The sequence below is a fragment of the Nonomuraea sp. B208 genome, assembly GCF_057536035.1.
The window spans coordinates 57,672-250,807 of record NZ_BAAJOU010000003.1 but is presented as its reverse complement, the minus strand read 5'-3'; the positions used below and the strand labels follow the sequence as shown (position 1 = coordinate 250,807).

174 protein-coding genes and 2 pseudogenes (1 of these 176 only partly in view) are annotated in these 193,136 nt (G+C 72.8%); 96 read left to right on the top strand and 80 right to left on the bottom strand.

The features are described from left to right. From AC27IY_RS02460 to AC27IY_RS02430, 7 genes are all read left to right on the top strand, one after another. On the top strand, positions 1-621 hold a 621-nt coding region (locus AC27IY_RS02460; protein ID WP_487176984.1), incomplete at its 5' end, for an alpha/beta hydrolase. 55 nt (positions 622-676) lie between these two features. Beyond that, complete coding sequence (locus AC27IY_RS02455; protein WP_344204454.1) at positions 677-1,174, top strand: hypothetical protein; 498 nt, start codon at positions 677-679, stop codon at positions 1,172-1,174. A 306-nt stretch (positions 1,175-1,480) separates the two neighbouring features. Next, entirely contained in the window at positions 1,481-2,563 is a 1,083-nt protein-coding gene (locus AC27IY_RS02450) for an NAD(P)H-dependent amine dehydrogenase family protein (protein ID WP_487176983.1), read from the top strand. Continuing rightward, positions 2,560-3,075, top strand: coding sequence for a carboxymuconolactone decarboxylase family protein (locus tag AC27IY_RS02445; protein ID WP_423444974.1), 516 nt, complete (start codon positions 2,560-2,562; stop codon positions 3,073-3,075). Before AC27IY_RS02450 ends, AC27IY_RS02445 begins: the two co-directional genes overlap by 4 nt. 10 nt (positions 3,076-3,085) lie before the next feature. Next, complete coding sequence (locus AC27IY_RS02440) at positions 3,086-4,714, top strand: GMC oxidoreductase (RefSeq protein WP_487176982.1); 1,629 nt, start codon at positions 3,086-3,088, stop codon at positions 4,712-4,714. A 171-nt stretch (positions 4,715-4,885) separates the two neighbouring features. Further along, positions 4,886-5,689: an IclR family transcriptional regulator domain-containing protein gene (locus AC27IY_RS02435; RefSeq protein ID WP_344204463.1), complete on the top strand. Its 804-nt coding sequence runs from the start codon at positions 4,886-4,888 to the stop codon at positions 5,687-5,689. After that, positions 5,686-6,522: a nucleotidyltransferase domain-containing protein gene (locus tag AC27IY_RS02430; RefSeq protein ID WP_487176981.1), complete on the top strand. Its 837-nt coding sequence runs from the start codon at positions 5,686-5,688 to the stop codon at positions 6,520-6,522. The genes AC27IY_RS02435 and AC27IY_RS02430 overlap by 4 nt, the downstream gene beginning before the upstream one ends. Here AC27IY_RS02430 and AC27IY_RS02425 read toward each other — a convergent pair. From AC27IY_RS02425 to AC27IY_RS02405, 5 genes are read right to left on the bottom strand one after another with little or no spacing between them, the layout of a single operon-like run. Then, complete coding sequence (locus tag AC27IY_RS02425) at positions 6,512-7,474, bottom strand: zinc-binding dehydrogenase (protein WP_487176980.1); 963 nt, start codon at positions 7,472-7,474, stop codon at positions 6,512-6,514. The genes AC27IY_RS02430 and AC27IY_RS02425 overlap by 11 nt on opposite strands. A gap of 15 nt (positions 7,475-7,489) precedes the next feature. Beyond that, positions 7,490-7,852, bottom strand: a complete 363-nt coding sequence (locus AC27IY_RS02420) for a hypothetical protein (RefSeq protein WP_344204474.1) — start codon at positions 7,850-7,852, stop codon at positions 7,490-7,492. After that, positions 7,849-8,715, bottom strand: coding sequence for a DODA-type extradiol aromatic ring-opening family dioxygenase (locus tag AC27IY_RS02415; protein ID WP_344204477.1), 867 nt, complete (start codon positions 8,713-8,715; stop codon positions 7,849-7,851). The genes AC27IY_RS02420 and AC27IY_RS02415 overlap by 4 nt, the downstream gene beginning before the upstream one ends. After that, the gene (locus AC27IY_RS02410) at positions 8,708-9,553 is read right to left on the bottom strand and encodes a citryl-CoA lyase (RefSeq protein WP_423444980.1); all 846 of its coding nucleotides are present in this window, start codon (positions 9,551-9,553) and stop codon (positions 8,708-8,710) included. Before AC27IY_RS02410 ends, AC27IY_RS02415 begins: the two co-directional genes overlap by 8 nt. A 38-nt stretch (positions 9,554-9,591) precedes the next feature. Further along, positions 9,592-10,770, bottom strand: a complete 1,179-nt coding sequence (locus tag AC27IY_RS02405) for a CaiB/BaiF CoA transferase family protein (RefSeq protein ID WP_371249247.1) — start codon at positions 10,768-10,770, stop codon at positions 9,592-9,594. A 160-nt stretch (positions 10,771-10,930) separates the two neighbouring features. On the opposite strand from AC27IY_RS02405, the gene AC27IY_RS02400 reads away from it, so the two are divergent. Then, positions 10,931-12,376, top strand: a complete 1,446-nt coding sequence (locus AC27IY_RS02400) for an amidohydrolase family protein (protein ID WP_371249248.1) — start codon at positions 10,931-10,933, stop codon at positions 12,374-12,376. Positions 12,377-12,385: 9 nt separating this feature from the next. On the opposite strand, the gene AC27IY_RS02395 is transcribed toward AC27IY_RS02400, so the two are convergent. Genes AC27IY_RS02395 through AC27IY_RS02385 form a run of 3 tightly spaced genes read right to left on the bottom strand, consistent with a single transcriptional unit; the run spans position 12,386 to position 15,733 of the window. Next, positions 12,386-13,954 carry a sensor histidine kinase gene (locus AC27IY_RS02395; RefSeq protein WP_487176979.1) on the bottom strand — a complete coding sequence of 523 codons (1,569 nt, stop codon included), beginning with the start codon at positions 13,952-13,954 and terminating at the stop codon, positions 12,386-12,388. After that, positions 13,951-14,667 carry a response regulator transcription factor gene (locus AC27IY_RS02390; RefSeq protein WP_423444984.1) on the bottom strand — a complete coding sequence of 239 codons (717 nt, stop codon included), beginning with the start codon at positions 14,665-14,667 and terminating at the stop codon, positions 13,951-13,953. The genes AC27IY_RS02395 and AC27IY_RS02390 overlap by 4 nt, the downstream gene beginning before the upstream one ends. 13 nt (positions 14,668-14,680) lie before the next feature. After that, the gene (locus AC27IY_RS02385; protein ID WP_423472992.1) at positions 14,681-15,733 is read right to left on the bottom strand and encodes a LacI family DNA-binding transcriptional regulator; all 1,053 of its coding nucleotides are present in this window, start codon (positions 15,731-15,733) and stop codon (positions 14,681-14,683) included. Positions 15,734-15,925: 192 nt separating this feature from the next. Here AC27IY_RS02385 and AC27IY_RS02380 point away from each other — a divergent pair, with 192 nt between their 5' ends. The 6 genes from AC27IY_RS02380 to AC27IY_RS02355 all read left to right on the top strand — a co-directional run bounded on the left by AC27IY_RS02380 (position 15,926) and on the right by AC27IY_RS02355 (position 24,122). Continuing rightward, entirely contained in the window at positions 15,926-17,239 is a 1,314-nt protein-coding gene (locus AC27IY_RS02380) for an ABC transporter substrate-binding protein (RefSeq protein ID WP_487176978.1), read from the top strand. After that, entirely contained in the window at positions 17,233-18,111 is an 879-nt protein-coding gene (locus AC27IY_RS02375; protein ID WP_344204496.1) for a carbohydrate ABC transporter permease, read from the top strand. Before AC27IY_RS02380 ends, AC27IY_RS02375 begins: the two co-directional genes overlap by 7 nt. After that, positions 18,108-18,938, top strand: a complete 831-nt coding sequence (locus tag AC27IY_RS02370) for a carbohydrate ABC transporter permease (RefSeq protein ID WP_487176977.1) — start codon at positions 18,108-18,110, stop codon at positions 18,936-18,938. Before AC27IY_RS02375 ends, AC27IY_RS02370 begins: the two co-directional genes overlap by 4 nt. Position 18,939: 1 nt before the next feature. Then, positions 18,940-21,591: a glycoside hydrolase family 78 protein gene (locus AC27IY_RS02365; protein WP_487176976.1), complete on the top strand. Its 2,652-nt coding sequence runs from the start codon at positions 18,940-18,942 to the stop codon at positions 21,589-21,591. A 66-nt stretch (positions 21,592-21,657) separates the two neighbouring features. Continuing rightward, positions 21,658-22,647 carry an endonuclease/exonuclease/phosphatase family protein gene (locus AC27IY_RS02360; protein ID WP_487176975.1) on the top strand — a complete coding sequence of 330 codons (990 nt, stop codon included), beginning with the start codon at positions 21,658-21,660 and terminating at the stop codon, positions 22,645-22,647. A gap of 95 nt (positions 22,648-22,742) precedes the next feature. Beyond that, a complete protein-coding gene (locus AC27IY_RS02355) occupies positions 22,743-24,122 on the top strand; it encodes a xylan 1,4-beta-xylosidase (protein WP_487176974.1) in 1,380 nt (459 codons plus the stop codon). On the opposite strand, the gene AC27IY_RS02350 is transcribed toward AC27IY_RS02355, so the two are convergent. From AC27IY_RS02350 to AC27IY_RS02340, 3 genes are read right to left on the bottom strand one after another with little or no spacing between them, the layout of a single operon-like run. Beyond that, complete coding sequence (locus tag AC27IY_RS02350) at positions 24,103-25,218, bottom strand: LacI family DNA-binding transcriptional regulator (protein ID WP_487176973.1); 1,116 nt, start codon at positions 25,216-25,218, stop codon at positions 24,103-24,105. The two genes, AC27IY_RS02355 and AC27IY_RS02350, sit on opposite strands and share 20 nt — an antisense overlap. Positions 25,219-25,248: 30 nt before the next feature. After that, on the bottom strand, positions 25,249-26,127 hold the full coding sequence (locus tag AC27IY_RS02345; protein WP_423444991.1) for a PfkB family carbohydrate kinase: 879 nt from the start codon (positions 26,125-26,127) through the stop codon (positions 25,249-25,251). 7 nt (positions 26,128-26,134) lie between these two features. Then, positions 26,135-27,136 (bottom strand): SIS domain-containing protein, encoded by a 1,002-nt coding sequence (locus AC27IY_RS02340; protein ID WP_423444992.1) that lies wholly within the window; start codon positions 27,134-27,136, stop codon positions 26,135-26,137. Between the two features lie 229 nt (positions 27,137-27,365). Here AC27IY_RS02340 and AC27IY_RS02335 point away from each other — a divergent pair, with 229 nt between their 5' ends. From AC27IY_RS02335 to AC27IY_RS02320, 4 genes are read left to right on the top strand one after another with little or no spacing between them, the layout of a single operon-like run. Beyond that, on the top strand, positions 27,366-28,682 hold the full coding sequence (locus AC27IY_RS02335; RefSeq protein ID WP_344204516.1) for an ABC transporter substrate-binding protein: 1,317 nt from the start codon (positions 27,366-27,368) through the stop codon (positions 28,680-28,682). A 9-nt stretch (positions 28,683-28,691) separates the two neighbouring features. After that, the gene (locus tag AC27IY_RS02330) at positions 28,692-29,582 is read left to right on the top strand and encodes a carbohydrate ABC transporter permease (protein WP_449943764.1); all 891 of its coding nucleotides are present in this window, start codon (positions 28,692-28,694) and stop codon (positions 29,580-29,582) included. Then, positions 29,579-30,412: a carbohydrate ABC transporter permease gene (locus AC27IY_RS02325; RefSeq protein ID WP_344204520.1), complete on the top strand. Its 834-nt coding sequence runs from the start codon at positions 29,579-29,581 to the stop codon at positions 30,410-30,412. The genes AC27IY_RS02330 and AC27IY_RS02325 overlap by 4 nt, the downstream gene beginning before the upstream one ends. A gap of 27 nt (positions 30,413-30,439) precedes the next feature. Then, positions 30,440-31,285 (top strand): sugar phosphate isomerase/epimerase family protein, encoded by an 846-nt coding sequence (locus AC27IY_RS02320; protein WP_364458835.1) that lies wholly within the window; start codon positions 30,440-30,442, stop codon positions 31,283-31,285. Between the two features lie 6 nt (positions 31,286-31,291). Here AC27IY_RS02320 and AC27IY_RS02315 read toward each other — a convergent pair whose 3' ends face one another. From AC27IY_RS02315 to AC27IY_RS02305, 3 genes are read right to left on the bottom strand one after another with little or no spacing between them, the layout of a single operon-like run. Then, entirely contained in the window at positions 31,292-32,710 is a 1,419-nt protein-coding gene (locus AC27IY_RS02315; protein ID WP_487176972.1) for a PP2C family protein-serine/threonine phosphatase, read from the bottom strand. A 47-nt stretch (positions 32,711-32,757) separates the two neighbouring features. Beyond that, the gene (locus AC27IY_RS02310; RefSeq protein WP_364458841.1) at positions 32,758-33,789 is read right to left on the bottom strand and encodes a LacI family DNA-binding transcriptional regulator; all 1,032 of its coding nucleotides are present in this window, start codon (positions 33,787-33,789) and stop codon (positions 32,758-32,760) included. Continuing rightward, positions 33,773-36,223 (bottom strand): glycoside hydrolase family 3 N-terminal domain-containing protein, encoded by a 2,451-nt coding sequence (locus AC27IY_RS02305; protein ID WP_423473010.1) that lies wholly within the window; start codon positions 36,221-36,223, stop codon positions 33,773-33,775. The genes AC27IY_RS02310 and AC27IY_RS02305 overlap by 17 nt, the downstream gene beginning before the upstream one ends. 301 nt (positions 36,224-36,524) lie before the next feature. Here AC27IY_RS02305 and AC27IY_RS02300 point away from each other — a divergent pair, with 301 nt between their 5' ends. From AC27IY_RS02300 to AC27IY_RS02285, 4 genes are read left to right on the top strand one after another with little or no spacing between them, the layout of a single operon-like run. After that, a complete protein-coding gene (locus tag AC27IY_RS02300) occupies positions 36,525-37,877 on the top strand; it encodes an extracellular solute-binding protein (RefSeq protein ID WP_344204528.1) in 1,353 nt (450 codons plus the stop codon). Continuing rightward, complete coding sequence (locus AC27IY_RS02295; RefSeq protein ID WP_329582151.1) at positions 37,874-38,803, top strand: carbohydrate ABC transporter permease; 930 nt, start codon at positions 37,874-37,876, stop codon at positions 38,801-38,803. Before AC27IY_RS02300 ends, AC27IY_RS02295 begins: the two co-directional genes overlap by 4 nt. Before the next feature lies 1 nt (position 38,804). After that, positions 38,805-39,695 (top strand): carbohydrate ABC transporter permease, encoded by an 891-nt coding sequence (locus AC27IY_RS02290; RefSeq protein ID WP_364458849.1) that lies wholly within the window; start codon positions 38,805-38,807, stop codon positions 39,693-39,695. Between the two features lie 9 nt (positions 39,696-39,704). Then, positions 39,705-40,919, top strand: a complete 1,215-nt coding sequence (locus tag AC27IY_RS02285) for an erythromycin esterase family protein (RefSeq protein WP_487176971.1) — start codon at positions 39,705-39,707, stop codon at positions 40,917-40,919. Between the two features lies 1 nt (position 40,920). On the opposite strand, the gene AC27IY_RS02280 is transcribed toward AC27IY_RS02285, so the two are convergent. Then, a complete protein-coding gene (locus tag AC27IY_RS02280; RefSeq protein WP_423473016.1) occupies positions 40,921-42,819 on the bottom strand; it encodes an ABC transporter ATP-binding protein in 1,899 nt (632 codons plus the stop codon). Positions 42,820-42,978: 159 nt separating this feature from the next. Here AC27IY_RS02280 and AC27IY_RS02275 point away from each other — a divergent pair, with 159 nt between their 5' ends. Next, on the top strand, positions 42,979-43,485 hold the full coding sequence (locus AC27IY_RS02275) for a snapalysin family zinc-dependent metalloprotease (protein ID WP_487176970.1): 507 nt from the start codon (positions 42,979-42,981) through the stop codon (positions 43,483-43,485). 19 nt (positions 43,486-43,504) lie between these two features. Here AC27IY_RS02275 and AC27IY_RS02270 read toward each other — a convergent pair whose 3' ends face one another. The 5 genes from AC27IY_RS02270 to AC27IY_RS02250 all read right to left on the bottom strand — a co-directional run bounded on the left by AC27IY_RS02270 (position 43,505) and on the right by AC27IY_RS02250 (position 51,780). Then, the gene (locus tag AC27IY_RS02270) at positions 43,505-45,967 is read right to left on the bottom strand and encodes a glycoside hydrolase family 3 N-terminal domain-containing protein (RefSeq protein WP_487176969.1); all 2,463 of its coding nucleotides are present in this window, start codon (positions 45,965-45,967) and stop codon (positions 43,505-43,507) included. Between the two features lie 210 nt (positions 45,968-46,177). Further along, the gene (locus AC27IY_RS02265) at positions 46,178-47,887 is read right to left on the bottom strand and encodes an ABC transporter family substrate-binding protein (protein WP_487176968.1); all 1,710 of its coding nucleotides are present in this window, start codon (positions 47,885-47,887) and stop codon (positions 46,178-46,180) included. Beyond that, positions 47,884-49,962: a dipeptide ABC transporter ATP-binding protein gene (locus AC27IY_RS02260; RefSeq protein ID WP_423473024.1), complete on the bottom strand. Its 2,079-nt coding sequence runs from the start codon at positions 49,960-49,962 to the stop codon at positions 47,884-47,886. The genes AC27IY_RS02265 and AC27IY_RS02260 overlap by 4 nt, the downstream gene beginning before the upstream one ends. Beyond that, positions 49,959-50,801: an ABC transporter permease gene (locus AC27IY_RS02255; RefSeq protein ID WP_344204539.1), complete on the bottom strand. Its 843-nt coding sequence runs from the start codon at positions 50,799-50,801 to the stop codon at positions 49,959-49,961. The genes AC27IY_RS02260 and AC27IY_RS02255 overlap by 4 nt, the downstream gene beginning before the upstream one ends. A gap of 1 nt (position 50,802) precedes the next feature. Next, on the bottom strand, positions 50,803-51,780 hold the full coding sequence (locus tag AC27IY_RS02250; protein ID WP_344204540.1) for an ABC transporter permease: 978 nt from the start codon (positions 51,778-51,780) through the stop codon (positions 50,803-50,805). A gap of 489 nt (positions 51,781-52,269) precedes the next feature. Here AC27IY_RS02250 and AC27IY_RS02245 point away from each other — a divergent pair, with 489 nt between their 5' ends. Both AC27IY_RS02245 and AC27IY_RS02240 read left to right on the top strand, forming a co-directional pair. Further along, complete coding sequence (locus tag AC27IY_RS02245) at positions 52,270-52,692, top strand: pyridoxamine 5'-phosphate oxidase family protein (RefSeq protein WP_487176967.1); 423 nt, start codon at positions 52,270-52,272, stop codon at positions 52,690-52,692. A 151-nt stretch (positions 52,693-52,843) separates the two neighbouring features. Beyond that, entirely contained in the window at positions 52,844-53,590 is a 747-nt protein-coding gene (locus AC27IY_RS02240; RefSeq protein ID WP_487176966.1) for a sigma 54 modulation/S30EA ribosomal C-terminal domain-containing protein, read from the top strand. A gap of 59 nt (positions 53,591-53,649) precedes the next feature. Here the strand turns inward: AC27IY_RS02240 and AC27IY_RS02235 are convergent, their stop codons facing one another. The 3 genes from AC27IY_RS02235 to AC27IY_RS02225 form a co-directional block, all read right to left on the bottom strand. After that, the gene (locus tag AC27IY_RS02235; RefSeq protein WP_487176965.1) at positions 53,650-54,189 is read right to left on the bottom strand and encodes a hypothetical protein; all 540 of its coding nucleotides are present in this window, start codon (positions 54,187-54,189) and stop codon (positions 53,650-53,652) included. A 129-nt stretch (positions 54,190-54,318) separates the two neighbouring features. Continuing rightward, complete coding sequence (locus tag AC27IY_RS02230) at positions 54,319-55,074, bottom strand: SDR family NAD(P)-dependent oxidoreductase (protein WP_487176964.1); 756 nt, start codon at positions 55,072-55,074, stop codon at positions 54,319-54,321. 128 nt (positions 55,075-55,202) lie between these two features. Next, positions 55,203-56,054, bottom strand: a complete 852-nt coding sequence (locus tag AC27IY_RS02225) for an amidohydrolase family protein (RefSeq protein ID WP_487176963.1) — start codon at positions 56,052-56,054, stop codon at positions 55,203-55,205. A gap of 199 nt (positions 56,055-56,253) precedes the next feature. On the opposite strand from AC27IY_RS02225, the gene AC27IY_RS02220 reads away from it, so the two are divergent. Then, positions 56,254-57,552, top strand: a complete 1,299-nt coding sequence (locus AC27IY_RS02220) for a hypothetical protein (RefSeq protein WP_487176962.1) — start codon at positions 56,254-56,256, stop codon at positions 57,550-57,552. A gap of 10 nt (positions 57,553-57,562) precedes the next feature. Here the strand turns inward: AC27IY_RS02220 and AC27IY_RS02215 are convergent, their stop codons facing one another. From AC27IY_RS02215 to AC27IY_RS02180, 8 genes are all read right to left on the bottom strand, one after another. Next, positions 57,563-58,867: an aminotransferase class V-fold PLP-dependent enzyme gene (locus tag AC27IY_RS02215; protein ID WP_487176961.1), complete on the bottom strand. Its 1,305-nt coding sequence runs from the start codon at positions 58,865-58,867 to the stop codon at positions 57,563-57,565. Further along, positions 58,864-59,847: an L-histidine N(alpha)-methyltransferase gene (egtD, locus tag AC27IY_RS02210; protein WP_371249275.1), complete on the bottom strand. Its 984-nt coding sequence runs from the start codon at positions 59,845-59,847 to the stop codon at positions 58,864-58,866. Before egtD ends, AC27IY_RS02215 begins: the two co-directional genes overlap by 4 nt. A 26-nt stretch (positions 59,848-59,873) precedes the next feature. Continuing rightward, complete coding sequence (locus tag AC27IY_RS02205) at positions 59,874-60,713, bottom strand: class II glutamine amidotransferase domain-containing protein (RefSeq protein WP_487176960.1); 840 nt, start codon at positions 60,711-60,713, stop codon at positions 59,874-59,876. Next, entirely contained in the window at positions 60,713-62,014 is a 1,302-nt protein-coding gene (gene egtB, locus AC27IY_RS02200) for an ergothioneine biosynthesis protein EgtB (RefSeq protein WP_487176959.1), read from the bottom strand. The genes AC27IY_RS02205 and egtB overlap by 1 nt, the downstream gene beginning before the upstream one ends. Next, positions 62,011-63,216, bottom strand: a complete 1,206-nt coding sequence (egtA, locus tag AC27IY_RS02195; protein WP_487176988.1) for an ergothioneine biosynthesis glutamate--cysteine ligase EgtA — start codon at positions 63,214-63,216, stop codon at positions 62,011-62,013. The genes egtB and egtA overlap by 4 nt, the downstream gene beginning before the upstream one ends. A 213-nt stretch (positions 63,217-63,429) precedes the next feature. Further along, complete coding sequence (locus AC27IY_RS02190; protein WP_487176958.1) at positions 63,430-63,702, bottom strand: anti-sigma factor family protein; 273 nt, start codon at positions 63,700-63,702, stop codon at positions 63,430-63,432. A 12-nt stretch (positions 63,703-63,714) separates the two neighbouring features. Continuing rightward, complete coding sequence (locus AC27IY_RS02185; RefSeq protein WP_344204554.1) at positions 63,715-64,365, bottom strand: RNA polymerase sigma factor; 651 nt, start codon at positions 64,363-64,365, stop codon at positions 63,715-63,717. 74 nt (positions 64,366-64,439) lie between these two features. Further along, on the bottom strand, positions 64,440-65,405 hold the full coding sequence (locus AC27IY_RS02180) for an ABC transporter substrate-binding protein (protein ID WP_487176957.1): 966 nt from the start codon (positions 65,403-65,405) through the stop codon (positions 64,440-64,442). Between the two features lie 163 nt (positions 65,406-65,568). On the opposite strand from AC27IY_RS02180, the gene AC27IY_RS02175 reads away from it, so the two are divergent. The 3 genes from AC27IY_RS02175 (at position 65,569) to AC27IY_RS02165 (ending at position 66,925) form a co-directional block, all read left to right on the top strand. Continuing rightward, positions 65,569-66,102, top strand: coding sequence for a hypothetical protein (locus AC27IY_RS02175; RefSeq protein ID WP_487176956.1), 534 nt, complete (start codon positions 65,569-65,571; stop codon positions 66,100-66,102). 203 nt (positions 66,103-66,305) lie between these two features. Continuing rightward, positions 66,306-66,542, top strand: coding sequence for a FitA-like ribbon-helix-helix domain-containing protein (locus tag AC27IY_RS02170; protein WP_344204557.1), 237 nt, complete (start codon positions 66,306-66,308; stop codon positions 66,540-66,542). Next, positions 66,539-66,925, top strand: coding sequence for a type II toxin-antitoxin system VapC family toxin (locus AC27IY_RS02165; protein WP_487176955.1), 387 nt, complete (start codon positions 66,539-66,541; stop codon positions 66,923-66,925). Before AC27IY_RS02170 ends, AC27IY_RS02165 begins: the two co-directional genes overlap by 4 nt. 154 nt (positions 66,926-67,079) lie before the next feature. Here the strand turns inward: AC27IY_RS02165 and AC27IY_RS02160 are convergent, their stop codons facing one another. Then, positions 67,080-68,084, bottom strand: a complete 1,005-nt coding sequence (locus tag AC27IY_RS02160; RefSeq protein WP_487176954.1) for a MurR/RpiR family transcriptional regulator — start codon at positions 68,082-68,084, stop codon at positions 67,080-67,082. 136 nt (positions 68,085-68,220) lie between these two features. Between AC27IY_RS02160 and AC27IY_RS02155 the strand changes: the two genes are divergently transcribed. From AC27IY_RS02155 to AC27IY_RS02145, 3 genes are read left to right on the top strand one after another with little or no spacing between them, the layout of a single operon-like run. Next, complete coding sequence (locus tag AC27IY_RS02155) at positions 68,221-68,646, top strand: GAF domain-containing protein (protein ID WP_423445015.1); 426 nt, start codon at positions 68,221-68,223, stop codon at positions 68,644-68,646. Further along, the gene (locus tag AC27IY_RS02150; RefSeq protein ID WP_487176953.1) at positions 68,643-69,854 is read left to right on the top strand and encodes a metal-dependent hydrolase family protein; all 1,212 of its coding nucleotides are present in this window, start codon (positions 68,643-68,645) and stop codon (positions 69,852-69,854) included. The genes AC27IY_RS02155 and AC27IY_RS02150 overlap by 4 nt, the downstream gene beginning before the upstream one ends. Before the next feature lie 23 nt (positions 69,855-69,877). Then, a complete protein-coding gene (locus AC27IY_RS02145; RefSeq protein WP_487176952.1) occupies positions 69,878-70,669 on the top strand; it encodes an alpha/beta hydrolase in 792 nt (263 codons plus the stop codon). Here AC27IY_RS02145 and AC27IY_RS02140 read toward each other — a convergent pair. The 5 genes from AC27IY_RS02140 to AC27IY_RS02120 form a co-directional block, all read right to left on the bottom strand. After that, positions 70,666-71,304 (bottom strand): hypothetical protein, encoded by a 639-nt coding sequence (locus AC27IY_RS02140; protein WP_487176951.1) that lies wholly within the window; start codon positions 71,302-71,304, stop codon positions 70,666-70,668. The two genes, AC27IY_RS02145 and AC27IY_RS02140, sit on opposite strands and share 4 nt — an antisense overlap. A gap of 78 nt (positions 71,305-71,382) precedes the next feature. Then, complete coding sequence (locus AC27IY_RS02135) at positions 71,383-72,531, bottom strand: CaiB/BaiF CoA transferase family protein (protein WP_487176950.1); 1,149 nt, start codon at positions 72,529-72,531, stop codon at positions 71,383-71,385. 52 nt (positions 72,532-72,583) lie between these two features. After that, complete coding sequence (locus AC27IY_RS02130) at positions 72,584-73,651, bottom strand: C45 family autoproteolytic acyltransferase/hydrolase (RefSeq protein WP_487176949.1); 1,068 nt, start codon at positions 73,649-73,651, stop codon at positions 72,584-72,586. 250 nt (positions 73,652-73,901) lie between these two features. Then, on the bottom strand, positions 73,902-74,363 hold the full coding sequence (locus AC27IY_RS02125; RefSeq protein WP_487176948.1) for a hypothetical protein: 462 nt from the start codon (positions 74,361-74,363) through the stop codon (positions 73,902-73,904). Between the two features lie 118 nt (positions 74,364-74,481). Then, complete coding sequence (locus AC27IY_RS02120) at positions 74,482-75,105, bottom strand: hypothetical protein (RefSeq protein ID WP_487176947.1); 624 nt, start codon at positions 75,103-75,105, stop codon at positions 74,482-74,484. Between the two features lie 256 nt (positions 75,106-75,361). Here AC27IY_RS02120 and AC27IY_RS02115 point away from each other — a divergent pair, with 256 nt between their 5' ends. Next, on the top strand, positions 75,362-75,544 hold the full coding sequence (locus AC27IY_RS02115; protein WP_487176946.1) for a hypothetical protein: 183 nt from the start codon (positions 75,362-75,364) through the stop codon (positions 75,542-75,544). A gap of 241 nt (positions 75,545-75,785) precedes the next feature. Next, positions 75,786-76,088 (top strand): hypothetical protein, encoded by a 303-nt coding sequence (locus AC27IY_RS02110; protein WP_487176945.1) that lies wholly within the window; start codon positions 75,786-75,788, stop codon positions 76,086-76,088. 65 nt (positions 76,089-76,153) lie between these two features. Here AC27IY_RS02110 and AC27IY_RS02105 read toward each other — a convergent pair whose 3' ends face one another. Beyond that, positions 76,154-76,819: a lytic polysaccharide monooxygenase auxiliary activity family 9 protein gene (locus AC27IY_RS02105; RefSeq protein ID WP_423445022.1), complete on the bottom strand. Its 666-nt coding sequence runs from the start codon at positions 76,817-76,819 to the stop codon at positions 76,154-76,156. Between the two features lie 253 nt (positions 76,820-77,072). Between AC27IY_RS02105 and AC27IY_RS02100 the strand changes: the two genes are divergently transcribed. Then, entirely contained in the window at positions 77,073-77,651 is a 579-nt protein-coding gene (locus AC27IY_RS02100) for a Uma2 family endonuclease (RefSeq protein WP_487176944.1), read from the top strand. A 55-nt stretch (positions 77,652-77,706) separates the two neighbouring features. Here AC27IY_RS02100 and AC27IY_RS02095 read toward each other — a convergent pair whose 3' ends face one another. From AC27IY_RS02095 to AC27IY_RS02085, 3 genes are read right to left on the bottom strand one after another with little or no spacing between them, the layout of a single operon-like run. Then, positions 77,707-78,423, bottom strand: coding sequence for a response regulator (locus AC27IY_RS02095; protein ID WP_423445024.1), 717 nt, complete (start codon positions 78,421-78,423; stop codon positions 77,707-77,709). Continuing rightward, the gene (locus tag AC27IY_RS02090; RefSeq protein ID WP_487176943.1) at positions 78,378-79,511 is read right to left on the bottom strand and encodes a hypothetical protein; all 1,134 of its coding nucleotides are present in this window, start codon (positions 79,509-79,511) and stop codon (positions 78,378-78,380) included. Before AC27IY_RS02090 ends, AC27IY_RS02095 begins: the two co-directional genes overlap by 46 nt. Next, positions 79,508-80,662, bottom strand: a complete 1,155-nt coding sequence (locus AC27IY_RS02085; protein ID WP_487176942.1) for a sensor histidine kinase — start codon at positions 80,660-80,662, stop codon at positions 79,508-79,510. Before AC27IY_RS02085 ends, AC27IY_RS02090 begins: the two co-directional genes overlap by 4 nt. A gap of 362 nt (positions 80,663-81,024) precedes the next feature. On the opposite strand from AC27IY_RS02085, the gene AC27IY_RS02080 reads away from it, so the two are divergent. The 4 genes from AC27IY_RS02080 to AC27IY_RS02065 all read left to right on the top strand — a co-directional run bounded on the left by AC27IY_RS02080 (position 81,025) and on the right by AC27IY_RS02065 (position 85,201). Further along, the gene (locus AC27IY_RS02080) at positions 81,025-81,789 is read left to right on the top strand and encodes a PP2C family protein-serine/threonine phosphatase (protein WP_487176941.1); all 765 of its coding nucleotides are present in this window, start codon (positions 81,025-81,027) and stop codon (positions 81,787-81,789) included. A gap of 57 nt (positions 81,790-81,846) precedes the next feature. Beyond that, entirely contained in the window at positions 81,847-82,638 is a 792-nt protein-coding gene (locus AC27IY_RS02075) for an SAM-dependent methyltransferase (RefSeq protein WP_423445027.1), read from the top strand. Between the two features lie 120 nt (positions 82,639-82,758). Beyond that, positions 82,759-83,778 carry an Acg family FMN-binding oxidoreductase gene (locus AC27IY_RS02070; protein ID WP_487176940.1) on the top strand — a complete coding sequence of 340 codons (1,020 nt, stop codon included), beginning with the start codon at positions 82,759-82,761 and terminating at the stop codon, positions 83,776-83,778. Continuing rightward, a complete protein-coding gene (locus AC27IY_RS02065) occupies positions 83,771-85,201 on the top strand; it encodes a nitronate monooxygenase (RefSeq protein WP_487176939.1) in 1,431 nt (476 codons plus the stop codon). Before AC27IY_RS02070 ends, AC27IY_RS02065 begins: the two co-directional genes overlap by 8 nt. 19 nt (positions 85,202-85,220) lie before the next feature. Here AC27IY_RS02065 and AC27IY_RS02060 read toward each other — a convergent pair whose 3' ends face one another. Continuing rightward, positions 85,221-85,679, bottom strand: coding sequence for a hemerythrin domain-containing protein (locus AC27IY_RS02060; RefSeq protein ID WP_364451701.1), 459 nt, complete (start codon positions 85,677-85,679; stop codon positions 85,221-85,223). Positions 85,680-85,919: 240 nt separating this feature from the next. On the opposite strand from AC27IY_RS02060, the gene AC27IY_RS02055 reads away from it, so the two are divergent. From AC27IY_RS02055 to AC27IY_RS02045, 3 genes are all read left to right on the top strand, one after another. Next, positions 85,920-86,627 carry a CBS domain-containing protein gene (locus tag AC27IY_RS02055; RefSeq protein WP_487176938.1) on the top strand — a complete coding sequence of 236 codons (708 nt, stop codon included), beginning with the start codon at positions 85,920-85,922 and terminating at the stop codon, positions 86,625-86,627. A gap of 18 nt (positions 86,628-86,645) precedes the next feature. Further along, positions 86,646-87,662 carry an endonuclease/exonuclease/phosphatase family protein gene (locus AC27IY_RS02050; RefSeq protein ID WP_487176937.1) on the top strand — a complete coding sequence of 339 codons (1,017 nt, stop codon included), beginning with the start codon at positions 86,646-86,648 and terminating at the stop codon, positions 87,660-87,662. Between the two features lie 81 nt (positions 87,663-87,743). Beyond that, positions 87,744-89,165 (top strand): vanadium-dependent haloperoxidase, encoded by a 1,422-nt coding sequence (locus AC27IY_RS02045; protein WP_487176936.1) that lies wholly within the window; start codon positions 87,744-87,746, stop codon positions 89,163-89,165. Positions 89,166-89,236: 71 nt separating this feature from the next. On the opposite strand, the gene AC27IY_RS02040 is transcribed toward AC27IY_RS02045, so the two are convergent. After that, on the bottom strand, positions 89,237-89,425 hold the full coding sequence (locus AC27IY_RS02040) for a hypothetical protein (RefSeq protein WP_344204598.1): 189 nt from the start codon (positions 89,423-89,425) through the stop codon (positions 89,237-89,239). A 272-nt stretch (positions 89,426-89,697) separates the two neighbouring features. Between AC27IY_RS02040 and AC27IY_RS02035 the strand changes: the two genes are divergently transcribed. Both AC27IY_RS02035 and AC27IY_RS02030 read left to right on the top strand, forming a co-directional pair. Next, complete coding sequence (locus tag AC27IY_RS02035; RefSeq protein ID WP_487176935.1) at positions 89,698-90,981, top strand: serine hydrolase domain-containing protein; 1,284 nt, start codon at positions 89,698-89,700, stop codon at positions 90,979-90,981. 130 nt (positions 90,982-91,111) lie between these two features. Next, entirely contained in the window at positions 91,112-91,513 is a 402-nt protein-coding gene (locus AC27IY_RS02030; RefSeq protein ID WP_423473068.1) for a hypothetical protein, read from the top strand. Between the two features lie 48 nt (positions 91,514-91,561). On the opposite strand, the gene AC27IY_RS02025 is transcribed toward AC27IY_RS02030, so the two are convergent. From AC27IY_RS02025 to AC27IY_RS02000, 6 genes are all read right to left on the bottom strand, one after another. Then, on the bottom strand, positions 91,562-94,459 hold the full coding sequence (locus AC27IY_RS02025; RefSeq protein ID WP_487176934.1) for a M36 family metallopeptidase: 2,898 nt from the start codon (positions 94,457-94,459) through the stop codon (positions 91,562-91,564). A gap of 111 nt (positions 94,460-94,570) precedes the next feature. Further along, positions 94,571-95,080 (bottom strand): NADPH-dependent FMN reductase, encoded by a 510-nt coding sequence (locus AC27IY_RS02020; RefSeq protein WP_329582285.1) that lies wholly within the window; start codon positions 95,078-95,080, stop codon positions 94,571-94,573. 40 nt (positions 95,081-95,120) lie between these two features. Further along, positions 95,121-96,446, bottom strand: a complete 1,326-nt coding sequence (locus tag AC27IY_RS02015) for an LLM class flavin-dependent oxidoreductase (RefSeq protein WP_423473074.1) — start codon at positions 96,444-96,446, stop codon at positions 95,121-95,123. Then, positions 96,443-97,330, bottom strand: coding sequence for an ABC transporter permease (locus AC27IY_RS02010; protein WP_487176933.1), 888 nt, complete (start codon positions 97,328-97,330; stop codon positions 96,443-96,445). The genes AC27IY_RS02015 and AC27IY_RS02010 overlap by 4 nt, the downstream gene beginning before the upstream one ends. Further along, the gene (locus tag AC27IY_RS02005) at positions 97,323-98,129 is read right to left on the bottom strand and encodes an ABC transporter ATP-binding protein (RefSeq protein WP_487176932.1); all 807 of its coding nucleotides are present in this window, start codon (positions 98,127-98,129) and stop codon (positions 97,323-97,325) included. Before AC27IY_RS02005 ends, AC27IY_RS02010 begins: the two co-directional genes overlap by 8 nt. Beyond that, positions 98,126-99,139, bottom strand: coding sequence for an ABC transporter substrate-binding protein (locus AC27IY_RS02000; RefSeq protein WP_487176931.1), 1,014 nt, complete (start codon positions 99,137-99,139; stop codon positions 98,126-98,128). Before AC27IY_RS02000 ends, AC27IY_RS02005 begins: the two co-directional genes overlap by 4 nt. Positions 99,140-99,367: 228 nt before the next feature. Between AC27IY_RS02000 and AC27IY_RS01995 the strand changes: the two genes are divergently transcribed. From AC27IY_RS01995 to AC27IY_RS01965, 7 genes are all read left to right on the top strand, one after another. Continuing rightward, positions 99,368-99,694, top strand: coding sequence for a putative quinol monooxygenase (locus tag AC27IY_RS01995; RefSeq protein ID WP_423445039.1), 327 nt, complete (start codon positions 99,368-99,370; stop codon positions 99,692-99,694). Between the two features lie 185 nt (positions 99,695-99,879). Next, positions 99,880-101,232, top strand: a complete 1,353-nt coding sequence (locus tag AC27IY_RS01990) for an ROK family protein (protein ID WP_487176930.1) — start codon at positions 99,880-99,882, stop codon at positions 101,230-101,232. Then, complete coding sequence (locus tag AC27IY_RS01985; protein WP_364451645.1) at positions 101,229-102,035, top strand: ABC transporter permease; 807 nt, start codon at positions 101,229-101,231, stop codon at positions 102,033-102,035. Before AC27IY_RS01990 ends, AC27IY_RS01985 begins: the two co-directional genes overlap by 4 nt. Next, positions 102,032-102,802 carry an ABC transporter ATP-binding protein gene (locus tag AC27IY_RS01980; protein WP_449943567.1) on the top strand — a complete coding sequence of 257 codons (771 nt, stop codon included), beginning with the start codon at positions 102,032-102,034 and terminating at the stop codon, positions 102,800-102,802. Before AC27IY_RS01985 ends, AC27IY_RS01980 begins: the two co-directional genes overlap by 4 nt. Before the next feature lie 27 nt (positions 102,803-102,829). Next, complete coding sequence (locus tag AC27IY_RS01975) at positions 102,830-103,798, top strand: aliphatic sulfonate ABC transporter substrate-binding protein (RefSeq protein ID WP_344204614.1); 969 nt, start codon at positions 102,830-102,832, stop codon at positions 103,796-103,798. Then, entirely contained in the window at positions 103,795-105,264 is a 1,470-nt protein-coding gene (locus tag AC27IY_RS01970) for a sulfatase family protein (protein ID WP_423473085.1), read from the top strand. Before AC27IY_RS01975 ends, AC27IY_RS01970 begins: the two co-directional genes overlap by 4 nt. Positions 105,265-105,357: 93 nt before the next feature. Continuing rightward, entirely contained in the window at positions 105,358-106,398 is a 1,041-nt protein-coding gene (locus AC27IY_RS01965; RefSeq protein WP_487176989.1) for a hypothetical protein, read from the top strand. Between the two features lie 33 nt (positions 106,399-106,431). Here the strand turns inward: AC27IY_RS01965 and AC27IY_RS01960 are convergent. Next, positions 106,432-107,632, bottom strand: a pseudogene (locus tag AC27IY_RS01960) (RNA-guided endonuclease InsQ/TnpB family protein); the annotation flags it as partial. A 152-nt stretch (positions 107,633-107,784) separates the two neighbouring features. Here AC27IY_RS01960 and AC27IY_RS01955 point away from each other — a divergent pair. Next, complete coding sequence (locus tag AC27IY_RS01955) at positions 107,785-108,123, top strand: WXG100 family type VII secretion target (RefSeq protein WP_487176929.1); 339 nt, start codon at positions 107,785-107,787, stop codon at positions 108,121-108,123. A gap of 140 nt (positions 108,124-108,263) precedes the next feature. Further along, positions 108,264-110,246, top strand: a complete 1,983-nt coding sequence (locus tag AC27IY_RS01950) for a glycosyl hydrolase family 28-related protein (RefSeq protein ID WP_487176928.1) — start codon at positions 108,264-108,266, stop codon at positions 110,244-110,246. Between the two features lie 9 nt (positions 110,247-110,255). Here AC27IY_RS01950 and AC27IY_RS01945 read toward each other — a convergent pair whose 3' ends face one another. From AC27IY_RS01945 to AC27IY_RS01935, 3 genes are all read right to left on the bottom strand, one after another. Further along, entirely contained in the window at positions 110,256-111,125 is an 870-nt protein-coding gene (locus AC27IY_RS01945; protein ID WP_487176927.1) for a fumarylacetoacetate hydrolase family protein, read from the bottom strand. Between the two features lie 66 nt (positions 111,126-111,191). Further along, positions 111,192-112,673, bottom strand: a complete 1,482-nt coding sequence (locus AC27IY_RS01940; RefSeq protein WP_487176926.1) for a multicopper oxidase family protein — start codon at positions 112,671-112,673, stop codon at positions 111,192-111,194. Beyond that, positions 112,670-113,065 carry a hypothetical protein gene (locus AC27IY_RS01935; RefSeq protein WP_487176925.1) on the bottom strand — a complete coding sequence of 132 codons (396 nt, stop codon included), beginning with the start codon at positions 113,063-113,065 and terminating at the stop codon, positions 112,670-112,672. The genes AC27IY_RS01940 and AC27IY_RS01935 overlap by 4 nt, the downstream gene beginning before the upstream one ends. Between AC27IY_RS01935 and AC27IY_RS01930 the strand changes: the two genes are divergently transcribed. Together AC27IY_RS01930 and AC27IY_RS01925 are read left to right on the top strand one after the other, a co-directional pair. After that, positions 113,064-114,356, top strand: coding sequence for a sensor histidine kinase (locus AC27IY_RS01930; protein WP_487176924.1), 1,293 nt, complete (start codon positions 113,064-113,066; stop codon positions 114,354-114,356). The two genes, AC27IY_RS01935 and AC27IY_RS01930, sit on opposite strands and share 2 nt — an antisense overlap. Then, positions 114,353-115,021: pseudogene (locus AC27IY_RS01925) on the top strand (response regulator). Before AC27IY_RS01930 ends, AC27IY_RS01925 begins: the two are co-directional and overlap by 4 nt. Before the next feature lie 166 nt (positions 115,022-115,187). On the opposite strand, the gene AC27IY_RS01920 reads toward AC27IY_RS01925, so the two are convergent. Together AC27IY_RS01920 and AC27IY_RS01915 are read right to left on the bottom strand one after the other, a co-directional pair. Further along, positions 115,188-116,381 (bottom strand): L,D-transpeptidase, encoded by a 1,194-nt coding sequence (locus AC27IY_RS01920; RefSeq protein ID WP_487176923.1) that lies wholly within the window; start codon positions 116,379-116,381, stop codon positions 115,188-115,190. A gap of 141 nt (positions 116,382-116,522) precedes the next feature. Beyond that, positions 116,523-117,176, bottom strand: coding sequence for a hypothetical protein (locus AC27IY_RS01915; protein WP_423445051.1), 654 nt, complete (start codon positions 117,174-117,176; stop codon positions 116,523-116,525). Positions 117,177-117,376: 200 nt separating this feature from the next. Here AC27IY_RS01915 and AC27IY_RS01910 point away from each other — a divergent pair, with 200 nt between their 5' ends. The 3 genes from AC27IY_RS01910 to AC27IY_RS01900 all read left to right on the top strand — a co-directional run bounded on the left by AC27IY_RS01910 (position 117,377) and on the right by AC27IY_RS01900 (position 120,715). Continuing rightward, positions 117,377-118,354, top strand: a complete 978-nt coding sequence (locus AC27IY_RS01910; RefSeq protein ID WP_487176922.1) for a polysaccharide deacetylase family protein — start codon at positions 117,377-117,379, stop codon at positions 118,352-118,354. A 65-nt stretch (positions 118,355-118,419) separates the two neighbouring features. After that, a complete protein-coding gene (locus AC27IY_RS01905) occupies positions 118,420-119,037 on the top strand; it encodes an MFS transporter (RefSeq protein WP_487176921.1) in 618 nt (205 codons plus the stop codon). A gap of 244 nt (positions 119,038-119,281) precedes the next feature. Next, on the top strand, positions 119,282-120,715 hold the full coding sequence (locus AC27IY_RS01900; RefSeq protein WP_423445053.1) for a PepSY-associated TM helix domain-containing protein: 1,434 nt from the start codon (positions 119,282-119,284) through the stop codon (positions 120,713-120,715). Positions 120,716-120,734: 19 nt separating this feature from the next. Here AC27IY_RS01900 and AC27IY_RS01895 read toward each other — a convergent pair whose 3' ends face one another. From AC27IY_RS01895 to AC27IY_RS01880, 4 genes are read right to left on the bottom strand one after another with little or no spacing between them, the layout of a single operon-like run. Beyond that, the gene (locus AC27IY_RS01895; protein ID WP_423445054.1) at positions 120,735-121,691 is read right to left on the bottom strand and encodes a catechol 2,3-dioxygenase; all 957 of its coding nucleotides are present in this window, start codon (positions 121,689-121,691) and stop codon (positions 120,735-120,737) included. Continuing rightward, entirely contained in the window at positions 121,688-122,782 is a 1,095-nt protein-coding gene (locus AC27IY_RS01890) for a 4-oxalomesaconate tautomerase (protein WP_487176920.1), read from the bottom strand. Before AC27IY_RS01890 ends, AC27IY_RS01895 begins: the two co-directional genes overlap by 4 nt. Further along, a complete protein-coding gene (locus tag AC27IY_RS01885; protein WP_487176919.1) occupies positions 122,775-123,482 on the bottom strand; it encodes a 4-carboxy-4-hydroxy-2-oxoadipate aldolase/oxaloacetate decarboxylase in 708 nt (235 codons plus the stop codon). The genes AC27IY_RS01890 and AC27IY_RS01885 overlap by 8 nt, the downstream gene beginning before the upstream one ends. A gap of 11 nt (positions 123,483-123,493) precedes the next feature. Next, positions 123,494-124,213 carry a PIG-L deacetylase family protein gene (locus tag AC27IY_RS01880; RefSeq protein ID WP_344204637.1) on the bottom strand — a complete coding sequence of 240 codons (720 nt, stop codon included), beginning with the start codon at positions 124,211-124,213 and terminating at the stop codon, positions 123,494-123,496. Between the two features lie 128 nt (positions 124,214-124,341). On the opposite strand from AC27IY_RS01880, the gene AC27IY_RS01875 reads away from it, so the two are divergent. Then, positions 124,342-125,343: an NAD(P)-dependent oxidoreductase gene (locus AC27IY_RS01875; protein ID WP_487176918.1), complete on the top strand. Its 1,002-nt coding sequence runs from the start codon at positions 124,342-124,344 to the stop codon at positions 125,341-125,343. Here AC27IY_RS01875 and AC27IY_RS01870 read toward each other — a convergent pair. Beyond that, positions 125,315-125,938: a GntR family transcriptional regulator gene (locus AC27IY_RS01870; RefSeq protein WP_423473109.1), complete on the bottom strand. Its 624-nt coding sequence runs from the start codon at positions 125,936-125,938 to the stop codon at positions 125,315-125,317. The genes AC27IY_RS01875 and AC27IY_RS01870 overlap by 29 nt on opposite strands. 207 nt (positions 125,939-126,145) lie before the next feature. On the opposite strand from AC27IY_RS01870, the gene AC27IY_RS01865 reads away from it, so the two are divergent. From AC27IY_RS01865 to AC27IY_RS01845, 5 genes are read left to right on the top strand one after another with little or no spacing between them, the layout of a single operon-like run. Then, positions 126,146-126,634, top strand: a complete 489-nt coding sequence (locus AC27IY_RS01865; RefSeq protein ID WP_487176917.1) for a hypothetical protein — start codon at positions 126,146-126,148, stop codon at positions 126,632-126,634. A gap of 31 nt (positions 126,635-126,665) precedes the next feature. Then, on the top strand, positions 126,666-128,150 hold the full coding sequence (locus AC27IY_RS01860) for a hypothetical protein (protein ID WP_487176916.1): 1,485 nt from the start codon (positions 126,666-126,668) through the stop codon (positions 128,148-128,150). Further along, on the top strand, positions 128,147-129,466 hold the full coding sequence (locus tag AC27IY_RS01855) for a VWA domain-containing protein (protein WP_371249320.1): 1,320 nt from the start codon (positions 128,147-128,149) through the stop codon (positions 129,464-129,466). Before AC27IY_RS01860 ends, AC27IY_RS01855 begins: the two co-directional genes overlap by 4 nt. Positions 129,467-129,477: 11 nt before the next feature. Then, positions 129,478-130,593 carry an ATP-binding protein gene (locus tag AC27IY_RS01850; protein WP_344204645.1) on the top strand — a complete coding sequence of 372 codons (1,116 nt, stop codon included), beginning with the start codon at positions 129,478-129,480 and terminating at the stop codon, positions 130,591-130,593. A gap of 56 nt (positions 130,594-130,649) precedes the next feature. Continuing rightward, positions 130,650-133,448: a DUF5682 family protein gene (locus tag AC27IY_RS01845; protein WP_487176915.1), complete on the top strand. Its 2,799-nt coding sequence runs from the start codon at positions 130,650-130,652 to the stop codon at positions 133,446-133,448. 48 nt (positions 133,449-133,496) lie between these two features. On the opposite strand, the gene AC27IY_RS01840 is transcribed toward AC27IY_RS01845, so the two are convergent. Beyond that, a complete protein-coding gene (locus AC27IY_RS01840) occupies positions 133,497-133,904 on the bottom strand; it encodes a RidA family protein (RefSeq protein ID WP_487176914.1) in 408 nt (135 codons plus the stop codon). Between the two features lie 160 nt (positions 133,905-134,064). On the opposite strand from AC27IY_RS01840, the gene AC27IY_RS01835 reads away from it, so the two are divergent. Then, positions 134,065-136,002, top strand: coding sequence for a glycosyl hydrolase family 18 protein (locus AC27IY_RS01835; protein ID WP_487176913.1), 1,938 nt, complete (start codon positions 134,065-134,067; stop codon positions 136,000-136,002). A gap of 50 nt (positions 136,003-136,052) precedes the next feature. Here AC27IY_RS01835 and AC27IY_RS01830 read toward each other — a convergent pair whose 3' ends face one another. Then, positions 136,053-136,898, bottom strand: coding sequence for an aldo/keto reductase (locus AC27IY_RS01830; RefSeq protein WP_487176912.1), 846 nt, complete (start codon positions 136,896-136,898; stop codon positions 136,053-136,055). Positions 136,899-136,995: 97 nt separating this feature from the next. Here AC27IY_RS01830 and AC27IY_RS01825 point away from each other — a divergent pair, with 97 nt between their 5' ends. The 4 genes from AC27IY_RS01825 (at position 136,996) to AC27IY_RS01810 (ending at position 142,442) form a co-directional block, all read left to right on the top strand. After that, positions 136,996-138,534 carry a M28 family metallopeptidase gene (locus tag AC27IY_RS01825; protein ID WP_487176911.1) on the top strand — a complete coding sequence of 513 codons (1,539 nt, stop codon included), beginning with the start codon at positions 136,996-136,998 and terminating at the stop codon, positions 138,532-138,534. Between the two features lie 266 nt (positions 138,535-138,800). Then, positions 138,801-140,282 carry a multicopper oxidase family protein gene (locus AC27IY_RS01820; protein ID WP_487176910.1) on the top strand — a complete coding sequence of 494 codons (1,482 nt, stop codon included), beginning with the start codon at positions 138,801-138,803 and terminating at the stop codon, positions 140,280-140,282. A 133-nt stretch (positions 140,283-140,415) separates the two neighbouring features. Then, positions 140,416-141,795: an APC family permease gene (locus AC27IY_RS01815; protein WP_487176909.1), complete on the top strand. Its 1,380-nt coding sequence runs from the start codon at positions 140,416-140,418 to the stop codon at positions 141,793-141,795. 11 nt (positions 141,796-141,806) lie between these two features. After that, entirely contained in the window at positions 141,807-142,442 is a 636-nt protein-coding gene (locus tag AC27IY_RS01810; protein ID WP_487176908.1) for a GOLPH3/VPS74 family protein, read from the top strand. Positions 142,443-142,455: 13 nt separating this feature from the next. On the opposite strand, the gene AC27IY_RS01805 is transcribed toward AC27IY_RS01810, so the two are convergent. Further along, entirely contained in the window at positions 142,456-142,674 is a 219-nt protein-coding gene (locus tag AC27IY_RS01805) for a hypothetical protein (protein WP_364451548.1), read from the bottom strand. A 139-nt stretch (positions 142,675-142,813) separates the two neighbouring features. Between AC27IY_RS01805 and AC27IY_RS01800 the strand changes: the two genes are divergently transcribed. The 5 genes from AC27IY_RS01800 (at position 142,814) to AC27IY_RS01780 (ending at position 148,633) form a co-directional block, all read left to right on the top strand. Next, on the top strand, positions 142,814-143,461 hold the full coding sequence (locus tag AC27IY_RS01800) for a DUF2975 domain-containing protein (protein ID WP_487176907.1): 648 nt from the start codon (positions 142,814-142,816) through the stop codon (positions 143,459-143,461). After that, a complete protein-coding gene (locus AC27IY_RS01795) occupies positions 143,462-143,704 on the top strand; it encodes a helix-turn-helix domain-containing protein (RefSeq protein ID WP_487176906.1) in 243 nt (80 codons plus the stop codon). It begins immediately after the preceding gene. Positions 143,705-143,802: 98 nt separating this feature from the next. Further along, positions 143,803-145,059 (top strand): lamin tail domain-containing protein, encoded by a 1,257-nt coding sequence (locus AC27IY_RS01790; protein WP_487176905.1) that lies wholly within the window; start codon positions 143,803-143,805, stop codon positions 145,057-145,059. Positions 145,060-146,778: 1,719 nt separating this feature from the next. Further along, positions 146,779-147,198, top strand: a complete 420-nt coding sequence (locus AC27IY_RS01785; RefSeq protein WP_487176904.1) for a hypothetical protein — start codon at positions 146,779-146,781, stop codon at positions 147,196-147,198. A 112-nt stretch (positions 147,199-147,310) separates the two neighbouring features. Further along, on the top strand, positions 147,311-148,633 hold the full coding sequence (locus AC27IY_RS01780) for a glycoside hydrolase family 30 protein (protein ID WP_449943483.1): 1,323 nt from the start codon (positions 147,311-147,313) through the stop codon (positions 148,631-148,633). A gap of 50 nt (positions 148,634-148,683) precedes the next feature. Here AC27IY_RS01780 and AC27IY_RS01775 read toward each other — a convergent pair whose 3' ends face one another. The 4 genes from AC27IY_RS01775 to AC27IY_RS01760 form a co-directional block, all read right to left on the bottom strand. Continuing rightward, complete coding sequence (locus tag AC27IY_RS01775; RefSeq protein ID WP_344204662.1) at positions 148,684-149,499, bottom strand: carbohydrate ABC transporter permease; 816 nt, start codon at positions 149,497-149,499, stop codon at positions 148,684-148,686. Continuing rightward, positions 149,492-150,394: a carbohydrate ABC transporter permease gene (locus tag AC27IY_RS01770; RefSeq protein WP_344204664.1), complete on the bottom strand. Its 903-nt coding sequence runs from the start codon at positions 150,392-150,394 to the stop codon at positions 149,492-149,494. Before AC27IY_RS01770 ends, AC27IY_RS01775 begins: the two co-directional genes overlap by 8 nt. Position 150,395: 1 nt before the next feature. Beyond that, positions 150,396-151,649, bottom strand: a complete 1,254-nt coding sequence (locus tag AC27IY_RS01765) for an ABC transporter substrate-binding protein (protein WP_423473134.1) — start codon at positions 151,647-151,649, stop codon at positions 150,396-150,398. 70 nt (positions 151,650-151,719) lie between these two features. Further along, positions 151,720-152,850 (bottom strand): ROK family protein, encoded by a 1,131-nt coding sequence (locus AC27IY_RS01760; RefSeq protein ID WP_487176903.1) that lies wholly within the window; start codon positions 152,848-152,850, stop codon positions 151,720-151,722. A 72-nt stretch (positions 152,851-152,922) separates the two neighbouring features. Here AC27IY_RS01760 and AC27IY_RS01755 point away from each other — a divergent pair, with 72 nt between their 5' ends. Continuing rightward, the gene (locus AC27IY_RS01755; protein ID WP_487176902.1) at positions 152,923-154,170 is read left to right on the top strand and encodes a Gfo/Idh/MocA family protein; all 1,248 of its coding nucleotides are present in this window, start codon (positions 152,923-152,925) and stop codon (positions 154,168-154,170) included. A 6-nt stretch (positions 154,171-154,176) separates the two neighbouring features. On the opposite strand, the gene AC27IY_RS01750 is transcribed toward AC27IY_RS01755, so the two are convergent. Together AC27IY_RS01750 and AC27IY_RS01745 are read right to left on the bottom strand one after the other, a co-directional pair. Next, positions 154,177-155,655, bottom strand: coding sequence for an acyl-CoA synthetase (locus AC27IY_RS01750; protein ID WP_487176901.1), 1,479 nt, complete (start codon positions 155,653-155,655; stop codon positions 154,177-154,179). 20 nt (positions 155,656-155,675) lie between these two features. Next, the gene (locus AC27IY_RS01745; protein ID WP_487176900.1) at positions 155,676-156,533 is read right to left on the bottom strand and encodes a PaaX family transcriptional regulator; all 858 of its coding nucleotides are present in this window, start codon (positions 156,531-156,533) and stop codon (positions 155,676-155,678) included. An 89-nt stretch (positions 156,534-156,622) separates the two neighbouring features. Between AC27IY_RS01745 and AC27IY_RS01740 the strand changes: the two genes are divergently transcribed. The 9 genes from AC27IY_RS01740 to AC27IY_RS01700 all read left to right on the top strand — a co-directional run bounded on the left by AC27IY_RS01740 (position 156,623) and on the right by AC27IY_RS01700 (position 164,146). After that, entirely contained in the window at positions 156,623-157,816 is a 1,194-nt protein-coding gene (locus AC27IY_RS01740) for an ABC transporter substrate-binding protein (RefSeq protein WP_364451521.1), read from the top strand. Between the two features lie 3 nt (positions 157,817-157,819). After that, complete coding sequence (locus AC27IY_RS01735) at positions 157,820-158,575, top strand: ABC transporter ATP-binding protein (RefSeq protein ID WP_423473142.1); 756 nt, start codon at positions 157,820-157,822, stop codon at positions 158,573-158,575. Next, the gene (locus tag AC27IY_RS01730) at positions 158,572-159,234 is read left to right on the top strand and encodes an ABC transporter ATP-binding protein (RefSeq protein ID WP_364451516.1); all 663 of its coding nucleotides are present in this window, start codon (positions 158,572-158,574) and stop codon (positions 159,232-159,234) included. Before AC27IY_RS01735 ends, AC27IY_RS01730 begins: the two co-directional genes overlap by 4 nt. Beyond that, the gene (locus tag AC27IY_RS01725; protein ID WP_487176899.1) at positions 159,231-160,091 is read left to right on the top strand and encodes a branched-chain amino acid ABC transporter permease; all 861 of its coding nucleotides are present in this window, start codon (positions 159,231-159,233) and stop codon (positions 160,089-160,091) included. The genes AC27IY_RS01730 and AC27IY_RS01725 overlap by 4 nt, the downstream gene beginning before the upstream one ends. Then, positions 160,088-161,062 carry a branched-chain amino acid ABC transporter permease gene (locus AC27IY_RS01720; protein WP_344204678.1) on the top strand — a complete coding sequence of 325 codons (975 nt, stop codon included), beginning with the start codon at positions 160,088-160,090 and terminating at the stop codon, positions 161,060-161,062. The genes AC27IY_RS01725 and AC27IY_RS01720 overlap by 4 nt, the downstream gene beginning before the upstream one ends. Positions 161,063-161,128: 66 nt before the next feature. Continuing rightward, positions 161,129-161,383, top strand: a complete 255-nt coding sequence (locus AC27IY_RS01715) for a hypothetical protein (RefSeq protein WP_423445079.1) — start codon at positions 161,129-161,131, stop codon at positions 161,381-161,383. Further along, the gene (locus AC27IY_RS01710) at positions 161,380-161,802 is read left to right on the top strand and encodes a hypothetical protein (RefSeq protein WP_449943459.1); all 423 of its coding nucleotides are present in this window, start codon (positions 161,380-161,382) and stop codon (positions 161,800-161,802) included. The genes AC27IY_RS01715 and AC27IY_RS01710 overlap by 4 nt, the downstream gene beginning before the upstream one ends. A 96-nt stretch (positions 161,803-161,898) precedes the next feature. Beyond that, complete coding sequence (locus AC27IY_RS01705) at positions 161,899-163,272, top strand: hypothetical protein (protein WP_487176898.1); 1,374 nt, start codon at positions 161,899-161,901, stop codon at positions 163,270-163,272. Positions 163,273-163,300: 28 nt separating this feature from the next. Beyond that, positions 163,301-164,146 (top strand): FkbM family methyltransferase, encoded by an 846-nt coding sequence (locus AC27IY_RS01700; protein WP_487176897.1) that lies wholly within the window; start codon positions 163,301-163,303, stop codon positions 164,144-164,146. Here the strand turns inward: AC27IY_RS01700 and AC27IY_RS01695 are convergent. Beyond that, positions 164,123-164,392 carry a hypothetical protein gene (locus AC27IY_RS01695; protein WP_423445083.1) on the bottom strand — a complete coding sequence of 90 codons (270 nt, stop codon included), beginning with the start codon at positions 164,390-164,392 and terminating at the stop codon, positions 164,123-164,125. The genes AC27IY_RS01700 and AC27IY_RS01695 overlap by 24 nt on opposite strands. After that, entirely contained in the window at positions 164,389-164,646 is a 258-nt protein-coding gene (locus tag AC27IY_RS01690; RefSeq protein WP_487176896.1) for a hypothetical protein, read from the bottom strand. Before AC27IY_RS01690 ends, AC27IY_RS01695 begins: the two co-directional genes overlap by 4 nt. A 234-nt stretch (positions 164,647-164,880) precedes the next feature. Here AC27IY_RS01690 and AC27IY_RS01685 point away from each other — a divergent pair, with 234 nt between their 5' ends. Next, positions 164,881-165,492 (top strand): VOC family protein, encoded by a 612-nt coding sequence (locus AC27IY_RS01685; protein WP_487176895.1) that lies wholly within the window; start codon positions 164,881-164,883, stop codon positions 165,490-165,492. Between the two features lie 197 nt (positions 165,493-165,689). After that, a complete protein-coding gene (locus AC27IY_RS01680; protein ID WP_423473160.1) occupies positions 165,690-166,163 on the top strand; it encodes a lamin tail domain-containing protein in 474 nt (157 codons plus the stop codon). A 4-nt stretch (positions 166,164-166,167) separates the two neighbouring features. On the opposite strand, the gene AC27IY_RS01675 is transcribed toward AC27IY_RS01680, so the two are convergent. Then, positions 166,168-167,397 (bottom strand): MFS transporter, encoded by a 1,230-nt coding sequence (locus AC27IY_RS01675; RefSeq protein ID WP_487176894.1) that lies wholly within the window; start codon positions 167,395-167,397, stop codon positions 166,168-166,170. A gap of 86 nt (positions 167,398-167,483) precedes the next feature. On the opposite strand from AC27IY_RS01675, the gene AC27IY_RS01670 reads away from it, so the two are divergent. From AC27IY_RS01670 to AC27IY_RS01660, 3 genes are all read left to right on the top strand, one after another. Next, a complete protein-coding gene (locus AC27IY_RS01670; RefSeq protein ID WP_423445088.1) occupies positions 167,484-167,936 on the top strand; it encodes a winged helix-turn-helix transcriptional regulator in 453 nt (150 codons plus the stop codon). A 186-nt stretch (positions 167,937-168,122) separates the two neighbouring features. Further along, entirely contained in the window at positions 168,123-170,927 is a 2,805-nt protein-coding gene (locus tag AC27IY_RS01665; protein WP_487176893.1) for a LuxR C-terminal-related transcriptional regulator, read from the top strand. A gap of 97 nt (positions 170,928-171,024) precedes the next feature. Then, positions 171,025-171,915 (top strand): alpha/beta hydrolase family protein, encoded by an 891-nt coding sequence (locus AC27IY_RS01660; protein WP_371251045.1) that lies wholly within the window; start codon positions 171,025-171,027, stop codon positions 171,913-171,915. A 53-nt stretch (positions 171,916-171,968) separates the two neighbouring features. On the opposite strand, the gene AC27IY_RS01655 is transcribed toward AC27IY_RS01660, so the two are convergent. Continuing rightward, positions 171,969-172,691 carry a class I SAM-dependent methyltransferase gene (locus tag AC27IY_RS01655; RefSeq protein WP_487176892.1) on the bottom strand — a complete coding sequence of 241 codons (723 nt, stop codon included), beginning with the start codon at positions 172,689-172,691 and terminating at the stop codon, positions 171,969-171,971. Between the two features lie 183 nt (positions 172,692-172,874). Between AC27IY_RS01655 and AC27IY_RS01650 the strand changes: the two genes are divergently transcribed. Next, positions 172,875-174,335: a COG1361 family protein gene (locus tag AC27IY_RS01650; RefSeq protein WP_487176891.1), complete on the top strand. Its 1,461-nt coding sequence runs from the start codon at positions 172,875-172,877 to the stop codon at positions 174,333-174,335. Between the two features lie 5 nt (positions 174,336-174,340). Here AC27IY_RS01650 and AC27IY_RS01645 read toward each other — a convergent pair whose 3' ends face one another. Beyond that, positions 174,341-174,805 carry an Lrp/AsnC family transcriptional regulator gene (locus AC27IY_RS01645; protein WP_344204693.1) on the bottom strand — a complete coding sequence of 155 codons (465 nt, stop codon included), beginning with the start codon at positions 174,803-174,805 and terminating at the stop codon, positions 174,341-174,343. A gap of 175 nt (positions 174,806-174,980) precedes the next feature. Here AC27IY_RS01645 and AC27IY_RS01640 point away from each other — a divergent pair, with 175 nt between their 5' ends. Further along, positions 174,981-178,406 (top strand): indolepyruvate ferredoxin oxidoreductase family protein, encoded by a 3,426-nt coding sequence (locus tag AC27IY_RS01640; RefSeq protein WP_487176890.1) that lies wholly within the window; start codon positions 174,981-174,983, stop codon positions 178,404-178,406. Beyond that, positions 178,403-179,542: an acyl-CoA dehydrogenase family protein gene (locus tag AC27IY_RS01635; protein ID WP_364451479.1), complete on the top strand. Its 1,140-nt coding sequence runs from the start codon at positions 178,403-178,405 to the stop codon at positions 179,540-179,542. Before AC27IY_RS01640 ends, AC27IY_RS01635 begins: the two co-directional genes overlap by 4 nt. A gap of 56 nt (positions 179,543-179,598) precedes the next feature. Here the strand turns inward: AC27IY_RS01635 and AC27IY_RS01630 are convergent, their stop codons facing one another. Next, entirely contained in the window at positions 179,599-179,835 is a 237-nt protein-coding gene (locus tag AC27IY_RS01630) for a hypothetical protein (RefSeq protein ID WP_487176889.1), read from the bottom strand. Between the two features lie 88 nt (positions 179,836-179,923). Between AC27IY_RS01630 and AC27IY_RS01625 the strand changes: the two genes are divergently transcribed. Further along, positions 179,924-180,790 carry a hypothetical protein gene (locus AC27IY_RS01625; protein ID WP_487176888.1) on the top strand — a complete coding sequence of 289 codons (867 nt, stop codon included), beginning with the start codon at positions 179,924-179,926 and terminating at the stop codon, positions 180,788-180,790. A gap of 3 nt (positions 180,791-180,793) precedes the next feature. Here the strand turns inward: AC27IY_RS01625 and AC27IY_RS01620 are convergent, their stop codons facing one another. Next, on the bottom strand, positions 180,794-181,456 hold the full coding sequence (locus AC27IY_RS01620) for an adenylate kinase family protein (RefSeq protein WP_423445112.1): 663 nt from the start codon (positions 181,454-181,456) through the stop codon (positions 180,794-180,796). A 124-nt stretch (positions 181,457-181,580) separates the two neighbouring features. On the opposite strand from AC27IY_RS01620, the gene AC27IY_RS01615 reads away from it, so the two are divergent. Then, the gene (locus AC27IY_RS01615) at positions 181,581-182,828 is read left to right on the top strand and encodes a C39 family peptidase (RefSeq protein WP_487176887.1); all 1,248 of its coding nucleotides are present in this window, start codon (positions 181,581-181,583) and stop codon (positions 182,826-182,828) included. A 152-nt stretch (positions 182,829-182,980) separates the two neighbouring features. Continuing rightward, complete coding sequence (locus AC27IY_RS01610; RefSeq protein WP_487176886.1) at positions 182,981-187,477, top strand: caspase, EACC1-associated type; 4,497 nt, start codon at positions 182,981-182,983, stop codon at positions 187,475-187,477. Between the two features lie 3 nt (positions 187,478-187,480). On the opposite strand, the gene AC27IY_RS01605 is transcribed toward AC27IY_RS01610, so the two are convergent. Genes AC27IY_RS01605 through AC27IY_RS01595 form a run of 3 tightly spaced genes read right to left on the bottom strand, consistent with a single transcriptional unit; the run spans position 187,481 to position 190,400 of the window. Further along, the gene (locus tag AC27IY_RS01605) at positions 187,481-189,283 is read right to left on the bottom strand and encodes an endo-1,4-beta-xylanase (RefSeq protein ID WP_487176987.1); all 1,803 of its coding nucleotides are present in this window, start codon (positions 189,281-189,283) and stop codon (positions 187,481-187,483) included. After that, positions 189,280-190,209 (bottom strand): carbohydrate binding domain-containing protein, encoded by a 930-nt coding sequence (locus tag AC27IY_RS01600; RefSeq protein ID WP_487176986.1) that lies wholly within the window; start codon positions 190,207-190,209, stop codon positions 189,280-189,282. Before AC27IY_RS01600 ends, AC27IY_RS01605 begins: the two co-directional genes overlap by 4 nt. Next, positions 190,128-190,400 (bottom strand): hypothetical protein, encoded by a 273-nt coding sequence (locus AC27IY_RS01595; protein ID WP_487176885.1) that lies wholly within the window; start codon positions 190,398-190,400, stop codon positions 190,128-190,130. The genes AC27IY_RS01600 and AC27IY_RS01595 overlap by 82 nt, the downstream gene beginning before the upstream one ends. Before the next feature lie 194 nt (positions 190,401-190,594). Between AC27IY_RS01595 and AC27IY_RS01590 the strand changes: the two genes are divergently transcribed. Continuing rightward, on the top strand, positions 190,595-192,844 hold the full coding sequence (locus tag AC27IY_RS01590) for a pectinesterase family protein (RefSeq protein ID WP_487176884.1): 2,250 nt from the start codon (positions 190,595-190,597) through the stop codon (positions 192,842-192,844). Between the two features lie 47 nt (positions 192,845-192,891). On the opposite strand, the gene AC27IY_RS01585 is transcribed toward AC27IY_RS01590, so the two are convergent. Beyond that, positions 192,892-193,136, bottom strand: the 3' portion of a protein-coding gene (locus AC27IY_RS01585) for an MGH1-like glycoside hydrolase domain-containing protein (RefSeq protein WP_487176883.1). It continues 2,989 nt past the right edge of the window; the window shows 245 of its 3,234 coding nt (coding positions 2,990-3,234); the start codon falls outside the window, past its right edge — the gene reads right to left on this strand; it ends in the stop codon at positions 192,892-192,894.

Genomic DNA, 193,136 nt, shown 5'->3' with positions numbered 1-193,136 from the left:
GCGTCCCTGGTGTTCCACTACCGGGGCTCGTGGGGCGCGGCCGGATCGTGGTCCTGGGCGCACGTGCTGGAGGACGCGGCGGCGGCGGTCGCCGCGATGCGCGACCCCGCGACCGTCGCGGCCTGGCGCCTGGACCCCGACCGGCTGGCCGTGGTCGGGCACAGCGCGGGCGGGTTCGCCGCGCTCATGACCGCGGCCGCGCTGCCGTCGGTGGCCGCCGCCGGGTCGATCGCGGGCTTCGACTTCGGCGCGGCCGCCGCCGCCTGCCGCGCCGACCCCGCGCTCGCCGACGCCTACGTCGAGGCGTGGCGGGACGAGCTGCTCCCGCTCGCCGGCACCAGCGCCGAGGACCTGGTGGCCGAGATGCTGGCGGCCGGCGACGCCTACCGCCTGGCCGGCCTCGCCGACCGGCTGGCCGGGCGCCCGGTCCTGCTCGTCGGCGCGGGCCTGGACACCGTCGCGCCGCCCGAGGTCCACCACCGGCCGCTGGTGGAGGCGTACGCGGCCCAGCCCGGCAGCCTGCTCGACCACCACGTCCTCGACACCGACCACGCCCTCGCCGACCAGCGGGTGGCGCTGACCCGCACGCTGATCGGCTTCCTCGACCGGCGGCTCGGATGACGCCCGCTTCGGGCTGATTCAACGCTGGGTGCGCGGGTAGTTGCGGAAAGTGAACATGCGAACCATCGCCGTTGCCGTGGCCCTGGCGGCCCTGACCGCCGGATGCACGAAGACGACCATCGACACCGCGCAGCACGCGCCGCAGAACGACGGTGCCAACGGCGACGCGAGCCAGACCCTCCACCTGCGCAACGTGTTCGTGCTCAGCGCCACCGACCCGGCCATGCCCTTCCAGCAGAACTACCTGTACGGGGTGGTCATCAACAACGGGCACCAGCCGGCCCAGCTCGAACGGATCACCCCGGAAGGGGGCGGCTCGGTGCAGCTGCCCGGGCCACTCACGGTGCGGCCGCTCGAGCCCGTCGGCACCGGCGAGCGGCCCATCGCCACGGTGACCGGGGTGAGCGGCGGCACGGTGGCGATGACGTTCACCTTCACCGGGGCCTCGCCTCTGCGGCTTCAGGTGCCGGTCATGGAGCGGGCCGGGTCGTACACCCACCTGACGCCGCCGCCCGGCGGCCCCACCGCTCCGGCGGCCTCACCCACCTCCTGATTCCCATCGGACCGCCCGTCCATTGACTTCCCGGACGGAAGGTCGCAGACTCGGGCAACCAGCCACGGCCCGATCAGCACCGCAGAGATCGGGACGGCGGGCACGAACGTCATCGGGGAGACGGCGGCCGGTCGCAGGGGCAGGTCACGCGGGGCGAGGTCCGCGCCGGCTGCGGGGCGCGCACACCCGCCCCGCCACACCCTGCCCCTGCGCCATCGCCCGCGGAACCGCCCCCTTCTCACCATCACCCACGTCCTGGTGTGAACGCATCTATACAGTTAACCAAGCGCTTGCTACGCTCCGCCCATGGTGCCCACCGTCATCTGGGGGACCGGCAACATCGGCCGCGCCGCCATCCGCGCCGTCGAGGCGCATCCCGGCCTTGAGCTGGCCGCCGTCCTCGTCCACGACCCCGACAAGGCCGGCCGCGACGCCGGCCCCCTGAGCGGCCTCGGCCACGACCTCGGCGTGGCGGCGACCACCGACGTGGACGCCGTCCTCGCCGCCGCACCCCGCGCGGTCGTCTACGCCGCCTCCGGCGACATCCGCCCCGACGACGCGCTCGCCGACGTCCTGCGCGCGGTCCGCGCCGGCGCCGTCGTCGTCACCCCGTCCCTCTACGCCCTGTACGACCAGCGCAACGCCCCTCCCGAGCTGCGCGCCCGGGTGCTGGCCGCGATCGAGGAGGGCGGCGGCTCGCTGTTCGTGTCGGGGGTGGACCCCGGCTGGGGCAACGACGTCCTGCCGCTGCTGATCAGCGGCCTCGGCGCCACCGTGGACGTCGTGCGCTGCCAGGAGATCTTCGACTACACCGTCTACGACCAGCCCGACTCCGTCCGCTACCTGGTCGGCATGGGCCAGCCGATGGACTACGAGCCGCCGATGATCGCCCCCACCGTGCCGGCCATGGTGTGGGGCGGCCAGGTACGCCTGATGGCCCGCGCCCTCGGCGTCGAGCTGGACGAGATCCGCGAGCGCGTCGAGCGCCGCCCCCTCGACGCGAGCGTCACGACGCCGGCCATGGGCGTGTTCGAGACGGGCACGCAGGGCGCGCTCCGCTTCGAGGTGCAGGGCGTGGTGGAGGGCGAGGCGCGGATCGTCGTCGAGCACGTCACCCGCATCCATCCCTCCTGCGCCCCCGACTGGCCCGCTCCCCCGGCGGGCGGCGACGGCGCGCACCGGGTGATCATCGAGGGCAGCCCGCGCATCGAGGTGACGGTCGAGGCCACCGACGAGGGCGGCAACCGCGCCGCGGGCGGCAACGCGACCGCCGCCGGCCGCCTGGTGAACGCCATCGACTGGCTGGCGGCGGCCGAGCCCGGCCTGTACGACGCCCTCGACGTGCCGCTCCGCCCCGCGACGGGCCGACTCGGAAGGAAGCACCCGTGATCGTCGACATTCCCGAGGGCAAGGACCCGATCGCGTACGTGTGGGGCGAGATGGTCCCCGGCATCGGCCCCGCCGCCGCGGGCTTCTCCCTGGCCGTGTACGCGCACACCACGCTGGGCCTGCGCGAGTTCGAGGCGGCCAGGCTGCGGATCGCCCAGCTCAACGGGTGCGCGTTCTGCCTGGACTGGCGGACCGAGCGGGACGGCGAGAAGGTCGAGGACGGCTTCCTGGACGCGCTGGCCGAGTGGCGCACCACGGACGCCTTCGACGAGCGCACCCGCCTGGCCGCCGAGTACGCCGAGCGCTACGCCCTCGACCACCACGGCCTGGACGAGGAGTTCTGGGCCCGGATGACGACCCGTTACAGCCAGGCCGAAATCGTCGAGCTGAGCATGTGCATCGGCTCCTGGTGGGCCTTCGGCCGGCTCAACCGGGTGCTCGGCCTGGACACCGCGTGCGTGCTTCCCGGCGCCGGACGGTCCCCCGCCGGCGAGCGTCGTCGAGAGAAGTGAGGAACCCCCCATGAACGACGCCTCCTCCTTACGCCCCTCCTCCGACCTTCGGCTGACCCGACGCGGGTTCATCGCCGGCACCGGCGCCGCGGTCGTCCTGGGCGGGGCCGCCCCCGCGCGGGCGGCCGCCCCTGCCGCGCCCATCGCGGACGGGGCGCACGTCCCGGTCCTGGTCATCGGCACCGGCTACGGCGGCGCGGTCGCCGCGCTCCGGCTGGCCCAGGCCGGCGTGGACGTCCACATGGTCGAGATGGGGATGGCCTGGGACACGCCGGGCACCGACGGCAAGATCTTCTGCAACACGCGCGAGCCCGACTACCGGTCGTACTGGCTGCGCACCCGTACGAAGGCGCCGCTCAACTACTTCCTCGGCTTCCCCATCGACCGCGACATCCCCCGCTACACCGGCGTACTCGACGCCGAGGAGTTCGCCGGGATCACCGTCTACCAGGGCCGCGGCGTCGGCGGCGGCTCGCTGGTGAACGGCGGCATGGCGGTCACCCCCAAGCGGGAGAACTTCGCCTCCGTGCTCCCCACGGTGAACGCGGCCGAGATGTACGACGTCTACTACCCGCGCGCCAACGCCGGGCTCGGCGTCGGCACCATCGACCCGGCCTGGTTCGAGTCGACCGCCTACTACCAGTACGCCAGGGTCGGCAGGAAGCACGCCCAGCGGTCGGGGTTCCCGTTCGTCTTCGTCCCGGACGTCTACGACTGGAACTACATGAAGCAGGAGGAGGCCGGCACCGTGCCCAAGTCGGCGCTGGCCGCCGAGATCCTGTACGGCAACAACGCGGGCAAGAAGTCGCTGCAGAAGACGTACCTGGCGCAGGCGAAGGCGACCGGCCGGGTGGCGATCTCGCCGCTGCACCGCGTCACGTCGGTCGCCCCCGCAGGCTCCGGCCGGTACGCGGTCACGATCGAGCAGCTCGGCACCTCCGGCGCGGTCACCGCCACCAAGACGGTCACCGCCGACCGGGTCTTCTTCGCCGCGGGCAGCGTCGGCACCAGCAAGCTGCTGGTCAAGCTGAAGGCCACCGGCGTGCTGCCGAACCTGAACGGCGAGGTCGGCAAGGGCTGGGGCGACAACGGCAACGTCATGTGCGGCCGGGCGAACCACCTGTGGGACCCGACCGGCGACCGGCAGTCGGCGATCCCGTGCGCGGGCATCGACAACTGGACGGCCGGGGGCGCGTTCGCCGAGGTCGCGCCGCTGCCGACGGGGATCGAGACGTTCGCCTCCTTCTACCTGTCGATCACCCGTAACCCGAACCGCGCCGAGTTCACCTGGAACGCCGCGGCCGGCCGGGTGGACCTGAGCTGGCAGACGGCGTGGAAGCAGCCGTCCATCGACATGGCCAAGACGATCTTCGACAAGATCAACTCCAAGGAAGGAACGATCTACCGGACCGACCTGTTCGGCGTCTACAAGGTCTGGGGCGATCACCTGACGTACCATCCGCTGGGCGGAGCGGTGCTCGGCCGGGCCACCGACAACTACGGCCGCCTGTCCGGCCATCCCGGCCTCTACGTCATCGACGGGGCGCTGATCCCCGGCAACACGACCGTCAACCCGTTCGTCACCATCACGGCGCTGGCCGAGCGCAACATCGAACGCATCATCGCCACGGATCTCTGACCACGGACAGACGTCCGTAGGCCGACCGTCCAGGCACGCCCCCTGCTCGCCTTACCCGGTGACCGCGGCTGGGACGGGCGGTTTCCCGCCCGTCTCAGCCGCCGCTGTGCGGACAACCCGCTCCGACGGTCTAGAGTCGGAGCGGCGGGATCCGAGCAGGGAGGCGTTCACATGGCACGTGCCGACACCGGCCCCGACTTCATCGAGGCGCTGGCCCGCGGCCTCGACGTGATCAGGGCGTTCCAGCCGGGCCGGCCGGTCATGTCCCTGACCGAGGTGGCCACCGCGACCGGCCTCGCCCGGCCCACCGCCCGCCGCATCCTGCTCACCCTCCAGGAGCTCGGCTACGCGCGGAGCGAGGCGGGCGGCTACGCGCTCACGCCGCGCGTGCTGGAGCTCGGCGTCTCCTACGTGCGCTCGATGGGCCTGTGGGAGGTGGCCAGGCCGCACATGGAGCGGCTGGTGGCGCAGACCCGCGAGTCCTGCTCGATCGCCCAGCTCGACGGCTCCGACATCGTGTACGTCGCCCGCGTCGCCGTCCCCAAGATCGTCACCCTCTCCGTGCAGATCGGCACCCGCTTCCCGGCCCTGCAGACGTCCCTGGGCAAGGTCCTGCTGGCCGCGCTGCCGCCCGACCAGGTGGACCGGGTGCTGGCCGAGCCGAGCCGGTCCGGCGTCGAGCCGCGCTGGCGGCCCGACGCGGCCGAGCGGGACGCCGCGCTGCGCGAGGTCCGCGCCAAGGGCTGGGCGATCACGGACGAGGAGCTGGCGCTCGGCATCCGCAGCGTGGCCGCGCCGCTGCGCGACGGGCTCGGCAACGTCATCGCGGCGCTCAACGTCAACGCCCACGCCGCCGAGACCTCGGTGGAACGCCTGTCCGACGAGCACCTGCCGCTGCTGCTGCGGACGGCGAGCGCGATCAGCGCCGACTGGGCGACGTACGAGACGGTCCCGCACGTCACGGTCACCTCGTGACGCCGCCCGCGCAGCTGTCGCGGGCGGTCGAGCACTACCTGTCCGTCGCCGACCGCCTGGCCCCGGGCCTGGTCACCGGCTGCTACGTCGTCGGCTCGGCCGCCCTCGGCGACTGGCGGCCGGACGTCAGCGACATCGACGTGGTCGCCGTCGTGGGCCGGACGGCCGGCGAGCGGGAGCTGCGGCGGCTGTCGCTGCTGCACAAGCTGGGCAACCTGCGGGCCGCAGGACGGGCGCTCGCCCGCCGGCAGCCGCACCTGCCCGGCACGGTCAACGCCGTCTTCGTCGCCGCCGCCGACCTGCGCGAGCCGGTCACCAGGATCCGGCCGGTGGCCTCGCACAGCGGCCCGTCGTTCCGGCGCGGGCAGGGCTTCGACGTCAACCCGGTGATGTGGACCGTGCTCCGCGAACGCGGCATCCCGGTGCGCGGGCCCGCCCCGGCCACGCTGGGTCTCGACCCGGAGCCCTCGCTGCTCCGCTCCTGGACCCTCGACCAGCTCCGCGGCCACTGGGCCCGTTACGCCTCGCGGGCGCTCTCCGCCCGGCCGCCGCGCAGGCGGCTGCAGTCGCCGTACGGGCTGGCGCTGGCGTACGCGCTGTCACCGCCCCGGCTGCACCGTACGGTGGCGACCGGCGAGGTGATCTCGAAGGAGGAGGCGGGGGCGTACGCGCTGGACACCTTCGACCCTCGCTGGCACCCCCTCCTCCAACTCGCCCTCGCCCACCGCCGCGGCACCCCCGGCCCCGCCCTCGACCCCTCCCGGGTCCCCCGCCTGACCGGCGAGTTCATCCACGAGGTGATCGCCGCCGCACGTACGGAGTTCAGGGGGTGAGGACCAGGCGGCCGGAGGTGGTGCCGGTGGACTGGCGGTGCCAGGCGGCGGGGGCGTCGGTCAGGGGGATGCGTTCGTGGGCGACGTGGAGGCGGCCCTCCAGTGCCAGTGACGCCACGTGGCCCATCGCCGCCGCCCGCTGCTCGCCCGTCAGCTCGTTGTTGGTGTAGCCGAGCACCCGCAGGGAACGGCCGCGCAGAGTTGAGGAGTCGAGCGGGGACGTCTCCCCCGCCGAGCCGCCCAGGTTGACCAGCCGTCCGCCGGGCCGCAGCGTGCGGGCGGCGGCCGCGGCCGGGACGCCGTACAGCGGGTCGAGGACCAGGTCCACGGGGCCGTCGCAGGCGGCGGTGAGGCGGGCGGCCAGTGCGGCCACGTCGTCGCCTGGCTCCAGCGGGACGACGGCGTCCGCGCCCGCCTTGGCGGCGCGTTCGCGGGCGGCGGCCGAGCGGGCGGCGGCGACGACCCGGCGGGCGCCGTGGGCGCGGGCCAGTTGCACGGCCGCCTGCCCGACCGCGCCCCCGGCCCCCAGGACGAGCACCTGCTCCCCTTCCGCCAGCTCGCCGCGCCAGGTCAGCGCCTGGTACGCGGCCACGGCCGACAGTCCGAGCGCGGCCACCGCGACCGGGTCGGCCCCGGCGGGCAGCTCGACCAGGTCCGCGGCCGGCACCCGGGCCAGCTCGGCCATGCTGCCGTCGCCCGGCGCCATACCGGCGCGCGTCGGGAACCACACGAGCCGCCCGTCATCGGTGAGCGTGCCGACGCCCTGGACGCCGGGCACGTACGGCGTCGCCGGCGTCCCGAAGTACGACGTCCCGCTCGCGCACAGCAGGTCGAGCGGGGTGATGGGCGCGGCGAGCACCCGCACCAGCGGCTCGTCAGGACCCGGTTCGGGATCGGGGCACTCGGCGACGACGGGCGGCTCGCCGCACGTCACGATCCGCGCGGCTCGCATCGCGCATCCTCTCCTTTATGTGGATATGTCTGGGTACGGGAGGCTGTACCCGGACAACCGCTGCGCATACTCCAGCTGGAACCCCAGCGGTTCCGCGTAGTCCCGCTCGAACATCGCGATGAACAGCGTCAGCGTCAGGAACGGATGCGCCCCCAGCTCGAACAGCTTCGGGTAGTCGTGCGTGGCCAGCGCCTCCCGTTCGGCGTCGTCGAAGCTCAGCCAGGTCGAGCGCTCGTCGAGGTGCGAGCCGAGGATGCGGCCCGCCTCCTCGGCCTCCCACCACTCGACGGTGGCCCGCGGCTGCTCGCGGTAGCGTTCGACCAGCTCGGGATCACGATCGACGGTGAACAGGAACTTGTCGAGCAGATACTTGCTCATGCGCGGCCGCCTCCGTCCGGATACCAGGTGAAGTACGCCTCCATGGTGTGGAACAGGTCGTAGGTGTCGGTGTAGTCGGCCTTGCGGCCCTCACCCGCGACCCCCATCATCAGCATGAAGTCCATGAACCCGTGGGTGGCGTTGCCGGGGCTCCACAGGCTGTCGAGGGTGACCTCCGACAGGCAGCCCTCCAGGTCGCCCGTGGAGATCCACTCGACGGCCCTGCGGTCGAACTCGGGGTCGGGGCCGTGCGGCCCGAACTGGCGCGGCCCGCCGAGCTCCAGCGACAGGTGGCCGGTGCCGATGACGGCGACCCTGCGGTCGTCCGGCCACGACTCGATCAGCTCGCGGATGGCCTGCCCGAGCTGCACGAAGCGTTTGGGCTGCGGCAGCGGCGGGGCGAAGATGTTGGTGTAGACGGGCACGATCGGCAGGTCGTTCTGCGGGCGCAGGGTGATGATCGGGCACGTGATCGAGTGGTCGATCCGCAGCTCGTTGGAGAAGGCCAGGTCGAAGCCGAGGTCGAGGCCGCCGCGCAGGAGGTGGGCCGACAGGTCCTCCTCGCCTTGGCAGGTCATCCGGGGCAGGCCGAACTCGCGTTCCTCGTTGTACCAGTTGGCGTCGTAGAAGGGGGCCTTGCCGACCAGGAACTGCGGCATGTTGTCCAGCCACAGCTGGTGGAAGTGGTCGGAGCCCACCATGACGAGCACGTCCGGGTTCGCCCTGGTCAGGGTCTCGCGGAAGGCCATGACCTTGCGCACCCACTCGTCGGCGAACGGCGGCCGGTCGGCGCCGGTCGCCGTGGACGCCCGGTAGTAGAAGGGATGGTGGGTGGACGCGATGACCGCGACGAGCTCAGCCATGCAGACCTCCGTCGGCGTACGGCTCGGGGGGGATGGACCGGTTGTTGAGGTCCACGGACAGGAAGATGTCGTTGGCCACGGGGTGGCGCAGCTCCTCGGCGAGCTGCCCGATGAGCCCGGCGGTCCGCGCCAGCAGGGCGAAGGCGCGCAGCAGCTCCAGCGGCAGGCCGAGGTCGGCGAGCGCGGCCCCGCACACCCCGGCGCCGTTCAGCGGCAGCGTCCGGCCGAGCACCTGGGGGTGGACCCGGCCGACGGCGGCGAACAGCGACAGGTGCGGGCCCACCAGGCCCTCCTCGGCGGCGATGGCGAACAGCCGGGGCGTGCGCGGGTCGCCGTCCTTGTGCACGTGGTGGCCGAGGCCGGGGATGAGCGCGCGGCGCTCCCTGCGGGCGCGTACGGTCTCCAGGGCGAGCGCGTCCCACCCGGCGTCGTCCGTCGGCAGCGGCCCTTCGCGGGCGCGCAGCACGTCGGCGAGGAACCGGCCGCAGTCCTCGGTGACGCCGAGGAAGCGCGAGCCGCCGCCGAGCAGCCCGGCCGCCAGTGCCCCCTGCACGGAGTCCGGCGCCGACAGGTACGTCAGCCGCGTCACGATCGCGGTCGGCGTGAACCCGTGGTCGGCCAGCGCGGCGAGCACCGCCTCGAACACGCGGGCCTCACCCGCCGTGGGCCGGCGCTGGGCGGCCAGCCAGAACGCCAGCTCGCCGAAGCCCACGTGGCCCATGACGTCCTCGGCGAGGTCCTGCCCGAGCAGGGTGATCGTCGTCCGTGACGACGCCCCGAGCGCCGTCGGATAGTCGCGCTCACCCTTCTGAGGGTCGTCGGACGGTCGCTCGCTCACGCGCCCTTCCCTCTGAGCGTCGTCGGACGGTCGCTCGCTCACGCGCCCTCCCCTCCGAGTGGCCGGTCCGGGCCGGCCAGCCAGGCGCGCAGCTCCGCGCCGTGCTCGTCGAGCTCGGGCGGCGGCAGCGGGTAGCGGGCCGGGGTGGCGGAGAAGCGGATGGGGTGGCGGGTGGTCGGCACCGCCCGCTCGCCCTCGCCCACCTCGACGACGGGGTCCAGCCCGAACCGCTCGGCCATGGCGAAGCCGCCGTCGATGGTCTGGATCGGCCCGCTCGGCACCCCGGCCTCGACCAGCAGCTCGAACCACTCGACCGCGCCCTTGGCGGCCAGCGCCGCCACCAGGATCGGCCGCAGCTCCTCGCGGCGGGCGGTGCGGTCGGCGTTGCGGGCGAAGCGCGGGTCGTCGGCGGTCTCCGGGATGCCGAGCACCTCGCACAGCTTGCGGAACTGGCCGTCGTTGGCGGCCGCGACGATGAGGTCGTCGTCGGCGGTCGGCAGCGGCTCGTACGGGAACACGCTCGGATGCGCGTTGCCCATCCGGTACGGCACGACGCCGCCCGCCACGTACGCGGAGCTGTGGTTGACCAGCCCCGTGAGCGCCGAGGACAGCAGGTTGACCTCGACGTGCTGCCCCTCCCCCGTGGCCTCGCGGTGCCGGAGCGCGGCGAGGATGCCGATCACCGCGTGGTTGCCCGCCATGACGTCGAAGACGGAGATCCCGGCCCGGTAGGGCGGCCCGTCGGGCTCGCCGGTCAGGCTCATCAGGCCGGACATGGCCTGCACCATGAGGTCGTAGCCGGGCACCCGGGCGCCGGGGCCTGAGCCGAAGCCGCTGATGGAGGCGTAGACGACGCGGGGGTTGGCGGCGCTCACGGCGGCGTGGTCGAGGCCGTACTTCGCCAGGCCGCCCGGCCGGAAGTTCTCGATGAGGACGTCGGCACGCCGGGCCAGCTCGCGGGCCGCCGCGGCGTCGTCCGGGTCGCGCAGGTCGAGCGCGATGGAGCGCTTGCCGCGGTTGACGCCCAGATAGTAGGTCGAGGTCTCGCCCCGCACCGGCGGCGTCCAGCTCCGGGTGTCGTCGCCCTGGGGTCCCTCGACCTTGACGACGTCGGCGCCCAGGTCGGCCAGCAGCATCGTGGCGTAGGGCCCGGCCAGGACGCGGGAGAAGTCGGCGACCAGCACGCCCTTGAGCGGTCCGCCCCCGTCGTCCACCATCAGTCTCCCTCCGTTGTGCGGACACTTGTCCGTAAGCGGGATTCTGGCACATCCGAGCCGACGCGGCATAGGCCTTGACAGCCGAACGGCCGCTCGTAGAGTTACGGCGAACAGCATGACCGTGTAGCGGACAACCGTTCGGAAGAGCTAGGAGCCCAGGATGAGCGAGCGGAACGAAGCCGGGGCCGGACGGCCCGTACTGCTGCGCGGCGGCACCGTGCTGCCCATGGAGGGCGTCCGCACGGTGCTGGAGGACACCGACGTCCTGGTGACCGGCGACCGGATCGCCGAGGTCGGCCCCGGCCTGAGCGCGCCGGACGACGCCCTGGTCATCGACGCCACCGGCGGCATCGTGCTGCCCGGCATGATCGACACCCACCGGCACATGTGGCAGACCGCGCTGCGCGGCTACGGCGCCGACTGGACGCTCACCCAGTACTTCGTCTGGTTCTACCTGGAGCACGGCAAGCTGTTCCGGCCGCAGGACGTGCACGCGGGCAACGTGCTGGCCGCGATCGAGGCGCTGGACGCCGGCGTCACCACCGTCGTCGACTGGTCGCACGGGCTGCGCACGGTGGAGCACGCCGACGCCGCCGTGGACGCGCTGCGGTCCGTGCCGGGCCGCTACGTGCTCGCCTACGGCAACATCCAGCAGCCGCCCGCCGAGTGGACCGCCGCGCCCGAGTTCCGCGACTTCGTCCGCCGCCGGATCACCGGCGACGACCTGCTGGGCTTCCAGCTCGCCTTCGACGTGCTGGGCGACCCGGCCTTCCCGGAGAAGGCCGCCTTCGAGGTGGCCCGCGAGCTCGGCGTCCCGGTCAGCACCCACGCCGGCGTGTGGGGCGCGACCAGCGACGACGGCATCAAGCTCATGCACGAGCACGGCTTCATGACCCCCGAGACGATCTACGTGCACGCCGCCTCGCTGTCGGCCGACTCCTACCACCGGATCGCGGCCACCGGCGGCTCGGTGTCGGTCTCGACGGAGAGCGAGCAGAGCGCGGGCCAGGGCTACCCGCCCACGTGGGCGCTGCGCGCGCACGGCATCCCGGTCTCGCTGTCCATGGACACCAGCGTGTGGTGGAGCGGCGACCTGTTCTCCGCCATGCGCGCCACGCTCGGCGCCGACCGCTCGCGCGAGCACCTGGAGGCGCACGCCAAGGGCGAGACCGTCACGCACGCGGGCCTGCGCGCCGACCAGGTCGTGGAGTGGGCCACCAGGGGCGGCGCCCGCGCGCTCGGCCGCGACGACCTCGGCGTGGTGGCCCCCGGCAAGAAGGCCGACCTCGTGCTCGTCAAGAACGACCGCTCGCCGGTGTCGTTCCCGGTGCTCAACCCGTTCGGGCACGTGGCGTTCCAGGCGCAGCGCGGCGACGTGCACACCGTCCTGGTGAACGGCCGGGTGGTCAAGCACGAGCACGAGCTGGTCGGCGTGGACCTCGCCGCCGCCCGCCGCCAGGTCGAGGACACCGTCGCCTACCTGCGGGCCGAGATGGGCGAGGAGGCGTGGCGGCAGGGCATGAACCCGGACATCCCGGAGACGAAGATCCTCGACAACCCGTACACGTACACGGACTACCGCAGCGACGCCACCCACCGGCTCTGACCGGAGCCCTCAATCGTCGGGGTGGTGCAGCGGCAGCAGCACGCGGAACGTCGTCCCCCCGCCCGGCGCGCCGCCGGCCTCGATCCGGCCGTGGTGGGCGCTCACCAGCGCGGCGGCGATGGCGAGGCCGAGGCCGGTGCCGCCGTGGTGCCGCGCGCGGCTGGGGTCGGCGCGGTAGAACCGGTCGAAGACGTACGGCAGGTGCTCGGGGTCGATGCCCGGCCCCTCGTCGCGCACCTCCACCAGCGCGGCCTCGACGTCCGGCGCGGGGCCGTCGCCCGAGCGCGCCACCCCCGGCGGCGGCGGCCCGGCCGCGCTCCACTGCTCGACCCGCGCCACCCCCGGCGGCGGCCCGGCCGCGCTCCACCTCTCGACCCCCGCCACGCCCGGCGGCGGCCCGGTCGCGGCCCGCCGCTCGACCCGCACCAGGACCGGCGTGCCGGCGGCGGTGTGGGTCATGGCGTTGCCGACCAGGTTCGCGATGACCTGGTGCAGCCGGTGCTCGTCGCCGAGCACGAACACCGGCTCGTCGGAGACGGCGAGCCGGATCGGCCGGTCGCGTTCGCGCGCCTGTGCCGCGTGCACCACGTCCCCGGCCAGCACGCGCAGGTCCACGGCGGCCGGCTCCAGTGCGGGCTCGCGGTCCAGGCGGGCCAGCAGCAGCATGTCCTCGACCAGCACGCCCATCCGCTCGGCCTCGCCCTCGATGCGGCGCAGCAGCCGCTCGACGGCCGGATCGCGCGGAGCCTGGCCGTGCTGGTAGAGCTCGGCGAAGCCGCGGATCGAGGTGAGCGGCGTGCGCAGCTCGTGGGAGGCGTCGGCGACGAAGCGGCGCAGCCGCCCTTCCGAAGTCTCGCGCTCGCGCAGGGCGCTGGCCAGGCGTTCGAGCATGGTGTTGAGCGCGCGGCCGAGCCGGCCGGTCTCGGTGCGCGGGTCGGTGTCGCCGACCCGGCGGTCGATCTCCCCGGCGGCGATGGCCTCGGCGGTCCGCTCCATCCTGGTCAGCGGGCGCAGCCCGAGCCGTACGACGGCCAGCGCGACCGCGCCGAGCAGGGCCAGCACCAGCACGCCCGCGACCAGCTCGATGACGAGGAACTGCCGCACCGTGGCCCGGTTCGGCTCCAGCGACATGGCCACCGTCACCCGGCCGCCGTCCGGCAGGGCCCTGACCAGCACCCGCCAGTCGCCGGTCCCGTCCCGGCCCGCGACGGTGACCGCGCCCGCCGGCGGCCGTTCGACCAGCCCGGCGGGGACGTCCGGCCGGTCGGCGACGCCGCCGGGCAGCTCGCGGAGCAGCAGCCCCGAGGGGGCGTAGAAGGCGATCCTGAACTGGGTGGGCAGCTCCACGTCGCCGGGGCGGGCGGACGGCGGCACGGGCGGCGGCATCGGCGGCGGGCGGAAGGCGAAGGACCGTACGGTCTCGGCGAGCTGCGCGTCCACCCGCGACAGCAGCGACCGGTCGAGCAGCAGCACCCCGGCCACCGCGAACACCGCCAGCCCGGCCGCGCACAACCCCAGCAGCGCGGCCAGCAGCCGGTGCCGCAGCGGCCAGGCGCCCCGCGCGCCCGCCGCTCTCACGAGGTCCCCTCCCCCGGCCCCTGGAGGCGGTAGCCGACGCCGCGCAGCGTGTGGATGAGCGGCGGGCCGTCCCGGTCGATCTTGCGGCGCAGGTAGCTGATGTAGGACTCGACGATGCGGCTGTCGCCGTCGAAGGAGTACTCCCACACCCGGTCGAGGATCTGCGCCTTGCTCACCACCCGCTCGGCGTTGATCATCAGGTAGCGGAGCAGGCTGAACTCGGTGGGCGAAAGATGGATCTGCCGCCCGGCCCGCCGCACGAGGTGGGCCTCCTCGTCGAGCTCCAGGTCGGCGTAGCGGAGCACGCCGTCGCCTGCCTGCTCCTCCGGCGGGCGGGCGCGGCGCAGGATGGCCCGGATGCGCAGCACCACCTCCTCCAGGCTGAACGGCTTGGTGACGTAGTCGTCGCCGCCCGCGGTCAGCCCGGCGATGCGGTCGGGGACGGCGTCCTTCGCGGTCAGGAACAGCACGAGCGGCCCGTCCGCCGCCGCGCGCAGCCGCCTGGCGACGGCGAAGCCGTCCAGGTCGGGCAGCATCACGTCGAGCACGAGCAGGTCGGGCCGCTCGCGCGCCACCGCCTCCAGCGCCTGCCGGCCGCAGGCGGCGGTCCTGACCGCGAAGCCGTTCAGCTCCAGCGCCTCGGACAGCAGGTCACGGATGTTCGGCTCGTCGTCGACGACCAGCACCTTCGCGGCGGGGGCGGCTCGGCTCATGCCCCAGTTGTACTCAGCTCACCTGAGACGATTCTGAGGGCGGCGCCGTCGTACGGCGGACGATCAGGGTCGGCGTGACGGAGAAGCGCACCGACGACGTACGGCCCCCGATGCGTTCGAGCAGCAGCCGCCCCGCGGTGCGGCCCATCATGACGCCGTCCTGGTCGACGGTGGTGAGCGCGATGTGCGCGAGCCCGGACGAGCGGGTGTTGTCGTAGCCGGCGAGCGAGACGTCGGCGGGGACGGCCAGGCCCGCCTCGTGCAGCGCGGCTAGGGCGCCGAAGGCCGCGAGGTCGGCGCCGGCGAAGACGGCGGTGGGCCGCGGGTCGCGGGCCAGTAGCTCCCGCACGCCCCGGTAGCCGCCGTCCTCGGTGTAGGAGGTGGTGGCGACGGCGATCTCGGCGGCCAGGCCGTGCTCGGTCATGACCCGCCGGTAGGTGCGCTCCCTGATGACGTGCAGCGTCGTGGCCGGCCGGCCGCGGCCCTCGTCCCGCTGGGCGATGTGCGCGACCCGGCGGTGGCCGAGCCGGATCAGGTGCTCGACGACGAGCTCGGCGCCCGCCTCGTCGTCGTCGTTGACCGAGTCGTAGACGGTCGAGCGCTCGTGCGGGCCGAGCACGACGGTGGGCGTGCCCGCGGCCACCTCCTCCAGGCGTGACTTGGAGCTGAGCGGCGCGACCATGAGCATGCCGTCCACCTGCCGGTCGACCAGGGCGTCCACGGCGCGGCGCTCGGAGGCGTCGTCCCGGCCGCCCTGGATGATGATCGCCTGGTAGTCGGTGCCGCCGAGCTGCTCCGTGAGCCCGTCGAGGATCTCGGCGAAGAACGGGTTGCTGATGTGCGGCAGCAGCACGCCGATGGTGAACGTGCGCCCGCGCATCGCCCGCGCCGCGTTGTGCGGCCGGTAGCCGAGCTCGTCGATGGCGGCCTGGACGCGAAGGCGGGTGGCGGGGCTGACGCCGTAGGCGTTGCGCAGCACCTTCGACACCGAGGTGGTGGAGACCTGGGCGTGGTCGGCGACGTCGGCGATCGTCACCCGGCGTCCGCGGCCACCGGTTTCTGCCATGCGAGCTCCTCCGCTCCGGTCATGGGGAACGTTACCCATTTCCTGGTCCTGATGTGCAGATCCACCGGCCTCTCGCAGGATCACGATTGGGGATCGTTCCCCAAAATCGCCCTTGACGGTGTCGGCGCATGACGCCTACGTTAACTCGCATCGGGGCTTGTTAAAACGATTCAACGGACCCGGAGGGGCATTGTGAAGACCTCTCACCGCACCCTGGGAGCGGCGCTGGCCGTTCTCACGATCGCGGCCCTGACCTCCTGCGGCTCGGGCTCGGGCTCGGACGCCGGATCGTCCGGCGGCGGCACGGTGACACTGAAGTTCCTCGTCGACAACAACCAGGCGACCGTGAGCACCGCCAAGGCGCTCACCGACGCCTTCATGCAGGCCAACCCCACGATCAAGATCGAGACGGAGACCCGCCCCGGAGGCAGCGAAGGCGACAACATCGTCAAGACCCGGCTCTCCACGGGCGACATGTCGGATGTGTTCTGGTACAACTCCGGCTCGCTCCTCCAGGCGCTCAACCCCGGCCAGACCCTGGTCGACCTGACCGGCGACCCGGCGCTCGCCAACGTGCAGAAGGACTTCCTGCCCGTCGTGAGCCAGGACGGCAAGGCGTACGGCGTGCCCGCCGGCACCGCCATGGGCGGCGGCATCCTCTACAACCGCAAGGTCTACGAGAAGCTCGGCCTGGAGGTGCCCAAGACCTGGGCCGACTTCATGGCCAACAACGACAAGATCAAGGCGGCCGGGATCGCGCCGGTGATCTCCACGTTCAAGGACACCTGGACCTCGCAGCTCTTCGTGCTCGGCGACTACTACAACGTGCAGGCCGCCGCGCCGGGCTTCGCCCAGGACTACACGGCCAACAAGGCCAAGTTCGCCACCACGCCGGCCGCCCGCGCGGGCTTCGACCACCTGGCCGAGGTGCACGCCAAGGGCCTCCTCCAGGAGGGCTTCGGCTCGGCCACCGCCGACCAGGGCATGAAGCTGCTGGTGGAGGGCAAGGGCGCGCACTACCCGATGCTGAGCGCGCAGGTCCCGCCGCTGGTGGCCACGACCCCGGCCGCCGCCACCGACATCGGCTTCTTCGGCATCCCCGGCGCCGACGCCGCCAAGAACGGCGCCACGCTCTGGGAGCCGGCCGGCCTCTACATCCCGAAGACCACCGAGAAGCTGGACGCGGCCAAGAAGTTCCTGGCCTACGTGGCCTCGCCGGCCGCCGCCGAGGCCATGAACAAGGCCGTCCAGCCGGCCGGGCCGTACCGGGTCGAGGGCGCCAAGCTGCCCGACGACGCCATCCAGGTGGCCAAGGACCTCCAGACGTACGTGGACGAGGGCCGCACCGCGCCCGCCCTGGAGTTCGTCTCGCCGGTGAAGGGCCCGTCACTGGAGCAGATCACCGTCGCCGTCGGCTCCGGGCTGACCCCGCCGGAGGAGGGCGCCGCCCAGTACGACAAGGACGTCGAGAAGCAGGCCAAGCAGTTGGGGCTCGCGGGGTGGTGACGGGACAGGCCGCCAGGCGCAGGTCGGCGTACCCGTACGCGCTGTACCTGCCGGCCGCCGTCGTGTTCCTGGTGATCTTCCTGGTGCCGACGGTGATGGCGTTCTACTTCGCGCTGACCCGCTGGACCCTGTTCGACAGCGAGTTCGTCGGCCTGGACAACTTCCGCGACTTCCTGGCCGAGCAGAACCTGCGCGTCGGCTTCCAGAACACCCTCGTCTACGCGGTGCTCACCAGCGGGCTGAAGGTGGTGCTCGGGCTGCTGCTCGGCGTGCTGCTCACCTCGAAGCTGCGGCTGCGCGGCTTCCTGCGCTCGGTGGTGTTCTTCCCGACGCTGGTGTCCACGGTCGCGGTCGGCATCACCTTCAGCATGCTGCTCAAGCCGCAGACCGGCCTGGTGAACCAGGCGCTGGCGCTGGTGGGGATCGACGGGCGCGACTGGCTCGGCGACGCGGGCACCGCGCTGCTGTCGGTGGCGCTGGTGGACGTGTGGAAGGGCGTGGGCCTGGCGACCGTCATCTACATCGCCGGCATCATGTCCATTCCGACCGAGTTCTACCAGGCCGTCGCCGTGGACGGCGGCAGCGCCTGGCACCGCTTCCGGCACATCACGTTGCCGCTGAGCTGGCCGGCGACCTACTCGGTGATCATCCTGTCGTTCATCGGCGGGCTGCGCTCGTTCGACCTGATCTGGACGATGACCCGCGGCGGCCCCGGCTTCACCAGCGACACCATCGCCTCGATCATCTACAAGCAGTACCAGGCCGGTTTCTTCGGCCTGTCCACGGCAGGGAACGTGCTGCTGTTCCTCATCGTCACGGCCATCGCCGTGCCACTCAACTACTACCTCGGCAAGAGGCAGGTGGCGATGTGAGAAAGGGCATCCGCTCCCTCGGCGTGGAGGCGGTCGTGCTGGTCGCGGCCACCGTGATCTTCCTGGTCCCCTTCGCGCTCATGCTGCTGACCGCGGTCAAGGACCAGACGCAGGCCGTCGACCTCGACTTCGCCTGGCCGACGAGCTGGCCGGTCGTCGAGAACTTCATGGCGGTCGTCGAGGCCCGCGACTACGTGCTGCTGCGCGCCTACGTCAACAGCACCATCATCACCGTCGCCTCGGTCACGCTGCTGGTGATCTTCGCGGCGATGGCCGCGTTCGTGCTGCAACGCAGGCCGGGCAAGGTCGCGAAGGCGGCCGACTTCCTGGTGCTGTCCGGGCTGATCATCCCGCCCGCGGTGGTGCCGACCATCTGGCTGCTGCAGGCGCTCGGGCTGTTCAAGACGCTGCCCGGGATGATCCTGGCCGAGGTGGCCTTCCACCTGTCGTTCGCCATGCTGCTGTTCCGGGCGTTCGTCGCGGCGATCCCGCGCGAGCTGGACGAGGCCGCCCAGATCGACGGCTGCAGCGGCTTCCGGCTGTTCTTCCGGGTGATCTTCCCGCTGCTGCGGCCGGTGACGATCACCGTGATCCTGGTCAGCTCGGTCAACATCTTCAACGACTTCGTCAACCCGCTCTACCTGCTGCCCGGCGACGACAACGCCACCGTGCAGGTCACCCTCTACAACTTCCAGAGCCAGTACAACACGCAGTGGAACCTGCTGTTCATGGACATCGTGCTGATCACGATCCCGCCGCTGCTGCTGTTCGTCTTCTTCAACCGCAAGATCGTCGCCGGCATGACGGCCGGCGCCATCAAGGGATGACATGACCTCTCTGCACGTTTCCGCACCATCCTTCGAACACCACCGTGACCCGCTCGGCGTCGGCGAGCCCGAGCCCCGCCTGTCCTGGACCGTCACCACGGACCTCCGGGACTGGGTCCAGGGAGCGTACGAGATCGAGCTCGGCGACGGCTTCACCACCGGCCGCGTCGAGTCCGCGGAGTCGGTGCTGGTGCCCTGGCCGGGGCCGGCGCTCGGCTCGCGGGAGCGGCGTGGCGCGCGGGTGCGCGTGCACGGCGCGGACGGCTCGGCCAGCGAGTGGAGCGACTGGTCGTACGTGGAGACCGGGCTGCTGGAGCCGGCCGACTGGCGGGCCTCGGCCGCCGCGCCGCCCCTGGAGCTCCTGGGCCCGCCCGACGGCCCCGCGCTGCTGCTGCGCCGCGAGTTCACCCTGCGGGGCCCGGTCGAGCGGGCCCGCCTGTACGTCACCGCGCACGGCCTGTACGAGGCCGAGCTGAACGGCCAGGTGATCGGCGACGACGTGCTCGCCCCCGGCTGGAGCAGCTACGGCCACCGCCTGCGCTACCGCACCCACGACGTCACCGCCCTGCTCCAGGAGGGCCCCAACGCCATCGGCGCCACCCTGGCCGACGGCTGGCACCGGGGCCGCGTCGGCTTCCGCGAGGGCAGGACCGGCCTCTACGGCGACCGCACCGCCCTCATCGCCCAACTGGAGATCACCTACGCGGACGGCGGCACCGAGACCGTGGTCACCGACGGCTCCTGGCGCTGCGCGCCCGGCCCGGTCACCGCCGCGAGCCTGTACGACGGCGAGCACCACGACGCCCGCCTGGAGCCGGCCGGGTGGTCGCGGCCCGGCTTCGACGACGCGGCCTGGCTGCCCGCCGACGCGCTCCCCCACGACGCCGCGCTGCTGGTGGCCCCCACGGGCCCGCCCGTGCGCCGCACCGAGACGCTGGCCCCGGCCGAGGTCCTGACCGGCCCGTCCGGCGAGACCATCCTCGACTTCGGGCAGAACATCGCCGGCCGGCTGCGCATCCGCGTCCAGGGCCCGGCCGGGCACACCGTCACCCTGCGCCACGCCGAGGTGCTGGAGGACGGCGCGCTCGCGCTGCGCCCGCTGCGCAACGCCGCCGCCCTCGACCGCTACACGCTGCGCGGCGACGCCGACGGCGAGGAGTGGGAGCCGCGTTTCACCACCCACGGCTTCCGCTACGTGCAGCTCGACGGCTGGCCCGGCGACCTGGACCCGGGTGACGTGGTGGCCGTCGTCTGCCACACCGACCTGCGGCCCATCGGCGACTTCGACAGCTCGGACCCGCTGCTCGACCGGCTGCACGCCAACGTGCGCTGGAGCATGCGCGGCAACTACGTCGACCTGCCCACCGACTGCCCGCAGCGGGACGAGCGGCTCGGCTGGACCGGTGACCTCCAGGTCTTCGCCCCGGCCGCCGCCTTCCTCTACGACTGCGCGGGGGCGTTGTCCTCCTGGCTCGCCGACCTCGCCGCCGAGCAGGCCGAGTACGGCACCGTGCCGCCGTACGTGCCGTGGGTGCCGCTGATGTTCCCGCCCGAGCCCACCGCCGCCTGGGGCGACGCGGCCGTGCTCGTGCCGTGGACGCTGTACGAGCGCACCGGCGACCTCGGCGTGCTGCGCACCCAGTACACGAGCATGACGGCCTGGGTGGACCAGGTGACCGGGCTGGCCGGCGAGGACCACCTGTGGGACGAGGGCTTCCAGTTCGGCGACTGGCTCGACCCGGCCGCGCCGCCGGACGACCCCGGACGGGCGCGCACGGACCACGCGCTGGTGGCGACCGCGTACCACGCCTGGTCGGCGCGGGTGGTCGCGGACACGGCCGCGCTGCTCGGCCACGACGGCGACGCCGCCCGCTACGGGAAGCTGGCCGAGGAGGTGCGGGCGGCCTTCCGCCGCGAGTTCGTCACCCCGTCGGGCCGGCTCGCCTGCGACACCCAGACCGCCTACGCCCTCGCCCTCTGCCTGGACCTGCTCGACGGGGCCGGGCAGCGGGAGCGGGCCGGGCGGCGGCTGGCCGAGCTGGTCGCCGCCGACGGGCACCGGATCGGCACCGGGTTCGTCGGGACGCCGCTGATCTGCGACGCGCTGGCCTCGGCGGGCGAGTACGCCGGCCTGTACGGGCTGCTCCTCCAGCGGGAGTGCCCGTCGTGGCTGTACCCGGTGACGATGGGGGCGACCACGATCTGGGAGCGGTGGGACAGCCTGCTGCCCGACGGCTCGGTCAACCCGGGCGAGATGACCTCCTTCAACCACTACGCGCTGGGGGCGGTCGCCGACTTCCTGCACCGCACCGTGGCCGGTCTCGCCCCTGGCGCGCCCGGCTACCGGGAGCTGCTGGTGCGGCCTCAGCCGGGCGGCGGGCTGTCGCGGGCGCGGGCCACGCTCGACACGCCGTACGGGCGGGCCGAGGCCGGCTGGTCCCGCGCGGACGGGCGCCTGGAACTGCGCGTGGTCGTCCCCCCGAACACGACCGCCACCGTCCACCTCCCCGAGGGCGGCGTGGAGGACGGCGGGGAGAGCGGCGTGGAGGGCGGGCCGATCGTCGTCGGCTCCGGCGAGCACGTCTTCTCCTGCGCCTTCCGCGACCCGGCCGACGACCCGGCCCCGCCCGCGCCTCCCGCACGCCTGCCGTAAAAACCCCGTCACTCTCCGCCCCGCCCATCATGGAAATCTCATGAAGGCCGCCTAGAGTGCGTGGCTGTGTTAACGCAAGAGGTGGCGGGCGGGGCGGCCGCACCGTCACGGCCCCGCCGGCGCTGGGCGCGGCGGCTGGCCGTGGCGGCGTCCGTGGTGTTCGCGGCGGGGACGGCCGTGCGGCTCGGCGGCCTGGAGACCGGGGCGCTGCTGGTGCCGCTGGTCTCGTTCACGCCGTACTTCGCGCTCGCCGCGCTGCTGACGCTGGGGCTCGCGGTGGCCCTGCGGAGCAGGGCGGCGATCGCCGTCATGCTGGCCGTGTGCGTCTGCCTGGCCTGGTGCGTCGTGCCGCGCGCCGTCGCGTCCGCCGCGCCGGCGGAGGGGCGGCCGCTCCGGCTGCTGACGGCCAACCTCAACGGCGGCCGCGCCGACGCGGAGACGATCGTCCGCCTGGTCCGCGACCATGACGTGGACGTCCTGAGCCTCCAGGAGCTCACCTTCGCCGAGCAGGAGCGGCTGCGGGCGGCCGGGCTGGAGAGCCTGCTGCCCTACCAGGTGGCCAGGCCGGCGACCTGGGGGCCGGTGGGCAGCGGCCTTTACGCCCGCTACCCGCTGCGCGAGCGCACCGGGCTGTTCCAGCCGGTCGGGCACCACATGCCGGTGGCCGAGGTGGCGCTGCCCGGCGGCCAGGCGGTCGAGGTGGTCGTCGTGCACCCGGTCGCGCCGGTGCCCTCGACCGTGCCCGAGTGGCACGCCGGGGTGGCCACACTGCCGCCCGCGCCCGCCACCGGGCCGCCGCGCATCCTGGCCGGCGACTTCAACGCGACGCTGGACCACGCCGTGTTCCGGAGCCTGCTGGACACCGGCTACACCGACGCCGCGGCGGCGACCGGCCAGGGGCTCGTGCCGACCTGGCCGATGCGCCGGTTCCCACCGCTCGTGGCCATCGACCACGTGCTCACCGACGGCCGCGCGGGGGCGGTCGCCGTACGGATCCACGATCTTCCCGGCTCCGACCACCGTGCGCTCTTCGCGGACCTGCGGGTGCGCGGATGAGCCGCCCGCCGGCGCCCGAGCAGATCCGGGATCCCCGCACGGGCTCTGCCGTGCGATGCTCACAACGACACATCATCAGAAACGGGTGGATCCAGGTGGCTTCGGACAGCGGGAAGACGATGTGGAGGCGGCCGGCAGGAGCGATCGCCGCGGTGGCGCTGGCGATGATCGTCGCCGCATGCGGCCCCGGCGACGGCGGCCAGGACTCGGGCGCCGGGCAGGCCACCTCGGGGACCACCGCCGAGACGGGCGCGCCCGCGCAGCCGTCCGCCGCGGCGAAGCCGCCCGCCGTGGACCCGGGCTGGCCGCGCTGGGGCTTCACCCACACCGGCACCAGCGCCAACAACATCAACCCGGGCTTCGAGCAGACCGTCGCCGGCTCGCTCTCGCAGACCCCCATGCTGCAGAACCAGCACATCATGGGCTTCGGCGCGCTCAACCCGCAGCCCCGCCGCCAGGAGTTCTTCTGGGAGGACCTGGACAGCCGCACGGGCTTCATGAAGGCGTCCGGCGGCACCCCGGTCATCACCCTCTGCTGCGCCCCCGACTGGATGAAGGGCGGCCCCGAGGGCCCGACCTCCGGGGAGGGCTGGGCCGAGCACCTGGAGGACGCCCCCTACCCGCAGCACTACGACGACTTCGCCCGGCTGGCCGCCACGGTCGCCGAGCGCTACCGCGACGTCGAGTACTTCATGGTCTGGAACGAGTTCAAGGGCTTCTGGAAGGACCACCGCAGGCCCGCCGACTACAAGGGCTACACGCAGCTGTACAACAAGGTGTACGACGCGGTGAAGGCGGTCCGCCCCGACGCCAAGGTCGGCGGCCCGTACCTCGGCTTCGACAGCAACAGGAGCGGCCGATCGGAGCTGCGCGGCGACTGGGGCGTGGTCAACCAGAACGTGCTCGACGCGTTCAACTACTGGAACGAGCACAAGAAGGGCGCCGACTTCATCGTGGTGGACGGCGCCTCCCCGACCGACGCCCACGAGCTGCTGCCCGACGAGTTCGGCGCACTGAGCAAGTTCAGCGCGATCACCACCTGGCTGCGCGAGAAGACCGGCGACATGCCGATCTGGTGGTCGGAGTGGTACTTCCAGCCCGAGAACGGCACCAAATGGCCGGAGGGCAAGCGCCTGGCCGTGCAGGCCGCCTCGATGATGGAGTTCGCGCGCAGCGGCGCCGCCACCGCGCTCTACTGGAACCCGCAGACCAAGGACACGGCCTGCAACGGCTGCCTGTGGGACCCGCGCACCGGCGCGCCGTCCGCCACGCAGCGGCTCATCGAGAACTTCGTGAAGTGGTTCCCCGCCGGGGCGAAGCTGGACGACGTCTCCTCCTCCGACCCGAAGGTCAGGGTGCTGGCCCAGCCGGAGCAACTGGTGCTGGTCAACACCACGGACGGGGCCGCCACGGCGGAGGTGGACGGCAAGGAGTACGAGCTGAAGCCGTACGAGGTCAGGTGGAGCTCCCGCTGACCCTCGGCGCTTCCGGCGGCGGCGCGACCGAGGCGCGGCGGATCAGGCGCGAGCGCAGCGTGTGCATCTCGCGGGCCGGCTCGGCCCCGCCGAGGATGTCGAGCAGCACCTCGGCGGCCTTGGCGCCGAGCTGGTGGACGGGCTGCGCGATCATGGTGAGCGGCGGCTCCATGACCGCGGCCCACGCGTTGTCGTCGAAGCCGACGAGCGAGACGTCGTCGGGGTAGGAGAGCCCGGCGGCGCGCAGGGCGCGCAGCGAGCCGGTCATGCCGTCGGTCTCGGTGCAGAAGACGGCGGTGATCCGGTCGGGCAGCGCGAGCATGCGGCCGACCTCGCGCACCACCCGCTCCTCCGTCTTCGGCCCGGCCATGACCAGCTCGGGGTCGAAGGGGATGTGCGCGTCGTCGAGCGCGTCGAGGTAGCCGCGCAGCCGCTCGCCGTCGGTCCACAGGTTGCGGGAGGCCGCCGCCAGCAGCTCGCGCCGGGTCGCGGGCGGCGCGGCCACCGGCGGCCCCCACACGAACCCGATGCGCCGGTGCCCCGCCGCGATCAGCATCTCGACGGCCTCGCGGGCGGCGTCGCGGTTGTCGATGACGACGGCGTCGAGGTCGAGCGCCGTCACCGCGCGGTCGACCAGGACGACCGGGATGCCGCGGTCGAGCGCGGCCTTGAGGTGGGCGACCTGGCCGCGCTGGAGCGCGGCCGAGGCCACGATGAAGCCGTCCACGCGCTTGTCGATGAGCACGTTGGCGGCCGCCACCTCCTCCTGGAGGTTCTCGTACGTGCTGAGCACGATCACGTCGAACCCGCGGGCCCGCGAGGTGTCGGAGACACCCCGCAGCAGCCCGGCGAAGAACGGGTTGCCGATGTCGGCGACGATCACCCCGAGCGTGTGGCTCACGCCGGTGGACATGCTGCGGGCCAGGGCGTTGGCGCGGTAGCCGAGCTTCTCGGCCGCGGCCAGCACCCGGGCCCGCAGCTCGGGGCTGACGTAGCCGTAGCCGCCGAGCGTGCGGGCCGCCGTGGCGCGGCCCACCCCGGCCTCGGCCGCCACCTCGGAGATCGTCGGCCCCGCCTGGCCCCGCTCAGTCGCCATGGTTGTCGTCCCTCGTTCCTGATCAGCCCGTCACATGCTAGCCACGGGGCTCGGCCGGCCGTGGCCGAAGGCGCCTTCGACGAAGCACTGGTCGTAGGCGGCCAGCGCGCCGTCCTCCAGCGCCCGCTCGATCAGGCCGGGCGTGGGCCGCGCGTCCCTGGTCCAGCCGCCGCGCAGCAGCGACACCGCGAACCCGGCGAGGAAGGCGTCGCCGCATCCCATCGTGTCCACGAGGGCGCCGTCGTCCACCAGCCGGGCCGGGCCGGAGACGGTCACCCGCCCGTCGGCGGCCGTCGCGCCGTCCACCCCGCGGGTGCCGAGCGCGAGCCCGGCCCCCCTGCGCACCACCTCGGCCAGCAGCTCCTCCGTCGCCGCCGGGCTGAGGTGGGAGCAGGACAGCAGCACGAGGTCGGCGTGGGGGCAGACCCGGTCGAGGTAGGCGGGGTCGCGGTATTCCTCCTCGCTGGACAGGTCGAAGCTGACCAGCGGGCCGCCGAGCGCGGCCAGCTTGGGCAGCTCGGGCTCGCTGCGGCTGTAGACGCTCGAATGCACGAGGTCGAAGCCGGCGACGTAGCCGAGCAGGGCGTCGTCGAGCGCGAGAGGCTCGCGCACGGTGACGCCGCCGCCGTTCCAGCCGAGGAAGATCCGCTCCCCGTCGTCCACCCGCAGGTGGGACACGCCGCTCTCGCCCCGCCGGACGACGCAGCGGCCGGCGTCCACCCCCTCGGCGGCGATGGCGCCGCCGAGGAAGGTCCCGAGGTCGTCGTCGCCGAAGACGCCCAGGTAGGCGGAGTCGGCGCCGAGACGCCGGGCGTACACGGCGACGTTGACGCTGTTGCCGCCCGGGTAGTCGACCCCCCGGTCGACGAATCGGTCGACGATGTTGTCGCCGAAGCCCAGCACTCTCATGGTCGCCTCAGTAGTCCATGACGCGGTAGTAGCGGCGCAGGTCGAGGGAGTGGTCGCGGACGCGCTCCAGGTGCTTGCTGACCCGGCTCATGACGGTGTCGAGCACGAGCGGCGCGAGCAGGCCGCGGAACTCGGGGCTGATGCCGGTCAGCGGGTAGTCGCGGGTGTCGAAGACCGTGACGTCCTTGGAGACGCGGCGGGCGAACGCCTCGGCGCGGTCGGTGAGCGGCCTGGTCTCGTCCTCGCCCTGGAAGATGATCACGCTGGTGTCCTCTTCCAGCAGCTCCAGCGAGCCGTGGAAGAACTCGGCGCTGTGCACGCGGGTGGTGCGCAGCCACTGCATCTCCTCGAGGATGCACATCGAGTAGAGGTACGTGAAGCCCCACAGGTTCCCGCCGCCGATGAGGAAGTGGTAGTCGGCGTCCTTGTGGTCCTCGGCGAAGGCGGAGGCCACGGGCTCGGCCTGCCGGGCGACCTCGACGAGGATCTCGGGGATGCCGGCCAGCTCCGTGGCGAAGCGCTCGTAGCCGTCGAACTCGCCCCGGCGGGCCAGCAGGCGGGTCATGAAGAGCAGCAGCTGGAAGTCGAACGGCCAGGTCTTCGGCTGCGAGACCAGGGCGATGTCCGCCTTCGTCGCCACCGGCGAGTCGGGGTGGCCGGTGAAGGAGATCGTGTACGCCCCCTTGGACCGGCAGTAGTCGATGGCCCGGACGCTGTCGTCGGTGGTGCCGGAGACCGAGGTGAACACGGCGACCGTGCGCTCGCCGAGCCGCGCGTCGCCGGAGACGATCAGCTCGGCGGCGATGACGGCCCGCACGTCGAGCGTGGAGGAGCGGCGGGCCAGGTGCTCGTAGGGCCACATCTGCGCGTACGTGCCGCCCGCGCCGACGAGGAGCAGGGTGTCGAAGCCCTGGTCCACGAGCCGGTCCACCAGCTCCTCGATCTGGGGCCGGAGGGCCACGGCGCTCGCCGTCTGGGCGAGGAATTCCGGCTCGTTGAATCCGAGCATGAGGGTGTCCTTTCGCGACTCTGATACCGGTATCAGGCGGGGCCACGTTGGCACAGCGTTCCGCGCCGCGTCAACCCGTGAGTCGAGTTAGGCCGGTTTTACCTGGGGCTTTGCTGGGAGGAAAAGGTCACGGCGGAGCAACGAAGAAAAGATCTTCGCCACTGGGTCTGGTACCGGTATCAGAGCGCCTGTAAGGTCGGCCAACACCAAGGCGGGAGAAAGGAAGCCCATGCGCCCTCGCGCACTCTCGACGTTCGCGGCACTCCTCGGGACCACACTCGCGCTGGCCGCCTGCTCCGGCGGGCAGCCGGAGGCGGCACCCGCGGCCGACGCCGCCGCCACGCCGGAGTTCTCCGGCACCCTGAGCGTTCTCACGAAGTTCGCCGGCGACCCGACCGGCCCCTATTTCGAGAACCTCGCGGCCGAGTACAACAAGCGGCACCCGCAGGTGAAGATCGAGCTCATCCAGGAGACCGACCAGAGCGTCAAGGACAAGCTCAAGACGCTCACCGCCTCCGACGCGCTGCCGGACATCTACTTCACCTGGACCGGCAACTGGGCCGACAACTACATCCGCGGCGGCCGCGCGGCCGACCTCACCGGCGTGATCGGCCCGAGCACCGAGTGGGGCAAGACCTTCAGCCCCGGCTCGCTGGACGCCTTCGCCCGCGACGGCAAGTACTACGGCATCCCGCTGTACGGCAACGGCAAGTTCATGGGCTACAGCAAGGCCGCCTTCGCCAAGGCCGGCGTCGAGGTGCCCAAGACGTTCGAGGAGCTCATCGCCGCCTGCGGGCCGCTGCGCAAGGCCGGCTACGAGCCCGTCGCCTTCGGCAACAAGGACGGCTGGCCCGCGCTCCACTACCTCCAGCAGCTCTTCGCCTACAACGTGCCCCAGGCCACGCTGGAGGCCGACTTCGCGCCCGAGACCGCCAAGCTCGCCGACCCCGGCTACGTCACCGCGCTCAACCAGTTCAAGACGCTGGTCGAGGAGTGCACCGACACCAAGAGCGGCACCAACGGCGTGCTCTACACCTCGGCGCAGGAGGCGTTCGCGGGCGGCAAGGCCGCCATGTACTACCAGGAGATCCTGGAGTTCGACAACGCCACCTCGGGCAAGGTCAAGCCGGACGACTTCGGCATCTTCCAGCTCCCCGTCCCGGCGAACGCGGCCGGCGACCCCGGCGTGCTCGAAGGCTCGCCGGAGGGCTACCTCATCAACGCCAAGTCGCCCCGGGTGGCGCTCGCGGTCGACTTCATGAAGTTCGTGACCGAACTGGAGAACGCCAAGACGCTGTCGGCGCCGCCGTACGGGCAGCCGAGCACGGTCGTCGGCGCGGTCACGCCCGAGACCTCCAGCAAGGCCGTCTACGAGGGCATCCAGCTCGTCAACAAGGCGCCCAAGCTGGCCATCTGGCTCGACACCGTCACCGTGCCCGAGGTCGCCGACGCCTGGCTGGCCGGCGGCGAGGCCATGGTCAGCGGCGGCATGACGGCCGACAAGGTGCTCGAAAGCGTGCGCCAGGCCTCCGAGTCCGCCAAGTAGGAGCCTCAGTTGCGCGCCAACCTGTTGCAAAGGACGCTCGGGCTCGCGTGGGTCGTCCCCGCCCTCGTGCTGGTCGGAGTGTTCGTCTACCTGCCGCTCGTGCAGAACCTCCAGTTCAGCACCCTCAAGTGGGACATCTACAGCGGAAGCCAGGAGTACGTCGGCCTGGACAACTACGTCCGGCTCGTCGACGACCCGGTCTTCTGGTCCTCGCTCGGCAACAACGTCCTGTACGCGGTGATCTCCATCGTGTTCCAGGTGTTCGGCGCGCTGCTGCTGGCGGCGCTCGTCGAGAGCGTGCGCAGCCAGCGCTGGCAGCGGGCGCTGCGGGCGGTCTACTTCGTGCCGTCCGCGATCTCGATGACCGTCGCGGGCCTGCTGTTCTACTTCATCTACGAGCCGAACCTGGGCCCGCTCAACCACGCGCTCAAGGCCGTCGGCCTGCCCGAGCTGGCCCAGGCGTGGCTGGGCCAGGAGAGCACCGCGATGGCGGCGATCATCGCGATGAGCCAGTGGCAGGGCTTCGGCTACTCGACGCTGCTGTTCGCGGTCGCGATCCAGCGCATCCCGTCGCAGATCTACGGCGCCGCCGCCATCGACGGCGTCGGCCCCATCGGCCGCTTCGTGCACGTCACGCTGCCGCTGGTGCGTGAGATGACCGGGATCATGACCATCCTCACCGTCTCGGGCGCGTTCCAGGTGTTCAACGAGGTGATGGTGATGACGGCCGGCGGGCCCAACAACTCCACGCAGGTGCTGGGCACGTGGCTGTACCGCAGCGGCTTCGTCCGCAACAACTTCGGCTACGCCGCCGCGATCGCGACCGTGCTGTTCGTGATCACGCTCGGCATCGCGATCGCCCAGCTCAGGGCCTCGCGCAGGGGAAGGGTGGAGTGGTGACGCGGCTGAGCTTCCTCGGCGCGGTCGCCCGCGTGTTCGTGTGGGCGTTCCTGCTGGCCCTCGCGGTGGTGGTGCTCTACCCGCTGCTGTGGATGACGCTCAACGGGTTCAAGACGAACGCCGAGCTGTTCGGCGACCCGTTCGCGCTGCCGCTGGACTGGAGCTTCGACAACTACGCCAAGGCGTGGAACCGGGGCGTCAGCGGCTACCTCAGCACCAGCGTGCTGGTCACGGTCACCTCGACCGTCGTGACCGTGCTCGTCAGCGCGTGGGCGGCGTACGGGCTGACCCGGGTCGACCTGCCGTTCGGGAAGGGGCTGACCGGGATCATCCTGGGCGGGCTCATGCTCGCGCCGACCGTGGCGCTGGTGCCGCTGGTCAAGATGTTCCAGGCGATGGGGCTGTACAACACCTTCTGGGCGTTGCTCATCCTCTACACCGCCTTCCGGGTGCCGTTCACGACGTTCCTCATCAGGGCGTACATGATCGACCTGCCGCGCGAGGTGGACGAGGCCGCGTCGATGGACGGCGCGGGCCGCTGGACCTGCTTCTGGCGGATCACGCTGCCCATGTGCAAGCCGATCCTCGTCTCGACGGTGCTGCTGCACATCCTGTTCACCTGGAACGAGTACCTGTTCGCGATGGTCTTCACCAGCGGGACCGGCGTGCAGACGCTGCCGGTCGGGCTGACCAGCCTGATGAGCAAGCACGGCACCGAGTACCCGGTGGTGTTCGCCGGGATGGTGATCGCGGCGCTGCCGGTCGTGCTGCTGTTCCTGTTCGGGCAGCGCTACATCGTCAAGGGTCTCGCCGACGGCGTCGGCAAGTAAGGCCGGCAAGTAAGGGAGTCTGTCCTCATGGCACTGTCGCTCGCCCGGTTCACCGGCTCGAACTTCTCCTACCAGCACCTGCCCTTCGAGCGCTTCCTCGACGACGCCGCCGCGCTCGGCCGCGAGAGCCTGGAGCTGTGGGGCATCGCGCCGCAGCTCCACGTGCCGCGGATGAGCGACGCCGAGGCGCGGGCGGTGCGCCGCGCGGCCGAATCCCGTGGGATGGCCGTCCGCTGCCTCACGCCCGAGCAGGTGATGTACCCGGTCAACGTGGCCTCGCCGGAGGCGTGGCTGCGGCAGGAGAGCATCGCGATGTTCCGCCGCGCCGCCGAGCTGGCCGCCGAGCTCGGCGCGGAGCTGCTGCTGCTCACGCCGGGGCGTGGCTTCGAGGACGAGCCGGTGGCGGACGCCTGGCGGCGCTCGGCCGACGCGATCGGCGAGATCGCCGCCCACGCCGCGACACTCGGCGTCACCTGCGTGCTGGAGGCGCTGCAACGGGTGGAGTCGAACCTGGTGAACGACGCCGCCGGGCTGGCCAGGATGATCGGCGAGGTCGGCGCGCCCAATTTGGGTGCGGTGCTCGACACCGTCGCCATGGCCGCCGCCGGCGACACCGTGGACGGCTACTTCGACGCGCTCGGCGACCGGGTCAGGCACGTGCACCTCATCGACGGGCGGCCCACCGGCCACCTGGCGTGGGGCGAAGGGGAGCTGCCGCTGGCGGACTACCTGGAGGCGCTGGACCGGCGCGGGTACGCGGGGCATCTGACGTTCGAGCTGTTCGGGCCGGGCACGTACGCCTTCGACCCCCGCCCGGCCGTGGAGCGGTGCCTCGCGGCCGTCCGCGCGCACCTGCCTGACGAGGCCGCGTAACGGCGGTCAGGACGAGGACGGGGGACGCCACTCGACCAGCAGGACCGTCGCGTCGTCCTGGAGCCAGCCGCGCTGGTGGTCGAGGATCGCGTTGATCAGGCGGCGCATGGTCTCGGGCGCGGACACGCCGTCGGCCTCGCGCTTGATGACGAAGTCGATGAACCGTTCCAGCCCGAACAGCTCCCCCTGCGGGTCCTGGGCCTCGATGACGCCGTCGGTGTAGAGGAGCAGCCGGTCGCCCGGTTCGAGGTGGTAGCGGCCGGGCTCGGTGGGCAGGCCCAGGTCGAGCCCCATCGGGGCGCCGAACGCGGCGTCGAGGGTGGCGACGAGCTGGCCCCTGCGCAGCACCACCGGCGGGGGATGCCCCCGGTTGGCCCACACCAGCCGGCCCGTCCGCGTGTCCAGGTCGGCGAGGATTCCGGTCGCGAAGCGGGTGGTGCCGAACTGCCGGGCGATGGCGTCGTCCACGGCCTCCCCCGCGGCCACCACGTCGGCGCCCTCGCGGCGGTGCTTGCGCCAGCAGCCGACCGCGATGGTGGCGGTCAGCCCGGCCGAGGTGTCGTGGCCCATCGCGTCGAAGATCGACAGCCGGAGCACGTCGCCGTTGAGCGCGAAGTCGAAGGCGTCGCCGCCCACCTCGTACGCGGGCTCCAGCGCCGCGGTGACCACCACCCGGTCGTTGGCGAAGGTCGCGCCGGGCATCAGGTTCCACAGCACCTCGGCGGACAGGGCCATCGGCCGGGTGCGGACGAGCTGGGCGTAGCCGTCGCTGAACGCGCGCTTGCTCTGCACGAGCAGGGTGACCAGGCCGGCCAGCCGGGTGAGGCGCGTCAGGACGTCCCCGTCGGCGTGCGGCACGATCACGCCGATCACGCCGAGGCGTTCGGTGCCGCTGTGCAGCGGCGCCCACAGCCGGCGCGGCCCCTCCCCGGTGAAGGGCTCGGCGGGCTCGCCCGCGGCGACGGCGGTGCGGGCCTGCACCGGCTCCAGCGTGCGGAAGGCCAGGCCGGGGATGGTCGTGTCGATGGGGATGCGGTCGAGCGGGGCGCCGGTCTCGTCGCGCTGGCCCGGCAGCGGGAGCAGGAACTGCTGCTGGAGGTCGGCGACGTACAGCATGGGGTGGGCGAGCCCGGCGCGGCCGGCGTGCTCGGTGACGAGCTCGGGCAGGTCCTCCAGCGAGGCCGGCGGGCCGACGCGCAGCAACGCGCCGAGCATCCCCTCACAGACCTCGTCGCCGGCCCCGTCGCCCAATCCGTCGCCCAAGCCGTCGCCGTCGCCGTCGCCGAACCCGTCGCCCAAGCCATCGCCGTCGCCGTCACCGAACCCGTCGCCGTCACCGGACCTGTCGCCGTCACCGAACCCGTCGCCGGCACCGTCGCCGAACCTGTCGCCGTCCTCGACGCCCGGGTCCTCATCGCCCCGCATGACGCCCCACCCCCCGATCACCGGGTCCTACCCGGGCGGGGCGTCTCTCAGCCCTGACGTGCGCAGGTCACCTCGGCCGTCGAGCCGCGCACGATCAGCTCGGTGGCGAGCTCGACGTGATGGGAGTCGATGGGCTCGCCCGCCGCCAGGCGCAGCGCGGTGCGCAGCGCGACGCTGCCCATCTCGCGCAGCGGCTGGCGGACGGTGGTGAGCGGCGGCGAGACCATCCGGGCGATCTGGGTGTCGTCGAAGCCCACGATGCTGAGGTCCTCGGGGATGCGCAGGCCCCGTGCGCGGGCCGCCTCCATGACGCCGAGCGCGGTCTCGTCGCAGCCGACGAAGATCGCGGTGGGGGGCTCGGGCAGGTCGAGCACGGTGGCCCCGTACTTCAGCCCGTCCTGGTAGCGGAAGTGGCCGAAGTGCGTGTAGCAGGGCGGCACGACGACGCCCTCGGCCTCCAGCGCCGCCCGGTAGCCGTGCAGCCGCGCCTGGTTGCAGGCCGCGGTGGCCGGGCCGCCGATGTAGGCGATGCGCCGGTGCCCGAGCCCGAGCAGGTGCTGGGTGGCGGCCAGCCCGCCGGCGAAGTTGGTCGAGCCGACGCTGGTCACGCGGGTGCGCGGCAGGTTGAGCGGGTCGATGACGACCAGCGGCACCCGCGCCCGCGCCAGCGCGGTGAGCTGCCCGCTGGTCAGCTCGCTGGTGACCGCGATGAGCGCCCGCCGCCCGGCGGCGGCCAGCTCGCGCGCCCAGGAGCCGGGGCGGGCCGCATCCCGCCTGACGCTGACCACGACCCCGACGCCCAGCTCGGTCCCGGCGGTGACCAGGCCCTGGATGAGCTCGGTGGAGTACGCGTTGATGTCGTCGTCGAACTGCACCTCGACCGTGTCCGTCCCGGCGCTCTCGCCCCGGCGCGGCGACGGCGACACGTAGTCGTGCTGGCGCAGCAGCGACTCGACCAGCGAGCGGGTCGCCGGGGCGACGTCGCTGCGCCCGTTGAGCACCTTGGACACGGTCGCCACCGACACCCCGGCCGAGGCCGCGACCGTGGCGAGGGTGGCGCGCCTAGGAGTGGCCGGCATCGATTCCCTCCTGAACGTCCACGGAGAAGGGCGTGTCGAGGCGGCGGTCGTGGCCGACGGCCCGTACGGGGCCGGTCAGCCGGACCACGCCGCGGCACGGCAGGTCGGCGGCGGACGTGCCGACGAGCACCTCGATGTCCCCTGGCTCCACGATGCGCCTCAGATCGCGTCCGGTGAAGGCGGTGCGGTCGGCGTGCACGCGGAAGGTGACGCGGGCCGCCGCGCCGGGCTCCAGCCGGACCCTGGCGAACCCGGCGAGCTGGCGTACCGGCCGGGTGACCTGGGCGAGGACGTCGTGCAGGTAGAGCTGGACGAGCTCGTCGCCGGCCCGCCCGCCGGTGTTGCGCACCCGCACGCCCACCGTGAACTCGCCGTCCGTCGGCACCTCGGCGTCGCTGATCCGCAGGTCGTCGAGGGCGAAGGCGGTGTAGGAGGCGCCGTGGCCGAAGGGGAACAGCGGGGTCGGGTCGAGGTTGCTGATGCCGTGGCTGTCGGCGCCGAGCGGCGGCTGCAGGTAGGTGCCCGGCTGGCCGCCGTGGCCGCGCGGGATCTGCACCGGCAGCCGGCCCGACGGCTGGACCCGTCCGGACAGCACGCCGGCGATGGCCGCGCCGCCCTCCTCGCCGGGCATGAACGCCTGCACGAGCCCGGCGGCGGCGGCGTGCACCTCGCCCAGCGCGTACGGCCGCCCGGACACGACCACCACGACGACCGGCGTCCCCGTGGCGGCCAGCTCGGTGACCAGGTCCTCCTGCACGCCGGGCAGCCGCAGGTCGTCGGCGTCGCAGCCCTCCCCCGACGTGCCGTGCCCGAACAGCCCGGCGAGGTCGCCGACGGCCACCACGCACAGGTCGGCCTCGCGGGCGGCGGCGGCCGCGGCGGCGAAGCCGGAGCGGTCGCCGCCCTGCACGTCGCAGCCCCGCTCGTGGACGATCTCGGCGCCGGGCAGCTCGGCGCGCAGCGCGTCGAGCAGGCTCGGGGCCTCGACGCCGAGCCCGAGGCCGGGGTGGCGGGGCAGCACGTGGTTGGGGAAGGCGTAGCAGCCCATGAACGTGCGCGGCTCGTCGGCGCAGGGCCCGACGACGGCCACCCGGCGCGGCGCGGCCCGGCCCTCGTCCAGCAGGGGCAGCGCGCTGCCCGCGTCGAGCAGCACGATCGAGCGCTCGGCCAGCTCGCGGGCCAGCTCCCGGTTGCCCGGCCCGTCCAGGTCCACGGTGCCGGCCCCGGCCACGGACAGCTCCGGCGTCCAGCCGGCGTCGAGCAGCCCGAGCTGCGCCTTCTGGGTGAGCAGCCGGCGCGCGGCGCGGTCGATCAGCTCCTCGGGCAGCTCGCCGCCGCGCACCCGCTCGGCCAGCCGCTGGCTGAAGCCGAGGGTGTCGGGCAGCTCGACGTCGATGCCGGCGGCCAGGGCGAGCGCGCCGGCCTCCTCGGCGTCCGCGGCCACCTGATGCATGGTGGCGAGGAACGGGACCGCCCAGTAGTCGGAGACGACGGTGCCGGTGAAGCCCCACTCGTCGCGCAGCACCTCGGTGAGCAGCCAGGGGTCGGCCCCGGCGGGCACGCCGTCCACGTCGGAGTAGGAGTTCATGACCGAGCGGGCCCCGCCGAGCGCGATCGCGGTCTCGAACGGCGGCAGGATCATGTCCATCAGCTCGCGCCGGCCCATCGGCACCGGGCCGTGGTTGCGGGCCGCGCGGGAGGCCGAGTAGCCGGCGAAGTGCTTGAGCGTGGCGATGACGCCGGCGCTCTCCAGGCCGCGCACGTAGGCGGCGCCGAGCATGGAGACGAGGTAGGGGTCCTCGCCCATCGTCTCCTCGACCCGCCCCCACCGGTAGTCGCGCACCACGTCGAGGACCGGTGACAGGCCCTGGTGGACGCCGACCGCGGCCATGTCGCGGCCGATCGCCGCGGCCATCCGCTCGACGAGCTCCGGGTCGAACGTCGCGCCCCACGCGATGGCGGCCGGGTAGACGGTCGCGCCGTACGCGGTGAACCCGGTCAGGCATTCCTCGTGCACGATGGCCGGGATGCCGAGCCGCGAGGCCGCGATCACCTGGCGCTGCAACCTGATCACCTCGGCGGCGCCCTCCTGGGGCGTGACGGGCGCGCTGCCGTGCACCCGGGTCAGGTGGCCGAGGCCGTGCCGGATCGCCTCGGCGAACGGGACGGTGCCGGAGGCGGCGAACACGTCCTGCATGGGGGCCACGTTGAGTGCGGCGTCATCGCCGGTGTCGTCAACGCCGTCAACCTGGTCGACACCGGCCGCCTGCTCGGCCTGCATGTCGTTGCCGATCCACCGGCTGCCGAGCTGGCCGATCTTCTCCTCAAGGGTCAGCTCCGCGAGGAGCGCCTCCACCCGGTCCGCCACGGGGAGGGCGGGGTCCTGCCACGGGCGGCTCGCGCCCACCTCGGGAGTTCGCTCCACGGCCGTCATCGGTGCTCCTTAAAGCCGAATATCAGCGTTAGTTTTTCGAAATGTTTCGACGCCGTCAGCGACCTCTGAGCGAGACCTCCTCGTCACCAGATGAGCAGCTAAGCGCCGCGCCAGCGTACTTTACTCGACCCCTGTTCGAATAGGGAGGCATCGCACAGCGGCGGTCTTGACAGGCACATTGCCGAAACCTAGATTGGCGTGCCACGCGGCATGTCGCAAATGTTTCGACAAGCTCACCTCGCATCCCTGGTTCAAGGGGACGCGCGCCCAACCCCCCCGGCGTTCGAGTACGGAGATCAGCGTGGAGACCAGGACAACTTCCCGCCGCACGTTCCTCAGCCTCTCCATGGGCGTTCCCCTGGGAGCCGCCCTGGCCGCCTGCGGCAGTTCCGGGCCCACCAAGCCCGGCACCGCCGCCAGCACCGGCGGTGGAGGGGGCGGCAAGAGCGCGACCTACTGGTACCTGTCCACGCAGCCGCAGGAGGGCGTGCGTACCAGGACCATGGAGCGCTTCAACAAGGCGAACCCCAACGGCACCATCGAGGGCACGACCTTCCAGAACGACGCTTTCAAGACGAAGATCAAGACCGCCATCGGCGCCGGCCAGGCCCCCACGCTGATCTGGGGCTGGGGCGGCGGCACGCTGCGCAGCTACGTGCAGGCCGGCCAGGTCGACGATCTCACGCCGTTCTTCGAGCAGAACCAGCAGCTGAAGGACCGGCTCTTCCCCTCCTCGTTCGGCGCGGCCACGATCGACGGCAAGATCTACGCGATGCCGTGCGAGACCATGCAGCCGATCGTCCTCTACTACGACAAGCGGGCCTTCGAGAAGATCGGCGCGCAGCCGCCCCAGACGTGGGGCGACATCATGGACCTGGTGCCGAAGTTCAACGCCAAGGGCATCGCGCCGTTCTCGCTGGGCGGCCAGTCGCGCTGGACGAACATGATGTGGCTGGAGTTCCTCTTCGACCGCATCGCCGGCCCCGAGGTCTTCCAGGCCGTCTTCGACGGCGAGAAGGACGCCTGGTCGCACCCCGCCGCCCTCGACGCCCTGACCAAGATGCAGGAGCTGATCAAGGCCAACGGCTTCATCAAGGGCTTCTCCTCGATCACCGCCGACTCCAACGCCGACCAGGCCCTCCTCTACACCGGCAAGGCCGCGATGATGCTGCACGGCGGCTGGACGTACGGCAGCATGAAGACCGACGGCGGCGACTTCGTCTCCGGCGGCAACCTCGGCTACATGAACTTCCCGCCGGTCGACGGCGGCAAGGGCGACCCCGGCAACACCGTCGGCAACCCCGGCCAGTACATGTCGATCTCCTCCAAGGCCACGCCGGAGCAGAAGGAGATCGCCAAGAAGTTCTTCGCCACCGAGCTGATGAGCGACGCCTCGGCCAAGGAGTGGGTGGGCACCGGCGCGGTGCCGATCGTCAAGGGCGCCGACTCGATGTTCACCTCCTCGCCGGACGCGGAGTTCCTCAAGTTCGTCTACGGCATCGCGGTCAACGCCAAGTCCTTCGCGCAGTCCTGGGACCAGGCGCTCAGCCCGACAGCGGCCGAGGTGCTGCTGGACAACATCGCCAAGCTGTTCCAGCTGTCGATCTCGCCGCAGCAGTTCACCTCGAACATGAACGCGGTCATCGGCAAGTGAGCGTCATCCCCCTCCCGTCCGGGCGGAACGTTCCCCCGGCCGCCTCGTCCGGCGGCCGGGGGGCCTCGGCGCTCCCCTGGCTCGCGGTCCCGGCCCTGGTGTTCTTCGTCGGCTTCGGCGTGATCCCGCTCATCGGGGTGCTCCTGCTCAGCTTCACCTCGTGGGACGGGCTCGGCGACATCAACGTCACGGGCTTCGACAGCTGGCGGGCGGTGCTGGCCGACCCCGGGCTGCCGCACGCGCTCTGGGTGACGTTCCTGGTGATGGCCCTGTCGTGGCTGGTGCAGACGCCCGCGAGCATCCTCATCGGCGTGTTCCTCGCCGGGCAGCAGCGCTACCGCGCGGTGCTCGCGGTGTTGTACTTCATCCCGCTGCTGCTCAGCTCGGCGGCCATCGCGATCACCTACAAGGCGCTGCTCGACCCCAACTTCGGGCTCGGCGCCGGGCTGCAGATCGACCTGCTGGTGCAGGACTGGCTCGGCGAGCCCGCCCTGGCGATGGGCGTGATCATCTTCGTGGTGTCGTGGCAGTTCATCCCGTTCCACTCGCTGATCTACCAGGGCGGCGTGCGCCAGATCCCCCGGTCGATGTACGAGGCGGCCGAGCTGGACGGCGCCGGCCGGGTGCGCAAGTTCTTCAGCATCACGCTGCCGCAGCTCAAGTACACGATCATCACGTCCTCGACGCTCATGGTCGTCGGCTCGCTGACGTTCTTCGACCTGATCTTCGTGCTGACCGCGGGCGGTCCCGGCGACGCCACCCGGGTCCTCGCCATCGACATGTACAAGCGCGGTTTCCAGGCCAACCTCATGGGCCCGGCCAGCGCGATCGCCTGCATCCTGGTTCTGGTGGGCCTGGTCCTGGCGCTCCTGCTGCGCCGGCTCGGCGGCCGGGACGCGAGCGCCAGCCAGCTGGAAGGGGCCTGACATGGCGACGACGCTGACCAAGGAGCCGTCGCGGACCGCGGCCCAGCACGCCCGCCCGCCCCGGCGCCGCCTCGGGGATCGGCCCAACTGGCTGGGCGGCGCGATCAGCTGGATCTGGCTGCTCGTCGTGATCGTGCCGATCTACTGGATCGTCATCACGAGCTTCAAGTCGCAGAGCAACTACTACGCCGAGAACCCGTTCGCGCCGCCGGCCGAGCCCACCCTCGCCAACTACGAGCTCGTCATCGAGTCGGGCTTCATCCGCTACTTCGTCAACAGCCTGGTGGTGGCGATCGGGGCGGTGGCGCCGGCGGTCGCGGTGTCGTTCATGGCGGCGTACGCGATCGTGCGCGGCGGCGGCAGCCGTTTCCTGCGCTCCACGAACTCGCTGTTCCTCATGGGGCTGGCCATCCCGCTCCAGGCCACGGTCATCCCGATCTACCTGATCATCATCAGGCTGCACCTGTACGACACGCTGCTGGCGCTGATCCTGCCGTCGATCGCGTTCGCGATCCCGCTGTCGGTGCTGGTCCTGTCGAACTTCATCAGGGACGTGCCCAAGGAGCTGTTCGAGTCGATGCGGCTGGACGGCGCCAGCGAGTGGGGCACGCTGTGGCACCTGGCGCTCCCGCTGACCCGCCCTGCCGTGGTGACGGTGACCATCTACAACGCGCTCGCCATCTGGAACGGCTTCCTGCTGCCGCTGATCCTGACGCAGAGCCCGGAGCAGCGCACGCTGCCGCTGGCCTTGGCGAGCTTCCAGGGCCAGTACAGCATCAACGTGCCAGCGGTGCTCGCCGCGGTCGTGCTGACCACGCTGCCCATCCTCGTCCTGTACGTGCTGGGCCGCCGCCAGCTCCTCGCGGGCCTGACCGCGGGGTTCAGCAAGTAACTTGGGCGCGTGACCCACGACGAGATCACCCGATGGCTCGCCGGGCGGGCGGTCCCGCTCGACGAGCCGGCCCCGTTCCGGGCCGCGCTGGAGGGGGTGCGGCTGGTCGGGCTGGGCGAGGCCACGCACGGCAGCGCCGAGTTCTTCTCCCTGCGCCGGCGGCTGACCGAGCTGCTGGTGCGGGAGCTCGGCTTCACCACCCTCGCGATCGAGGCCAGCGCGGCGGCGGCCCGGGCCGTGGACGACCACGTGCGCACGGGCCGCGGTGACGCCGGGCAGGTGGTCGCCGGGCTGGGCTTCTGGACGCTGGACACCGCCGAGATGCTGGCCGTGGTCGAGTGGCTGCGTGAGCACAACCGCACCGCCGAGCGGCCCGTACGGTTCGTCGGCGTCGATCCGCAGCACCCGGACGCGGCGCTGCGGCTCCTGCGCGAGCACCTGGGAGAGGCGGCGGACGAGCTGCTCGGCCCCCTGGAGGTGCTGGCCCGGTCACGGTGGGGGCGGGACGAGCCACTGGGCCCCGAGGTCGAGACCGCGGCACGGCGGCTGGCTGATCACGTGATCGCGGAGGGCCTCGACGAGGTCCGCGAGGCAGCCCGCGTCGTCCGTCAGGCCGCCGAGCTGTCGTGCCGTCCCTTCACGCACACCGACCCCGAGCTGACCCTGGGCGCGGCCCGCGACCGCCACATGGCCGGGAACGCGAGCCTGCTGCTCGCCGAGCCCGGCGCGAAGGTCGTGCTGTGGGCGCACAACGGCCACATCGGCAAGGGCCGCATCGGCGGGGCCGCCACCATGGGACGCCACCTCGCCGACGCGCACGGCGCGGCCTACTACGCCCTGGGCGCCCTCTTCGGCTCCGGCGAGTTCCGCGCCGTCCCCAAGTCCCGGCTGCGCCGCCGGCCCCGCTTCCTCCGGTTCGGCGCTCCTCCGCCGGAGGACCGGCTGCCGACGCGGACGTTCCGGGTGCCGCCCGCGACGACGCCGCTCGCCGTGGAGACGCGGCTGGCCGCCGCCTGCGCCGCCGACCACGTCGTGGACCTGCGCGGCGGGGAGCGGCCGGCGGCCGTGGCGGAGTGGCTGGCGGGCACCGCGCACTTCCGGTCGTTCGGCGCGGTCGCCGGCCGGCTCACCGCCTCGCTGGCGTTCAAGCCCGTGGTCCTTGGCGGGGAGTTCGACGGCCTGGCCTTCGTCCACACCGCCACCGCCTCCACCCCGCTGCCGTAGCTCACCGGTAGGCGGCGGCCTGGAGGCCGTAGAGGTCGGCGTAGAGGCCGCCCCTGGCCATGAGCGCGTCGTGGTCGCCCTGCTCGACGACCTTGCCGTGCTCCAGCACGTAGATGCGGTCGGCGAGGCGGACGCTGGCCAGTCGGTGGGTGATGAGCAGCACCGTGCGGCCGTCGGCGTGAGTGCGGATGCGCTCGAACAGCGCGTGCTCGGCGCGGGCGTCGAGCGCGGCGGTGGGCTCGTCGCAGATGAGCAGGTCGGCGTCGCGGTGGAAGCCGCGGGCCACGGCGATGCGCTGCCACTGACCGCCGGACAGCTCGTGGCCGTCCTTGAACCGGCGGTCCAGCAGGGTGCGGTAGCCGTGCGGCAGCCCGGCGATCACCTCGTCGGCCCCGGCCACCGTCGCCGCCGAGTGCAGGGCCCGCTCGCCCTTGTCGGTGCCCATCGTGATGTTGTAGCGGGCGGTGAGCGGCCAGCGGGTGTGGTCCTGGGCGATGACGGCGGTGCGGGCGCGCAGGGCCTCCGGGTCGACCTCGCGCAGGTCGGTGTCGTCCCAGCGGACGGTCCCCGTGTCGGGCTCGTACAGGCCGGCGAGGATCTTGGACAGGGTGGTCTTTCCCGAGCCGTTCTCGCCGACGAACGCGACGATCTCGCCCCGCTTGATCTCGACCGACACCCCGCGCAGCGCCGGCTCCTCCGCGCCGGGGTAGGTGAAGGTCAGGTCGTCGGCGGCGATGCGGTCGAAGCCCTCGGGGGCCGGTCGCGGGCGGGGCGGGACCAGGCGCCCTTCGGCGTCGGCGCAGAAGCGCAGGAAGTCGGTGAAGTAGAGGCCCTGCTCGTACAGCGTGTTGGTGGTGAACAGCAGGCCGGACAGCGAGCTCTGGGCCGACCTGATGGCGAGGACGGCGGTGCCCGCCACGGCCAGCGGGATCGCCCCGACCGCGAGCAGCACGCCGAGCGCGACGTAGACCAGGGCGCTGCCGAGGCCGCCGAGCGCCTGCCCGGTCAGCCGGGTGAGGGTCTGCCGCCTGACCAGCTTGAGCATCTCCTCCTGCTCGGCCCGCGCCACCCGGTCGTAGACGCGCAGCAGGAAGGGGCGCATGGTGAAGGCGCGGACCTCGGCCGCGCAGTCGCGGTCGGCCAGCAGGCGGCTGATGATGTACTTGCGCCGGCGGGCCGGGACGAGCCCGTTGACCGTGGTGTAGCGCTGACGGGCGGCGCGGATCGCGGCCCAGGCGTCGGGCAGCACGGCCAGCGGGAGCAGCGGCAGCAGCACCGGGTGCAGCACGCCGAGCACGCCCGCCGCCGCCGCGATGCCGACGAGCGAGGTGACGACGTCGACGGCGGAGGAGACGACGACGCCGACGGTGTTCACGCCGTAGCCCTCGGCGCGTTCGAGCGCGTCGTGGAACTCGGGGTCGTCGTAGGCGATCAGCTCGACCTTGCTGGTCAGCCCGTACAGCCGCGTCTCGGCGGCCCGTTCGAGCTGCGGGCCGAGCCGCGCCTCGGCCCACCCGGCGCCCGCCTGGAGCAGCGCGCGGGCCACGGCCGCCGCCCCGACCAGGGCCAGGCTGGGCAGGGCGGCCAGCACCCGGTCCGGGGTCGGGCCCTCGCTGAGCAGCGCGGTGAGCGCGCCCGTGGTGGCCAGCAGCCCGAACGCGGTGACGATCCCGCCGAGCAGGCTGAGCGAGACGGTGGACACGGTGTCGCGGGGGCTGGCGGACCAGGCCAGGCGCAGCGCCTCGGCGATGAGCGAGGGCAGCCGCCTCGCCATGGTCAGGAAGCCGACCGCGGCCATGGTGTCGTGGTGGGCGTAGTAGGTGGAGGGCGTGATCTCGCCGAGTTCGAGATCCGGTTCGGGCGCAGGCCGGTGGCTGGGTTCGGGGGGATCTTCGGGCATGGGGTGAGTGTGCCCGTCCGGACCGACAGACTCGCCTCCGGTGAAGGTCATAACACTGTGATAGGGGCAATCTGACAGGTGCCGAGGCGCGGGAGCGCGCATACCGTGACAGCCACCCCCACCCCTCGGAGGACCCCCATGCCCCGACGCTTACGTCACGTGCTCTCCCTCGTCCTCGGTCTCGCCCTGCTCGCGGTCGCCACCCCGGCCCGCGCGACCGCCCTGGTCACGGTGCTCCGGTACGACTCCAGCCGGGCGGCCGAGTTCGTCTCGGCCGTGGACCAGGCCGCCGCGATCTGGAACTCCAGCGTGTCGAACGTGCGCCTGGTCAAGGGCACGCCCGCGCACTTCACCGTGATCGCCGACAACGGCTGGCCCCGCGCCCTGCCGACCAGCCTCGGCCGCGGCACGGTCTGGATGGGCCGCGAGGCCACCTCCCAGGGCTATAACCCGGTCCGCATCGCCGCCCACGAGATCGGCCACATCCTCGGCCTGCCCGACCGGCGCACCGGCCTGTGCACCGATCTGATGTCGGGCTCCAGCGCGCCCACGAGCTGCACCAACGCGAACCCGAGCGCCGCCGAACGGGCGGCGGTGGACCGGGCCTTCGCCGGCACCGCCGCGCCGCTCGTCGAGTTCGACCGGCTGCACGAGTTCGGCCGGTAGCACGCCGGCCGCTGAGCCCTCACCCGCAGCGGTAGCCGTCCGGCAGGCGCGTGTCGCCGGCCGGGCGGCTGCCCTGGAAGCCGAAGGACGTGCTCGCGCCCGGCCCCAGCGACCCGTTGTGCGCGGCGTTCCTGGCGGTGACGCTCTGCCCGCTCGCCGTCAGGGTGGCGTTCCACGAGCCGGTCAGCTGGTGGCCGGCGGGCAGCGTGAACGTCACGGCCCAGCCGGTGAGCGCGCTCGTGCCGGTGTTGGTGACGGTGACCTGGACGACGTACCCGTTGCCCCACTGGCTCTGCGTGCTCGCCGTGACCGAGCAGCCGCCCGTCCCTCCGTCGGGGCGGGTGGTCACGGCGACCGTGGCCGAGCGGGGCGAACGGTTGCCCGCCGCGTCCTTGGCGTAGACGGCGAACGTGTACGCGGTGTTCGCGGCGAGCCCGCTCACCGTCGCGGCGGGCGTGGCGGAGGAGGCCACGGCCGTCTCGCCCGAGCCCGTCACCCGGACCACGTCGTAGCCGGTCACGCCCACGTCGTCGGTGGCGGCGGCCCAGGTCAGCCGGACCGACGACGAGGTGACGTCGCCGGCCGACGGCGTGCCGGGGGCGGTGGGCGGCGTGGTGTCGCCGGGCGAGCCGTCGTAGGTCAGGCCGAACCCGTACGGGAACAGCGGCGTCTTGCCGTCGCCGTCGTTGATCGGCTGCTGGGAGGCGCTGCTCATCCAGGTCACGGGCAGCTTCCCGGTGGGCTTGACCGCGCCGAACAGCACGTCGGCCACCCCCTGGCCCTCGGTGCCCGGCAGCCAGGCGGCGACCAGCGCGTTCCAGCCGGGGAGCTGGGCGGCGACGTCCAGCGGCCGGCCGCTGACCAGCACGACCACGACCGGGACGCCGGAGGCGCGCAGGGTGGCGAGCGTGGCGAGGTCGGTGCTGTCGAGGCCCAGGGAGCCGGGCCGGTCGCCCTCGCCCTCCGCATACGGCGTCTCGCCCACGACCGCGACCGCCACCCGGTAGGAGCCGTCGATGCCGCCGCCGTCGCGGCTGTAGGTGACGGTCGTGCCGGAGCCGGCGGCGTTCCTGATGCCCTGGAGGATGGTGGTGCCGGGGGTGATCGCGCCGGCCGAGCCCTGCCAGGAGATCGTCCAGCCGCCGCTCTGCAGCCCGATGTCGTCGGCGCTCCTGCCGGCCACGAAGATCTTGCCGCCGGGCGCGAGCGGCAGCACGTTCCCGCTGTTCTTCAGCACGACCTGCGACTTCGCGACCGCCTCGCGGGCGATGGCGCGGTGCGCGGAGGAGCCGACGGTCGCGGTGTAGGAGCGGTCGGTGAGCGGCTTCTCGAACAGGCCGAGCTCGAACTTCTTGGTGAGGATGCGGCGGACCGCGTCGTCGATCCGCGCGGTGCTCACCCGGCCGGCCTGGACCTCGGCCCGCAGCAGGTCGATGAACTGCCGCCACGAGGTCGGCGCCATCACCATGTCGATGCCGGCGTTGACGGCGGCGCGCACGTCGGAGGCGGAGGCGCCGGGCGCGCCGTCGATCTGGTCGATGCCGTTCCAGTCGGAGACGACGAAGCCGGTGAAGCCCAGCTCGCCCTTGAGCACGGTCGAGACGAGGTACTGGTGGCCGTGCAGCTTGGCGCCGTTCCAGCTGCTGAAGGAGATCATCACCGAGCCGACGCCCTTCTCGACGGCGGCCCGGAACGGCGGCAGGTGGATGGCCCGCAGCTCGGCCTCGGAGAGCTGGGTGTCGCCCTGGTCGACGCCGCCGGTGGTGCCGCCGTCGCCGACGTAGTGCTTGGCGGTGGCGAGGACGGAGGCGGGGCCGTTCAGCGCCGAGCCCTGGAGGCCGGTGATGAACGTGGTCATCTCGGACGGCAGGGCGGGGGTCTCGCCGAACGACTCGTACGTGCGGCCCCACCGGTCGTTGCGCGCCACGCAGAGGCAGGGCGCGAAGTTCCAGTCCACGCCGGTGCCGGAGACCTCCTCGGCCACCGCCCGGCCGATGCGCTGCACCAGCGCGGGGTCGCGGGCGGCGCCGAGGCCGATGTTGTGCGGGAAGATCGTGGCGCCCACGACGTTGTTGTGGCCGTGCACGGCGTCCACGCCGTACAGGATGGGGACGCCGAGCGGGGTGGCGAGGGCGGCGTTCTGGAATCTGTCGTACATGTCGGCCCAGGACGTGGCCGTGTTCGGCGAGGGCGCGGACCCGCCGCCGGACAGCACCGAGCCGAGCCGGTAGGAGGTGACGTCGGCGGCGCTCACAGAGCCGCGCTCGGCCTGCGTCATCTGCCCGATCTTGTCATCCAGCGACATCCGGGACATCAGGTCGCTCACCCGGGTCGGCACCGGCAGCGTCGGATCCTGGTACGGCAGCGCCGCCACCGCGTACGCCCGCGGCCCGCCGGCCGGCGTGCCCGGCACGTTCAGCGTCGCGAGCGCGAGCAGCGTCACCGCCACCCCCGCCGCCCACTTCCCGATCCTGCTTCTCATGACCCTCCACCCCTGGCTGCCGGCACGGTTTGGGAGCGCTCCCAAGCGCACTGTAGGTCACCGGCACCAGCGCGCCCATCCACGCCGCCCGCCCCTCCCCCGGCACCAGCGCGAACGCCCTGGAGTAGGTGAAACTTTCACCTACGGCACCAAGGGAAAACCCCCGCCCGGCGCAAGGCCGGACGGGGGTTTCGCAGGGGTTGACCGAGATCAGCCGGTGAAGCCGACCATCGAGTAGTCGTAGGACTTGTAGCCCTTCGCGCCCCAGTTGGCGAGGGTCTTCTTCGCCGCCTGGATGTCGGGACGCTGGTACAGCGGAATCGTGTGCACCATGTCCCAGATGAGCTTGTCCGCGGCGTTGGCCTTGACGATGGCCTGCTCCGGGTCGAGCTCGCTCACGGCCGCCTCGATGGCCTCGTCCAGGGCCGGGTCGCTACCCTTGGGGAAGTTGCTCTCGGAGCCGGTCTTGTAGATCTGGGACAGGCCGCCGATGGGCAGCGGCGTGCCGATCCAGGAGAACGGCACCAGGTCGAAGTCGCCCTTGATGACGTAGTCCACGAAGAACTTGTCGACCGGGACCGGGCGGATGTTGACCTTGACCCCGGCCTCCTTGAGCATGGCCTGGGTCAGCTCACCCTCGGTCTGCGCGACCGGGGTGCCCGTCGGGATGACGAAGCTGAGTTCGAGCTCCTTGCCGTCCTTCTTGCGGTACTCGCCCTCCTGCTTCCAGCCGGCCTGGTCGAGGAGCTGCTTGGCCTTCTCCAGGTTGTACTTGCCGAGGTCGCCGGAGTTGTCGACGTAGCCCTTGTGGTTGTTCATGAAGACGTGGTTGCCGAGCGTCTGCAGCGGCCAGTCCATGTCCTTGAGGTCGGACTGCGTGATCACGTCACGGTTGATGCCGTACGCGATGGCCTGGCGGACGGTCTTGTCCTTCAGGTTCGCGCTGACGTTGTTGACCGTGATGTGCCGCCAGTTCGGGCTGAGCGCCTTGCGGATGTCCACGTTCGGGACCTCCTTGGCGCGCTTCAGCTCGGCCGGGGCGCCGGACGGGATCTCGACGCCGTCGAGCTCGCCGTTCGCGAAGGCGTTGACCTGCGCCTCCGGCGACTCGATGCCACGGAAGATGATCTTGTCGAGCTTGGCCTTCTTGCCCCACCAGTTGTCGTCACGCACCAGCGTGAGCGTCTTGGTGCCCTCGTCGATCTTCTCGACCTTGAACGGGCCCGCGGTGACGGGGATCTTGCCCTTGTAGTCGTTCTCGTACTTGTCCGCGTCCAGGATGTGCTTGGCCGGGTACAGGTGCGGCGAGCGCGAGTACAGGCCCATCCACTCGGGGTACGGCTTGGTGAAGGTCACGACGGCGACCTTGTCCGTGTCGCCCTTGGTGACCGACTCGATCCGGTCCCAGCCGTCGGTGGAGGCCGGCTTGTACTTCTTGTCCTTGCCGCTGTTGACCTTCCAGGCGGCCTCGAAGTCCTCCCAGGTGATCGGCGTGCCGTCCGACCACTTCGCCTTGTCGTTGATCGTGTACGTGACGACGTGCTTGTCGGCGCTCAGCTCGTTCTTGACGTCGGAGAGGTAGTCCGGGTTGGCCGACCACTGCGCCTGCTCGTCGAACACGATCGGCTGCGGCATGATCACGTCGAGCATGTCCGCCGTGTCGGCCTGGTTGCCGTCCACGTGGTTGCCGTTCCACTGCTGCGGCCACTGGCCGACGGCCAGGGTCAGCGTGCCGCCGTCCTTGACCTGCTCGTACGGCACCGCGTTGATGCTGATGGCCGGAGTCTGCGACATCTGCTCCTGAGCCTGCTGCGTCTGCTCGGCGCTCGGCTTCTTGGCTTCGCCGCCACCACCGCCACAAGCCGCGACGGCCAGGGCCAGAACCGCGATCCCCGCGGTCGCCCGGTAACGAACCTTCACTTTTCCTCCTGATCGTCCGAGGCCGTGATGACCTCGATCTCCTCCGCGTAGTGGCAGGCGGCGCCGTGGTCCACGGCGCCGGCCAGCCGAGCAACCGAGGGCTCTTCGTCCACACACCGCTGCCGCTCCGCCTCGTTGAGCTGGGTGGCGAACTTGGGACAGCGGGTGCGGAACCGGCAACCCGTGGGCGGGTTCGCCGGGCTGGGCAGGTCGCCTTCGAGCAGGATCCGCTTCCGGGTGCGTTCCATCTCGGGGTCCGGAAGCGGGATCGCCGACAGCAGCGCCTGCGTGTAGGGATGCGCGGGGCGGTCGTAGACCTCCTCGACCGTGCCGATCTCGGCGATCTTGCCGAGGTACATCACGGCCACCCGGTCGGCCAGGTGCCTGACCACGGCCAGGTCGTGGGCGACGAAGAGGTACGACAACCCCAGGGTGTTCTTCAGCTCCTCCAGCAGGTTGATCACACCCGCCTGGATGGAGACGTCGAGTGCCGAGACCGGCTCGTCCAGGACGAGCAGCTTCGGCTCCAGCGCGAGCGCGCGGGCGATGCCGATGCGCTGGCGCTGACCTCCTGAGAACTGGCTCGGGTAGCGCTCGGCGTGCTCGGGCGACAGCCCGACCAGCTCCAGCAGCTCCGCGACCCGGGCCCGCACGTCCTTGCGGCCGTGGGCGCGCAGCGGCTCGGCGATGATGTCCTGAACCGGCATGCGCGGGTCGAGCGCGGCCATCGGGTCCTGGAAGACGATCTGCACGTCGCGGCGGAGCGCCCGGCGCATGGCCTTGTCGATCTTGGCGCTGTCCTTGCCGAGCACGACCACCCGGCCGCCCTCCGGCGGCGCGAGCTGCATGATCTGCTGCAGCGTGGTGGTCTTGCCGCAGCCCGACTCGCCGACCAGGGCCAGCGTCTCGCCCTCGGCGATGTCGAGGGTGATGCCGTCCACGGCGTAGACCGTTCCGACCCGGCGCTTGAACACCGCGCCCTTCATGAGCGGGTAGTGCCGGATCATGTCGTCCAGCTCCAGGACCGTCGCGCGCTCGGCGCGCGGCACCCGGACCACCTCGCTCGGCGGGATCACCGGCACGGGGAACACGTCGGCGCCGGTCAGGCCCTTGTGCTCGATCTCGTGGGAGCGGATGCAGGCCACGCTGCGCCCGCCGCCGGGCCCGAACGGGATGAGCGGCGGCTCCTCGTCGTCGCACATGTCCACCCGCATGGGGCAGCGCGGCGCGAACGGGCAGCCGGGCGGCAGCGACGACGGCGAGGGCGGGTTGCCCTCGATCGGCACCAGCGGCCCCTCCTCGCCGTCGATCCGCGGGATCGAGGCGAGCAGGCCCATCGTGTACGGCATGCGCGGCCGGTAGTAGAGATCGTCCACCGGCCCCTGCTCGACCGGCCGGCCCGCGTACATGACGAGCACCCGGTCGGCCATGCCGGCGATGACGCCGAGGTCGTGGGTGATCATCACGATGCCGGCGCCGGTCTCCTGCTGCGCGGTCTTCAGCACCTCCAGCACCTGGGCCTGGATGGTGACGTCGAGCGCGGTGGTCGGCTCGTCGCAGATGAGCAGGTCGGGGTCGTTGGCGATGGCCATGGCGATCATCGCGCGCTGCCGCATGCCGCCCGAGAACTCGTGCGGGAACGACTTGGCCCGCACGTCCGGGTGCGGGATGCCGACCAGGTCGAGCAGCTCGACGGCCCGCTTGGCGGCCTTGTCCTTCGGCATCCGCTGGTGGATGCGCACGGCCTCGGCGATCTGGTCGCCGATCGTGTAGACGGGCGTGAACGCCGACAGCGGGTCCTGGAAGATCATGCTGATGGACTTGCCGCGGATCTTGACCAGCTCGTCGTCGTCCATGCCGAGCAGCTCGCGGCCGTGCAGCTTGGCCGAGCCGCTGACGACGGCGTTCGGCGGGAGCAGGCCCATGACCGCGAGCGAGGTCACGGACTTGCCGGAGCCGGACTCGCCGACGATGCCGAGCACCTCGCCGCGCTCGACCTCGTACGACACCCCGCGCACGGCCTGGACGCCGCCGGGGAAGGTGACGGTGAGGTCCTTGACCTCCAAGATGCTCACGAGTTGCTCCCGGGGTCGAGGGCGTCGCGCAGGCCGTCGCCGATGAGGTTCACGCTGAGCACGAGGAGCACCAGCGCGCCCGCCGGGAAGGCGAACAGCCAGGGGTAGCCGGTGGCGTTGCCGGAGCCGGCGGCGATCAGCGTGCCGAGCGAGACGTCCGGTGGCTGGATGCCGAAGCCGAAGAAGGACAGCGCCGCCTCACCGATGATCGCCGAGGAGACGTTGAGCGTCGCGTCGATGATCAGCAGGGAGGACAGGTTGGGCACGATGTGCCGGAAGATGATCTTCCAGCGCGGGATGCCCATGTAGACGGCGGCCAGGACGTACTCGCGCTCGCGCAGCGAGATCGTCATGCTCCGGACCACCCGGGAGGTGATCATCCAGGAGAACGCCGCGAGCAGCACGACGAACCAGAGCCACGAGGAGCCCGACTTGAGGCGCGGCGAGATGATGGCGATGATCAGGAAGCTGGGCAGGACGAGGAGCAGGTCCACGCCCCACATGAGGATCCGATCCGCCCATCCACCGAAATATCCGGCGAACGCGCCGACGATCGCGGCCAGCCCGGTCGAGATCAGCGCCACCAGGAGGCCGATCACGATCGACTTCTGCATGCCGCGCAGCGTGATCGCGTACATGTCCTGGCCGATCGAGGTGGTGCCCCACCAGTGGTCGCCGTCGGGCGGCGACAGGAAGGCCAGGAAGTCCTTCTCCGTCCAGGCGTACGCGCCGAAGTACGGGCCGATGTAGGCGACCAGCACCAGCAGCAGCAGGGCGATGGAGCCGTAGCGGGCCTGCCGGTTGGCCACCAGCCGCCGCAGGACGACCTTGGTACGCATCTCAGCTCACCCGCACCCTCGGGTCGAGCGCCGCCACCAGCAGGTCCGACAGGAAGGCGGCGAACAGGACACAGATCGCGGTGAAGAAGGTCACCGCGGCGACGGAGTTGACGTCCTGGGCGTTGATCGAGTCGACCAGCCAGGCGCCCATGCCGTGCCAGGCGAAGATCTTCTCGGTGAAGGTCGCTCCCGTGAACATCGTCCCGAACGCGAACGCGAAGTACGTCGCGGACGGGATCAGCGCGGTCCGCAGCGCGTGCTTGGTGAGCGCCGTCCTACGGCGCAGGCCCTTGGCCCGCGCGGTGCGGACGAAGTCCTGGCCGAGCACGTCGAGCATCATGTTGCGCTGGATGCGGCTGTAGAAGGCGATCGAGCCGAGGCTCAGCGAGATCGTCGGCAGGATCAGGTGGTTCAGCCGGTTGAGGAACTGGTCCCAGCCCGACAGCTGCGGGTTGTACTCACCGGTGTACTCGATGAGCGTGAACCCGAGCCCGCGGTTCAGGTTGTACGTCGCGATCGCGAGCAGCGTCGCCAGCACGAAGACGGGGATCGCCAGCACCACGAACGAGGAGACGCCTATTAACCGGTCGGTGGCCTTGTACTGCTTGACCGCCGAGATGGCTCCCAGCCCGATGCCGATCGCGAAGCCGAGCAGCGTGCCGATCAGCAGCAGCCGGAGGCTGACGAAGATCCGCCGGCCCATCTCGTCGTTGACCGAGCCGCCGTTCCAGGTCTTGCCGAAGTCCCCCTGCACGACGCCCGTGGCCCAGGTCGCGTAGCGCTGGAGCACGGGAACCTTGTCGTTGAGGTTGTACATGTCGAGCGTGGCGTCGATCGTCGCTTCGGGGATCGGAGGCTGGCGGCCCTGGTACGCGGCCCGAGGGCTCATCGTGCTGGCGGCGAGCATGTACGCGAGACTGGCCGCCACGGCGACCAGGATCACGTTTATCGCCAACCTGCGTAGCAGGTACTTGCCCATTACTCTCCGTTCGCGCTGACGGGGGGCGCACCTCGGGGTGGAGAGGCGCCTCCGCAACGTAAAGCCGTCCGCGATCGGGAAATGACACTGACCGTGCAGACGGCGATCAAGGCGCAGAATATGGCCAAAAATATAACAGTCAGAAACTAGGTCACATAACGGTCAGATCACCAACAATAGATCGTGACAGTCCTTGGACACTCGCTCCACACCCCCTGTGACCTGCGGAAACGTCGGCCTTTTAGGCGCGCCAAAGGGCGTCCGGCATGAGTTGTGTCACAGAATCCGGACATGAATTGGCGGGCCGCCTAAGTGATCCACGTGAGGGCCCACGGCCGGCGATTGTGATCCCGCCCGTGCCGCCCTTCACGGGGCCCGGCTCCTCCCGTGGGCGGCGGGCCGTCCAGATAGGGTCTTTGGTCCCTACCTGGCATCCCAGGCGGGGCGGCACGATGGAGGGGTGATGTGTAACGCGATGGGCGGTTCCGGATGACGGCGGCACGCGATCTCAAGGAACTGTCCGAGGCCGAGGCCCTGCGACGGCTGGCGTCCGTGCCGTTCGGCCGGGTCGTCTTCACCCTGCACGCGCTCCCCGCGGTCCGCCCGGTGAACCACGTCGTGGCCGACGGCCGGGTGGTCATCCGCACCAACCCCGGCACGGTGCTGAGCAAGGAGGTCGCGCCCGCCGCGGCCGTGGTCGCGTTCGAGGCCGACGACCTGGACCCGTACGAGCGGGTGGGCTGGAGCGTGATCGTCACCGGCATCGCCCGTCCGGTGACCGACCCCCAGGAGGCGGAGCGGTTCAAGGAGCTGCTCCAGCCGTGGGTGCAGGGCGGCATGGACCAGGTGATCAGCATCCAGCCGGAGATCGTCAACGGCTTCGAGCTGGTCCCGCTCGACGACGCCTCCTGAGACGACGCCTCCTGAAGGCGCCCGCCCCGCCGTCGCGGCGGGGCCAAGGTCCCGCCCCCGGCGGGACGAAAGTCCCTGGCCGCGTGATCATCCCCGGTCAGAGGGTGGTAGCACCAACCGAACGCGATCAACGCGAAGAAGGTGCTCGCCCATGAGGCACAGGCCCATCGCCCTCGACCCCGCCGACGTGCAGATCAAGATCCGCGGCGGGGTCCGGCCCGGTGACGTCAGGCGCGCCAGGCAGACCGTCGCCGAGCTGTCCCGGCTCGCGCACGAGCCGGTGCTCGGCGCGAAGGTCACGCTCGCCGCCGCGCCCGGCCCCGAGGAGCGCCGCACGGCGGAGGCCGTGCTGGACGTCCAGGGACGGCTCATCAGGGCCAGGGCCGGCGCGGCCTCCACCCGCGCCGCCATCCACCTGCTCGGCGACCGGCTGCGTACGCGGCTGCTGGAGAGCACCCGCGACTGGGAGAACCGCCGGGGACGCCACCACCACGACAAGCCCCGGGCCGGCCGGAGCGCCGGGGAGCCGCGGATCGTCCGGGTCCTGTCGGCGGTGCGCGCCGTCCCGGACGAGGCGGTCGTGGAGATGGACCAGCTCGACCACGACTTCCTGCTCTTCGTCGACCCGGTGACCGGCGGGGACTGCCTCGTCCACCGGACCGGCGGCGGCTACCGGCTGGTGCGCCTCGATCCGCGGCCCGAGCTGCCGCCGCCGACCTGCGCGGCCGTCTCGGTCGCCACGGAGGCCGCGCCCCGCCTGAGCGTCGCGGCCGCCGTCGAGCGGCTGGAGCTGGGCGGCTTCCCGTACGTGTTCTTCGCGGACGCCGGCAGCGGCGCCGGCCAGGTGGTCCACCGCCGGGCGGACGGCGCGTACGGCCTGGTCACCACCCTGCACTGACCCCGGACAGCAGTGATGCCCGGCCCCTTCGAGGGGCCGGGCACCGGTGGGGCGGGGCGTCACTTGAGCCATTCGTGCTCGCGGACGATCCGCAGGTTGCCGAGACCGAGGGTCGCTCCGGCGTCGGCGAGGGCCAGGCCGGCCAGGACGATCGCGTAGACGATGTGCTCGTCCATGAACGGGTTGGTGGTGAGGGGCAGTTCGGCGGCCCACATCAGGGCCATCATCAGGGCGCCGGCGACGGCGGCGATCCGCGTGCCGACCCCGAGGACGAGCGCGGCGCCGACGCCGAGGAGGCCGAGCATGAACAGCCAGTCCACCCAGACCTGTCCGGCCAGCGCGGTGAACAGGCCGCCGAGGGCGTTCTCGCCGGTGCCCTTGAGGAAGCCGGTGGTGGGGCTGCCGCCGTTGATCCAGGCCTTGGCCGCCGGGGTGGCGAAGCCCCAGCCGAAGGTCTTGTCCAGGAAGGCCCAGAGGAAGACCCAGCCGAGGGCGACGCGGGCGGCGGCCCAGACGTACTGGACGGGGTTCTTGGCGGGGGTGTCGGTGGTGGCGACGATTTCGGGGTGGACGGTGCGGGGGTGGAAGATGGTCGCCATCGTGGGCTCCTCTGGGGGATCCGGCTTGCGGTCCGGTGTCGCTCTGACACCTCTATGACACCGTTTCCGCCGCCGGGATCGCAGAGCACTAGGGCCCGAAGCCCGCGGGACCTTGGGCAGGGACCTTGGTCACGCCGGCATCCACGTGCCGCCCGCGACGTCGATGGTGAGCCCGGTGAGCCAGGACGAGGCGTCGGAGGCCAGGAAGGCCGTCACGTGGGCCACGTCGAGCGGCGTGCCGAGCCGCCCGAGGGGGTGCCCGGCCAGCAGGCGCCGTACATGCTCCTCCGGCAGGCGTCCGGCCAGCCGCTCGGTCATGATCGTGGACGGCGACACGCAGTTGACCCGGACCCCGGCCGGGCCGAGCTCGTGGGCGAGCTGCCGGGTGAGCGCGATCACGCCGGCCTTCGCGGCCGTGTACGCGACCGAGGCCCCCGTCGGCAGGCGGGCGGCCAGCGACGCCATGGTGACGATCGAGCCGGCCCGGCGCTCGCGCATGCCCGGCAGGACGCTCTTGAGCACGAGGAACGTCGAGGTCAGGTTGGCGTCCAGGGTGGCGTGCCAGTCGTCCTCGCTCAGCCGGTCGAGCGGCACGGGCCGCCCGGTGCCGCCTCCGGCGAAGGCCGCCAGCACGTCCACCGGCCCGAGCCGCCGCTCGACCTCGGCACGCATGGCCTCGACGGCGGCGAAGTCGGTGCCGTCGGCGGGCACCCCGATGGCGGCGTCACCGAGGTCCTCGACGACGGCGGCGATGGCGGCGGGGTCGCGGCCGTTGACGGCGACGCGCACGCCCTGCTCGGCCAGGAGCCTGGCGGTGCCTCCGCCGATGCCGCCGGACCCGCCGGTGACCAGGGCCACCTTGCCCCTTAAATCCGGATAAATCACGATGCCTCCCCTTCCGACGGCGACGGCCAGGACTCCACCGTGTCCCGGAAGCGTGCGGCGGTCATCGGACGTGGGGAGACGACCGGCCTACTCCCGCCGTCGTACCCAGGGGCGTACCAGGGGGCGTCTCAACGCGAGCCGGCCGCCGCCTCAGGCAGCTTGTACGCCCGCCGTGCCGTACCGCCGAACACCTCGGCCCGCTCGCCCTCCGTCAGCCCCGCGCACAGCTCCTCGGCGGCCTCGGCCACCTGCGCGTACTCGGCGGCCAGCAGGCACACCGGCCAGTCGGAGCCGAACATCACCCGCTCCGGCCCGAACGCCTCCAGCACCACCTCCGCGTACGGCCGCAGGTCACCCACCCGCCAGCCCGCCCAGTCGGCCTCGGTCACCATCCCGGACAGCTTGCAGTACACGTTGGGCAGCGCGGCCAGCTCCCGTACCCGGCTCCGCCACGGCTCCAGCTCGCCCGAGGCGATCGGCGGCTTCGACAGATGGTCCAGCACGAACGTCAGCCCCGGGAGCGCCCGTACGGTGTCGATGGCGGCCGGAAGCTGGTGCGGCAGCGTGAGCAGGTCGTAGGCGAGCCCGGCGGCCTCGACGGCGGCGAGGCCCCGCCGCACGTCCGGCCGGTTGAGCCAGGCGGGGTCCGGCTCCGACTGCACCCCGTGCCGCACCCCCACCAGCCCCGGCGGCAGCGCGGCGAGCGTCCCGGCCACGTCGTCCGCGGTCAGGTCCACCCATCCGACCACCCCCGCCACCAGCTCCGACGCGGCGGCCAAGCCGAGGAACTCACGCGTCTCGTCCAGGTCGGCCAGCACCTGCACGAGCACCGTCCGGCTCACTCCCGCGGCGGCGGCGGGCCCGGCCAGGTCGTCGAGGGTGAACGTCCGCCGCACGGGGGCCATGGGCTCCGGGTCGAGCCAGCCGTGCGGACGGGCGGCCAGGTCCCATACGTGGTGATGTGCGTCGATGCGGTCCATGAGCGGCAACGTAACAGACATCCCATGTCTCGGCCAGAGTGGACGAGGCTTCCGCGAATCGGGACCTCTGCCCCCGGCATACATCCCATGTCCGCGTCAAAACAGAGGGCGTGATCACAAGGATCACGCCCTCTGGGGGCCGAGGCCCGGAAAAGTCCTGCGGCGACCGGAACGCTGAGGAAGACAGAGAGCGCGATCTGTGGAAGGTGGGCGTGGGCTGCGGCGGGAGTATCCGGAGCTGGCCGGGGAGCTGGGGCGGTTTCTGCGCCGGCACCCGTACGAGGACCTGGAGGCGCTGGTCGCGTACCTGCGGGCGGCTGACGCCGAAGGGCTGCGCGAGTCGGTCGACGGGTTGCGGCGTGAGTCGGGCGCCGATCCGCGGCGGGTGCGTGAGGTGATCGAGCACGGTGAGCGGGCTCTGCGGAACGGGCAGGCGGGCGCCGTGCGCGATGGGCTCCGCAGCGCGATCGAGCGGGTCGCCGAGGCGCTCGGAGGCTCCTCCGGCATCGTCGGCGACGATCTGGCCGAGCTCATGAGGCTGTACGCGCGTGCCTGCGCGGACGCACCCCCGCCGCCGCAGGCGCTGGCCGCCTGGCTGGTGGGGATGTGGCTCGACGGCCCCGGCCTGCTCCGGGTGGCGGTGCGGGACTTCGCGCCCTCGCTCGGGCCCGATGGCCTGGACGCGTGTGCGCGGCTGGTGGAGGAGCGGTGTTCCGGCTACGGACAGGGCTCACCGGCGGCGGAGCGGGGCGTACGGGAGTTGCGCGAGCAGCTTGCCGAGCTGGCGGGCGACCTCGACGCCTATATGGCCGTTCTGGCGGAGGACCTGCGGAGCACGGCCCGGTTCCTGGCCGTCGCCACAGTGCTTCGTGACCACGGGCGGGCCGCCGACGCCGAGGAGTGGGCGCGGCGCGGGCTGGCGGCCGAGCCGGTCGATCCCGTCGCCGCGGCGAAGCTGCGCAATCTGCTGGTCGGGCTGCTGCTGGAGCGGGGGGACGCCGGCGAGGCCGTCGCGGTGCGTAAGGCCGCGTTCGAGCACGTTCCCGACCCGGATCGGTACGGGAAGCTGCGGGAGACCGCCGAGCGGGCCGGGGTGTGGGAGGCGTCGCGGCCCGGAGCGCTCGGTTATCTCCGGGCGAAGGGGCAGGTGTCGTACGTGGTCACCGTGCTGACGGCGGAGGGGGCGCACGAGGAGGCGTGGCAGGCGGCGCTGGCCGCCGCTCCCGGCGAGGTGCCCGGCGAGCAGTGGCTGACGCTCATCGCGCGGAGGGAGCGCGAACGGCCCGCCGATGTCGTCGGCCCCTACCAGCGGCTCATCGACGACTATCTCGCCGACACGGAGCACATTCGCTACAACCAGGCGGCGGAGCTGCTGATCCGGCTCCGGGTGGTGCAGCAAGGGCTGGGTGACGAGGCCGGGTTCGCCGCCTATCTCGGTGGGCTGCGCGAGCGCCACAAGCGGCGGTCCGCCTTGATCGGGCGGCTCGCCGACCTCTGAGACAGGGCGATCAGCGTTCGGACAGGACGCGGGCGAGGGCGGTCAAGGTCTCCGGGGGCGTGCCTGGGGGTGGGGAGACGCGTAGGACGGGTTCGGTGAGGTCTAGTGGGGCTCTCGCCGTCGGGACCACGGATACGAGGAGGTTCGCGCGGGCGGCGCGGGCTCTGGCGGCCGCCGCCGAGTCCCCGGGCGGCGGGCGGAGGGTGATGAGGGCGGAGGGCTCGTCGAGTGGTTCGCGTACGCGCCAGCCGCCCGCGCCGTCGAGCGTCCGGCGGGTGGTCCGGCCCAGGTGGGCCAGGTGGGCGTGGACGGCGGCGGGGCCGAGTGCCAGGTGCTCGCGTACGGCTTCCCCGAGACCGACGCGTGCCGCCATCGCCGCCTCCGCGCCCTCGTAGCGGACGGCCCCCGGCAGCGGGACGCCGTCGGCGTGGCCGTGGAGGGCGGGGAAAGGGGCGTCCATGGCGGGTGTGAGGCCGGGGACGATCAGGAAGCCGACGCCGCGCGGGCCCGCGAGCCACTTGCGGGACGTGCCGACGTACGCGGTGGCGCCGGCGCCGGTGATGTCCACGTGGCCGAACGACTGGCAGGCGTCCAGCACCAGCGGGACCCCGGCGGCCCGGCACAGCGCGCCGATCGCGGCGGCGGGCTGTACGACGCCATGGTGGGAGGCGATGTGGGGCACGGTGACCAGGCTCAGGCCCGCGGACAGGCGCTCGCGCAGGCCGTCCAGGTCCGCCCGGCCGTCGGCGTCGGCGGGCAGCTCGACGAGGGTCCATGCGCGGTCGGCGGCGAGGCGGCGCAGGAGCATGAGGGTGCTGCCGTACTCGGTGCGGAGGTGGCCGACGCGGCTGCCCGGCGGCAGCCGCCAGCCGCCGAGCAGCGCGGCCATGGCAGCGGTCCCGCTCTCGGCGAAGGCGACGTCACCGGGGACCGCACCCGGCACCGCGCCCGGTACCGCGCCCGCCACCGCGCCCGCCACCGCACCCGGCACCGCATCCGGCACCGCATTCGGCGCCACGCCAGCCACCGCACCCGGCACTACCCCCGGTACCGCGCCCGGCACTGCGCCCGCCACCGTGCCGAGGGCCGCGCCGGTCAAGGCCGCCAGGGCCGTGCGGGTGTCCGTGAGGTCTGGTTCCGCTGGGTAGCCGCCGCGTTCCCGTTCCAGGTGGAGGTGGCCGATGACGGCGTCGAGCGTACGGTCGCCGGGCACGTTGCAGCCGGCCGCGTCGAGGTGCCCGGGCGGCAGGACGGCGCGGGCCGCCCGCCACGCCGCGCCCGGGCAGGCCGTACCGGTGGTGGGCGGCGAGGTCATGCCTGGGCGAGGAGCAGGGCGAAGTCGCCGGCCGGGTCGGTGTGGAAGCGGCGCACCGTGAAACCGGCGGCGGCCAGCTCGGCCCGCAGCCCGGCCGGCCGGAACTTGGCGCTGATCTCGGTACGCAGCTCCTCGCCCTCCGCGAAGTCCACGGTCAGGTCGAGCGCGGCGATGGGGACGCGCATCGCGCGGGTGGCGCGCAGGCGCATCTCGATCCACTGGTGGCGTTCGTCGTACAGGGCGACGTGGGCGAAGGCGTCGGGGTCGAAGGCGGCGTCCAGCTCGCGGTTGAGCACCCGCAGGACGTTGCGGTTGAAGGCGGCGGTCACCCCGGCCGCGTCGTCGTAGGCCGCGACCAGCCGGTCCCGGTCCTTCACCAGGTCCGCGCCCAGCAGGAACGTGTCGCCCGGCCGCAGGTTGCCGCGCAGCTCCTTGAGGAAGGCGCGGCGGGCGTCCGGGCCGAGGTTGCCGATGGTGCCGCCGAGGAAGGCGACCATCCGGCGGCCGGTACGCGGCAGCAGCGAGAGGTGACGTTCGAAGTCGGCGCACACCGCCCGTACGACGAGCCCGGGACAGCGGGCGGCCAGCCGCCTGGCGGCGGCGAGGAGGGTGACGGCGTCCACGTCCACCGGTGTGTACGTACGCAACGTGCCCGCCTCGCGGAGCGCGTCGAGGAGCAGCACGGTCTTCTCGCTGGTCCCCGAGCCGAGCTCGACCAGGGTGTCCGCGCCGCTCGCCGCCGCCAGCCCGGCCGCCTCGGCGCGGAGTATGGCCAGCTCGCGGCGGGTCGGGTAGTACTCGGGCAGCCGGGTGATCCGGGTGAACAGCTCGCTGCCCGCCTCGTCGTAGAACCATTTCGGCGGCAACCACTTGGGCGTGGCGGCCAGGCCGGCGCGGACGTCCTGTTCGAGTGCCAGGCGCAGGTAGTCGCGGTCGAGGTGGTTGATCAGCTGGACGGTGGACTGGTGGCTGACGGGCACGAGGTCTCCCCAGGCGTGAGCGGAAGTCAGAGCGGCTGGACGCGCAGTCCGTCGGCGGTGGCGAGCAGCAGGCTCCGGTCGGGCACGGCCTGCCAGCCGGGGCCGTCGCAGAGCGGCTCGCTGGCCACCAGGACGCCGTCCGGGTGCGGCCGGTGGAAGAGCGTGTCGCCCCAGGCGGTCGCGGCGAGGGTGACGCCGTCGCAGGCGAGCAGGTTGAGGCGGGCCACGGGGTCCTTGGCGGCGGCGCTGGTCACGACCTCGGCCAGCGCCTCCCCCAGCGCGGCCCCGGCCGGGACGTCGGACGCGGCGACCGCAGCGGGCGCGGTGGCGGGGGCGGTGCCGGGGGCGGTGCCGGGCGCGATGCCGGGCGCGGTGACGGGCGCGGTGCCGGGGGCGGGGGTGGGGCTGCAGTCGGCGCGGAGGCGGCGGAAGACGGCCGCCGCCAGCCAGGCGCTGTCGCAGGCGCTCTCCGCCCCCTCGGCGAGATCGCGGAGCGCGTCCCGGTCGACCCGCCCGTTGTGGCTGAGCAGCCAGCGCCCCTCCGTGAACGGCGCGGTGGCGCTCTCCTCGACCGGCATGCCGACGGTGGCACACCGTACGGCCGCCAGCAGGCACCCGGACCGGGCGACCCGGGCGAGCCCCGGCAGGTTGGCGTCGGCCCACATGGGGATCGAGCGGCGGTAGCGGATCGGCTCGGGCGTGGTGAGGCCGGGGTCGTACCAGCCCATGCCGAAGCCGTCGGCGTTGACCGTCCCGTGGCGCTGCCGCCGCGGCGCGTACGACTGCCTGAGCAGCCCGTGCTCGGGCTCGTGGATCAGCTCGGCAAGCGTGCGGGGAGCGCCGAGCCAGGCGGCGTGCCGGCACATCAGCGCTCCTCCGGCGCCGCGGTACGCGCGCAGCGGAAGCCGGTGAAGATCTGCCGCCGGATCGGATAGTCCCAGTTCCTGAACGTGGTGCGGACGGCGGCCGGGTCGGCGGCCCACGACCCGCCGCGCAGCACCCGGTACTCGCGGCCGAAGAACACCTCGCTGTACTCCCGGTAGGGGAAGGCGCGGAAGCCGGGATAGCCGTCGAACCAGGTGGCGGTCCACTCCCACACGTCGCCGACCATCTGCTCGGCCCCGTACGGGCTGGCGCCGCCCGGATAGGCGCCGAGCGGCGCGGGCCGGGCCGCCCGGTGGCCGAGGTTGGCCAGCTCGGGCGTCGGGTCCTGCTCGCCCCACGGGTACGGGCGGGCGCGCCCGGCGGCGGCGTCCCAGCCGCAGGCCTTCTCCCATTCGGCCTCGGTGGGCAGCCGTTTGCCCGCCCAGCGGGCGTAGGCGTCGGCCTCGTACCAGCAGACGTGCTGCACGGGCTCGTCCATCGGCACCGGCTCGGTCCGCCCGAAGCGGGTACGCCACCACGTGCCGCCCTCCCTGGTCCAGAACAGCGGCCCGAACACGCCGTTCTCCTGCCGCCACCGCCAGCCCTCGGGCGTCCACCAGCGGGCGTCGTGGTAACCGCCGTCCTCGATGAACGCGGCGTAGGCGGCGTTGCCGACGGGCAGCCGGTCGATCCAGTACGCGGGCAGGTCCACCCGGTGGGCGGGCCGCTCGTTGTCGTACGCCCAGGGCAGGCTGTCGGTGCCCATGAGGAACTCCCCCGCCGGCACGTACACCTCCTCGGGCCCCGCGGAGAGGCCGGGCGGCAGGTCGCCGTCGCGGACCACGCCCGGCCGGCCGGCGAGCTGGAGCGTGGCCAGCATGGTCTCGTCGTGCTGGTGCTCGTGCTGGATGACCAGCCCGAACACGAACCCGTCGCGGCGCAGCGGGCTCGGGTCGGCGAGGTCCACCGCGTCGAGGACGTCGAGCACCCGGCCGCGTACGCCGCCGATGTAGTCGCGGGCCTCCGCCGGACGCAGGAACGGCAGGGACGGGCGGTCCCTGCGCGGGGTCTTGAACGCGTCGTAGATGTCGTCGATCTCGGGACGCAAGGGGGTGATCCCGGCGGCCGCCCGCAGCACCCACAGCTCCTCATAGTTGCCGACGTGCGCGAGGTCCCACACCAGGGGGGACATGAGGGGCGAGTGCTGGCGGACGAGCAGGTCGTCCTCGGCGGCGGTGTAGGCGAGCGACCGGTCGCGCACCGCGGTGAGCTGGGCGGCGATGCGTTCCTTGAGGTCGGTCATGCGTCCTTCCCTTCGGTCAGCCAGGCCGGCGGGTGGCCCGGTCCTCGTGTCACCGTCTCGATCAGGTCGGCGGCGGGCGAGCGGCCCCGGCTCACGTGCCGGTCGGCGAACGCCGCCACCTCGCCGGTCAGTACGGGGCCCGCGCCGAGGCGGGGCAGCGCCTCCAGCGCGGCGCGGAAGCACGCCTCGGCGGCGCGGGCCAGCCGGGGCACGGCGAGGCCGTGGCGGGCGGCCTCGCTCCAGAGGTCGCGGCACGGCTCGGCGGCCTGGAGCGCGGCGTCGGCGGCCCGGTCGTCCATGATCAGCGCGTACGTGACCGCCACGCACACCGGCCAGACGTCCGGCCGCTGGGCGTCGAGGTAGCGCAGCTCCAGCCAGCCGCGCGGCCGGACCGGCGGGAACACGGTGGTGGCGTGGTAGGCCAGGTCGGCGAGGGTGGGCGGCCGGCCTGGCGCACCGGGACGGCCGGCGAGCCAGTCGCGGAAGGTGACGCCGCCGCGGGCCGGGCGGCAGCGGTCCGGGCCGTCCCGTACCAGCATGAGGCGGGCGTCGAGCAGGTAGCCCGCCCAGGCCTCGGCGGGGTCGGCGGTGGCGGGGACGGGGGCCGTACGGGTGGGGTCGAGGCGTTCCCAGACGGCCTGCCGGCCGGACATCCAGCCGCAGGGGCGGCCTCCGGCGAGCGGGGAGTTGGCGAAGGCGGCGACGAGCACGGGGCCGAGCAGGTGCGCCCGCTCCCACCGCACGCCGGGCCGCTCCCCCAGGTCCAGGTTGACCTGGACGGAGGCGGTCGAGCACATCATCAGCGGGCCGTACGGGCCGCCGAGGAACTCGGCCATCGCGTCGTAGCGCGGCAGGCGGAGCTGGCGGCGGGGCGGGCGCACCGGGTCGAGGCCCACTCCGGCCGGGGCGAGGCCGGCGCCGGCGAGCGCCCGGCGGGCGAGGCCGAGGTCGCCGGCCATCGCGGTGACGGCCTCCGCCAGCGGGGCCGCGGGCCCGGAGAGTTCGAGCTGGCCGCCGGGCTCGAACGTCACCTGGCTCCCGCCGGGCAGCGGGGGCAGGGCCCGCGCGATCTCGTCGATGGGGACGTGCCGCTCGGGCGCGGCCCGGTCGTGGACGAGGAACTCCAGCTCGACCCCCACGCGCCCGCCCCCGCCGCCGTCCCGGGCGGGCTCACGGAAGCAGGCGCGGGCGAACTCGGCCACTGCTTCGAAAGACGCCGGGTCCCCGGGCAGGTCCGCCGGCAGGGGCGCGGGCACGGGTGCGGGCAGGGGCGGGATCACGGGCGGACGTGAGCGTGCGGCGGGCCTGGCGGTCATCGGGCTCCCCTCGCATGGCGCATGGAGCTACAGATCCGCGAGCCGCGCGAACGTTACAGACGACCTTCCGGAAATCTCAGGACGACGGTTCCGGGAGTCTCAGGACGACGGGCGCCGGGCCTTGAAAGCCGCCATTAACCGGTCGCGGACGGGCCGCGAGAGCTGCTCCCGCGGCTGGTCGGCGACGGCGCGGACGGTGGCGCGGTGCTGGTCGAGGTAGCGGCCGCAGTCGGCGCAGCAGGCGAGATGGCCCTCGACGGCGGCGCGGTCCTGCTCGTCGAGCACGTCGTCGAGGTAGGCGGTGACGACTTCCACCAGTTCGCCGCACGTGAACCGCTTCACGACGCTGCCCGCCTTACCCTCTGTGCCCATGAACCGTTTCACCTATTCTGCCGCCATCACCGACCGGAAGTAGCCCTCCAGCCGGTCCCGGACCACTGACCGGGCACGGTGCAGCAGCACCCGCTGGTTGGCCGGTGAGATGTCCAGGATGTCGCAAACCTCCTCGGACGTGCACCCCTCCACGTCGCGCAGAGTGATCACGATGCGCTGCCGGGGCGGCAGCTCGGCCAGCGCCTCGGCGATGAGGCCGCGTACCTCGGCGGCGAGCGCCTGGTTCTCCGGCGTCGGCCACGCCGCCGGAGGCACCTTCCAGCTCCCCGGCAGGCCGGTGTCCAAGGCATGGAAGCGCGACGGGTCCACGCCCGGCCCGCCGTCGGATTCGAGCGCGCTCCACGGCAGCGTACGGCTCTCCCGCAGGCCGCGCTTCTTGGCGGCGTTGACCAGGATCCGGTAGACCCATGTACGCACCGACGAGCGGCCCTCGAAGTCGTCGATCGCGCCGATCACCGCCAGCCAGGTGTCCTGCACGACCTCCTCGGCCGAGTCGTCGGTCGAGACGTAGGATCTGGCGACCCGCAGCATGCCCCGCGACCAGGTGTCGAGCAACGCGGCGAACATCGCCTCGTCGCCCGCCCGCAGGGCCGTGACGATGACGTGGTCCGGGGGCAGCGCGCCGCCCGCGAAAGACGCCACGATCGTTTCCTCCCCGGTCCGACGCTCTTCGTCATCATCACATCCGGCGGCCGAAGATCGCACCGAGGGGTCGCTCAGCCGGTGGTGGCCAGCAGGGACGTGACGTCGAGAGGGCCCTTGAGGTAGCCGTGCTTCTCCAGGACGTCGGCCACCTGCTGCAACCGTCCTGGGTCGGCGGCCGTGGGGAAGGTCCCGACCGACACCCGCGTGACGGCCTGCGGCGAGAGCTTGGTGTACGTCGGCAGCACCGCCTCGACCTCCTTGCGGTCGGCGGCCACCCGCTGCGCCCTGGCCAGCGCCCGCTGGAAGGCGGTGAGGGTGCGCGGGTTCTCCGCCCGCCACTTCTCTGTGACCATCCACCCGCTGGTCGGCCAGCCCCGGAGGCGGCCGGGCACGGGGTCCACCAGCCGGCGCAGGCCCTCTGGGCCGCTGAGGAACGGCTCCCCCGCCCAGGCCGCGTCCACGTCCCCGGACTTCAGCCGCCCGCTCATCTCGGGGAAGGGCACCTCGGCGAACCGGACGTCATGCGCGTCCAGCCCCGCGTCCTTCAGCATGCGCTGGACGGTCAGCGTGGCGAGCCCGTTGAGGTTGTTGACCGCGACGGTCCTGCCCTTGAGCTTCCGTACGGACGTGATCGGGGAGTCCGCGGGGACCACGAGCCCGTAGCTGTCCTCGGCCGCCTCCGCCATGACCCCGGCGAGCTGGAGCGACTTGCCCGCGGCGTCGGCCATGAACGTGGTGACGTAGTCGGTCTGCGCGACGTCGAGGCCGCCCGTTTCCAGCGTCGGCACCGCCATGCCGCTGCCGGTGGCCCCCACGGCGCGTACGGTCAGCCCCTCCTCCGCGAAATAGCCCTTGCGCAGGGCGATGAAGAACGGCGCGGCGTCGGCCAGCGGCACGAAGCCCACCCGGATCTCCGCCTTCTCCGGCGCCGGCCTCGGCTCGGGGGACGGCGGCGGGGCGTCGGCGCCCCCGCAGGCGACGGCCGACAGGCCGGACAACACCAGGACGGCCAGGACGCGAGCGAACCGCTTCGGCACGTGCCTCTCCTCACTGTGCGGCGACGGACAGGAGAGCGTATCGGAAGATGATCATGTACGCCCTGTCGGCGAGCGGCGCCGGCCGGGCTGGCCGGGCCCGGCGCGCCGGGTTACGTTGGGCGGGAGGCGTCCTGGCTGCCATCTGCGAAGGAAGTGGTTCCCCATGCTCTACCTGTTCGGCTTCGAGCAGATCGGCGTGGCCGTGAGTGACATCTACTTCGTCGATCCCAACCCGGAGCGGGGCCAGGAGGGCGCCGAGCGCGGCGTACGCCTGGAGCTGCGCCGGCTCGAACAGAGCGACCTCAAGGGCTCAATCTACTCGGCCCGGCCGATCACCGTCGAGCGCCCGCTGTGGCGCGTGGACCTGCTGGAGTCGGTGTCCGGCACGCCGGGCAGCTTCGACCGCACCCACCACCACCCGGGCATGAACGGCTGGGAGCCGGGCCGGCGCGTGTTCGACCACGCGCTGTCGGGTGAGCCGCTGCAGTGGCTCGCCGAGCGGCTGTCCGACCTGGAGGGCGTGCTGAAGGAGGTCGGCGCCGACCCGGGCGAGGCGACCCCGGCCGACGTGACCGGCCTGCGCGAACGCGCCCCGGAGATCGTCGAGGTCGTCGGCCGCCTCCTGGACCGCGTCCGCGCCACCGCCACCCCCGACGAGGCCACCACCGCCACCAGCCTCCGCGCCAGCTGGCTCTGACCGTCCGCACGCGGGCGAAGCGGTCAGCGACCACTGGAGTGCTGCAGGCGGACAGGCTCCGCCAATACGGACTTGGCGCCGTCGAAGTCCAGGCGTGTCGGGGCGAACGGCAGGCCACATGCCGCACGTCACATGCCGCGCCCACGATTCAGTCTCCGCTGGTCTGCATGCCATCTATGCGAGAACAGCACTATGCTTGCAGTATGGATGCCACGTTGCAGGTCAGAGGACTGGACGCGGAAGTGGTCGCCGAGCTGAAAGCGCGGGCGGCGCGTCAGCGCATGTCACTGTCGGCTTACGTGGCCGGCATCCTCACCGAGGTCGCCGCCACTCCCGCTCCGGACACGATCAGAGAGCGGCTGGAGGCCCTCCGCTCACTTGGTGGCGGAGCGAGTCATGACGAGGTCGTCACCGAGATAAGGAAGATCCGCGAGTCGTGATCGTCATCGACAGCTCGGCGCTCGTCGAGGCCTTGGCCGGAGACGCCCCCACAGACGGGCTGCTCGCCCGCGTCGCCGAGAACCGGCTCCACATCCCCCACCTACTCGACTACGAGTTCCGCAACGCCGTGCGCGGCCTGCTCCTCGGCGGCAAGATCAGCGCGGCCCGCGCCGAGGGAGCCCGGATCGTCAAGTCGGGCCTGCCGTTCACCCGCCACGCCGACGACGAGACCGCTGATCGCGCCTGGGACCTACGAGCCAATTTCAACGGGTACGACGCCACATATGTCGCCTTGGCCGAAGCGCTGAACTGCGCCCTGGTCACCACGGACGAGAAGATCCACAAAGTGGCCTGCAACTACATCGACGTCGACCTCTGCTGATCGCTCGATCCGTCCTGGGGCGCCGCGCCACCGCTCGACGCTCGGCTTCGTCACTTCCTGGCCCGGCCCTCGGGCCGGTTTGGCCTGGCCTCATCCACGCAGGTCATCGTCGGTCAGGCCGCAGCATCTGCTGATGGCGGCCCGCCGGTCCTGGTCAGACGGGCGGGGGCGGGGACGGGTGGCGGTGGAGGAGGCCGAAGCGGGTCCACATGGACTCGGCGGCCTCGATCGCCGCCCCCGTACGTGCCGGGTCCACCGCCGCGAGCTGGGTGACCAGCGCCTGCGCCACGGCGATGCCGGCGGTCAGCGACGGGAAGAACGCCTCCCCCTCGGCCGGCACCAGCACCACCTCCTCGGCCGCGGCCGCCAGTGCGGGGCTGGCCGCGTCCGTCACGGCGAAGACGCGCGCCCCGCGCGCCCGCGCCTCGTTGGCGGCGAGGACCGTGTTCTCGTACAGGCGCCAGAAGCTGACGGCGATGAGCACGTCGCCCTCGCCGACGTCGGCCATGGCGTTGGCCAGCTCGGAGCCGGCGGTGACGGTCCGCACGGGGTAGCCGGCGAGCCGGGCGTTGTGCGCGAGGGCCAGGCCGACGGCGGCGTAGCTGCCGTCGGCGACGATCGTGGTGCGGCGGGCGGCGGCGACGGCCTCGGCGATCGTGGTCAGCACGCGCTCGTCGAGCCGCCGGTTGAGCACGGCGAGGCCGTCGAGGTCGCGGCGGAGCGAGCGCGCGCCCGGTGAGCCGGTGCCGCGGCGGTCGGCGGCGACCCGACCGGCCCGGCCCTCGGCCCGGCCCTCGGCCCGGTGCTCGGCCCGGTCCTCGGCGCGGTGCTCGGCCCGGTGCTCGGCCCGGTGCTCGGCCCGGTCCTCGGCGCGGTGCTCGGCGGCGACCTGGCCGGCGCTGAGCGAGGACAGGTAGCGGGCGCGCAGCTCCTGCTGCAGGGCGGGCCAGCCGGCGAAGCCGAGCGCCTGCGCGGTGCGGGTGACGGTGGCGACGTTGACGCCGGCGAGCTGGGCGAGCTCCCCCGCCGACCCGTACGAGGCCCGCCGCGGCTGCGACAGCAGCAGCTCCAGCACCGCGGCCGACTTGCCGCGCAGCCCGCGCTCGGGGGTGCGGCTCCGCAGCCAGCCTTCGAGATCGTCGGTGGCGCGCTCGCTCACGAGTTCCCTCTTCCCCGGCCTCCAGATCCGCCGATCATGCTACGCCCTCCGCACGCGAGCAATCTGCAAAGACCATTGCAATTGCACTGTTCTGCACTATAAATTGCTGCGCGATCGCCAAGGAGGGGACGACGAGATGACGTTCGAGGAGCTGCAGGAGCGCGTGCGCGACGAGGTCGGCGTGCGGCTGTTCACGGTGCTGGCCTGGATACCGGAGCGGCGGGCGCTGCGCCGGGTGCACACCAGCCACCCCGAGCAGTACCCGGTGGGCGGGGAGAAGAGCGTGGAGATCGCGCAGGGCTGGCTGGCCACGTGCATCGAGGGGCGCAGGCCGTACCTCGGGCCGGACCGGGCCGCAGTGCGCGGCATCTTCGCCGACCACGCGCTCATCGAGAGCCTGGGCTGCGGCGCGGTCATCAACGTGCCGGTGGTCGAGGACGGCGAGGTCGTCGGCGTGCTCAACCTGCTCGACGCCGAGGGCGCCTACGACGACGCCTCCGTCGCCGCGGCCGAGCAGCTGGCCCCGCTGGCCGTCCCCGCCCTCCGGGACGCCGTCCGTTGAGCCTGCTGCTGAGGAACGTACGCGTCCTCGACGTCGAGACCGGCGAGTACGCCGAGGGCGACCTGCGCTGCGCCGACGGCCGCGTCGCCGAGACGGGCACCGGCCTGCGCGCCCCCGACGGGACGCGGGTGATCGACGGCGCGGGCGCGTACGTGGTGCCGGGCCTCATCGACGCCCACGTGCACGTCACGGCGCTGACCGCGGACCTCGGCGCGCTGCCCGCGATGTCGCCGTCGTACGTGACCGCGCACGCCGCCCGCATCATGGGCGAGACGCTGGCCCGGGGCTTCACCACCGTACGCGACAACTCCGGCGCCGACTTCGGACTGGCCGACGCGCAGGCGGAGGGGCTGATTCGGGGCCCGCGGCTGCTGTTCTGCGGCAAGGCGCTGAGCCAGACCGGCGGCCACGCCGACTTCCGCGGCCGGGGCGAGCGCCTGACGGACGACCACCCGTGCTGCGCGGGCGTCGGCCGGATCGCCGACGGCGTGGCCGCGGTCCGCGCGGCCGCCCGCGACGAGCTGCGCAAGGGCGCGAGCCACGTCAAGGTCATGGCCTCCGGCGGCGTGGCCTCGCCGACCGACCGCATCGACTCGACGCAGTACTCGATGGAGGAGCTGCGCGCGATCGTCGAGGAGGCCGAGGCCGCCAACCGGTACGTGGCCGCCCACGCCTACACCGCCCGCGCCGTGAACCGGGCGCTGGAGGCGGGGGTGCGCTCGATCGAGCACGGCAACCTCATCGACGACCGCAGCGTGGAGCTGTTCCTGGAGCGCGAGGCGTTCCTGGTGCCGACGCTGGTGACGTACTGGGCGCTGAAGGAGGAGGGCCGCGCGTTCGGGCTGTCGGCGGCGAGCTGGCACAAGGTGGACGCGGTGCTGGAGGCCGGGCTGACCGCGCTGGAGCGGGCCGCGCGCGGCGGCGTCAAGCTGGCCTACGGCACGGACCTGCTCGGCGGCATGCAGCGGCACCAGAACCACGAGTTCCGGCTGCGCCGGGAGGTGCAGAGCCCGCTCGACGTGCTGCGCGCGGCGACCACGGGCGCGGCCGAGCTGGTGGGGATGGCGGGCGAGATCGGCACCCTGGCCGTGGGCGCGCACGCCGACCTGCTGGTGCTCGACGCCGACCCGCTGGAGGACGTCGCCGTGCTGGCCGAGCCCGGCCGCCACCTGCGCCACGTGGTGCAGGCGGGCGACGTGGTCGCCTGATCGGCGGCGCGTACGGTGTGAGGATGACGTCGCTGACGCGCGCCGCGCTCGTCGTCCTCGCGGTCGTGCTCCTGCTGCTGGGCCTGCTGTGGCTGGCCCAGCGGCGGCTGATCTACCTGCCCGACCCCGGGCCGGTGCCGCAGGCGGGCGCGGTGCTCCCCGGCGCCCGCGACGTCTCCTTCACCACGCGCGACGGCCTGCGGCTGTCCGCCTGGTACGTGCCGGGCTCCCGCGCGGGCGCGCCCGCCGTGCTGGTCACGGGCGGCAACGCGGGCAACCGGCTGCACCGCGCCCCTCTGGCCCGCGCCCTGGCCGCGCACGGCCTGCCGGTGCTGCTCATGGACTACCGCGGCTACGGCGGCAACCCCGGCAGCCCCTCGGAGGAGGGCCTGCACCTGGACGCCCTGGCCGCCCGCGCGTTCCTCGGCGACACCAGGGTGGTCTACTTCGGCGAAAGCCTGGGCGCGGCCGTGGCCACCCGGCTGGCGGCGGCGCACCCGCCCGAGGGGCTGGTGCTGCGCTCGCCGTTCACCGACCTGGCGGCGGCCGGCCAGGCCAACTACCCGTTCCTGCCGGTGCGGCTGCTGCTGCGCGACCGCTTCCCGGTGACCGGCCCGCTCGCGTCCGTCCGCGTCCCCACGGTGGTCGTGTACGGCACCGCCGACACGATCGTGCCCGCCCGCCTGAGCAGGCAGGTCGCCGCGGCGGCCGGCGGCCCGGTGACGACGGTCGAGCTGCCGGGGGCGGGCCACAACGACCCGGAGATGCTGGCCGGCGACGAGATCGTGCGCGCGGTGCTGGACCTGGCCCGCTAGTCGCGGGTGAGGGTGCCCGTGGCGGGCGGCGCGGGCTGGTTCACGAACCCCTGGGGGAACTGGGCGGCGATCAGCTCGTAGCGCAGGTCGCCGTCGTCGTCCAGGGTCAGCTTCACGTCGGCGAGGCTGGAGCAGCCGCCCCCGTCGTACGTCGTCCGCAGCCGCAGCACGATCGGCCCGCCGCCGGTCTCCAGCCCGAGGACGCCGCGGCAGGTGTCACCCTGGGCGCTGAACTGGCCGACCATCGCGCCCACGGAACCGGCGCTGATGGTGAGGGTCGTGCTGTAGGAGCCCTGGAGGGGCGGTCGCCAGTCGACCTGGCCGCTCCAGGAGCCCCGGTAGTCCTCCGGCACGGCGAGCGCGGGGTCGGGACCGGGCGCCGTGGTCTCCGGCGGATCGTCCGCGGACGGCGTGTCGTCCCCGGCCGGCGTCTCGTCCCCGATCGGCGTGACGTCCCTGGTCGGCGTGGCCGTGGTGGGCGACGGGGTCGGCTCGGGGTCGTCGAACCGGCTGATCGCCACCGGGATGAGGGCCGCGAGGATCGCCGCGCAGGCACCGATGATCGCGACGACGATCTGGACGCGATGGTCCTTCTTGGGCGGTGGGGACACCGAGGGCGCTGGGGGCACTGTCACGTTCCAAACCATCCGTCTCGGAGACCGCGCCGAATATCGGGCCGATTATGGAGAACATCCGCCGACGCGCGCCCGGCGTTACTCGCGGCCCGGATCGCCCTCCAGGAGCGCGCGCACCCACGCCTCGTCCGCGCCGAGGGCGGGCGGACGGCGGCGGTAGGAGGGCGGGGTCGCGGCGAGGCGGATGGGGTTCGCGACCTGGCCGACGCCGTCGAGGTCCACGGCGGGCTCCAGGCCGAGGTCCGCGGCGAGCCCGAACGCGGCCGACAGGTCGTTGATCGGCCCGCACGGCACCCCGGCGGCCGTGAGCAGCTCGAACCAGGCGTCCGCAGGACGGCCGCGCAGCGCGGCGTTGAGCTCGTCCACCAGCTCGGCGCGGGCGGTGACGCGGCCGGCGTTGGTCGCGTAGCGGGGGTCGGCGGCCAGGTCGGGGCGGTCGAGCACGCGGCAGAGCGCCTGGAACTGGCGGTCGTTCCCCGCGGCGATCACGAGCGGCCGGTCGGCGGTCTCGAACACCTCGTACGGCACCACGCTCGGATGCCGGTTCCCCATCGCGCGCGGCACCACGCCGGCGGCGGCGTACGCGGAGGCGTGGTTGGTGAGCGCCGACAGCAGCGACGACAGCAGCGAGACCTCGACGCGCTGCCCCTCTCCCGTACGCTCGCGGTGGCGCAGGGCGGCCATGACGCCGAGCGCGGCGTGCAGGCCGGTGATCACGTCCACCAGCGCCACGCCCGTCTTCGTGCCGGGGCCGTCCGGGTCGCCGGTGACGCTCATCAGGCCGCCGACGGCCTGCGCGATGAGGTCGTACCCGGGCAGCCCGGCCCCGGCGCCGGAGCCGAAGCCGGTGATGGAGCAGTAGACGAGCCCGGGGTTGAGCTCGCGCAGCGCGTCGTAGCCGAGGCCGAGCCGGTCCATGGTGCCGGGGCGGAAGTTCTCCACCAGGACGTCCGCGCGGGCCGCGAGCGCCCGCGCCACCTCGGCGTCCGCCCGCAGGTCGAGCGCGATGGAGCGCTTGTTGCGGTTGACCCCCAGGAAGTACGTGGCCTCGCCGTCCGGCCCGTAGGGCGGCCCCCACTCGCGGGTGTCGTCCCCGGCGCCCGGCCGCTCCACCTTGACGACCTCGGCCCCGAGGTCGGCCAGCAGCATCGTGGCGTACGGGCCGGCCAGCACCCGGCTGAAGTCGGCCACCAGCAGCCCGTCGAGGGCGCCCTCCGGAACGTCCATGGTCAACGCACCCTAACCGGAGCGCACCGCCCGGTTCGTACCGGGGCGCCCGCTAGAAGAGCTGCCAGGTCTCCTCCGCCACCTGGCACGGCCCGCCCCGGTGCACCCGCAGCCGCGCGGCCGGCAGGTCGAGCGCGATCGTGGCGAGCGTCTCCCACCGCTGGTGGATCGGCTGGGTCAGGTCGGGGTGCGCGCAGACGGGAGCGTGGCCGGGGGCGTGGCTGAGCATGGCGCGGGCGCGGGCGGTCGGGTCCGCCGCGCTCAGCCCGGCGACGTGCGCGCTGAGGTGCCGCAGCCGCTCGTACGTGGTGGGCCGGTCACTGGAGTGCCGCTCCTCCTCCGCGAGGGCCGCGTCGAGGAAGTGGTTGCAGTGCTGCAGGACGCCGTCCGGGCCGCTCGGCACGACGGCCACCCCGGCCGGGGACATCTCGATCGAGGCCGCGGCCCGCGCGGTGACGACGGTGATGACGGTCGAGGCCGAGACCGTGGCCGAACGGGCGAGGGCCGCGGCCTCCTCGACGGTGGCGGCCTCGTCCAGGATGCGGCGGGCGATCAGGTGCACCGGCACGCCGATGCCGGCGTGGTCGGAGCGGTGACGCAGGAGGTTGAAGTGGATGCCGAGCCCGGCCGTGTTCACCCCGATCTTGGCCAGCGCGCCGGCCTCGGTGAACGTACGCACCACGTGCCCGGCGAACGGCTCCAGCTCCCACAGCATGGGCGCGTCGCGCAGATGGTCGTGCCAGTCCCAGGTCTGGACGGTCCGCGGCGCGCTCCCGTCACGGGGCAGCACGACGGACGTCGAGCACTCCCCCTCGCCGCCCCCGTCCACGGCCGCCAGGATCTCCGTACGGGCGTTGACCACGGCCACCTGCCACGGCTCCAGCCCGGCGCCGGACGCGATCCCGGCGATCTCCTCAGCCAGCCGCGGCGCCCAGGCCGCACTGCTGTCCAGCGCCCGCTCCCCCCACGCCCGCACCCGCGACGCACCCGCCCCGGCGGCGGCGAACAACTCGGCGTAGCCGGCGAAGTTGGCGGTGACGGCCGCGCGCCGGACCGCCCCGAGCTCCTTGCCGCGGGCGCGGGGGTCTTGCTCGGTGGAGACGAACGTGGGAAAGGTCATGAACGGTCCATCAGGTCGGGCGAGCCGGGGGGCGGTTCGGCAGTGAACGCCAATGCCAGTACCCCGCGCGGCGACCCGGCAACCTCTCGCGACACCCTGACCCCAGCGGGCACAGCTTATGCCTGCCGGCGCCCGTGCATTGATCCGAGCGTCGAGGCGACATTCGATCACTTCGTGGTCTTGAACGAGCCATGGAACCCGACGCTGGCGCGGGTCGCTCGTCTGACCGCTCCTGCCGGCGGCCGCTACCTCACTGCACGATCTTGGCGAGCGCCTCCTCGTACGCCTTCGCGTCGGTGGGCGTGATGTGCTTCGACACCCGCACCACGACGTTCCCGGCGATGTAGGTGTATTCGGCGAGCATCGGCGCTGTGGCGACGGCCTTGATGTACTCAGCGCGCTTCTCGGCGGTGGCCGCGTCGTCGAACACCTCGACTCCGCCGCCCAGACCGACGTCTCCCTTGTCGCCGACGACTTGGGAGGCGTCGATACGGGAGTCGGTGAAGGCGGCCTTGGAGGCGTATCCGTTCGGCCGTCCGAGCAGGTGGTTGGGGTCGGTGCTCTCGTCGTAGGCGACGCTCAGCTTGACCGGAAGTCCCTGTTCGGCGAGAGCGGTCACGACAGCGGCGGCGTCCTTGTCCGTGGTGCTGCCGGCGCACGCTGCCAGGAGGGCGGCGAGCGAGAGGACGACGGCGGTTCGCAGGAGGCGCATGGGTTCTCCGTGTCAGTTGTGGTTCGAGACCACTGAGTGCATCGGTGAAAGTAGCCGTGCCGCTACGCACCGCGTACGACGTCGCGCCTCCGACTCGAATCCTCTCTCCGACCTTGGATCAGCGGGCGATCGACCAGGTGCCGTCCGCTTCGATGGTGGCGTAGCGGGTGCCTGCCGGGAGCATCACGCGGCCCCGGTAGTTTCCGATCTTGTTAGCGAGCAGCTTCGTGGATCGGCCGCGCGCGTCAACCGACCACACGATGAAGTTGGACTCGCCCTGGTGCCGGAGGGTGATCGGGCGGGCTGCCCTGGTGGGCGTGGCGAGTCGCAGCACGTCCATCCCGGTGCCCTTGACATTGATCGACCAGGAGCGGGCCTTGGTGATCGGGAGGACCTGCAGCGTCCACGCGCCGTCGGCGGTCACTTCCAACGAGCGGATCTTGCGCGTGCCGATGGTGTTGAAGGCGCGGGTGCCCTTGTAGTCTCCGACGGCGTTGGCGACAAGAGCGGCCTGCTTGCCGCTGCTGTCGAGCGCCCACACGATGAAGTTGGACTCGCCCTGGTAGGTGGCCTTCACGATGCTGGGCACCGACGTGGCCGGGATGCGGACGACGTCGTCACCCTCGCCCCGGTAGGTGGCCGCCGTCGCGGTGAGGGTGGACGCGGCCTGGGCGGGTGGGGTGGCCAAGAACGCGGCGGAGAGAACCGTCAAAGCGGCCAGGGCGCGTAAGCGAAGACGCATGAGGGGCTCCTGGGGAGTAGGGGCATGGGAGGGGTAGGACGCGCCACGCGGAGGGGTGGTGCACGACTGTCGGGAAGTGTCACGGGACTGTCAGGCATGCTGCAAGGCGTCAGAGGACGCACCTGCCCCGGTCGGGTAGCAGGGCTACTTTTGGGGCGACCCAAGGAGCGGCCTCCGAGCTGTCCGGCCTTCGACGGGTGATCGGGTGTGCGGCCGCGGGGACGAAGTGCTGCGCCTGTCGCCGAGAAGCGAGGGCTTGACCACCGTGAAGGCTGACCACTCGGGGAGCAGCAACTTCATCGTGCACGCTTACGGCGGCACGGACCAGGACACGCTCGTCAACGAGATCGGCTCCTACCGGGGCGAGGTGCTGCTTCCGGATGGCACGGTCCTGGTCGGTGTTCACGCTGACGGCCGGTGGACGTTCACCAGGCAGTGACCCGTCAATGACGGGGCCAGGGGTTGCCGAACCCGGCTCGATACAGGCTCCCTCCCACTCGAGTGACAGACGGGGCGCGTTGGCTCGGCTACCGTCCGGGTATGGGCAAGAGCGAGGATGACGAACCTCCGATCTGCCGGACCTGCCTCGGCGCGGGCGGCGAGTGGATGGAGCTCAACGGCAACAAGGACCAGGAACGCAGATGGGTACAGTGCACGACGTGCAGCGGGACCGGCCGTAGGTGACGGATCCCATCGTCTGCCCCGAGTGCGGCGGCCAACGCGGCCAGTCGCTCGGCCCGCTGTTCCTCGCGTGCCGGTTCTGCGGTGGCCGCGGCCAGGTGGGCGGATCGAATGAGCCGGCCGAACGTGGCACCATGCCGCCCCCGGCGCCGCCGCCGGCCTGGAAGCACAAGGTGTGGACGGACCCGTACGTCGCGGCTGCGCTGGGCTGCCGGGCCTGCCTGGGCGCGCGGACGGTGGCGCACGTGGACGAGGAGGCCGGGACGCTGGTCACGGCCCCGTGCGGGTGCGTCCAAGAGTGAGAAGCACGGACGCCGGGCGCGGCGGAGCGCGCCCGGCGGGCAGTCGTGCCGAGGGGCGGGGAGGCTCAGCTGAACGTGACGTCGCTGCAGAAGTAGTACGTCTGGTCCATGTGTGAGGCCTTCCAGATCGTGTAGACGACGTGGCGGCCGGTGCGCGAGCCCTTGCTGATCCCGTTGATCATGTACGTGTCACTGGGGGCGTACCTGCCGGTCTCCTTGATCAGCTCCAGGTGGTTCCAGCCGAGCGGCGTGTTCAGCGCGTTGTAGCCCTGGCGGGTGATGTAGACCCGGATGTAGTCCGCGCCGTGCCTGGCCTGGTCGGTGAGGCGGATGTTGAAGGTGCTGCTCATGGCCGCCGCCGTCCAGGCGCCAGGGGTGTCCATGGAACGGTAGCGGCCGTCCTGGGTCCGGCCTGCGCTGCAGAGCTGACCGTTGGGGATGGCGGCCTGGTGGTTGCCTGCGACGTTGTCGCGGTAGAGGCCGTTCCAGTTCCACATGGCGTTGGTGTTGTCCTGCCACGCCTGCCAGCACATCGGGTCGAGCTGGGCCATGGCCGGGTTCTGGAAGTCGCTGCCCCAGCGCAGCCAGCAGCCGTAGTTGCGCGAGGCCGGGTCCACGACCGAGCCGTGCGCGGAGGCGGTCTCGGCCATCGGGACGACGACGATCATCGCCAGGGACATCAGCAGGGCCAGGGCGCGCAGCGCCCAGCGGTTCGGTGCGACTCGGGGCATAGTGCGGTCTCCGTTTTCCGGTCGGGGGGTTCCGGTGGCGAGGAGCGCTCCTGGCCGGACGTTATCTGACCGTGCCGACCGCTACCAAGTGAGCACGCTTGTCAGGTGCGGGGCGACCGGGGATGAGCAGCGGAAAGGGCTTTCCAACTAGGTGAAACTTTCAACGTGACGAATCAATGACTGAGAGTGAGGATTTTCGGGGAAGTAGCATGTGAGCTGAGGCGAGATTCCCGATACTGGGTGGGTGACCGCGATGGCGACGATCGAGCCGAGCACGAAGCGCGCAGTAGTCCTTCCCACTGCGCCCCCGTACACGGTCGACGACCTCCTCAAATTCCCCGCCGACGGCAACCGCTACGAGCTTCTCAATGGGAGCCTTCTGGTGAGTCCAGCCCCCACCCCCCTGCACCAGCGCATCATCAGCAGGGTCATGCGTGCCTTGATGCAGGCGGAGCCGCCGCATTTGGAGACGTTGACGACGGTGAACCTGCGCCTCACCGACAAGGACTACTACATTCCCGACATTGTCGTCGTGCCACGTGAAGTGACGGACGCGGTCGGGCTCATGTTCGGCCCTGACGACCTCCTGCTCGCCGTCGAAGTTGGCAGCCCGAGCACGAAGATGCGTGACGAAGGGCTCAAAACCTCGGCCTATGCGCAGGCTCGCATCCCGGTCTACTGGCGGGTCGAGCCGGACGAGGGGCCCGCGCTCTACGTGTACGAGCTCGACGGCGACGCCTACGGACCGCCCGCCATATACAAGGCCGGATCCGTCGCCGAGCTGAGCCGGCCCTTCCCCCTGGCTGTTGACCCCGCCGCGTTCGCCGCGTGACCTGGACCTCGGCCCTGCCGGCCCCCTCCTGCCGGAAGGACCGAGGCCAGGCGTTTCAGTGGGGTTCGGGAGACGTGCGGGCGGCCAGCGACGTGTAGATGGTCACCTCGTCGGGCTGGATGAGGCCGTCCTGGATGGCGCAGACGAGCAGCTTCTCCTTGGTGGGGGCGGGCCGGCCGGCGGCGGCGTACTTCACGCGGGCCCGGTCGATGTACTGACGCACGGTCCGTTCCTTGATGCCCATCCGGGCCGCCACCGACGCCTTCGACATCGACTGGAACCAGAACAGCAGCGCCTCACGCTCCTTGTCGGAGAGCTGCGGCCGGTGGGGGCGCTCGTCGGTGGCGATGGCCTGGGCCATCGGGGGCGTGACGGTGGGCCGGTCGGCGGCGACCTTCATGATGGTCTCCAGGCACGACTCTCGGGTGGCGCGGCCCTTGCCGATGAAGGCCGAGGCCCCCGCGTCGAGCACGGCGCGCACCGTCTCGGGCTCCTCGTGCTCGGAGAAGACGATGACCCGCTGCCCGCCCTGGCACAGCTCGGAGACCCGGTCGATGACCATCGTGCCGTTGAGGTTGAGGTCGAGCAGCAGCACGTCGGCCGTCACTCCCGCGACGGCCTCGATGGTGGGCCCCTGGGCGACCAGCGCCACCGGGCCGGGCGACGGCCCGAACCAGGAGCGCACCCCGTCCACCACCACCTGGTGGTCCTCCACCAGGGCCACCGTCACCGGCTCGGCACAGGGCTCCGTTGCCAGATGCTGTTGACCCATACCTCCCCTCCCTGCCGCTGATAGGTGACGACCACGCCGCTCGGCTCGCGCACGGGGGTGTGGCTGATCGGCAGGTCGTCGTTGTCGGCCACGACCGCCACGCTCACCATCGTGGACATGGCCGACACCGTTACGCGGGCCCGCGTCCGCGCGCCGTCGAGCGCCTGGACCGGGGCCCGCAGCAGGTCCTCGCGTACGCCGTCCGGCAGGAGGGGCAGGAATTCGCCGAACGGCGGCACCGTCACCATCACCCTGCGCCGCTCGGCCGCCTCGATGCGCTCGCGCAGCGCCGAGACCAGCTCGTCCGGCACGTCCTCGCGCTCGGTGATGAGCCGGCGCAGCCGCATCGCGCCGGCCGTGCAGTCGTCGCGCACCCGGGGGTCGCCGGGGTCGGCGCCGTCGGCGAGCTGCTGCAGCAGCTCCTCGGCGACGTCGCGGATGGCGGCGTACCTGCGCAGCCGGTCGGTGTGGATGCGCTGGGCGGACTCGCGCAGGGCGTCGTCGGCGGCGAGCCGGCGGGCCAGCACGACCGCGTCCTCGGCGCGGGCGCGCAGCAGGTGGCAGCCCCACGCGTAGCCGAGCTGCATGGTGATGCCGCCGACGATGACGACGAGGTACTTGGAGACGGCGACGCGGTCGAGGGTGCCGGTGACGGCCATGGCGGCCAGCATGATGGCGGCGTTGCCGGCGAGGAAGGCGATCAGCTCGCGGCGCCAGCCCGGCCGGCCCCACACCAGCATGACGCCGATCCAGCCGACCGAGCCCCACGCCCAGTCGTTGATGCCGAGCAGTTCGTGGGGCGGCAGCGCGGCGATCACCGCGACGTCCAGGGAGAGGGCGGCGACGGCCAGCTCGCGGATCCTGGACGGGCCGTGCGAGTCGCGGGCCAGCGAGCGCAGGGCGACGGCGAAGACGGCGGCGTAGGCGAGCCAGGCGGCGAGGTTCAGCCAGGGCAGGCGGAAGGACTGCCAGCCGGTGAGCGTGACGGTCAGGTTGTAGCCGAGGTGCCAGACGGCCGTGATGACGGCCGCGCCGAGCGCGGTGTAGCGGGCGTAGCGCTGGGCCACCTGCTCGATCTCCTCGGTCATGGCCGCCACCACAGGCTGACGCGGGTGCCCTGGGCGCTGGAGGAGATGCGGGCGCCGCCGTTGGGCAGCGAGCGCATCATGCCGAGGATGGAGCCGCGCACGCCGAACCGGTCGGGCGGCAGCCGGTCCTGGTCGAAGCCGCGCCCGCTGTCGGCGACCTCCACGACGATCTCGCCGCCGCGCCGGGTGGAGACGACCTCGGCCTCGTGGACGCCGGCGTGCAGGGCGACGTTGGCCAGGGCCTCGGTGACGGCGCGGGCGAAACGCTCGGCGACCTCGCCGGGCACGGTCTCGGCGACGAGGCTGGTGCGTACGTCCAGGCCGTCGACGCGTCCGGCGACCTCGTCGAGGAGGGCGTCGAGCGCGATCGGCGCGGAGTCGCCGCCGGGGGTGTCGCGCAGCTTCTCCAACGCCGCGAGGTCGGTACGGACCTGCGCCGCCAGCGTGGGCGTGGGCCGGTCGTAGGTGCCGAGCCCGACCATGCCCAGCGTGTGCAACGCGGTCTCGTGGATGCTGCCGACCTGCTTGAGCTGGTCCTCGCGGCGCAGCCGTTCGACCATGAGCGTGATCTCGGCGCGTACGCTGCGCTCCAGGAAGGCGTCGATGTCGGCGAACGAGCGGCGCAGCAGCGTCATCAGTATCACGATGGCGAGCAGTTGCACGAGGTGGACGCCGGTGGGCGCGACGACGTCCTGGGTGGCGGAGGCGAGGCGCACGCCGGCCGCGAACGCCCCGGCGACGGCGAGGCCGACCGGCACGGCGAGCGCGGGCCGCCAGGAGACGGCGGCGAGGATGATCGTCATCGTGACCAGCCCGGACACCCAGCTCGCTCCGCTGTCCAGGGTCTCCTCGGCGACCACGAAACGCTGGGCGAGGCAGAGCGCGAGCGTGACGGCCACATCAGCGGCCACCAGCCGGCGCGGCACCAGCTCCGTACGCCACCACACCCGCGTGAAGCCGGCCGTCAGGGCGAGGTGGACCGCCAGCAGCGGCACCAGCCAGGAGAGTGAGACCGGCGGGACGGCGCCGAAGGAGGCCGCGAGCACCGCCACCGCGCCCACCGCGCTGCGCGCGCCCGCGGCCGTTCTGGCGGTGGCCTTCTCCAACTGCCGGGTCGCGGAGTCGTACCTCGTGGAGCGGGGGTGAGACATGGGCCGTCCGCACACGATGGGAGCACAAGACGGGTCTCACGATAACGCAGTTCAAGGTGGGCAAAAAGGATACGTAACGGGTTCTTCCGGAGAACCGGTAAGGCAGATCCCCGGCCGTCGCGGTGTTCGGGGTCATGGGTCGCATAACTGTTCGTCCTCGGGCCGGCGCGATGCGGGGTGCACCGCCCCTCCACACCCTGCTCCGGGCCGCTTTTCCCGGCATGACGGTCGATCAGCCGTCATGCCGACATGTGCTGTTATAGGCCGTCATATCGCTACGACGGCTGATCGGCCGTCAGTCGTCCGGTGTGGCAGGAGCGTCTACTTGCGGGTGCCGCGAAGGCGCGGCGGGAGAGGACCTCATGACGTTCTTCGTGATCTCGATACTGATCGGATGCCTGTCGGTGATGAACGTGCAGGGCAGGCGCGGGAAGTGGCCGCCGGGCATGCCGGTGACCAGGCCACGGCTGGTGGCGGTGGGGGGCACGTTCGAGGGTTCGCGCGGGCGGCCGTCGGACGCGTACGTCATCCAGGAGCGGCTGGTCGCGACGGCCGACGGCGGGACCGGGCCGGAGGCGGGCCACGTGGCCGCCACCCTGGCGCTGGCGGCCGTGATCGCGGGACGTCCGCAGCACGGGGGCCCGCGCGAGCAGGACCTGGACGACTACGTCCAGGCCGCGCATCGCGCCGTGCGCGACGCCGCGTTACGCAACCCGGCCATGAGCGACCTGGCCAGCAGCCTGGACCTGATCGTGCTGGACGGCGGGGAGAGCCCGCGCCTGCGCTTCGCCCACGTCGGCAACGGCGCGATCTGGCACTGCCCGCGCGGCGGGACGCCCGCGCCGCTCACCACGTCGCACTCCTTCGACGACGGGCCGCCGCTGCGCGCGCTCGGCCGGCCCGCCGGGATCGACGCCGAGGTCGGCGCCGTCGCGGTGCGGCCGGGCGACCGGGTGGTGATGATGTCGGACGGCGTCGTGCAGGCGCTCGGCGTCAAACGGGTGACCGAGCTGCTGACCGGCAGCGCCTCGCCCGTCGCGTGCCTGGACCGGCTCTACGACGAGCTCGCCGCGGTCGAGCCGAAGGAGGACGCGACGGTGGTCATCGCCGACTTCGTGACGGTATGAGGGCGTCCGCCGGGAGTAGCCGCGCCGGACGAGCCGTTTGATCTAGGATTTTCCGGCATGAGCGCACCACCTGGCATCAACCCCAACATCCCGCACTCGGCCCGCGTCTACGACTACTGGCTGGGCGGCAAGGACAACTTCGAGGCCGACCGCCGGGTCGCGGAGGCCACGATGGCGGCGGTGCCGGGCGTACGCGAGAGCGCCAGGAACAACCGGGCCTTCCTCGGCCGCGCGGTGCGCCACCTGACGCGGCTGGGCGTGCGGCAGTTCCTCGACCTGGGGACGGGCATCCCGAGCCAGGGCAACACCCACGAGGTCGCCCAGGCGGAGGCGCCGGAGTCGCGGGTGGTCTACGTCGACAACGACCCGATCGTGATGACCCACGCCAGGGCACTGCTGACCAGCACCGAGGAGGGGCGGACCGCCTACCTGGAGGCGGACGTGCGCGATCCCGCCGCCATCCTGGAGCATCCCGAGGTGCGCGAGATCATCGACTTCTCGCAGCCGGTCGCGCTCATGATGGTCGCCATCCTCATGCACATCTCCGACGCCGACGACCCGGCCGGGCTGGTCAAGGCGTACGCCGACGCCCTCCCCACGGGCGGCTACCTCGTGCTCAGCCACCTCACGCTCGATCTCGTGCCGCCGCGGACGGCCGAGGACTACCTGGCCGCCACCGCGCACCAGGCCATGCACCGCACCCCGCGCACCGGCGAGCAGATCGCCCGCTACTTCGACGGGTTCGACCTGGTGGAGCCGGGCCTCGTCGCGGTCTCCGAGTGGCACGACACCCCGCTCTTCCCCGACGAGCCCGCCTGGATGTACGGCGGCGTCGGCCGTAAGCGGTGATCCTCCCCCGATTGGGCTGAAGGGACCCGATACGAGGGACTTTGGTCCCTGCCGCCGGCCCGGCCGGGCGCGGGATGGTGATCCCATGTCCGCTGTTACCGCTGTGCCGGGGGTGCCCCGGTGACCGATTCCGGCGCGGGCGGCCGCCGCGCGCGGGCCGCCACTCTGGAGCCGCCGTTCGCGTCCGCCGCCGACGTGTGCGCGGTCGTGGGCGCCGCCGCCGCCGCGCCGTCCGTGCACAACACCCAGCCGTGGCGCTTCCACCGCGCCGACGACACCACCATGGAGCTGTACGCCGACCTCGACCGGCTGCTGACCGTCACCGACCCGATGGGGCGCGGGCTCGGCCTGAGCTGCGGGGCCGCGCTGTACAACCTCCGGCTCGCGGTGCGGGTGACCGGGCACGACGCCCGTGTCAGGATCCTGCCCGACCCGGCCCACCGGCCCGACCTGCTGGCCACCGTGCACGCCGTGCCCGGCGAGCCGCCCACGGCGGACGAGCAGCTGCTGCACGACATGATCCCGCACCGGCGCACCAACCGTTTCCCCTTCGACGACCGGCCGGTGCCGCGGGAGGTCGTCGTCGCCCTGGTGCACGCCGCGCACGCCGAGTCCGCGACGCTGGTGCCGGTCTCGGGGCGCACCGCGCGGCGGGTGCTGGAGCTGATCGCCATGGCGGACGACACGCTGGCGGACGATCCGGCGTACCGGGACGAGCTGGCCCGCTGGACCGGGCCGGACACGCGGGCCGACGGGGTGCCCGAGCACGCCGCGGGCCCCCGGCCCCGCGACGGCCGGCTGCCGATGCGCGACTTCGGCCGGCACGCCGGGACCGCGGAGTTCGAGCCGGAGCCGCAGCTCGCGGCCCTGTTCACGCGCGGCGACGGGCCGCGCGACTGGCTGCGCGCCGGGCAGGCGCTCCAGCGGGTGCTGCTCACGGCGACCGCGCGCGGGGTGGCGGCGTCACTGTTCAGCCAGCCGCTCGACCTGCGCCCGCCGCAGCACCGCGGCGACCGGACCGGCGGCCCGTTCGGGCACGTGCAGATGCTGATCAGGCTGGGCTACGGCCCGCCGGTCCCGCGCGTGCCCCGGCGTCCCGTGGCGGAGGTCCTGGACGGCCGGGAGGCACGCGGTGCCTGACCAGCGGCTGTTTCCCGGGCTGCCTGCGCTGATCCAGGGCGGCATGGGGGTCGGCGTGTCCGGATGGCGGCTGGCCCGCGCCGTGGCCGCGACCGGGCAGCTCGGCGTGGTGTCCGGCACCGCGCTGGACGTCACCCTCGCCCGCCGGCTGCAACGCGGCGACCCCGGCGGCCACCTGCGCCGCGCCCTCGCCTGCTTCCCGGTGCCCGAGGTCGCCGAGCGCGTGCTCGCCCGCTACTTCGTGCCGGGCGGCACGGGCGAAGGGGTGCCGTACCGGCCGGTGCCTCGGCTCGGCCTGCGCGGCAACAGGGCGCGGGACGAGCTCGCCGTGGTGGCCAACTTCGCCGAGGTGTTCCTGGCCAAGGAGGGCCACGACGGGCCCGTGGGCGTGAACTACCTGGAGAAGATCCAGCTCGCCACCCCTGCCGCCGCCTACGGCGCGCTGCTGGCCGGGGTGGACTACGTGCTGGTGGGCGCGGGCATCCCGGCCGAGATCCCGCGCCTGCTCGACGACCTGGCCGAGCACCGCCCGGCACGGATCTCCGTCGCCGTGGCCGGCGAGGGCGGCGGGCACACCGTCGGGCTCGACCCGGTCGCGCTGCTCGGCCGGCGGCTGACGCCGCTCGCCCGGCCCCGGCTGCTGGCGATCGTGTCGTCGCACGTGCTGGCCGCGTACCTGGCCCGCTCCCCCGCGACCCGGCCGGACGGGTTCGTCATCGAGACGCCGGTGGCCGGCGGCCACAGCGCGCCGCCGCGCGGCCGGATGACGCTCGACGAGGCCGGCGAGCCCGTGTACGGCCCGCGCGACGCGCCCGACCTGGCCAAGGTGGCCGCGCTGGGCCTGCCGTTCTGGCTGGCCGGCGGCTACGGCACGCCCGGCGGCCTGGAGCGGGCCTGGGCGGCGGGCGCGGCCGGCGTCCAGGTCGGCTCGGCGTTCGCGCTGTGCCGGGAGTCGGGCCTCGACCCGCGGCTGCGGCGCAGGCTGCGCGAGCGGGCCGCGGCCGGCACGCTCCAGGTGCGCAACGACCCGCTGGCCTCGCCCACCGGCTTCCCGTTCAAGGTGGCCGAGGTGCCGGGCACGCTGTCGGACCCCGAGGTGTACGACTCCCGTCCCCGGCTGTGCGACCTCGGCTATCTGCGCACGCCGTACGAGCGGGCGGACGGCTCGCTCGGCTACCGCTGCCCCGCCGAGCCGGTGGACGTCTACGTCCGCAAGGGCCGGCCCGCCGAGGAGGCGGAGGGGCGGCGCTGCCTGTGCAACGGGCTGCTGGCCGCCATCGGGCTCGGCCAGCACCGCGCGGACGGCTACGCCGAGCCCGCGCTGCTCACCCTCGGCCAGGACGCGGGGTTCCTCGACGGCCTGCCCGAGGAGCACTCGGCCGCCGACGTGGTGGCCCACATCCTGCTCCAGGCCCACGAGTAGGCGCGCCCGGCGGGGCCGCTCACGTCCCGGATCCGGCCGCGTGCTCCGTGGCGATCGGCGTGATGCGGTCCCACGTGGACAGCGGCAGCATGATCACGGAGGCGGGGAACAGCCCGTGCTCCTCGTGGTCGATGTGCTGCACCAGCAGGTCCAGCGCGGCCGACACGGCGGCCCAGTCGGGCGCGGCCCGGTCCACGGCGGCGAGCACGCCGTGGATGGCCCCGTGCTCGGCGCACAGGCGCTCCACCTCGGCGGCCAGCGTGCCCTCGGCGCGCAGCTCGGCGAACAGGCCGTCCTCCTCGGTGGCGGTGTGCGGGAGCAGCCGGGCGAGCAGTTCGTCCAGGAGGGCGACGGCCTCGGCCTGCCGTCCGGCGCGGACGGCCCTCCGCAGCTCGCCGGCGCATTCCTGGATGTCCCAGTGCTCCTGGGACAGACGGCCGATGAGCGGGAACTCCCGGCAGCCGCAGTAGTTGCACATGTCCTGTCCTTCCTGCGACGACGACGTCACCTCTCCGTGCTTCGAGCCTGCCGGACCGGCGACCGGCCCGGACAGGGCCGAAGGTCCCCTGCCCGAGGCCGTACGTCCTAAGTCCCGACCGCCTGCAAGCCCGCTCAGCAGGGCGAACGCCCTGGACCAAAGCTCCGCGCCGGGGGACTTCCGGCCCTGGGGACGGGGCGGCCCGGTGCGGTCCCATGGCGGGGGAGGAAGGAGCGGATCATGATGCGGATCAGCGTGCGGGACGTGATGACCACCCGGGTGGCCGCGGCCGAGGCGGGGACGCCGTTAAAGGACCTCGCCGCGCTGCTGGTGAGCCGCGGGGTGAGCGCCCTGCCGGTGCTGGACGGGCAGCGGCGGGTGATCGGCGTCGTCTCCGAGGCGGACCTGCTGCGCAAGGAGGAGTTCCGGGAGCAGTACCGGGGAGAGGGCTACCGGCCGCGGCTGCGGGCCCGGCTGCGCCGGCTGCTGGCCGGGCGCGGCGAGGACGGGCGGCGCAAGGCGGCGGGCGCGACGGCGGCCGAGCTGATGTCGTCGCCGCCGGTCACGGTCGCGCCGGAGACCTCCACGGTGACGGCCGCGCAGCTCATGGACGCGCGCGGGGTCAGGCGGCTGGTGGTGGTGGACGAGGAGGGGCGGCTGCTGGGCGTGGTGGGCCGGCGGGACCTGCTGAAGGCGTACACGCGGGACGACGCCGAGCTCAAGCGCTGGGTCGAGGACGCCATCCCCGAGCGGTGGACCGACCGGCGCGGCATCACGGTCGAGGTGCGGGACGGCATCGTGACGCTGTCCGGCCGCACCGCGACCCGCACCGAGGCGACGGCCGCCGTGCACCTCGCCAAGGGGCTCGGCGGGGTCGTGGACGTCCGTCCGGCCCTCGCCTGGCGGCGGGAGGGACGCGGGAGCCCGTCCGCCCGTTCATCCGTTTAAGGTTCAAGCTGTGATCGCATGCGGGAACGGGACGGCGGAGTGAGCACGACGGTCGGAGCCGGGCGGAAGACGCGGACGGAGCGGGCGGAACGGCCGAAGCGGCGGCGGCGCAGACGGTGGATGTCCTGGACTTTCGTCACGCTGCTCGCCTTCTGGGCCCTGATCAGGGCCGGCGGACTGGAGATGGGGTCGTTCCTGACCCAGTTGATGACCGTGACGCCCTACGGCGCGGCGCTCGCGGCGCTGACCGCGCTGCTGCTGGCCCGCCGCAACCGCCCCGCGGCGCTGGTCGCGGCCACGGCCTGCGTGGTGCTGGCCGCCTGCGTCGCGCCGCGGCTGACCGCCGAGGAGCAGCCGGCCGCGTCAGGGCCGGTGCTGCGGGTGCTGACGGTCAACCTGTTCGGCAGGGCCGACGCCGCGGCCGTGGTCGACCTGGTGCGCCGCGAGGCCGTGGACGTCTTCACGGCGCTGGAGCTGAGCCCGGAGCAGGCCGAGCGGCTGGACGCGGCCGGGCTGTCGCAGCTGCTGCCGTACCGGGTGCTGCAGGAGGCGCCGGGCCCGATCGGCAGCGGCATCTACGCGCGGCGGCCGCTGAAGGAGCTGCCCGACCTGTTCAGGCCGATCGGCCACAACATGCCGGCCGCCGCGCTGACCCTGCCGGGCGGGGCCGCGGTCGAGGTCGTCGCCGTGCATCCCGACCCGCCGCTCGGGCGCAAGGAGCCGGGGTGGAACGCCGCGCTGGACGCGCTTCCGCCGCCCGCCACGACGGGCGCCATGCGGGTGCTGGCGGGCGACTTCAACGCGAGCATCGACCATCGGGCCTTCCGCGAGCTGCTGGAGCGCGGCTACGTCGACGCCGCCGCGCAGGTGGGCAAGGGCCTGGTGCCGACCTGGCCGAACCACCGGCCGGTGCCGCCGATCATCGCCATCGACCACGTGCTCGCCGACGAGCGGATGGCGGTGCGCCGGGTCGAGGTCGTGGACGTGCCCGGCACCGACCACCGCGGCGTGCTCGCCGAGCTCCGGCTGCCGTGATGTCACCTTCCGGCTAGTTCGAAAATCCGTTCGAGGATGGCATCGTCCCTCGGGGGCTCAACCGACCGAGGGGACACATCCATGCACTTACGAACCATCCGCCCTGCCGCCGCGCTGCTGGTCACGCTGCTCACGCTCACCCTCACCGCCGTCCCGGCGCGGGCGGGCGGGCCGACCCTGGTGGTGCGGTGGAACCAGGCGCTGCTGTCGGCCGTGCGCGGCGGCACGCTCGGGCCGCCCATGGTGTCGCGGGCGCTGGCCATCGCTCACACCTGCGCGTACGACGCGTGGGCGGCCTACGACGCGGTGGCCGTCGGCACCCGGCTCGGCGGCACGCTGCGCCGGCCGCCCGCCGAGCGCACCGAGGCGAACAAGGCCGAGGCCATCAGCTACGCCGTCCACCTGGCGGCCACCGACCTCTATCCGGGGCACCGCGCGACGTTCGACGCCCTGATGGCCGAGCTCGGTCAGGACCCGGCCGCCCCGGACAGCCAGGCGGCGCAGACCGGCCTGGCCGCCTGCCAGGCCGTGCTCGACCACCGCCACGCCGACGGCTCCAACCAGCTCGGCGGGTACGCCGACACCACCGGCTACGTGCCGGTCAACGCCCCCGTGGTCGTCGCCGAGCCGCTCACCACGCTCGCGCAGCCGGGCCGGTGGGCGCCGCTCACCTACCGCAACGCGGCGGGCGCGCTGGTCACGCCGCCGTTCCTGGTCCCGCACTGGGGGCGGGTGGCCTCCTTCAGCGGGTCGGCGCGGGCGCTGGCCGACGCCGTTCCCGCGCCGGCGCCGTACGGGTCGGCCGGCTGGCGGGCGCAGGCGGCCGAGATCGTGGCGACGACGGCCGCCCTCGACGACCGGAGCAAGTCGATCGCCGACTACTGGTCCGACGGGCCCGCCAGCGAGACGCCGCCCGGTCACTGGTGCCTGTTCGCGCAGCAGGTCTCGGCGCGCGACCGGCACGGGCTCGACCAGGACGTGAAGCTGTTCTTCGCGCTGGCCAACGCCGGCATGGACGCCGGGATCGCCGCCTGGGAGGTCAAGCGCGACCACGACAGCGGGCGGCCGATCACCGCGATCCGCGACCAGTACCGCGGGCAGCGGATCCCGACGTGGGGCGGGCGGACCGTGGACGGGGCGCTGTGGGTGCCCTACCAGCCGGCGACGTTCCCGACGCCGCCGTTCGGCGAGTACGTCTCGGGCCACAGCACGTTCAGCGCGGCGGCGGCCGAGGTGCTGCGGCGCTTCACCGGCAGCGACGTCTTCGGCGGTCAGGCCGTCGTCGCGGCCGGGTCGTCGAAGGTGGAGCCCGGGGTGACGCCGGCGCAGGACGTGACGCTGCGGTGGCGCACCTACAGTGAGGCCGCCGAGCAGGCGGGGCTCTCGCGCCGCTACGGCGGCATCCACTTCAGGGCGGGCGACCAGGAGGGCCGGGCGCTCGGCCGCGCGGTCGGCGACGCGGCGTGGAAGCGCGCGGCCGCGTACTGGACGGGCCGCGGCTGACCGGCCACATGGACGGCGCCCGCCCCCCGCGGTGGGGGCGGGCGCCTGGGGAAGACCGGGAGAGTGGCTGGTCAGGCCACGTTCTCCGCGGCCAGGCGCTCCAGCGTCCCGAGATCGAACGCGCCCGACTTGACCGCCGTGGTGAACGCCTCCCAGTCCCGCCGGGGCACCTCGAACACCAGCTCGGGGTGGTCGGCGTGGACGAGCTCCACGTGGTCGTTGATCCGCTTGGCCGCGACGCGGCCGGCGTCCTGAGTCATGCCGCATTCCTTCCTTCGTGAGCACTGCGGAGGAATCCGCCCCGGCCGACCGTTCGCAGGCCGGCCGGGGCGGTGGCAGCAGCGTCGCATCCCCGTCCGGGATTCGGCCACCGCCGCCTCGCGCACTCAGGGTGACAAATTCACCACTCGGAGTTCGTTGTCTTCTTCTCCGGAGCAAGAAAGATGTCATCGCCGGGGCATGATCCCTGTCATCCCCAACCGGTGACATCGCCGACTTATCCGCACAACCCTCCCCCGCGCATGCTGAGGCCATGACTTCTCGCCGATTCCCCACGAGCGCCCCGCGCGCGGCCCTGGCCGCCGCGATGGGCGCGCTGCTCGCGGCAGGCACCCTGGCCGGACCGGCGCACGCGGCCGGCGGGCCGGACCGGCAGGCGCTCAAGCGGACGCTGGACGCGGTCCACGCCGCCGGCATGTACGGCATCTACTCGGAGGTCCGCGACGGCGGCCGGACATGGGAGGGCGCGTCCGGCGTGGCCGACGTCGCCACCGGCCGCCCCGTCCGGCCCGACATGGTGCACCGGATCGGCAGCATCACCAAGACGTTCGTGTCGGTCGCGATCCTGCAGCAGGTCGCGCGGGGCACGATCGAGCTGGACGCGCCGGTGGGCCGCTACCTGCCCGACCTCGTCCCCGGCGAGCGCGGCCGGCGGATCACGGTGCGGATGCTGCTGAACCACACCAGCCACATCGCCGACTACATCCTCCCGGCGTTCCCCTCGCTGCAGGAGGGCTCGGTCAAGAGCCTGGACGACAACCGCTTCCGCCGCGTCGCGCCCAGGGAACTGGTCAGGATGGGCCTGGCCGCCACGCCGACCGGGGAGCCGGGGGCGCTTCCCGGGTCGTACTCGAACACCAACTACGTGCTCGCCGGCCTGCTGCTGGAGAAGGTGACCGGCGGCGACGCCGCCGACCACATCACCCGGCACGTGATCAGGAAGGCGGGCCTGCGGCACACGTCGTTCCCGCGCTCGCCGCACATCCCGGGGCCGCACTCCGGCGCGTACGAGTCGTGGTACGGCTTCTTCGACCCGCCCCGCGACTTCAGCGTCTACGACATGTCGTGGGCGAGCACGGCCGGGGCGATCACCTCCACCATGGACGACCTCAACACGTTCTACCGGGCGCTGCTGCGCGGCGAACTGCTGCCTCCCGCGCAGCTCGCCGAGATGCGCACGACGGTGCCGGTGCTGGCGGCCGGCTACACCATGAACTACGGCCTCGGCATCTACGCGGCCGACCTGCCCTGCGGCCGGTTCTGGGGGCACGACGGCGGCGTGTTCGGCATGGCCACGCAGTCGCTGGCCAGCGAGGACGGCGAACGGCTGATCTCGTTCGGCGTCAACCGCACGAAGTACCAGCAGATCGACGAAGGCGGCATCGTGCTGCACGAGATCGACATCGCCCAGGCCAGGCACCTGCTGGTGGCGCTCTGCGGGTCGGACTTCGCCGGGGACGCCCCCACCGCGAGGACGGCCTCCGAGACGTCGTTCCTGCCGTTCCGCGCCGACCGGGGGATGCCGGTCCGGCCGTGACGCCGGGTGGCGGGTGTGTCGTGGGTCACCTCCGTCGTGTGGATTCCTGCACAGAAGATCTCCCGCTATCTCCGTAATGTCCGTGCTGCCGGACAGCACCCGGCAGCACCGACACGGGGAGGAACCCACAATGCGCAAGACCCTCGCCATGGCGACCATCGCCGGCTCGATGGCCCTGACCGGCCTCGCCGTCGCCCCCGCCGCCCAGGCGACCACCTCGACGACCGCGAGCGCCCACGCCACCACCTGGGGCAAGTTCTTCTCGAGCGACCACAAGGCCTACACCTTCGGCAAGACCTGGAAGCAGCACGGCAAGGTCTACACGAAGTGGTACGGGGTGGACAAGCGCGGCGGCAAGAAGGGCTGGGTCTGGTTCGAGTACTACAAGAACGGCTCCTGGCACCGCTTCAACCACTCCTTCGACGGCAAGGTGGCCGGCGCCTGGAACGGCCGGGGGATCAAGAAGATCTACACGTTCACCTGCTGGGCCGGCAAGTTCGACAACTGCGGCAAGAAGTACCGCATCTACTGACGGATCGATCAGAGGCCCGGCGTTCGCCGGGCCTCTGGCCGTTCGGCGTCAGTGCGTGAACGCCTGGAACTCGGCGGCCCGCACCTGCTCCCGCTGCGGGCCGGCCGTGGCGCAGTCCGTCGCGGAGGTCGGGTCGGCGTCCTGCTCCCCCGCGTACAGCGGGTTGCCGGTGCACTGGGTGCTGACCACGCGCAGCATCAGGTGCGTGGCCTTGGCCGGGCGCACGTCGAACGACTTGATCAGCAGGTCCGAGCCGCGCGGGCGCGGCAGCGCGGTGTCGAACGCGTCCTTGCTGGCGTGGATCCTGGTGAAGCCGGCCGGGTCGGCGCAGTTCGCGCTGCAGGCCAGCACCTCGAAGGCGCGCAGGGCGGAGAAGCGGTTCTGCCCGCCCGGGTCGGCCGGGTCGGTCACCGCGGGCCGGAGCATGGCGCTCACCTGGACCCGGCGGACCGTGACGGGCGCGTCGCCCGCGAGGTCCACGATCATCGACTTGCCGGCCGGCGCGCCGGAGAGCGAGGCCCAGTTCGTGGCCTCGGTTTCGTCGATGAGCTTGGCCTGGTTGACGCCGTCGCCGCTCGCCGTCGCGCCGCTCGCCGCCGCGGCGAGGTTGCGGGTCAGCGGCAGGGCCAGCGGCAGCGTCACGCCCGGCAGCACCGCGAACGTCAGCCGCCGGTGCCCGAACCCGGCGCCTGCCACCACGAAGTCGTAGACGCCCGGCGTCATCTCCACGGTGTCGCCGAGCGGCGTGGCCGGGTCGGTGTCGGCGACCGGGACCGCGCGGGCCTCGTAGTCGCCGACGTAGAGGCGCAGCGCCGCGTCCTTCGCCTCGCCGAGCGGCTTCAGCCGCAGCGAGCCGTTCTTACCCGCCGGGTTGACGAAGCTCGGCGTCGCCTCGCCGTCGTTCGGGCCGGTGCTCGCCGCGTCACGGCCCAGGCCGTGCTCGGCGAACGCGCGCCACATGATGTCCTGGTTCGCGCCGCCGAAGCGGATCGCGTCGGCGGCGAGCAGGGCGTCGCGGTGGTCGACGTACGTGACCGCGCCCGAGGCCATGAGCAGCAGCGCGTCGAAGGAGAGCTGCGCCCAGCGGCGGTTGCCGGGGCAGCGCTCGACCGGCGTGCGGCCGTCGGCGCAGGAGCGCTGGAGCCTGTCCGTGCCGGAGCCGTAGCGCTTGACGAAGGCCGCGCGCACGTCGAACTGGGTGGCCGTCCAGATCTCGCCGTCGGCGTGGACCTGCTGGCCCACCAGGTCGTAGTTGAGGTCGCTGTAGTTGAGCGGCGACTTCGACATGTCGTAGTTGCGGATGCCGCGCTGCTTGTCGCCGGTGACGTAGCCGCCGATCACGTACGGGGTCGCGCCCGCCGGGCGGAAGCCGTACTCGTAGAGGTACTCCATGGAGAACAGGTCGGAGGTGCTCTCGTTCATGGCGCCCGCCTGGGCCCCGCTCCAGCCGGCGTTCGGGCCGCCGATCATGCGGCCGGAGATGGCGTGCGAGTACTCGTGGGCGATGACCGACATGTCGTAGTCGCCGTCCACGCAGGGCCCGTAGAAGGAGCCGGCGATCGGCTGCCACAGGTACATGTTCGTGATCGGCGCGGTGCCGTCCGGCCCGGTGATCTGGTTGGCGTTGTCGCGTACGGACGCCACCCGCGCCCCCGCCTGGGCGTTGCCCTGCTCGGGGTCGCCGCCGAGGCCGCCGCGCCCGCCGTTGTCGGCCTGCATGTTCCAGGCCGACTCGGTGAAGCCGAGCCGGTAGGACCAGTCGTGCATGCGGTTGTGCAGGGCGTTGAGGTTGGCGATGGCCGCCTCCAGGTCGGCCTCGCCGGGCTGGTCGAGCGCGGCCGGGTCGCACTTGGCGGTGTACCAGGCGTTGCGCCACGGGTGGACGTAGTTCCTGCTCGGGGTGAGCACGTTGGAGCGGGTGCCGACGGTGAACGCGTCGCCGCTGGCGCGGTTCTCGTAGGTGCGGGCCGCGTTGCCGAGGCTCGTGTTGGTCGGCTCGCCAGTGGCGTGGTCCACGTCCCATGCCCTGCCGGTCGCCGCGTCGCCGCCGGTGGCGAGGTCGCAGCCGGGGCCGGCGGTGTGGCACCAGGTCTGGCGGGTGTCGGCGGAGGAGTAGTCGCCGCGCGGGGTGGCCGGGAACACCCCCCACTTCGGGTTCTCGGGGTCGAAGTGGTCGACCAGGTTCTCGCGGGTGAGGACCGCGCCGCTGACCGCGTCCACGTGCGTCGTGTACGCCGCGGGCTCGCCGTCCGCGCCGCCGATCAGCACGACCTGGTAGGCCCGGTGCACGCCGTCCGGCGCGGGCACCGCCACCGCCGTGACCTTCTGGGTGACGGCCGTGGCGAGGTCGATCCCGCCGTCCCTGGCCGCGATCTCCAGCGCCTGCCGCTCGCCGATCGCGGCGGCCGGGGGCTCCTGCGTGGCACGTGACAGCGAGGAGGTGACGGACCGGACGGCGCCGTTCACCACGCCGACGGCGACCAGGCCGTCCACCCCCGCCGGCAGGCCGCCGAAGCGCTGCCGCAGCAGGACGGCGGCGCCGTCGCCGATGGGGTTGACCGCGACCTTCTCCAGCGCGTCCACGGCCGAGGCGGACAGGCCGAAGACGCTCTCGTTCGCCTTCAGGTAGGCGCGGGCGGCCTGCTCGGGATCGGCGCCGAGACCCTCGGCGAGGGGTTCGGCGCTGACGACGGCGGCCGGGGTGCCGAGCTTGTTCCAGCGGATCTCGGCGGCGGGGCCGGCCCTGCGGGCGGTCGCGCCGGGCGGCGGCTCGACCCGGCCCTGACGGTTGTCCACGTCGGGCTTGGCGTGCTGCTCGGCCTGGAAGTCGTGGACGGGGGCCTGCCCGCCGGGTTCGCCCCGGGCCGGTCCCACGGGAGACAGTGCGGCCGCGACGAGCGCGGCGGCGAGGAGGGTGCTGCTGCGTAACCAGGACTTTGACGACACGTTGGTCCTCTCTGGCCGGCGGAGGGCGCGCGGATCACGCGCGCCCTCCGCCAGAGGTAACACCGTGTTGACTGCCTGACAAGATCCCGGTCCGGAGGGAAGGGGGCGGGCCTACGTCGCCGCGGGCAGGCGGACCTGCGGCGCGACGCGATCGGCCCAGGCGGACACCACGGCCTCCAGGTCCGGGAGCTGTGACTCCAGGAAGGCCAGGCCGGGCGTCGGCACGGTGGCGCCCAGCTCGACCAGCAGCGGGCGCAGGTGCACCTCGACCGCCAGCGCGTGCTTCGGGTCGCCCATGACCAGCAGCGGCAGCGCGGTCTTCCCGGCCAGCGCGGCCGGGGGCAGCCGGTCGAGGAACGCCTTCAGCAGCCCCGTGTAGGTGCCCTTGTAGGTGGGGCTCGCGACGACGAGCACGTCCGCCTCCGCCACCAGCCCCAGCGCCGCCTCCACCCCCGGGGAGGCGGCGGGGGCCAGCAGGTGGGGGCCGAGCGCCGACAGGTCGGCCAGCTCGTGCGGCAGGGACGCGCCGAGCCGGGCGGCGACCGCCTCGGCCGCCGCGACGGCCACGGCCTCGGTGCGCGAACCCGCCCTCGGGTTGCCGACGACGGTGAGAACGGTCATGGGTTCGCCTCCTGGCGTGCGGTGCTTGTCACAGTGGTGGTCATCCGGCGGCCACCAGGTCCTTGGCGTAGCGCGAGGCCGGGCGGGGCAGGCCGTAGTTCTCGCGGAGGGTCCGGCCCTCGTACGCGTGCCGGAACAGCCCCCGCGCCCGCAGCTCGGGCACCACGTGGTCGACGAAGTCGGACAGGCCGTGCGGCAGGATCGGCGGCATCACGTTGAAGCCGTCGGCCGCGCCGCCCTCGAACCACTCCTGGATCTGGTCGGCGATCTGCTCGGGCGTCCCGGCGACGACCCGGTGGCCGCGGCCCCCGGCCAGGCGGGCGAGGAGCCGCCGGACCGTGAGGCGCTCGCGCCTGGCCAGCTCGACGACGAGCTTGCGCCGGCTCTGCGCGCCCTCCGTCTCGACCGGCACGTCGGGCAGCTCCCGGTCCAGGTCGTCCTCGGTGAGCTCGATGCCGGTCATCTGGCCGAGCTGCGCCAGCCCGTACGCGGGGACGATCAGGTCCTCCAGCTCCTTCTCCAGCCGCAGCGCCTCCCGCTCGGTCGAGCCGATGATCGGCGAGATGCCCGGCAGCACCAGCACCTCCTCAGGACGCCGGCCACGGGCGGCGACCCGGCGCTTCAGGTCGGCGTAGAACTCCCGCCCCTCCTCAAGGGTCTGCTGGGCGGTGAAGACGGCCTCGGCGTAGCGGGCCGCGAAGTCCTTGCCGTCCTCCGACGACCCGGCCTGCACCAGCAGCGGATGGCCTTGGGGCGGGCGGGAGGCGTTGAGCGGGCCGCGGACGGCGAAGTGCGGGCCCTCGTGCTCGATGGCGTGGATCTTGCCGGTGTCGGCGTAGCGGCCGGCGACGCGGTCGCGGACGACGGCGTCGTCCTCCCAGCTGTCCCAGAGCTTGAGCACGACGTCCAGGAACTCCTCCGCGCGGGCGTAGCGGGCGGCGTGCGCGGGACGTTCGACGCCGAAGTTGCGGGCCTCGGCCTCGCCCGCGGAGGTGACGATGTTCCAGCCGGCCCGGCCGCCGCTGATGTGGTCGAGCGAGGCGAACTTGCGCGCCACGTGGAAGGGCTCGTTGTACGTCGTGGACACGGTCGCGATGAGCCCGACGTGGTCGGTGACGGCGGCCAGGGCGGCCAGCAGGGTGAGGGGTTCGAGGCCGCCGAGCGCGTTGTGCCCGACGTGCCCCTGCAGGGCGAGCCCGTCGGCGAGGAACACCGAGTCGAGCGTGCCGCGCTCGGCGATCCTGGCCAGCTCCTGGTAGTGCCGGACGTCGGTGAGGCGGGCCGGCTCGGTGCTCGGGTGCCGCCAGGCGGCCTCGTGATGGCCGACGCCCATGAGGAAGGCGTTGAGGTGGAGCTTTCTCGTCACGTGGTCCTCCAGGTGGAGAAGCGGCGCTCGGCGGCGACCAGGAGCAGGTTCAGCAGCAGGCCGAGGACGGAGATGGTGATGATCCCCGCGTACATGTCGGGGATGCGGAAGCTGGACTGGGTGTCGAGGATGAGGTAGCCGAGACCGGCCTTCGCGCCGACCATCTCGGCGAACAGCAGCACGAGGATGGAGGTCGCGCCGGCCAGCCGCACGCCGGTGAAGATCGCGGGCACGGCGGCGGGCAGGATCACCTTCTGGAACAGCCGGAACGGGCCGAGGCCCATGGATCTGGCGGACTTGACGAGCAGGGGCTCGACGGTCTTCACGCCGCTGATCGTGTTGAGCAGGATGGGCCACGAGCAGGCGTACAGCACGAAGGAGACCTTGGCGGGCTCGCCGATGCCGAGGATCAGCGTGAACACCGGCAGCAGCGCCACCGCCGAGGTGTTGCGGAACAGCTCCAGCAGGGGCGTCAGCAGGTCGGCGACCGGGCGGTACCAGCCGATGAGCAGCCCGAGCGGGATGGCGAGCACGACGGCCAGGCCGAAGCCGGCCAGGGAGCGGCCCAGCGACGCCCCCAGGTGCTCGGGGAGGCTGCCGGTGACGAGGAGGTCGTACCAGGCGGCGAGGTCGTCAGAGAGCGGGGGGACGAACACCGGGTCCACGACGCCGGTCCTCGGCAGGATCTCCCAGGCGGCGAGGAGGAGCAGCACGGCGACCGTGTTGACCCCGGCCCTGCGCAACCACGCGGGCAGCCACGCGCGCCGCCGGGTGGGCGGCGCGGCATCGTCCTGAGCGCCCTCGTCGGCGCTGTCGTCGGCCTCGTCGTCGGGGAGGTCGTACCAGTGAAGGTCGCCGGGCAGTGCGGCGCGGGTGTCAGCCATGGGTGATCGCCACCTCTCGCTCCTGCACCTGCGCTGCGGCGACCTCGTCGCGCAGCAGCGTCCAGATGTGGTGACGGTACTCGCCGAAGGCCGGGTCGGCGCGCAGGTCGCCCTCGCGCGAGTCGAACGCGACCTCCACGACCTCCTTGATCCGGCCGGGCCGCGAGGTCATGACGGCGACCCGCTGCCCCAGGTAGACGGCCTCGTCGATGCCGTGGGTGATGAAGATGACCGTCTTGCCGGTGTGCTGCCAGACGCGGACCAGCTCCTCCTGCAGCGACTCGCGGGTCTGCGCGTCGAGCGCGGCGAACGGCTCGTCCATGAGCAGCACGTCGGGGTCGAAGGCGAGGCTGCGGGCGATGGCGACGCGCTGGCGCATGCCGCCGGACAGCTCGTGCGGGTAGCGGTCCTCGAACCCGGCGAGGCCCACCAGCGCCAGGTGCTCGCGCGCCCGCGCCGCCCGCTCCCGCCTCGGCACGGCCTTGGCCTCCAGGCCGAACTCGACGTTCGCCTGCGCGGTCCGCCACGGGAAGAGGGCGTACTGCTGGAAGACCACGCCCCGGTCGAGGCCGGGTCCGGTGACGGGGTCGCCGTCGATCAGGATCTGCCCGGACGTCGGCGGGGTGAGCCCCGCGACCAGGTCGAGCAGGGTGGACTTGCCGCAGCCGCTCGGCCCGACGAGCGCGAGGAACTCGCCCGCGCGCACGTCGAGGTCCACCCCGGACAGCGCGGTGAACGGCTCGGCGGCGTCCCTGACGTGGAAGGTCTTGGTGACGTTGCGGATGCCGATCTCGGTCATGAGGTGCTCCCGGCGGCGTAGGGGTTGAACGCGTTGGTGTAGAGGTCGTCCGGCTCGACCTGGCCGGGGCGCAGCTCGCCCTCGCGGATGAGCCAGTCGATCCAGGTGCCGAACTCCTTCGGGGCGATGACGCCGCCCTTGCCGGCGATGCCGGTGCTCTTCCAGAAGCGGACGGTCTCGGCGCTCTCGTTCCGGCCGCGCTTGGCGATGATCCGCTCGAACGTGCCGACGACCTCGGCCCGCGAGTGGGTCTGCGCCCAGGCGACGGCCTTGGCGAAGCCGGTCACGAACGTCCTGGTGGTGGTCGGGTTGTCGGCGATGAAGTCCTCGCGCAGCACGATCGAGCCGGCGGTGAACGGGCCGAACAGGTCCACGTCGGTGAACAGCGGCCGCAGGCCGCCGCGTTCGAGCGCCTTGTCCCTGAGCACGCCGCCGAGGGTGCCGGCGTCGAGCTGTCCCTGCCGGACGGCCTGCTCGGTGTTGACCGGCGGGATCACCACGAGCTGGACCTGCTTGATCTCGTCGGGGGTCAGGCCCTGGCGCTTGAGGTATTCCTTGATGACGGCCTCGTGGTGCGCGCCGAGCGTGTTGACGCCGATCTTTCTGCCGATGAGGTCGCGGGCGGTCCTGATCGGGCTGTCGTCCTTGACGTAGTAGCCGTTGAAGGTGTCCTGGTCGGAGCCGTAGTAGCCGACCACGGCCTTGATGGGGGCCCTGGCGGCCTTGAGCTTGACGATCGCGCCGTTGAACGCGCCGCCGAAGTCGGTCTGGCCGGTGGCGGCCGACTGGATGTCCTGGGGGCCGGAGGTGGTGTTGCCCACCCACTTGAGCTTGAGGTCGCCGAGGTAGCCGAGCTCCTCGGCCAGCTCGGCGTAGGTGACGGCGCCGGCGCTGCCCTGGTAGCGCAGCACCTTCACCTCCGACGTTCCGGTGGTCGCCTCGGCGCCGCCGCAGCCCGCCAGGACGGCGGGCAGCAACGCGGCCATGAGGGCATGTCTGGTCTTGATCACGGTGGGGTTCCTCGTCGGGGGGAGGGAGTGAGGGGTTCCTGGGTGCGTGATCAGCGACACTGCGCGCTGGCGACGTGGCCGTGGTCCACGTGCGGGCGCCGGGTCAGGTAGAGGCCCTGGCTCATGCGTACGAAGCTACGGCCCTCCTATCTGAAAGTCAACTTTCCCTACTGGACATGCATGAAATTAGGCTCGATCTCGTACGACACACTCGATCAGGGAGGCTCGATGATCTTCATTACCGCGAAGTTCCGCGTCAAGCCGGAGCACGCCGACCGCTGGCAGGAGATCACCGGGGAGTTCACCGAGGCGACCCGCGCCGAGCCCGGCTGCCTGTGGTTCGACTGGTCGCGCAGCCTCGACGACCCGGCCGAGTACGTCCTGGTCGAGGCGTTCCGCGACGACGCGGCCGGGGCGGCGCACGTGCAGTCGCCGCACTTCGAGCAGGCCCGGCGGGATCTGCCGCAGTACCTCGTGGAGACGCCGCGCATCGTCAACACCACGGTGCCGCAGGACGACTGGTCCGAGCTCGGCGAGATGGCCGTGAAGGACTGACCCGGCGTTACCTCCGCACGTCGCCGCAGGCGAACAGCCCGAACGGCCCCCGCCCGGCCCGCAGCGTGAACTCGCGCGGGTCCGGGTCGGGCGGGGTCGCCTGGCCGCCGGAGTCGGTATAAGTCAGGACAAGTTTTTTTCCGGGTTATTGACGAAAAAGAGGTGACCTCGGCACACTCTCCGTCATGTCACTCCCCCGTGGCCCCCTGTCCCAGCTCCGGCGCGGGCACGAAGAGCTCGTGCTCGGCCTGCTGCGCAAGCACGGCCCGCTGAGCCGGGGCGAGCTCGGCAAGCTGTGCCGGCTGTCGCGCACCACGCTGTACGACATCCTCGCCGAGCTCGTCGCCACCGGCGCCGTCGTGCCCGCCGGGCAGCAGGACGACGGCCCGCGCGGCCGGGGCCGGCCGGCCGAGACGCTGACGCTCAACCCCGGCGCCGGGCAGGCGATCGGCATCGACTTCGCCCGGCGGGCGCTGCACGTGGCGGCGGTCAACCTGGCGCACGAGATCGTCGGCGCGGCCAGCGAGCCGCACGACGCCGACCTGCCGTGGGAGCAGCGGGTGGACCTGGCCGAGCGGCTGATCGGCCGGCTCGGCGGCGGCGACCTGCGGCTCGGCGCGCTGAGCGCGATCGGCGCGGGCGTCGTCGGCCCCATCAGCGACCCGGACGGAGGCTCCGGCAGCGATCTCGGCAGCGGTCTCGGCAGCGGTCTCGACGGCGACACCGGCGGCGGCATCGACACCGGCTTCGGCGGCGGCATCGACGGCGGCATCGACGGCGGCCCTGACGACGCCGGGGAGCCGCTCCCCCACCGGGCGCAGGTGCTGCTGCGGGAGCGGTTCGGCGTGCCCGTGCTGCTCGACAACAACACCCGCCTGGCCGCGCTCGGCGAGGCCATCTGGGGTGCGGCCGCCGGCGGCAGGGACGTGCTCTACCTGCGCCTGTCCCACGGCGTCGGCGGCGGCCTGGTGATCGCCGGGTCGCTGCACCGCGGCGCGTACGGACTGTCCGGCGAGTTCGGCCACATCGTGGTCGATCCGGGCGGCCGGCCGTGCTCCTGCGGCGGCACCGGCTGCCTGGAGACCGTCGCCTCGGTCAGGGCCGTCCTCGACGCCTACCGCGAGCGCGGCGGCCAGGCCGACGACGTACGCGGCCTGATCGAGGCCGTCGAGCGGGCGGAGCCGGGCGCGCTCGCCCTGCTGGCGGAGGTCGGCGCGGACATCGGCGCGGTGCTCGCGGCCCTGTGCAACGCGGTCGGCCCCGGCGTCATCGTGATCGGCGGCGAGCTGGCCGAGACCGGCGCCGCGCTGCTGGAGCCGATCGGGCGCACGCTCGACGCCCGGATCATGCCGATCTCACGGCACCGGGTCAGCCTGCGCCGGGCCACGCTCGGCGAGGCCGCGGGCGCGCTCGGCGGCATCGCGCTGGTGCTGCACGAGTCGCCCCTGCTCTCCCGCTACCCGGCCGGCCCCGACCTCGCCGCCGGAGCTCCCCCGCCGTCCCCGCGGCACCACAACCTCGTGAAGGAGGGTTCATGACCCAGCTCACCACGCTGGGCAAGCCGGCGGCCCCGACGGCGCGGCGCGCCGCCGGGCGTCCCCGGCGCACGCTCGTGCTCAACCTGGTCGCGGTCGTCCTCGGCCTGCTCGTCTGGACGCTGCTGGCCACGATCGGCGTCCAGGGCCTGCCGACCCCGCTGGAGGTCGCGGCCAAGGCCGGCGAGCTGGTCGCGGACGGCACCCTGCTCCAGGACGCGCTCGCCAGCCTCCGCCGGGTGCTGCTCGGCTTCCTCATGGGCACGCTGCTCGCGATCCCGGTCGGCTTCCTCATGGGCTGGTACGCCACCGCGCGCGGCCTGCTGGAGCCGTACGTGCAGTTCTTCCGCACCATCCCGCCCCTGGCGATCATCCCGCTGGCCATCGTGCTGCTCGGCATCGGCGAGGTGCCGAAGGTCTTCGTGATCTTCCTGGCCGCGTTCCTGTCCAGCGTCGTCTCGACCTTCCAGGGCGTGGTGGACGTGGACAAGACGCTCATCAACGCCGCCCGCGTGCTGGGCGCGTCCGACCGGACGATCTTCCTGAAGGTCGTGGTCCCCGCGTCCACGCCGTTCATCCTGGTCGGGATGCGGGTCGGGCTCGGCTCGGCCTGGGGGACGCTGGTCGCCGCGGAGCTGATCGCGGCCCAGGAGGGGCTGGGCTACCGGATGCAGCAGGCCCAGCTCTACTACGACCTGTCCACGATCTTCGTGGGCCTCATCGCCATCGGCGTGCTCGGCCTGCTGATGGACCGCCTGCTGCTGCTCGCCGAGCGCCGCCTCACCGACTGGCAGGAGCGCCGATGAACGCCAAGATCTCCTTCAGGGACATCGTCAAGACCTATCCGATGAAGGACGACGTCTTCACCGCGCTCGACCACGTCTCCCTGGACATCGCCGACCGCGAGTTCGTCACGGTCGTCGGCCCGTCGGGGTGCGGCAAGAGCACGCTGATGAGCATGGCCGCCGGGCTGACCGAGCCCACCTCGGGCGAGGTGCTGGTGGACGGCGCGCCCGTCCCCGGCCCAGGACCGGACCGCGGGGTGATCTTCCAGCAGTACGCGCTGTTCCCGTGGCTGACCGTGCGCAAGAACGTCGAGTTCGGCCTCAAGCTCATGAACCTGCCGCCCGACGAGCGCAGGAGGCGGGCCGAGCACGCGATCGAGCTGGTCGGGCTGTCGGACTTCGCCGACGCGCTGCCGAAGACCCTGTCCGGTGGCATGAAGCAGCGCTGCGCCATCGCCCGCGCGTACGCGGTCGACCCGCAGGTGCTGCTCATGGACGAGCCGTTCGGCGCCCTCGACGCGCTCACCCGCGTCCAGCTCCAGGACCAGCTCCTCGACACCTGGAGCCGCGAGCGGCGCACGGTCATGTTCATCACGCACGACGTGGACGAGGCCGTCTACCTGGCCCGGCGGGTGATCGTCATGGCCGCCCGTCCCGGCCGCGTCCAGCAGATCGTCGAGGTGGACCTGCCGTACCCGAGGACCGAGGAGATGCGGCTGTCGCCGGAGTTCGCGCGCATCCGCAACGAGGTCTGGCACGGCGTCTACCACCAGCCCAAAGCAGCTTAAAACCCCCCTGGAAAGGATCAACACGACATGCGCTCTCTTCGCCGCGCCCTCACCACCGCCGCCGCGGTGAGCGTCCTCGCGCTCTCCGTCACCTCCTGCTCCGACGACGGCACCACCGTCCGCTTCGGCTACATCGGCGACTACAACGGCGCCAGCCTGCTCGCCGTCGCCCAGAAGCAGGGGCTCTGGGAGAAGCAGGGGCTCACCCCCGAGATCAAGGTCTTCACGAATGGACCGCTCCAGATCCAGGCGCTCGGCGCCGGCGACCTGGACTTCGGCTACATCGGCCCCGGCGCCATGTGGCTGCCCGCCTCCGGCAAGGCCAAGGTCGTCTCCATCAACACGCTCGGCTTCGCCGACCGGGTGATCGGCCGGCCCGGCGTCAAGAGCATGCAGGACCTCAAGGGCAAGAAGGTCGGCGTGCCCGAGGGCACCTCCGGCGACATGGTGCTCAACCTGGCCCTGCAGAAGGCCGGGATGACGGCCGCCGACATCCAGAAGGTGCCCATGGACGCGGCCACCGTGGTGTCGGCGTTCTCGGCCGGGCAGATCGACGGCGCCGGCCTCTGGTACCCGCTGATCGACACGATCAAGGAGAAGGTGCCGGACATGACGGAGATCGCCAGCACCCGCGAGTACCCCGACAACTCCTTCCCGAACGCCTTCGTCAGCGGCACCGACACCGACCAGGAGCTGACCACCAAGGTGATCAAGGTGCTGCAGGAGGCCAACGACTGGCGGGCCGCGCACCCCGAGGAGACCATCAACGAGACGGCCGCCCTGCTCAAGCTCGACCCGGCCAAGGTCAAGTCGGACGCGGCGAACGTCGAGGTCATGTCCACCGCCGACCTGGTCGCCAAGACCAAGGACGGCACGGTCGCCAAGTGGCTGAACAGCCTCGGCGACTTCTTCGTCGGCACCGGCCAGCTCAAGTCGCTGCCCGAACCGTCGTCGTACTACACCGGCGACCTCTACGAGAAGGCGTACGGCAAGTGAACCTGCTGTTCCTCATGACCGACCAGCACCGGGTGGACACGCTCGGCTGCTACGGCAACCCGCACGTGGCCACGCCCAACCTCGACCGGCTGGCCGCGACCGGCACCCGGTTCGACCGGTTCTACACGCCGACGGCCATCTGCACGCCGGCGCGGGCCAGCCTGCTCACCGGGCAGGCCCCGTTCCGGCACCGGCTGCTGGCCAACTACGAGCGCAACGTCGGCTACCTGGAGGACCTGCGCGACGACGCGTTCACCTTCCCGTCCGCGCTGAAGGAGCGCGGCTACCAGCTCGGGCTGATCGGCAAGTGGCACGGCGGCACCCACCGCAACGCCGCCTCCTACGGCTTCGACGGCCCCGACCTGCCCGGCTGGCACAACCCGGTGGACCATCCCGACTACCTCGCCTACCTGGAGGAGCGGGGGCTGCCGCCGTACAAGATCTCGGACCTGATCCGGGGGACGACGCCGAACGGCAACCCGGGCAACTTGCTGGCCGGGCGGCTGCACCAGCCGGTCGAGGCCACCTTCGAGCACTACCTGGCGACGCGGACGATCGAGCACCTCGACCGGTACGCCGCCGACGGCCGCCCGTTCTACCTGGCCGCGCACTTCTTCGGGCCGCACCTGCCGTACCTGCTGCCTGACGAGTACTTCGACATGTACGACCCTGAGCTGGTGGAGCTGCCGCCGTCGATCGCCGAGACCTTCGAGGGCAAACCGCCGGTGCAGCGCAACTACAGCGCCCACTGGGCGTTCGACACCCTGCCCATCGAGATCACCCGTAAGCTGATCGCGGTCTACTGGGGCTACGTGACGCTCATCGACCAGCAGCTCGGCCGCATCCTCGACCGCCTCGACGAGCTGGGGCTGAGCGACGACACCTCGGTCTTCTTCACCGCCGACCACGGCGAGTTCACCGGCGCCCACCGCCTGCACGACAAGGGCCCGGCCATGTACGAGGACATCTACCGCATCCCCGGCATCGTCCGCGTGCCCGGCGCGCCGCCGCAGGTCAGGAACGAGTTCGTCACCCTCACCGACTGCACGGCGACGATCCTGGAACTGGCCGGCTGCGACCCGGAGCCCGCCGTGGACAGCCGCAGCCTCCTCCCCCTGGTGCGCGGCGAGCATCCGGAGTGGCCGGGCGAACTGCTGGCCGAGTACCACGGCCACCACTTCCCCTACCCGCAGCGGATGATCCGCGACGACCGCTACAAGCTCGTCGTCAACCCCGAGTCCGTCAACGAGCTGTACGACCTGCACGCGGACCCGTACGAGCTGAGCAACCGCTACACCCACCCCGAGCTGGCCGGGGTCCGCCGCCGCCTCATGCGCAGGCTGTACGACCTGCTGCGCGAGCGCGGCGACAACTTCTACCACTGGATGACCCCGATGTACGACATCGGCGCCTCCGACTACGACCCCACGCTCAGCTCCTTCGAGAAGGAGGACGCCACCGGGTGATTCCCGTTGCGCATGGGACGGCGAAAGCCCTGCGACCCGCCGCCGAGTGTGTTTGACTCACGCGGTAATCACACCCTCTGGGAGGGTTTCACCATGGGGGAGTTCGTGGGGATCGACCCCAGCCGAGCACACGACCTCATCCGCCGCCTCGAAGCCGGCAGCCTGCTGCTGGGCGGCGTGCGTCCGCTGGTGGACGCGGCCGTGGCGGAGGCCGGCGACGACTGGGCCGGCCCCCGCCACGGCGCGACCGCGCTGCGGCGGGCGCAGGAGTTCCTGCACGACGCGCGGCGGGAGCTCAGGTGGCGCATCGACGCCGCCGAGCAGCTGGTGCCGGTGCGCGAGCGCGGCCTGCTCACGGCCGTGTTCCCGTTCGCCGGCGAGGCGGAGGCCACGCGGGCGGCCGCCGAGACGGCCACAGCCGTCCTCGCGGCCCTTGCCACCCGCCGCCCCGACGAGGTCGAGCGCGCGTTCACCACCGCCACCGGAACTCCCGGCGAGGCGGCCGGGGATCCGGCGTACGCGGCGGCGTTGCTGGACGCGCTCGGGCCTGATGGCCTGGTTCTCGTTCTGCGTGGCTGGTCGGAGGTAGAGGTGCCCGGCGAACGCGACGGTCTGCCGCCCGCCGCGCTCGCCCGGGCGGCCGCCGCCTCCCCCGGCCTGCTGGCGCGGGCCTTCGCCGCCGCCGAGCGCACCGGCAGGCTCGGCGAGGAGTGGCGCGAGCTGCCCGCGACCGCTCCGGCCGACGTGCTGACCACGCTGATCGCGCTGGCCCGCCCGTCGGGCGCGTTTCTCACCGTGGTCGCGGTCGAGCTGCTGAACCGCCGCCCGGACGCCGGTCCCGACTGGAACCTGCACCACCTCGCGCACGCCTACCGCTCCTTCCCGGAGGCGCTGCAGGAGCTGCTGGCCGAGCACCAGAAGGAGACCGGCGTCCTGCTGGACGCCTACGCCCTCGGCACCCACCCCGCCTACGAACGGGCGCTCGCCGCGGCGCTGCGGCACGCGCTGGAGCCGGGCGCGGGCGCGGACGGCCTGCGCGAGCGGGCCTGGTCCGGCCTGACCGGCGCCCTGGACGCCGGCCACCGCCTGTGGCAGGACCTGGAGACCTTTCGCGACGCCGGAGAGCGCGTTTGACATCCTCCCCCTCGTGAACGAGGGGGTTCCGACCGTCGCCGGCCGGTCTTCCTGCTTCACTGCCGGTCGCCCGCCGCGAGAGGAGGACTCCCGCTTGAGGTCTTACACCAGCTCCACAGGCGTTTCAGCTCTCCGCCAGCCCGGCGGCGAGCAACATGTTCTGAGCCGCGTTCACCTCACGGTCATGCACCGCGCCACACGTACAGGCCCACCCCCGGACGCTCAACGGCATCTCTTCCTGCAAGGCACCGCAGACCGAGCACAACTTGGAGGAGGGAAAGAAGCGGTCCACGACCGCCAGCGTGCGGCCGTACCAGTCCGTCTTGTACTCCAGCATGCGCCGCAGCTCCCACCACCCGGCGTCGGAGATGGCGCGGGCCAGCGCATGGTTCTTGAGCAGGTTGCGGACGGCCAGGTCCTCCACGGCGATCACTTGATTCTCGCGAACCAGCCGTGTGGTGACCTTGTGCAGGTAGTCCCGGCGCCGGTCGGCGATCCGGGCGTACACGCGTGCGACCTTCAGCCGGGCCTTGGCCCGGTTGTTCGACCCCTTCTCCTTGCGGGCCAGCGCCCGCTGCGCCTTGGCCAGCCTGCGACGCTCACGCCGCTCGTGACGCGGGTTGGCGATCTGCTCGCCGCCCGACAGCGTGAGCAGCGCGGTGAGGCCGGCGTCCACGCCCGTCGACTGCTCGACCGGCGGCAACGGCGCGATCTTCTCCTCAACGAGGAGGGACACGAACCAGCGTCCGGCCGCGTCCCGGGACACGGTGACCGTGGACGGCTCGGCCCCTTCGGGGAGGGGGCGCGACCACACGATGTTCAGCGGCGCGCTCATCTTGGCCAGGGTGAGCCGGCCGTCACGCCAGCGGAACGCCGAACGGGTGTATTCGGCCGACGCCCGCGACCGCTTACGGGACTTGAACGTCGGATATCCGGCCCGGCGGGCGAAGAAGTTCGCGAACGCCGCCTGCAGATGCCGCAGCGCCTGCTGCAACGGCACCGACGACACCTCGCACAGAAACGCCAGCTCCGGCGTCTTCTTCCACGCGGTCAGCGCGGCCGACGACTCACCATAGGAGACCCCCCGGCCTTCCAGCTTGTAGGCGCGGGTCCGCTCCTCCAGAGCCTTGTTGTAGACCAGGCGCACGCAGCCGAAGGTCCGCACAAGCTCTTCGGCCTGCTCAGGAGTCGGGTAGAAGCGGTACTTGTAGGCCCGCTTCACGAGCTGCGCCACCTTTCGATGGTATGTGCGAGATCACTCGCGCACCGGCCGATTCCAAAAGCGGACGGCGGTCCGCCTGACGGCACACCGCCTGCTCCTGCCCTGCTCCGCAGGAGTCCGATTCCTCCCCCGCCTGAAGGCTGGGGTCGCCTCGGAGGTATCTGATGACCACCAAGCACCAGCTCCTCCGGCAGGCCGCCGAGAAGGAGTCCCTGGCCTCCACCTTCACCCGCTACGCCCGCCGCCTGACCGGCGCGCTCGACGGCGTGCCGGCGCACCCGCAGGAGTGCGAGGCGTTCTGGACCGGCCCGGCCGCCGAACGGTTCGCCGAGCGGGCCGCGGGGCTGCGCCGCGAGCTGGCCGAGCTGGAGGACACCTGCCTGGCCACCGCCGAGAACCTGCGCCGCCGGGCCCGCCGGCTGCGCGAGGACGCCGCCGCGGCCGGCGACCGGCAGGGCGATTGGCAGGGCGACTGGCAGGGCGACTGGCAGGGCGCGCAATAATCCGCAACAATTTGCGCTCCCACGCAAAAGGCTGACAAAAAACCGAAAGTTGCGCACAGCTCCTTGTGGACCGGTGTGCGGGGGACCTACTGTCGCGTCACCCCCCGACCCTCGGACGCCCCGAGAGAAGTGAGCACCGGATGCGCCGTATCCCCCTTCTGGCCGTGTCGGCCTTACTCGCCCTCGCCGGGCTCGCCCCGGCCACCCCCGCGGCCGCCGCAGGACGGGCTCCCGTGGTGACGCGAGCGGGCCTGGACCCCGCCCTGGTCGCCGGGCGTGGCGCGGCCGTGGACTTCGCCGAGCAGGAGGCGGAGAACGCCGCCACGAACGGCACCGTCATCGGCCCCGACCGGACCGCGTACACGCTGCCGTCCGAGGCGTCGGGCCGCCGGGCCGTGCGGCTCGCGCCCGGCCAGCACGTCGAGTTCACGCTGCCGGCCGCGGCCAACGCCCTGACCGTGCGCTACAGCATCCCGGACGCGCCGGGCGGCGGCGGGATCACCGCGCCTCTGGAGGTCACGGTCAACGGCGGCGACCGGCGGACCATGACGCTGACCTCGCAGTACTCCTGGCTCTACAACCAGTACCCGTTCTCGAACGACCCCCAGGCGGACCTGCTGCACCCCGACTGGTGGATCACCGAGTGCGCGTGCGTGCCGGACGCCACCACTCCGCCGCCGGTCGTCGCCAAGCCGTTCCGCCCCCACCACTTCTACGACGAGCAGCGGCTGCTGCTCGGCCGCGCCTACCGGGCGGGCGACCGGGTACGGCTGACCGCCCCCGCGCGCGGCGGCGCGGCCTGGACGGTCATCGACCTGATGGACTCCCAGCTCGTCGGCCCGCCGCGGCTGGTGCCGGGGGCGAACGTGGTGGCCTTCGGCGCCGACCCCACGGGGCGGCGCGAGTCGGCGGAGGCGTTCGACCGGGCCATCGCCTTCGCCAAGCGGGCCCGGCTCAAGGTGTACGTGCCGCCGGGAACGTACCAGGTGAACCGGCACATCATCGTGGACGACGTCACCATCGCCGGCGCGGGGAGCTGGCACACGATCATCAAGGGCCGCGAGGTCGCGCTGCCCGCCCCCGCGCCCGACGGCTCCGTCCACACGGGCGTCGGCTTCTACGGCAGGCCCGCCGCCGAGGGCGGCAGCAGGAACGTGCACCTGTCCGGCTTCGCCATCGAGGGCGACGTGCGCGAACGCGTGGACACCGACCAGGTCAACGGCGTCGGCGGCGCGCTCAGCGACTCCACGATCGAGGGCCTGCACATCCGCCACACCAAGGTCGGCATGTGGTTCGACGGGCCGATGACGAACCTGCGGATCACCGGGAACATGATCGTCGACCAGGTCGCCGACGCGATCAACTTCCACACCGGCGTCACGGACTCGGTCATCGCGGGCAACGTCATCCGCAACACCGGCGACGACGCCATCGCCCTGTGGTCGGAGAAGAGCGCCGACGCGGGCAACCGCGTCGAGCGCAACACCGTGCAGTCGCCCGTGCTGGCCAACGGCATCGCCGTCTACGGCGGCCGGGACAACACGGTCTCCGGCAACCTGGTGGCCGACCCGGTCCGCGAGGGCAGCGCCCTGCACGCCGGCTCCCGCTTCGGGGCCGAGCCGTTCGAGGGGCGGCTGACGATCTCCGGCAACACCACGGTGCGGGCGGGGACGTACGAGCTGAACTGGAACATCGGGCTCGGCGCCCTCTGGCTCTACGCCCTGGAGCGGGACATCGCCGCCGACGTACGGGCCACCGGCAACCACTTCCTCGACAGCACCTACAACGCGATCATGCTGGTCAGCGAGTGGTCGGTGAAGGACCTGTACGCGATCACCAACGTGCACTTCAAGGACACCCGCGTGGACGGCACGGGAACGTCGGTGGTGAGCGCCCGGGTCAAGGGGTCGGCGACGTTCGAGAACGTGGACGCGCGCAACGTCGGCGCGGTCGGCGTGAACAACTGCGGCTCCTTCGGCTTCCCGCCCACCGGCTCGGAGTTCACGCTGACCGACCTCGGCGGCAACGACGGCGGCTGGCTCGCGCCGTGGATGCTGCCGAACACGATCACCTGCGACGACCGCCCGCCGGTGGTGCCGCCCCCGCCGCCGTCCCGCTGGTGAACCGGAGCGCTATCCGCGCATGCCCTCCAGGCCCCTGACCACGGTGGTGGTCAGGGTGCCGACCTCGCCGATGCCGATCGTCACCGTGTCGCCGTCCTGGAGGGTGAACGGCAGGTCGGGCACCAGGCTCGTGCCCGTGGCCAGCACCGCGCCGTCGGGGAAGACGTCCGCGCGGAACAGGTAGCCGGCCAGCTCGTCGAGGCGGCGGTGCAGGTCGGAGGTGGACGACTTGCCGTCCCACACGATCGCGCCGCCGCGGGCGATGGTGAGCGTGATGTCCAGCGCGTACGGGTCCGCGACCTCCCACGCGGGCCGGATGGCCGGGCCGACCGCGCACGCGCCCAGGTAGATCTTGGCCTGCGGCAGGTAGAGCGGGTTGACGCCCTCGATGGTGCGGGAGCTGACGTCGTCCACGACCGTGTAGCCGACGATCTCGCCGGCCGCGTTGAGCACCAGGCCGAGCTCCGGCTCCGGCACGTCGATCTCCGAGTCCGCCCGCACCGCGATGCGGCCGCCGTCGCCGGTCACCTTCCAGGCCACGGACTTGAAGAACAGCTCGGGCCGCTCGGCGTCGTAGACCAGCTCGTACACGTCGGCGGCCCGCTCGCTCTCCAGCACCCGCGCCTCGCGTGAGCGCCGGTAGGTGACGCCGGCCGCCCACACCTCCATCAGCCCGTCCACCGGGGCCAGCCTGCGCACCGCCGCCGAGGGGTGCCGGGCGCCGTCGGGGGCGGTGACGCGCTCGCGCAGCTCCGCGGCCGGCAGCCGCAGCAGCTCGCCGACGGTGGTGACGCCGGACAGCTCGGTCACGTGCTCGCCGTCGTCGACGCCGACCGCGTCGGCGCCGGACAGGGGGCTGACGAAGCGTACGATGTGCATGCCTGCTCCTACCGCGAAAGTCCCGTTCGACAGCAAGTCTCCCCTATCACGCCTTTCGCCGTCGCGTCAGACCACGTCGAAGTCGGCCATCATCGCCATGTCCTCGTGCTCCAGGTTGTGGCAGTGCAGCATGTACCTGCCTCGGTGGCCGGCGAAGCGGGCCAGCACGTCCACGACCTCGTACGGCCGCACGTCCACGGTGTCCTTCCAGCCGCCGTCCGTCGCCGACGGCGGCCGCCCGTTGCGTGCCAGCACCAGGAAGTGGGCCAGGTGCAGGTGCACGGGATGGTGGAAGTCGCTGGTGAAGCGCCAGACCTCGGCGGTGCCGAGCCGGGGCCGGGCCAGCGGGACGCCGGGCCGGTAGGGCTCGCCGTTGATCGTCCAGGCGGTCTCGCCGCGCCGGAAGTCGAACCGGCGGGTGGCGACCGCCGGCCCCACGTCGGCGGGGCGCATCGCCCTGCGGGAGAGCGCCTTCGGCACCGCGCTGTCGTCGGCGGCGCGGCGGGCGACGACGAAACGCATCACGTACCCTGCGGAGCCCTCGCCCAGGGCGTTGACCAGGGTGACCGCGGTGCCGACGGGGTAGGCGGAGAAGTCGACCAGCACGTCCTGCCGCTCGCCGGGCGCGAGCGGGATCTCCTCGTGCGCCACCGGCGCGGCCAGCAGCCCGGCGTCGCTGCCGATCTGCACGAACGGCGTGCCGCCCGGCGCGAGCCGCAGCAGGTAGCGGCGGGCGTTGGAGGCGTTGACCAGGCGCAGGCGGTGCCGGGTCGCGGTGACCTCGGCGACCGGCCAGGGAGCGCCGTTGACGAGGACGACGTCGCCCTCGACGCCCTCCATGTGGTCGCCGCCGAAGTGCCCGCCCGCCGCGTGGTCCGGGTAGCGGAAGGAGCCGTCCGCGGCGAAGGAGCGGTCGCAGATGAGCAGCGGCAGCTCCCGCTCGCCCCTGGGGAGGGGCAGGGCGTCCTCCTCGTCGTCGCGTACCAGGGCGAGGCCGGCCAGGCCGCGCCACACCTGCGGGGCCGTGTGGTCCATGCGGTGGTCGTGGTACCAGAGGGTGGCGGCGGGCTGGTCCACCGGGTAGCGGTACTCCTTCACGCCCTGATGGTGGGTCTCGGGGTGGCCGTGATGGTGGGCCGGGTAACCGGCGGGGACGACGAGGTCGGTGGGGTAGCCGTCGGCGTCCGGCGGGTTGACGCCGCCGTGCAGGTGGGTGGAGGTCGGGACGGGCAGCTCGTTGCGTACCGCGACGGTGACCGGCCGGCCGCGCCGCAGCTCGAACATGGGGCCGGGGAAGGTGCCCGCGTACCCCCAGATCGGGGTGCGCAGGCCCGGGAGGATCTCGACCTCGGCCGCCCGCTGGGTCAGCTCGTACCGGCCGGGGCCGACCGGCCGGGCGGGCGTGGGCACCGGGAGCGGCACCGTGAACGGCCTGGGCAGCGGCGCGAGGCTGGGCAGCAGCTCGCCGGAGCGCGCCCCGCACCCGGCGGCGGCGAGCCCGGCCGCGCCGAGCGCCCCCAGGAACGCCCGCCTCGACAGCCCGCTCATGCCGCGCTCCCCCGGCCGAAGCGCCAGGTCCAGGCGGTGAAGACGGCCGACAGCCCGAAGACGGCCATGCCGAGGGGGAAGTGCAGCGCGATGACCCGCCACTGGCCGAGCGCCACCTGGGCCGTCTCGGCCGCCACGATCCCCAGGCTGGCCAGCGCCGGCCACAGGGGGCCGCGGGCGGGCCGCCACAGCAGGACCGCCGCCAGGAGTTGCAGGTACAGCAGGCTGTGGGTGACCCCGGCGTTGTCGCGGTGCCAGGCCAGCAGGTCCACGTCGCCGGTGACGAAGAGCCCGGCCAGCGCCGCCTGGGCCAGCACGCCGGCCAGGTGCGCGGTGGCGAGACCCCGCAGCGGCCACAGGACCCACGAGGGGGTCGGGGAAGGGGTGGTCATGGGACGCCATCGTGCGCGGCCGGGCTCCCCTCGGGCGTCGCCCGGCGGACGGCACTGGGGCGTACTCCCCGTGGAGTACGCCGGCCCGTTCCCGCCGCTGACGTACGCCCGCCGGACGACGCCCGGCCCGGCGGCGACGCTCTACGGTGTGGGCATGAGCAGCCGGAGAACCGACGCCCTGATCGCCGTGGGCGCCCTCGCCGGGATCGTCGGCGGCACGTACGCGAACCTGTCGTGGGCCGGTCCCGGCGAGCGGCCGCTCGACCCGGCGGGACTGATCCTGATCAACGTCACGGCGCTGTCGCTGGCCTGGCGGCGCGCGGCCCCGCTGACGGCCGGGATCGTCGCCGTCGCGGCGGGCGCCGTCTACTACGCCGCCCACTACCCGGGCGTGTTCGCCGCCGGGCCCGCGCTGGCCTCGATCTACACGCTCGCCTCGCTCGGCCGCCGGGCGCAGGCGATCTGGCTGGCGGCGGGGCTGGCGCTGCCGGTGTACGGGCTCATGGCGCTGGCCGATCAGGACCCGTCGGCCGGCGACGGGATGACACTGCTGAGCGGCTGGCTGGTCGCGATGGTCGTGATCGGCGAGGTGACGCGGAGCGGGCGGGCGTACCTGCGGGCGGTGGAGCAGCGCGCCGAGGAGGCCGAGCGCACCCGCGAGGAGGCGGCGCTGCGCCGGGCCGGCGAGGAGCGGCTGTGGATCGCGCAGGAGCTGCACGACTCGCTCACGCACACCATCTCGGTGGTCAACGTGCAGGCCGCGGTGGCGATGGAGCTGATGGACCGGGACCCGGCGCGGGCCAGGGAGGCGCTGGCGGCGGTCAAGGACTCCGGGCACGAGGCGATGCGCGAGCTGCGGGCCACGCTCGGCGTGCTGCGGCGGGCCGGGCCGGAGCGCGAGGCGGAGGCCGGGCTCGACGGGCTGCCCGGGCTGGTGTCCAGGGCCGGGCGGGCGGGGCTGCGGGTGTCGTACGAGGTGACCGGCGAGCCGTACCCGGTGCCGCCGGGGGTGGGGCGGGCCGCGTACCGGATCGCGCAGGAGGCGCTGACCAACGTGCTGCGTCATTCGGGCGCGGCGTCGGTCGCGGTGGCCGTCGGCTACGATCCGGCGGGGATCACGCTGCGGGTGGACGACGACGGCGAGGCCGGGACGGTCACGCCGGGGATGGGGCTGATCGGGATGCGCGAGCGCGCGGTCGCGGCGGGCGGCTCGCTGACGGCCGGGCCGGACCCGGCCGGCGGCTTCAGCGTGCGCGCCGACCTGCCGGTGCCGGCGGTGGCGGCCAGGTGATCGAGGTCCTGCTGGCCGACGACCAGCCGCTCATCCGCGCCGGGTTCAAGGCGCTGCTGGAGCTGACCGACGACATCCGGGTGGTCGGCGAGGCCGGCGACGGAGCGCGGGCGGTCGAGCTGGCCCGGCGGCTGCGCCCCGACGTGGCGCTGCTCGACGTGCGGATGCCGCTGCTGGACGGCATCCAGGCCACCCGCAGGATCGGCGCCGACCCCGAGCTCGACGGCGTCCGCGTGGTGATCCTCACCAACTACGCGCTCGACGAGTACGTCTTCGCCGCGCTGCGGGCGGGGGCATCCGGCTTCCTGCTGAAGGACATCGAGCCGGGCGACCTGCTGCGGTCGGTGCGGGTGGCGGCCCAGGGCGAGGCGCTGCTGTCGCCGTCGGTGACGCGCCGCCTCATCGAGGAGTACGTCAGCACCCCGCCCCGCCCGGCCGCCCGCCCCGAAGGGCTGGAACGGCTGACCGAGCGGGAGCGCGAGATCGTCTCCCTGGTCGGCCGCGGCATGTCGAACGAGTAGATCGCCGCGCACCTGGTGATCAGCGCGGCCACCGCCAAGACGCACGTGAGCCGGTCGATGACCAAGCTGGGCGTGCGCGACCGGGCGCAGCTCGTCGTCCTCGCCTACGAGTCGGGGCTGGTCGTGCCGGGCGGCCGGCCGTAGCGGGCTCAGCCAGTCAGACTCAGCCTGTCAGACTCAGCCCGTCAGCAGGACATAGGCGTTCAGCACCCAGATCAGCGTCCACAGCAGGACGGCGCCGAGCCGGCCGTCCACCGTGCGGTCCCCGCTCATCAGGACCACCTCGCTTCCCCTTCCGCTCATCGTCGTCCTACCCGCTGACCGGCTTGCCGAGCGCGCTGCCGGCCAGCCAGTCCTCCCACGCCTTGGCCCACGGCGTCGGGCCGTTGCCGAAGCGCAGCTTCCTGGAGGTCCCGGTGACCTCGATGACGTCGCCGCGCTGGGTGAACTCGTAGAACCAGCGCGCGTCCTCCGGGCTGGCGTTGACGCAGCCGTGGCTGACGTTGCGGCTGCCCTGCGCGCCCGTGGACCACGGGGCGGCGTGGAAGAAGGTGCCGCTGTAGGTCATGCGGACGTTCCACTTGGTACGGATGCGGTATTCGCCCGGCTTGCCGACGGTCGCGGAGTCCATGATGGTCGTGGCGGCCTTCTCCTGCGCGATCATGACGCCGGAGTAGCTGTCGTCGCCGGGCTTGCCGAGGCTGACCGGGATCGTCCTGACGACCTTGCCGCCGTCCCGCACCACGGCGCGGTGCGTGCTCGCGCTGACCTTCGTGATGTGCGAGGGGCCGACCGTGAAGCTCAGCTCGCGGTCCTTCGTGCCCCACACGTCCTCGCCCGCGCGCAGCCCCGCCAGATGCGCCACGACCGTGACCTTCTCCCCCACCGGCCAGTACTCGCGCGGCCTGAACTGCACCTCGCGCTCGCTCACCCAGCTCCACGCGCCCTCGACCGGCTCCGACATGCGCAACTCGAGCGCCCGCTCGATCCGCGCCCGATCCGCCTTCGCGGTCACCGGCCGCGACAGCAGGAGCTGCACGGGCATCCCGACGCCGACCTTCTCGCCGTCCAGCGGCGACATGCCGCTCTCCAGCACCCGCTTCGGCTTGAGGGTGGTGAATGTGGCCGTCGCCGTGACCGGCTTGCCGTCGGCGCCCGTGGCCTCGGCGCTCACGGTGTAGCGGGCCGAGGGCCGTAACGGCCACCGGGGGCGCCAGGTGCCGTCGGCGGCGAGCGTACCGCGCACTTGGCGGCCCTTCGCGTCGGCGACGCTCACGCCGGTGAGCTTGCCCTGCGCCACCTTGACGGCGACGCCCGTGTCCGGCGGGACCTTCGTGGTGCCGTCGGCGGGCGTGATCGCCAGCCCGGCCACCGGGCCTCGCTCCGCCGGCGTGCCCGCGCCGCCCGGCCGCGTCTCACCGCCGATCCCGCCGGCTGACGTGCAGCCGGCGGCCAGGAGCAGCGCCGCGGCGAGGGCGCCGGTGATCGTCGTGCCGTTCCGCATGATGCCTCCCGCCTGAGGAGAGCGGACAGTCGCGCGTGTGAGCCACCGCCTCTTCCCCCGATGACGGCGGGCATGCGGATCACGGCCTCACGACCGACAATACGGACACCGGGACGACGTGGTTCATGCCCTTGGCGGCGCTCAGGCGAAGCGCTCCACCGTGACCGGGATCAGGCCCTGCCGGCGCACGGCCTGCCGGTGGTAGTTCAGCAGCGCCTCCAGCGTGGCCAGGGAGCCGCCGCCGAGCCGGGCGGTCACGTCCACGCACCAGGCGATCCCCGACCCGATGCGGCGCAGCTCCCACGTGAAGCCGTGCCCGCCCGTGCTGACGGACGCCTTGCCGACCACCCGCGGATCGTTCGTGGGCTCCAGCCGGAGCGCCGCCTGCGCGGCCGCGAGCCCGTCCGCGCCCAGCTCGCCGGCGAACAGGATGCGGTAGCGGCGGTCCCCGGCCTCCCCCGAGCTCAGCCGGAGCGGGGCCGTGGTGGGCAGCGGCTGGCGGCGCCGGAAATGCTCCCGCAGCTCCTCCTCCTCGGGCAGCTCTCCCCCGCCGAGCCGCGCGTACGCCTCCCGCGCCGTGCGCCGGCCGGCCGGCCGTACCCGGGCGCGGAGCGCGCCGTCGGAGCGGATGAGCCTGCTGACCTCCGGCGCGGCCAGCCACTCCCCGGTCTCCGATCCCCACTCGGCGCTGTCGATGCCGGCCGCGGTGAAGTCCTCGCAGAGGACGAACTCCTCCACGAGGACTCCCGCCAGGGACCGGTCATGTGCCGAGGTGGAGATCAGGTAGTAGTCCATTCCCCGCATGATCCTCGGCCCCGGATCGCCGGATCAAGTTTCCGCGCCGTGCCGGGGCCGGTCGCCGTCGTCGGTCTGACCGCAGGAGAAGGGAAGTGTGGCATCGGGGAGAACGGTTCACCGCGAACCAGGTGCGAGTGGCGGATGTCCAACCGATCGGGGATGGTCCCGGCGGGCGGGGCCGGCGAGCGGGGGATCGGATGAGCACGGGTGCGAGGCGGGGGACGGCGCGGGTGGCCGCCACGGTGGCCATGGCCGCCGCGATGTGCGCGACAGTCCACCAGCGACTGGACGCGGGAACGATCCAAGCCACCGCCCCGGCCCCGGCCGGGAGCACCGGCGTGGCCCCGGCGCAAAGCACCGCCGTGGGCCCGGCCGGCAGCACCGCCGTGGGCCCGGCCGGCAGCGCCGCCGTGGGCCCGGCCGGCAGCGCCGGCCCGAGCCCCGCCCTGGGCACTGGCACTACCCCGAGCGCCACCCCACACCCCACCCAGCACCCCGCCCCGAGCCCCACCGCGAGCTCCGGGGCGGGGGCGGCCGTCGCGGCGGAGGGCACGAGGCGGTCGGTCGACTGCCGGCAGGTCAAGTGCGTGGCGCTGACCTTCGACGACGGCCCCGGCCCGTACACCGACACGCTGCTGCGCCACCTCGCCGCCCACCAGGCGCACGCCACGTTCTTCGTCGTCGGCCAGAACGTCGCCGCCTACCCCTCCGTGCTGCGCCGCGCCGCCGCGGCCGGGCACGAGATCGGCAGCCACACCTGGTCGCACCAGGACCTGACGAAGCTGTCCGCCGCCGGCGTACGCTCCGAGCTGGCCCGCGCCGACGAGGCGATCAAGGCCGCCGCGGGCTTCGTGCCGGCGCTCGTCCGGCCGCCGTACGGGGCCTTCGACGACGCCCTCCGCGTCAGGATCAAGCGTCCGCTCGTGCTGTGGAGCGTGGACACCCTCGACTGGCTGCACCGCGACAGCGCCCGGGTCGCCAGGGTGGCGATCAGGTCGGCCAGGCCAGGCAGCGTCATCCTGTTCCACGACATCCACCGGACGACCGTCCGGGCCATCCCCCGGGTGCTGAAGGCGTTGTCCGGGAAGGGGTACACGTTCGTCACCGTGAGCCAGTTGTTCGACGGCCGGCCGCCGCGCCTGGTCTACGAGGGGGACGCGCCGCACCGGAGCTGAACCCGGATCTGTCTGAACTTTTCCTGACACGCCCCCGTATCTGTCGGTGTGAGCGGTGGTCGCGTGTGAAACCCGAGCAGGAAGGACGCTTCGGCGGCACCGACAGCAGGGACGGCGCGCAGGCCGGCCGGGCCGGCCTGCGCGGCCCCCGCTCGATGGTGTTCGCCGTCGTCTGCGTGTACGCCGCGCTCGGCCTGCACACGCTGGCCGGCGGCTCCGGCGTCGGCCCTGGGCTGCTCGCCGCCGCCACCGCCGCGACCGGAGCGGGAGCCTTCCTCCTCGCCCGCCGCAGGCGCTCGCTCGGGACGCTGGTCGTGGCCGCCTTCGCCGCCCAGTACGGCATGCATCGCCTCTTCGGCCTGGGCGCCGCCGCGCCCGCCTCCTCCCATCACGCACACGAGCACGGCGGCGGCGAGCTTTCCACGGGGCTCGGCATGCTGGTCGCGCACGTGGTCGTCGCGGCGCTGTCCGCCTGGTGGCTGCACCGGGGCGAGACGGCGCTGGGGATGTTCCTGACGCTGCTGGCCCGCGCGGTGCGCGGCTTCTGGCGCGGCCTGACCGCCCGCGCCCCGCTCCCGGAGACCGGCGCGGCCCGCCCGGTCGTGCCCGCTGCGGTCGCCGTCCGGCAGCCGCAGGTCCTGTCGGGGGCGATGTGCCGCCGGGGACCGCCCGTCCGGCGCTGACGTAGCCCTTTTCCGTTTCCGCAGCTCGCGCGGCAGGTCGACGCCGCGCGGCCGCTCCGCCGTGCCCGGAGACCCGGCACGGACCCGCCACGCCGCCCTGCCCGCGCGCCCCCGTGAGGAACCGCCGTGCGCGCAGGCCGGCCGCGCGCCCCCACCCCTTCGCCTCAGGAAGCTCTCCGCGCGCGAAACCTCCCGCGAGGAGCCTCCGGGCGAGGAACCCCTCCGTAAGGAACGGAGTCCCCCCATGACCTCAGTCGAGGCCCGCCCCGTCAGCGCCACCGCCCCTCCCGCCACCTCGTCCCAGCGTTACCGCGCCGTCTGGCGGTGGCACTTCTACGCGGGCCTGTTCGTCGCCCCCGTGCTGCTCGTGCTCGCCGTCACGGGCTCGATCTACCTGTTCAAGGAGCCGTTCGAGGCGTGGCGCTACCAGGACGTACGGGAGCTCGCGCAGCCGGTGGCCGCGCCGCGCCCGCTGTCGGAGCAGATCGCCGCCGCCCAGCGGGCGCGTCCCGGCGCGCCGGTGATGTCCGTCATCCCGCCCGCGTCCCCTGACCGCACCACCCGGGTCATCCTGCAGGGCGCGGACAGCGGTCCGTTCGCGCAGGGCGTCTCGGTCTACGTCCATCCCGGGACGGGCGAGGTCGTCGGGCAGATCGACGACGCGGCCACGTTCATGCGGGTGGTGCGGACGATCCACGGCGAGCTGATGTCCGGCACCGTGGGCGACCGGGTGGTGGAGGTGGCCGCGTGCTGGGCGCTGATCCTCGTGGCCTCGGGCACGTACCTGTGGTGGACCGGCCGCAGGACCAGGAGCAGGGCGTCGCGGTCGGCCCGCGGCCGGCTGCTCCGCCTGCACGTGCTGGTCGGCGTCGGCGCGGGCGCGGTCGTGGTGTTCCTGGTCATGTCCGGGCTGCCGTGGTCCGGCGTGTGGGGCGACGGGCTGCAGCGCGTCCAGGAGCGGACGGGCTCGACCGCGCCGAGCGCCGCTGACTTCCCGAGCACCTCGACGCCGCCGCTGTCCGGCGAGCTGTCCGGGAACCCGGACGCGAAGGTGCCGTGGGCGGCCGAGCGGCTGCCCGTGCCGAGCTCCGGCGGCGAGCACGCCGGGCACGGGGGCGGCGGCGGGGTGCTGCAGCCCGGCGCGCTGCCGGTGGAGGCCGCGCTGGCCGCCGCCGGGCCCTCGGTCGCCTCGTGCGCCGAGTGCGACGTCAAGGTGCTGCTGCCGGACGGCCCGACCGGCGTCTACACGGTCGTGGCCGAGCCGCGCCGCGACCCGTCGGACGCCCGTACGCTCCACGTGGACCAGTACACGGGCAAGGTGCTGACGTCGTACGGCTGGGCCGAGTACGGCACCGTCGCCAAGCTCGTCGAGCAGGGCATCGCGCTGCACGAGGGCCGCAGGTACGGGCCCGCCAACCTGGCCGTCATGCTGGCCGCCTGCCTGGCGCTGATCACGCTCGTGGTGACCGGCGCGCTGATGTGGTGGAAGCGCCGCCCCCGGGGCCGCGCCGGTGCGCCCGCGCGGCCGACGGACCGGCGCAGCGCGTACGGGGTGATCGCCATCATGGCGGTGCTCGGGCTGGTGTTCCCGCTGGCCGGGGTCACGATGGCGGCGGTGCTGCTGCTCGACCGGCTGGTGCTGCGGCGCATCCCGGCGGTGGCCAGGTTCGTGGGCTGAGATCCCCAGGCGCCGCCCGTCAGCTGGGCTCGACGGGCGGCGTGCCGTGCGTGTGGAAGGACTCGATGGTCTTCAGCCCCCACGCCTGGCCCTTGGCGCGCTCGGCCTCCGTCCAGGTCACCACGCGCCAGTCGGGGGCCAGGACGAGCCGGGTGAGCGGGTTGCACAGCTCGATGCGGTTGCCGCCGGGTTCGTACACGTAGAGGAAGAACGTCTGCTGAATGGCGTGCTTGTGCGGGCCGGTCTCGATGTGGACGCCCCGCTCCAGGCAGATGTCGGCGGCGCGCAGGATGTCCTCGCGGCCGTTGGTGGCGAACGCGATGTGGTGCAGCCGTCCCGAGGAGCCCGACCAGTCGTCGGTGAAGACCAGGTCGTACGACTTGTTGCCGAAGTGCAGCCACTGCGCCGCGATGCGGCCGCTGTCGAGCATGATCTGCTCGGTGACCCGGGCACCGAGCACGTCGCGGACGAAGGCGCCGTTCGCGGCGGCCTCGGCGGCCAGGAAGTTGACGTGGTCGAGGCGGCGCACGCCCACGCCGTGGCCGGGGAACGCCTGCGGCTGGTTCTTCAGCGCCGGGCGCAGCTCCTCGGGGGCCTCGTACCACTCCGACTCCCAGTACAGGTGCAGCTCGTGCCCGTCGGGGTCGCGGAAGGCGTACGTCGGGCCGCGCCCGGCGTCGCCGTCGCGCCAGCCGATGCCGAGCCCGGAGTCCTTGATCGCCGCGATCCGGCGCTCCAGCGCCTCCTGACTGCTCGCGCGCAGGCCGGTGGCGCGCAGGCCGGAGGTGCGGTGGGCGGTCAGCTTGAGGCTGTGGTGCTCGTAGTCGTCGTAGGTGCGCAGGTAGACGGAGTCGCCGTCCTCGCCGGCGCGGGTCATGCCGAGGATCTCGGTGAAGAACCACAGGCTCCGCTCGGGCTCGGGCGTGAGCAGCTCGGCGTAGGCGAGGTGGGCGACGTCGTGCAGCAGGGCGTTCATCGGGTCGTCGGTCCTTCGTCCGGTCGCGGGCGGGGGAAGACCGTCCCGTCGAAGAGCTTGCGGGCGGTGCGTACGTTCGCGGCGCGCACGGCGGCCGGCGGGTCGGTGGTGAGGTCGAGCTCCACCTCGACCTCCAGGTGCCCGGTCGGGTGCTCGACGGCCACGCGCGGCCCGCCGGGCAGCCGGGCGAAGCGGCGGGCCACGCCGTACGGCAGCAGCGCGGCCGTCACGACGCTTACCGCGCCGAGCACGCCGATCGAGGTGTGCGGGCGGACGGGGATGAACGTGCGCGTGCACAGCGCGCCCCCGTCGCGGGGCGGCGCGACGAGCGTGGTCTTCGGCACGGACGCGCCGGTGACGTCCCCGAGCCCCATCAGCTCCCCCGCGCGCAGGCGCAGCGCCTGCACCCGCCCGGCGAGCGCGGCGTCGGCGGCCAGCTCCTCGTACGGCTCGTAGCCGGTGAGGCCGAGATCGGCCGCCGCCGCCACGACGACCGGCATGCCGTTGTCGACGCAGGTGACCTCGATGCCGTCGATGACGTCCCGCTGGTTGCCGGTGGGCAGCAGGCTGCCGGTGCTGGAGCCGGCGGTGCCCGCGAAGCCGAGCACCACGGCCGCCGCCGTGCCGGGCACGCCCGAGATGGCGGTGCCGCCGCGGTAGTCGACCCGGCCGCCGGGGGTCGGGAAGCGGGCGGTGGCGAGGCCGCCGGTGTTGACCAGGCGGATGCGGGTCTCGGTGTGCTCGCCGCCCGCCCGGATCAGCCCGCGCTCCACGGCGAACGGGCCGACGCCGGCGAGCAGGTTGCCGCAGTTCTGCGTGCCGGTGACGGCCGGCTCGTCCACGGCCACCTGGAGGAACAGGTAGTCGAGGTCGGCGGCGGGGTCGGCGGACCGGGACACCACGGCGACCTTGCTGGTCAGCGGGTGGGCGCCGCCGATGCCGTCGATCTGGCGCGGGTCGGGGCTGCCGAGGACGCGCAGCAGCAGCTCGTCCCGCTCGCCGGGGTCGGCGGGCAGGTCGCCGGCGAGGAAGTACGCGCCCTTGGAGGTGCCGCCGCGCATCAGCATGCAGCGCACGCCGGCGTCAGGCACCGTGGTCCCTGGCGTACTCGTCGGCGGTCAGGTAGACGACGCCGAGGTCCGGCAGCCGCTCGCGCAGCCCGTACCGGTCGAGGCCCAGCTCGCCCTTCATGAACGCCTCCCGCGTGGCGGCCTCCTTCGCGGCCCGCGCCTCGGCGGCGGCGATGCCGCGCTCCAGGTCGCCGCGCGGCACGACGAGCACGCCGTCGTCGTCGGCGAGGATCACGTCGCCGGGCCGGATGATCTGGCCGCCGATGGCGACCGGCACGTTGACGGCGCCAGGTGTGGCCTTGACGGTGCCCTGCGCGCTGACGGCCGCGCTCCAGGCGGGGAAGCCCATGGCCCGCAGCTCGGCGACGTCCCGTACGCCGGCGTCGATCACCACGCCGCGCACGCCGCGGTGCCGCAGGGCCGTGGCGAACAATTCGCCGAACATCCCGTCCGTGCACGGCGAGGTCGTGGCGACCACCAGCAGGTCGCCTTCGCGGCACTGCTCGACCGCGACGTGGATCATCAGGTTGTCGCCGGGCCGGCAGATCGCGGTGACGGCGCTGCCGCCGACGCGCGCCCCTGGCCAGGCGGGGCGCAGGCGGGGGCCGAGGTAGCCGGTGCGGCCGATGGCCTCGTGGACGGTGGCGACGCCGTACGCGGCCAGGACGTCGACGCGGGCCAGGTCGGGGCGCGGGATGCCGGTGACGACGACGTTCCTCATGCGAGGGTGCCTCATGCCAGTTGGTCCGTCACCTGCGGGTAGAGCCGCATGAACGCCTCGGCCCTGGTGTCGTGGGACAGCCCCAGGTTGGGGCCGGCGTTGCGCTTGAGCTGCACGCCGCGGCGTACCGCGAGGTCGGTGTAGTAGTCCCACATGTGCTGCTGGGCCGGCAGGCACTCCATGGCCTTGCGCTTGGCCTCGAACACGGGGGTGATGTCGAGCAGCACGTCGGGCTTGAAGTCGCACTGCTCGGGCTGGTGCGGCTCGAAGAAGAACACCGGGGGCGCGCCGAGCGGCTCGCCGGGGGCGTCGTAGCCGATCGCCTGGGCCAGCACGCGGGCCTGGAGCGCCATGCGGGCCGCCGCCGGGTGGTCGCCGTTGTACGGGTCGGCGAGCGGGTGCGTGAGGACCACGTCGGGCTCGGTCTCGCGGTGGACGCGCACCAGCCGGTCCACCAGTTCCGGCGTCTCCACCAGCGGGTAGTCGCCCGCGTCGAGGAACTCGATCTCGGCGCCCAGCGCGGCGGCGGCGTGCTCGGCCTCCTCCCGGCGGATGGCCTTGATCTCGTCGAGGGTGTGACCGGCGCGCCACGCCTTGGCGGACTCGCCGCGTTCGCCGTAGCTGAGGCAGACCACCTTGGCCCGGCCGCCGCGGTGCGCGGCCAGCGCGATGGCGCCGCCGGCGCGCCAGACGAAGTCGCCCGCGTGGGCGCTGATCACCAGAAGAGTCACGTCCCGACGCTATGAGCGGGTTCGGCAGATTGTCAACACTTTCGTCACCAATTGCGCGCTGAGGGCCGATACCCTCTGAGGCAGCAAGGAATCGACAATATTGTCAACGATGGAAGGATCGGGAGCCCATGGAGAGACCTCTGGTGGCATTGCTCGGCCACGGCGAGGCCGGCCGCGCTCTCGCCACCGGCCTCGGCCCGCTGGTACGGCTGCGCGTGTACGACCCGGCGTACCCGCCGGGTCGTCCAGCGGGAGAGCCTGCGGGAGGGCCTGCGGAAGGGCCTGCGGAAGGGCCGGTGGGAGAGCCCATGGAAGGACCCGCAGGAGGACCGGCGGAAGGACTCGCAGGAGGACCGGCGGAAGGGCTCGCAGGAGGACTCGCCGTTGAGCCCGTGGGAGGGCTCGCCGTTGGGCTCGTGGGCAGTAATGCGGAGGCCGTGTGTGGGGCCGAGGTCGTGATCGCCGTAACCACCGGGGCCGACAGCCTGGCCGCCTGTGCGGAGTCAGCCCCGCACCTCAAGCCCGGCGCGCTCTACGCCGACCTGTCGACCGCCGCTCCACGCGACAAACGCGAGATCGCCGCCCTGGCGGAGGCGGTCGGCGCGGTCGCCGTGGACGGGGCCATCATGGCGCCCGTACCGCTGCGCGGCCTGGCCACGCCGATCCTGGCCAGCGGCGCGGGCGCCGAGCGCTTCGCCGCCTTCGGCCGCGCCCACGGCATGGACGTGACCCCGATCGGCGGCGACCCCGGCGACGCCGCCGCCCGCAAGCTGCTGCGCAGCGTGCTGGTGAAGGGCCTGAGCGCGCTCGCCATCGAGGCGCGGGCCGCCGCCGAGGCCGCCGGGCTGGCCGAGTGGTTCTGGGAGCACCTGGTGGAGACGGTGACGAGCGCCGACGAACGCTTCGTACGGCGTCTGCTGGAGGGCGCCGGGCAGCACGCCGTACGGCGGGTGCACGAGATGGACGCGGCCACCCGCATGCTGGAGGAGCTGCGCGTCCCGCCCACGATGACCGCCGCCACGGCCGCCACCCTGCGCAGGGTCACCGAGACCGGCCTCCCGCCCCTCCCCCGCGGCGACCGGTCCCCGGAGCCGGGGACGATCAGTCCGGACTCGACTCCAGGGCCTTGACCACGCTGCGCAGGTGTTGCTGCATGCTCGTCTGCGCGGCCTCGGGGTCACGCGCGACGATGGCCGCCACGATCAGCTCGTGCTGCGGCAGCGACACGGCCGCCCGTCCCGGCTGCCGGGCCAGGCGGAACTTGTGCCGCACCACCTGCGCCCCCAGCCGTTCGATGATCGCCGCCGCGGTGCGGTGCCCGGCGATCTCGCGGATCCCGGCGTGCAGGGCGACGTTGAGCTCGGAGTAGCGGTCGAGGTCGTTGGCCTCCACGGCGGCCCGCATGTCGGCGACGATCGCCCGCAGCCCGGCGGCCTGCTCCGGCGTCACCCGCTCGGCGGCCTTGTACGCGGCCAGCCCCTCCAGCACCATGCGGACCTCGGTGATCTCGACGGCCTCGGCCTTGGAGATCGCCCGGACCCTGGCGCCCTTGTTGCGCATGATCTCGACCAGGCCCTCGGACGCCAGCTCCTTGAACGTCTCACGCACGGCCGCCCGGCTCGCCCCGAACTGCTCGCACACGTCGGCCTCGATGAGGCGCTGGTTGGGCACGAAGTCCCCGCCGAGTATGACCGCCCGGACGCGGTCGGTCAGCGTCTCGCTCAACGAACCTCCTCCCGCCGTCTGCGTGCACCCAGGCAGACAATATTATCGACAATCACCCGCCCACAGGCGTCGTACCGCTTTCGATCATTTCATTCCCGGACTGTCGGTCGCCTCCGATAGGTTCCCGGATCAGTTGATCAAGCCGTTCGCGCAGGAGCGGGCACTCCCGCCTGCCCCGCGACCGGCGAGGCAGGAGGTTACGACGCCGTGGACGCGGACAGAACCGCGTGGGAGCAGCGCAGCGTGGTGCGGGTGGTCGCGCCCGTCGAGCCGCGCAAGCTGGCCAAGGTGCCCTTCGTCGAGCTGGCCGACGGCCGGCTCCAGGGGGTCGTGTCGAGCGGATCCGACATCGAGCGGGTCTACGTCTCCTCCATCACCGCCGGCAGCCTGGCGATGAGCTGCAGCACCAACAACAACCGGCCCTGCGGGGCCCTGCACGGCTACGCCTGCAAGCACGTACGCCTGCTGGCCGACGAGGCGATCCTGCAGTACGGCCTCGATCGGGTGGCCCGCTACCTGCGGGTGGAGGCGGACCCCGCGACCGGGCTGAACCTCGACGGGCCGGTCGAGCGCACGCCGGCGGCCGTCGTGTTCAGCCGGTTCCTGCGCCACCTGGCCTACCTGGAGGTCCCCGACAGCACGGAGCCGCTGGCCGAGCTGCACTGGTTCCCCGCGATGGGAGCGGTGCGCCGATGAACGACCTGCTGACGAACGAGGTGAGCGGCTGATGCTCGACCTACAGCTCGGTGAGCTGACCGCGGCCGGGCCGGACGGCGTGGACGAGGCGCTCGGCCTGGTGGCCGGGTTCGACGGCGCGCTCGCGCACGGCTTCGCCAGGATCGGCGAGGAGCCGGCGGCGGCGCTGGCCGCCCTGGCGGGCGCGATGGCCGGCGGGCCGCTCGGCGAACGGGCCATCGAGGCCGTGGACAAGGTGATCGCGGGCTCCATCGGCGACGAGCACCTGGCGGTGCTGGCCGGCGCGCGTGCCGCCCTGACCGGCGCGGTGCACGACGCCCTGATGGCGAGGCTCGACACCGCCCTCAGCCGCGCCCGCGCCCCCTGGGAGGCCGCGTCGGCGACCGGCGCCGTGCCTCCCGGCTCCGCTCCAGCGGCCGGCGCAACGTCCCCCGACCCAGCTTCAGCGACCGGCGCCGCGCCTTCCGGCGCCGCCCCTGCGACCGGCGCGGAGATTCCCGCCAACCTGCTGGCCGGCTGCCGGGCGTGGCTGCGTGAGCTGGCCATCGCCGGCTGGCGCGGCGTCGACCACGACGTGGTCGCCCCGTCCGACCAGGCGATCGAGGCGCTGCTCGCGGTGCCCGCGCTGCGCGGACTCGCGGTGCTGCTCGACGGACTGGCGGCGGAGCTGCGCGCGTCCTGCCCGGTGGGCACGATGGACCGGCTGCCCGCCCGCCGCTGGGGCGACCTGTGGACGAGGGGCGTGCTCCTCTCCCGGTCCGGCCCCTGGCACGGCGGCGCTGAGCCCGTGTCGGGCCGGCTGCTGATCCTCGGCGCCGACGTGCACGAGCACGCCACCGTGGTCCGCGTCCAGGTGCACGGCATCCTGGAGCCCGCCGGCGGCGGCCCGGCGCGGCTGGTGCGCACCGGGGTCGCCGCCGCCAAGGTCGACACGATCGTCGGCCCGGCCGTGTGGCGGCTCATGTCCGGCCATCCGGTGCTGCTCGGCGCGCTCGCCGGGCACCGCGCGCTCGACCTCACGGACATGCCGCTGCTGCCCGGCGGCGACCTGGTGTGGCACGACGACCGGGCCGCCACGGGCGAGGAGGCCGACCCGTTCACCACCGCCCGCGTGCTGCTCGGCGCGGCGCAGGCGGCGCCAGTCCCGCCGCTCGACCGCCACCCGGTGCGCATCGCCGAGCCGGTGCTGGTCGAGGGCTACAAGGTCGACGGCGGCACGCTGGAGCTCGGCGGCAGCAGGATCGAGCTCGACCTCGACCGGCTGCCGACCGGCACCCCGCTGACGCCCGAGCTGGTGGCGGCCTCGTCGGCCTGCCTCGGCCTGGTGCGCTGGGACGGGCGGTGGCTGCTGCAGCCGCTCGCCGTCCAGGCCACGGTGAAGAAGAAGCCGGTCACCGCGCACACCGGCGACTGGGCGCTCGGCCCCACCGACCCCAAGGTGGTCAAGGCCGAGGCCAAGGCCGGCGACGCGGTGGCGGTGCTGCGCGAGCGGGCGGGACGGTTGCTGCGCAAATGACGGAGAAGAACGAGAACGGCGACGCGGGGGTCCACCCCGACGAGACCCGCCGTCAGGTGCTCTACTGGCGGCTCATGTCGCGGCTGTTCGGCGCCGACGAGCAGCCCGCGCTGGAGAGGTCCAGCCTGGCCGTCGTCGAGGACCTCGGCCTGCCGCCCGCGCTGCTCGACCCGGGCGTCTCGGTCGACACCCTGGTCCAGCGCCACCCCGCGCTCGCCGACGAGCTCGACGACCTGCTGTCCGACAAGGAGCACGAGGCGGGCGGCGAGGTCCGCCGCGCCGCGCTGGTCTCCAAGCTGCTGCTCAACGTCTTCTGCACCGGCTCGGGCAACGTGACGGCCCAGCAGCTCGAACGCTGGAAGCGGGACGCCGGCTGGCTGAGCAAGGGCCGGGGCACCGAGTCCGGCGGGCGGGGCCACAGCCCAGGCGACGACGAGGTGGCCGCCGTGCTCGCCATGATCGAGGGCGACCTGGTCAAGCGCATGCGCCTGCGCGAGGTGCTGGCCGACCCCAACCTGGCGCGGCAGCTCACGCCGAGCATGTCGCTCATCGAGCAGCTGCTGCGTGACAAGCACAACCTGTCGGGCGTGGCGCTGGCCAACGCCAAGGCGCTGATCCGCAGGTTCGTGGACGAGGTCGCCCAGGTGCTGCGCACCCAGGTCGAGAAGACCAGCGTGGGCGTCATCGACCGGTCGGTGCCGCCGAAGCGGGTCTTCCGCAACCTGGACCTCGACCGGACCATCTGGAAGAACCTCACCAACTGGAGCCCCGAGGACCAGCGGCTCTACGTGGACCGGCTCTTCTACAAGCACACCGCGCGCCGCACCACCCCGGCCCGGATGATCGTGGTCGTCGACCAGTCGGGCTCGATGGTGGACGCGATGGTCAACTGCACGATCCTCGCCTCCATCTTCGCCGGGCTGCCCAAGGTGGACGTGCACCTCGTCGCGTACGACACCCGGGCCCTCGACCTGACCCCGTGGGTGGCCGACCCGTTCGAGGTGCTGCTGCGCACCACGCTCGGCGGCGGCACCGACGGCACGGTCGCGATGGCGCTGGCCCGCCCCAAGATCGCCGATCCGCGCAACACCGTCATGGTGTGGATCAGCGACTTCTACGACAACCGCTCACTGATCACCGACTTCGAGGCCATCCACCGCTCCGGGGTGAAGTTCATCCCCGTGGGCTCGGTCAACAGCTCCGGCCACCAGAGCGTGGACCCGTGGTACCGCCAGAAGCTCAAGGACATGGGCACCCCCGTGCTCTCCGGCCACATCCGCAAGCTCGTCTTCGAGCTCAAGAACTTCCTCACCTAGGAGACCCCCTGATGAGTGACGACATGCTGCGCGCCCCCGCAGAGGTCAAGTACGCCGACGAGCTCGACTACCTGGAGTCCGTCGACGACAACCCCAAGCCGTTCTCGTGGCGGCTCAGCCCCAAGATGATCCGGCTGTTCATCCTCGGCTCCGAGCGCGCCGACGGGCTCGACCGCGAGATCCCGCAGAAGTGGTTCGGCGACCGCAGCTTCGTCGAGCGCAGCATCGTGACGCTCGCCTCCGACCGGGGCCTGCTGCTGATCGGCGACCCGGGCACCGGCAAGAGCTGGCTGGCCGAGCTGCTGTCCGCGGCGATCTGCCGCAACTCCACGCTCGTGGTCCAGGGCACCGCCGGCACGACCGAGGACCACATCAAGTACTCGTGGAACGTGTCCATGGTCATCGCCAAGGGCCAGTCGCGCCAGTCGATGATCCCCTCGCCGATCATGACGGCCATGGAGCGCGGCGTCATCGGCCGCTTCGAGGAGCTGACCCGTTCGACCAGCGACGTCCAGGACGCGCTGATCTCGATCCTGTCGGAGAAGTACGTCTCCATCCCCGAGCTGGACGACGACAACATCGTCTTCGCCCAGCCCGGCTTCTCCATCATCGCCACGGCCAACAGCCGCGACCGGGGCGTCAACGACCTGTCGTCCGCGCTGAAGCGCCGCTTCAACTTCGTGCGCATCCCGGTCGTGACCAACAAGAACAGCGAGGCGGAGATCGTCCGCTTCCGTACCGAAGAGCTGCTGCGGCGGCACCGGATCGAGCTCGACCTGCCGCCGACGCTGCTCGACATCCTGCTGCAGAGCTTCGCCGACCTGCGCTCGGCGGCCGCCTCGGCCACCAGCGACGACGAGCGGCTGGAGTCGGCGCTGTCCACGGCCGAGCAGATCGGCGTGCTGGAGGACGCCATCCTGCACAGCCACTTCTTCGGCGACCGGGTGCTGCGCGCCCAGACGCTCGCCGGGTCGCTGGTCGGCTCGCTGGCCCGGCGCAGCCCCGAGGACCTCGCGATACTCAACAAGTACCTGCACGGCGTGGTGGAGCCGCGCGGCAAGAAGGACGGCGGGCCGTGGCAGGAGTTCCTCGAGGGCGGTCGCGACGCCATCGCGACACTGTCTTGAGCGGGGCTGTCTTGAGCGGGCCCGACATGAGCGGGCCTGACATGAGCGGGCCTGACATGAGCGGGCCCGTGGAACGCGACGACCCCGCGGGCGCGTTCGGCCCGCTCAGGGACCAGCTCGCGCAGGCCGCGCGCGAGTTCGGCGGCGACGCCGTCTCGGCGGTCCTCACCGGCATGGTCGACGACGTGGACCGGGCGCTGCGCGAGGAGCTGGAGATCTTCCCGGTCTGCCACCATTCGCCGGCCTCGGCGCTGGCGATGGTGCGCAGGCTGCGCGACAAGCAGCCGAAGGTCATCTACCTGGAGCTGTGCGAGGACCTTCAGCCGCTGCTCACCGAGCTGCGCAACTGCCGGCTGCCGGTGGCGGTGCAGGCGTTCGCCACGCACCTCGACGGGTTCCCCCAGGAGTGGGCGCCGCTCAGCGTGGTGGCGCCGATCACCGAGGCGTCGGCCGAATACCAGGCGATCGCGTACGCGCTGGAGACCCCCGGCGTGGAGCTGGTGCTGGTCGACCGCTCCACCGACCACGTCTTCCAGTGGGCCGCGAAGGAGGACGCGCCCGAGGGCGAGCACGCCCGCCCCCAGGGCGAGGAGGCCGGGCTGCACGGCGACGCGATCGGCGTCGAGATCGGCGACCTGCGCCCGCGCTTCGCCGAGCTGGAGGAGCACCTGCTGCACCACGGCAAGGTGCGCCACTGGTCGGAGTGGTGGGACCAGTACGTCGAGCAGCCCCTGTCCGGCGCCGACCACGACACCTACCGCCAGGTGATGACGCTGATCGGCAGCCTGTTCCGCCGGCTGAGCCGCGACCCGGCCCGGCTGGCGGCCGACGAGGACCGCGAGCGCTACATGTGGACGAGGATGCGCGAGCACCTCGCCGCCACCGGGGCCGACCCCGCCGACTGCCTGTACGTGTGCGGCGCCTTCCACGCCGCCAGCGACGTCGAGCAGTTCGGCGTGCGCTCCACCGCCCCCTTCGCGATCACCCCGCGCACCGGCACGACCTGGCTGTACGGGCTCATCCCCTCCAGCCACTCGGCCATCGAGGCGCAGTTCGGGCTGGCCTCGGGGTCGGTGTCGATCGCGGCGGCGACGTGGGCGAAGGCGGTCAAGCGCGACAGGCTGACGCCGTACCGGCTCGCGGGGCAGAAGAGCACCGGCAAGCAGGCGGCACGCAAGGCCGCGCCGGCCCCCGCCGTCGATCCGGCCCCCGCCGACCGGCTCACCGGGTTCCTGTCCCGGCCGCCCGTGCTCGACGCGCTCGACGAGGCCGAGCTGCTCGGCTGGTGCGTGGACATCGTCCGGCTGGCCCGCCGCAACGGCTACCTCGCCAGCACGGCGGACGCGATCGCGGTGTTCGAGACCTCGATCCTGCTGGCCGGGATGCGCGGCCGGGCCCGGCCCACCCCGTACGACTTCCAGGACGCGGCCGTCACCTGCATCGAGAAGGACGTCGTGCCCGGCCGCAGGGACGTGGCCCGGCTGTGCGAGATCCTGCTCGGCAGCGACCGGGTCGGCGCGGTCGGCTACGACGCCCTGCCGCCGCTGGCCAGGAACGTCCTCGACCGTCTCGCCCCGCTCGGGCTCGACCTGGAGAAGCGGACGATCCAGCGGGCCCTGCTCGACCTGCACGCCGATCCCGACCTCCGGCCCTGCTCCGACCTGCTGTGGATGCTGCGCTACCTGCTGCCGCCCGAGGCCGTACGTCCCATCATGGGCGAGCGGCGGCTCGGTGAGCGTTCGATCCAGGAGAGCTGGGACCTCGCGCTCGGCAAGCACCAGCGCTCGCTCATCGAGCTCGGCTACGACGGCGTGACCGTCGAGCAGGTGCTGGAGCAGCGGCTGCGGCGGCGGGTCTGGGCTCCGGAGGCGACGGCGGCGGTCGCGCTGGCGGCGGTCGAGGACGCCGTGCTCTACCTCGGCAGCCGGCGCTTCGCCGACGAGCTGGGGGCGCGGGCGGTGGAGCTGCTGTCCGCCGAGCGGAGCGCGGACGACGCGCCCGAGGTGCTGAGCCGCATCCGTCGGCTGCTGGCCTACTACCGGGCGAACGAGCCGGTGCTGCCCGCCTGGTGCGAGGAGTTCGCCACCGCCGGCTACGCCCACTACTGCACGCTGCTGCCGACGGCGTTCGTCGACGACGACACCGGCGTGCGGCAGGTGGGGGCGATGCTCGGGTTCCTGTTCTCGATGGAGAGCCTGGCGCTGGCGCTGGGCTGCGACCGGGCGCAGCTCGAACTGGCGGTGCGGCAGTCGCATCCCGAGGCGCCGGCCAAGGTGGCGCTGCTGTGGGCGGCGCGCACCCAGCTGGGGCTGCTGACCGTGGCCGAGCTGCGGGAGCGGTGCGAGGAGCTGCTGGGCAACCCGCTGGTGGTGCCGTCGTTCCCGCAGTACATCATGGGGTTCGTGCAGGCCATGGAGCCGGTGCCGGCGCTGTCGGGGTTCGTGGTGGAGGTGATCTCCAAGGCGTTCGGGCGGCTGCCCGACCCGGTGCTGCTGCCGTGGCTGCCGAAGCTGATCACGACGCTGCGCACCGAGGCCGCGGAGCTGATGCCGGCCCTGGTGCGCGAGGCGGGCCGTACGTTCCCCGGCTCGCTGGCCGAGGTCGACTCCTGGACTCCGCCCTGGTCGCCGCGTCCGGCCCCTGCCGCCGGGGCCGTGTCCCGGCCGGCCGCCGCGCCCGCGGGTCCGGCCGCCGAGCTGCTGTCGGCCCACCGTACGGCCTGCGACGCGGTGGCGGTCCTGCTCGGCTGCGAGCCCGTCTGGCACGAGGCGGTCTCCGCGCCCGCGTCCCCGGCGGCCCTCCTCGTGGCCGCTCACCCGGAGCCGGCCCAGGCGCTGGCCGCCCTCCTCGGCTGAACGTGCCGCCCCGCCCGGGATGCCGGGCGGGGCGGGCGGGGCGGGCGGCTACGGGAGGGGGAGGACTGCGGTGGCCTCGACCTCGACGAGCTGGTCGGAGTAGCCGAGCACCGTCACGCCGAGGAGCGTGCTGGGCACGTCGTGGCCGTTCATGTGCTCGCGGTAGACCTTCCAGGCGGTCACCAGGTCGGAGCGGTCGGTCGAGGCCACGTACACGGTGGTCTTGACGAGGTCGGTGAGGGTGGCGCCGACGGCGGCGAGCGCGTCGGCGAGGTTGCGCATCACCTGGTGGGTCTGCCCGGCGACGTCACCCGGGCAGACGGTCGCGCCGTGGGCGTCGAGCGGGCAGGCCCCGGCCGCCCAGACGGCGCGCACGGGCACGTCGGCGACAGCGGCGTACGCGTACTCGGCGGGAGCAAGACCAACATCCCGGATCAATCGGACAGCTTGCGTCATGCGGCCAGACCCTACTGGCCCCGCCGGGATTTTCGCGCGCGAATTATTGACGCCCTCCGCAGCTTGAGGTTACGGTCGTCTCACAACTAAAAGGAAACTTTCCTAATAGTTTCCTGGCATCCCACCCCCCAACAAGCCCCCCAACGGATGTCGGAGCGACATGAGAAACAAGATCCTCGCCTGCCTGGCCGCGCTCGCGCTGCCGCTCACCTCCGTCGCCGTGGCGCCGCCCGCCGCCTACGGCATGGTCATGGCCGCCGCATGGGCCCCGTGGACCGCCTACGCCACCGGCGCGGTCGTCACCTACAACGGCGTCGACTACGTCTGTCTCCAGGGCCACACCTCCCAGCCCGGCTGGGAGCCGCCGAACGTCCCCGCCCTCTGGAAGGTCTCCACCGGCGGCGGCACCGACACGACCGCGCCGTCCGTGCCCGGCAACCTCCGCTCGACCGGCGTCACCAGCAACAGCGTCTCGCTCGCCTGGAACGCCTCCACCGACAACGTCGCCGTCACCGGCTACGAGGTCTACCGAGGCAGCACCCTCGTCACCACGGTCACCGGCACCACCTACACCGACACCGGCCTGACCGCGAGCACCGCCTACACCTACACCGTCCGCGCCCGCGACGCCGCCGGCAACCGCAGCGCCGCCAGCGCCGCCGTCACCGCCACCACCTCGAACGGCGGCGGCACGGACACCAGCGCGCCCTCGGTGCCCGGCAACCTCCGCTCCACCGGCGTCACCAGCAACAGCGTCTCGCTCGCCTGGAACGCCTCCACCGACAACGTCGCCGTCACCGGCTACGAGGTCTACCGCGGCAGCACCCTCGTCACCACGGTCACCGGCACCACCTACACCGACACGGGTCTCGCCGCGAGCACCGCCTACACCTACACCGTCCGCGCCCGCGACGCCGCCGGCAACCGCAGCGCCGCCAGCGCCGCCGTCACCGCCACCACCTCGAACGGCAACGGAGGCGGCGGGAACAAGGTGCTCGGCTACTTCGTCCAGTGGGGCGTCTACCAGCGCGGCTACCACGTCAAGAACATCGACACCAGCGGCTCGGCGGCCAAGCTGACGCACATCAACTACGCCTTCGGCAACGTGACGAACGGCCAGTGCGCGATCGGCGACAGCTACGCCGACTACGACCGCTTCTACCAGGCGGGCGAGAGCGTGGACGGCGTCGCCGACACCTGGGACGCCGGCGCGCTGCGCGGCAGCTTCAACCAGCTCCGCAAGCTGAAGAAGAAGTACCCGAACCTGAAGGTGCTGTTCTCCTTCGGCGGCTGGACCTGGTCCGGCGGCTTCGCCCAGGCCGCGCAGAACCCGGCCGCGTTCGCCGACTCCTGCTACAAGCTGGTGGAGGACCCGCGCTGGGCGGACGTCTTCGACGGCATCGACATCGACTGGGAGTACCCGAACGCCTGCGGCCTCACCTGTGACAGCAGCGGCCCGGCGGCGTTCAGGAACCTCATGTCGGCGCTGCGCTCGCGCTTCGGCTCCGGCAACCTGGTCACCGCGGCCATCACCGCCGACGGCACGAACGGCGGCAAGATCGACGCGGCCGACTACGGCGGCGCCGCCCAGTACGTCGACTGGTACAACGTCATGACCTACGACTACTTCGGCGCCTTCGCCGCGCAGGGCCCGACGGCCCCGCACTCCCCGCTCACCTCCTACTCCGGCATCCCGACGGCCGGCTTCTACTCCGACGCCGCGATCCAGAAGCTCAAGAGCAAGGGCGTGCCGTCGAGCAAGCTGCTGCTCGGCATCGGCTTCTACGGCCGCGGCTGGACCGGCGTCACGCAGGCCGCGCCGGGCGGCACCGCCACGGGCCCGGCGCCGGGCACGTACGAGCAGGGCATCGAGGACTACAAGGTGCTCAAGACCCGCTGCCCGTCCACCGGCACGGTCGCCGGCACCGCCTACGCCTACTGCGGCAACCAGTGGTGGAGCTACGACACGCCGGCCACGATCGGCGGCAAGATGAGCTACTCGAAGAACCAGGGCCTCGGCGGCGCGTTCTTCTGGGAGCTCAGCGGTGACACCTCGAACGCCGAACTCCTCACGGCCATGAGGAACGGCCTCGGCTGATCCGACCCGCGAGACCGGCCCGCCGCACCCGGCGGGCCGGTCTCCGCATGTCAGGCCGCCGACAGCTCGGCCACCTGCTCGGGAGTGAGCGACACGGCCGCGGCGCCCATGTTCTCCTCCAGGTGATCGAGGGACGAGGTGCCCGGGATCGCGACGAGGGCCGGGGAGCGGGCCAGCAGCCAGGCCAGGCTGACCTGGGCGGGCGTGGCCCCGAGGGCGCGGGCCACGTGGTCCACGGGCCCGCCCGGCGCGGCCAGCCGGCCCTTGGCGATGGGGGTGTAGGCGATGAAGGCGAGGCCCTGCGCCTCACAGTGGCCGAGCACGTCCTCCGAGGCCCGCAGGGTGAGGTTGTAGCGGTTCTGGACGCTCGCGATCTCCACGACCCGCCGGGCCTGCTCCAGTTGCGCGACGGTGACCTCCGACAGCCCGATCGCGGCGATCTTGCCCTCGTCGCGGAGCGCCTTGAGCTCGCCGACCTGGTCCTCCAGGGGCACCTCGGGGTCGACGCGGTGGAGCTGGAGCAGGTCGAGCCGGTCCACGCCGAGCCGGCGCAGGCTCATCTCGACCTCCTGCCGCAGGTACGCCGGACGCCCCACGGGATGCCACTCCCCCGGCCCGGTGCGCACGAACCCGGCCTTGGTGGCGATCGTCACGTGCTCCGGGTACGGGTGCAGCGCCTCGCGGATGATCTCCTCATTGACGTAGGGGCCGTAGGAGTCGGCGGTGTCGATGAAGTCGGCACCCAGCTCGACGGCCCGGCGCAGCACGCGGACGCACGCCTCGCGGTCCTCGGGCGGCCCCCACACGCCGGGGCCGGTGAGGCTCATCGCGCCGAATCCCAGGCGGTGCACGGTCCGGCCACCGATGGTCAACGTTCCGTGATGCAACAGAGACATCCCCAATCTTCTTATCTACGGCGATTCTTACTAGTTTCAGGACACGCGCGCATCTTCGACCCGGGTCTCCCCTTACGTACCGAGGAGCAACGGAAACATGCGTTCCCTACTCGGCGCCATCACGGCGGCCGCGGTCGTCTTCCTCCCGTTAGCCGTGGCCGGCCCCGCCCAGGCGCACGGCCGCGACGACGCCGCCGTACGCAAGCTCGTCAAGGACGTGACCGGCAAGAACGTCAAGAGGCACCTCAAGGCGTTCCAGGCCATCGCCGACGCCAACGACGGGACCCGCGTCTCCGGCAGCGCCGGCTTCGACGCCTCCCGCGACTACGTGGCGCGCAAGCTGCACGCCGCCGGCTACGAGGTGACGATCCAGCCCTTCGAGTTCACCTTCGACGGCTACCGCACCCCGCCCGTGCTCAAGCGCACCAGCCCCGCCCCGGCGAAGACGTACACGTACGGCTTCTTCCAGGACTACGTGGCGATGGGCGATTCGCCGGCCGGCGCGGCGAGCGGCACCGTCCAGGCCGTCGACCTGGTGCTGCCGCCCGGCCCGGCCAACTCCTCGTCGTCCGGCTGCGAGGCGAGCGACTTCGCGGGCTTCGTCCCGGGCAACGTGGCGCTCATGCAGCGCGGCACCTGCAACTTCCGCGTCAAGGTGGACAACGCCATGGCGGCCGGGGCGTCCGCGGCCATCGTGTTCAACGAGGGCCAGGAAGGGCGCACCGAGGTTGACCTCAACCCGGTGCTCAGCGGACCCGGCGTCACCATCCCGTCGTTCTTCACCCGCTTCTCCGTCGGCCAGGAGCTGGCCGCGGCCGCGGGCGCCGCGGTCCAGATGAACTGGGACCCGGTGGTGGAGCAGCGGACCACGTACAACGTGATCGCGCAGACCAAGAAGGGCGACAGGAACAACGTCGTCATGCTCGGCGCGCACCTGGACGGCGTCCAGGAGGGCCCCGGCATCAACGACAACGGCTCGGGCAGCGCCGGCATCCTGGAGGTCGCGCTCCAGTTCGCCAAGACCAAGCCGAAGAACCAGGTGCGCTTCGCCTTCTGGGGCGCCGAGGAGTTCGGCCTGCTCGGCTCGGAGCACTACGTGACCACCCTGCCGGAGGCCGAGCGCGCCAAGATCGCGCTCTACCTCAACTTCGACATGATCGCCTCGCCGAACTACACCTTCGGCATCTACGACGGCGACGGCGACGCGTTCGGCACCTCAGGGCCGGCCGGGTCGGACGTGATCGAGGAGGACTTCGAGAAGTTCTTCGCCGGGCGCGGGCTGCCGTACACCGCGACCGCGTTCACCGGGCGCTCCGACTACGGAGCGTTCATCGCGGCCGGGATCCCCTCCGGCGGCCTGTTCACCGGCGCCGAGGAGCTGAAGACGGCCGAGGAGGCCGCGATCTTCGGCGGCACGGCGGGCGCCCCGCTCGACCCGTGCTACCACAGCGTCTGCGACACCATCGCCAACATCAACGACAAGGCCCTGGACGTCAACTCGGACGCCATCGCCACGCTGACCGCGCGCTACGCCTTCGACACCGGCTCGATCGGCGCCGCGGGGACCGCCCGCGCCGCGTCGGCGAAGCGGAGCGCCGGCACGCACACCCACCAGCCCGCCGACGCGGCGAGCTGACCCCACGCGGATGGCGGGGACGCCGGTTCCCGCCATCCGCCACGATCACGGCCGCTGGTGGCCGACCCTGACCGGCTGCGGGCCGCGCAGCCGTACCTCGGGGTCGGTCATCGCCTGGTCCGGGGCCGGGCGGCCGGCTCGATCTCGGGCGCGGCGCCCCCGGCCTCGGCGATCCGCCGCGCCTCGGATCGACCACCGTCCGCGTGGCACACCGAATCTCCCGTTACTGTCCGTTACCGTGCCAAGTGAACGGGGGGAGAATGCTTGTGACACATACGTGGTGGTCCCGCAGGCGCGTCTCGCGCAGAGGACTGATCGTCACCGGAGCCTTCGCGGCGGGAGCGCGCCTGCTCGGCAACCCGTCGGCGACGGACCCCGTCCCGGCTTCTCCCGTGCCCCTTTCCTCGGCAGGGCAGTCGCGCGCGGTGCCGCTGCGCGCCCTGCCCACGACGCTGACCCTGGGCGAGCACACGGTCAGCACCTGGACCTACAACGGCATGCTGCCCGGCCCGATGATCAGCGCCACGGCCGGTGGCGTGGTCCGCGCGCCGCTGGTCAACGGGCTGCCGGACCCGACCACCGTGCACTGGCACGGCATCCAGATCGCCCACCACATGGACGGCGCGCCCGGCTACTCCCAGCAGGCCACCCCGGCGGGCGGCCGGTTCGACTACGCCTTCCGGGTCCCGGACCCGGGGACGTACTTCTACCACTCGCACGTCGGCATGCAGGCCGACCGCGGCCTCTACGGGCCGCTCGTGGTGCACGACCCGCGCGAGCCGATGAGCTACGACGTGGAGTTCACCGTGCTGCTCGACGACTGGCTCGACGGCATCCTCGGCACCCCCGACGAGGTGCTGACGAAGCTCAACGCCAGCAACGACCACGACGACACCCTGCGCAGCACCCTGCTCGGCGGCGTCACGGGCGAGGTCCGCCACCCGCTCTACCTGGTCAACGGGCGCGCCCCGGAGACACCGGCGACGTTCACCGCGCGGCCGGGGCGGCGGGCCAGGTTCCGGGTCATCAACGCGGCCGCCGACACCGCCTTCCGCGTCGCGCTCGGCGGCCACCGCCTGACCGTCACGCACGCCGACGGGTTCGCCGTCAAACCGGTCACGGTGGACACGTTCCTCATCGGGATGGGCGAGCGCTACGACTTCCTGGTCCGGCTGGACGACGGGGTGTTCCCGCTGGTGGCGCTGGCCGAGGGGAAGGGGGCGCGGGCGTTCGCGCTGGTGCGCACGGCGAGCGGGACCGCCCCGGCCTCGGACGTGCAGCCCTCGCAGCTCGACGGGCAACTGCTGGCCTACCGCGACCTGCGGCCCCGGCGCGCCGACAACCTGCCCCGCCCCTCGCGGACCGTCCTGGTGGAGCTCGGCATGCGCGAGTCGGGCAACGAGTGGACGCTGAACGACCGGCTGGCGGGGGACCCGTACCGGCTGCAGGTGGACCGGGGCGAGACGGTACGGGTGGTGCTGAGCAACCTGTCGCCCATGTGGCACCCGATGCACCTGCACGGGCACACGTTCCAGGTGCACGTGCCGGGCGGTCGCGGGCCGCGCAAGGACACCGTGAACGTCAAGCCGCGCGAGCGCGTCGAGTTCGACGTGCAGGCCGTCAACCCCGGCGAGTGGATGTTCCACTGCCACAACCTGTACCACCAGGAGCAGGGCATGATGGGCGTCCTCGGCTACGGCCCGCAGGCCGGTGTCACCGTCACCGGCACGGGCATGGGCCACCACTAGCGCGTCCCGGACGGCCTCACCTCTCGCGTTCGGGCGCGGTGAGGTGAGGGGGGACCCTTGCGACGTGGCCCCGGGCTGCGGAAGGATCACCGAGTCACCCCCCGCGCTTGCCGCATGACGACATGGAGAGGTCGTGCGCACACAGCAGAGCATCGAACAGTTCGGCTACCGCCAGGAGTTACACCGCGGGGTCGGGCTGGCCGACCTCGTCTTCTACGGCCTGGTGTTCATGGTTCCGATCGCGCCCTTCGCGATCTTCGGGATCGTCTACGCCGAATCCGGCGGCATGCCGGTGCTGGCCTACCTCGTCGGGATGATCGCCCTGCTGTTCACCGCGTCGTCGTACGCGCAGATGGTCAAGGCGTTCCCGCTGTCCGGCTCCGTCTACAACTACGCGGGGCGCGGCATCGCGCCGCCGGTCGGGTTCCTCACCGGCTGGATGGTGCTGCTCGACTACATCCTCGTGCCGAGCCTGCTCTACCTGGTCGCCTCGATCGCCATGAACGACGTCGTCCCGGCCGTCCCCGTGTGGGCCTGGGTGATCGGCTTCGTGGCCGTCAACACGACGATCAACCTGCGCGGCATCCGCATGACGATCCGGCTCACCCGCGTGATGATCGTCGGGGCGCTGGTCGTGCTCGCGCTGTTCCTGCTGGTCGGGATCTGGGCGCTGCTGCAGGGCAAGGGGCGGGGGTTCAGCCTGACGCCGCTGTTCAACGGCGACACCTTCTCCTGGCCGATCGTCTTCGCCGCGGTCTCGGTCGCGGTGCTGTCCTTCCTCGGCTTCGACGGGATCAGCATGCTGGTGGAGGAGTCCACCGGCGGCTCCGAGCAGGTCGGCCGGGCCATGCGGCTGGCGCTGGTGCTGGCCGGGGTGCTGTTCATCACCCAGGTCTGGGTCGCCGCCCTGCTCGTGCCCGACCCGGACGGGTTGCTCACCAGCGGCTCCGACACCGCCTTCTACGACGCCGCGGCGGTCGCGGGCGGCGAGTGGCTGCGCGACGTCACCTCGATCGCCACGGCGCTGTTCTGGGGGCTGGCCAACACGCTGGTGGCCCAGGTGGCCGTCTCGCGCCTGCTGTACGCGATGGCCCGCGACCGGCAGCTCCCGTCGTTCCTCGCCAGGGTGTCGGTCCGGCACTCCGTGCCGGCCAACGCGATCATGCTGGTGTCGGCGCTGTCGGTCGGGCTCGGCATCTGGATGTCGGTCAGGGACGACGGCGTCGGCGTGCTGAGCAGCCTCATCAACATGGGCGCGATGGTGGCCTTCGTCGTCCTGCACGTGTCGGTGATCGTGCACTACACGGTGCGCGGCCGTTCGGGGGCGTGGTGGCCGCACCTGGCCGCGCCGCTGATCGGCATGGCGATCCTGATCTTCGTGGTGATCAACGCGAACGTCCTGGCGCAGGCCGTCGGGCTGATCTGGCTCGCGCTGGGGGCGCTGGCGCTGCTCGTGCTCTATCTGCTCGGCCGCCGTCCCGTCCTCGGCGGCGTGCCCGCCGACCGGTTCTAGCGGGCGCCGCCATGGACCGGCTGCCGCTCCACCACGACCTGTACCTCATCGCGCACGGCCAGGCCGGGAAACTGCTCATCCATCCGGCCTCGATGGCGCTCGGGCTGGCCGGGGCGGCGCTGCTGGAGCTGGCGCTGGACGGCCGGGTCGCGGTCGCCCGGGGCCGGGTGGCAGCCTCCGTGCCGGCCGCGGACGGCGGCGACGCCTTCGCCGACGACCTGCTCGCGCTCGTCGCCGGCGAGCCGGGCGACGTCCGTACGCCGATCAAGAGGGCGGCCGGCGACGCCTACGAGCGCACCCGCGAGGCCCTGACCGGCTCCGGGGTGCTGCGCCGCACCACCAGGCGGGTGATGGGCGTGCTGCCGACCACCCGCTATGAGCCCGCGGACATCGCCTCGGTGGTGCGCGCCTCGTCCGGCGCCCGCTCGGCCGTCGAGGGCTGGCGGCAGCCGGACGCGCGCTGCGCCGCGCTGTGCGGGCTGGTCGCGGTGCTGCGGCTGGAGGAGGAGCTCTACCTCGACCAGCCGTCCGGGCAACTGGTCGGCCGGCTGCGCGAGATCGCCCGCGAGAGCTCGCGCGAGGTCGCCGAGCTGGTCGGCGTCGTGGAGGGCCTGGTCGGGGAGGCCGCGGTGGCGGTCTACCGCTGACCGGCCGCGGAGACTACTTGTCCTCGCCGGTCTCCAGACCTTCCGGGTGGTGCACGGTGACGTCGTAGGTGGTCGGGAACAACCGGCGGAAGGCGGTGTCCACCCCGCCGCCGGCCTCGATGACGATCTTCGATTCGCGGGTGATGTCCCGGACCTGCGCAACGACCACCTCGTGGGCCTGGTCCGGCTGCCTGGGCCCGCCGGGCTGGACGATCTCCTGCTCTTCGGCCATGTCCGATCCTTCCGCATTCACGGGCGTATGCCTAAAGTCTGGCCGATTTGCGTTGCTCGCGCGCTTTGTTCGGCTTGTTTTATCGTTTTTCGATGCTATCGCGGTGGCATCCTCATCGAAACGATAAAGGAGACGGCCGATGCCCGACAGCCGGACAGCAACCGCGCCCTCGGCGGTCGGCGCGTGGACCCGGCGCCTGCACCTGCTCCTGACCACCGCTCTCGTGCTCGGCGTGCTCGCCACCCTCGCGCGGCTGATCGCCGACGTCGTCCTCGCCTTACCGACGGCGACGGCCGACTTCGGCTTCACCGGGCTCTGGCCGTCGCACGCCCGCGTGTCGCTCGACGGGGCTCTGGCCCCGGGGGTGCGTGCGGTGAACGTCGTGGTCGAAGCGGCACTCTACGATCCGGCGCGCGCGCCGCTGCTGGCCGCGCTGCACCTGTTCACGTGGCTGCCCGGTGCGCTGGTGATGCTCTTCTCCCTGTTCTGGCTCGTCCGCATCACCACGCGGGGCGTCGCCGGAGACCGCGCGCTGTTCTCCGGCGACACGGTGCGGGACCTGCGCAGGATCGGCGCGGTCCTCACCCTCGGCTCGCTGGCGGCCTGCGCCCTCGACTTCGCGGCGAAGAGCGTGGCGGCCCGGATGACGACCGTCGACGCGTACGTGGTGCCCGGTGACGTCGGCTCGCCGCTCGTCGCCGTGCTGATGGGCGTGGGGGCGTTCGTGGTGGCTGAGGTGATCGGGCGCGGCCTGGCCATGCTCGACGAGCTCGAAGGCACGATCTGAGTGCCGCCGGGCGAGCTCGACGGGCGCATCGAGATCCGGCTCGGCGAGCTGCTCTCTCAGCGCGGCATGACGTTGACCGAGCTGTCCTGCCGGGTCGAGGTGACGATCGCCAATCTGTCGATCCTCAAGACCGGCAAGGGCAGGGCCATCAGGTTCTCCACCCTGACGCGGCTGTGCGAGGTGCTCGAATGCCAGCCAGGAGACCTCCTGCGCTACACGAGCACTCCCGCCGAGGACCCGTGACGGCGGAGCGCGCCGACCCATCGCTGATCTGTGTGAAGTCATGGACGAGGCCGCGGATGGGAGCTACGCTCCGGTCGCCGGCACATGGGGGATTTGCGATGAGTTATACCTTGTTACGCGGCGTCTTCGTCATCCGCTACCCCGACTCGCCGCGGCGCGGCCCCGAGCCCGACGGTGACACCATCAAGTTCAGGCCCGACAACCCCGCGCTGGTCGAACGGCTGGCCCGGCACTCCGGACGGCCCCCGGCCCTGAGCCGTCGCGGCGTGTCCATCCGCCTGGAGGCCGTGGACGCGCTGGAGACCCACTTCGCCGAGACCCACCAGGAGCCCGCCGGCGCGTACGCCGCCCGCGACGAGCTGCTGCGCCTGCTCGGCTTCACGAACGTCGTCTTCTGGGACGACCTGCCCAACACGGTCCGCTCCGCCGACCAGGACGAGCTCCGCGGCCACGTCCTCACCAACGGCGTCGACGCCAACGGCCGGCTCATCGGCTTCGTCCGCGCGGGCGAACATCCCGGGCCCGACGGCGCGGCCGTGTTCCTCGACGCGGCGGGCGTGGACGACACCGTCAACGCCGCGCTGCTCACCGCCGGGCTGGTCTACCCGGCGTTCTACGCGACGCTGCCCGGCGAGCTGCGTACGCATCTGGCCGAGGTGTCGGCGCAGGCCCGGCAGAAGGCGCTGCCCGGTGGCATCTGGCCGCGCGCGACCGGCGACCCCGGCGGTCCGGCCCCGATCGACGGGCTCGCGGCGGCCGAACGGCTCGTCCTGTGGCCGAAGCTGTTCCGGCGGCTGGTGCCGTACTTCGCCGAGGGGTTCACCGACCTCTCGCACTTCGACACCTGGCTGCGGGCCGACCCCGTGCACCGCGACGACCAGCTCTTCCTGCTCGACACGCTGGAACGCGGCAACCTGCACGACGTCGTACGCGCCTCCGGGCAGGAGATCCAGCTCACGGTGTGGCCGGAGCGGTTCGTCATCGACCCCGACCCCGCGCCGCCCGGCGCTCCGGTGCGGTCGCCGTTCACCGCCGCGGGCGACGTGCTGATCGTGGCCGCCCTGCCCGACCCGCGCGGCCCCGACCACGGGAGCGAGTCCGTCACGCTGCTCAACCTGACGCCCGGCACCGTGGACCTCACCGGATGGGCACTGTCCGGCTCCGGCGGGCGCCTGGGGCTGATCGGCACCCTCGCGGGCGGCTCGACGCTGCGGGTGACGCTCGGCGGGCCGCTCCGGCTCGGCAACCAGGGCGGCGGCCTCGTCCTCGTGGACGCCGACGGCACCACCATCGACCAGGTCACCTACAAGGCCGACCAGGTCCGCGCGGGGCGGACCATCTGCTTCGGCCGCTGATCTCCGACCCCGGGGAGGGCGCACATGGTGCAAGACTCGGACGGCGAACGGCTCTGCCCCCACTGCGGCTCCCCCACCCCACCCACCCTCCCTCACTGCCCCCACTGCCCCACCCCTGCCGCACACGACCCCTCCGGGCAGGACGTATACGGGCCCAGCGCCCCCGACCAGGACGCGTACGGGCCCGGCGCCCTCGGGCGGGACGTGTACGGGCGCAGCGCCCCCGAGCAGGACACCTATGGGCCCGGCGCCCCCAAGCCCGGCACCCCCGGGTCCAGCACCCCCGAGTCCGGCACCCTTGGGCGGGACTTGTATGGGCCCGGCACCCCCAAGCTCGGCACCCACGGGTCCAGCGCCCCTCAACCCGGCACCTCCGGGCGTAGCGGCCCCAGGTCCGGCGCCCTTGGGCGTAGCGGCCCCGAGCACGGCGATCTTGGGCCCGGCGACCACGGGACCGGCGTTCCCGGACTCGACACGTATGGGCAGGGGGCGTCCGGGCCGGGCGGGGGCAGAGGCGGGGAGCGCTCTTCCGCCTCGCGCATGCCCGGCCGTCCCTTCCCCGGTTCGGCACGGCCGCACCAGCCCTCCCCCGACCCGCCCCGGTCCGGGCATCCCTACCGCGGCACCTCGCAGCCGGGTCATCCCTACCCGAGCACTTCCCGTCCGGGCCCGCCCCCGCCCAGCCCCCGCCGCCCCGGCCCGCCCCCGCAGCCCAGTCCCCCGTCTCAGCCCAGTTCCCGCCAGCCCGGATCACCGTCTCAGCCCAGTCCCCGCCAGCCCGAATCACCGTCTCAACCCAGTCCCCGCCAGCCCGAATCACCGTCTCAACCCAGTCCCCGCCAGCCCGAATCACCGTCTGAGCCCAACCCTCGCCAGCCCAGTTCCACGCCTCAGCCCGATCTCCGCCGGCCCGAACCATCGCCAGAGCCCAGCCCTCGCCACCCCAGTCCCCGCCAGCCCGGACCGCCGCCGCCTGAACCCGACAACCCCCGTTGGTTCGGGCCGCCCCTGTCCGGGCCGCCCCCGTCTGGGGCGCGCGTCTCCGGGGCGGGCGTGCCTCGGTCCGGCACGCCGTCGGTGGAGCCGTCACCGCCTGGAACTCGGCCCTTGGCAGGCGACCTCGGCCCGCCGCGGGCCGGCTCGCCTCGGCCGGGTCCCTACCCCTTCCAAGAGGCGCCTCGGTCCGGGCTGTTCGAGGCCCGGCCGGCCGCGCCTGGTCTCGGGCAGGTTGATGGTGGCGCGCCTCCGGACGATCCCCGCCGGGCCGAGGAGCCGGTGGAGGGGCAGCGAGGGTGGTGGCGGCGGGCGTCCGTGCTGGTGAGTCTGGTTGCGGCGCTGGTCGCGGCGGCGCTCACCTGGTGGGTGGTCACGGAGGGAGGGGCCGCCCCGCGGCCGGTGATCGGTGCTGGGGACTCCAGCACCATCGCGTCCCAGCCCGGCGAGGGGGCCGCGGCTCCCGGCGCGACCGCGCCCGCCGCACCAATGGCATCGGCCGAACCCAGGGCATCCGACGACCCGGCGGAACCCACGGCATCCGACGAACCCAACGAACCCGCCGAATCCGCGCAGCCGGCCCAGCCCGCCCGGTCCGCCGAAGCCGCCCCATCCGCACAGCCCACCGAACCCGCCCAGTCCGCCCGACCTGACCAATCCGACGATCCGGCCCAGCCCTCCCGGTCCACCGGCCCCGCCGGTCCCGCCGCCGCTCAGGCGCGAGCCATGAACGACGTGCTGGCCAGCAGCAACGCGTCCCATTCGGGTCTCACCGACGCCATCGTCGCCACGACCCAGTGCCGCCGCAGCGGCCTGGACAGGATCGTGGACATCACGGCGGGCCGCCGCGACCAGCTCGCCGCCGCCCGCGCACTCGCCGTGGACGCGCTCCCGGACGGGGCCGCCCTGCGGAAGTCCCTGGTGGCCGCGCTGGACGCCTCGTTCGACGCCGATGCCGCGTTCCTGTCATGGGCGCGCCGCCACCTCGCCGGCGACTGCTCGGGCCCGGTGGCCGAGGACCGTGACTACCGGCGCGGCCTGGCCCGCTCGGAGGACGCGCGGAAGGCGAAGGCCCGCTTCGCCGACGCCTGGCGGACGGTCGCGAAGCGGTACGACCTCCCGGCGTGGCGCCCGGACCAGATCTGACCGCGACCCCAAAACCATGAGATGGGTGTTGACGGGAGGTGTTTGCGACATTTAGCGTTCCGGGCGGATCGATGAAACATATCGCCATATGTCCGAAACTTTCGGAGTCGCCATGTTACGCGGGATTGTCGCGATCGCCCTGCTCGGCCTCCACCCTGTCCACCCCGCGCCGCCCCCGGCCGTCACCCTGGACGAGCACGTACGCCACCAGCAGATCGACGGCTTCGGCATCTCGCAGGCCTTCCGCCGCAACGAGTTGCTCAAGGCCCTCCCGGCCGAGCAGCAGCGGGAGATCCTCGACCTGTGGTTCGACCGCAAGAAGGGCGCCGGGCTGAGCATCCTGCGCCTCGGCATCGGCTCCTCCCCGGCCGGCAGCCCGTACGACCACATGGTCTCCATCCAGCCGGAGAACCCCGGCGGCCCGGACGCCCCGCCGAAATACGTGTGGGACGGCGACGACAACAGCCAGGTCTGGGTGGCCAAGGAGGCCCAGCGCTACGGCGTGCGGCGTTTCTTCGCCGACGCCTGGAGCGCCCCCGGCTACATGAAGGACAACGGCGACGACAAGAACGGCGGCACCCTGCTGCCCGAGTGGCGGCGGGCCTACGCGAACTACCTGGTGGCGTACACGAAGTTCTACGCCAAGGAGGGCATCAGGATCACCGACCTGGGCTTCACCAACGAGCCCGACTGGACGGCCACGTACGCCTCCATGCGCTTCACCCCGGAGCAGGCCGCCGAGTTCGTCAAGGTGCTCGGGCCGATCGCGCGCGACGTCGACGTGGCGTGCTGCGACTCCTTCGGCTGGAACGAGGCCAAGGCGTACACGGCGGCGATCGAGGCCGACCCCGAGGCCCGCCGCTGGGTGAAGACCCACACCGGCCACACCTACGCCAGCCCCGTGGACGCGCCGCTGCCGACCGGCCGCAGGACGTGGATGTCGGAGTGGAACCCCAACGGCGACCGCTGGAACACCGCCTGGGACGACGGCAGCGGCTTCGACGGCTTCACGATCGCCTCGGCCGTCCATGACGCGCTCACGCTCGGGCAGGTCAGCGGCTACGTCTACTGGCTCGGCGCGTCGCGCGGCGCGACCCGGGCGCTGCTGCAGATCGACGACGTGGCGAAGACGTACAGCGTGTCGAAGCGCCTGTGGGCGCTCGCCGCCTACAGCAGGTTCATCAGGCCGGGCGCGGTCCGGGTCGGCGCCTCGGCGGCCGACCCGGCGCTCAAGGTGTCGGCCTTCCGCAACCCGGACGGCTCCCGGGTGATCGAGGTGCTCAACACGGGCACGGCCGCGGTCACCTGGAAGGGCGTGCCGGGCCGGGCCACCGCGTACGTCACGAACAACGACAACTCCCTCACCCCGTCACCGGTGGCCGGCCGCACGGTGACCCTGCAGCCGCGGACGCTGACCACGGTCGTCGTCCGCTGACGGACCGGCGAGGGCCCGGACCCGGGTCCCCCGGGCCCTCGCCGCAAGACTCAGCCCTTGCTGCCCGTGTGGGCGATGCCCTGGATGAACTGACGCTGCAGGAAGACGAAGACGGCGATCACCGGCAGCGACGCGATGAGCGAGCCGGCCATGAGGACCGGGTAGTCCGTCTGGTACTGCCCCTGGAGCGAGGCGAGCCCCGCCGACAGCGTCATCTTCTCGGGATCGGTGTTGACCACGAGCGGCCAGAACAGGTCGTTCCACGCCCACAGCAGGCACAGCACGGCCAGCGCGACCAGCCCGGGACGGGCCAGCGGCAGCATGATCGACCAGTAGATCCGCACCGGCCCCGCCCCGTCGAGGCGGGCCGCCTCCTCCAGCTCGCGTGGCAGCGCGAGGAAGAACTGCCGCAGCAGGAACACGCCGAACGCGCTGAACAGGCCGGGCACGATGATCGCCTGGAGGCTGTTGAGCCAGCCGAGCCCGGACATGATCTGGTACTGCGGGATCACGAAGAGCTGCGGCGGCACCATGAGCACCGACAGGAACACCGCGAACAGCACGTTCTTGCCGGGGAAGCGCAGCCGGGCGAAGGCGTAGGCGGCCATGGAGCAGAACAGCACCTGCCCGGCCACCCGCCCCGCGGCCATGACCGCGGTGTTGAGGAACTGCTCGCCGAACGGCAGCAGCTCGAACACCTTCGCGTAGTTGTCCCAGCGCCCCTCGGGCAGCAGCGACGGCGGCACCCGGGTCGCGGAGCTGAGCGTCTTGAGCGAGGTGATCACCTGCCAGGCGAACGGCGCCACCATCGCCAGGGAGGAGGCGATGAGCACCGCGTGCACCCCGAGCGGCCCGCGTCTAGACATAGTGCACCCACCTGCGCTGGAGCCGGAACTGCAGGATCGTCAGCGCCGCGATGAGCACGAGCAGCGCGATCACGACGGCCGCCGCGTAGCCGCGGTCGTTGGTGACGAAGGCCCGCTCGTAGAAGAGCTGAACGACGGTCTGCAGCCGCCCGTAGGCCGGGTTGGCCCGCGCCGCCTGCCCCGACCCGGTCATGACGAAGACCAGGTCGAACAGTTGCAGCGAGCCGATCACCGAGACGATGGAGATGAAGAACGCGGTCGGCGACAGCAGCGGCAGCGTGATCGAGAAGAACTGCCTGACGCGGCCCGCCCCGTCCAGCGCGGCGGCCTCGTACGTCTCCTTGGGGATGGCCTGCATCCCGGCGAGGAAGATGATGAGGTTGTAGCCGACGCTGGTCCAGACGCCCACGACGACCAGCGCGTACAACGCGGTGTCCGGGTCGGCGATCCAGTTGGGGCCGTCGATGCCGACGACCGCGAGCACCTGGTTGACCAGGCCGTAGTCGCCGTTGTAGAGCCAGCGCCACAACATCGCGACCGCGACCGGCATGGTCACCACGGGCAGGAAGAAGGCCGTCCGGTAGATCCCGGCGCCGCGCAGCCCCGGCACGTTCATCAGCGCGGCGAACACGATGGCGACCGGGATGCCGAGCAGGCCGAGCACGGTGTAGGTGACCGTGTTGAGCACCGCCTGGCGCACCTCGGGGTCGGCGGCGAGGCGGGCGTAGTTCTCCAGCCCGACCCACGTGTGCCCGCCGAACACCCCCCACTCGGTGAAGGAGAAGTACGCGGTCTGCAGCACCGGCCACAGGTAGAAGACCGCGAGCCCGAGTCCTGTGGGGGCGATGAACGCGTACCCCCACAGGGCCTCGCTCCTCGGCTTGCGCGTGGTCACGTCACTCCTTGGCCAGCAGGTCGTTCATCCCGGCCGCGAGGTCGGCGGCGGCCTTCTCGACGGGCACCTCGCCGGTCCACGCCTTGGTCAGGTGGGTGAGCTCCTGCTCCTGCCAGGCGGCGGTGTTCTTGGAGACGGGGTACGGCACCGCGTACGCGACCGCGTCCAGGAAGACCTTCAGCTTCAGCTCGGGGTGGGCGGCCATCCAGTCGTTCTGGGTGCCGTTGTAGGCCGGGATCGGGCCCTTCTTGCCGAGGATGTCGGCGGCCGGCTTCGAGCCGAGGAACTTGACGAACTCCCATGCCTCGGCCGGGTGCTCGGTCTTGGCGGACATCACGTTGGCCACGCCGTGGATGATGGTGGCCTGCTTCTCGCCCTTGGGCAGCGGGGCGACGTCCACCTTGTCCTTGGTGTAGTCGTTCTTGGTGAACTCGGCGACGTCCCAGGAGCCGCCCCAGTACATCGCGAGCTTGCCGGCCTCGAAGAGCTGCAGCGGCGCGGTGTCGGTCATGGTCTTGAGGTCGGGCGAGTGCCCGGCGGCGATGAGGTCGGTCCAGAAACGCAGGCCCTCGATGGTCTTGGGGTCGTCGTAGCCGGACTTCTTGCCGTCGGGCGAGATGACGTACCCGCCGGCCTGGTAGATGGTGTTGTACTGGTATTCCTGGAAACTCGTGAGCTGCGCGCCGATGGCGTGGACGCCCTTGGCGGGGTCGGTGAGCTTGGCGGCGGCCTTCTTGAAGTCGTCCCAGGTCCAGTCGTCGGCGGGATAGTCGACCTTGGCCGCGTCGAAGAGCTCCTTGTTGTACCAGACGCCGACCGTGTCCATGTCCTTGGGCAGGCCGTACAGCTTGCCCTCGTAGGTGTAGAGGTCGACCAGCGCCTTGGGGTAGACGGAGGAGTCGACCTGCTCCTCGATCGGCTTGATCACGCCGTTGGAGGCGTAGAGCTGGAAGTTGGGGCCGTTCATCCAGAAGACGTCGGGCGCGGCGCCGCCGCTGACGGCGGCCTTGAGCTTGGTCCAGTAGTCGGCCCAGGGGGTGAGCTGGACGTTCACGGTGATGTTCGGATGCGTCTTGGTGAACTCGGCGGCCAGTTCCCGCATCGCGTCCTGCTGGGTCGCGTCCCAGACGCCGTACGACAGCGTCACCTTCCCCTGCGCCTGAGCGCCCGTGCCGGCCTGCTCACCACCCGCGCAGGCGGAGGCGAGCAGCGCCGTGCAAAGGAGCGCCACGACGCTCCGTGCCGACTTCCACATCTCCCAGTCCTCTCCTCGAACGTGGGAGTAATCATGGAGTCCACGATAATTTTCTTCAAGGGGCCCTGTGTTACAGATGGCTCACGAGCGGTGTGCGGCCGTCGAGCACGCGCTCCTCGACGTGGTCGAGCGCCAGCCGCACCGCCCCGAGCACCACGGCCTCGTCGCCGAGAGCCGACATGCGCACCTCGGGCGTGCGGATGCACCAGCGGTCGAGCTCGCGCCGCAGCGGCTCGATGAGCACGTCGGCCGAGCGCGAGTAGCCGCCGCCGACCACGACCATCTGCGGGTCCAGCGCCAGGACCAGCGCGGACGCGCCGAGCGCGAGATCCCTGACGTAGCGGCGCACGGCGGTGACCGCCGCCCGCTCGCCCGCCCTGGCCGCCGCGAACACGTCGCCGGCCTCCCCGCCCGCGGCCTTGACCAGGTGCTCCTGGGCGCGGATCCAGCCGAGCGCGGGCAGCGCGCCGATCTCTCCCGAGGCGCCCGCGAAGCCCCGGTGCAGCTTGCCGTCGATCACCAGGCCCGCGCCGGTGCGCAGGCCGGCCAGCAGGAACACCATGTCCTTGGCGTAGCGGGCCACGCCGCGCCAGCACTCGGCGAGCGCCGCGAGCTTGCTGTCGTTCTCCACCAGGACGGGCGCGGGGGCCAGCCGGCGCACGTGCGCGGCCAGATCGACGCCGGTCCACTCGGGCAGCGCCTCCGACAGCATGACCTTGCCCGCGCCGTCCACCAGCCCGGTGGTGCCCACGCCCGACGCCCACACGTCCGCGCCGGTCAGCCCGCCCTGCTCCAGGCAGGCCAGCACGGCCCGGTCCACCGCCTCCAGCCGCTCGGCGCGGCCCATCTCCGGCGTGACGGCGACCCGGGCGGCGGACGCGACGTCGCCGTCCAGGTCGGCGAGGGTGGCGCGGACGTTGTGCCCGCCGATGTCGAGACCGAGCACCCGGCCGGCCTCGGCGCGGAAGCGGTAGCGGCGGGCCGGGCGGCCCACGCCGCCGGGCGCCGGCTCCGCCTCGGCCAGCCAGCCCTTGCGCAGCAGCTCGCGGGCCACGTCTTCGGTGGAGGCGCGCGACAGGCCGGTGCGTTTGGCCAGCTCGGTGAGCGTCAGCGGCGGCCGCCCCTGCAGCGCCCTGATCAGGGCGAGCGCGTTGAGCTGCCTGAGCCGCGACAGGTCGCCGCCGCTCACGTCCTCGGCCATCGGCCCCCCTTGCCGTCGACTGTCCAGAGCCGAATAATGATGGTCTCCATGAAATATAGCGGGGAAGGTTCCATGACTGAGGTGACTCTAGCCGTCGTGGGCGGCGGCCTGCGAGGGCTGACCTACGCGCGCCGCGCGCACGCCACGGGCGCGGGGCGCGTGGTGGCGGTGGCCGAGCCCGACCCGGAGCGGCGCGCCGCGTTCGCGGCGGAGTTCGGCCTGGAGCCCCGGCAGGCGCACACGGACTGGACGGAGCTCGTGGCGGCCGGGCGGGTGGCCGACGCCGCGGTCGTGGCCACCCAGGACCAGCTGCACACCGGGCCCGCGGTCGCGCTCGCGGACCTCGGTTATCACATTCTCCTGGAGAAGCCGATGGCGACGAGCGAGCCCGAGGCGACCGAGATCGCCGAGGCCGCCCGCCGCAACGGCATCATGCTGGCGGTCTGCCACGTGCTGCGCTACACGCCGTACACGCGGGCGGTCAGGGAACTGCTGGACGAGGGGCGGATCGGGCGGCTGATCGGCGCCCAGCACCTGGAGCCGGTGGGCTGGTGGCACCAGGCGCACTCGTTCGTCCGCGGGCATTGGCGGCGGCAGGACACCTCGGCGCCGATGCTGCTCGCCAAGGCCTGCCACGACGTGGACTGGCTGGTGCACCTGTTCGGCAGGCCGCCCGCGCGGGTGTCGTCGTTCGGCTCGCTGTCGCACTTCCGTCCCGAGGAGCGGCCCGAGGGGGCGGCGGACCGGTGCCTGGACTGCCCGCTGGAGCCGTCCTGCCCGTACTCGGCGCCGCGGCTCTACCTCGGCTGCCTCGGCGACCCCGACCGGGAGTTCTGGCCGCTGTCGGCGGTCACGCCCGGCCGCACCGAGGAGGAGGTGCGCGAGGCGCTGCGCACCGGTCCTTACGGGCGGTGCGTGTACGCCTGCGACAACGACGTCGTGGACCACCAGGAGGTGACGATGGAGTTCGACGACGGCGCGACGTGCTCGTTCACGATGAGCGCGTTCACGCCCGTGGAGCACCGCCGCACCCGGCTGTTCGGCACCCACGGCTACATCGAGGGCGACGGGCGCACGCTGCGCGTGGTCGACTTCCGCACCGGCGGCGAGGAAACCGTGGACACGGTCGGCCAGGCGGGCCCGTCGGCGGCCGACGGGCACGGCGGGGGCGACGAAGGGCTGGCCGACGCGTTCCTCGCCGCCGTCGCCGCGGGCGATCCGTCCCTGCTGAGCACCGACGGCGCCGAGAGCCTGATGACGCACCGGGTGGTGTGGGCGGCCGAGCGGGCCCGCCTCACCGGCACGGTCGTCACGCTCTGAGCGCTGCTATCCGTACATCTTCCTGAGCGGGGCCTTGAGCAGCTTTCCGGCCGCGTTCTTGGGCAGCTCGGGCACGATCTGCAGATATTTCGGGATCTTGTAGCGGGCCAACCGCCCGTCCAGGTGCCGCAGCAGGTCGCCGGGCTCGGCCGCCGCGCCCGGCCGCGGCACGACGAGCGCCTTGCCCACCTCGCCCCAGCGCTCGTCGGGCACGCCGATCACCGCGCACTCGGCGACCGCGGGATGGCCGTAGAGCACGCTCTCGACCTCGGCCGGGTAGATGTTCTCGCCGCCGGAGATGATCACGTCCTTGATGCGGTCCGAGATGGTCACGTAGCCGTCCTCGTCGGCGATCCCGACGTCGCCGGAGCGGAACCAGCCGTCCGCGTCGAGCACCTCCGCGCTCTCCTCGGGGCGGCGCCAGTAGCCGGGCATGACGTTGGGGCCCTGGACGTACACCTCGCCGGGCTCGCCCGGGGCGGCGGGCGAGCCGTCGGGCGCGACGAGGCGGACGTCGGAGAAGAAGCACGGCACTCCGGCGCTCCCCGCCTTGTCGACCGAGCGCTCGGCCCCGAGGAACAGCGCGCCGGGCGCGGTCTCGGTCATGCCGTACCCCTGGAGGAACGTCAGCCCGCGCTCCTGGTAGGCCCGGATCAGCGGCAGCGGCACCGGCGCGCCGCCGCACAGCAGGTGGCGCAGGCTCGACAGGTCGGCCCCGGCCCAGCGGGGCGAGCGCGTGAGCATGCCGAACATCGACGGCACCCCGAACATCACCGTCACCCGCTCGCGCTCGACCAGCTCGAACGTGCGCTCCACGTCGAACGACGGCTCCAGGACGCACCGGCCGCCCTTGAGCACGGTCGGGACCAGCGTCTGCGCCAGCGCCGCGATGTGGAACAGCGGCGCGCTGACCAGCGTCACCTCGTCGGGCCCGAGCGGCACGTCGACCAGCAGGTTGACCGCGTTCCAGGTGAGGTTGCCGTGGGTGAGCATGGCGCCCTTGGGACGGCCGGTGGTGCCCGAGGTGTACATGATCAGGCAGACGTCGCCGCGGCTCACCGGCTCGTCGATCGGGGCGGCCGAGCCGGCGGCGAGCAGGTTTTCGTACGCCGCCGCCGGCACGTGCCGGCCGGGCAGCCCGTCGCCGTCTCGGCCCGAGCCCAGCAGCAGCGCGGCCGGGTCGGCGTCCTCCAGGACGAAGCGCAGCTCGGGGACGGTCAGACGGGTGTTGAGCGGCACGAACACCGCCCCCAGCAGGCCCGCCGCGAAGAACGTCTCGACCAGCGCGGGCTCGTTCGGCCCGAGGTAGGCGACCCGGTCGCCGCGCCGCACGCCGAGCTCGCCCGCCAGGGCGGAGGCCAGCCGGTGGACACGCTCCCGCAGCTCGCCGTAGGTGCGGTCACGTCCCTGGAACGACAGCGCGACCCGATCGGGCGTCATCCTCGCCCTGCGCGCCGGCCACGAGCCGATCCCCTGATTCCGCATCGGGCCTCCTCAGCCCCAAGTTAGGCCACGATGTGATCGCTGTCACCGTCCCGCCCGCGATCGAGGCCCGCCAGGGAGTCGTCGGGGACGGTGTCGAGCAGCCGCTCCGCGACCGCCGTCGCCTCCGGCCTGAACCGCTCGTGCAGCGCGTGGCAGACCCGCTGGGCCTGCTCGGCCGGCCAGTCGCCGGGCAGGTGGCGCAGCGGCAGCCGGGGGTCGGTCCTGATGATCTGCAGCCAGCCGGTCAGCAGCGTCAGCGAGCGGGCCAGGTCGTCGGGGGCCTCCGGCGCGGGGTCGGGCCGGTCCCAGCGGCGCAGGAACTCCCGGTAGCGGCGGCCCAGGCCCTCCAGGTCGTACGCCTCCCGCACCAGCGCCTGCATGTCCGTGGGGCGGCGCGGCTCGGCGGCGAACACCTTGACGTTCGCGCCCAGGTCGGCGCGCAGGTCGTCGATCACCTCCGTCACGTCCACCTCGCCGGGGGCGATCCACAGGCCGTTCTGCAGCGGGCCGAAGCCGGACCAGACGAGCCGGGAGCGCAGCTCGTGCCGCTGCCGCTGCCACGACTCGGGCAGCGAGAACCCGATCAGCGTCCAGCGGTCCTCCGCGGCGTCGTTGACGACCCCGCTGTGCCAGATGCGCCGCTCGCCGTCCCGCAGCACCTCGTCGCTGGTGGGCGTGAGCCCGAAGTACATGCGCCGGCCGGAGCGCCGGCGGCGCAGCAGGCCGCGCCTGACCATGCGGGTCAGGGTCGAGCGGGTGGCCTCCTCCGAGATGCCGACCTTGGCGAACACCTCGATGAAGCTGCGTGAGGAGACGCAGATCCCGCGCCGGTACACGTGATCCCCCAGGAAGGTGAGCATCACCGACTGAGGCCGCATGGACCCCTCCCCCACATCTTGGGCACTCTCTTGACAGCCGTAATGTACCTGCCTACATTCAGGGCCTCATCGCAGTCAGGAGGTCCTGAATGCGCAAGTTGCTGCCCGCCCTGATGGGCGTGGTCCTGGCCGTGACCGCCTGCGGCTCCGGCGGCTCAGGCTCCGGAGGCGGCGGCGGGGATCCGATCAAGGTGGGGCTCATCGTCTCGCTCACCGGCAACTACACGCCGCTCGGCAGCGAGGACAAGAAGGCCGTCGAGCTCGCGGTCGAGCAGGTCAACGCGGCCGGCGGGCTGCTCGGGCGCAAGGTCGAGCTGGTCACCCGCGACGACAAGACCGCCCCCGACCAGGGCATCGTGGCCTACAACCAGATCAAGGGCGACATCGACGCGCTGATCGGGCCGGTCTTCTCCAACGCGGCGCTCGCGGTCGAGCCGCTCGCGCAGCGCGACAGGATGCCGTACCTGTCGCTCGCGCCCGCGCAGGAGCAGGTCGAGCCGATCAAGTCGTACGTCTTCGTCACCCCCGCCCTGTCCAGCATGTACGCCGAGCGCTACCTGCAGTACATCCAGGCCGAGGGCATCAAGACGATCGCGGTCGCCTGGGACTCCAAGAGCGCGTACTCGGTCTCCGGCCACCAGGCGATGACCGCGCTCGCCGGCAAGTACGGCGTCACGATCGCCGTGGACGAGCCGTACGAGACCACGAACTCCGACTTCAGCGCCCTGTTCCAGCACGTGCGCGACTCCCGCGCCGAGGCGCTGGTGTTCTGGGGCTCCGGCGCGCCCGGCGTGACCGCGGCCAAGCAGTACGTCGCCTCCGGGCTCAAGACGCCGCTGTTCCTGACCGCGTCCCAGGCCAGCAAGCTGTGGCTGGAGCCGATGGGGGCGGCGGCCGAGGGCATGACCGTGCAGAGCGCGATCGGCGTCATCGGCGAGCACCTCCCGGCCGGCAAGCAGAAGCAGGTCATCGAGCAGATGGCGGGGCCGTACCGGCAGAAGCACGGCTATCCGCCGCCGCAGTTCGCCCAGGACGGCTACAGCGCGAGCCTGCTGCTGTTCGAGGCGATCAGGAAGGCGAACAGCACCGACAAGGAGAAGGTGCGGCAGGCGCTGGAGTCGATGGACCTGGTCACGCCGAACGGCCGCTTCCGCTACTCCGCCACCGACCACTCCGGGCTCTCCCCCGAGTACATCTCCGTCAACACGGTCAAGAACGGCGCGTTCGTCCCGACCCCGTGGGCGGCCGAGCAACTGGCCAAGACCGTCGGCGCGCTGGGGTAGCGGGTGCTGGCCGTCCAGGGGGTCTCGCGTTCCTTCGGGGGCGTCTACGCCGTCCGCGACGTCACCCTCGACGTCGCGGACGGCGAGGTCTGCGCCGTCATCGGCCCGAACGGCGCCGGCAAGTCCACGCTGTTCAACCTCATCACCGGCCACCTGGCCGCCGAGCGGGGCGCGATCTCGTTCCTCGGCCGCCGGGTGGACCGGCTGGCCCCGCACCGGCGGGCCAGGCTCGGCATGTCGATCGTCTTCCAGGCGGCCCGCGTCTTCCGCGGCATGACCGTGCGCGAGAACGTCATGGTCGGCCTGCACGGCGGCACCTCGGCCGGGTTCGTCGCGGCGGCGCTGCGGCTGCCCCGCCACCGGCGCGACGAGCGCGAGATCGCCGCGCGGGCGGACGCCGCGCTGGAGCGGGTCGGCCTGGCCGACTGGGCGGACCGGCCCGCCGACCGGCTGCCGATCGGGCAGCAGCGGGCGCTGCAGCTCGCCCGCGCGCTGTGCGCCCGGCCCCGGCTGCTGCTGCTCGACGAGCCCGCCTCCGGGCTGCGCGGTCAGGAGCGCGAGCGGCTGGCGGAGCTGGTGGAGGAGCTGCGCGCGGACGGCCTGACGATCCTGCTGGTCGAGCACGACGTGGCGTTCGTGACCCGGCTCGCCGACCGGATCGTGGTGCTCGACCTCGGCCGGGTCATCGCCGACGGCCCGCCCGCCGAGGTCAGGAACGACCCCCTCGTCCTCGCCGCCTACCTGGGGCAGAGCGCATGATGATCGAGGTGACGGACCTCGTCGTCGCGTACGGCGCCGCGACCGCGCTCGACCGCGTCACCCTCAGCGTCGCCGAGGGCGAGATGGTCGCCCTGCTCGGCCCGAACGGCGCGGGCAAGTCCACCCTCGCGGGCGCCCTCGCCGGGCTGCTGCGCCCCGCCTCCGGCACGGTCACGGTCGGCGGCCGGCTCGCGCTGATCCCCGAGGGACGCCAGCTCTTCCCCGACCTGTCGGTCGCCGACAACCTGGCGCTCGGCGGCTGGCGCTCCGGCGTCCGCGACCCGTCCGCCGTCTACGACGTGCTTCCCAGGCTGGCCGAGCTGGCGGACCGGCGGGCCGGCGTGCTGTCGGGCGGCGAGCAGCAGATGGTGGCGTTCGGGCGGGCCCTCATGTCCCGGCCCGACGTGCTGGTCGTGGACGAGCTGTCGCTCGGCCTGGCCCCGAACGTGACCGCCGGCCTCGCCCGGCACCTGGCCGAGCTCAACCGCTCGCGCGGCCTCGCGGTGCTGCTCATCGAGCAGAACGCCCGGCTGGCCTTCGAGCTGTGCCGGCGGGCGTACGTGCTGGAGTCAGGCCGGCTGGTCACCGAGGGCGAGTCGGCCGCGCTGGCCGGCGACCCGCGCGTGGCGGGCGCCTACCTGGGCGGGGCGATCACATGAGCGCCTTCCTCACCTACCTGCTGAACGGGCTCGCGGTCGGATGCGCGATCGCGCTCATCGCGAGCGGCCTGGTCGTCATCCACCGGGTGACCGGGGTGGTGAACTTCGCGCAGGGGACGTTCGCGGTGGTGGCGGGGCTGTGCGCGTCCTCGCTGCTCGGGCTCGGCCTCCCGCACGGCGCGAGCGAGCTGGCCGCCGTGCTCGCGGCGGCCGTCGCCGGGCTGCTGACCGGCCTCGCCGCCGTCGGGCGGCCGGGGACCACGCCGCTGTCGTCGCTCATCGTCACGCTGGGCGTGGGCGTGCTGGCGTACGCGGTGGAGATCGTGCTCTGGGGCGACCAGCCGCGCTCCGCGCCCGGCCTCGCCGGGTCCGTCACCGTCGCGGGGGCGCGGATCCAGACCCAGCACCTGCTGGTGATCGCGGTGACGGCGGTGGCCTTCGTCGCGCTCGCGTTGTTCTTCGGCCGGACGTACCTGGGCAAGGCGCTCACCGCCTGCGCCTCCAACCCGTACGCCGCCCGCGTCGTCGGCATCGACGTGCGCCGGATGGGGCTGCTCGCGTTCGCGCTGGGCGGGCTGCTCGGCGGCCTCGCCGGGGTGCTGGTGACGCCGATGCGGCCGATCTCGTTCGACACCGACGTCACGCTCATCGTCAACGGCTTCGCCGCCGCCGTGTTCGGCGCGCTGACCCGGCCGGTGATCACGCTGGGGGGCGCGCTGCTGCTGGGCGTGGCCGAGACCATGGCCGCCGGCTACGGCTACGGCTCCCACCAGCTGGAGATCGCCCTCGGGCTGATGCTCGTCGTCATGATCGTGCAGGCCGGCCGCCACCCGGCGATCTCCCAGGAGCCGACATGATCGTCCGACGCGCCCTGGGGCCGCTGGCCGCCGCCGCCGTCACGCTCGCGCTGCCCGCCGTGCTCGACGACAGCGCACTCGCCGTCTACGTCCTGCTCGGCCTGGCCGCCATGGTCACGGTCGGGGTGTCGCTGCTCATGGGGTACGCCGGGCAGGTCTCGCTCGGGCAGGGCGCCTTCTACGGGCTCGGCGCGTACACGGCCGCGCTGCTCGCGCTGAACGGCCTGCCGCCGCTGCTCGGCCTGCTCGCCGCGCCCGTGGCGGCCGCCGCGTTCGCCCTCGTCGTCGGCCTGCCGCTGCTGCGCCTGCGCGGCCACCACCTGGCCTTCGCCACGCTCGCCATGCAGCTCATCCTGCTCTCCCTCGCCGGGCAGCTCGAATTCACCGGCGGGGACATCGGCCTGCAGGCCATCCCGCCGTTCTCCGCCTGGTCGTTCGAGGCGGGCGGGGTGACCGCGTACGCGTACCTGACGTGGGCCGGGCTGGCGCTCGTCATGCTGGTCACGCGGAACGTCATCGCCTCCCGCCCCGGCCGCGCCCTGCGCGCCCTGGCCACCAGCGAGACCGCCGCCGCCTCGTCCGGCATCCCGGTGGGCCGCTACAAGCTCGCCGTCCTCGCCCTGTCCGCCGCCTTCGCCGGCCTCGCCGGGGGCATCTACTGCTTCTACACCGGGTACGTGGCGCCGGGGTCGTTCCCGGTGCTGATCTCGATCCAGTACATCGTCATGGCCGTGGTCGGCGGGCTCGGCACGATCTGGGGGGCGGTGGCGGGGGCGGCCGCCATCACCCTCCTCGTCCAGGGGCTGGACCAGCTCGCGAACCTGCCGGGGATGCCGTCGTACGCACCGGGCGTGCTGTCGTACGCGGTGTACGCCCTCGTCCTGATCGCCGTGGTCCTCTTCCTGCCGAACGGCCTCGTACCGGCGATCAGGAGACTGCTGTCCAGGGAACGCCCCGTGCAGACCCGCTGACCTGGCACTCCACGTTTCTCGTCATACTTCACGTCTACCAGGTAGTCTTCCGGTATGACTGGCGATATGACCACCATCAAAGTTCCCAAGGCGGTGCGCGACCGGCTCAACGCCATCGCCGACGAACGGGGCCGGGGCACCACGCTGGCCGCCGTGCTGACCGACCTGCTCGACCAGCACGAGACCGAGAAGACCCGCGCCCGGCTGGCCTACCAGGAGGTGCTCGCCCAGGCCGAGGAGGACGCCGAGGGCATGGCCAGAGCCGGGCGGCAGACCGAGCGGGCGATCGAGATCCTGCGTTCTCGTGGGGCCGGTCGGTGATCCCGTTCGGCTACGTGCTGGACGACACCGTCCTGATCGAGCTGGGCCGCCGCGACCTCGGTCTGCACCAGCTCATCGTCTCCTTCGACCGCGCCCACGTACGCACCAGCGTGCCGGTCATCGCCTTCGCCACCGCCGAGGCCGCGCTGTCGCCCGACCAGCGGCTGGTCCTCCGCGGCTTGACCGACATCCTGGAGCACCTGTCCCTGGAGCCGGTCGCGGCGCACACGGAGGCCGTTCGGCTGGCCGAGGTGACGGCGCGCATGGAACCTCCGGCCGACATGGCCGCCGCTCACGTGATCGCGGTCTCCCAGCACTTGGACTGGCCCGTCCTCACCGCCGACGCGGGCCGCTGGGACACCGTCAAGGCGCACCTGCCGTGGCGGGTCGACCTGGTCGAGATCGCCGACTTGAGCTGATTCACGCGTCCAAATCCGGGACACCCTCCACCCGCTGGGCCGATCCTTCCCTTGGGGCGTTCGCTTGTGCTTCTCTTGAGAGGTGAGGCTGGTCCGATGAGGCGCGGCGACGACCGCTCCATCCACGCCCTGCGCGCCACGTCGCAATTTGCCGCTTTGGAACCGATATGGGCCGGCATCAGCTCGACCATCCAACTGCGCGCCCTGCTCGTCCTCGGAGCGCTCTTCAACGAGCGCGTCTACGTGCACGACACGCAGCTCGTCGACAACCCCCGCGTGGTGGGCGACTTCAGCAGGTCCGACCTGCGGGAGAGCAACTTCTACCGGCTCCTCAGAGAGCTCATCGCGGCGGGCGTCGTCGCGGTCGGGCTCCGGGAGCACAACTACCTCTACCGTGAGGACCGGCTCGATCCCTGTGACTCCCTGGCCGACGTGCTGGGGAGCTGGAAGAAGAACAGCCCGGACGGCAAGGGCTGGGTCATCTCGCCGATCTCGCAGGCGCGCGACCGGATGATCACCGAGCTCGACGACGTTCTCGCCGGCGACGGTTCCGTCGTCGTCCGCTACGACTACGCGCGGACGAAGGACGGATTCATGCGGCAGGTCCGCGACGCCGCGAACTCGCCGGACTCGGTGCTCGCGGGCCTGCTGTCCCAGCAGCCCGCCGAGCTGCGCAGACGGTACGACGGCATCCTCGCGAGACCGCGTTTCTCGCACACGCCGATCTTCGCGTTGCTGCACGATTCCGGTCTTCCGGTGAACGACGAACTGATCCAGATCCACGGCCTCTTCGACGAGATCGCGCACGCGAACGCGTTCGACGCCCGGCTGCTGGGGTCCGACTGGGACTCCGGCCCAGGCACGGGCCTCGCCGAAGCCGTCCTCAGCGATGGGCCGTTCGAGCAGAGGGACGCCACCCCACGGTTGCGGGCGGAAGAACTCGTGGAGGCGGCCTATCGCATGGTCGAAGGGCCGTCACCCGACCTGCTCGCCATGCTGCGCTTCGAGGAGATCCTGGAGCTGCGCGGGCGGGCCAGAGAGCTGTTCGAGATCCAGACGTACCTCGAACTGCCCGACACCCGCGACCCCGACGACGCGCTGTCCGCCGCCCTGGCCGACTGCGCGGCCGACTACTGGCAGCACATCTGCGACCACATCCGATCGACGCGCCCGCACCTGACGGTGAAACCCTCCAAGATCGGCATCTTCCTGCGCAGGAGGATGCCGACGCTCGCCAGGGCGGCCGAACGGTTCGCCACGACCGGCCTGTCCACGCTCACCGAAGTGGCCATCAACGCCGTGCCCCTCATCGGCGGGATGGTGAGCGAGGAGTCGAAGCACAGCATGCTGCGGCGGGCCAATCTGGAGTTCGTGTTCTTCACGAAGTTCGCGCGCACGCGCGAGCTGCGGGACTTCTATCCGCACCGAGGCTGGATCTCCTCCGACATGAGAGTGATCACGAGCCGATGAGGGCCGCATTCTTCTCCTGGAGGTTCTGATGTCCACAGCAGCTCCTCTCGCCGAGCGCGACGGGCTGACCTGGTCCGTGAGGGCCGGCAGCGGCGACCGCGTCGGCCCCGGCCCCCATGAGCAGGACATCTGGCGGCTCGCCCGGTCGTTCGGCGGGACGGGGGCGGCGTTCGTGGACGTCGGGGCGCACGTCGGGCACTTCGCCCTCCGGCTGGCCGCGGCGTTCGCGAAGGTCATCGCCATCGAGCCGAACCCGGCCGCCCTGACCACGCTGCGGACGAACCTCCGGCTCAACGGCATCGGCAACATCGATGTCCAGCCCGTCGCGGCGCACGACCGCACGGCGCGGCTGCGGCTCTGGGACCCCTACGACGTGGTCGCCGGCCCCTGCACCCGCACCCTGGACCTCGACGAGCCGGTCACCGTGCCCGCGGACTGCGAGGTCTCCTTGCTCCACCGTGGACCGGACGGTTACGGCGCCTTCCTGGGCGACGTGGACGCGCTCCCGATCGACCTCATCGCGTCCCGGTCCGAGGAGACCGTCCGGCTGATCAAGATCGATGTCGAGGGGCACGAGGGCAGGACGCTGGCGGGCGCGAGCGAGACAATCCGGCGCCATCAGCCGGCGATCCTGATCGAGATGCACGACTCGATGTACGGAGAGCAGATCAAACAGGAAGTGGTGCGGCAACTGTCGCACCACGGCTACCTGTGGTGCGAATTCTCCCTCTACCAGCGATCGAAGATGACGACGTCGGACATGTGCCCGTACATCTACGCCGAACCGGAAAGCATCGGGCGCCGACAGGAATTCCTCGATTACGCCGAGCAGGTCAACGTGGACGCCGCCTCACGCTGGCTGACGGTGCCGTGAAACAGTCAGTATCACCACGTCCATCTCCTCGCGCCGAACCCAGCACAACGCCTCGAAGTCACCCACCGCGGCCTTGAACAGCCCCGCCCCCTCGTCGATGACCCGCAGCGCGCCGGACTCCAGATCGGTGGAGAGGTATTCGAGCGAGTCGACGATGTGCTTGGCCGCCACCGGATCATCGGCATGAATCGCCCGGATCTCCCGCACGGCGGGCGCGGCGAGCAGGATCTCGTAGTAACCCTTCACAGCGCGATCTCACGCCGCAGATCACCGAGCCGCATCGTCTCCATCCCCGCGCCGAGCTCCGCGATCAACCTCGTTCCCAGCAGGCGATCGGCAGCATCCTCAGTCGCGCGGAGCGCGTCCATCCCGGCAGCGGCCACCTCGTACGGGACCACGGCGGCCACCACCTCACGATCGCTCTCCAGGAAGACAACCTCCCCCGCGGCCGCCTGCTCGACGGCTTCCTCGACGGCGGCAGCGGTGGCGGGAATGCGCAACGTACGATTTCTCAACCCAGGCGGCTCTTCCTCTTCGAGGACTGCGCGTCCCTCCAGCCTAAAGCCTTCACCGGCACCCAGGGCCGACGTGTTCACATGTCGTGAACCCGAATACCTGGAGTCCTTCAGCGGGTGGGCTGCGGTAGCGGCCGCCTGGCGTTGCCCCTGCCTGCTCAAGCACGTCGGTCAGGAATCGAGAAGCGCACCCAGCCTGGCGAAAATAGCGTGAGCCCCATGCCCTACCTGGAATTCGTCACCCTAGAGGTGCCCGACCCCGCGGACGCCGAGCGCTTCTACGCCGCCGCCTTCGGCCTTGACGACCGGCTGCGCCTGCAGTTCTCGGACGCGCCCACGTCAGGCTTCCGCGGCTTCGCCATGTCGCTCGTCGTCTCCCAGCCCTCCACCGTCGACAGCCTCTACGGCACCGCCGTCGAGGCCGGCGCCAAGCCCCTGAAGCCGGTCGCGAAGTCCCTGTGGGGCTACGGCGGCGTCGTGCAGGCCCCGGACGGCACGATCTGGACGATCGCGAGCTCGTCGAAGAAGGACACCGGCCCAGCAACCCGGAAGATCGATCAGGTCGTGCTGCAGCTGGGCGCGCAGGACGTCTCGGCGAGCAAACGGTTCTACGTCGAGCACGGATTCGAGGTGACGAAGAGCTACGGGAGCAAGTACGTCGAGTTCTCGTCACCGTCGAGTCCTCTCTCGCTGGCGCTCTACAAGCGCAAGGCTCTGGCCAAGGTCGCCGGAGTTCCGCCCGAGGGAAGCGGGTCGCACCGGGTGGCCCTCGGCAGCGACGCCCAGCCCTTCACCGATCCGGACGGCTTCGTCTGGGTGCCGTCAGCCTGAGCCGGGGCCGGCGACCGTGATCGCGGCGGGTCGCCCACCACGGCGTTCGGCGTCTGACCTCCCACTCCTCGAACGGCCTGGCAGGTGTCCGCTGCGACGGTCCTCAGAGATCAGGATCAGGCGGAGGAGGCGTGAACGCCGGCCCTTGATGAGGCGTCATACACACGAACTGCACATCCAACTCCAAAGGACTACAAGTGCGCCTTGTCGCCCCTGTCGCCGCCTTGGTGGCCGCCGCCGCTGCTCTCACGATGGCGGCTCCCGCTCAGGCCGCCGCCGCCCCCACGGTGAAGATCTCCCGGATCTGGTACGACTCGCCCGGCTCACCGGACTTCGGCGCGAACAGCAGCCTCAACGGCGAGTACGTACAGATCAAGAACACCGGCCGGAGCGCGGTCAAGCTCAGCGGCTGGACCGTCCGCGACGAGACGGCCCGAGCGGACCACGTCTACACGTTCGGCGATGTCACCCTCAAAGCGGGCAAGACGGTCACGCTGCGGACCGGCAGGGGCCGCGACACCGCCACCACCCTGTACTGGGGCCGGAGCGGCGGCACCCTCGCCTACATCTGGAACCAGGTCAAGGACACCGGATACCTCCGCGACGCCCGGGGCCGGCTCGTCCACAAGTGCTCGTACAACAGCAGCCGCACCGCCTACAAGGACTGCTGATCGCTCATCCACATCGGGAACCCGTCCGGGGCGGAGACGACCTGGACGTTGCCGCCGTGGCGGGAGGCAGAGCGGTGAGACGTCGGGTCGAGATGGCGACGAGGAGCCCGAGTGCGGCGTAGGCCGCGCCGAGCAGGCTGGCGGCCGGCCATCCCATGGCGCTGTAGGCCCAGGTGGTGGTGATCGCACCGAGCGCGGAGCCGAGGGAGTAGAAGGCCATGTAGGCGCCGATGACGCTGCTGCTCCGGTCGGGGCGGGCGGTGGTGAGCAGGTGTTGGCTGCTGACGTGAACGGCTTGCACGGCGAAGTCCAGGACGATGACGCCGGCGATCAACAGCCACAGCGACGACCGCGCTTGAGCGATCAGCAGCCAGGAGACCGTGAGCAGGGCCAGCGACCAGCCGGTGACCGAGGGCGCCAGACCCCGGTCGGCCCATCGGCCGGCCCGGGCCGCGCCCAGCGCCCCGGTCAGACCGGCGAGTCCGAACAATCCGATCTCGCCGGTGCCGAGGTGCCACGGCTCGTCGCCGAGCGGGAGCGCCAGTCCGCTCCACAGCGTGCCGAAAGAGGCGAACAGGAAGAACGCGACCAGTCCCCGGCTGAGGAAGAGCCGGTCGCCGGCGACCAGACGACCCAGCGATGACAGCAAGTGCCCGTACCGGGCTCGGGGGCGGCGGATGTCGGCCCCTAGGGTGAAGCGGGCGGCGAGCGCGAGCATCGCGCAGAACCCGGCGATCACGAGGTAGACCGTGCGCCAGCCGGTCAGCTCGCCCAGTGTGCCCGCCACCACCCGTACGCCGAGTATCCCGACGACCACGCCCGAGGTGACCGCTCCGATGTTGCGGCCCCGCTCGCCGGCCGGTGAGACGGCGGCGACGTAGGCCACCGTGATCTGGACGACCACGGCGAACAGTCCGGCCAGGGCCAGGCCCGCGATCGCGATGCCACCGCTGGGTGCGGCGGCAGCCACCCCAGCACCTCCTGCGGTGAGCAGCAGGTGCGCCGTGATGAGCCTGCGGCGGTCGAACAGGTCGCCGAGCGGGACCAGCAGCACCAGCCCCGCGAGATAGCCCATCTGGCCGGCGGCGACCAGCCACCCCAGCGCTCCTTCCCCCAGTCCGAGGTCCTCGCCCGCGGCCTCGAGGACCGGCTGGATGCCGTAGATGGTCGACACCGCCACCGCGCACACCAGCGCGAGCACGATCCGCTGCCTCCCGGTCAATCCTGACGGCACATCAACCTCCATTAGGTTTCAAAACGCAACCTAATCAGGATAAGGGCATAATGGTTTCAAATTGCAACTCATCTACGGAGGAGTCAGTGGACGTCGCACTCGCCGCAGGAGGCGCTTGGACCGACCCGGCCTGCCCGGTCGCGCGGACCGTCGACCTGATAGGCGACCGATGGAGCCTGCTGATCATCCGCGACGCGATGGACGGGGCGACGACCTTCACCGAGTTCCATCAGCGGCTGGGGATCGCCCGCAACATCCTCGCCGACCGGCTCCGCAAACTCGTCGAGCACGGCATCCTCGACAAGAGCGCCACCGCCGACGGCAGACGGCATACCTACCGGCTCACCGCAGCGGGGCAGGACCTCTTCACGGCCATCGTCGCCCTGCGTCAATGGGGCGAGCGCCACGCCTTCGCCCCGGACGAGCCGCACTCCGTTCTCGTCGACGGCCGAGGGCGGAAGCTTCCCGAACTCCACCCCCTCGACCAGGACGGCGCGCCGCTCTCCGCCGAGGCGTCGCACGTCCGGAAAACCGCCTGAGCCCAGCCGCGCCAGTCGCCCCGGCCGGACGAGTCCCGGCATGGACGTGCCCCTGCGGCGACACCGTCTACGAGCTCCGTCAGGTGAGCTGATGGGAACCTGCGCTGACCACGCATATCCGGAAATCACCAGCCTCCTGACCGGGGGCCCTTTCAGAGATGACATGTCCGGGTAACACTGGTGGGCATGTCATCGGGCCAGGATCATCCGCGCCTGCCCCTGCCCCTGCTGCGCGGGCGCGGCGACGAGGAGAGCGTGCTGCTGCGGCTGCTCGGCGACGCCCGCGACGGGCGGGGCGGCGCGCTGCTGCTGACGGGCGTGGCGGGCATCGGCAAGACGGCGCTGCTCGACCTGGCCGTGGCCCGCGCCACGCCCGATTTTCTGGTGCTGCGGGTGTCCGGTGTGATGGCGGAGTCGCGGCTGCCGTACGCGGGCCTGCACGGCCTGCTCGGCCCGATCGCCGCAGCGGCGGACGGGCTTCCCGAGGCGCAGGCCCGCGCTCTGCGGGAGGCTTTGGAGTCCGGTACGACGGCTCCCGGCCTGGCGCTGCCCGCCGCCGTGCTCGGGCTGCTGTCGGCGGTCGCCGCCGACATGAGCCCAGTGCTCGCGTGCGTGGACGACGTGGATCGCCTCGACGCGGCCAGCAGGGACGCGCTCGCGTTCGCGGCCCGCCGCCTGGGCCGGGCGCGCGTCGTCCTGCTGTTCGCCGCCCGGTCCCCGTCCGGGCTCGACGGGGTGCCGGCGCGGGCCGTCGGAGGGCTCGGGCAGGACGCCGTACGGGAGCTGGCCGCCGACCTGGCCCCCGAACGGCGGCTGCCGGAAGACCTGGTCGCGGCCCTCGACGCCGTCGCCCGCGGCAACCCGCTCGCGCTCACCGAGCTCGTCGGCTCGCTCACCCCCGACCAGCTCGCCGGGGTCGCCGCCCCGCCCACGGCGCTCCCGCGAAGCGGCCGGCTGTGGCGCGAGCACGCCGCGCTGCTCGCCGCGCTCCCCCGCGAGACCCGCCGGCTGCTGCTCCTGATCGCCGCCGACCCCGCCCTGGACGTGGCCACCCTCCTCCGGGCCGCCCGCCCCGCCTGCGCGCTGACCGCGCTCGAACCGGCCGAACAGGCCGGGGTCCTGCTCGCCGACGGCGACCGGTACGCCTTCCGCGACCCGGCCGTACGCGCCGTGGCCTACCAGGACGCCTCCCTGTCCGAACGCCGGCACGCCCACCGCCTTCTCGCCACCCTGCTCACCGAGCCCCCGTCCCGCCACACCGCTGACCCGTCCTCCGGCACGCGGCTGCGCCGGGCCTGGCACCGGTCGTGGGCGCCGGACGCCCCCGCCGCGCGCGTCGCCGACGACCTGGCCGCCGCCGCCCTGGCCGCGCGTCCCCTGGACGACCACCCGGAGCCGTACCTGGCGCTGGAACGCGCCGCCGACCTCACCACGCACCCCATGCTCAAGGCCGAGCGCCTGGCCGCCGCCGCCCGCCTCGCCTGGACCTCCGGCCGCCCCCAGGCCGCCCGTTCCCTCCTCGCCCGGCTGCGCGCCCTGCCCGCCCCCGGCCTGGCCCCGCCCGACGAGCTGCGTGGCCGCGTACAGTTCCTGCGCGGCAGCCTCGAACTGCTCGGCGGCGAGACGGGCAGCGCCCGCGAGGAGCTGCTGGCCGCCGCCGGCCGGCTGCTGGACGGCGAGCAGCGCATGCTCGGCGTCCGCGCCCTGGTCCGGGCCGCCGACGCCAGCTACCGCGCGGGCGACATCAGGGCGTTCATCGCGATCGCCCGCCACGCCGCCGCGCTCCGCCGCCCGGACGAGAGCGCCCCCACGGAGCTGATGTTCGAGTACCTGGCGGGCATGGCGGCCACGCTCAGCGGCTCGCACGAGGAGGCCGCGGGCCCGCTCCGGCGCGTGGTCGAGCTGGCCGGATCCGTACAGGACCCGTCCGTGCTGGTCTGGGCGTGCGTGGCCAGCATGCTGCTCGGCGAGGGCGCCATCGCCCACCGCCTGTCGGCGCGCGCCGTCGAGTCCGCCCGGGTCCGGGGCGTCGCCTCCGCGATCCCCCAGCTCCTTGAGTACATGATCTACCCGGACTACTGGACCGGCCGCTACGCCTCGCTCGCCGAGACCGCCGCCCGCGGGCTGCGCCTGGCGCAGGAGACCGGGCAGCTCAACACGGCGGCCCAGCACCTCGCCTGGCTGGCAATCACCGCGGCCGTGGAGGGCGACCAGGAGGCCTGCCGGGTACGCGCCGACGCCGCCATCGACCTCGCCGACGCCCACGACCTCGGCCTCGCGGGCGCGATCGGCAACTGGGCGCTCGCCTACCTCGACCTGGCCGCCGGCCGCCCCGGCGACGCCGCCCAGCGGCTGCGCGCCGAACGCCGCAACAGCCACGTCGTCATCCGGGTCATGGCGACGCCGCACCTGATCGAGGCGTGCGCGCGTACCGGCGACCGCGAGCGGGCGTCCGCCGCGCTGCGCGTGCTCGAACGCTGGGTCGGCAGCACCCGCAGCCCCGATCTGCGCGCTCTCGTAGCCCGCTGCCGCGCGCTGCTCGCCCCGGCGGGCGAGGGCGACGAGCTGTTCCTGGAGGCGCTGGAGCTGCACGGGCAGGGGTTGTGCGAGTTCGAGACGGCCCGCACCCGGCTGCTGTACGGGAGCGCGCTGCGCCGCGAGCGCCGCCCCGGCGCGGCCCGCACCCATCTGCACGCCGCCCTGGAGACGTTCGAACGGTACGGCGCCCGCCTGTGGACCGGCCAGGCGCGGGCCGAGCTGCGCGCCTCGGGCGACACGACCCACCCCACCGCCGCCGCCCCGGGCACGGCCGCTCCCCTCACCGCGCAGCAGCTCCAGATCGCCAGGATGGTCGCCGGGGGCGCGACCAACAAGGAGATCGCCGAGCAGCTCTTCCTGAGCCGCCGCACCGTCGAGCACCACCTGCGCAACATCTTCAGCCGGCTCGGCGTACGCTCACGGGTCGAGCTGACCCGCCTGTTCATTTCGTGAACGTGAACCGGTGATTACACCGATGCGCGCCTGACTGCCGCTCCCAACAATGACGAGGTACGGCAGTAACCCCCCGACGTGCAGGGAGTATGACGACGTGCAGCTCTCCACCCCCCACCGCGGCGCGCGAACGTTGACCAAACTCGCCCTCGCCCTCGCCCTCGCCGCCGGCGGCGTCGCGACCGCCGCGCCGGCCCAGGCCGCGAGCCCGTACGAGCGCGGCCCCAACCCCACGGACTCCCTGCTGGAGGCGAGCCGCGGCCCGTTCGCCACCGCCCAGCAGAGCGTCTCCTCGCTCAGCGTCAGCGGCTTCGGCGGCGGCGTGATCTACTACCCGACGGACACCAGCCAGGGGACGTTCGGCGCGATCGCGATCTCCCCCGGCTACACCGCCACCTGGGCCAGCCTGGCCTGGCTGGGCCCGCGGATCGCCTCGCACGGCTTCGTGGTCATCGGCATCGAGACCAACACGATCTACGACCAGCCCGCCAGCCGCGGCCGTCAGCTCCTCGCCGCGCTCGACTACCTGACGCAGCGCAGCTCGACCACGATCCGCAGCCGCATCGACAGCTCACGCCTGGCCGTGGCCGGGCACTCGATGGGCGGCGGCGGCACGCTCGAAGCCGCGAACAGCCGCCCGTCGCTGCAGGCCGCCGTGCCGCTCGCGCCGTGGAACCTCACCAAGTCGTGGAGCGGCGTCCGCGTCCCCACCATGATCATCGGCGGTCAGGCGGACACCGTCGCCCCGGTCGCCACCCACTCCCAGCCCTTCTACACCAGCATCCCGTCCTCGTCCGAGAAGGCGTACCTGGAGCTGGCCGGCGCCAGCCACTTCTTCCCGCAGACCACGAACACCACCATGGCCAAGTCGATGGTGGCCTGGCTGAAGCGCTGGGTGGACGACGACACCCGCTACGACCCGTTCCTCTGCCCGGCCCCGCGCGGCCTCGCCATCTCCGAGTACCGCGACACCTGCCCGAACGGCTGACCCGCCGAAGAACGACGACGGCCGCTCCCGGCGACGGGGGCGGCCGTCCGCCGTCAGTCGCCCTTGACGCACCTGGCGACGAGGAAGACCGGGTGCCGGGCGGCGTCCCGGCGTTCGGCGGTCCAGCTCTCGGGCGGCTCGGGCTCGGCGAGGACGTCCAGCCGCAGTCCGTGGCGGCGGAACGTGTTGAGGTAGGTGGACAGCGTCCGGTGGTTGGCGCCGACCTGGCGGCGGAGCGCGGACAGCTCGCCGTCCGCCCGCCACCAGCCCTCGTCGTGGTAGCGGCCCCCTTCCGGCCAGGACCCCGAGACGTGGTGGCCGCCGGGGAAGCAGGGATGCAGGATCGAGCAGACGAACGTCCCCCCGGGGCGCAGGGCGCGGGCGGTCGCGTCGATGGCGGCGTCGAGGTCGTCGATGTCGGAGAGGCCGAAGTTGCAGGTCACGACGTCGTACGGGGACGCGGACAGCCAAGGCTGGTCCGGCGCCGTGAGGTCGGCGTGTACGTAGGTGATGCCCAGGGCGGATTCGCGTTCGGCCTCGCGGGCGACGGCGAGCAGGGCGGCGGAGACGTCCACGCCGGTGACGGTGGCGCGGCGGCGGGCGAGCTCGCGGGTGACGCGGCCGTGGCCGCAGGCGAGGTCGAGGACCCGGCGGCCGGCGATGGGCTCCGCGAGGGAGAGCAGGCGGAGTGAGGCCGGGTCGTCGATGGCGTCCGTCCAGCCGGACGCGTAGAAGTCGGCGACGGCGTCGTAGCGGGCGGCCTGGCGGGGCGACATGCGTACGACGGTATGCGCCGGCCGGCGGGGCGGGCCAGGGTTGTTCACGCTCGGCAAAGAGTGCTTCATGGCGGGGCACCGATCGGGTCTCGGCAGGGGTGGGGGCGGGGCCGGTTGGAGGAGGATCGCCAGCGGGTCGGGCACGTACGCCACGTTCGTGCGGGGGGACGGGACGGAATGGGCATGCCGGGGATCGCGGCGGTCGTCGCGCTCGCAGTGCTGGGGGTCGGGGGCGGCGACTGTGGTGAGCGGCCGGCCCGGCCGGGCCTGATCGGTGGTGAGTCGGCCGCGGCCGCCGCGGGGCGGGCCCGGCGGGCCCCCGGTCCCGCCGGGGTCGCGACCGCGGGACCGCGGCTGGATCGGCCGGAGCGGAGTGAGTGGCGGTCCTGGACGGTTGACCGGCTGGGGCCGTTGGCCGCGGGAGAGCCGGAGGAGATGGGCGATCTCTCCGGCGAGCCGGGACCGGGCGGACCGCAGCCCGGCGGATCAGGGACGGTCGGTTCGCGGCCCAGCGGATCAGGCACCGGCGGGTCGCGGCCCGGCGGATCAGGGACCGGCGGATCAGGCACCGGCGGGTCAGGACCCGAACGCGAGGTCCGGTTGCGCGTCCGGCAGGAGGCGATGCCCGCGACGCTGCTCGCCGGGGAACGGGCGACCTTGCGGGTGACCGTCACCAACACCGGCCCCGCCGAAGCCGCCGACGTCACCGTCACCGACACCCTGGACCCCGCCCTCACCCCGGACCTCGCCGCCCTCCCCGACGGCTGCGACCGCGCCGGACGCGCCGTCACCTGCGGCGGACCGGGCACGGCCCTCCTCCCCGGCCAGAACCTGACCTACGACCTCCCCATCACCGTGGACCCGTCGCTCCGGGACGGGGTGGAGGTGGTCGCCCGCGCCGAGGCCACGGCCGGCCCCGAGGCGGCGCCGGCGGAGGTCGCGCTGCTGGCCGCCCCGGTACGGGCGTTCGCCGACGTGGAGCTCGTCCTGGCCGCCCCGCCCGCCGTGCACGCCGGTGACGTCATCGGCTACCTGCTCACCGTCACCAACCACGGCCCGGCCAGGGCCGCGGACGTCACGGTCCGGAGCCGGAACCGCGACCCGGGGGCCACGGTCACCGACCGCCCGGCCGCCGAGTGCCCCGGCAGCGGCCGTACGGTGGCCTGCGACCTCGGCGACCTGGCTCCCGGCGAGGTACGCACGCTCGCGCTCGCCATCGCCCCCGGCCCCACGGTCCCGTTCGAGAACTGCGCCACGGTCCGTACGGCGGGCCGCGACCGCGACCGCGCCGACAACCGCTCCTGCGCGTCCACCACGGTGGAGCCCGCCCCCGCGCCCGCGGAGCTCCCTCCTCCCCCGCCCGCCCGGCCGGAGCACCCGGACCACCCGGAGCCGCTCGCGGAGGCGTCGTACGACGAGCCGCCGCGGCAGATGGACGAGCCCTTCGCACCCGCAGCGGCGAAGGGCGGCCACGTGGTGATGGAGGAGGAGGAGCCGGGGCCGGCCGGCGAGGAGGTGTCGGCCGGCCTCCCGATGACGGGCGTGTCGTTGTGGATGCTGGTGCTCGGCGTCCCGGTCCTGCTCGCGATCGGCCTGATGGTGCGCTTCCTCGACCGGCAGGGGCGCGCGGGAAGGGCCCGCTGAGCCCGTCAGCGAGGAGTACGCGGCGGCGCGAGGGCGTCGCGCGTCCACGACCCGAGCACCAGCAGCGTCTTGGTGCCCGTCACGTCCCCGGCCCTGCGCAGCCGGTCGATGACCTGCTGGAGGTGGCCGAGGTCGCGTACCCGGACGTGGATCAGCGCGTCCGGGTCACCGGCGATCGTGAAGACCTGCACCACCTCCTGCACCTCGGTCGCGGTCCTGACGATCTCGCTGACCGGCGTCGTCCCCGGGTAGCGCAGCTCGGTGAACGCCTCGATGCCCCAGCCGAGCTTGGCATAGTCGATCTGCACGGTGAAGCCGGTGATGACGCCGAGGTCGCGCAGCCGGTCGACGCGCCGCTTGACGGCGGCCACGGACAGCCCGACCAGCTCGGCCATCTCGGAGAACGTCCTGCGCCCGTCCTCCCTGAGCAGCCGCAGCACGTGGTGGTCGATCTCGTCCACCTCAGGCACGCCCGATCCCCTCCCTACGGCGCAAAGATGACCCGCTCCACGGGCGGTCTCCCTCATATTGTTTGCGTCTTCGGCGCACCTTCTCATCTAATACTTGCGCATACCAGTCCAGCTTGCTGTGCTGGGCGTCACAGCTGGGCATCACAACAGAACGGTTCAAGCCAGGAGGTAGCGCGTGGGCGCGAGCGTGACCCCCACCCCGGTGTCGCTCGACGACAAGTACACGGCGCGGGACGGCCGGGTGCTCATCTCGGGCGTCCAGGCCCTGGTCCGCCTGACCCTGGAGCAGCGGTGGCTGGACCGGGAGCGCGGGCTGGACACGCGGGCGTTCGTCTCCGGCTACCAGGGCTCGCCGCTGGGGGGCGTGGACCTGGAGATGGGGCGGGCCGCGCGCTTCCTGGACGAGGCGGGCGTGGTCTTCCGCCCGGGGCTGAACGAGGAGCTGGCCGCCACGTCGGTGGCCGGCACCCAGCTGCTCGGCCAGGTGCCGGGCCGCCGCCACGAGGGCGTGACCGGCTTCTGGTACGGCAAGAACCCCGGCCTCGACCGCGCCGCCGACGCCCTCAGGCACGCCAACGTGGCCGGCACCGCCCCGCTCGGCGGCGCCGTGGCCTGGATCGGCGACGACCCCGGCTGCAAGTCCTCCACGCTGCCCAGCTCGTGCGAGCCGATGTGCCAGAGCCTGTCGCTGCCGCTGCTCGCGCCCGGCTCGGTCGCGGAGATCGTCGAGTTCGGGCTGCACGCGGTGGCCATGTCCCGCGCCACCGGCCTGTGGACGGGGCTGAAGATCGTCGCCGACATCGCCGACGCCTCGGCCACCGTGGACCTCGGCCCGCTGCGCGCGGGCGTCCCGGTGCCGGAGCGCGTACCGGCCAAGCCCGCTCCCCTCCTGCTCGGAGCGGCCGCGCTGGACGCCGAGCACGACATGCTCACCCGCCGCCTCGACCTGGCCCGCGCCTACGCCCGCGAGCACGGGCTCAACCGGGTCATGTCGGGCGCGAACCAGACCCGGCTCGGCATCGTGGCCTCCGGCACCACCTACGCGGTGGTGCTGCGCGCCCTGGCCGACCTCGGCCTCGACGAGCGGGCCCGGGACGACCTGGGGCTGCGGCTGATCCGGCTGGCGATGCCGTTCCCGCTGGCGTACGACGACCTGGCGGCCATGACCGCCGGGCTCGACCGGGTGCTGGTGGTCGAGGACAAGGTCCCGTTCCTGGAGGGGCAGGTCAAGCAGGCCCTGTACGACGTCGAACGCCCCCCTGCGGTCTCCGGCCGCGACCTGCTGACCGCGCGCGGCACGCTGACCGCCGACGACGTGGCCGGGGCGATCGCGACCTGTGTCGGCCCCGACCGGCTGCCCCGGCAGGCCGTCACCATCCGGAAGGCGGGCCTCGCCGGGACGCGGCTGCCGATGGTGGCGGCCCGCACGCCGTACTTCTGCTCGGGCTGCCCCCACAACACCTCCACCCGCGCCGCCGACGACACGCTGGTCGGCGTCGGCATCGGCTGCCACGCGATGATCGCCCTGGACGGGCACGGGCGCGGCACCCAGGTCGGCCTCACCCAGATGGGCGGCGAAGGGGCGCAGTGGATCGGGCTGGCGCCGTTCACCGAGGACCGGCACTTCGTGCAGAACCTCGGCGACGGCACCTTCCACCACTCCGGCTCCCTCGCGATCAGGGCCGCCGTGGCGGCCGGGGTGACGATGACGTACAAACTGCTCTACAACGACGCCGTCGCCATGACCGGCGGCCAGCGCGCCGAGGGGCGGCTGGACGTGCCGGCGCTCACGCACGAGCTGGCGATCGAGGGCGTACGCCGGATCGTGGTCACGACGCCGGAGCCGGAGACGTACAAGGGGGTGCGGCTGGCGGGCATCGCCTCCGTACGGCACCGCGACGAGCTGGCCGCCGCCGAGCGCGAGCTCGCGGCGCTCGACGGGGTGACGGTGCTCATCCACGACGACCGGTGCGCCGCCGAGGAGCGGCGGCTGCGCAAGCGCGGCAAACTGCCCACGCCCACCCGCAAGGTCGTGGTGAACGAGCGGGTCTGCGAAGGTTGCGGCGACTGCGGCGAGGCGTCCACGTGCCTGTCCGTGCAGCCCGTCGAGACCGAGTACGGCCGCAAGACCCGCATCCACCAGGCGTCCTGCAACTCCGACCTGAGCTGCCTGAAGGGCGACTGCCCGTCGTTCCTGCTGGTGGAGCCGGGTGCCGGGCCCGCCGCCCGTGAGCTGCCCGCGCTTCCCGTCGATCCGCCCGAGCCGGAACGGCCTCATGGCGACGTGCTGATCAGGATGCCGGGCATCGGCGGCACCGGCGTCGTCACCGTCTCGCAGATCCTCCAGATGGCCGCGCACCTCGACGGGCTGCACGCGGCCGGGCTGGAGCAGACGGGCCTGGCGCAGAAGGGCGGGCCGGTGGTGAGCGACGTACGCATCTCCGCCCGCCCGGCGGAGGGCTCGGTACGCGCCTCGCGCGGCCTCGCGGACGTGCTCATCGGCTTCGACGTGCTGGGCGCGGCCTCCGAGGCGAACCTGGCCGTGGCCGCCCCCGACCGTACGGCCGCCGTGCTCAACACGGCCGTCGTGCCCACCGCCGCCATGGTGACCGGCCGGCTGCCGGTGCCGGGCCACGCCTCCGCCGTCGCCCGGGTGCGGCAGGCGGCCCGCGAGGTCTTCTGCCTCGACGCGCACGAGCTGGCCGAGGCGCTGTTCGGCGACCACATGCCGGCGAACCTGCTGCTGCTCGGGGCCGCGTACCAGCGGGGCCTGCTGCCGGTGTCCGCCGAGGCCATCGAGCGGGCGGTCACGCTCAACCGGGCCGCGGTCGAGCAGAACCTCGCCGCCTTCCGCTGGGGCCGGGCCGCCGTCACCGACCCCGAGGCCGTCCGCCGGGCCGCGCTGCCGCCCGCCGAGGAGCCGGTGGAGAAGCTGGAGGAGGTGGTGGCCGTCCGCGCCGCCGACCTGACCGGCTACCAGAACGCGGCCTACGCCCGCTCGTACGCCGACGAGGTCCGCAGGATCGCCGAACGGGCCACCGAGCGCGCCGGCGAGGAGGCGGGCACGGCGATCGCCCTCGCCTACGCGCGCGGCCTGCACAAGCTGATGGCGTACAAGGACGAGTACGAGGTCGCCCGCCTCCACCTCGACCCCGCCGAGCGGGCCAGGCGTGAGCGCGAGCACGGCGCCGACGCGAAGGTGTCGGTGCTGCTGCACCCGCCGGTGCTGCGCGCGATGGGCATGAAGCGCAAGATCGAGCTGCGCCGTACGGCTCCGGTGCTGTTCCGCGGGCTGCGGGCGGCGCGGGTGCTGCGCGGGACGGCGTTCGACGTGTTCGGGCTGGCGAAGGTGCGGCGCGTCGAGCGCGAGCTGGTCGGCGAGTACCGCGAGCTGGTGCGCGCCGCCCTCGACCGGCTCACCCCGGCCACCGCCGCCGCGGTCACGGAGGTCGCCGGGCTGCCCGAGCTGATCCGCGGGTACGAGGACATCAAGCTGGCCCGCGTCGCCGAGTTCCGCGAACGCGCGGCGGCCGCGCTGGCCCGCCTGCGGGAAGCACCCGTCCCGAGCCAGGATTCCGCCCCTCGTCAGGAGGAAGTGTGACAGTCGAGCGCCTGCTGCCGAACCAGGACGCCGAGGACCTCATCGAGCTGACCCGCGAGATCGCCGACAAGGAGCTCGCCCGCCGGGTCGACGAGCACGAACGCGCCGAGACCTACCCGGAGGGGCTGTTCGCCACGCTGGGCGAGGCGGGGCTGCTCGGGCTGGCGTACCCGGAGGAGCAAGGGGGCGGCGGCCAGCCGTACGAGGTCTACCTGCAGGTCATCGAGGAGCTGGCGATGCGCTGGGCGTCGGTCGCGGTCGCGACCAGCGTGCACACGCTGGCCTGCTTCCCCGTGGCCACGTACGGCAGCGCCGAGCAGCGGGCGCGCTGGCTGCCCGACATGCTGGCCGGGCGGATCATCGGCGGCTACAGCCTGTCGGAGCCGCAGGCCGGCTCGGACGCCGGCGCGCTCACCTGCAAGGCCGAACGGGTCGCGGACGGCTACCGGGTGACCGGCAACAAGGCGTGGATCACGCACGGCGGCATCGCCGACTTCTACGCGCTGTTCGCCCGCACGGGGACGGGCTCGCGCGGCGTCTCCTGCTTCCTCGCGCCCGGCCGCGCCGACGGCCTGACCTTCGGCCGGCCCGAGGAGAAGATGGGCCTGCACGCCGTACCGACCACCGCCGCCCACTACGACGGCGTCCTCCTGGAGCCCGACCGGCTGATCGGCGAGGAGGGCCAGGGGCTGCAGATCGCCTTCAGCGCCCTCGACAGCGGCCGCCTCGGCATCGCCGCCTGCGCGACCGGCCTCGCCCAGGCCGCCCTGGACGAGGCGGTGGCCTACGCCAAGGAGCGCCGCACGTTCGGCAAGAAGATCATCGACCACCAGGGCCTGGGCTTCCTGCTCGCCGACATGGCGGCCGCGGTGGACAGCGCGCGCGCCACGTACCTGGACGCCGCCCGCCGCCGCGACGCCGGCCTGCCGTACAGCCGCCAGGCGAGCGTCGCCAAGCTGGTCGCGACGGACGCGGCGATGAAGGTGACGACGGATGCGGTGCAGGTGTTCGGCGGGTACGGGTATACGCGGGAGTTCCGGGTCGAGCGGTACATGCGCGAGGCCAAGATCATGCAAATCTTCGAGGGCACCAACCAGATCCAGCGGTTGGTGATCAGCCGCCATCTGGCCAAGTAGCGACTGATGTGCGAGAACCCCGCTCCCCTGGGCCGGGAGGCGGGGTTCGGCCCGCTCTACTCATCAGAGTGTTCTCCGGTCTGACCTTTCTTGAGGTCGTCGAGGCCTCGCTGGCAGACGGCCAGTTGAATGTTCTCGCTGAGGGCGTTGGCGAGCACCACGCTGGCGACGATCGCCTCGTGGCAGGGCGGGGTTCCGTGCTGGCTGCAACCGCCTCGGGCAGCCGTACTGTTTCGGTTCTTGTACCAGCTCGAAGGCTGCGGGGCGAGGATCTCCACGATGGTCGATCTCATGACCCTCAACGTAGAAAGCCGCATCATCCGCGGCAACCCCCTCGGCGCCGACCAACGCCCGGGCTGCGGCTGGTGCCATTCTGGGCGTATGAAGACGGATCTTGCCCGGGGTGGTGGGGTCGGGCTGGTGGTCGGGGGCGTGGTCGGGTATCCGGTGTCGCGGCTGTACGTCGAGGACGTCGATGCGTACACCGTCCTGCCCCTGCTGGTCGTGGCCGTCGCGGTGGTCGTGCCCGTCGGGGTGTTGCTGGCCGTGTGGCTGCGGATCATCCGGCCGGTCCGCAGCGGGCTGCTCGCGGTCGTGTTGCTGGTGGTGTTGAAGGACGCTGTGGATCTGGTCGTGCCGGGTCCGAGTCCTCGGTTGGCGTTCGCGGGGTTCGTCGGGCTGGCGGTCGTGAGTTGTGCGGGGGCGGCCGCGCTGGCCAGTACCGAGGCGCTCATGCCTCGGGTCGTCGCGGCCGTGGTGGTGTGCGGGTGCGTGATCATGACGGCGACGGTCGAGCACCGGCGTACGGAGGCGTGGGAGCGGCGGCTGCGGGCGGACACCGTCGCCTCCTACGAGAAGTCCCTGCCGCTGGTGGTGCCCGAGGTGGTGCCGGGGCGGGTGCTGGTCCAGGTATGGACCATCGGCGATGACGTCCTGGCCCTCGACTACGCCAGGGGCCGGCGGAGCGAGGCCGACGTGTTCGTGCGGATCAGCGCCGGTGGGGATCCGGAGAAGGCGTGCGCGGAGTGGGAGCGGGACTTCGGGTCCTGCAGGCCAGCGACGGCGGATCGATGGTTCACGAAGAAGGGGGCGAACGGCAGGCAGGTGTTGTTCGCCAAGGTGGACGGGCGGCTGGTCGAGGTCGACTCGGCCGTGCTCGGCCCTGATGAGGCCCTGGTCGTCGCGGGTGGGCTGCGGGCGGTCAGCGCGGAGTACCTCGTCGACTTCGAGCATCCGCGCGACGGGTGATCGTCACCCAGTGGCGGGGGACGGCTCGTACGGGGGGAGGTTGAAGCGGGTGCGGATGGCCTGTTGGACGGTTGTCTTGTCGGCGCGGGCGTCCACCGTCATGACGTACTCCTTGCGCCGGAACAGCTCCAGCACCGGATCGGTCTTGTCGTGGTAGTCGCGCAGCCGGCGCGCCAGCGCGTCCGGGGTGTCGTCCGCTCTGGTGACCAGTTCGCCGCCGCACACGTCGCAGCGGCCCTCGGCCTCGGGGCGGTGGGCGATGAGGTTGTAGTCCATGCCGCAGCGGGAGCAGAGCCGGCGGGCGAGGACGCGGCGGCGGACCTCGTCGTCGGGCAGGTCGAGGTGGATGACGCCGTCGATGTCGTAGCTCTCCAGGAAGAACTCCGCCTGCCGGCGGTTGCGGGGGAAGCCGTCGATGACGAAGCCGAAGTTCCAGTCGTGGAGCTGGAGCCGGTCGCGTACGACGGACTCCACCAGGTCGTCGCCCACCAGCTCGCCGGCCGCGACCAGGCGGCGGACCTGGGCGCCGAGCTTGGTGTGGTTCTTGACGTGCCAGCGGAAGATGTCGCCGACGCTGATGTGCGTCAGGTCGAGGTCGCCCGCCAGCAGCGCGCTCTGGGTGCCCTTGCCGCTGCCCTGCACGCCCATGATCACGTACTTCCGCATGGCTCACGACCCTATGCGGCGGGGCGGGTGCGGCGATACGTAGATTTCCGGATGACCGGCGGGCGGCGCTTGCCTAGGGTCGGGCGGACCGTACCGAATGTACGCCTCGCGAGAAGGTGGGCACATGCGCGCGCTGACCGTGGTCCTGTCGTCCCTCCTCGTGGTGACGACCTTCGCCCCGCCCGCGACCGCGAAACCGGCCGCGGTCGGCCAGGCCGACGTCGTCTTCCAGCGGGCCGACTTCACCGCGGGCACGGCCGAGGGCACCGCCGCGGGTGACGGGCTGTCGTTCGTCTCGCCCGCGGGCACCACCTCCTACACCGACGCCCTCGGCACCAGGACCTGGGAGTACGCCCGCTGGACCGGCCCCGAGCGGGCGATCGGCTTCCCCGCCACCGAGCTGATCGCGTCCTGGACCGCCGACCTGCCGCCGGGGAGCTGGCTCCAGGTCGAGGCCCGCGCCAGGAACGCCGAAGGGCTGACGAAGTGGTACTCCCTCGGCCGCTGGGCCTACGCCGAGGGCGACATCCGCCGCACGTCGGTGGCCGGCCAGGGCGACGACGACGCCAGCGTGGCCGTGGACACGCTGGTCGCGGCGGCGGGCAAGCAGATGAGCGGCTACCAGCTCCGGCTGACGCTCTACCGGACGCCGGGCTCGTCGCTGACGCCGCGGGTGCGTACGTCCGGGGCGATGGCCTCCAACGTGCCCCAGCGCAAGACCGTGCCGGTCAGCCCCGGCGGCGGCGCCTGGGGCGTCGAGCTGGACGTGCCGCGCCGCTCCCAGAACGTCCACGTCGGCCACTACCCCGAATGGGACGGCGGCGGCGAGGCGTGGTGCAGCCCGACCTCCACCACGATGGTGCTCGGCTACTGGGGCAAGTGGCCGAGCGCGCAGGACACCGCGTGGGTGGACCCGTCCGACCCCGATCCCGAGGTCGACTACGCGGCCCGCTACACCTACGACCACGCCTATCAGGGCGCCGGCAACTGGCCGTTCAACACCGCCTACGCCGGCCGCTACGGCCTGGACGGCTTCGTCACCCGGCTGCGTTCGCTGACCGAGCTGGAGCTGCTGATCAAGGCGGGGGTGCCGGTCATCACCTCGCAGTCGTTCAAGAAGAGCGAGCTGCCCGGCGCCGGCTACGGCACCAACGGCCACCTCATGGTGGTCGTCGGCTTCACGGCGGACGGCGACGTCATCGCCAACGACCCGGCCTCGTCCAGTAACGCCGCGGTGCGGCGCGTCTACCCGCGCGCCGACTTCGAGAACGTCTGGCTGCGCAGCTCCAGCAGCGGCGGCGTCGCCTACGTCATCCACCCGGCGGGCCACGCCCTGCCCGCCACGACGCCGGGGCTGCCCGCCAACTGGTGAGCCGGTCCGGGAGGCAGAGGGGTCCGTCCTCCGGGCCCCTCGACGCCGGCCGGAGACTTCCGTACCGTTACAGCCCTCAGTGGCCACCCCCGACTGCCCGCCGTGGAGCTCCGATGACAGAGGACGATTCGGCGATTTCGGAGAGAACCCGTGTGGTTCGTTCCCGTTGGAACGGTCCACCGCTGTTGCTCGCCTCCGACGGGGCGAGGGCCGTGGTGGCGGGCACCGGGGCGCACCCGCCGGCCTCGCGGCTGCCCGTGGCCCCCGCCGTTCCCGCCACGGTCGGCGACCTCGGCCGGTGCCTGGTCGAGCGGGCCGGGCTCGCGCCCGCCCAGCTGACCGTGCTGGTCGATCCCGCCACCCCGGCCGTCCTCGGCGAGGCGCTGGAGCGGGCGGCGCGGGAGGCCGGCTCGGTGCTGCTGTTCCACTACTCCGGGTACGGGATCTTCGCCCCGGACGGCGAGCTGTACCTGGCCACGCGCGCCACCGTCGATCTCGCGCAGGGCGAGCCGGGTCGTCAGGCGCTGCCCTTCGGCGTCGTACGGCAGGTGCTGGCGGGGGCGGCGGCCGAGCTGGCCGTCGTGGTGCTCGACTGCTGCTTCACCGGGGGCGGCCGCCCGGTGCCCGCCAGGGCGATGGACCGGGTGTTCGAGGGGATGGGCCGGGCGTACGTGCTGGCCTCGGCGAGCAGGGACGCGAACGGGTGGGCGCTGCCCGGCGTACGGCACACCGCGCTCGGCGGGGCGCTGCTGCGGCTGCTGAGCGAGGGCGACCCCGACGGGCCGGCCGCCTTCACCCTGGACCAGGTTCATCATCGGCTGGCTCGCGCGCTGCCCGCCGCCGGTTTCTCCCGGCCGCGCCGGATCGCCGGGAGCGTGGGGTCCCCGGCGCCGCTCGCGCCGAACCCGGCTCATCGGCCGGGGCCGGTGGTGCCCGTGCCCGCCGGGGGTCCGCCGGCGAGCCCGTACCGGGGGCTGGCGGCGTACGGGGTGGAGCACGCGGAGCTGTTCTTCGGGCGTGAGGCGCTGGTCCGGTCGTTGATGGAGCGGGTGGGCGGTGGGCCGGTCGTGGTGACCGGGCCGTCCGGGTGCGGGAAGTCGTCGGTGTTGCGGGCCGGGCTCGTGCCGGCGTTCCTGGCGTCGCGGTCCCCGGGCGGGGAGGCGGCCGGTGTCGTCGTGTTCGCGCCGGGCGCCGACCCGCTCGGCGCGCTGGCCCGCGAGCTGGGCGCGCTCGGCGGCGGCGATCCGGTACGGCTGCGCGCGGTCATCGAGTCCGATCCCGGAGCGGCGGCGCGCGCCCTGCCGGCCGGGCGGGTGCTGGTGGTCGTGGACCCGTTCGAGGAGGTGTTCACCGAGTGCGGCGATCCGGCCGGGCGGCGGCGGTTCGTGGCGGCGCTGGGCGAGCTGGCGCGGGCGGCGGCCGTGGTGGTCTCGGTGCGCAGCGAGCACTTCGGGGCGTGCGCGGCCTACCCGGAGCTGGTGGCGGCGCTGCGGCGGCCCGAGGTCGTGCCGCCGCCTGGCGAGGCCGAGCTGCGGGCCATGATCGAGCAGCCGGCGGCGCGGTGCGGGCTCCGGCTGGAGGCCGGGCTGGCGGAGCTGGTGCTGGAGGAGCTGCGGGCGTACGAGCCGGAGCTGGAACGGGCGGGGGGCGCGCTGCCGCTGCTGTCCCACGCGCTGTTCGCGACCTGGGAACGGCGGTCCGGTGACGTGCTCGCCATGGCCGACTACCGGGCGGCCGGCGGGGTCGCGGGAGCGGTGGCGGGGAGCGCGGAGGAGGCGCTGCGGGCGCTCGGGCCGGAGTTCGAGGGGATGGCGCGGGAGCTGCTGCTGCGGATGGTGCGTACGGACGGGGCCGCCGGAGCCGCCGGACGCCGGGTGTCCCTCGCCGCGCTGACCGGTGACGGGTCCGGGGAGGCGGCGTCCGTGCGGGCGCAGGTGCTCGCGGGGCTGGCCCGCTCGCGCCTGGTCACGGTGGACGGCGGGGAGGCGGGGCTGGTGCACGACGCGCTCATCCGCGCCTGGCCGCGGCTCGGCGGGTGGGTGGACGCCGAGCGGGCCGCCACGCTCGTGCGGCGGCGGCTCGCGGAGGACGCGCGGCGCTGGGACCGCGAGGGCCGCGACCCCGCCCAGCTGTACGCCGACACCCGCCTCGCCGCCGCCATCGCCCTCACCGGCGCTCCGCCCGGGCCCGCATCGCCGGACGCCGCGGAGGGGCGGGTGGACGACGGTGGAGCACTTCCCGCCGTGGGCTCGATGACGGTGCACGGCAAACTGGTCGCCGCCGGCCGGCGCCCGGCCCGGCGTCTCCCGCTCACGCGCCCCCGCCCGGAGGCGGCGGGTGACGGGCTGTCGGGGGTTGAGCGGGCGTTTCTTGCGACGTCCGGCCGGCGGCAGCGGCGGCGCGCGCTGGCGGGCCGGGCCGTGATCGTCGCGCTCTCCGTTCTCGTGCTGGCCGCGGCTACCGGCGCGGTGCTGCAGTGGCGGGCGGCGGGGCAGGCTGGGCGGCAGGAGCGGCAGGTCGGTGCGCAGCGGGACGAGGCGCTGTCCAGGCAGGTCGCCGCCTCCGCTGCCGCTCTGCCGGACGCGGCGCTGGCCGCGCAGCTCGGGCTTGCCGCCTATCGTCTCTCCCCCACCCCGGAGGCGAGGGGCGCGCTGCTCGGGGCGCTGTCGCGGCCGATCCCGTCGCGGCTGCTCGGTCACGCGGCCCCGGTGGAGCGGGTGGTGTACCGCCCGGACGGGCAGGTGCTCGCCACGGTGTCCGGTGACCGGACCGCTCGTCTGTGGAACGTCGCCGATCCCTTGCGGCCGAAGAGCGCGGGCGTCGTCACGGGCCACTCGGCGGGGCTGACGGCGGCGGCGTTCAGCCCGGAGGGGAAGGTGCTCGCGACGGCGTCCGCCGACGGCACCGCCCGCCTGTGGGACGCCGCCGACCCCGCGAGGCCGAAGCCGCTGGCGACGCTCAAGGGTCACGTGGGGCCGGTGCTGTCCGTCGCGGCGGCCCCCAAGGGCGGGCTGCTCGCCACGGCGGGCGCCGACCGGACGGTCCGTCTGTGGGACGTCGCCGCCCCCGCCGCCCCCAAGGCGGTCGCCGTGCTGAGGCAGCCGGGCGAGCCCGCTGACGTGGCCTTCAGCCCGGACGGCCGCATGGTCGCCGTCACCTCCGCGACCGGGGTCACGCTGCTCGACGTGCTGACGCCCGCCACGCCGGCGACCCTGGCCGCGTTCACGTCCCCGGACGGCGGCGCGGTGCGCAGTGTCGCGTTCAGCCCCGACGGGCGGAGTCTCGTCGCCGGGGCCGCCACGGGCGCGCTGCACGTGTGGAACATCGCGGCGGCCACGCTGACCGGCACCGCCGCCGGGGCCGGCGTCGCCGTGGAGGACGTGGCGTTCGGCCCGGACGGGGACGTTCTCGCCGCGGCCTCCGCCGACGGGGCCGTTCGCCTGTGGGACATCGCGACGCCGGGCGAGCCGCAGCCCGCCGCCGTCCTCACCCCGACGGTGAGTACGGCGACGGGGGTCGCGTTCAGCCCGGACGGCCGGACGCTCGCGACGGCCGGCGGCGACGGCGTGGCCCGGCTGTGGAACGTCGCCGATCCGGCCCGCGTGGCCGCCCGCGCCCGGCTGGGCCGGCACACGGCGCGGGTGAACGCCCTGGCCGTCGCCAAGGGCGGCGGCACCCTCGCCACCGTCTCCGACGACAAGACCGTGAAGCTGTGGGACATCGGCGACCCGGCCGCCGCGACGCCCGTCTCCACGCTGCGCGGCCACACCGGCGCCGTGGTCGGGGTGGCGTTCAGCCCGGACGACCGGTACGTGGTCTCGGCCGCGCTCGACGGCACGGCCAGGCTGTGGGAGGTGGCGCGGCCGGCGAACCCGAAGGCCGTCGCGACGATCCGGGGACCGGCGTCGGGGCTGCGGTCGGTGGCGTACGCCCCCGGAGGCAAGCTGGTGGCGGCGATCGGCGCGGACGGCCGGACGCAGCTCTGGGACGTGTCTGCCCCGTCCGCCCCGCGGCGGGTCGCGACGCCCGGTGCGGCGGCGGACGGCAGGCTGGACGCGCTCGCGTTCCGCCCGGACGGGAAGGTGCTGGCGACCGGGTCCGGCACCGCGTCCGTACATCTGTGGGAGGTGTCGAAGCCGGCCGCGCCGCGCCTGCTCGCCGACCTGACCGCGCAGCCGGGCGGCGTGCTGGGCCTGCGGTTCGCCCCCGACGGCCGTACCCTCGCGACGACCGGCGCGGACGGCGCGGCCGCCCTGTGGGACGTCGCCGCCCCGGAGCGGCCGAAGCGGCTGGCGCTGCTGCGCGGGCACACCGGCCCGGTGACGGCGGCGGCGTTCGGCGCGGACGGCCGGACGCTGGTGACCGCCTCCCGCGACCGTACGCTCCGGGTGTGGAACGTGGCCGACCGCGCCCGCCCGTCCCTGTGGGCGGTGCTGGCGGGTCCCGAGCCGGTGGACGACGTGGCGGCGACGCCGGACGGCGCCACGCTGGCCGCCACGTCGGGCGCGGCGGTCCAGCTCTGGGGTCTCGACGTCGAGCAGGCCGCCGCCACGGTGTGCGAGCGCGCGGGCAGCGCGATCACCCGCGAGGAGTGGGCGCAGTACGTCCCCGGCCGCCCCTACGCCCTCCCCTGCCCGGCGACGAGCTAGGGCTCAGGCCAGCCGCAGCACCCCCCAGTGGCTGGTGTCGAGGTAGCTGCGGCCGGTGGCGTCGTTCCAGGTGACGGCGGCGGTGCGGGCCGCGCCGGTGGCGTCGTTGACCTGCACATCGAAGCCGAGCAGCGTGCCGGGCCGCAGCGTCGCGGTCGGCAACGCGATGGCCGCCTCGACGACGTAGCCGCCGGGGACGGTGCGGGTCACGGCCCTGAGGTTGTCCTTGACGCCGGCCGCGTCGAAGGTGCCGCCGACGGTGAGCCGACCGGAGAAGCTGATCCGGTACTGCCCGTCGTCGTCGGTGTAGCCCTTGGTCTTGCCGTTGCCGGGGTCGACGAAGATCTCGACGGAGTCCTGCTCCCAGGCGTTCGGCGACTCCTCGCTGAGCGCGGGGTCGGTGACCTGGGCGAGCACGTACAGTGTGGAGCCGCTCCACAGCGCCCGGACCGTGGCGGTCGCCCCTGACGTGCCCTGGATCCAGGTGCCGGTGCGGATCTCGGGCGCGGCCCGCCAGGCCGGCTCCGCCACGCCGTCGAGCACGGGCGCGCGGTGGGCGGCGGTGGTGAGCTTCACGGCGGGCGCGGGGGTGACCTTCCCGGTCCAGGAGACGGCGGTGCCGCCGTCGCGTACGGTGACGTCCACGTCCGTGCCCTTGGGGACCAGGGCCTCGACGCGGTAGCCGGTGGGGGTCGGCCGGGCCGCGGCCTTGTGCCCGCCCAGCCGGGTGACGGTCCGGGCGACGCCGTCCACGGTGAACGTCACCCGGTCGGCGGCCGAGACGCTGCGGTCGGCGACCTCGGCGAGCACGTACATGCCGGCGGCCGTGGTGCGGGCCTGGAAGCCGGCCGACACCTCGCCCACGCGCGCGATCGGGGCGTCGGGCAGCAGGTCCCACTGCTGGTCGCGCTTGCCGTCGAGGACGACCTCGCCGGCCGGGGCCTCCAGGCGGCGCACCCGGGGCGGCAGCTTCGACGGGTCGGCCACGCCCCAGTACGCGGGCTTGGCCTGGAGGTCGCGGTCGAACAGCAGCGGCGCGTTGAGCCGGTTGATCGGCCAGGTGTTGAGCCAGCTCACGTCGTCGGATTCGCCCCAGACGGTGACGGAGGTGAGGTGCGCGGCCTGCCGGCGGAAGACGTCGAACAGCTCCTTGTAGCGGTGGCCCTGCTCGGCGATCAGCTCGCCGGGGATGGGGTCGTAGGAGGAGACGAAGTCGGTGTAGACGCTGACGTCGAGCTCGGTGACCTGCTGCTGGACGCCGAGGCCGGCGAAGCGCTCGATGGTGTCCTCGACGGAGGAGGCGGGCGGCTGCTCGATGTTGAGATGGAGCTGGTGGCCGACGCCGTGGATCGGCACGCCCTCGGCCTTGAGCCGCTTGACCAGCGCGTACAGGGCCTCGCGCTTGCGCGGGAACTCGGTGTTGTAGTCGTTGATGAACAGCTTGGCGGCCGGGTCGGCCTCGTGGGCGACGCGGAAGGCGGTGCGGATGAAGTCGAGGCCGGTGATCTCGTACCAGGGCGAGCGGCGCAGGCCGTCGGGCTGGTTCTCGTCCACGACCTCGTTGACGACGTCCCAGGCCGCGATCCTGCCCTTGTAGCGGGTGACGAGGGTGCGGACGTGGCTCTCCAGGCGGTTCAGCAGGGTCTGCTTGTCGGCCCCCTCGAACACCCAGGCCGGGGTCTGGCTGTGCCAGGCGAGGGTGTGGCCGCGGATCGTCATGCCGTGCCGCTCGCCGAAGGCCACGAGGTCGTCGGCGTCGGCGAAGGCGTACTCGCCCTCGCGGGGCTCGGTGGCGTCCCACTTCAGCTCGTTGCCGGGGGTGATGCCGTTGAAGTGCCTGGCCAGCAGCCGTGGACGCCGAAGGTGTCGGGGCGGGTGAGCGCGGAGCCCAGGGTGAAGGGCACGCGGTCCTTCAGCGCCGGGATGTCGGTCTGGATCGGCTTGGGCGCGACGTAGGTCAGCGCGAAGTCGTCGAGATGGAAGGGGAAGGTGCCGGTGTCGGACTCGACGTACAGGCTGAGGAAGTCGACGTCGCGCGAGAGCGTGTACGTCCCCGCGAGCCGCACCCACTCCCCCGCCGGGACGTCCGTGGGCGGCACGATCTGCTCGTAGCTGGGCGTGCCCGCGGTGCGCCGCTCGATCGACAGGCCGAGCCGGCCGGAGTCCACGCCGGCGCCGAGCCTGACCCACACCGACACGTCGTACTTGTCGCCCTTGCCGAGGCGGCCGAGCACGTTGAGCGCCGGGCCGTCCCAGGAGGCGGAGCGGCCGGTGACGGCGAGGCTCCTGGCGCCGCCGTGGGCGGCCTCGGCGGTGGCGGCGAGGGCGGCGGAGGCGCGCGGCGACCAGTCCTGGGTGGTGCCGTCCTCGAAGTCGGCGGCGACCGGCTCGCGGGTGGGGTCGCCCTGCGGGGCGAGCACGACGTCGTCGAGGTGGTAGCGGCCGGTGGCGTCGTCGCTCTCGGCGTAGAGCTGCAGGTCGGTGGAGTCGGCGGTGAACAGGTACGCGCCGGCCAGGCGGACCCACGCCCCGTCGGTGACGGTGGCGGCGGCGACCCGCTCGTACGTGGTCTCGCCCCCGGCGGGGGTGCGCTGCACGGTGAGCGCGATCGTCGCGGCCGGCTGCCCGGCGGCGAGCCGGACGTAAGCGCTCACCCGGTAGGTGACGCCCTTGACGAACGGCGCGGCGAGCGAGGCCCCGTGCCAGTTCGCGGTGCGGCCGGTGACGAGCAGCGAGGCGGCGCCGCCGTGGGCGGCCCCGGTCGTGGCGGCACGGAGACGCCGTCGCCGCGCGGGCTCCAGCCCTGCGTGGTGCCGTCCTCGAAGTCGTAGACGTGATCGGCGGCGGCCCGCGCGGGCGCGGCGGCCGCGAGGAACAGGACGGGCAGGAGTAAGGCCACCAGGGCCTGGAGGAGGGTGCGCACGGTGCTCCTGAAAGTTTCAGAAATCTCCCGATAAATAGCAGGCGGACTGTAGAGCCGGACGGCAGGGCGGTCAACACTCCTGCAACCGCTTGTTGCAGCAAACATGCAGTTTTACTGCATCCATTGACGGGTCAGCGGGGTTGCGCGAACGTTTCATGCAACCGATTGCCGCACCACCCTCTGCGAGGTTGCGCATGCGACTTCTGTTACTCCTCCCCCTGTTGCTGACCCTCACCGCGACCCCCGCCGAAGCCCAGGGGCGGGCCACGATCGTGGTCGCCGCCGACGGCACCGGCGACCACACCACCGTGCAGGCCGCGGTCGACGCCGTCCCCTCGGGCAACACCCGCCCGGTCACGATCCTGGTCCGCAAGGGCACCTACCGGCAGCAGGTGGTCATCCCGCCCGACAAGCCGTACATCTCCCTCGTCGGGGACACCCGCGACCCGCGCGAGGTGGTGCTGACCTTCGACGTCTCCGCCGCCACGCCGAAGCCGGACGGCTCGGGCCCGTACGGCACCTCGGGCAGCGCGTCGTACGTGATCAGCGCCCCCGACTTCACCGCCCGCAACCTCACCTTCGAGAACGCCTACGACGAGGCCGCGAACGGCCCCAGCCAGGCCGTCGCCGTCCGCACCACAGGCGACCGCCAGGTCTACGAGAACGTACGTTTCCTCGGCAACCAGGACACCCTCTACGCCAACACGGCCTCCGCCACCACGACCGCCCGCCAGTACTTCCGCGACTGCCACGTGGAGGGCGACGTCGACTTCATCTTCGGCCGCGCCACCGCCGTCTTCGACAACTGCGTGATCAGATCGCTCGACCGGGGCAGCGCCGACAACAACGGCTACGTCACCGCCGCCAGCACCGAGGTCACCAACCCCTACGGCTTCCTCATCTACCGCAGCCACCTGGTCAGCGACGCCCCGGCGCGCAGCGTGCACCTCGGCCGCCCGTGGCCGGCGGGCGGCTCGGCGACGGCGCGCGGCCAGGTGCTGGTGCGCGAGTCGTGGCTGGGCCAGCACGTCAAGGACGCCCCCTGGACCGACATGTCCGGGCTGAGCTGGCGGGACGCCCGCCTGTCGGAGTACCACAACGAGGGGCCCGGCGCGTCGGCCGGCGTGGACCGGCCGGCGCTCACGCCCGCGCAGGCCGCCGCCTTCACCCCGGAGCGCTACCTCGCGGGCGCGGACGGCTGGAACCCGGTGCGCCGCACGCCGCCGCGCCCCGGGCTCCACGAGCTCGGCCGCCAGGTGCTGCCCGCCAACGACGGCTGGGCCGCGGCCACCACGGGCACCACCGGCGGGTCGGCCGCCCGCCCCGAGAACGTGCACGTGGTCAGCACCCGCGCCCAGCTCAAGGCCGCGCTCGGCGACCCGGCCGACAACACGCCGCGCATCGTCTACGTCAAGGGCGCCATCGACGCCGACACCGACGACTCCGGCCGCCCGCTGACCTGCGCCGACTACGCCGTGGACGGCTACAGCCTGGACGCCTACCTCGCCGCCTACGACCCGGCGGTGTGGGGCAGGACGAGCGTGCCGTCCGGGCCGCTGGAGGAGGCGCGCAAGGCGTCGTACGCGAAGATGGCCGAGCACGTCACCGTCACGATCGGCTCCAACGTCACCCTGGCCGGCCTCGGCCGCGACGCCGCGTTGAAGAGCTTCGGCCTGCGGATCAGCGGCGCCGACAACGTCATCGTCCGCAACCTCACCATCACCGACACCTCCGACTGCTTCCCGCAGTGGGACCCGACCGACGGCGCGGAGGGCAACTGGAACGCCTCGTTCGACAACGTCGAGGTCTCCGGCTCCACGCACGTCTGGCTGGACCACAACACGCTGAACGACGGCGACAACCCCGACTCGGGCCAGCCGCTGTACTTCGGGCGGCCGTACCAGGTGCACGACGGGCTGCTCGACGTCGTGCGCGGCTCCAACTACGTGACGCTGTCCTGGAACCACCTCAGCGACCACGACAAGGTCATGCTCATCGGCAACACCGACAACCCGGCGCGTTACGCCGAGGAGGACAAGCTCAAGGTCACCCTGCACCACAACTACTTCGAGGGCCTCGGGCAGCGTACGCCCCGGGTGCGCTTCGGGCAGGTGCACGTCTACAACAACTACGTCACCGGCGGGCCCGGTCACGTCTACAGCATCGGCGTGGGCGTCGGCTCGCGGGTGTACGCCGAGGCCAACGCCTTCGACGGCGTCCCGGCGGCGAAGGTGCTGACCGTCTTCGGCGGCACGGCGATCACCGCGCGGGACAACCTCGTGGACGGCCGGCCGGCGGACCTGGTGGCGGCCTACAACGCGGCCAGCGGGGCCGCGCTCGGCGCCGACGCCGGCTGGACGCCCGCCCTGGCCGGCAGGAAGCATCCGGCCAGGGCGCTCAAGGCGCTGGTGCCGGCCGGCGCGGGCGCGGGACGGCACCTGTAGGAGCGGGAGGGCCCGCCGGTCGGCGGGCCCTCGTCGATCAAGGGAATTCAGGACCCGTACGCCTTCACCTCCAGGAGCCCGACGCTGCTGGAGCCGTTGCCGGTGAGCAGCACCCGCAGGCGCGTGGTGCCGGTCGCGGTGAAGGTCACGTTGTTGTAGGCGTTCTTGGTCAGCGTGTACGCCGAAGCGCCGGGCACGTCCACGTACGCGCTGCCGTTCCAGTACTGCAGCTTCCACGACGCCGGCATGTCGATGCCCTGCTCGTCGTCGAAGAAGTACACCTCGGCCCGGT

Bases quoted from the DNA above. Each gene is read 5' to 3' on its own strand.
- AC27IY_RS01885 (WP_487176919.1), bottom strand. From the start codon at position 123,482: ATGAGGAACGTCGTCGTCACCGGCATCCCGCGCCCCGACCTGGCCCGC.
- AC27IY_RS02095 (WP_423445024.1), bottom strand. From the start codon at position 78,423: ATGGGTCAACAGCATCTGGCAACGGAGCCCTGTGCCGAGCCGGTGACG.
- AC27IY_RS01780 (WP_449943483.1), top strand. From the start codon at position 147,311: ATGTTACGCGGGATTGTCGCGATCGCCCTGCTCGGCCTCCACCCTGTC.
- AC27IY_RS02310 (WP_364458841.1), bottom strand. From the start codon at position 33,789: ATGCCGGCCACTCCTAGGCGCGCCACCCTCGCCACGGTCGCGGCCTCG.
- AC27IY_RS01930 (WP_487176924.1), top strand. From the start codon at position 113,064: ATGGGACGCCATCGTGCGCGGCCGGGCTCCCCTCGGGCGTCGCCCGGC.
- AC27IY_RS01760 (WP_487176903.1), bottom strand. From the start codon at position 152,850: ATGGCCGAGGACGTGAGCGGCGGCGACCTGTCGCGGCTCAGGCAGCTC.
- AC27IY_RS02125 (WP_487176948.1), bottom strand. From the start codon at position 74,363: ATGCGCCTCCTGCGAACCGCCGTCGTCCTCTCGCTCGCCGCCCTCCTG.
- AC27IY_RS01765 (WP_423473134.1), bottom strand. From the start codon at position 151,649: ATGTGGAAGTCGGCACGGAGCGTCGTGGCGCTCCTTTGCACGGCGCTG.
- AC27IY_RS01790 (WP_487176905.1), top strand. From the start codon at position 143,803: ATGAGTTATACCTTGTTACGCGGCGTCTTCGTCATCCGCTACCCCGAC.
- AC27IY_RS02090 (WP_487176943.1), bottom strand. From the start codon at position 79,511: ATGACCGAGGAGATCGAGCAGGTGGCCCAGCGCTACGCCCGCTACACC.
- AC27IY_RS01835 (WP_487176913.1), top strand. From the start codon at position 134,065: ATGAGAAACAAGATCCTCGCCTGCCTGGCCGCGCTCGCGCTGCCGCTC.
- AC27IY_RS02100 (WP_487176944.1), top strand. From the start codon at position 77,073: ATGGCGACGATCGAGCCGAGCACGAAGCGCGCAGTAGTCCTTCCCACT.
- AC27IY_RS02215 (WP_487176961.1), bottom strand. From the start codon at position 58,867: ATGACCTCGCCGCCCACCACCGGTACGGCCTGCCCGGGCGCGGCGTGG.
- AC27IY_RS02435 (WP_344204463.1), top strand. From the start codon at position 4,886: ATGGCACGTGCCGACACCGGCCCCGACTTCATCGAGGCGCTGGCCCGC.
- AC27IY_RS02105 (WP_423445022.1), bottom strand. From the start codon at position 76,819: ATGCCCCGAGTCGCACCGAACCGCTGGGCGCTGCGCGCCCTGGCCCTG.
- AC27IY_RS01630 (WP_487176889.1), bottom strand. From the start codon at position 179,835: ATGAGATCGACCATCGTGGAGATCCTCGCCCCGCAGCCTTCGAGCTGG.
- AC27IY_RS02385 (WP_423472992.1), bottom strand. From the start codon at position 15,733: ATGGCAGAAACCGGTGGCCGCGGACGCCGGGTGACGATCGCCGACGTC.
- AC27IY_RS01825 (WP_487176911.1), top strand. From the start codon at position 136,996: ATGCGTTCCCTACTCGGCGCCATCACGGCGGCCGCGGTCGTCTTCCTC.
- AC27IY_RS01895 (WP_423445054.1), bottom strand. From the start codon at position 121,691: ATGAACGCCCTGCTGCACGACGTCGCCCACCTCGCCTACGCCGAGCTG.
- AC27IY_RS01805 (WP_364451548.1), bottom strand. From the start codon at position 142,674: ATGGCCGAAGAGCAGGAGATCGTCCAGCCCGGCGGGCCCAGGCAGCCG.
- AC27IY_RS02205 (WP_487176960.1), bottom strand. From the start codon at position 60,713: ATGTGCCGGCACGCCGCCTGGCTCGGCGCTCCCCGCACGCTTGCCGAG.
- AC27IY_RS02425 (WP_487176980.1), bottom strand. From the start codon at position 7,474: ATGCGAGCCGCGCGGATCGTGACGTGCGGCGAGCCGCCCGTCGTCGCC.
- AC27IY_RS02035 (WP_487176935.1), top strand. From the start codon at position 89,698: ATGACTTCTCGCCGATTCCCCACGAGCGCCCCGCGCGCGGCCCTGGCC.
- AC27IY_RS02405 (WP_371249247.1), bottom strand. From the start codon at position 10,770: ATGGTGGACGACGGGGGCGGACCGCTCAAGGGCGTGCTGGTCGCCGAC.
- AC27IY_RS01945 (WP_487176927.1), bottom strand. From the start codon at position 111,125: ATGCACATCGTACGCTTCGTCAGCCCCCTGTCCGGCGCCGACGCGGTC.
- AC27IY_RS02350 (WP_487176973.1), bottom strand. From the start codon at position 25,218: ATGGCGACTGAGCGGGGCCAGGCGGGGCCGACGATCTCCGAGGTGGCG.
- AC27IY_RS01910 (WP_487176922.1), top strand. From the start codon at position 117,377: ATGAGCACGGGTGCGAGGCGGGGGACGGCGCGGGTGGCCGCCACGGTG.
- AC27IY_RS02080 (WP_487176941.1), top strand. From the start codon at position 81,025: ATGACGTTCTTCGTGATCTCGATACTGATCGGATGCCTGTCGGTGATG.
- AC27IY_RS01975 (WP_344204614.1), top strand. From the start codon at position 102,830: ATGCGCTCTCTTCGCCGCGCCCTCACCACCGCCGCCGCGGTGAGCGTC.
- AC27IY_RS01740 (WP_364451521.1), top strand. From the start codon at position 156,623: ATGCGCAAGTTGCTGCCCGCCCTGATGGGCGTGGTCCTGGCCGTGACC.
- AC27IY_RS02270 (WP_487176969.1), bottom strand. From the start codon at position 45,967: ATGAGAAGCAGGATCGGGAAGTGGGCGGCGGGGGTGGCGGTGACGCTG.
- AC27IY_RS01750 (WP_487176901.1), bottom strand. From the start codon at position 155,655: ATGCGGAATCAGGGGATCGGCTCGTGGCCGGCGCGCAGGGCGAGGATG.
- AC27IY_RS02240 (WP_487176966.1), top strand. From the start codon at position 52,844: ATGAGGCACAGGCCCATCGCCCTCGACCCCGCCGACGTGCAGATCAAG.
- AC27IY_RS01800 (WP_487176907.1), top strand. From the start codon at position 142,814: ATGCCCGACAGCCGGACAGCAACCGCGCCCTCGGCGGTCGGCGCGTGG.
- AC27IY_RS02340 (WP_423444992.1), bottom strand. From the start codon at position 27,136: ATGCTCGGATTCAACGAGCCGGAATTCCTCGCCCAGACGGCGAGCGCC.
- AC27IY_RS02420 (WP_344204474.1), bottom strand. From the start codon at position 7,852: ATGAGCAAGTATCTGCTCGACAAGTTCCTGTTCACCGTCGATCGTGAT.
- AC27IY_RS02225 (WP_487176963.1), bottom strand. From the start codon at position 56,054: ATGGACCGCATCGACGCACATCACCACGTATGGGACCTGGCCGCCCGT.
- AC27IY_RS02280 (WP_423473016.1), bottom strand. From the start codon at position 42,819: ATGCCCGAAGATCCCCCCGAACCCAGCCACCGGCCTGCGCCCGAACCG.
- AC27IY_RS02005 (WP_487176932.1), bottom strand. From the start codon at position 98,129: ATGACCGAGATCGGCATCCGCAACGTCACCAAGACCTTCCACGTCAGG.
- AC27IY_RS02335 (WP_344204516.1), top strand. From the start codon at position 27,366: ATGCGCCCTCGCGCACTCTCGACGTTCGCGGCACTCCTCGGGACCACA.
- AC27IY_RS02305 (WP_423473010.1), bottom strand. From the start codon at position 36,223: ATGACGGCCGTGGAGCGAACTCCCGAGGTGGGCGCGAGCCGCCCGTGG.
- AC27IY_RS02255 (WP_344204539.1), bottom strand. From the start codon at position 50,801: ATGCGTACCAAGGTCGTCCTGCGGCGGCTGGTGGCCAACCGGCAGGCC.
- AC27IY_RS01850 (WP_344204645.1), top strand. From the start codon at position 129,478: ATGAGTGACGACATGCTGCGCGCCCCCGCAGAGGTCAAGTACGCCGAC.
- AC27IY_RS02175 (WP_487176956.1), top strand. From the start codon at position 65,569: ATGCTCTACCTGTTCGGCTTCGAGCAGATCGGCGTGGCCGTGAGTGAC.
- AC27IY_RS01590 (WP_487176884.1), top strand. From the start codon at position 190,595: ATGCGACTTCTGTTACTCCTCCCCCTGTTGCTGACCCTCACCGCGACC.
- AC27IY_RS01995 (WP_423445039.1), top strand. From the start codon at position 99,368: ATGATCTTCATTACCGCGAAGTTCCGCGTCAAGCCGGAGCACGCCGAC.
- AC27IY_RS02245 (WP_487176967.1), top strand. From the start codon at position 52,270: ATGACGGCGGCACGCGATCTCAAGGAACTGTCCGAGGCCGAGGCCCTG.
- AC27IY_RS01620 (WP_423445112.1), bottom strand. From the start codon at position 181,456: ATGCGGAAGTACGTGATCATGGGCGTGCAGGGCAGCGGCAAGGGCACC.
- AC27IY_RS01940 (WP_487176926.1), bottom strand. From the start codon at position 112,673: ATGAGCGGGCTGTCGAGGCGGGCGTTCCTGGGGGCGCTCGGCGCGGCC.
- AC27IY_RS01705 (WP_487176898.1), top strand. From the start codon at position 161,899: ATGAGGCGCGGCGACGACCGCTCCATCCACGCCCTGCGCGCCACGTCG.
- AC27IY_RS01785 (WP_487176904.1), top strand. From the start codon at position 146,779: ATGAACGACGTGCTGGCCAGCAGCAACGCGTCCCATTCGGGTCTCACC.
- AC27IY_RS02045 (WP_487176936.1), top strand. From the start codon at position 87,744: ATGCACTTACGAACCATCCGCCCTGCCGCCGCGCTGCTGGTCACGCTG.
- AC27IY_RS01980 (WP_449943567.1), top strand. From the start codon at position 102,032: ATGAACGCCAAGATCTCCTTCAGGGACATCGTCAAGACCTATCCGATG.
- AC27IY_RS02190 (WP_487176958.1), bottom strand. From the start codon at position 63,702: ATGGGCACAGAGGGTAAGGCGGGCAGCGTCGTGAAGCGGTTCACGTGC.
- AC27IY_RS01965 (WP_487176989.1), top strand. From the start codon at position 105,358: ATGGGGGAGTTCGTGGGGATCGACCCCAGCCGAGCACACGACCTCATC.
- AC27IY_RS01900 (WP_423445053.1), top strand. From the start codon at position 119,282: ATGACCTCAGTCGAGGCCCGCCCCGTCAGCGCCACCGCCCCTCCCGCC.
- AC27IY_RS01625 (WP_487176888.1), top strand. From the start codon at position 179,924: ATGAAGACGGATCTTGCCCGGGGTGGTGGGGTCGGGCTGGTGGTCGGG.
- AC27IY_RS02415 (WP_344204477.1), bottom strand. From the start codon at position 8,715: ATGGCTGAGCTCGTCGCGGTCATCGCGTCCACCCACCATCCCTTCTAC.
- AC27IY_RS02050 (WP_487176937.1), top strand. From the start codon at position 86,646: ATGCGGGAACGGGACGGCGGAGTGAGCACGACGGTCGGAGCCGGGCGG.
- AC27IY_RS01730 (WP_364451516.1), top strand. From the start codon at position 158,572: ATGATGATCGAGGTGACGGACCTCGTCGTCGCGTACGGCGCCGCGACC.
- AC27IY_RS02085 (WP_487176942.1), bottom strand. From the start codon at position 80,662: ATGTCTCACCCCCGCTCCACGAGGTACGACTCCGCGACCCGGCAGTTG.
- AC27IY_RS01665 (WP_487176893.1), top strand. From the start codon at position 168,123: ATGTCATCGGGCCAGGATCATCCGCGCCTGCCCCTGCCCCTGCTGCGC.
- AC27IY_RS02145 (WP_487176952.1), top strand. From the start codon at position 69,878: ATGACGTCGCTGACGCGCGCCGCGCTCGTCGTCCTCGCGGTCGTGCTC.
- AC27IY_RS02130 (WP_487176949.1), bottom strand. From the start codon at position 73,651: ATGACCTTTCCCACGTTCGTCTCCACCGAGCAAGACCCCCGCGCCCGC.
- AC27IY_RS01840 (WP_487176914.1), bottom strand. From the start codon at position 133,904: ATGACGCAAGCTGTCCGATTGATCCGGGATGTTGGTCTTGCTCCCGCC.
- AC27IY_RS01860 (WP_487176916.1), top strand. From the start codon at position 126,666: ATGCTCGACCTACAGCTCGGTGAGCTGACCGCGGCCGGGCCGGACGGC.
- AC27IY_RS01715 (WP_423445079.1), top strand. From the start codon at position 161,129: ATGACCACCATCAAAGTTCCCAAGGCGGTGCGCGACCGGCTCAACGCC.
- AC27IY_RS02440 (WP_487176982.1), top strand. From the start codon at position 3,086: ATGAACGACGCCTCCTCCTTACGCCCCTCCTCCGACCTTCGGCTGACC.
- AC27IY_RS02450 (WP_487176983.1), top strand. From the start codon at position 1,481: ATGGTGCCCACCGTCATCTGGGGGACCGGCAACATCGGCCGCGCCGCC.
- AC27IY_RS02055 (WP_487176938.1), top strand. From the start codon at position 85,920: ATGATGCGGATCAGCGTGCGGGACGTGATGACCACCCGGGTGGCCGCG.
- AC27IY_RS02135 (WP_487176950.1), bottom strand. From the start codon at position 72,531: ATGGACGTTCCGGAGGGCGCCCTCGACGGGCTGCTGGTGGCCGACTTC.
- egtB (WP_487176959.1), bottom strand. From the start codon at position 62,014: ATGACCGACCTCAAGGAACGCATCGCCGCCCAGCTCACCGCGGTGCGC.
- AC27IY_RS01955 (WP_487176929.1), top strand. From the start codon at position 107,785: ATGACCACCAAGCACCAGCTCCTCCGGCAGGCCGCCGAGAAGGAGTCC.
- AC27IY_RS01685 (WP_487176895.1), top strand. From the start codon at position 164,881: ATGCCCTACCTGGAATTCGTCACCCTAGAGGTGCCCGACCCCGCGGAC.
- AC27IY_RS01845 (WP_487176915.1), top strand. From the start codon at position 130,650: ATGAGCGGGCCCGTGGAACGCGACGACCCCGCGGGCGCGTTCGGCCCG.
- AC27IY_RS02365 (WP_487176976.1), top strand. From the start codon at position 18,940: ATGACCTCTCTGCACGTTTCCGCACCATCCTTCGAACACCACCGTGAC.
- AC27IY_RS02020 (WP_329582285.1), bottom strand. From the start codon at position 95,080: ATGACCGTTCTCACCGTCGTCGGCAACCCGAGGGCGGGTTCGCGCACC.
- AC27IY_RS01830 (WP_487176912.1), bottom strand. From the start codon at position 136,898: ATGTCTCTGTTGCATCACGGAACGTTGACCATCGGTGGCCGGACCGTG.
- AC27IY_RS02455 (WP_344204454.1), top strand. From the start codon at position 677: ATGCGAACCATCGCCGTTGCCGTGGCCCTGGCGGCCCTGACCGCCGGA.
- AC27IY_RS02030 (WP_423473068.1), top strand. From the start codon at position 91,112: ATGCGCAAGACCCTCGCCATGGCGACCATCGCCGGCTCGATGGCCCTG.
- AC27IY_RS01950 (WP_487176928.1), top strand. From the start codon at position 108,264: ATGCGCCGTATCCCCCTTCTGGCCGTGTCGGCCTTACTCGCCCTCGCC.
- AC27IY_RS02400 (WP_371249248.1), top strand. From the start codon at position 10,931: ATGAGCGAGCGGAACGAAGCCGGGGCCGGACGGCCCGTACTGCTGCGC.
- AC27IY_RS01725 (WP_487176899.1), top strand. From the start codon at position 159,231: ATGAGCGCCTTCCTCACCTACCTGCTGAACGGGCTCGCGGTCGGATGC.
- AC27IY_RS01855 (WP_371249320.1), top strand. From the start codon at position 128,147: ATGACGGAGAAGAACGAGAACGGCGACGCGGGGGTCCACCCCGACGAG.
- AC27IY_RS01875 (WP_487176918.1), top strand. From the start codon at position 124,342: ATGGAGAGACCTCTGGTGGCATTGCTCGGCCACGGCGAGGCCGGCCGC.
- AC27IY_RS02010 (WP_487176933.1), bottom strand. From the start codon at position 97,330: ATGGCTGACACCCGCGCCGCACTGCCCGGCGACCTTCACTGGTACGAC.
- AC27IY_RS02040 (WP_344204598.1), bottom strand. From the start codon at position 89,425: ATGACTCAGGACGCCGGCCGCGTCGCGGCCAAGCGGATCAACGACCAC.
- AC27IY_RS01615 (WP_487176887.1), top strand. From the start codon at position 181,581: ATGCGCGCGCTGACCGTGGTCCTGTCGTCCCTCCTCGTGGTGACGACC.
- AC27IY_RS01810 (WP_487176908.1), top strand. From the start codon at position 141,807: ATGGACCGGCTGCCGCTCCACCACGACCTGTACCTCATCGCGCACGGC.
- AC27IY_RS01720 (WP_344204678.1), top strand. From the start codon at position 160,088: ATGATCGTCCGACGCGCCCTGGGGCCGCTGGCCGCCGCCGCCGTCACG.
- AC27IY_RS01775 (WP_344204662.1), bottom strand. From the start codon at position 149,499: ATGTCTAGACGCGGGCCGCTCGGGGTGCACGCGGTGCTCATCGCCTCC.
- AC27IY_RS02060 (WP_364451701.1), bottom strand. From the start codon at position 85,679: ATGTGCAACTACTGCGGCTGCCGGGAGTTCCCGCTCATCGGCCGTCTG.
- AC27IY_RS02120 (WP_487176947.1), bottom strand. From the start codon at position 75,105: ATGCGTCTTCGCTTACGCGCCCTGGCCGCTTTGACGGTTCTCTCCGCC.
- AC27IY_RS02170 (WP_344204557.1), top strand. From the start codon at position 66,306: ATGGATGCCACGTTGCAGGTCAGAGGACTGGACGCGGAAGTGGTCGCC.
- AC27IY_RS02345 (WP_423444991.1), bottom strand. From the start codon at position 26,127: ATGAGAGTGCTGGGCTTCGGCGACAACATCGTCGACCGATTCGTCGAC.
- AC27IY_RS01920 (WP_487176923.1), bottom strand. From the start codon at position 116,381: ATGCGGAACGGCACGACGATCACCGGCGCCCTCGCCGCGGCGCTGCTC.
- AC27IY_RS01935 (WP_487176925.1), bottom strand. From the start codon at position 113,065: ATGACCACCCCTTCCCCGACCCCCTCGTGGGTCCTGTGGCCGCTGCGG.
- AC27IY_RS02250 (WP_344204540.1), bottom strand. From the start codon at position 51,780: ATGGGCAAGTACCTGCTACGCAGGTTGGCGATAAACGTGATCCTGGTC.
- AC27IY_RS02155 (WP_423445015.1), top strand. From the start codon at position 68,221: ATGACGTTCGAGGAGCTGCAGGAGCGCGTGCGCGACGAGGTCGGCGTG.
- AC27IY_RS01915 (WP_423445051.1), bottom strand. From the start codon at position 117,176: ATGGACTACTACCTGATCTCCACCTCGGCACATGACCGGTCCCTGGCG.
- AC27IY_RS01650 (WP_487176891.1), top strand. From the start codon at position 172,875: ATGCCGGGGATCGCGGCGGTCGTCGCGCTCGCAGTGCTGGGGGTCGGG.
- AC27IY_RS01700 (WP_487176897.1), top strand. From the start codon at position 163,301: ATGTCCACAGCAGCTCCTCTCGCCGAGCGCGACGGGCTGACCTGGTCC.
- AC27IY_RS01745 (WP_487176900.1), bottom strand. From the start codon at position 156,533: ATGCGGCCTCAGTCGGTGATGCTCACCTTCCTGGGGGATCACGTGTAC.
- AC27IY_RS02075 (WP_423445027.1), top strand. From the start codon at position 81,847: ATGAGCGCACCACCTGGCATCAACCCCAACATCCCGCACTCGGCCCGC.
- AC27IY_RS01990 (WP_487176930.1), top strand. From the start codon at position 99,880: ATGTCACTCCCCCGTGGCCCCCTGTCCCAGCTCCGGCGCGGGCACGAA.
- AC27IY_RS01755 (WP_487176902.1), top strand. From the start codon at position 152,923: ATGACTGAGGTGACTCTAGCCGTCGTGGGCGGCGGCCTGCGAGGGCTG.
- AC27IY_RS02320 (WP_364458835.1), top strand. From the start codon at position 30,440: ATGGCACTGTCGCTCGCCCGGTTCACCGGCTCGAACTTCTCCTACCAG.
- AC27IY_RS02235 (WP_487176965.1), bottom strand. From the start codon at position 54,189: ATGGCGACCATCTTCCACCCCCGCACCGTCCACCCCGAAATCGTCGCC.
- AC27IY_RS01985 (WP_364451645.1), top strand. From the start codon at position 101,229: ATGACCCAGCTCACCACGCTGGGCAAGCCGGCGGCCCCGACGGCGCGG.
- AC27IY_RS02315 (WP_487176972.1), bottom strand. From the start codon at position 32,710: ATGCGGGGCGATGAGGACCCGGGCGTCGAGGACGGCGACAGGTTCGGC.
- AC27IY_RS02390 (WP_423444984.1), bottom strand. From the start codon at position 14,667: ATGAGCCGAGCCGCCCCCGCCGCGAAGGTGCTGGTCGTCGACGACGAG.
- AC27IY_RS02290 (WP_364458849.1), top strand. From the start codon at position 38,805: ATGGCGACGACGCTGACCAAGGAGCCGTCGCGGACCGCGGCCCAGCAC.
- AC27IY_RS01655 (WP_487176892.1), bottom strand. From the start codon at position 172,691: ATGTCGCCCCGCCAGGCCGCCCGCTACGACGCCGTCGCCGACTTCTAC.